The sequence below is a fragment of the Pseudomonas fluorescens genome (assembly GCF_001307155.1).
Classification (GTDB): Bacteria; Pseudomonadota; Gammaproteobacteria; order Pseudomonadales; family Pseudomonadaceae; genus Aquipseudomonas; species Aquipseudomonas helvetica.
In genome coordinates this window covers 3,222,501-3,453,186 of sequence record NZ_CP012830.1, presented here as the reverse complement: position 1 = coordinate 3,453,186, position 230,686 = coordinate 3,222,501, and the positions used below count along the sequence as shown (strand labels likewise).

Sequence of the window (230,686 nt, the reverse complement as noted above, 5' to 3'; positions counted from 1 at the left end):
GAGCGCGTGCTGACCAACCTGTTCGACAACGCCTTGCGCCACACACCCGATGGTGGGGAAATCGACATCAGCCTTGCCCCGCAAGGCAAGTTCGTCGAGATCACCGTCAGCGACAGCGGCCCGGGCATCGCCACAGAACTGCGCGAGGGCTTGTTCCTGCGGCCCTTCAACATTGGTGGCGCACGCCGCGACGGTGGTTTGGGATTACGCATCGTGCACCGGATTCTGCAGCTGCATGGCCGCGAGATTCACTTGCTCGATATACCGGGCCAGGGCGCGACCTTCCGTTTTTCGCTGCCGGTGGATGAGGAAACGGCGAGCGCGTTGGCGGTTCGTTCGATGAATCTGAATTCGCCCCAGCGATAATCCGCTAATCTCCCTGACATTGACTCAAGCAAGGACGCTGACCATGTTTTACCAGACCACCCCGCCTCAACCCCGCGCAGTTATCCGCTGATGCTCGATATCCTGCAAGGTACGCCGCTGTGGGTCTACGGGGTTTTCCTGTTGATCTGTTATTACGGGCTCAGGGCCAGGACGGCCAGCCGGGAAAGCAAACTTTCCCTGCTCATTACACCGGGCATCCTGACGCTCTGGTCATTCTTTTCACTGAACTACCACGAACAACCCGAGTTGGCGCTGGGCAGCTGGCTCGCCGGTATCGCGCTGGGCAGTCTGGCGGCGATTGTGTTGTTCTCGCGCCGTGGGCTGACGCTGGACAGCGACGGCAAAGACCTGATCGTTCCCGGCACCTGGAAAATTCTCTACATCTCTCTGCTGTTCTTTGCGGTGAAGTACTTCATCGGCTATCAATCCGCCGTTCACCCGGAGCGCTCGGCCAGTATGCAGATGCTGGCACTCACCGGCATCGCCTCGGGGTTTACGCTCGGGCTCTTTTGCGGTCGGGCAATCACGCTGTACCGCGAGTTGATGGCGCTGCGGACACTCAAAAGCGCTCCCGCTGGTTAAAAAACAGCCCACGCGTTACGCCAAGGCCATGGTTGAAGTGCTGGTCGCTGAAATGAACTGAATACCCAATGCCCGCCGGACTGCCGTTAGCCCCGCCGTCGAATCGAACGCGGGGCTTTTTTTGCGCAACGATTGGCCGCTGTTGCGGTCACATCGGTCGCCGCGCTGCCCTGATCGTCCGTTGGTCCGTGACAACATCGCGGCGGTCCAATAGATTAGGCAACCCGAAAACGCCGATGCTGTTCTCGTCTTAAATTCTGTTTAAAGAAGTAGTGAAATTTCAATGCCAGATTCCAATACCGCTGAATCCGTAATCACCTTGTCGTCCAAAGCGGAATACGAAAACTCCATCAATCTTTCACAACACGTGCCGCAGGCCAAAACCATCAGCGAGATGGTCCTGGACGCCTTCCACACCTCGAAAGAAAGCGACCAGATTCGCGAGCTTCGCGCGGCCATCCGCCAGGCTCACGACCGCTTCGACGACGACAAAGCCTATGAACTGATGGGCGAACTCAAACAACTCAAGGACGCCGAGGCCGCCGATATCGCAGCCCTGGAAGACCTGAGCAGCAAGTTCCCGATCAGCCGGATTCTGTCGAGCTTCAAGGATGACCCAGACTTTCAGGAGCTGGTCTACGGCCTGGCGCTGAAAGTGCTGAACCAGACCCATCAGGCCATCAGCAACCCAAGCGCCGGCAAGAGCAAAGCAGCCCGCGCCAAGAAAGAAATCGAAGTGTTCAGCATCAGCAAGGACGGTGTCAGCGTCAGCCTGCCGCTGCGCAATCCGCGCTCCAAACCGTACGTCGACCGTGAAGCCTTCGAATTCCTCGGTTTCACCTTTGTGGGTGAAGGCGACGAGGCAGAGCTTGCCAGCGAGACCTTCATCGACAATGCCGGTACCGAACAACCGGCCACCCGCAAAGCCATCGTCACCGCCCTGCAACAGCAGACGGCGTTCGACGGCTACAGCATCGCGGCACAGTAACCATCCGCGATTCCTGCACAACGGCTCGTAGCAGCTGTCGAGCCTGCGAGGCTGCGTTAGAGGCGGACCGCGATCGGGCGCAGTCCTCGCAAATCCTGGATACGCGGTTCGCCTGAAAGAACGCATTGCCTGATTTTACGACCGCTTTGCGGCCGGACGCAGCCTCGCAGGCTCGACAGCTGCTACGGCAGTAACGGGAGCTATTACCAGCAATTAGGCCACTCGCTCCGCCTGACAAATCCTGAATCCGGTCTACATTAAAAAGCCACTACCCAAAGCGCAGGGATTCGCTTATCCTTTTGGCTGTATATAAATACAGTAGTCGCAAAAGACAACTATCGTGAAGGCATGTGAGGTGGTGAATGGCCGTCGAAGTGGTATACCGCAGCAGCCGAGATCTGGAGCGCTTGTTCATGGATAAAGCCGAAGCTGACCGTCATGACAAAATGCTCGAACTGGCCGAATTGCTGGCTGAAGTGTTGCAAAAAGCGGTTCCGTCGCTAACCGAGCAACAGGTGGAAGAAGCCGGGATCTACATGGCGAAAAATCGCGATGTGTTCGCCAAGGCGTTCAAGAGCCAGCCGGACGCCCTGTCCGAATTGCTCAACGTGCCGGTTGCAGCCGCGGCACCTGCAGAGCCAACGGAACCAGCCGAGCCAGCGGAGCCTGCCAAACCCGCGAAACCGGCTAAGCCCGCGAAGTAAGCAACGCCCGAATTGAATAGGCCCTGAGTCACTGACTCAGGGCCTTTTTCATGCCTGCGTATCAACTGTCCGGTTGTTCCAGTGCCTCGACCAACACCTTGAAGAACCGCGCTGCTTCTCCCCCCGTCACCACCCGGTGATCGAAGGTCAGCGACAGCGGCAATATCGGGTGCACCACAACCTTGCCCGCCATCGCCACCGGCTCGTCGCGAATGGCTCCGGCGGCAAGAATTGCTACTTGCGGCGGTACGACTACCGGGTTGGCATAGCGCCCGAACATGGTGCCGAAGTTCGACAAGGTCAGGGTCGCGCCCATCATTTCCTTGGCCGGGATCGAACGCGCCTGCACGTCGGCGCGCAAGCGGGTGATGCCTTCTTTCAAATCATCTGACGAGCGATTACCCACATCGCGCAACACCGGCACGAACAAACCGTCAGGGGTGTCGACGGCAATGCCCAGATTCAGGGCGTCGTGGTGCTTGATCGACAAGGACTTGCCATCAAAGCCACTGTTGAGCATCGGCTCCACGGCACAGGCAGCCGCCATGGCCTTGGCCAAACGGATCAACGGATCGCGGGCACGGCCCCAGCGATGCAGGTCGGCATCGGCGTAGATGGTCACCGGAACCACCTCCGCGTGGGACCTGGTCATGTTTTGCGCCATGCTGCGGCGCACCCCGCGCAGCTTCTCCCCGCCAAATTTGTCGCGCTCGGTTTGCGAGGCACTTTCCACATCGCTGCGGGTGATCAGCCCATCGGGGCCGGACCCGCTCAGCCCAGTCAACTCGACGCCCAGTTGTCGGGCCAGTTGCCGCACCGCCGGGGTTGCGCGAGGACTCATGTGTTCACGGGTCGAGGGCGCGGCGCCAACGAAAAACTGATCGTCCTGATGGCTGCCGCCACCTTCAAGCCGGCCCACCACCGTGCCGGCATCCGCCTCGCCTTCATACCCCAGCAAGGGCTCGCCGACGTGCAGGATGTCACCTTCACCGCCGAAGGTTTTCGCCACCACACCGTCGTAAGGTGCGGGAATATCCACCAGGGCCTTGGCAGTTTCCACCGAAACCAACAGTTGATCGGCCTTCACCGTATCGCCGACCTTGACGTGCCATTCGACGATTTCCGCTTCTTGCAGCCCTTCGCCCAAGTCAGGCAATTTGAAATATTTCATTGCAGCCTCCCGGGCCTCAGGCGCCTCTTTAGAAGTGGTGCAGCACGCTGTCGCAGGCGTGAAGGATGTCTTCGACGTTGGGCATGTACAGCAACTCTTGCCGATACAGTGGTGGCGGAATGTCCGGTGCGGTGACCCGCAGGATCGGCGCCTGCAAATCCAGCAACGCACGTTCATAGAGGCTGGCGGCGATTTCCGCGCCGACGCCACAGGTTCGTGGCGCTTCATGGACGATCACGCAACGGCCGGTCTTGCGCACCGACGCCTCCAGCGTGTCGAGGTCCAGCGGCTTGATGCTCGCGACATCGATCACCTCGGCCGAAATCCCTTGTTCCGCCAGCGCATCGGCCGCCTGCAGGGTTTCCATGACGCTGGCGCCCCAGCTGATCAGGGTGATATCGCTGCCTTCACGCAAGGTGAAGCAGGTATCGAGCGGCAGGCGTTTGCCATCGTCGATCAACGGTTGCGGGTTCATTCGGTAGAGCCGCGTCGGTTCGAGAAAGATCACCGGGTCCGGGTCATCGATGGCCGCCAGCAGCAGCCCATAAGCCCGCGCCGGTGACGAAGGAATCACCACGCGTAACCCTGGGATATGCGCAAACAGCGCCTCGGTGCTTTCACTGTGATGTTCCGGCGCACGAATGCCCGCGCCCATCGGTGTGCGCAGCACCATCGGGCAAGTGATCCGCCCGCGCGTGCGATTGCGCATGCGGCTGGCGTGCGACACCAGATGCTCCATGGCCGCGTAGATGAAGCCCATGAACTGGATTTCCAGCACCGGTTTCAAACCTTGGGCAGCCATGCCGATCACCAGCCCGCCGAGCATGGTTTCGGCCAGCGGCGTATCGATCACCCGCTTGAAGCCAAAGCTGTCGCGCAACCCTAGTGTGGCGCGAAACACACCGCCGTTCACGCCGACGTCCTCACCGAGCACGATCACGTTTTCGTCCTCGCGCATGGCCCGATGCAACGCCAGGTTGATCGCCTCCAGCAGCGTGACTTTACCGTTACTCATGAGCGGCCCCTCCTGCTCGGCGCGCCGCGCGTTCGAGCAACCACTCGCGCTGCTCGGCCAAAGCCGCCGGCCACTGGGCATAAACGTGATCGATCACCGATTCAGCTGACTGTTGGCCAGCCGCATCGAAGTTATCCACAGCGCCCTGCACCAGCGCCTGACATTCGGCAATCAGCGCCTGTTCACGCCCTTCGTCCCACACGCCCTGCCCGGCCAGATAACGTTGCAAGCGTTTTACCGGTTCTTCAAGCCAGGCCTGTTTGACCTCTTCGGCCGGGCGATAACGCGTCGCATCGTCTGCGGTGGTGTGATCGCCGAGGCGGTAACTCACGCACTCCAGCAACACCGGGCCTTTACCGTGACGCGCACGTTCGAGGGCGATTTGCACCCGGTCGTAGACCGCGAGTATGTCGTTGCCATCGACTTGCTCGCCGTGGAAACCGGCGCCGATCGCCTTCTGCGCCAGGGTCGGCGCTGCGCATTGAATCCGCCGAGGCACCGAGATCGCCCACTGGTTGTTGTTGATCACGAACACCACCGGCAACTGCCAGGCCCCCGCGACGTTCAAGGCCTCAAGAAAGTCGCCCTTGCTGGTGGCGCCATCGCCGCAGGTGGTCACGGCTACCCGGTGCTCGCCACGAATCTTGAATGCACTGGCGACTCCGCACGCGTGCAGCGCCTGGGTGGCGATCGGCACGCAGATCGGGAAGTCCTCGACCGCCGCGGGCTCGGCAAAGTCGCTGCCGCGCTCATCGCCGCCCCAGTACAGCAAAATCTCTTCCATGCGCACTCCACGCATCAATTGCACGCCAGTGTCGCGGTAATACGGGATCAGCACGTCCTCGGGATGCATCAGGCTGCCGACGGCCACGCCGATCGCTTCCTGGCCGAGGGTCGGCGCGTATGTGCCGATGCGCCCGGTGCGTTGCAGGGCGACAGCTTTTTGATCGAAGAGACGGGTCAGGACCATTTGCCGGTAGAGGCGGGTCAGCAGATTGAAGTCGTCGGCCCAGGCGGGAAGTTCGCTCAATGCCTGGCCGTCGGGGGATAAATAACGGGTATAGGGAAGGTCGACCTTGTTACGAGGCATGAAACGGCTCCTTGCACGCCGGGTCAGCGTGCCATTGTCGGGCCTGATGCTTGTGGCGCCAGGCTCAGGGAGCAAGTCGACCGGGTAAGGCCCTCACTCCGTCATCGGTACAGCACTTTCTCTGCCAGCTCATCCGCCACCCGGGCCGGCGAGCGTTTTTCAGCCTGGGCATGGGCGAAGACTTCAGTCAGCCGCGAGCTGATTTTCGAGAGGTGCGCGGTGATGTTCGACAACGCCTCGCCACGGTGTTTGAGCGATACATAAATCAACCCGCCGGAATTGATCACGTAGTCCGGCGCATACAGAATGCCGCGGTTTTCCAACTGGTCGGCCACCAGCAGGTTGGTCAGCTGATTGTTGGCCGAACCGGCCACTGCGGCGCAGCGCAATTGCGCAACGCTGTGGCTGTTGAGCACGCCGCCCAGCCCACAAGGCGCGAGAATGTCGCACGGGGTGCTGAGCAGCGATTCGTTGGCAATCGGACGGGCGCCCAACTGCTCGATGGCCAGTTGTACCTTGCCGGCGTCGATGTCGCTGACCAGCAATTCAGCCCCGGCGGCATGCAGTTGCTCGGCGAGGGCAAAACCGACATTGCCCAACCCCTGGACCGCCACCCGCAGGCCTTCGAGGTTGTCACTGCCCAAGCGGGCCATGGCCGTGGCGCGAATACCGGCGAACACCCCCATGGCGGCATGCGGCGCCGGATCGCCGGCGGCGGTGGTGCTGGTGACATGCTGGGTTGTCTGGGCAATGCAATCCATGTCGGCGACCGAAGTACCGCTGTCGATGGCCGTGATGTAGCGACCGTCGAGCTGTTCGACAACGCGGCCGAAGGCCTCGAACAAGGCTGCGCGGCTTTCGACATGGGGCGGACGAACGATCACCGCCACCCCGCCACCCTGCGCCAGCCCGGCCAGCGCGGCCTTGTAACTCATGCCTTGCGCCAGGCGCGCAGCATCCACCACGGCGCTTTCATCGTCGGGATAGGCAAGGTAACGGCAGCCACCAAGGGCGGGACCCAAACGGCTGCAATGAATGGCGATCACCGCCTTCAACCCGGTCACCGGGTCAACGCTCAGGTGCAGCGATTCAAGGCGAGTGCTTTGCATGAGAGCGAACATCGTAGGGCTCCCGAATCACTTCTTGTAGTCGCCAGTATAGGCCTGCGGCTGAAAATTGCTGAAGCGCACCGGAATAAGCAGAAGCGGTTTTACAGCCTTTAAGACATAACCTGCAACGGCATGTGTAGAGCACTGGACGAATGCCTGAGACGGGGCTAAAACGAGGCATCCGCCGGAGATTTTGATGAACCCGCGCCACGCTTTTTTCGCTTGTCTGCAACGCTCGCCACCGGCGCTCTTCGAAGCGGCGCTGTGGATCGCTGCCGAACACGATCCACAGGTGAAGCCCGAGGTACTGCTGGAGCAATTCAAGGACCTGCAACAACGGGTCAGTGCCGGTTTACCCATGTTGCCGGTCAGCGAATTGGCCCAACCGTTGTTGCGGCGACTCAATGACATGGGTTATCGACAGGACGAGTCCATCCCACTGCGCCCGCAGGCGGCGCTGCTCAACAAGGTGCTGGAACGCCGGCGCGGACAACCGCTGGCCCTCGGTTTGATCGCGCTGGAGTTGGCCCGGCGGCTGGAGATCCCAATGGTCGGGGTGAATTTTCCCGGGCATTTTCTGTTGCGGGTGCCGGGTGCCGATCATTTGCTCGACCCGTGTGGCGGTCGGCGCTTGTACCCCAACGACTGCCGCGAGTTGCTGCAGCGCCAGTACGGTCCGAACATGCAGCTCAACGCCGAGCATCTGCTTACCAGCGAACCGGTCCAGATGCTCCAGCGACTGTCGCGCAATTTGCGCCAGTTGCATTTAACCAACGACGACAACATCGACGCGCTGATCGATGCCGAGCGGGTGCTGGAACTCGGCAACGCTTGCGTCAGCGACTACCTGGCCCGCGCCAGCCTCTATCAACGGCTGGAATGTCCCAACGCCGAGCGTTTCGACCTGGAGCATGCCTTGCTGCTCACCGACGACCCGATCCAGCGCATCCGCCTGACCGAACGATTGGGGCATTTGCCACCTAACGCCATCGTGCATTAACCCTTTAACCACTGCATTCCTGTGGCGAGGGAGCTTGCTCCCGCTGGGCTGCGCAGCAGCCCAAAAACCGGCGAATGAGATCCTTCAGAAACAGTGTTACTGCCTGTTTTTGGAGCGCTTCGCACTCCAGCGGGAGCAAGCTCCCTCGCCACAAGAACAATCAGTGTCCACTCAGCTATGGGGTATCGGGCTGATTCGCCGGGTGGGCCTTGATGAAGGCCGGATGCTGCACTGCCAGCGCCGCGACCCGGCGAATCCGTGGATACGCCTCAAGGGAAATGTTGAACCGCTCGGCCGCGTACAGCTGCGGGATCAGGTAGACATCCGCCAGCCCCGGCGCGTTGCCGAAACAGTACCCCTCGTCGCCAATCAAGTGCTCGACCGCCGCCAGCCCCTGAGTAATCCAGTGGCCGATCCAGTGCACCACCTGCGGCTCATCATGACCGAGTTGGCGCAGTTGATTGAGCACGCTGACGTTGTGCAGCGGATGAATGTCGCAACCGATCAACGCCGCCACCCCACGCTCATGCGCGCGCCTGGCCAGGTCTTTGGACAGCAGCGGCACCTGTGGATAACGCTCCTCCAGGTACTCGATGATCGCCGGGGACTGGATCAGCAACTCGCCTTCATCGGTACGCAAGGCTGGCACCCGGCCTTGCGGGTTGATATGCAAATACGCCGGTTGCTGGTGTTCGCCACCTTGCGGCGCGATCAGGTTGATCGGCAGCGCCTGGTACTCCAGCCCTTTGAGTGCCAGGGCAATGCGCACCCGAAAGGACGACGTCGAACGGTAGTAGGTAAAGAGTTCCATGGCCTGAACCTCTTAACGTGCCGGCAGGATTTTGCCGCGGCATTCACCGAAACCAATGGAGGCGAAACCGTCACGGCTGCAGCGTGCGCGCAGGATGATTTCGTCGCCGTCTTCAAGGAACTTGCGCACCTCGCCCGAAGCCAGCTCGATCGGCTTTTTACCGCCTTCGGTGATTTCCAGCAGGCTGCCGAACTGACCGTTTTCCGGCCCCGACAAGGTGCCCGAACCGAACAGGTCACCGGCCTGCAACTGGCACCCGTTGACGCTGTGGTGCGCAACCATTTGCGCCACGGTCCAGTACATGTATTGAGTGTTGCTCAGCGTCAGGCGATGGGCTGGCAGGTTTTGTTCGCGCATGGCTTCGGTGAGCAGCAGCACTTCCAGTTCGATATCGAAGGCACCCGCGGCCTGATCGCGTTTGTCGAACAGGTACGGCAGCGGTTGCGGATCGCCCTCGGGACGCGCCGGTTGGGCACGGCGGAACGGCTCCAATGCTTCAGCGGTGACGACCCATGGCGAGATGCTGGTAATGAAGCTTTTCGACAGGAACGGCCCCAGTGGCTGGTATTCCCAGGCCTGGATGTCGCGCGCCGACCAGTCATTCAGCAGGCAAAAACCGGCGATGTGCTCGGCGGCGTCGCCGATGGCAATCGAGTCGCCCATTTCATTGCCTTGACCGATCCAGATGCCGAGTTCCAGTTCATAGTCCAGCCGCGCGCACGGGCCAAACGTTGGCTCGGTCTGACCGGCGGGCAGGGTCTGGCCTTTCGGACGACGCACGTCGGTGCCGGACGGGCGAATGGTCGATGCACGGCCGTGGTAGCCGATCGGCACGTACTTATAGTTCGGCAGCAGCGGGTTGTCCGGGCGGAACAGTTTGCCGACGTTTTGCGCGTGCTCGATGCCAACGTAGAAGTCGGTGTAGTCATTGATCTTGGCTGGCAGGTGCATCTGGCAATCGGCGGCCAATGGCAACAGTTTTGCGCCTTGGGCTTCGATCTTGCCGCGCAGGGTGCTGCCTTCGGTGAACAGCTCCAGCAGACGCTCACGCAGGGCCACGCGGGCGCCACGCCCGAGGTCGAAAAACGCGTTCAGCTGACCGCCACGGGTGGCTTCGACGGCTGCACGCGCAGCACCGTCGAACAGACCTGCTTCGAGCGCCGCTTCCAAGTCGAAAATATGCTCGCCAATCGCCACACCGCTGCGCGGCGCCGAACCCTTGGTGCTGAACACGCCCAGCGGCAGGTTCTGCAGCGGGAAGTCAGTGTGACCGTTGGCGGAGGCAACCCAGCTACGAGTGGGGGTGGTCTGAGTCATGGGTTATCTCCGGTTTGGATTGAATGTGACGGGCAGCGAGGCCCAGCATGCATCGTAGTTGTTTTGCAGTTGCGGGCAATCGAGGGCAAAGCGGCTTGGGCGCAACACCTGGCTGGTCTCGAACATGAAGGCCATGGTGTTGTCGATTTTGCTCGGCGCCAGTTCGGCATTGATCGCCTTGGTGCAGGTTTCACCGTCCGGACCGTGAGCGCTCATGCAGCTGTGCAACGACGCGCCACCCGGCAGGAAACCTTCGGCCTTGGCGTCGTAGGTGCCCTGGATCAGGCCCATGAATTCGTTCATCAGGTTGCGGTGGAACCACGGTGGACGGAAGGTGTTTTCGGCCACCATCCAGCGCGGCGGGAAGATCACGAAATCGAGGTTGGCCAGACCGTGGACGCTGGTCGGCGACGTCAGCACGGTGAAGATCGACGGGTCCGGATGATCGAAGCTAACCGTGCCAATAGTGTTGAAGCGGCGCAGGTCATATTTGTACGGCACATTATTACCGTGCCAGGCGACCACGTTCAGCGGCGAATGGTCGAGCTCGCAGCCCCACAACTCACCGAGGAATTTCTGTACCAGGGTGGTCGGTTGCTTGAGGTCTTCGTAGTGCGCGACCGGAGTCAGGAAGTCCCGTGGATTGGCCAGACCGTTACTGCCAATCGGCCCGAGGTCCGGCAGGCGCAGCGGCGCGCCGTGGTTCTCGGCCAGGTAGCCACGGGCTTGCGGGTCGAGCAATTCGATGCGGAACTTCAAACCGCGCGGCAGCACGGCAATTTCCAGCGGTTCCAGTTCCAGCACCCCGAGTTCGGTGGCGATGCGCAACCGCCCCTGCTCCGGCACCAGCAACCACTCGCCATCGGCGTTGAAGAACACCCGCTCCATCGAGCGATTGGCGCGGTAGTGATAAATACTGATCCCGGCCGGTTTCTCCGAACCCGAGTTGGCCGCCATGCGCACCAGACCGTCGATGAAATCGGTCGGTTCGCCAGGGATCTCCAACGGGTTCCAGCGCAAGCGGTTGGGCGTCACGTCGCCCAGCGGTCCGCCAGCCAATTGCCGCTCCAGCTTAACGAACGCCGGGTGATTGGCCGACGGCTGAATACGGTACATCCAGGTGCGTCGCGCTTCACTGCGCGCCATGGTGAACGCAGTACCGGAGAACAGTTCGGTGTAGAGACCGTACGGGGCTTTTTGCGGGGAGTTCTGGCCGACGGGCAGTGCGCCGGGCAACGCTTCGCTGCTGAATTCGTTGCCGAAACCTGACTGGTAAACCAGCGCTGGCGCCGTTGAATCAAGGTTCATGGAGCCTCCTGAACAGGGAGTAGGCCGTGGCCTGTGGCTCCCTTTCAGAAGTCTCGGCACGCCCAGGTTATTTTTATCGTAATTCGATTACGCATAACGTAATTTGATTGGTATTGACCGTCAAGCTATAAAGACGCCCATTCGTCCCGGGATCACACCGCCTCCATGGAAAAGCCGCGTAGCAGCACCGCCGACAGCGGTAAACAAAAAGTCCGCTCGGCCGAGGTCGGCACCGACATCCTCAAGGCCTTGGCCGAGTTGTCGCCATCGACATCGTTGTCGCGCTTGGCCGAACACGTGCAGATGCCAGCGAGCAAGGTTCACCGCTATTTACAGGCGTTGATCGCCAGCGGCTTTGCCGAGCAAAACGCCGCCACCAATCATTACGGTCTCGGCCGCGAAGCCTTGCGCGTCGGCCTGGCCGCTTTAAACAGTATGGACGTGCTGAAAGTCGCCGCCCTGCCACTCGCCGAGTTACGCGACGACCTGAACGAAACCTGCTTCCTCGCGGTATGGGGCAACCAGGGCGCAACCGTGGTGCATATCGAACCGGCGGTGCGTGCAGTGACGGTGGTGACGCAACTGGGTTCGGTCTTGCCGCTGCTCAGCTCATCCACCGGCCTGGTGTTCAGCGCTTTTTTGCCGAACCGCGAAACCGTTGAGTTACGCGAACTGGAAGTGCAGGCAACGGCGGCCCATCCGCTGGCCGATGACCAGGTCTACGCGACCTTGTGTGAACAGATCCGCGAACGCGGCCTGCATCATGTGCATGGTTTGCTGATGCCGGGAGTCGATGCGCTCTCGGCTCCAGTGTTCAATGCCGTCGGCCAGGTGGCGGCAGTGCTGACCATCGTCGGCCCGACGTCGTTGTTCCACGCCGACGAAAACGGCCCGGCGGCGCAGCGATTGCTGGCGGCGACCCGGGCCGTGAGTTGGCGGATGGGCTACGAGCCCAGCATCGCCGGTTAAATTGTTCGGCGCTGAACGCCTGTGTTTACTCCAGTAGCGTCTGCTCGCTGGAATCAGGCTCTTCGAGCGCCTCCTTCATCAATTCGGTCATCACCGCCAGATCCACGGTTTTTCCACTGCACGCAGAGACAACGCTCAAACAGGTATTTGCATCGCCCAAGCGCTTGGCAATCGCCTTCTGCACCTGCGAGAAACCCAACTTGCCGATACGCATCGTGGCCAGTTCCAGCATGCAATCGAGGTAGCTTGCGAATACCCCCGAATGATCTCCTTCGTGATAAGCCTTTGCCCCCTCGAACACCCCTTTTGCCATCACGACCGCGCTTAACCCAAGACCGATCGGTGGGAAGATACAGCCTATGACGGTGACTGCCGCTACCGCAGCGTCGTAGCTCAGTTTGGCAACAATCTCGATGAGACTCGTGGTTTGTGCATCGACACCGTCAATGATCTGCTTGATCATCTCGCTGTAACAATGCGAAAAGTCGAATACCCGGCTATGAACGTGCAGTGCCGGCGGCTCGTCGTCGGTACTACGTTGCGTCATCTCTTCGATGTATGCGCTGATCACTCGCTGGTCGGTGTATTTGACTCGCTTGCAGTAATAACTGCCTAACCCCCCCACTTTCACCGACCTGGCGAACTCGGCCCGTGGTCGAAACCATCGGCCGTCAGGTGCATTCGGGGTATACAACAGATCCGTGGCCACGCCATCGTTCATCAAGCGGAAAACATAAACGCCCTGGACCCTGCGGTTTTGCAGATAAAACTGGTACACACCGTTGCGTTGGGGAGATTCAGGCTCATCATTTTCTATTGGATCGGTGGACTCCGGTACTCGTAACCGATCAATAGCCTGTTCGATACGTTCATAGTGTTCCCGCGAAAGCACACCGCTGAACAGTTCCGCCAATGCGGCGCGCTGCATCTCATGCAGTTGCGTGTTTACATACACGTCGCGTTTCAGCGCGTAACGCGGGGCATTGGGGTCCAGGTAGTCGCTGGACAGCATGTCGATATATTTTTCGCCAGGACGCAACGTCTTCGACCAGCCCACCATGTATTTCATCAGCACGTCGGCCATCAAGGTGTCGGAGATGGGGGGATGGCCGGCCAACAAACGCAGTTTCGGGTAGATTCCCGGGTTATGTATCGGCCCGCTATCTTCCGTGATGTGTTGTTCCTTGATGATGAGCTGAGACAAGGTCATTTCTTGCGACTCGTCCAGTACCACCTTTATCAGATCGGGGTTCACGACGACTGTTTCACCGTGTTCCTCCAGAACATCTTCAACCCTTTGTTTGATGAGGTTGTACGCAAACTTCTCGTAACTGATCAGCGCCGCCTCATGGCTGGCCAGCCGGGTCAACGCTTTAAGCTCGGTATTCAAACGAGCGAAATACCGTCGATGGTAAGAGGACGCCGAACGATAACCAGCGGGAATGACCGCCTCCACTTCGCCCCGCAGCCAACCGACATTGAGCAGAACAGCCTGGCGTAATGCCCCTGCACCGAACTGCGGCCATGGGGTACGCTTGATGCCGCGCCATTGACTCGGCAACTCCAGCACAAATCTCATGTAAGCATCGGTGCGCTCTCGCTCAGCGGCGTGAGACTGCCGACTCAGGTAACTGCGCCCTGCCGGCTGATTCGTCCAATCGGCCATATGGAAGTTCAGTTGTTTGATGCTCACAAACTCGAACCAGACCCTGCCCCCGGGGGCTTCCGGCGCATAGAGCACGCAAGGACCGTCCTCACCTTCCGGTCCACAATAAACAATCATCCCTTGGAAGGCGTGTTTCCAGGTGTCAAACGAAAGACTCCCCATGGAATAGTTTCTGACGTTCTGGCTGGCCAGTTCGACGATCTTGAGGCTGTCGTCACTGAGATGCCCTTGCAACTTCGCGCTGAACGAACTCAGGTCCGTGCGACTGTCCAGCACGGCTTGCAGGGCTTGCAGCACCGCTTCGCTGGTGTATTTTTCTTCAAATTTCTCGGCATACAGCGAGCGCATGCTGTTCTCATCGCCCAGCACCTCCCTCAGTACTTGCTCGGTAAAGTCTGGCGGTAACGTCTCACCTTCAAGGGTGATCTCCAATGGAACAGAGGACGGATCATACAAACCGTTGAGCATGAACTCGGGAAGTGTCAGGCGATTGCGTTGAACAACCTTTTGCTGCCCCACATAAAACGTATGAGAAGCGTTGACAAGAATGTGCTCCGGGTCGACAAGTTCACCGGTTTCAATTCTGACAATCTCTTGGGCATAGAAATGTGCGAACGCCTTGAGAGATACGGTTTCTTTCAGCCACTCATCAAGCGCTTGCTCTTTTGCTGCCAGGGACTGTTCCGTATCGACATAATATTGGCGATCTTCTTCACTGGCACGCTGCAACCAATCCGGTATCAGGAGAGGTTGTTCGGCCATTGTTCGTTTCGACGGACGTAACAGCTCTTTCGAAGAGTCGCCCCCCGCCACGGCCGTTAAAATATTAACATTCATGCACACTTCCTTTTGGCATCCAATAACACTACCAAATACAAAATTATTATTAGCAACAGCCCATAAAATTCTTTAACACCCCGCACACTGATCGCGCGGGGCATTCTACCGACTTATCCCATTTATCGGTCACCGCACAGGCTTATAAGGCACTGCTTATTGCGCTCGGTAATACTCGACGATACCGCGGCCAAACAAATTCAGCTTTTCAATATTGAAGATGTTGTTATCCACGCGATAAAGCGGATCAAACGTCCACTGCCGGGTAAATACACCCGCATACTCGTCGCCGAACGCAGGAAACTCGTCATCCTGGACCTTCTCCATGATCGCCCAGCTCAGGGTTTGCGAGTAATCGACTACCGGCTGCCCAAGATCATTGACCACTGTCGAGGTCAGGTAAGTCTCATCGGCTTTGATACCATACTTCAACTGTTTAAAATCCTTATCCAGCATCGCACTGATTTCTTTCAACAAATCCATATTCGACATCTCTTAAATCCTTTTAATAAATAAGTGATCGCCCTGCACAGCAGATAAACTCAGATGAACCGGGCCGACGAACACCTTATAAAGATTCCAGCCATCAAAGTACACCCCGAAACATGTATGCATTCGTAAACAACCACAACAAGATCATGTTCCACCCACACTTAAAATACTGAACCCCTGCACTGTTTCCCTGGCCACCGCTGGAGTTCCTCGCCCCACGCCCAACGTTCCATTGATCCGTCGTGCCAGGGCATTTACCGTATGTAACGATATAAACAAGAGGTCGGCTATTCGTTAGTTCGCGTTACCTTGAGCGACTAACTTGAGCACTTCTATTTCACGTTAACTCAACGGTTTTTGTACAAAAGGCGCCACCTGACGTGCATCGGCCCATGGCAGCGACTGTTGCCGATGCTGTAACAGTCATTGTCTCGAATCGCTATTTTTCCTTTGGGGATAAGGACTTATCCTTGCCTGGCTTTCAGGGCAATGGGGCCGAAAGCACGAAGTACCGAGGTGTGATTTTCCCGCCTCATCAGCAACAGAATCCAGGTGATTTGAATCCGTTTCAGCTCATCGACCCGTGTTCACTGACGTTGATTTGTAGCTCCTTGATCCAACGTCTTACCTTGGCCGCTGCGTTTGCAGCGGCCTTTTTTATGGGCGAAATAAAGAACCCCGTGAGCACGGGGTTCGATGGGGGAAGTGCTCGGAGGCGAAGCTGATTGAGCGCACGCTGGCAATAGTCTTCGGAGTTACAACGGATACTTCTGCAGATTCGCCATCATTTCCTTCAGCGCCTCAATGTTGTCCTTCGGATGCGCCGCACCTTCAAAGTCGCAAATCTGCTCCCAGTGAGCAGCAACATCTTCCGGCGAGAAGCCCTCACGCGGATCGAAACCGGCGCCGAGGCTGCGCTCCCAGCGTACTTTGCCCATCCAGCCACCGCCGACTTCGAACAGGCCGGAGGTTTCCTGGCAGTTCTCACTGGCCAGGTACACCACCAGCGGGCTGACCAATTCCGGTTTCAGCTGTTCGAAGACTTGTGGCGGAATCAAGCCTTCGGTCATGCGCGTGCCACCGGTCGGGGCGATGGCGTTGACCAGAATATTGTTCTTGCGGCCTTCGAGGGCCAGGGTGCGGGTCAGGCCATAAAGACCGAGTTTGGCCATGCCGTAGTTGGACTGGCCGAAGTTGCCGTAGATGCCGGAGGTCGAGGCAGTGAAGATCACTCGACCGTAGTTTTGCTCACGCATGTGTGGCCACGCGGCACGGGTGACTTTATAAGCACCTTCGACATGCACGCGGTAAACCAGGTCCCAATCGCCGTCTTCCATTTTGTGGAAGGTCTTGTCGCGCAATATCCCGGCGTTGTTGACCACCACGTCGATGCGACCAAAGGTATCGAGGGCGTGCTGCACGAGTTTGTCGCCGTCGGTCACCGAATCGTGGTTGGCCACGGCGCTGCCGCCGGCCTCGCGAATCTCTGCTACCACGCGGTCGGCTGCCGAGGCATTGGCGCCTTCGCCTTGAGCCGAACCACCAAGATCATTGACCAGTACCTTGGCGCCCTGCTTGGCGAACAACAATGCATGAGCCCGTCCAAGACCGCCGCCTGCACCGGTGACGATCACCACTTTATCTTCAAAGCGCACAGACTCTTTCATTACCAAACTCCAGCAGGCCAGGGACAGTGAGCCCGAGTGTCAGGCACGGCGCGGGCAGTCACAATCAACAGGGCTGAGGCTGAATGGTGTGCAATAAGGCGGGGGGATGATGAGCGCGAATGCGCTTGCACGGACCGTGCTGGAGCAGCCGGGCAGCACTACGTTGACCAGCGAGACAGCAATTCGCTGAATAGGGGGTAGTCCTTAGGGCTTCTAGCCTGTTCGCGTGTAGGATATGTGCCATTTTGCCAAGGATGCTCACAATGTTTGACTCGTGCAAGGAAGCCTGGCGCCGGATATCCGGGGTCTTTCTCACCGTGGTGAGCGTTCTTTCCAAAGTCGTTGGCTGGTTGCTGAAAAGCCTCTTCGGCCAGTGGCAGCCGCCCTTCTGGCTGAGGGCTATCGGCGCTGGCTTGACGACGCTGGGGCACAAGGCCCGAGCTTATCCGCGCCAGACCACTGGCGGCGTGTTGGGCTTGCTGCTGGTAGTGGCGGCTGCTTTTTACGGCTGGCACTGGTATTCAAACCTGCCAAAACCGCACACCGTGGCCTATTCGGTGCACAAGCCGAACCTGACGGATTACACCCAGCAGCCCCCCATCGTCGATACCTTGAAAATCCGCTTCGCCGAATCGGTGGCGCCGTTGCAGGACATTGGCAAGCCCGTCACTCGGGGCATTAGCCTCAAGCCCGCCGTCCAAGGTACCTGGAGCTGGGCCGATGATCGCAGCCTGTTGTTCGTGCCGGACCAGGACTGGCCGATTGACGCCCATTACAGTCTCGAACTTTCAAAGAGCAACCTGCTGGCTGACGGTGTGCTACTGGCCGAATACAACAGCCAGATAACCACCCCGCCATTCCGCGGCCAACTGACCCAAAACGAGCTGTACCAGGACCCGGTCAATCCGACACTGAAACAGCAGGTGGCGACCTTCCGCTTCTCCCACCCGGTGGACGAAGAAAGCCTGCGCAAGCGAGTGTCCATTACCCTTGGCAAAGGCTTGGCCTACCGCGATGCCCAGGCGCCTAACCTGCCGGAAATCAGCTTCGACGAACGCAGGCTCAACGCCTACATCCGTTCCGCCGCCCTGGCCACGCCGCTGGAAAACGCTTCGGTCACGATCAAACTCGACGAAGGCATCAAGGCTCGAAATGGCGGCAACACCAGCCCTGCGCCGTTGAGCGCCGATGTGACGGTGCCCGGGCGTTATCGCCTGACCTTCAGCAGCGCCGACATCCAGTTTGTCGACAACGAACGCGGCGAGCCGGAACCTGTGCTGATGTTCAGCAGCTCCAACGCTGTGGCCGATGAGACCATCGCCGGTAAGGTCCAGGCCTGGCTGCTGCCGGAAAAAGCCGAGAATGACCATCGCCCCTGGTCCACCAGCGAAATCGACGAAAAACTGTTGGCCCGCAGCATCCCGGTCAAGTTGACCCACGTACCGAGCATCGAGCCGCTGAACACTCAGCACGCCTTCAAGTTCAAGGCCCCGGCGGGCCGCATGCTGTATGCACGGGTTCCGGCCAATCTGGAAGCCATCGGCGGTTACCTGGCAAAAAATCCTGTGGCGTCGCTGGTGAGTATGCCGGCCTATCCGCGTACCTTGCAGTTCCTCTCCAACGGTGCATTGCTGAGCCTCAACGGCGAAAAACGCCTGGGTTTCATGGCTCGTGGCGTGCCCGGCGCCCATGTGGAAATCGCCCGTTTACTGCCCAACCAATTGCAGCACCTGGTGGATCAAAGCAGCGGCAGCTTCGCCCGGCCAAACTTCGGCAACGACTATTTCGACCGGATGGTAGAGCGCATGTCCCTGGACATTCCGCTTTCGGCCGCCGATCCGTCGAAAACCCTCTATGACAACGTAGATCTCAGCCGTTACCTCACCGCCAACGGTGGCCGTCGAGGGATTTTCGTCCTCAAGCTGAGCCCCCAGGACGATCCGGCCGAGCACACCTTCGACGGTTATTCGCGCAACACCACCAGTGACCTGCGCTTTATCGTGGTCACAGACCTGGGGATCATCGCCAAACGCTCCAGCGACGGCAGCCACGATGTGTACGTGCAATCCATCGGCAACGGTTCACCCGTGGCCGACGCTCAGGTCGATATCATCGGCCGCAATGGCTTGCCAGTGAGCAGCGGTAAAACCGACACCGAAGGCCACGCCCACTTTGCCAAACTCGACGAGTTGCGCCGCGAAAAAACGCCACTGATGTACGTGGTAACCCGTGGTAACGACCAGTCCTTCCTGCCAATTGCCCGACAGTCCCAGCAATTGGACCTGTCGCGTTTCGACGTCGGCGGTCTGAAAGAAGACGGCGCCATCGACCGCTTGAGCGCTTACCTGTTTACCGACCGCGGCCTCTATCGCCCCGACGAGACCGCGCATCTGGGCATGATCGTGCGTAGCGGCAATTGGAAAGGTGTGCTGCAAGGCCTGCCACTGGAGTTGCAAATCACCGACCCCCGGGGCCTCGAAGTGATACGCCAGCCGCTGAAGCTGTCGGCCTCGGGTTTTGAAAGCTTCGATTTCGCCAGCAGTGAAGTAGCGCCGGCCGGGGATTACACCGCGACCCTGCAACTGATTGGCGAACAACAGACCCGCACCGATTTGGGCAGCGTCAGCTTCAAGGTTCGCGACTTCGAGCCGGACCGCATGAAAGTCAGTCTGAGCCTGCACGATACGCCGGTACAAGGCTGGATACCGCCGGAGCAAGTGGTGGCCAAGGTCACTGCGCTGCACCTGTTCGGCGCTCCGGCGTCGGGTCGGCGGGTGACCGCAAAAATGTCCCTGAGCCCGACGCTGGCCGCCTTCGATCGCTTCCCGGATTACCGCTTCCGTCTCAGAGACTCCCTGGAAGAAGCCAACTCCGAGGACCTGGCAGAGACCGAGGCCGACGACAACGGCCAGGCCGTCCTTGACCTCAACTTGCAACGTTTTGCCAACAGCACCTATCGCCTGCAAGTCATGACTCAGGTCTACGAGGCCGAAGGCGGTCGCAACGTCGCCGCCCAGAGTGCTTTGCTGGTGTCTTCGGCGCCGTACCTGGTAGGTGTGAAGAGCCAGGATTCCTTGGGCTACGTGGCCAAGGATGCGTCGCGCCAGGTGCAATGGCTGGCCGTCGCGCCGGATCTCACGCCGGTAGCGGTCGAGGGCCTGAGCACCGAGCTGGTGGAACACCGCTACGTTTCGGTGCTGATCAAGCAATCCAACGGCACCTACAAATACGAGTCGCGGATCAAGCACATCAACCAGTCAGCCACGCCCCTGCCCTTGGGTAAGGACGGCGCGAAACAGACGCTGAACACCGCCACACCAGGCGACTACACCCTGCAACTCAAGGACGCCAACGGCAACCTGCTCAACGCCATCGACTACAGCGTCGCCGGGCGTGGCAACACTTCCCGCTCCCTGGAGCGCAACGCCGAGCTGCAACTGCGCCTGGACAAACGCAGCTATGCCACCGGCGACGAGATCGCCATCAGCATCCGCGCGCCTTACACCGGCGCCGGGCTGATCACCATCGAGCGCGATAAGGTCTACACCCAGCAGTGGTTCAAGGCCGATAGCACCAACAGCGTGCAGCACATCCGTGTGCCAGCCGGGCTGGAGGGCAATGCTTACATCAACGTGCAATTCGTGCGGGACATCGGTTCTTCCGAGGTCTATATGAGTCCATTGTCCTACGGCGTGGTGCCGTTCAGCATCAACCTCGATGCGCGGCGCATGGCGCTGAAGGTCGAAGGCCCGACGAAGACCGAGCCGGGGCAGGTGCTAGACATCAAGGTCAATGCCGACCGCCCTTCCCGCGCCGTGGTCTACGCAGTGGACGAAGGCATTCTGCAAGTAGCGCGTTATCAGACGCCGGACCCGCTGGGCTTCTTTTTTCAGAAACGGGCGCTGGAGGTCGGTACCAGCCAGATTCTTGACCTGATCCTGCCGGAATTCAGCCGCCTGCTCAGTGGCGCTGCACCCGGTGGCGATACGGAAAACGCCTTGGCCTCGCACCTCAACCCGTTCAAACGCAAACACCAGCCGCCCGTGGCATGGTGGTCAGGGCTGATCGACTTGCCGGCCGGGGATACCGTGCTGCATTACCAGATCCCGGACAGCTTCAACGGCAAGTTGCACCTGTTTGCGGTGGCGGTGGATACCGACAGCGTCGGTGTCAGCGAAGCCAGCACCGATGTGCGCGGGCCACTGGTGATCACGCCGAACGTGCCGGCCTTCGTTGCACCTGGGGATGTGTTCAGTGTCAGTGCCGGGGTCTTCAGCAATCTGGAAACGCCCACCCGTGTGAAATTTGAGCTGCAAACCAGCGCAGGCCTGAAAGTCGAAGGCGACCCGAACAGCACCCTGGACCTGCAACCGCGCAAGGAAGGCATAGCCGAATTCCGGATCAAGGTCCTGGAAAACCTCGGCTCGGCGGATTTGCGCTTTGTCGCGGTGCTGCCGGACGGCAAGCGTATCCAGGTGGCCGAAACCACCTCGATCCGGCCCTTGAGTGAACACCGGGTCGCCCTCAGCCTCGGCCGTTTCGACAGCACCAGCAAAGAGTTGAAACCCACGCGCGAACTGTTCCCCCAACTGCGCAATGTGCAACTGGGGGTGGCCGCCTCGCCTCTGGTCTGGGCTAATGGCCTCAAGCACTATCTTGATGACTACGGTTACGCCTGTACCGAGCAATTGGTGTCCAAGGCCATGCCGACGTTGATCTGGGGCGGCACCGCACCAGAAGCGGAACAGGCCTTTACCGGTGCGGTGCGCATGCTTCGACAGCGGCAGAATCAAGCCGGTGGTTTCGGCCTGTGGGCCGCCAATCCTGACGTCGCGCCTTATGCCAGCCTGTATGCCACTGACTTCCTGATCGAAGCCAAGGAGCGCGGTCTGCCGGTGCCGGAAGATGTGCTGGTGCGCGCCAACGCTTACCTCACCGACCTGGCCAACGGTCCCAGCGAAGGCCTGTCGGAATTGCGCAACCGTGCCTACGCCAGCTACCTGCTGAGCCGTCAGGGGATTCTGGTCAGTGGTGCCTTGAGCGATATCCGCGAGCGCTACGAGAGCTACTTCCGCGACAGCTGGAAGAATGACCTGGGCGCCGCCTACCTCGCCGCCAGTTACAAGTTACTGAAGCAGGATCGTCAGGCTGATGCACTGGTGCGCAAAATCCCGTGGCGTTCCATCAGCGATGCCTGGGACAGCGACGGTCTGTATTACGACCCACTGGTCCACGACGCCGAGCACCTGCATTTGCTCAGCCGCCACTTCCCCGAGTTGCTGGGCGACGTGCCGGTGAACCTGCTGGACAAGCTTGGCAAGCGCCTCAATGAGCAGCGTTACAACTCGCTGTCGGCCGCACTGTTGTTGCGCGCCCTGGACAACTACGGCCAACGGGCGCAAAGCAACATGACCCTCAAAGCCACGGCCTGGCTGGGAGACAAGCAGCAACAACTGTTACAGATGGCCGGTCAACCGCCTCGTGCGGCAGTCCCGCCAGGCACGCAAAAACTGCTGATGGAAAAAACTGACGGTCCTGCTGCGTTCTACATGCTCAGCGAGGCCGGTTTTGATCGGAGTGCGACCCTCCATTCCATCAGTAATGGCCTGGAAATCATCCACGAATACCTCGACCTGAACGGCAAGCCCGTCAGCCAGGTGAGCGTCGGTGATGAGTTCCTGGTGCGCCTGCGACTGCGGGCCACGGATCGGGATCAGGTGCAGCAAGTGGCGGTGGTCGATTTGTTGCCGGGCGGCGTCGAGCCGGTGTATCGCCTGCCGCCAGAGCCGCAGGCCGCCAGTGAAGGTGAAGGCGAAGGCGAAGGCGAAGAATCGCAATACGCCGAAAACAGCGAAGAGGCCAACGCCTGGCAAGCGCCTATTGGTGAGAGCGAGTTGAGCAATTGGCAACCGGATTACATTGATGTGCGCGATGACCGGGTGGTGTTTTATGGCACGGCGCTACGGGACGTCGGCACCTTCGTCTACCGCGTACGGGCCACCAACGCCGGGACCTTCAACACGCCACCGGCCTATGCCGAAGGCCTGTACCAAACCACCTTGCAAGGCCGTGGCAAGGTCGGCCAGCTTGAAATCGTCAAGCCTTGAAACATCCGGGACGGCGCTTGAAACCCCTGCTGGCAGTTGGGCTGGCAGTGGACGTGCTGGTGGGGCTGCGACTGTGGCCCCATCAGCCACTGGAGCAAACCACCTCATCCTCGCGACTGGTGCTGGCCGACGACGGTTCGCTGCTGCGCATGACCCTGGCCGCCGACGGCCAGTATCGGCTGTGGCTGCCCCTGGAGCGCATCTCGCCATCACTGGTCGAGGCGTTGCTGCTCAAGGAAGACCGCAACTTCTATTGGCACCCGGGAATCAACCCGCCAGCATTGCTGCGGGCGGCCACGGCCACTTACAGCGGGGGCCAGCGCCAGGGCGGCTCGACCTTAAGCATGCAACTGGCGCGACGGCTGTGGGACCTCAATACCCGGCAGGTCCCCGGCAAACTGCAACAAATGGCCCTGGCGCTTTGGCTGGAGCTGCGTTACAGCAAACACGACATCCTTGAGGCCTATCTCAACCTGTCGCCCATGGGCGGCAATATCGAAGGTGCCGAAGCGGCAAGCCGGATTTACTTCGGTAAAGCGGCAGCGCAGTTGTCGTTATCCGAAGCCCTCGCGCTGGCGGTGATTCCCCAGCAGCCAGGACGGCGCGCCAGCTTCGGGCCGTCGCTGCAAAACGCTCGCCTGCGGCTGATGGCGGACTGGCGCGAGACCTATCCCGAAGATCCGCGTAACAGCAGTTTGCTGGAGCTGCCACTGGAAGCGCGCACTCGTCAGCAGATTCCTTTCCTGGCGCCTCATTTGAGCGAACAGCTGCTGACGTCCCAGACCGGTAATGAGCTCAACAGTACTCTCAACCTGCCCTTGCAACGGCTGCTGGAACGTTTGATTGGCGGCTTTATCGCCGAACGCCGCAGCACCGGTATCGAGAACGCCACGGCAATCCTGGTGGACAGCCGCGACCAGAGCGTCAAGGCGCTGGTAGGCTCGGCGGATTACTTATCCACGGCCATTCACGGGCAGGTCAACGGCGTACTGGCACGGCGCTCACCCGGTTCCACCCTCAAGCCGTTTCTCTATGGGCTGGCGCTGGATCAGGGGTTGATCCACCCCATGAGCATTCTCAAGGACATGCCCAGTAACTTCGGCTACTTCCAGCCAGAAAATTTCGATGGCAGTTTTGTCGGCCCACTGACAGCCCGGGACGCGTTGATTCGCAGCCGCAATATTCCGGCGGTGTGGCTGGCCAGCAAGGTCAAATCCCCTTCGTTGTACGGCTTTTTGCAAAGGGCCGGGATCAAGGGATTGCGGGGCGAGAGCCATTACGGTCTGGCCCTGGCCCTGGGCGGTGGCGAGATGACCCCCGAAGAATTGGCGCGGCTGTACCTGATGTTGGCCGGCGACGGGCATTTGCGGTCGTTGCGCTACCTCGTCGAGCAGCCTCAGACCAGCGGTGCCGCGCTGCTGACGCCGCAAGCCGCGTTCATGGTGCGCGATATGCTCAGGCACAACCCGCGCCCGGATGGCTTGCCGGCCAACAGCTCTAGTCGGCACTGGCGCACGGCCTGGAAAACCGGCACTTCCTGGGGCTTTCACGATGCCTGGAGCGCCGGAATCGTCGGCCCGTACGTGTTAATCGTATGGGTCGGCAATTTCGACGGCAGGCCCAACCCGGCGTTCATTGGCGCAAAGACGGCAGCGCCACTGTTCTTTCGCATCGCCGACGCCCTACCTCTGGCATTGCCCACGGTCGCCGACAAAGTCGACAAACCACCTGCAGGACTGACGCGGATCGACGTCTGCGCCGCCTCCGGCGAGCTGCCCAACCGCTGGTGCCCCTCGACCCGCAAGACCTGGTATATCCCCGGGGTCTCACCCATTCGTGTGTCCAACCTGCATCGCCCGGTGCTACTCGACACCCGTACCGGCAAGGCTGCCTGCCCGCCGTTCGATCCGCAGTACACCCGCGAAGAGGTATTCGAATTCTGGCCCAGCGATGTACAACGACTGTTCCGCGCCGCCGGCCTGCCACGGCGCATGCCGCCTGACGTGCTCAAGAGCTGCCAGCCCAATCGCCACGGCGATCAGAGCGAAGCCCCGCAAATCCGCTCGCCGCTGACTCAGGTCACCTATCAGCTGCGCCTGTCCCACCCCCAGGAAAGCATTCCCCTGAACGCCAACGCCGCGAGTGATGCCTTGACCCTGTATTGGTTCGCCGACCAGACCCTGATCGGTCAGGGCCCACCCCAAGCCACACTGAACTGGCGGCCAGGCAAGTCGGGCGAGTATCACTTGCGAGTCAGTGATGATCAGGGCCGCAGCGTGAGCCGAGGATTACGGGTAGAGTTTTTGCCTTAGCCGAGTAAGGAGCGACCCCGGGGTCGCATGACCACGCATTAGCCATGACTTGATGCAGGGCGCAGTTGAAACCAAAACGGGCCTGCATCTGCAGGCCCGTTTTCAGTGGGGTGGTAAGGGTGTTTCAGGCATCAGCTATTGAAAGCGGCCTGTTCGTTCTCGAGAAATTCTTCTTCCAGCAGCGCGTCGGCATGGGCACCCGAGTTGATCGGCGTGACGGTGGCGCGTTTACCGCGCAATTTGCCGAACAGGTGTTCCAGCGCATGTTCAAGCTTGGTGGCCGCCCCTTCGATGGCCAGTTCCAGTGTGTCGGCTTTATGAGTAACGGAAACCGGTTGATGGCCTTTTGGCCGCGCTTCAAGTTGGCAGCGCATGTCGTGTGGACCGGGTTTATCGCCGTTCTCGTCCCGCAGGTGGACTTCGACCCGTGTCAGGTCTTCTTCGTATCGTTCGAGCGTGCTCTCAATGGTAGTACGTACCCACTCCTCCAGTCGGATGCTGCTTTGAATATGGTTATCGCTATTGACTTGGATTTGCATAGTTCATCCCTTATTTCAGCTAGCTCGCGAGAGATCCGGTGCGGTGTTTGAAATCTGGTTGACCGTGACCTCTTGGTTACAGAGTTGGGCAGACGGAGAAACAATTCAACCCCTAAAAAAAGATAAATATTCATACGCAAAAAAAGCCGGACAACGGGCAAAAGCGCTGTTACTGTCGGGAGTCGACTCGACCTGCAACGCGGCAACAAATCCTCACAATTGCCCCTCGCCCAAGGGGTGCAACCCGCGAAAAATCTCCGCTTCCTCCACCAGCCAGTCATGCACCGCGCGCACGCCCGGATGGCTCAGCGCCCCCGGTGAATACAGCAACACATAGCGTTTGTAGTTGGGCACCGCGACGCCGAACGGCACGATCAGCGTGCCCCGCTCCAGCTCATCGTTGAGCAAGGTCCGGCGGGCGATGGCCACGCCCATCCCGGCAATCGCCGCCTCGATGGTCAAGTGGTTGCGGTTGAAGGTATGCCCGCGCCGTACGTCGGCACCGTCGAAGCCGATAGCGTTCAGGTAAAACTCCCACTCCGCGTATTCATAACTGCCGCGCCAGGCGGTGATGTCGTGCAACAACGGAAAATGCACCAGATCCGCCGGCCCGTGCAGCGGCGGTCGACCGCGCAGCAGGCTCGGCGCGCAGACCGGGAAAATCTGCTCGTCGAGCAAGGCTGTGGATAACAATCCCGGGTAACTGCCATCGTTCAAATCGATGGCCAGGTCGAAGTCACCTTCGTGCAGCGCCACGCTGCTGTCCTCGGCCACCAAGCGCAACTGGATATCCGGAAACCGCTGCTGCAAACGCGGCAGGCGCGGCGTCAGCCATTTACCGAGAAACGAAGGAATCGAACGCAAACGCAGGATGCCGCTGATCATTCCTGCATCCAGCCGGCGTAGTTCCGCGTCGATGCTGCCGTAGGCTTCGTTAACTGTGATCGCCAGACGCTGGCCTTCGGCACTCAATTCGACACCCCGGGCGCGGCGGTGGAACAGGCGAAACCCCAGGCGCTCTTCCAACTGGCGGATCTGCTGGCTGACGGCGCCGGGGGTGATGTGCAGTTCTTCGGCGCAGCGGGTGAACGACAAGTGGCGTGCCGCACAGGAAAACACATGCAGCCAGACGTAGGTCTGGGCATGAAATTGACGACTCATCGTTTAGTCCTACTAAAGCCTGTCTTAGGAAGTTTCGTTGGTCAGCGCTGACCGAGGTAGGCAGTATCGCCTACATTGCGCTTGTCCTACAAAAAATGGCGGCGATTCCTACTCCATTGCTTGTAAGGCTTTAGCATGGCTATCAGTGTTTTCGATCTCTTCAAAGTCGGTATCGGTCCGTCCAGTTCCCACACCGTCGGCCCGATGCGCGCCGCCGCGACCTTCGCCCAGGCGCTGTTTGACCAGGGTTTGCTGGAGCAAACCCGACGGGTGGAAGTCCGTCTCTACGGCTCGCTGTCCGCCACCGGTGTCGGCCACGCCACCGATCGCGCCTGCGTCATGGGGCTGATGGGCGAATGGCCCGACAGCATCGACCCGAGCTGCATCGGTCCGCGTATCCAGCAGTTGCGTGAAAGCGGCGAACTGCTGCTGGCCGGTCGCCGGAGCATTGCCTTCGATTGGCAACGCGACTTGCTGCTGCTCGACGAAAGCTTGCCCTACCACCCCAACGCCATGTCGCTGACAGCCTTCGGTGAAAGCGGCCAACTGTGGGAACAAACCTACTACTCGGTCGGCGGCGGTTTCATCGTTGAAGCAGCCGAAGCCGAGTCGGGCGTGCCGGCCTCCAGCGACGTGGTGTTGCCGTACGAGTTTTCCAGCGCCGTGGAATTACTGTCGCTGTGCAACCAGCACGGCTTGCGGGTTTCCGAGCTGATGATGGCCAACGAACGGGCCTGGCGCAGCGATGCGGAAATTCGCAGCGGCCTGCTGCACATCTGGTCGGTGATGCGTGAATGCGTCGAGCAAGGCCTGCGCCACGAAGGCATCCTGCCGGGCGGTCTGGATGTGCCGCGCCGCGCTGCGAAATTGCACCGCAGTCTGTTGGAAATCGGCAAACCGAACGTCATCAGTTCGACCCTCTCGGCGATGGAATGGGTGAACCTGTTCGCCCTCGCCGTGAACGAAGAAAACGCCGCCGGCGGCCGCATGGTCACCGCACCGACCAACGGCGCGGCGGGGATCATCCCGGCGGTCCTGCATTACTACATGAAGTTCAACCCCGACGCCTCGGACGACGATGTCGTGGCGTTTTTCCTCGCCGCCGCGTCGGTGGGCATCCTCTGCAAAAAGAACGCCTCGATCTCCGGTGCCGAAGTCGGCTGCCAGGGTGAAGTCGGTTCCGCCTGTGCCATGGCCGCGGCTGGCCTCGCCGACGTACTCGGCGCGACACCCGAGCAACTGGAAAACGCCGCCGAAATCGGCCTGGAACACAACCTCGGCCTGACCTGCGACCCGGTCGGCGGGCTAGTTCAGGTGCCGTGCATCGAGCGCAACGCAATTGCCGCGGTGAAGGCAATCAACGCCACCCAAATGGCCCTGCGCGGCGACGGCAAACACTTTATTTCCCTGGACCGGGTGATCCGCACCATGCGCGATACCGGCGCCGATATGCATGACAAATACAAAGAAACTTCACGGGGCGGCCTGGCTGTGAGCTGGGTGGAGTGCTGACGAGCATTCCCTGACCGCCTGCATTACGTGAGCCCGAGCAAGAATAATAACGAGGCGATACTGATGACCGATGTACGTACACCTGCTGCCGATAATCCTGCTGTAGAACTGCCCCGTAGTACCGCAACAACCAGCAAAGGCTGGAGCAAACACGACACCACCTGGATGCTCGGACTTTACGGCACGGCGATTGGTGCAGGCACGCTGTTCCTGCCGATCAACGCCGGTGTCGGCGGTTTCTGGCCGTTGCTGGTGCTGGCGCTGCTGGCCTTCCCGATGACCTTCTTCGCCCACCGCGGCCTGACCCGCTTCGTGCTGTCCGGGCGCTCCGGGGACATCACCGAAGTAGTGGAAGAGCACTTCGGCATCGGTGCCGGCAAGCTGATCACCCTGCTGTATTTCTTTGCGATCTTCCCGATCCTGCTGGTGTACAGCGTGGCGCTGACCAACACCCTCAGCAGCTTCATGGAGCATCAATTACACATCGCACCGCCACCGCGCTCGGTGCTGTCGCTGGCGCTGATTCTGGGGCTGATGGCGATCGTCCGTTGCGGTCAGGGCGTGATCGTCAAATGCATGAGCGTGCTGGTTTACCCGTTTGTCGCCGCGTTGCTGTTGCTCGGTGTGAGCCTGATCCCGAACTGGAACGGCGCGTTCTTCGCCTCGGCCAGTGAAGGCATGCCGTTGCCGCTGTTCTTCAAAACCCTGTGGCTGGCGATTCCGGTGATGGTGTTCTCGTTCAACCATTCGCCGATCATCTCCGCCTTCGCCGTCGATCAGAAACAGCGTTACGGCACCCAGGCCGAGCCGAAAAGCAGCGGCATCCTCGCCGTCGCCCACAGCATGATGGTGCTGACCGTGATGTTCTTCTGCTTCAGCTGCGTGCTGGCCCTGTCGCCAGCCGACCTGGCAGCCGCAAAGGCGCAGAACATCTCGATCCTGTCGTACCTGGCCAACCACTTCCAGACCCCGGTCATCGCCTACGCCGCGCCGTTGATCGCGCTGGTGGCAATCACCAAATCCTTCCTCGGCCACTACATCGGTGCCAGCGAAGGCTTCCAGGGCCTGATCGTGAAAAGCCTGCGCGGCCGTGGCCGGGTGATGCCAACCAGCTGGCTGAACCGCGTGACCGCGCTGTTCATGATCCTCAGCTGCTGGGCGGTGGCAACCTTCAACCCGAGCATCCTGGGCATGATCGAAACCCTCGGTGGGCCGGTGATCGCCTGCCTGCTATTCCTGATGCCGATGTACGCGATCCGCCGCGTGCCGTCGCTGCGCCAGTATTCGGGGCAAGCCTCGAACGTGTTTGTGGTGCTGATCGGCCTGATCGCACTGTCAGCGATCATCTACTCCGTCATGCCCTGAAACGGACCATGAATGAAAAAGGCGAGCCATTGGGCTCGCCTTTTTATTGCCGGTTTATTGACCCGGAGCAGGACCGGCATGGCCCTTGCTTCGTCAGAATGGAGGCACACGGATGTTGTTGAAACCTCGGCGAACGGCCTGCCGGTGGTCTGGAAAAGCGAACCAATCCTGATCCCGTCCGGTCAATGACTGCACGATCCCATCAAGCGGTGACGCATTATGGATAACCCTTTCCAACTGATCACCGACGCTTTTGCGCCGGATTATCAGGTCAACCTGAGCATTCAGGGACTCGACGGCAGCATCATGCTGACCCTCTCCAAAACCGGCCGAATCGTCGCCAAGCGGATGATCAGCGCCGCACAACGCAATGACCCGCAACGCCTGAAACGGCTGGTGCAAAGCATTCAGTTCGGCATCGCCATCGAACAGGGCCACAGCGCCGTGGCGATCCTTGAAGCGATGACCAACGGCGACAACTTCAAATTACCGCCGCCCTCACCCAAGACTCCAGCCCCTCGGCCGGCAAGGTTTTAAAGCTCGCCCTTCTCGACTTCCGGATGCTCACCGGAGCCCGCCCCGGTCTTGCGCTGCGGGTGTGCGATCTTCACCGACGGAAATTGCGACGAGGCATAGCGCACCACCAGAATCGAAAACGCCAGCAGCAGAATGCCGCCGCACAGGTAGATGATCCCGATGTCCGGCGGGTTGTGGTGCGACACGTTGGAGATCAGCAGGCGCGTCAACGCGGTGATCGCCACGTAGATCAGAAAGCGCACCGGCATGTGGTTGGTCTTGAAGTAAATCCCGACCATCGCGCCCAACTCGAGGTAGATGAACAGCAGCAGGATGTCATCGATCTTGATGTCACCCTCCTTGATCATCAACAAAAACTCCGCCACCGCCGCCCAGGCAGTGACTGCACCGATGGCGAACAGCGCCAGGTAATGGAACGTCTCAACGAACAGGTTACCCAGCGATCCGGCCAACTCATGGACGCTCTGGCGAAGCTTTTCAGCCCAATTGATATTCACGGTTGTTCTTCCTTAGGTCGGTTCGACCGATGATGCCGGTTTGACGTGACGGTAGTTCTGCATGCAGAAAAAAGGCCAGCGGCATGGAGTGAGATGGTAGCGGGATGATATGAGGCACGTTGGGGTGCTTTCGGTAAATGTAGGACCGTTCTGAATTTGGTTTTTGGGCATCGGATGGATTTCTGGGGGCGCGCCAGCAGGAGCTTGCCCTGCGGCGATTAGCGGCCTCACAGGCGACAAAAAACCATACAGAGCCAGCACATCGCTACGATTGTGCCCGCCAATCTCTGCACGCTAACGTCAAACCGTCGCTGCCCATTCAGCGACCGGGCCTGAGAACCTGGGTAAGATACTGGCGCACCAACGTCCCACCTCACAATTACTGGCGTTTATGCCCGTAATCTGTGCAATGGCGGCTGTGCGCGGGAGACCTTCGGGTCTGCCGGGTTCCCGTATCCCCGGTTTCTCAGCCTGCGCATAGCTGCCACCCATTCGCCTGAGAACGAACGTGGTAGCTCCAACTTTGACACGGGAGTTTTGCAATGACTAACCTCAAAGACCTGACAACCGCTGGCCTCACACCCTTCTCCATCCATTCCGACCACCCCCTCTTCCGCGTCAACAGCGGCGTCTCGATCCACGAAGCCTTGTCCCACGTGTCCGACTTGCTCCACCTCTCCAAACTGCTGGCCGAAGACGCGGCGATGGAACGCGGCAAGGACCGCTATGCCTGGGCGTCGCATTATTTGCAGGAGATGAGTAAGGCGGTGATCGATGACGTGGTGAAGGTGCTGGGTGCGCCGGGTAATAACCGCGATTGAATGGAAAAAGCCCCAGGCTTCTCTATGAAGGCGGGGCTTTTCAGGCGTTCGACTATTTGCTCAAACGGCGCCTAACCGCTCAACCATGTCGGGGAATTTCTCCACCAGCCTGATCAACAAGGCGGCCTGAGCATTGGGCTTCGACGTTTTCTTTCGCCCCCAGCTCGGGAGCCGGTTTGTCCTGCACGGAATGACTGCGCAGTGCGATCTCACCTTCGCGCTGAGCCACCATCTCGCCAACGCCTCGCATTAACTCTACGAACAGGTCGCGCTTTTTCATGAAGCTACCTCGTGCTTTCAACTCTGCTTCAATGGCTTTTTTGAGCGCATTAACTTGGTCGGCGACCATCGCAAAACTATAGACATGTTGCTTATAGCTCGGCAATTGGTGGCCAGGTCGCCAAGATCAAAAGATCGCAGCCTTCGGCAGCTCCGAATATCACTCACCCACAATGAAGTGACGCGCCCCAACCACTCAGGCCGGCTGTCAGGCCGCCGTGCTTTGCTGTTGATCTTGATCCACCCGCCCCTATCGGGAGGCCGAGCGCAGGTGTTCAGCAGGGGGTGGGTGCACAGCGCCGTACGGCGCAGCCGGACACATCGAGAGGAGGTCGTCGCGCAGCAGACCGTAGGCGATGCCCCCTGATGGACACCGGAGTGAGGGGACGCCGAGCCTAGGCGAGGTGCCGTACGCTTGGGGCGAAGACCTTTGCTTCCTTTGGGGCGTTTGCCAAAGGGAGTCGCCGTCAGGGCGAAACCCTAAGTGGCCGTTACCGCAGGAATGGATATGTACACCTGCGGGAGATTGGTCGGCTGTAAGGCCGCCATCGCGAGCAGGTAAATCCGGGGGCAAGAAAAAGCCCCGCGCTTCTCTCGAAGGCGGGGCTCTTTGTACAACCGCAAAACCTTAAGGCGCGTAAGTCAGCAACAACTCAGTCGGCACCTTGAAGTCCAGCGACATCATCACGCTCAACGCCGTGATGGTGAAAATCGAAAACACAAACAGCTTACGTGCCCAAACCGTGTCATCCACCGCCTTGTAGCCCGTCCAGGCCATGTACAACCAGTACATGCCCATGGCCGCCGCAACCGCAAGATAACTCATGCCAGCGTAACCACTGAACGTCAGCATCAAGGTCGCCACCAGGAACGCCAGGATGTACAGCAGGATGTGCTTCTTCGCCACCTGAATCCCACGCTTCACCGGCAACACCGGAATCGATGCCGCCAGGTAATCATTGAAGCGAAAGATCGCGATCGCATAGGAATGCGGCATCTGCCACAAGCTGAACATCACCAGCAGCGTCAGCGCCGCCATGTCGAAGTTATTGCTGACCGCGACATAGCCGATCACCGGCGGCATCGCCCCCGACAGACTGCCCACCAGCGTGCCGTGAACCGACTTGCGCTTGAGGTACAGGCTGTAGAAGCCGACATAGATGACAAAACCGATCACCGCGAACAACGCCGCCAGCGGGTTGGCCACGCGATACAGCAAGGCCACGCCGGCGACACCCAGGACGGTCGCGTAAACCAGTGCCAGTTTCAGGGAGATCAGGCCCTGCACCAGCACACGGTTCTTGGTGCGTTCCATCTTCAGGTCGATGTCACGGTCGATGCAGTTGTTGAACACGCAACCCGACGCGACCACCAGGGACGTGCCGATCATCGCAGCCAGGAAAATGGCCAGATCGACATGCCCTTTCGAGGCCAGGAAAAACCCGCCTGCCACAGAAAGCACGTTACCGAAAATGATCCCCGGTTTGGTGATTTGGATAAAGTGCTTTAAGGACATCCGGACTTTCCTCAGTGCGCCATCATGACGGAATGGATGCTGTACATGATCCACAGCGACAGACCGACCAACAGGACGATAACCAGCGCCGCGAAAACAAACGCAATCACGTTGTTACGCTGGGCGGCGGAGCGGTCCAGGTGGAGGAAGTAGACCAGGTGCACCAGCACCTGGATCACTGCGAAGGCCAGTACGATCGCCAGGGTCATGGCTTTCGGCAGGGATGGGTACATCACCAGGCCGAAAGGAATGATGGTCAGGATCACCGACAGGATGAAGCCGATAGCGTAGGACTTGACGCTGCCGTGGCTGTCGTCGTGACTATCGTGTGAGTGAGCTGCGTTAGCCATTTACAGAGTCCCCATCAGGTAAACAACGGTGAATACGCAGATCCACACTACGTCCAGGAAGTGCCAGAACAGGCTCAGGCAGCTCAGACGGGTCTTGTTGGTCGCCGTCAGGCCATTTTTCTGGACCTGATACATCATGATCGCCATCCAGATCAGACCGCTGGTCACGTGCAGACCGTGGGTGCCGACCAGGGTGAAGAACCCGGACAGGAAGCCGCTACGGTTCGGACCGAAGCCTTCGGAGATCAGCGTATGGAACTCGTTGATCTCCATGCCGATGAAGCCCAGGCCGAACAGGAAGGTGATGGCCAACCAGCCCAGCACCTGAGTCTTCTTGCCTTTGAACAACGCCAGCATGGCGAAGCCGTAGGTGATCGAGCTGAGCAACAGGCAGGCGGTTTCGCCCAGCACGTAAGGCAGTTCGAAGATGTCGTGGCCCGACGGGCCACCGGCTACGTTGTTTACCAGTACCGCGTACACCGCGAAGATCGACGCAAACAGAATGCAGTCGGTCATCAGGTAGAGCCAGAAACCGAATACGGTCATCTCGCCCGAGTCGTGGTGATGGTCATCGTGCCCATGGTCATGACCATGGGCGTGTCCAACATTGGTCACTAAGTTCGACATGGTTTAAGCCTGTTCCAACGAGGTTTCAACACGGGTGGCGGTGGCCGGAATCGCTTTGGCCGCAACCAGACGCTTGTGCTGCTCGGCTTCAATGCGCTCGATCACATCGACCGGCACCATGTAGCCTTGATCATCACGGGCAGCGTGGATCACGAAATAGATCACGGTGCCAGCCAGGCCGAAGATAGCCATCCACCAGATGTGCCAGATCATCGCGAAACCGAACACGGTCAACAGAGCACCCATGACCAGGCCGGTCGCGGTGTTGTTTGGCATGTGGATCGGCTCGTACTTGGCCGGAGCCTGGTACGCAGTACCGTTTTCCTTGGCTTCGGTGAACGGGTCGATACCGTCGGCTTTCGGCAGTACAGCGAAGTTGTAGAACGGTGGTGGCGACGAGGTCGACCATTCCAGCGTGTGGGCATTCCACGGGTCGCCGGCTTCGCACATGTTCTGTGGCAGCTTGCGATCACGGATACTCACGTACAACTGGATCAACTGGCAGGCAATACCGAAAGCGATCAGTACCGCACCGACCATTGCAACGTGCAGGTATGGCGTCCACTCAGGGTTGGTGGTGCTGTTCAGACGACGGGTCATGCCCATGAAGCCCAGTACATAGAGCGGCATGAACGCGACGAAGAAGCCCGAGATCCAGAACCAGAACGCTGCCTTGCCCCAACCTTCGTGCAGCTTGAAGCCGAACGCTTTAGGGAAGTAGAAACCGAAGCCGGCGATGTAGCCAAACACGGCGCCGCCGATGATCACGTTATGGAAGTGCGCGATCACGAACAGGCTGTTGTGCAGTACGAAGTCAGCACCCGGGATGGCCAGCAGTACGCCGGTCATGCCGCCGATGGCGAAGGTCACCATGAAGCCCAGGGTCCACAGAACCTGGCTGGTGAAACGCAGACGGCCCTGGTAAATGGTGAACAGCCAGTTGAACAGCTTCACCCCGGTCGGGATCGAAATCAGCATCGTCGCCAGACCGAAGAAGGCGTTGACGTTGGCACCCGAACCCATGGTGAAGAAGTGGTGCAGCCAAACCATGAAGCCCAGGATCGAGATCGCGCCGCTGGCGTAGATCATCGAGTGGTGGCCGAACAGTTTCTTGCCGGAGAAGGTCGAGATGACTTCGGAGAAGATCCCGAACGCCGGCAGAATCAGGATGTAAACCTCGGGGTGACCCCAGGCCCAGAACAGGTTGACGTACATCATTGGATTGCCACCAAGTTCATTGGTGAAAATGTGGAAATCCATGTAACGGTCAAGCGTCAGCAGTGCCAGGGTAGCGGTCAGGATCGGGAAGGAAGCGACGATCAGTACGTTGGCCCAGGTGCAGGTCCAGGTGAAGATCGGCATGTCCATCATTTTCATGCCCGGGGTACGCATTTTCAGCACGGTGGCCAGGAAATTGACCCCCGTCAATGTCGTACCCAGTCCGGACAGTTGTAATGCCCAGATGTAGTAGTCCACACCCACGCCCGGGCTGTAGCCCAGTTCCGACAGCGGTGGATACGCAACCCAACCGGTACGGGCGAATTCGCCGACACCCAGGGACACGTTCACCAGTACCACGCCGGAAACCAGCAGCCAGAAGCTCAGGGAGTTCAGGAACGGGTAGGCAACGTCACGCGCGCCGATCTGCAGCGGCACTGCAAGGTTCATCAGGCCGGTGAAGAATGGCATCGCCATGAAGATGATCATGATCACACCGTGAGCGGTGAAGATCTGGTCGTAGTGTTCAGGTGGCAGGTAGCCAGGCGAACCCTCAGTGGCCAGGGCCAGCTGGGAGCGCATCATCACGGCGTCGGCAAAACCACGCAGCAGCATGATCATGGCAACGATGATGTACATCACGCCGATTTTCTTGTGGTCGACCGACGTCAGCCACTCGGTCCACAAATAGGTCCACTTCTTGAAGTAGGTGATTGCAGCAAATACCGCCAGACCACCGAGCGCGATCATGGCGATGGTCACCATCACGATCGGCTCGTGGAACGGGATCGCTTCCCAACTTAATTTACCAAACATCGTTTACTCCTCTGCCCCGGCAGCTGAATGCGAACTCATGTCCATCCCTTCCATACCGGCGCCGGCCACTTCGTGTTCTTTCTTCTCGTGGTGCATCGGCTTGCCCGGTTTCATGCCTTCATACTTGTCGATGATGGTCTGGAACAGGTTCGGCGCGTACGAGGAGTAGAGTTCAACCGGGTTGTTCTGGCTTGGTTTGGAAAGGGCTTCGTATTCAGCTTTTTCAAGCTGTTTAGGTGCTTTCTTGACATCACTGACCCAGGCATCGAAATCTGCCTGAGAGGTGGCGATTGCTTTGAATTTCATGCCAGTGAAGCCAGCACCGCTGTAGTTGGCGGAGATACCGTCAAACTCGGCATTCTGATTGGCGATCAGGTGCAACTTGGTTTCCATGCCCGCCATTGCGTAGATCTGACCGCCCAGGCCCGGAATGAAGAACGAGTTCATCACGGTGTCGGAGGTGATCTTGAAGTTAACTGGCGTGTTGGCCGGGAACACCATCTTGTTGACGGTGGCGATGCCTTGTTCCGGGTAGATGAACAGCCACTTCCAGTCCATCGCGACCACTTGAATGGTGATCGGCTTGACGTCGGATTCCAGCGGACGGTAAGGGTCCAGGGCGTGGGTCGACTTGTAGGTGACGTAACCCAGGGCAATGATGATCAGCACCGGAACAGCCCACACTGCGATTTCAATCTTGGTGGAGTGCGACCATTTCGGGGTGTAGACGGCGTCCTTGTTGGAAGCGCGGTATTTCCAGGCGAACAGGAAGGTCATGACGATGACCGGAACCACGACCAACAGCATCAGCAGCGTTGCGGTGATGATCAGGTTGCGCTCGTCCAGGCCGACCTGGCCCTTGGGATCGAGCAGGGTCATGTTGCAGCCTCCCAGCAACAGCGTGCCGAGCAGCGGCAATAAGCCTAGTAGTCTGGGGTACCTGTTTTTACTCATCTCACGACCTCTAAAGCAGCTTGCGCAATGCAGTTGGGTTTTGATCGCCAACACTTCACCCTGCCAAGGGTTGGCATTTTTCTTGGATTGAATAAGGGCTTGCCCGTCGCGCGCTAAACGCTGGTCGACACATCCTGGGCTAGCGGTGAGTTCTTATTCGAATTCGTGGTCAAAGGCCTTGTTACAGACCAATTCCATTTGGTGCGGATAGTTGGAAGGCGCCGACACCTGGCGTCGAATGAAGCCCGTTACAGCCCCACGACCACCCCTTGTGCCAAGGAGAGTGCCGCCCCGGAATTTCAGTGCGGGCGATTGTAGATATGTAACGTTGTATAAACCATGTCTCAACTCGAAATAATTTTTATCGGATACCGCAACAATCATTAACGAAATCTGCAAAGATTATCCACGATATCGAGACAGATTCTCAATAACAACCCCAAAAAAACCAGCGCTACTGTCCGCAGTTCAGACAGCTTCAGCCCCTCTCGAAGCATCGCTGACCTCGCGCAAGCCCCCTTGTCACAAGGCCTTTAGCCATTCGTCCGAGCCTGTTAAAACTGCCTGCTGCACCGCATTTTCCGGCTTCCGGAGAGGCCCGCCAGCAAGATAAATTCCCTGTCAGTTTCAGCGACGACAATCGTCTTTGAAATGAGTTGCGACACCTTTGCTGTGACAACATGTCGCACACGTGTCGCACCCTTCTTTGCCGCGCGTCACGATCCTTTGACAGACCCGCTGAAACGCAAAGCGCCCCGGCCTCTTTTCGAGGTCCGGGGCGCTTTATTCAAGGCCTGTGGCTGCGGCGAGAAGCCTCAGTTCAGGTGTTTGCGGTTACGCGAAATGAGCAGTGGCACCAGCACCACGGTCAACACGAAGGCCACCAGTGCCCACTGTGCCAGCGACAGGCCGAGGATCGGCGGGTACGGTGTTTCGCAGAAGCCGTCGACCTGGAAGCCCAGCGGGAAGATCTTCGCCAGCGGCAAGCCGTCGACAATCGGTTGCAGCACATCGATGCCGCAACTGACCGCCGGGTAAAACTGCGTATAGACGTGATGCCCGGCCGCTGCAACGCCCGCGAGGGCGAAGATCACCACCAGCCCTTCAAACACGGTGATGCTGCGACGGGTGCGCATGGCGGCACCGATAAAGGCACTGATCGCGATCAGCAACAGCGCATAGCGTTGCAGGATGCACAGCGGGCATGGCGCCTCGCCCAGCACCACTTGCATGTACAGCGCGCCGCCGATCAGCGCCAGGCAGATGATGCCCAGCAAGACCAGGAAGCGCCGCTCACGGCCCATCCGCATCATTTCCTCGTTCATTCCCGTTTCCTTTGCCAAAAGTGCTGGTTGTATTCAACAGACCCACCGGCCGCAGTGGATCTTATACGTATCAATTGATCGCAAGTTTACACGCTAGCCATCGGGGTGGATTAACAGGAGGGAATTAACGGCAGGCTTATTAACAGCGGATTAAACAGATGGATCGGTGGCGAAACTGATAACGCCATCGCGGGCAAACCTTGCTCCTACAGGATTGTGAGTACCTGTAGGAGCAGGGGGGGCGCCTAGCTCTTGCCCGCGATGAAGGCGACCCGGTCTGACTGAGTCGCCACCCTACGCTTACTCCAGCGCAGCAGCCGGGCCGAAGAACTCGTAGCGGCTCTGCTTCTCTGGAACACCCAAGGCCTTGAGGTGGCGCTTGATCGCGGCCATGAAGCCTTTCGGGCCGAGGAAGTAAGCGTCCAGGTCGCGCTCTTGCGGCAACCAGTCGGCCAACAGCTCCTGACTCAACAGCCCGACCTTATCCGCCGCAGGGCTGACGCCGTCATCTTCGGCGTAGCAGTAGAAGCGCTTGAGTTGCGGGTGACGCTCGGCCAGGCCGTCGATCCAGTCGCGGAAGGCATGCACGCCACCGTTACGCGCACAGTGGATAAAGTGCACCGGACGCTCGGTGGCCAGCGCCGCTTCCAGCATCGGCAGGGTTGGCGTGATGCCGACGCCGCCGCTGATCAGCACCAGCGGCTTGTCGCTGGCGGTCAGGGTGAACTCACCTGCTGGCGGAAACAGCAGGATGCTCGCGCCCACATGAAGCTGGTCGTGCAGGTAATTCGAGGCACGACCGCCCTCTTCGCGCTTGACGCTGATCCGGTACTGACCGTCGTCGCCCAGGGACGACAGCGAGTAGTTGCGACGAATTTCTTCGCCATCGAGGATCAGTTTCATGCCGATGTACTGACCCGGTTCTGCCGCGAGGATCGGCCCCTTGTCCGCTGGTTCAAAGTAGAACGAGGTGATTTCCGCGCTCTCTTCCACGCGCTTGGCCAGTTTGAATTCCCGCGCCCCACGCCAGCCGCCGACCGCTGCGGCCTTCTGGTCGTAGATCGCGGTTTCGGCGCCGATCAGGATATCGGCCAATTGGTTGTAGGCGGCGCCCCAGGCGCTCATCACTTCGGGCGTGGCGATCTCGTCACCGAGCACTTCGGAAATCGCCCGCAGCAGGCAGGCGCCGACAATCGGGTAATGCTCCGGCAGGATTTGCAGGGCAACGTGCTTGTTGATGATCTTCGCCACCAGATCGCCCAACTGATCGAGCTGATCGATGTGCCGCGCATACATCAGCACCCCGCGAGCCAAAGCCCGTGGCTGGTCGCCGCTGGCCTGGTGCGCCTGATTGAACAGCGGACGAACCTCTGGGTACTCGGAGAGCATCATGCGGTAGAAGTGCGTGATCAGGGCTTCGCCGCCGCTTTCCAGCAACGGTACGGTGGATTTGACGATGGCACGGTCTTGAGCGCTAAGCATTAAGGGGGTACTCCTGAACGACTGGGTTTATAGTTTTCTACCCATGACGTTTCAGTTTCCGTGCCAACAATTAAAACCATATAAATCAATAAGTTAATAAACATGTAGTCATAACGACACAAGCGGATTTATAGTCACCTCGACTACATGGAGTCAATATGACTGCAAAACCCTTGCTCACCGCGTTGCTGCCACTGGTCTCCGACCTTTCCCGCGAATTGCCCGAAGGCGAGCGCTACCGGCGCCTGCTCGAAGCCATGCGCGCCCTGCTCCCCTGCGATGCCGCCGCCTTGCTGCGGCTCGACGGTGAATGGCTGGTACCGTTGGCAGTGGATGGCCTGAGCACCGACACCCTCGGCCGGCGCTTCAAGGTCAGCGAACACCCGCGCTTTGAAGCGTTGCTCAGCCGCTCGGAGCCGACGCGTTTCCCCAGCGACAGCACCTTGCCCGACCCTTATGACGGATTGGTCGACGGCCACGGCGATCACCTGGAAGTCCACGACTGCATGGGCTGCCCGCTGTTTATCGATGAGCGTCCGTGGGGTTTGCTGACCCTCGATGCGCTGGACCCGGAGCGCTTCGAGCCGATCGAACTGGACGCCTTGCAAGCCTTTGCCAGCCTCGCCGCCGCCACGGTCAACGCCGCCGAACGCATCGAACGGCTGGCCAATCGCGCAGAAGATGAACACCAGCGCGCCGAGGTCTATCGCCAGGCCAGCGGTCAGCAGAGTCGCGAAATGATCGGCCAGAGCAAAGCGCACAAGCGCTTGGTGGAAGAAATCAACCTGGTCGGCGGTAGCGACCTGACGGTGCTGATCACCGGAGAAACCGGGGTCGGTAAAGAGTTGGTGGCCCAGGCGATCCACGCCGCTTCACCGCGTGCCGACAAACCGATCATCAGCCTCAACTGCGCCGCGCTGCCCGACACGCTGGTAGAAAGCGAGTTGTTCGGCCATGTGCGTGGCGCCTTCACCGGGGCGCTGAACGACCGGCGTGGCAAATTCGAACTGGCCAATGGCGGCACGCTGTTTCTCGATGAAGTGGGCGAGTTGTCGCTGGCGGTGCAGGCCAAATTGCTCCGTGTGCTGCAAAGCGGTCAGTTACAGCGCTTGGGTTCGGACAAGGAGCATCAGGTCGACGTACGCCTGATCGCCGCGACCAACCGTGACCTCGCCTTCGAGGTGCGCAGTGGCCGCTACCGCGCCGACTTCTACCATCGCCTCAGCGTCTACCCGTTGCTGGTGCCGGCGCTGCGTGATCGCGGTCGGGATGTGTTGTTGCTTAGCGGTTACTTTCTTGAACAGAACCGCTCGCGGATGGGCCTCAACAGCCTGCGCCTGAGCAGCGACGCCCAAGCGGCATTGCTGGCCTACAGTTGGCCGGGCAACGTCCGCGAACTGGAGCACTTGATTGGTCGCAGTGCCTTGAAAGCGCTGGGCAACTCGCGGGAACGGCCGAAGATTCTCAGCTTGAGCGCGGCGGATCTGGACTTGCCCCACACGCCCCTTGAAACGCCTTCTGCGCCAGCCAGCATTGAACCGGCGCCCACCGTTGAAGTGTTCGGCGACCTGCGCCAGGCCACCGAGAACTATCAACGCCAGTTGATCACCGCTTGTCTTGAGCGCCATCAAAACAACTGGGCCAGCGCCGCCCGTGAGCTAGGCTTGGACCGGGCGAACCTTGGGCGGATGGCCAAGCGTTTGGGCATGAAGTAGTAACCAATGTGGCGAGGGAGCTTGCTCCCGCTGGAGTGCGAAGCGCTCCCAAATCAGTCACCACATTGCAACAGACAGTACACAGGTACCGATTTGGCGACTGCTGCGCCCGAGCGCGGACCGGCCGGCGGGAGCAAGCTCCCTCGCCACAGGGTTTGCCGTTTGGCATTAAAGCCCGCCCCGCTTACGTCGATAACCCGATATCAATAGTTGCTGGCGGTCCTACAATCGCCCATCACCTTTTCCACAGAAGGTTTTTATGTCCTCCAACAAAGCCCGCGCAGATTCACTTTCGCTTCTGCTCTTTACCTTGCGCAGTGGCAAGCTGATGGCGATCAACCTGCTGAAAGTCAGTGAAATCATCCCCTGCCCGCCGCTGACCAGGCTGCCGGAGTCGCACCCGCACGTTAAAGGCATCGCCACCCTGCGCGGAACCTCGCTGTCGGTCATCGACCTGAGCCGGGCGATCGGTGAGCGGCCGCTGGAAGACCCGGACGGTGGCTGCCTGATCGTTACCGACGTCAGCCGTTCCAAACAGGGCCTGCACGTTCAGGCGGTGAGCAAGATCGTCCATTGCCTGACCACCGACATCCGCCCGCCACCCTACGGCTCCGGCGGCGTGCGCGCGTACATCACCGGCGTGACCTCGGTCGACGGCACGCTGGTGCAGGTGCTCGACATCGAGAAAGTCATCCACGGCATCGCCCCGGCACAGATCGAAACAGCCCCGACCGAGCTGAGCATGGAAGACGCCGAAGTACTGGGCAACGCACGCATTCTGGTGGTCGATGACAGCCAGGTGGCGCTGCAACAATCGGTACACACCCTGCGCAACCTCGGCCTGCAATGCCACACCGCACGCAGCGCCAGAGAAGCCATCGACTGCCTGCTGGACCTGCAAGGCACTGCACAGCAGATCAACCTGATTGTCTCGGACATCGAAATGTCCGAGATGGACGGTTACGCCCTCACCCGGACCCTGCGTGAAACCCCGGACTTTTCCCACCTCTATATCCTGCTGCACACCTCGCTGGACAGTGCGATGAACAGCGAAAAAGCCCGTCTGGCCGGGGCAAATGCGGTGCTGACCAAGTTCTCCTCGCCAGAGCTGACCAAATGCCTGATCACCGCCGCAAAAGCTGTCGCGCAGCAAGAACAAGGTCATTGAGCCTTGGCTGAAGAGTATTGCCTGCTGCTTCGGCGCGACCTCGCTGGAGTGTTGCCCGCCATTGCCTGGCCTCCAGGCATTGTGCTGAACCAATACCGCCCCGAGCTGGCCGAAGCGGTTCATCAACTGATGGAGCAGGGTTATCAGCACGGCGGCGGTCGAGTACCGGCGCTGGAGGTGTGGCGCGAGCGCTTTGAAAGCGATGCGGAATATGACCCGGCGCTGTGTTTCATCGCCTCGGACCCTCAAGGCGTTGTCGGCGTGGCCCAGTGCTGGACCAGCGCCTACATCAAGAACCTGGTGGTGCATCCACGGGCTCAGGGCCAAGGCTTGGGACGAGCGTTGTTGTTGCATGCCTTCAGTGTGTTTCAACAGCGTCGCGAAGGGTTTGTTGACCTCAAGGTACTGGAAGATAACCAGCGCGCTCGGCGACTGTATGAAAGCGCCGGGATGCGCGTGGTGCGCCGGGAGCTGGTTCCAGACTGATACCGCTATCGCGAAGCTCCCCGCACAACCCTCCTCAATCCTTCAGGCATACTCAATCCTTGGCCAAAATTCACCCAAGGATGCCCGAACCATGAAAGCCTCAAGTCTGATATTCATCAGCCTGACCGCAATCACCAGCCAAGCCTTCGCTTCTAGCCCAGATGCATGGGCCGCCCATGACAAAGCCGTTCTCGCCAGTTGCACCAAAGCCAGCCAATTGAGTCACGCCAAACCCGTTGGCAATGCTGCGCAGTTCGATGATCGCGTCGGCTATACCGCACTGTTGCTGCAAGGCCAGTACCCGCAAAAACATATGAAAGGCCAACAAGGCACTGAACTGTGCCTCTACAACAAAAAGAGTAAAACCGCGTATATCACCGAATGGGATTCTGTACGTCCATGACTGGCGCACAACTTGCTTTGGCAGCATCCCGCGCGGTGGTTTTCCGCCATCGCTGACGCCTCTGGAATGTGACCGGTCGCCTAATGAATACGACGTTTTCCTGCGTAGGTTGCGGCAAGTGCTGCAACGACCACCATGTGCCCCTGACCCTCGCCGAGGCCCGGATGTGGACGGCTGACGGCGGGGCTGTGATCGTGCTGGTGGAAGGCTTTCTTGGCAATGGCCTGGGCCTTCCGGCCTTGCAACGCGAGCACGCCGAACGCCGTTCCGTGGTGGTGCCCAGCGGTGCGACCCAGGCCCACGTAGCGATTACCTTCGCTGCATACAACGCCGGTCGCTGCCGGAATCTTGACGAAGACAACCTCTGCCGCATCTACGAGCACCGGCCGCTGGTGTGCCGCATCTACCCGATGGAAATCAATCCGCACATCCCGCTGACACCAACCGCCAAGGACTGCCCGCCCGAATCGTGGGAGCAAGGTCCTGCGTTAATTGTCGGCGGTCAGTTGGTTGATCAGGCATTGGCCGACCTGATCCAGCGCTCGCGTCAGGCAGACCGCGACGATGTCCAGGCCAAGGAAGCGATTTGCGAACTTCTGGGGATTCGCACCACGGCGCTCAAGGGTGACGGGTTTACCGCCTACCTGCCGGACATGACGGCGTTTGCCTCGGCAATTGATCAGGTTCAGGCTGCGCCGTTGCCGGGTTCGGCCGGTGAATGGCTGTTCCATGTATCGGGCAACGACATTGCTGAACAAGTGCAGGCCGCTGGCGCGAACGTGGTCACGGCAGAACCGCTGAACTATGCGTTTATCTCGTTGCGCGCGGCCTGAGATTTATAACTCAGAGGGACAACTCAGCGCTTGCCCATCGAGCGACGGGTGCCAGGAGGCGCTGCGCCCGGGACCTTGGTGTGGCCATTCTTGGCGCCGTTCTTGTACCACGGCTGACTGGCGTTTTTGGCGGAGGCCAACTCGCCCGGTTTGAACGGAAACTTGAAGGCCGGAATCACCGCTTTGGTTTCGCTGTCGGCGCTGGAGTCGACGCTGTCTGGCAGGTCAGCCTGTTCGTCAGCAGCAGGCGCTTGTATCGGGGAAGTCATGAATGCTCCGGGTGTTACAGTGAGTCGGGCCCGATGGGTGGGCCGCGAAAGGCCGGCAGTATACCTGCGCGCCCGTGATCTTTAACCTCCCGACGCATGAATGGTCACCTTTGCTGACAGCCCTGTCAGTTAGCCGTCACCCTGCTGACCGCAACGAAGGACTATAACTAGGCCATTATTTCCCGTCTTTTTGCCCCGGCGTTCGATGCTCATGCCCATTCCAGGAAAAAAACTGCTGATCGCCGCGTTACTGGTGACGGTCACTGCCGTGGCCATTGGCGTTGCGCTCAAACCGGCAACGAGCAAACTCGCGGCCCCCACCGCGATTCCGGTGCGGGTGGTCAGCGTCGTCGAACGCGACGTGCCGCGCTATGTCAGCGCGATTGGCTCGGTGCTGTCGTTGCACAGCGTGGTTATTCGTCCGCAGATCGATGGCATCCTCACCCGACTACTGGTCAAGGAAGGTCAGTTGGTGAAGGCCGGTGACCTGCTGGCAACTATCGACGATCGCTCGATCCGCGCCAGCCTCGATCAGGCCCGTGCGCAATTGGGCGAAAACCAGGCGCAGTTGCAGGTCGCCGAGGTCAACCTCAAACGCTACAAATTGCTGAGTGTCGATGACGGGGTTTCCAAGCAGACTTACGACCAGCAACAAGCCCTGGTCAATCAGTTGAAAGCCACGGCGCAAGGCAATCAGGCGGCCATCGATGCGGCGCAGGTACAACTCTCCTACACACAGATTCGCTCGCCGGTGACGGGCCGCGTCGGTATTCGCACCGTGGATGAAGGCAACTTCCTGCGCATGAGCGATACCCAGGGATTGTTCTCGGTCACCCAGATCGACCCGATTGCCGTCGAGTTCTCCCTGCCACAGCAAATGCTGCCGACGCTGCAACGGTTGATCAGCGCAACCCCGCCGGCTGACGTGAATGCCTACCTCGGCGCCGACACCAATGGCCAGACCGGCGACTTGCTCGGCGAAGGCCATCTGACGCTCATCGACAACCAGATCAATACCAACACCGGGACCATTCGCGCCAAGGCCGAATTCAGCAACGCCGGGCAAAAACTCTGGCCCGGGCAACTGGTGACCGTGAAGATCCAGACCGCCGTCGACCAGCATGTGCTGGTGGTGCCGCCGTCGGTGGTCCAGCGCGGGCTGGATCAGCATTTCGTTTACCGGGTCAACGGCGACAAGGTCGAATCGGTTCCGGTGCAAATGGTCTATCAGGACAGCGGGCTGAACATCATCACAGGGGTAAAGGCCGGTGATGTGCTGGTCAGCGATGGTCAGTCGCGGCTCAAGCCAGGGGCCAGCGTGCAGATTCTCGGCGAGCCGCCAGCGCTCACGCAAAGCACTGCGGCGGAGCAACAGCCATGAAAGTCCATGGCGGTATTTCGGCCTGGTGCATCGACCATCCGGTCGCCACGGCACTGCTGACCTTCGCCCTGGTGCTGCTGGGCTTGATCGCCTTCCCGCGCCTGCCCGTCGCCCCTTTGCCGGAAGCCGAGTTCCCGACCATTCAGGTCGCCGCGCAGTTGCCCGGCGCCAGCCCCGACACCATGGCTTCGTCGGTGGCGACGCCGTTGGAGGTGCAATTCAGCGCCATCCCCGGCATGACCCAAATGACCTCCAGCAGCGCCTTGGGTTCGACCAACCTGACCCTGCAATTCACCCTCAACAAAAGCATCGACACCGCCGCGCAGGAAGTTCAGGCCGCGATCAACACCGCCGCCGGCAAGCTGCCCAAGGACATGCCGACGCTGCCGACCTGGCGCAAGGTCAACCCGTCCGACAGCCCGGTGCTGATCCTCAGCGTCAGCTCGACGCAAATGCCCGGCACCGAACTCAGCGACTACGCCGAAACCCTGCTGGCGCGGCAATTGAGCCAGATCGACGGCGTCGGCCAGATCTACATCACCGGCCAGCAACGCCCGGCGATCCGGGTCCAGGCCTCGGCCGACAAACTCGCCGCCATCGGCCTGACCCTGGCCGATGTGCGCCTGGCGATTCAGAAAACCAGCCTCAACCTGGCCAAGGGCGCGCTGTACGGTGAGTCGAGCATTTCCACGCTATCGACCAACGATCAACTGTTCCATCCCGACGAATACGGTCAGCTCATCGTCTCCTACAAGAACGGTGCACCGGTCCAGCTCCGGGACATCGCCACCGTGGTCAGTGGCTCGGAAGACGCCTATGTCCAGGCCTGGTCTGGCGATCGGCCGGGGGTCAACCTGGTGATCCTGCGGCAACCGGGTGCGAACATCGTCGACACCGTGGACCGGATTCAAGCCGCGTTGCCGGGCCTGCAAGCGATGCTTCCGGCGTCGATTCAGGTCAACGTGCTGATCGACCGGACCCAGACTATCCGCGCTTCACTGCACGAAGTGGAAGTCACCCTGCTGATCGCGGTCCTGCTGGTGGTCGCGGTGATGGCGCTGTTCCTGCGCCAGTGGTCGGCGACGCTGATCGTTTCCAGCGTACTCGGGGTCTCGCTGATCGCCAGTATCGCGCTGATGTACATCATGGGCTTCAGCCTGAACAACCTGACGCTGGTGGCGATCGTCATTTCCGTAGGGTTTGTGGTCGACGATGCGATTGTGGTGGTGGAGAACATCCACCGCCACCTGGAGGCCGGCGACGGTATGCGTGAGGCGGCGATCAAGGGCGCTGGCGAGATCGGCTTTACCGTGGTCTCGATCAGTTTCTCGCTGGTGGCGGCGTTTATTCCGCTGCTGTTCATGGGCGGCGTGGTCGGCCGGTTGTTCAAGGAGTTCGCCTTGACCGCCACCTCGACCATCATGATTTCGGTGGTGGTGTCGTTGACCCTGGCACCGACCATGGCCGCCCTGTTCATGCGCGCGCCGGTACACGATGCCCATGCCAAACCCGGTTTTGGGGAGCGCCTGCTGGCGCTGTATGAACGCGCACTGCGCCGCGCCCTGGCGCATCAGAAACTGATGCTGGGGATCTTCAGCCTGACGCTGTGCATGGCGGTTGCCGGCTACGTGTTTATCCCCAAAGGTTTCTTCCCGATACAGGACACCGGTTTTATCCTTGGCACTACCGAAGCCGCCGCCGACGTGTCGTTTCCGGAGATGGTGAAAAAGCACCAGGCCCTGGCCGACATCGTCGCCGCCGACCCGGCAGTGCAGACCTTTTCGCATTCGGTGGGTGTTTCCGGCAGCAACCAGACCATCGCCAACGGGCGCTTCTGGATCTCCTTGAAAAAACGCGGCGATCGCGATGTGTCCGCCAGCGCCTTCATCGACCGGATTCGTCCGCAACTGCTGAAGGTCCCGGGCATTGTGCTGTACCTGCGCGCCGGGCAAGACATCAACCTCAGCTCCGGCCCCAGCCGCGCCCAGTATCAATACGTGCTCAAGAGCAACGACGGTCCGACACTGAACCTCTGGACCCAACGCCTGACCGAAAAACTGCGCAGCATCCCGGCGTTCCGCGACATTTCCAACGACCTGCAACTGGGCGGCAGCATCACCCACATCCACATCGACCGTGCCGCTGCAGCGCGTTTCGGGCTGACCGCCAGCGATGTCGACGAGGCGCTTTATGACGCCTTCGGCCAACGGCAGGTCAACGAGTTCCAGACCGAAATAAACCAGTACAACGTTATCCTCGAACTCGACACCCGCCAGCGCGGCAAGGCCGAAAGCCTCGCCTATTTCTACCTGCGTTCGCCGCTGAGTGGCGAGATGGTGCCGTTGTCGGCGCTGGCCCGTTTCGATGCGCCAACCATCGGCCCGTTGTCCATCGCCCACGACGGCATGTTCCCGGCCGCCAACCTGTCGTTCAACCTGGCGCCCGGCGTGGCCTTGGGTGATGCGGTGATTTTGCTCAATCAGGCGAAGAACGACATCGGCATGCCGGCCTCGGTCAACGGCAATTTCCAGGGCGCGGCCCAGGCGTTCCAGAGTTCACTGGCCAGCCAGCCGTGGCTGATTCTGGCGGCGCTGGTGGCGGTATACATCATTCTTGGCGTGCTCTATGAAAGTTTCGTGCACCCGCTGACGATCATCTCGACCTTGCCTTCCGCTGGCCTCGGCGCCTTGATACTGCTCTGGATCCTCGGCCAGGACTTCTCGATCATGGCGTTGATCGGCCTGGTGCTGCTGATCGGTATCGTCAAGAAGAACGGCATCCTGATGATCGACTTCGCCCTCGACGCCCAGCGCAATCGCGGGCTGTCCCCGCAAGAGGCGATTTTCGAGGCATGCCTTACGCGGTTCCGGCCGATCATGATGACCACCCTCGCCGCCCTGCTCGGCGCGCTGCCGCTGATGCTCGGCTACGGCACCGGCGCCGAACTGCGCCAACCGCTGGGGATCGCGGTGGTCGGCGGTTTGCTGGTCAGCCAGGCGCTGACGCTGTTTACCACGCCAGTCATATACTTATGGCTTGAGCGGGTGTTCCATCGCTCCACACCAGCGCCTGCGCTGGCGACCACACACTGAGGCGGGTCATGCGCGTTCTGATTATCGAAGACGAAGAGAAAACCGCGGATTATCTGTACCGCGGCCTGACCGAACAGGGTTACACCGTGGACCGCGCGCCGGACGGCGTCGAAGGTTTGCACCTGGCGCTCGAAAACGATTACGCGGTGATCATCCTCGACGTGATGCTGCCGGGTCTCGACGGCTACGGCGTGCTGCGCGCCCTGCGTGCCCGCAAACAGACCCCGGTGATCATGCTGACCGCCCGTGAGCGTGTCGAAGACCGGATCAAAGGCCTGCGCGACGGTGCCGACGATTACCTGGGCAAACCTTTCTCGTTCCTCGAACTGGTCGCCCGCCTGCAAGCCTTGACCCGCCGCAGCGGTGGCCATGAACCGGTGCAAGTGACCATCGCCGACCTGTGGGTCGACTTGATCAGCCGCAAGGCCACCCGTGCCGGTACGCGGCTGGACCTGACCGCCAAGGAGTTCTCGCTGCTCAGCGTGCTGGCCCGGCGTCAGGGTGAAATTCTCTCGAAAACCGCGATTGCCGAGATGGTCTGGGACATCAATTTCGACAGCGACGCCAACGTCGTCGAAGTTGCGATCAAGCGTCTGCGGGCGAAGATCGACGGGCCGTTCGAAGAGAAACTGCTGCACACCATTCGCGGCATGGGCTATGTGCTGGAGAGCCGCAGTGCTTAGGGTAGATCATCACTCATTTCCTATGCCGCGTTGTCGCCTGAAAGCGGGCCAGGCAAGGCGCAGTCCGCCGGTAAGGGTCGTTTCCTTGCCAAGGGCTGCAACGCAGCCTGGCCCGCTTTCAGGCACAACCCGAAGGGCCGGATCTGTTGTTGCGCAGGGCTGCGTTACTCGGAGCTTATTTGGAACGACCAAACCTCGCTCCTCGCGCCTTGCCCTGCGCAACAACAGACTCCGGCGCGGCATAGGAAATGAGTGATGATCTACCCTCGAAACAGTATCGCGTTGCGCCTGAGCGGCATGTTCACACTGGTGGCGGCGCTGGTGTTTCTGTTGATCGGCTGGGCGCTGTATCAACAGGTTGAAAAGGGTCTGGCGCTGTTGCCGGCAGCCGAACTGGATGCGCGTTACAGCGTACTCGAATCCACGGTCGGGCGCTTTGGTACGCCAGAGCACTGGGTGAAGATCAACAACAAACTCAACCTGCTGAGTGAAGAGGACAAGCGCATCAGCTTCTGGATCATCAGCGGCGATGCCAACTACGAGTACGGCAACATCACCCCGCAGATCCGTGCCTTGGCGCAAGGGCCAACCGGCAAGCGCGACGTACAACTGCCGGGTCAGCCCTATCCGATGAAAGTGCTGGTCAGTCAGTTTCCGGCCAAGGACCAGCGTCCACCGTTGCGCTTCATGATCGGCATCGACACGCAAACCTTCTATGAGACCCAGCATCACTTGCTGATCGCCTTGATCAGCCTGGCGATCATCGGCGTACTGCTGGCCTCGGCGCTGGGTTACTGGGTGGCGCGAATCGGCCTCAAACCGTTGATCAAGTTGTCGCAGGAAGCGCAACGACTGGCACCGCCGTTGCTGTCCTCACGACTGCAACTGTCGCCACTGCCGCCAGAACTCAATCAGTTCGTCAGCTCGTTCAACTCGACGCTGGAGCGGGTCGAGCAAGCCTACACGCGACTTGAATCGTTCAACGCCGATGTCGCCCACGAACTGCGCTCGCCGCTGACCAACCTGATCGGTCAGACCCAGGTTGCCCTGACCCGTGGGCGCTCGGCGGAACACTACTTCGAAGTGCTGCAATCGAACCTCGAAGAACTCGAACGGCTGCGCTCGATCATCAACGACATGCTGTTTTTGGCCAGCGCCGACCAAGGCAGCAAGGCCACCAAACTGACCACCACCTCGCTCGCGGACGAAGTCGCCACCACTCTGGACTACCTGGATTTCATCCTCGAAGATGCGCAGGTCAAGGTTCAGGTCAGCGGTGATGCCCAAGTGCAGATCGAAATCGCCCACCTGCGCCGGGCATTGATCAATCTGCTGAACAACGCCGTGCAGCACACGGCTCCCGGCCAGGTCATTCGGGTGCGGATCGATGTTCAGGAGCATCAGGTCAGTATCGGCGTCACCAACCCCGGTGAGCCCATCGCCAGTGAACATCTGTCGCGCTTGTTCGAGCGCTTCTACCGGGTCGACGCCTCGCGCAGCAACAGCGGCGCCAATCATGGACTGGGGCTGGCCATCGTCAAGGCGATCGCGCTGATGCATGGCGGCAATGTGTTTGTGCACAGCGATAACGGCGTGAATACCTTCGGGATCTATTTGCCGATTTGATTCCTGTGGCGAGCGAGCTTGCTCGCGCTGGGCTGCGAAGCGGCCCCAAGACAATCAACCGTGTTTAATCAGATATACCACCTGCCCCGAATTACGACTGCTACGCAGCCGAGCGCGAGCAAGCTCGCTCGCCACAGGTCGGTGCGACTGTTGCTCTTGATGCAACAGTCCTTTATGCAATCCGCTCTTTTTCCCACCCCCCAAGACCTTTACCTTGGCCACACCAAACAGCACTTGCCAAGCAAGAAGGTTTTCAAGATGTCCAACAGTATGGGTATTGCCAGCGCTTTCGTTTTGTCGTCCTTGTTGTTGTCTCCCTTTGCCATGGCTGAAGAATCGCCGGCATTTGTCGCGCATAATGCTGCGCGTGCCGCAGCCTTCGACAAGGCCCAGGCTGAACTGACCGCAAAAGCACAGAAGTCTGAGAAAACCCGGCAAACATCGGCCAGCCAGGCTCAACCACAGGTTGAAAAAGACAGCTGATCGGCAACACCACTCAGTTTCCCTCGACACTTCTCAGGGCTCTTTCCCTTGAGAAGTTGTCTTCAAGCCGCTGCTATCAGCGGCTTTTTTTCGTTGTGTATTTGTCAGGCATTCCTTCGTTATTACCCAATAAGAAACACCCGGATTATTAACTATAACAACGCTTGTTATTGACCCAAGGAGCTGTATCCCGCGTGAGCATTACCCTCAAACTCAGTCCGCTATTCATTGCAATGGCCGCAACGATGGCCGCAAACGTCCAGGCCGCCGACGACTCCAGCCGCGAAGGTTTCGTTGAAGGTGCAAGCCTTAAACTCAATGCCCGCAACTACTACCTGAACCGCAACCGTCAGCAGCAGACTAACGACAACATCGAATGGGGCCAGGGTTTCCTCGGTATCTTCGAATCGGGCTACACCCAGGGCCCGGTCGGTTTTGGCGTGGATGCCAACGCCATGCTCGGGCTCAAACTCGACGGTGGCGGCGGCACCGGTGGCTCGAGCATCCTGCCGATCGGCGATGACAACAGCAAAGCGCCGGGCTCGTTTTCAAGCGCTGGCGGTGCCCTGAAAATGCGCGCCCTCGACACCGAGCTGAAAGCCGGCGACCTGTTCCTCAACAACCCGGTAATCGCCGGTGGCATGAGCCGCATGCTGCCGCAGACCTTTCGCGGTGTCAGCCTGACCAACCACAGCTTCGACGGCTGGCTGATCGAGGGCGGCCAGGCGAGCTTCACCAAGCCTTACAACCAGAGCGGGCACCAGCGCATCGGGACGTCCTACGGCAAACTGGCAGACGGCGACAAAAGCCAGCACCTGAACTGGGCCGGCGTAGCCTGGAGCGGCCTGCCGGGCCTGACCAGCAGCCTCTATGCGTCCGAGCTCAAGGACATCTGGAACCAGTACTACTACGACCTGGACTACACCTACGCGGTCAATGAGCTGATCAGCCTCAACCCGGGCCTGCACTACTATCACACCCAGGACACTGGCGACGCACTGCTCGGAAAAATCGACAACAACACCTACAGCCTGCACTTTACCGTGGGCGTCGGTAGCCACAGCGTCACCGCCGCTTACCAGCGCGTGAACGGCAACACGCCGTTCGATTACATCGCTCAGGGCGACAGCATCTTCCTCGACAACTCACAGCAGTATTCGGACTTCAACGGCCCGAACGAGCGTTCGTGGAAGCTCAAGTATGCCTATGACTTCGCCGGTGTCGGCGTGCCGGGCCTGACCTCCGCCGTGTCGTATTCGCGTGGCACGCTGGACCTGACCAAGGTTGACCCGAACAGTCTCGGTTATGCCAGCTTCTATAACGAAGCGGGTAAAAATGCCAAACACTGGGAGCGTGATGTCGATCTCAAGTACGTGGTCCAGGGCGGTACGGCCAAGGATCTGGCGGTGCGTCTGCAATGGGCCACCAATCGCGGCGGCAACGGCTACGGCGCGCTGGATACCGACACCGATGAATACCGGGTGATCGTCGACTACCCACTGAACGTTTTCTGAGAAAAATTCACAAAAAGGCCAGCACCGGTGCTGGCCTTTTTTGTATCCGGGATCTATACATGCACTGAGATAAACGAACTGATATCTGCAATGCCGCCCGGTTTGTCCGGGAACTACGCTGATGATGTCCCTGTGCAGAAATCAGAACCATGAGTGCAAACCGCACATACCACGCCATAACAGGCTCTGCCCGCCGACCGGAATTGCTGCTGGTTCTCGGCAGCTCGCTGACCGTCGTCGCGATCATCGCCATCGTCACCTTCCTGCTGATCCGCGAACACGCCAATGCCATGCAGGCGGCCACGCGGGGTGCGACCAACATCGTGCAACTGATCGACGCCGATGTGCTGCGCAACGTCGAGCTCTATGACCTGTCACTGCAAGGATTGATCGCTGCCGCCCAACGTGACGACCTGCAGAAGGTTTCGGCGCAGATCCGCCACCTGGTGCTGTTCGACCGCGCAAGTACCGCACGCTACAAGGGCGATGTGCTGCTACTCGACCAGCAGGGCAAGGTAATCGCCAACTCGTCGTCGATTCAGCCAAAATCGGGCAATTTTGCTGACCGTGACTACTTCCAGGCCCACGTCAGCAACAGCGACAGCGGGATGTTTATCAGTCGCCCGTTCAAACCCCGTTGCGACTGCCCCGAGAACGATCAGTGGCGCATCAGCTTCAGCCGGCGCATCTCTTCGCCCACCGGGGAGTTTCTTGGCGTTGCCGTCGCGTCCATGCAACTGGCGTACTTTGACGAGCTGTTCAGCAGCCTGGACATCGGCTCCAACAGTACCCTCAACGTGCTCGACAAGGACGGCATATTGCTGGCGCAAAAGCCCATGCTGACCGATGCCAGCATTGGCAAGAGTTTCGGCAATCGTCCCAACGTCATACGCATCATGCGTGAAGGCAGTGGCAGCTTCAGCAGCCTGTCGAGCATGGACCACCAGGAACGCCTGTACACCTTCTCGCGCGTCGGCAACCTGCCGTTGACGGTCAGCGTCGCGCTCTCCATGGACGAAATCTTCGCCAGCTGGAGACGCACCGCGTACGTGATCAGCGGCGCAACCGGTGTGTTGTGTATCGGCTTGATGTGGCTGACCTTGCTGCTATGCCGCGAATTACGCCTGCGCCATCACGCCGAGCAGGAACTGGCGCAACAGGCCGCCATCGATGCCCTCACCGGCGTGGCTAACCGGCGCACCCTCGACCAGGCCCTGAACCATGAATGGTCCCGCGCCCAGCGCTCGGGCAAACCGTTGTCGGTGCTGATGATCGACGCCGATCACTTCAAGTCGTTCAACGACCGCCACGGCCATCAGAGCGGCGACGATGCCTTGCGCGTGCTCGCCAGGGTCATCAGCGAAAACATCCGTCGCCCCTCTGATCTCGCCGCGCGCTATGGCGGTGAGGAGTTTGCCGTGGTGCTGGCCGAGACTGACAGCAGCGGTGCACTGCGAATTGCCGAAAATATCCGCGCTGCAGTCGAGCAACTGCCACCGTTCGAAGGCGACGAGTCCCCCATCACCGTCAGCATCGGCCTCTGTACCTCTACAGGACAACCGGGCGAGAGCCTGGAAAACCTGATGTATGCGGCCGACAAGGCGCTGTATCAGGCCAAGCACCGAGGGCGTAACCGGGTGGTCAGCGCGCAGGAATAGACGGTGCATCTGATGCCGCCATCGCCGGCAAGCCGTGTTCCTACAGGTCATGCGCGAGCCATCAATCTTCGTAATACCCGCGAACCGTAGGAGCATGGCTTGCCAGCGATGGCGCCAGTGAGATCGCCATCGCCGGCAAGCCGTGCTCCTACAGGTCATGCGCGAGCCATCAATCTTCGTAATACCCGCGAACCGTAGGAGCATGGCTTGCCAGCGATGGCGCCAGTGAGATCGCCATCGCCGGCAAGCCGTGCTCCTACAAGGCATAAAAAAAGGCCACCCGAAGGCAGCCTTTAAAAACTAGAGAGGTTTTTGCTTACACGGCCGCAACGGGACGCATGTAAGAGATCGGTGCAGTGCTGGCGTCTTCAAACGTCACGACTTCCCAAGCATCTTTCTGCTCAATCAATTTGCGCAGAAGCTGGTTGTTCAATGCGTGGCCCGACTTGAAGCCTTTGAACTCACCAATCAGGCTATTGCCCAGCAGGTAGAGGTCACCAATTGCATCGAGGATCTTGTGCTTCACGAATTCGTCCTCGTAGCGAAGGCCGTCTTCGTTCAGTACACCATCCGCGTCGACCACGATGGCGTTTTCAACGCTACCGCCGAGTGCGAGGTTGTGCTTGCGCAGGTACTCGATATCACTCATGAAACCAAAGGTCCGGGCGCGGCTGACTTCTTTTACGAACGAAGTGCTGGAAAAATCCACGCTGGCACTTTGAGTGCGGTCACGAAACACCGGGTGATCGAAATCGATCTCGAAGCTCACTTTGAAGCCTTCGAAAGGGACGAAAGTGGCGCGCTTGTCGCCATCTTCCACTGTCACTTCACGCAGGATCCGGATGAACTTCTTGGCTGCGTCCTGTTCTTCCAGGCCAGCCGATTGAATCAGGAATACGAAGGGTCCAGCGCTACCATCCATGATCGGGACTTCGGACGCGGAGAGCTCGACGTAGGCGTTATCGATGCCCAGGCCAGCCATGGCCGAGAGCAAATGCTCCACCGTGTCCACTTTGACGTCACCGTTGACCAGTGTCGTCGACATAGTGGTTTCACCAACGTTTTCCGCGCGAGCAGGAATCTGCACCACAGGGTCCAGGTCGGCACGACAAAACACGATGCCGGTGTCTACAGGTGCTGGCTTGAGGGTCAGGTATACCTTCTCCCCGGAGTGCAGGCCTACACCTGTGGCACGGATAATATTTTTCAGGGTGCGTTGTTTAATCATGGCTTGGGCCGCTTCAGCGCAAATTGCGAACTGGTATCAACAAAGGCTGGCGATAATAGCAGACCAGACCTTTGCTGAACACCAATCACCTTCATAGCCCTGATACATTCCATCAATCGGCCTGACGACGCAGGAATGCCGGGATGTCCAGGTAGTCCAGATCGTCTTGCGGATTCATCTTCGCGGCAGTCGCAGCACCGGCTTGAGCCTGGTTGCGCATGACGGTCGGACGGTCCAGGTCACGGTAGTTTACCGCTGGCTGTTCCTGGCGTGCAGGGGATTGTTGTTGTGGCTGCGAAGCCATGGAGGTGTGAACGGTGTTGTCGATGACCTTGACAGGCTTCTCGATTTTCGCGCCCAGACCGGTGGCAACCACGGTAACGTGCAGCTCGTCGCGCATGTCCGGATCGATAACGGTACCGACCTTGACCATGGCGTGTTCGGAAGCGAAGGCTTCGATGATGCTACCCACGTCGGAGTACTCACCCAGAGACAGGTCAGGACCGGCGGTGATATTCACCAGGATACCGCGTGCACCTTGCAGGTTCACATCTTCGAGCAGCGGGTTACGGATAGCCGCTTCGGTCGCTTCACGCGCACGGTTAGGACCGCTAGCGCAGCCAGTGCCCATCATCGCCATGCCCATTTCGCTCATCACGGTACGGACGTCGGCGAAGTCGACGTTGATCATGCCCGGACGCTTGATGATGTCGGAGATACCGCGAACGGCACCGGCCAGTACATCGTCGGCCTTGGCGAAAGCCGACAAGAGGCTTGCGTCTTTACCGAGGATGGTCAGCAGCTTCTCGTTGGGAATGGTGATCAGCGAGTCGACGCTTTCAGACAGCAGGCGGATGCCTTCGTCTGCGATCTGCATGCGCTTGCGACCTTCGAACGGGAACGGACGAGTCACTACCGCAACGGTGAGGATCCCCATTTCCTTGGCCACTTCGGCAATGATCGGCGCAGCACCGGTACCGGTACCGCCGCCCATGCCGGTGGTGATGAACACCATGTTTGTGCCTTGCAGCACTTCGGCGATGCGCTCGCGGTCTTCCAGAGCGGCCTGACGACCGACCTCAGGGTTCGCGCCAGCACCCAGACCTTTGGTCACGCCGGTGCCCAATTGCAGGATGGTCCGCGCGCCGATGCTTTTCAGCGCTTGGGCATCAGTGTTGGCGCAGATGAACTCAACGCCTTCAATGTTGCTCTTGACCATGTGATTCACAGCGTTGCCGCCGCCACCGCCAACACCGATAACTTTAATAACCGGGCTTGCGGGGATGTTGTCTACGAGTTCGAACATTTTCCCTCTCCTTACATTCTCTAGTTTTTTTCGCCTACTGCGCCTACTGCGTACAACGGTGCTGCGGTGTCACGGTGTTGCGGTAAATCTTCAGAAATTGCCCTGGACCCAGCTTTTGATGCGATCGATCAACGGGCTCTTGGCCTCGTCGTTGTTGTAGCTATCGCGACTGCTGCTGATCCCCGAGAAGGAAATGCCATCGGACTGCTTTTGCAGGCCATACATCAGCAAACCAACGCCGGTGGAATAAATCGGGTTGCGCACTACGTCGTCCAGGCCTCTGACGCCATGCGGTACGCCCAGGCGTACCGGCATGTGGAAAATCTCTTCGGCCAGCTCGACCGCGCCTTCCATCTTCGAAGTACCGCCGGTCAGCACGATGCCGGCCGGGATCAGGTCTTCGTAGCCGCTACGACGCAGCTCGGCCTGGATCAGCGTGAACAGCTCGTCGTAACGCGGCTCAACCACTTCGGCCAGGGCCTGACGGGACAGCTCGCGCGGCGGACGATCACCGACGCTTGGGACCTTGATGGTTTCACCGGCGCCGGCCAGTTTGGCCAGGGCGCAGGCGTAGCGGATCTTGATTTCCTCGGCGTACTGGGTCGGTGTGCGCAGCGCCATGGCGATGTCGTTGGTCACCTGATCACCGGCAATCGGGATCACCGCGGTGTGACGAATCGCGCCTTCGGTGAAGATCGCGATATCGGTGGTACCGCCACCGATGTCCACCAGGCACACGCCCAGCTCTTTCTCGTCATCGGTCAGTACCGAGTACGCCGACGCCAGTTGTTCGAGAATGATGTCGTCGATTTCCAGGCCGCAACGACGCACGCATTTTTCAATGTTCTGTGCAGCGTTCACCGCGCAGGTGACCACGTGGACCTTGGCTTCCAGACGTACGCCGGACATGCCCAAAGGCTCGCGCACGCCTTCCTGGTTATCGATCACGTAATCCTGCGGCAGCGTGTGCAGTACGCGCTGATCCGCCGGAATCGCCACGGCCTGGGCCGCATCGAGCACGCGCTCAAGGTCGGCCGAGCTGACTTCGCGATCACGAATCGCCACGATGCCGTGGGAGTTCAGGCTGCGAATGTGATTGCCCGCCACACCGACGAACGCCGAGTGAATCCGGCAGCCAGCCATCAGTTGCGCTTCTTCGATCGCACGCTGAATGGACTGCACGGTGGATTCGATATTCACCACCACGCCCTTCTTCAGGCCGCGGGAGGGGTGAGTACCGATCCCGACGATTTCCAGTTGGCCATCGGCCGCGACCTCGCCTACCAGCGCCACCACCTTGGAGGTGCCGATATCCAGACCGACGATCATTTTGCCGCTTTGCACGTTTGCCATGGTCCTGCCTCTTCTCAATTCTTCGCGACAGCGCGTTGGGCCGTCGTGGGCGCTACAGGTTCCCGCCAGCCAACGGCCAGGCCGTTGGCATAACGCAGGTCGATGCGCGCAATGTTCGTAATCTGTTCTTTAAGCGTCTTGTCGTAGATGGCAATGAAGCGGCGCATCTTTTCCACCAGGTGATCGCGTCCCAGCAACAGCTCGATCCCAGGGCCCGCGCTACCCGCGCCAGTGGTCAGAAACCAGCTGCCGCGTTCACGCAATTCCAGCCGGGCAATCGAGAAGCCCAATGGCCGTAACATCTGGCTCAACACCTGATACTGCTGCATCACTTGCTGCTGGGCCCGTTGTGGGCCGAACAGCTGTGGCAAATGTTCGTAGTTGGCCAATTCACGCGGCGTAAACGCCTGCCCCTGGTTGTTCAGCAACGCTTCGTCACCCCAACGGGCCACGGGCAGTTGCTCCTCCAGGCGAATCACCACCTGGTCAGGCCAGACGCGACGCACTTCGGCGTGGGCAATCCATGGCATCTGTTCCAGCTCGGTACGCATGCTCGCCAGGTCAATGGTGAAGAAGCTCGCCGCCACGTACGGGGCGATCCGCTGCTGCACTGCTTGCTGGCTGATGTAACTCAAATCGCCCTGCACGTTGATCTTGGTGATCGGCCGATCGGCGTACGGCAGCAAGCGCTGTGCACCTTCGTAAGTACCGAACCCCAACGCGACCAACAGCACGGGCCAGAACAAGGCTTTGAGAAAACCAAAATTGGCTTTCGGCAGGCGCACCGACATCGGCTCTTTGGCCACCATTCGGCTGGCACCCCGCGGCACCGGCTTGCGGCCGGGTGCGGATGGCTGATGACGTAGCTGGGCGCCTTGCATGGTCTTAACCTCGCGGCTCTACGTGACTGCCAACACTGGCCGCCAGGATCGCCAGCACCAACTGCTGGAAATCCAGACCGGCGGCGCGTGCGGCCATCGGGACCAGACTGTGGTCGGTCATGCCCGGTGCGGTATTGACTTCCAGGAACCAGAACTGCCCATCGGCGTCCTGCATCACGTCAGCCCTTCCCCAACCGGCGATACCCAGCGCCTCACAGGCTTTTGCCGTGAGGTCCATGAGTTCTTGTTCTTTAGCGCTATCGAGGCCACACGGGATCCGGTACTGGGTATCGGAAGCCAGATACTTGGCGTCGTAGTCGTAGAAAGTGTGAGGCGTGCCCAGAGCGATCGGTGGCAACACCTGATCACGCAGGGTCGCAATGGTGAACTCCGGACCTTGAATCCATTGCTCGACCAACACTTGCGAATCGTAGGTACTGGCCGCTTTCCAGGCTTCGATCAATTCTGCTGCCGAAGTCACTTTGGCCATACCGATACTTGAACCTTCATGCGCCGGTTTGACGATCAAAGGGAAGCCCAGTTCCGTCGCCGCCAAAATACAGTCGGCTTCGCTGGTCAGTACCGCGTGACGTGGCGTCGGAATGCCGAGGCTGTGCCAGACCTGTTTGGTCCGCAGCTTGTCCATGGCCAGTGCCGAAGCAAGGATGCCGCTGCCGGTGTACGGAATCCCTGCGCATTCGAGCAAACCCTGCATGCTGCCGTCTTCACCGCCACGACCGTGGAGAATGATGAAGGCGCGGTCGATTTTTTCGTTCAGCAGGCGTTGCAGGAAATCGTCGCCGACGTCGATGCCGAACGCATCCACGCCAGCGGACTGCAGCGCTTCAAGCACCGCGTTACCGGATTTCAGCGAAACCTCACGCTCGGCGCTTTTGCCACCGAACAGCACGGCCACGCGGCCGAAGTCTTTCGGAGCGATTGTCGAGAACAGGTTGGCGTAGGCTGCAGTCATTTCAACTTTCCTTCGTTAGGAGCGACAACCGCACCCGCGAACAACGGACTATTCAACAGTTTCGGTGCAAGACCACCGATATCACCGGCGCCCTGGCACAACAGGATGTCGCCGGCACGCAGCAGCGGCTTGACCACAGGCGCGAGGTCGACACCGCGCTCGATGTAGATCGGGTCGAGCTGACCGCGCTGGCGGATGCTGTTGCACAGTTTGCGGCTGTCAGCCCCCGGAATCGGCTCTTCGCCGGCCGGGTAGACTTCCATCAGCAGCAGCACGTTGGCGTCGGCCAGTACATTGACGAAATCGTCGTACAGGTCGCGGGTGCGGCTGTAGCGGTGCGGCTGGTAAACCATCACCAGGCGGCGCTCTGGCCAGCCACCGCGCACGGCTTTGATAACCGCTGCGACTTCGGTCGGGTGGTGACCATAGTCGTCCACCAGCATCACGTTGCCGCCTTCGACTGGCAGTTCGCCGTAGACCTGGAAGCGTCGGCCAACACCCTGGAAGCCCGACAGCCCCTGAACGATGGCTTCATCGCTGACGCCCTCGTCGGTCGCAATGCAGATGGTCGCCAGCGAGTTCAGTACGTTGTGATTGCCCGGCATGTTCACCGAGACATCCAATGGTTCGCGATCAGGGCGCAGCACGGTGAAGAAGGTCTGCATGCCTTGCTGGCGAACATTGATCGCGCGTACGTCGGCATCTTCGCTGAAGCCGTAGGTCATGGTCGGACGTTTGACCAGCGGCAGGATTTCACGCACCACCGGGTCGTCCAGGCACATCACCGCCAAACCGTAGAACGGCAGGTTGTGGAGGAATTCGACGAAGGTTTTCTTCAGTTTGTTGAAGTCACCGTCGTAGGTCGCCATGTGGTCGGCGTCGATGTTGGTGACCACGGCCACCAGCGGCTGCAGGTGCAGGAAACTGGCGTCGCTTTCGTCGGCTTCGGCGATCAGGTAACGGCTGGTGCCCAGTTGGGCATTGGTGCCTGCTGCATTCAGGCGGCCACCGATCACGAAGGTCGGGTCCAGGCCACCGGCGGCGAACACCGAAGCGATCAGGCTGGTGGTGGTGGTTTTGCCGTGAGTACCGGCGACGGCGATGCCGTGGCGGTAGCGCATCAGCTCGGCGAGCATTTCTGCACGCGGCACCACGGGGATACGACGTTCAAGGGCCGTCGCGACTTCCGGGTTGGAAGGGTTCACGGCACTCGACACCACCAGTACATCGGCGGTCGCGGCATTTTCGGCGCGGTGGCCGATGAAAATCTGGGCGCCGAACGATTCGAGACGCTCGGTCACCGGCGACGCCTTCAGGTCGGAACCGGACACTTGATAGCCCAGATTCAGCAACACTTCGGCAATGCCGCACATGCCCACACCACCGATTCCGACGAAGTGGATGCGACGGATGCGGCGCATTTCCGGTTGCGGCATGGCTTTCTGATTTTCAACCATGAACCACCTCCAGGCAGATATCGACCACGTTGCGGGTTGCATCAGGTTTGGCCAGGCGACGAGCGGCGCCAGCCATGTCGTTGAGTCGTTGCGGTTGCATCAAGACCTCTGTCAGGCGTGCAGCGAGATCCGCTGCGCCAGTCGTTCTTTGCGGCATCAGGAAGGCAGCGCCTTCACGAGCCAAATATTCGGCATTGCGGGTCTGGTGATCGTCGATCGCGTGGGGCAAAGGCACCAGCATCGAGGGCAGACCGGCAGCAGCCAACTCACTGACAGTCAGCGCGCCAGCGCGACAGACCACCAGGTCGGCCCAGCCATAGGCTTGGGCCATGTCTTTGATGAAAGGCTGCACTTGAGCCTCGACACCGGCCGTGCGATAGCGCTCGGCAGTCACTTCATCGTGGTTTTTACCGGCCTGATGAAACACTTCCGGACGCAGTTCAACAGGCACCTGCGACAGGGCTTCAGGCAGCAATTTGTTCAACGGTTCTGCCCCAAGGCTTCCGCCCAGGATCAGCAAACGCGCTTTGCGTCCGGCCAGGGCTGGACGCGCTGTATCGAGGAACAACTCGGTGCGCACCGGGTTACCGGTAGTGCGCCGACTGCCACTGGCAGCAAAGGTGTCCGGGAAAGCTTCGCAGACTCGCGCGGCCAACGGCACCAGCAACCGATTGGCGGTACCGGCGACGGCGTTCTGTTCATGAACGATCACGGGCACGCCAGCCAGTTTGGCGGCTACGCCACCAGGACCGGTGACATATCCGCCAAAGCCCAGGACGCAGACCGGCTTCAGCTGGCGAATGACGGCACGGGCCTGCCAGATCGCCTTGAGCAATACAAAAGGTGCCTTGAGCAGCGACAGCTTGCTCTTGCCACGCAGGCCGCTGACGTTGATCAGGTGCAACGGCAGGCCGGCATTCGGGACCAGTTCGTTTTCGATTCCGCGAGGCGTCCCGAGCCAGTGCACGGTATAGCCGCGCGCCTGAAATTCGCGAGCGCAGGCCAGCGCCGGGAACACGTGGCCACCGGTGCCGCCCGCCATGATCAGCACGTTAGCGCCCATGGGTCGGCTCCTCGGCGAAGTCACTCTCGCTGAATTCCATCTCTTCGCTGCCCAAGTGGGTTCGACTCTCCCATTCGATGCGCAACAACAAGCCAAGACAGGCGCAGCAGATCACCAACGAACTGCCGCCGTAACTGAGGAACGGCAAGGTCAGGCCCTTGGTCGGCAGCAGGCCGACGTTCACCCCGATGTTGATCAGGAACTGACCAATCCACAGGAACGACAAGCCGTAGGCGACATAGGCGGCAAAGAATTGCTTGGCCTTTTCTGCCCACAACCCGATGTACATGCCGCGTATGCACACAAAGACGAACAGCGCGACGGTGGCCAGGGAGCCGACCACGCCCAGTTCTTCGGCCAGAACCGAGAACACGAAGTCGGTGTGCGCTTCCGGCAGGTAGAACTGTTTCTGCACGCTGTTGCCCAGGCCAACGCCCAGCCACTCACCGCGACCGAAGGCGATCAGTGCCTGGGTCAACTGGTAGCCGGAACCGAACTGGTCGGCCCAAGGATCGGTGAAGGTGGTCAGACGCGCCATTCGATAAGGCTGCATCTTGATCAGCAGCACCACCGCCACCACCGCCAGTATCACCATCAAGGTGAAGCGGAACAGCCCGACGCCGCCCAAAAACAGCATCGCCGCCGCGGCCCCCATCATCACGACGGTGGCACCGAAGTCGGGCTCCATCAGCAGCAGGCCGGCCATTGGCAGCAGCACGATGAACGGCTTGAAGAAGCCCATCCAGCTTTCGCGCACTTCTTTCTGCCGACGCACCAGATAACCAGCGAGGTAGATCACCACAAAGACCTTGGCAATCTCGGAAGGCTGGACGTTGAAGAAACTGAAACCGATCCAGCGCATCGAACCGTTCACCTCACGGCCGATCCCCGGGACGATCACCATCACCAGCAAACCGAATGCACCGATCAGCATCAGCCAGCCCAGGCGTTGCCAGGTAGCGATCGGAATCATCATGGTGACGATGCAGGCACCGAAGCCGAGCACGATGTAGACAAGGTGGCGAATCATGTAATACAGGGCGCTGCCCGACTGTACCGCCGCCACTTCGGTCGAGGCAGAGGCGATCATGACCAGCCCCAGGCCGATCAACGCCAGGCAACCGGCGAGCATCGGGAAGTCGAGGTCAATACCGCGCCCGGTGATGATCGGCGACGGGTACGGCTTGATGATATTTCTCAAGCTCATGCCAAGTCCTCCACGGCCCGGGCGAACAGGTGCCCACGCTCTTCGTAGTTCTTGAACATGTCGAAACTGGCGCACGCCGGCGACAGCAGCACCGCATCGCCTGGCTGGGCGATGGCGCGGCATTGCTCGACCGCTTCGATCAGCGAGTTGACGCGAATCAGTGGCACGGCATCGCCGATGGCCTGGCCAATCAGCTCGGCATCACGCCCCATCAACACCACGGCGCGGCAGTTGGCCGCGACCGGATCACGCAGGTCCTTGAACTCGGCACCTTTGCCGTCGCCACCGGCGATCAGCACCAGCTTGCCCTGGATGTCTGCGCCCAGGCCTTCGATAGCGGCCAAGGCAGCGCCAACGTTGGTGGCTTTGGAATCGTTGTAGTAGCTCACGCCATTCAGGTCGCGGACCCACTGGCAGCGATGCTCAAGCCCGGCGAAAGTCCGCAGGCTCGAGAGCATGGCATCGAACGGCAGGCCCACGGCGTGCCCCAGGGCCAAGGCCGCGAGGGCGTTGGACTGGTTATGCGCACCACGAATTTTCAACTCGCGTACCGGCATCAGGTTCTGGAATTCAAAAGCCAGATACTTCTCGCCATTTTCCTCGCGCAGACCAAAGGCCTTGAAATCCGGCTTGTTCAGCCCGAAGGTCCAGCACGGCAGGCCCTCGCCCATCAACGGACGGCTCAGCGCATCCTGACGATTGACCACCACTTGCTTCGCGCCACGGAAGATCCGGTGCTTGGCCAGGTGATAGGCCGGCAGGCCGCTGTAACGGTCCATATGGTCTTCGCTGATGTTCAGCACGGTAGCCACTTCGGCGCCCAGCTGATCGGTGGTCTCCAGCTGGAAGCTCGAGAGTTCCATCACGTACAGCTCGACGTCGTCGCTCAGCAGATCGAGTGCCGGGGTACCGAGGTTACCGCCCACCGCCACGCGCTTGCCGGCTGCTGCCGCCATTTCGCCGACCAGCGTGGTCACGGTACTTTTTGCGTTGGAGCCGGTAATGGCAACAATCGGCGCCTTCGCGTTACGTGCAAACAATTCGATATCACCCGACAGCTTCACGCCACGGGCCGCCGCCGCTTGCAGGGCCGGAGTCGCCAAGGCCAGGCCCGGGCTCACGTAGAGCTCGTCGGCACGGCAGAGGAATTCGACATCCAGCTCGCCACAACGCACTTCCACCTGCGGGTAGTCACGACGCAGCGTGGCCAGCTCCGGTGGATTTTCCCGCGTATCGGCGACAGCGAACGACACGCCCCGGTTCGCCAGGAAGCGAACCAGGGACATGCCGCTCTTGCCGAGGCCGACAACGATGCGGAAGTGGTCAGAAGCGATCAGAGACACTTGTTCTACCTCAGCTTCAGGGTGGCAAGGCCGACCAGTACGAGAATCACGGTGATGATCCAGAAACGGACGATCACGCGTGGCTCGGGCCAGCCCTTGAGTTCAAAGTGGTGGTGAATCGGTGCCATGCGGAACACGCGGCGACCGGTCAGCTTGAAAGAGGCAACCTGAATGACCACCGACAGGGTTTCCATCACGAACACGCCGCCCATGATGAACAGGACGATTTCCTGGCGGACAATCACTGCGATGGTGCCCAACGCTGCGCCCAGCGCCAGTGCGCCGACGTCGCCCATGAAGACTTGAGCCGGGTAGGTGTTGAACCAGAGGAAACCCAGGCCGGCGCCGATCAGCGCTCCGCAGAACACGATCAGCTCACCTGCGCCCGGTACATAAGGGATCAGCAGGTATTCGGCGAATTTCACGTTACCCGACAGGTAGCAGAAGATCCCCAGCGCGCCGCCGACCATCACGGTTGGCATGATCGCCAGGCCATCGAGGCCGTCAGTCAGGTTGACCGCGTTGCTGGAGCCAACGATCACGAAGTAGGTCAGGACCACGAAGCCAATGCCGAGCGCGATGCTGGCGTCTTTGAACATCGGCACGATCAAGGTCGTTTCAACCGCGCTGGGTGCAGTCATATAAAGGAAGATCGCCGCGCCCAGGCCGAACACCGACTGCCAGAAGTATTTCCAGCGGCTCGGCAAGCCACGAGAGTTCTTCTCGATGACTTTGCGGTAATCGTCGACCCAGCCCACGGCACCAAACAGCAGCGTGACCAGCAACACGACCCACACATAGCGGTTGTGCAGGTCGGCCCAAAGCAAGGTGCTGACGCCGATGGCGGTCAGAATCAGTGCGCCGCCCATGGTCGGAGTGCCCGACTTGGACAAGTGCGATTGCGGGCCGTCATTACGGACAGACTGGCCGATCTGGCGGTTCTGCAACGTGCGGATCATCCATGGACCCAGGCACAGCGACAACGACAACGCGGTCAGCACACCGAGAATCCCGCGCAGGGTCAGGTACTGAAAGACCGCGAAGCCTTTGTAGAACTGTTGCAGATACTCCGCTAACAACAGCAGCATTAATGGTTCTCCCCGCTCGAACCGCACAAAGCCGCAACGACGTTTTCCATCGCAGCGCTTCGCGAGCCCTTGATCAAAATAGTGGTGTTTGTATCGTGTTCGGCGCCCAGCGCCGCGATCAGATCAGCCTGATTGGCAAAGTGGCGAGCCTGTTCACCGAAGGCTGCGACAGCATGCGCCATCATCGGGCCAACGGCATAAAGCGCGGAAACCTTGCCGCTGGCGTACGCGCCAACGTCACGGTGCCCCTGCTCTGCCCACTCGCCCAACTCGCCAATATCTCCGAGCACCAGAATGGTGCGGCCGGAAAAGCCGGCGAGTATATCAACGGCGGCGCACATTGAGGTGGGGTTCGCGTTGTAAGAGTCATCAATTACGCGCATGCCATTGGTCGCCAGTTGCGCCACGGCACGGCCCTTGACCGGTTGCACCGCATTCAACCCCGTGGCGATACCGAACAGCGACACACCCAGAGCATGCGCGGCAGCCGCGGCGGCCAAGGCATTGGCAACGTTGTGGGTGCCAAGCAGGTTCAGTTGAACCTGTTCGACGCCTTGCGGACTGTGCAGCGTGAAGGACGGGCAACCGCGGACGTCTCGAGCCAGATCAGTGGCATGGAAATCGGCACGGCTGTCGTTCAGGGCAAAGCTCAGCACCTGACGACCCGCGGCACGCTTCTTCCAGATATCAAACGCCTTGTCGTCGAGGTTCAGAACGGCGACGCCATTGGCATCCAGCCCTTCGAGAATCTCGCCCTTGGCTTCAACGATTTTTTCCGGGCCGCCGAATTCGCCGACGTGGGCGGTCCCGGCGTTGTTGATCACGGCTACATGCGGCTTGGTCATGCCGACGGTGTAGGCAATCTCGCCGATCCGCGAAGCACCCAGTTCGATAACGGCTGCGGTGTGTTCCGCAGTCAGTTCGAGCAAGGTCAGCGGAACGCCGAGGTCATTGTTCAGGTTGCCACGGGTCGCCAGTACCGGACCGCGCGTGCGCAGGATGCTCGCGAGCATTTCCTTGACCGTGGTTTTGCCGCTGGAGCCGGTAATCGCCGCGACCGGGTTCGAATACGCCGCACGGTTCAGCGCGCCGAGTTCGCCAAGGGCCTGACGAGTATCCGTGACCAGTAGCTGAGGCAACGTGGAGTTCGTCACTTCACGCTCGACCAGGGCCGCGACCGCGCCTTTGGCAGCCACGTCATTCAGGTAGTCATGACCGTCGAAACGCGGCCCGGCCAGGGCGACAAACAACTGGCCCGGCTTGATCGCCCGGCTGTCGATGCTGACGCCATCGAAGCTGCTGTCGGCAGTCAGCAGGCGGCCGGCCAATGGGCCAGCCACTTCGCTCAATTTCAAGGCTTTAAGCATGGGCCACCTCCCACGCGGTCAAGGCACGGTCGGCCTCCACCAGATCGGAGAAGTCATGGCGCACGCCGTTGATTTCCTGGTAGTCCTCATGACCTTTACCGGCCAGCACAATCACGTCATCGGCGCTGGCGCTGGCGATCAACTGGGCAATCGCCTGGCCACGACCGGCGACGAATCGAACGTTATCCACCGCCGTGAAACCGGCGCGGATGTCGTCGAAAATCTGTGCAGGGTCTTCGCTGCGCGGGTTGTCATCGGTGACCAGCACGCCGTCAGCCAGACGCTCGACCACTTCGGCCATCAGCGGACGCTTGCCGCGGTCGCGGTCACCGCCGCAACCGAACAGGCAGAGCAATTTGCCCTTGGCGTGTGGACGCAGGGCCATCAGGACTTTTTCCAGCGCATCCGGGGTATGGGCGTAGTCGACCACCACCAGCGGCTGAGTACCGCCGCCCAGACGCTGCATGCGACCGGCCGGACCTTCGAGTTGTGGCAGTACGTGGAGGATTTCATCCAGCGCGTAATCCAGACCGAGCAAGGCACCGACAGCGGCCAGTACGTTGCTCAGGTTGAAACGGCCGAGCAAGGCACTGCGTAAATGGTGTTCGCCCTGCGGCGTTACCAGTGTGGCGCGCACGCCTTCATCGTCGAACTGCGCTTCACGGCAATAGAGGTAGGCGCTGGCGTCTTCGAGACTGTAAGTGATCAGTCGCGACTCACCCTTTTCAGCCGCGAGTTGCCGACCGAACGCGTCGTCCAGGTTGATCACCCGGCACTTCAGATCGTTCCAGGCAAACAGCTTGGCCTTGGCCTCGCCATAGGCTTGCATGGTCCCGTGATAATCCAGGTGATCGCGCGACAGGTTGGTCATCACCGCCACATCGAACGCCAATGCCGTCACCCGCCCTTGATCCAGGCCGTGGGAGGACACTTCCATGGCCACGGCTTTGGCGCCGGCCTTTTTCAGGTCGGCCAGGGTTGCCTGTACTGCAATCGGGTTCGGCGTGGTGTGCAGGCCGCTTTCCAGTGCGCCGTAGAAACCGGTGCCCAGAGTGCCAACAATGCCGCAGTGCTGCCCCAACAGGTCCAGCGCTTGCGCGACCAGTTGGGTCACGCTGGTCTTGCCGTTGGTGCCGGTCACGCCAACCAGGTTCAGGTTACGGCTCGGGTCGCCATAAAAACGCCCGGCAATATCCGACAATTGCGCGGCCAGGCCCTTGACCGGAATCAGCGGCACATCGGTAATCGGCAGAACAGTCGCACCTTCGACTTCGTAGGCGACTGCGGCGGCACCACGTTGCAAAGCATCGGCAATGTGCGCACGACCGTCGAATTTAGCGCCTGGGACGGCCAGGAACAGGTCGCCCGCTCGGACATTACGGCTGTCCAGGGTTAGTTCGCGAATCAATAGATCACGGTCAGCGTGGGCGAAAATCTTGTTCAGGCTAAGCGACATCAGCCACGCCCTCCATTGGCTTTAACAGGGGTAACCGGGGCCGCGTTGGCTTGCTGGGTGGGCGGCAGGTTGTCCGGCGTGATATTCATCAGACGCAGGGTCCCGGACATCACTTTGCTGAACACCGGCGCCGAAACCAGACCACCGAAGTAACCGGCCTTGCTCGGTTCATCGATGACCACGACGATCGCGTAGCGCGGGTCGCTCATGGGACCAAAACCTGCGAACAGCGAGCGGTAGGAGTTCTCGGCGTAGCCTTTGGTGCCCACCGATGTCTTACGTGCAGTACCGGACTTGCCAGCGACGTGATAGGCCGGCACTTGCGCACGGAATACCCCGCGCGGCGCCTCGATCACCTGCTGCAACATGCCCTGCATGGTTTTCGCCACGGCTTCTGGAATCACTTGGGTGGTTTGCGCGGCCTTGTCGGTCTTGATCAGGGTCAGCGGTGCGATACGGCCGTTGTTGGCCAGCGCCGAGAAGGCGTGGACCAGCTGAATGGCGGTCACCGAAATGCCGTAGCCGTACGACAGCGTGGCCGTCTCGGCCTTGCGCCATTCGCGGTAGTTCGGCAGGTTGCCGACGCGCTCGCCCGGGAAACCCAGGCCGGTGTCCTGGCCGAGGCCGACTTTCTGCGCAAGACGGAAAATCGTTTCGCCGCCGATATCGAAGGCGACCTTACTCATGCCGACGTTACTGGAGTTGATCAGAATGCCGGTCAGGTCGAGCACCGGGCCTTCGGTCTTGGATACGTCCTTGATGGTGTATTTACCAATCTGCAAGCTGCCCGGGTATACCTCGACGGTGTCGCTCGGTTTCCAGCGCCCGGATTCGATCGCGGCGCTCATGGAGATCGCTTTCATGGTCGAACCCGGTTCGAACACGTCGATCATCGCGCGGTTACGCATCATCGCCGGTTGCAGGTTGCGACGGTTGTTCGGGTTGTAGGTCGGCTGGTTGACCATGGCAAGAATCTCGCCGGTCTTGACGTCCATGATCACCAGGCTGCCAGCCTTGGCGCCGTTCTCGATGATCGCGTTGCGCAGCTCGCGGTTCGCCAGGTATTGCAGACGCAGGTCAATCGACAACGCCAAGGGCTTGCCGGCCTTGGCGTTTTTGGTCACTTGAACGTCTTTGATCAGTCTGCCGCGCCGGTCCTTGATGACCTGACGCTTGCCAGCGACACCAGCCAGCCATTCGTCGTACGCCAACTCCACGCCTTCACGCCCGTGGTCATCGATGTCGGTAAAGCCGACCATGTGCGCAGTGACTTCGCCGGCCGGGTAGAAACGCCGGAACTCTTCGATGCCGTAAACGCCCGGCACTTTCAGATCGAGCGCGACCTGGCCCTGCTCGGGGGTCAGCCCGCGCACCAGATAGATGAATTCTTTATTCGCCTGGGCTTCAAGTCGCTCGGCCAGGACTTTAGGGTCTTGGCCCAGCACCATCGCCAGTGCCGGCCACTTTTCCTTGGCCAGCTGCATTTCCTTGGGGTTGGCCCACAGGGTGGTGACCGGGGTGCTCACGGCCAACGGCTCGCCGTTACGGTCGGTGATCAAACCACGGTGAGCCGGGATCGGGATGTGTCGAACACTGCGCGCATCGCCCTGACCAATCAGGAAGTCACGGTCGATCACCTGCAGGTCGACAATGCGCCACGCGATGGCAACCACCATGACACCCAGCAAGCCAAGCACCACGCGAAACCGCCACGGAAAGAGTGCCCCTTCGAGTTTCATCATGGCGCCACCATCCGTACTTCAGCGGCGCCGGGAATGCGCATCTTCAGTTGTTCAGTGGCCAATACTTCGATACGGCTGTGAGCGGTCCAGGTGCTCTGTTCAAGAATCAACCGGCCCCACTCTGCCTGCGCCTTGTCGCGCACACTCAACTCGTTGTACAGCGAGTTCAGCAGTTGACGGTTCCAGTGAGCGCTATAGGAAACTCCGATCGCGGAGACCAATACGGCAATAAATAGCAGCAGCATGAAAAAGCTTCCGCCTGGAAGTGGCTTGGCGAAGAGCTTGCTCACCGAAGTTTCTCCGCGACACGCATGACGGCGCTACGGGAACGAGGGTTGGCTTTGAGTTCGGCTTCGCCAGCGAACTGCGGTTTGCCATGAATCTTGATTTTCGGCACAAAGGCTTCGAAACGTACCGGCAGGTTGCGCGGCAGGTTGTCGGTTTCGCCCTTGACCAGTTTGCGCATGAACTGTTTGACGATGCGGTCTTCCAGCGAGTGGAAGCTGATCACCACCAGGCGACCACCGACTTCGAGAGCTTCAAGCGCGGCTTCGAGGCCGGTCTCAAGATCGCCCAACTCGTTGTTGACGTGAATTCGCAGGCCCTGGAACGCGCGGGTAGCCGGGTTCTTGCCCTTCTCCCAGGCAGGGTTGGCGACTTTCAGGACTTCAGCCAGATCGCCAGTGCGCTCGAAGGGCTTGATATCGCGGCGCTCGGCCACGGCACGGGCCATACGACCGGAGAATCGCTCTTCGCCGTATTCCTTGAACACACGGGCAATTTCTTCGACGGGTGCGGTGTTGACGAACTCTGCCGCACTGATCCCGCGAGACGGGTCCATGCGCATGTCCAGCGGGCCGTCATTGAGGAAGCTGAAGCCACGTTCCGGGTCGTCGAGCTGTGGCGAAGACACGCCCAGGTCGAGCAGAACGCCGCTGACCTTGCCGGCCAGACCGCGTTCGGCAACTTCCGAACCGAGCTCGGCAAAGCTGCGCTGCACAACGACAAAGCGGCCGTCTTCGGCCGCTAGCGTTTGCCCGGTGGCAATCGCCTGAGGATCTTTGTCGAACCCCAGCAACCTACCATCGGGTCCAAGCTGGCTGAGAATCAGGCGGCTATGCCCGCCGCGCCCGAACGTGCCATCCAGATAGCAGCCATCAGGGCGTACGGCGAGAGCCTCAACGGCTTCGTCAAGCAGTACGGTGATGTGGTTAAAGCCGCTATCAATAGTCACAGGATCAAATCACGCAGTTCATCAGGCATAGCGCCCGGTTGTTGAATAGCAGCCAGGTCAGCAGCAGAAACCGCATCCCAGGCATCCTCGTCCCACAATTGGAACTTGTTCAGTTGACCTACCAGCATCGCGCGCTTATCCAATTTGGCGTATTCGCGCAGACGCGGTGGAACCAGAAAACGACCACTGCCATCGAGCTCGAGGTCGACGGCATTACCAATCAGCAAACGTTGCAAACGACGGTTCTCTTCGCGAAGCGAAGGCAGTGCGCGCAGTTTGGTTTCAATCAGCTCCCACTCATCGAGCGGGTAAACACATAAACAAGGGTCAACGGCATCAATTGTGACAATTAACTGCCCGGAACTTCGCGAAACGAGCTCGTCACGATACCGGCTCGGCATGGCGAGACGGCCTTTTGCATCGAGACTGATAGCGTTAGCTCCGCGAAACACGTCAGCGTTTCTCCAAATTTTAGCGTTTTACGCTTAAAAAACCCACTTCATGCCACTTTCCGCCACTTGCGCACACTATAGGAATGCGCCCACCACACCGTCAAGGCACGGATTGAAGGAAAACCCTTACAGATCGGAGATTTAGCGCTGTAAAAGAAGGGGTTACGAGTATTTGGCGGATGATTTTGCTCAATAACTTGAAGCAGCACTGAAGGCTACGTTCAGAAGTTAAAGTGATTTGTTAAGAGTAAGATTTTTTCGGTATTACAAAAGCGCTTCTGCTATTGATTCAAGCAGGGAGGGTAATCGCCACTACATCAATGCCTCTGCTTGGGGCTCAGCAGATGGCCAACCAGTATTACCACGTCCTTCCGCCAAAGATTCAAGCCGAAGGAACAAAAAGGTGGAGAGTCGATCTATAAGCCGGGTTCTGTCTTGAACAGTCATTCGTCTACGATGGCCATCACTGGACATCTTTAGCAACCTACCCGGTCCCAGCGCGGGCCACGCCTTGGGACCCTATTTGGTCTTGCTCCAAGTGGGGTTTACCTAGCCACGAACTGTTGCCAGTCGTGCGGTGCGCTCTTACCGCACCTTTTCACCCTTACCGGCACCGAAGTGCTTAGGCGGTTATTTTCTGTGGCACTTTCCGTAGGCTCACGCCTCCCAGGCATTACCTGGCACTTCGCCCTATGGAGCCCGGACTTTCCTCCCCCCCCTAATTTTCATAGAGGGCAGCGACTGTCCAATCGACTCTCCGCCGCAAAGGTTAACGGCAGAGAGCCCGAAGAACAAGCGATAAAAGCCTTTTGCCGCTCTACAACCCGCGTTTTTACTCGCCTTTCTGTTTATCCAGGGCCACCTGGTAGAGAACGTTCTTGCGCTCACCGGTAATTTGCGCCGCCAACGCCGCAGCACGCTTGAGCGGCATTTCCTCGAGCAGCAGATTGAGAATACGCATCGCCTCGCTACTCACCGCCTCCTCACTCTCAGGCGCCGACCAACCGGACACCAACACCACACACTCGCCGCGCTGCTGATTGCTATCGTTCTCGACAAATGCACGCAACTCGGCCAACGGCAGCCCCTTGAGGGTTTCGAAGGTTTTGGTCAGCTCGCGAGCGAGCAGCGCCGGACGCTCAGGACCAAATACCAGCTCCATGTCCTGCAAGCATTCGAGAATCCGGTGTGGCGCTTCGTAAAAGATCAGCGTACGCGGCTCTTCCTTTATGGACTCCAGGCGCGCACGTCGCCCCACCGCCTTGGCCGGCAAAAAGCCTTCGAAGATGAACCGGTCGGATGGCAACCCCGCCGCAGACAACGCCGCAATCAGCGCGCAGGCACCAGGAACCGGCACTACATTGATACCTGCAGCCCGCGCCTGACGCACCAGGTGATAACCCGGATCAGAGATCAGCGGCGTTCCCGCATCGGAGATCAGCGCGACATTGTCACCAGCCAGCAAACGCGTGATGAAGCGACTGCCTTCATCGCGCTCATTGTGCTCATGACACGCCGCCAGCGGCGTGGCGATCCCGAAATGTTGCAGCAACCGCAAGGAGTGACGAGTGTCTTCAGCCGCGATCAACGCCACGTCACGCAAGATTTTCAGCGCCCGCGCACTGATGTCATCCAGGTTGCCGATGGGCGTCGCCACCACATAAAGCGAGCCAGCAACGGAATTCAAAGCACCTGGAGCAGTCAAAGCGCACACCTCATGATCGGTAAAACCGGCATTGTAGCGCGTAGAAGTGCCTTGAATACGCGCAGCGATCATCTTGCTCCACGCCCTTTTGTTGATCGCCGTAACATTTACACGACCTAAATTGAAGGTTTCACGCCAGTAACATCGCGCCCCGGCCAGCGCTTGGGTACAATTCCACGCTAATTTGATCGAGTATCAGGAACATTACATGATCGCTTGCCTGCGGCTGTTCTCTGCCCTCTGCCTCGCTGCTCTGTTGGCGGCTTGCGCCAGCTCGCCCTCCTCCAGCCTTGGCGAACTTCCACGGACTGCGGATGCCAGTATCGAGCAATTGCTCGAACAGGCCGCCACCAGCAAAACGCCGGAGAAGGCCGCCTTGTTGCGCCTGAGCGCGGCAGACCTGGCCTACCGCCAGGGTAATGCCGGCCAGTCGGCACAAATCCTTCAACAGGTCCCAATGGACCAGTTGAAACCCGGCCAACAGGTATACGCCAGCACCCTGGCCGCCGAACTGGCGATGACTCGCAACCAGCCCAAGGCAGCACTGACCGCCTTGAGCCATCCGAGCCAGCAACACCTGAGCGAGATGCCGGTCGAGCAGCAAGTACGCACTGGCACCGTCCATGCGCGCGCCCTTGAAGCCGACGGTCAGACCCTGGCCGCCGCCCGCGAACGCATCTTTATCGCCCCACTGCTCAAGGATGACGCGGCCAGCAAAAACCACGAGGCCATCTGGGCACTCATTGCGTCCTTGCCGGCCGATCAACTGCAACCCATCACCACCGACGACCTCGGCGGCTGGATGAGCCTGGCCGTGGCGGTGAAAAACGCCGCTACGCTGGAACAGCAGCAGGCCGCCATCGACAACTGGCGCGCCCAGCACCCCAAACACCCCGCTGCACTTGTGCTGCCACTGCCTTTGACCAAACTCAAGGAACTGGCCAGCCAACCGATCAGCAAGATCGGCCTGCTGCTGCCGCAAGACGGTCCGCTGGCATCGGTCGCCAAGGCACTGCGCGAAGGTTTCATGGCGGCTCACTACCAGGCTCAACAAGCCGGGCAGAAGCCGCCTGCCATCGAGTTCTATGACAGCTCGCACCTGACCTCGCTGGACGACTTCTATCGCAAGGCACAAGCCGACGGCGTGCAACTGGTCATCGGCCCGCTGGAAAAACCGCTAGTCAAACAACTCAGCGCTCGCCCGCAACTGCCGATCACCACGCTGGCGCTGAACTACAGCGAAGGCGAGCAAGGACCAGCCCAACTGTTCCAGTTCGGCCTGGCTGCCGAAGACGAAGCCCGCGAAGTTTCCCGCCGGGCACGCGCCGATGGCCTGCACCGCGCCGCCGCACTGGTGCCGAAAGGCGAATGGGGCGATCGCGTGCTCAAAGCCTTCCGCCAGGACTGGGAAGCCAACGGCGGTACCGTCGTGGGCATTGAACGCGTTGATCAGCCGGTAGCCCTGGCTCAGCAAATCGCCGACCTGTTCCAGCTGCGTCAGAGCGAAGGTCGCGCCAAGAGTCTGCAAAGCACCGTAGGCTCGCAGGTCGCTGCACAGCCTTCGCGCCGCCAGGACATCGAGTTCATTTTCCTCGCCTCGACACCGCAGCAAGCCCAGCAGATCAAGCCAACGCTGAACTTCCAATACGCAGGTGACGTACCGGTTTACGCCACGTCCCACGTATTCAGCGCCAGCGGCGACCAGAACCAGTACAACGACATGAACGGCGTTCGCTTCTGCGAAACCCCATGGCTGCTGGACGCCAACGACCCGCTGCGCAGACAAGTGACCGCTCAATGGCCGCAAGCTGCGGGCAGCCTGGGCCGCCTTTACGCAATGGGCGTCGACGCCTATCGCCTGGCGCCGCGCCTGGGCCAACTCAAGACACTGCCAGACAGCACCATCGAAGGTCAGTCGGGCACCCTGAGCATGACCTCGTCGCAACGCGTTCAGCGTCAACTGCCATGGGCACAGTTCATCAATGGCCAGGTTCAACGCCTGCCTGATACGCCGCGCTGATGCCCGACAGGTCACGCCAACAAAGCGGTCGAGATGCCGAAAGCCAGGCGCTCAAGCATCTCCAGCAACAAGGTCTGCGCCTCCTGGCGCAGAACTGGTTGTGTAAACGCGGCGAGCTTGATCTGGTCATGCTTGACGGCGATACAGTAGTATTCGTCGAAGTCCGCTACAGACAAAACACCCAATGGGGTGGCGCGCTCGGCAGCATCGATGCGCGCAAGCGTCAGAAATTGATACTCGCCGCGCAGTATTTTCTGCAGCGCGAGTCGCGCTGGGCCAACTCCCCCTGCCGTTTCGACGTGGTTGCCATAGACGGCAGCGCGGCTCATTTGAACTGGCTAAGGAACGCCTTTGACAGCTGACTGCTCAAAGGCAAGGCCGATCTTCACTCAACACTTTTGCTCTTTGCTTTGCGGGCTGCACATTGCTGTGCCACCAAGCCGCGCTACTTAAGGTCACACAGATGGACATGCAATCGCGAATTCGCCAGCTTTTTCAGGCCAGTATCGATACCAAGCAACAGGCGATGGACGTACTTGCACCGCACATCGAGCAAGCCAGCCAGGTGATGGTCAACGCCCTGCTCAACGAAGGTAAAATGCTCTCGTGCGGCAACGGCGGTTCAGCCGGTGACGCACAACACTTCTCCTCCGAGCTACTCAACCGCTTCGAGCGCGAACGCCCGAGCTTGCCGGCGATTGCACTGACGACCGACAGTTCGACGATCACCTCGATCGCCAACGACTACAGTTACAACGAAATCTTCTCCAAACAGATCCGCGCGCTCGGCCAACCCGGCGACGTGCTGCTGGCGATTTCCACCAGTGGCAACTCGGCAAACATTATTCAAGCGATCCAGGCCGCACATGATCGCGAAATGATTGTCGTAGCATTGACCGGACGCGATGGCGGCGGCATGGCATCGCTGTTATTGCCCGAAGACGTTGAAATACGCGTCCCGGCCAATGTCACTGCACGTATTCAGGAAGTCCACCTGCTGGCGATCCACTGTCTTTGCGACTTGATCGACAGCCAATTGTTCGGGAGTGAAGAATGACCCTTAATCGCCTTGGCCTTCTGGCCTTGACTCTAAGCCTGGGCATCAGCGGCTGCACCTCGGTACTCACCGCGACCCGCGACGCCCCCATTGAAGACGATCGCGGCACTCGCACCTTCGGCAGCAAGATCGACGACTCCCTGATCGAAACCAAGGTCGGCGTGAACGTGGCCAAGGCCAGCCCGGACCTGGATAAAGGCTCGCGCATCATCGTCACCAGCTTCAACGGTGTGGTGCTGCTCGCCGGACAAACGCCACGCCCCGACCTCAAGGAACTGGCCGGACAAGCCGCTGCTGCAGTTCAGCGGGTAAAGACCGTGCACAACGAACTGCAGGTGATGCAACCTTCGTCGATACTGGCCCGCAATAACGATGCCTGGCTGACCACCAAGATCAAAACCCAGATGCTCGCCGACGCCAGCATCCCGGGCTCGCGCATCAAGGTTGTGACCGAGAACGGTATCGTCTACTTGCTGGGGCTGTTGACCAAACAGGAAGCCGAACAGGCCACCAACCTGGTGCAGGGCGTTTCTGGCGTACAGAAGATTGTGAAGCTGTTCGAGTACATCGACTGATACCTGCCGCGCCCCCTGCCGGAGCACGGCTTGCCGGCGATGGCGTCCTTGAGGCCGCCATCGCGAGCAAGCTTTGCTCCTACAGACCTACAGAAGAGCAGGCACAAAAAAGGCGACCGTTGCAGGTCGCCTTTTTTATTACTTCACTACCTTCAGGCTTGGCCTGCCGCTTGGACGCGGTGGCTCGCTGTCGGGTGGTGGAAGATCATCATCCGGCTCGATCTCTTCCTCGTCTTCCATAGGCGATTCCAGATCGAACACCATGCCCTGACCGTTCTCCCGGGCGTAAATGCCGAGGATCGCAGCGATAGGCACGTACAGCGTATGCGGCACGCCACCGAAGCGCCCTTCAAAGCTGACCGCATCATTATCCATGTGCAGATGGCGCACCGCCGCAGGCGATACGTTCAGGACAATTTGTCCGTCGCTGGCAAAGCCTTGCGGCACCTGCACCGACGGATACTCGGAATTGACCAGCAGGTGCGGGGTGCAATCGTTGTCCACAATCCACTCATAGAGCGCGCGGACCAAATAAGGTCGACTGGAGTTCATAGCGGCTCCTTAAGCCTCAGCGCATATCGCGTTCGACACCAGACAGACTCGCCTGGAAAGCCTCACGCGCAAACTGGCGCTCCATGTAATCAAGCAGCGGCTTGGCAGGCCGCGGCAGTTCAATACCCAGAATCGGTAAGCGCCAGAGTATTGGCAGTAGGCAACAATCCACCAGACTTTGTTCCTCACTCAAGAAAAACGGCTTGTCGGCGAACAGCGGCGAAACGCCAGTCAGGCTCTCACGCAATTCCTTGCGAGCCTGCACACGTGCCGGCTCCTTGGTCCGCGAATCCAGAATCAGATCCACCAGAACACACCAGTCACGTTGAATACGGTGAATCAGCAGACGACTGTTGGCACGCGCCACCGGATAAACCGGCAGCAGAGGTGGATGCGGGTAACGCTCATCCAGATATTCCATCACCACGGTCGACTCCCACAACGCCAGGTCACGATCGACCAGGGTGGGCAAGCTGCCGTAAGGGTTCACTTCGATCAGCTTTGGCGGCTGACGGCCCGCCTCCACACTGATGATCTCGGCGCTGACACCCTTCTCTGCCAGTACGATACGCACTCGGTGGGAATAGTGGTCGGCGGGGTCGGAGTAACAGGCCAACCGATTGGTCACGCCCATGGCGGTCCTCCTCGCTTGTAGAAATTATCGGGAGCGGAAAAACGCGCGCGCCCAAAGGGCGCCTCCCGTAACGTCTGGATGACCAGACTCGTTACACCTTCAGAGACGCCCTTGGGCGCGCGCGATTAACAGCAATTACTTAAAGCTTTATCAATGCACGTCTTTCCAGTATTCACGCTTGAGCAGGTAAGCGAATACGAAGAAGAACGCCAGGTACAGCAACACATAGGTACCGATGCGCTGATGCTGCAGCTTCACCGGGTTGGCCGAATAGGCCAGGAAGGTCACCAGATTCTTGACCTTCTCGTCGAACTGCTGCTCGTTCAGAGCACCGGTTTTTGGCACGATGGTCAGCTGATCGCACGCTTCATGAGTCAGCGGCGTGCCGGTCAGAGGATCATACTGCTTCTTGCCGCCTTCGACGATTTGAACTTGTTTGCAGCCTACCACCTGACGACCCTGCAGGCCGACCAAAACGTTAGGCATACCGACGTTCGGGAACACCTTGTTGTTCACACCCCAAGGACGAGTCGGGTCTTCATAGAACGACCGCAGGTAGCCGTAGAGCCAGTCAGTACCACGAACGCGAGCCACCAGCGTCAGGTCGGGCGGCGCAGCGCCGAACCAGGACTTGGCGTCTGCCGGCTGCATGCCGATGCTCATGTGGTCACCGATCTTGGCGCCCGTGAACACCAGGTTCTTCAGCATCAGATCGTGAGGAATCCCCAGATCGTCGGCAACGCGCTCATAGCGCTGGAACTTGGCACTGTGGCAACCCATGCAGTAGTTGGCGAACGTACGCGCGCCATCTTGCATTGCCGCTTTATCGGAGACGTCGATATCGACTTTTTCGAGCTCTGGACCGCCGTGCTCGGCCGCGAAGGACAAGACAGGCAACGCAGCAAGAATCAGTACAGCAAATAGCTTTTTCATCAGCCAGTCACCCTTTCCGGAACCGGTTTGGTCTTCTCGAGCCTGGTGTAGAACGGCATCAGAATGAAGTAGGCGAAGTACAGGAAGGTACAGACCTGCGACAGCAACGTACGTTCCGGGGTAGGCGCCATGACGCCCAGCCAGCCAAGAATCACGAAGGAGATGCAGAACACCCAGAGCCAGATCCTGCTCAGCCAGCCCTTGTAGCGCATGGACTTGACCGGGCTACGGTCGAGCCAGGGCAGGACGAACAGCAAGGCAATCGAAGCACCCATGGCCACAACGCCCAGGAGCTTGTCCGGAACCGCACGCAGAATCGCGTAGAACGGGGTGAAGTACCAGACCGGGGCAATGTGTTCCGGAGTCTTGAAGGCGTTCGCCACTTCGAAGTTCGGCTTCTCGAGGAAGTAACCGCCCATTTCCGGGAAGAAGAACACGATCGCGCAGAAGATGAACAGGAACACCACCACGCCGACGATATCTTTCACGGTGTAGTACGGGTGGAAGGCAATGCCGTCCAGCGGTACGCCGTTTTCGTCCTTGTGTTTCTTGATGTCCACGCCGTCCGGGTTGTTCGAGCCGACTTCGTGCAGCGCCAGAACGTGCAGCACCACCAGACCGAGAATCACGATCGGCAAGGCCACGACGTGCAGGGCGAAGAAGCGGTTCAGGGTGATGCCCGAAATCAGGTAGTCACCACGGATCCACTGGGTCAGGTCGTTACCGATGACCGGGATCGCACCGAACAGCGAGATGATCACCTGGGCGCCCCAGTAGGACATCTGGCCCCACGGCAGCAGGTAGCCCATGAAGGCTTCAGCCATCAGCGCCAGGTAGATCAGCATGCCGAAGACCCACACCAGCTCACGCGGCTTCTGGTACGAACCGTAGAGCAGGCCACGGAACATATGCAGGTAAACCACGATGAAGAACGCCGAAGCGCCGGTGGAGTGCAGCAGACGCAGGATCGAGCCGTACTCGACGTCGCGCATGATGTATTCGACGGAGGCGAATGCCTCTTCCGCCGACGGGGTGTAGCTCATGGTCAGCCAGACACCGGTTACGATCTGATTAACCAGAACCAACAGCGCCAGGGAGCCAAAGAAATAGAAGAAGTTGAAGTTCTTCGGGGCGTAGTACTTGCTGAGATGGTCTTCCCACATTTTAGTGGCAGGAAAGCGCGCATCAACCCAATCCATGAACTTGCTCATCACGCTTTCTCCGTATCGACGCCGATGACAATGATGTCGTTCGACTCATAGGAATGCGGGGGAACTGGCAGATTCAAAGGCGCGGGTTGCGACTTGAAGACGCGGCCAGCCAGATCGTAGTGGGAACCGTGGCAAGGGCAGAAATAACCACCTACCCATTTCGGGCCGAGATCGGCAGGCGCTACTTCTGGGCGGAAGGTCGGAGAGCAACCCAAGTGCGTGCAAATACCGATCAGCAGCAGAACTTCCGGCTTGATCGAGCGCGTCTTGGGGTCCACGTAAGTTGGCTGTACCGAATTCTTGGAGTCTGGATCAGAGAGGTCACCCTCGATCTTTGCAAGATTCCCCAAAATCTCCTGCGTACGGCGGACGATGAATACCGGCTGACCGCGCCATTCAGCAATCATCTGCTGACCTGGTTCGATTTTGCTGACATTCACTTTCACCGGTGCACCTGCGGCTTTCGCCTTGGCACTGGGAAACCATGACCCCACGAACGGGACCGCAGCCCCCACCGCTCCTGCAGCACCCACCACGGATGTGGCTGCTACCAAGAAGCGACGCCGGCCTGCATTCACGCCGTCATTGCTCATTCAGTCCTCTCCCATCAGCTTTGTGGCCTGTTAAATCAGGCATCTACTAAGTAAAAATCTGAACTTATAAAAATTTTGCAGAATGGTAATGAAAAGCCCCAGTTCTGACAAGGTAATTACCATCCAGGGTCAGCGCCAAGCCTTGTAGTATAGGGGCTCTACGGATGTGGCAAGTTGTCACATCATAAATCTTTAAGCAAAAAAAAACGCCCAGCTCCGCGAGGAGACTGGGCGCTTTGAACGCGAAAGCGAATTAACGCTTCGAGTACTGCGGACGCTTACGCGCTTTACGCAGACCAACTTTCTTACGTTCAACTTCACGTGCGTCACGAGTAACGAAGCCAGCTTTGCGCAGAGCACCGCGCAGAGTTTCGTCGTACTGCATCAGAGCGCGAGTGATACCGTGGCGGATTGCGCCAGCTTGACCACTTACACCACCACCGATCACGGTGACGTAGATGTCGAACTTCTCGACAGTCTCAGTCAATTCCAGCGGCTGACGAACTACCATGCGGGCAGTTTCGCGACCGAAGAAATTATCCAGGGAGCGGTTGTTGATGGAGATGTTACCAGTGCCCGGACGCAGGAAAACGCGTGCGGTTGCGGTCTTGCGACGGCCAGTGCCGTAATTTTGAGTCGCCGACATAATGAACTATTCCGTTAAAACTTCAGTTCTTGGGGCTGCTGAGCAGTATGAGGGTGAGCAGCGCCCGCATAGACTTTCAGCTTACGATACATGTCGCGACCCAGCGGGTTCTTAGGCAGCATGCCTTTGACCGCGGTCTCGATCACGCGCTCAGGGGCTTTAGCGATCAGCTTTTCGAAGTTGATCGACTTGATGCCGCCCGGGAAACCGGAGTGGGAGTAGTAGATTTTGTCGGTGGTTTTAGCACCGGTCACACGAATCTGCTCGGCATTGATAACGACGATGTAGTCGCCGGTGTCAACGTGAGGAGTGTACTCAGGCTTGTGCTTGCCACGCAGACGGCTCGCGATCTCGGTGGCCAGACGACCCAGGGTCTGACCAGCAGCGTCGACGACAAACCAGTCGCGCTTTACTGTTTCCGGTTTAGCAGTAAAAGTTTTCATTCTTTATAGCCTCAGGGGCCGCCCTGTAAATTTAGACGGCGGATCTTACTGAATAGTGCGTACTTTGACAAGTCAAAGGCAGCCGGGTACAGACGCTATCGGGGGCTCGGGTCGGCGCGTCCGTTCAACGGCAAGATTCTTCGGCAGGCGGCGCATCACTTCCACTGCAGAAAGAGGTGCGCAATTATGCAGATTGCGAAAAAAAATTCAACCTGCTTTTATGATTGTTTTCCGCCAAGGACTACCCGATGGACTATCGACAGCTGGGCCGTACCGATCTGAACGTGAGTGCAATCTGCCTCGGGACCATGACCTGGGGCGAGCAAAACAGCGAGGCAGAGGCTTTCGCACAGATTGAACGAGCCAAGAGCGCCGGAATCAATTTCATCGACACCGCCGAGATGTACCCGGTGCCGCCCAAAGCCGAAACCTACGCCACCACCGAACGCTACATCGGCAATTACTTCAAGAGTCGTGGCGATCGCGCCGACTGGATTCTGGCGAGCAAGATCGCCGGCCCCGGCAACACCATCGACTACATTCGCGGCGGCCACCTCAAACACAACCGCGAACACATCGTCCAGGCCCTGGACGCCAGCCTCAAGCGCTTGCAGACCGACTATATCGACCTCTACCAACTGCACTGGCCGGAGCGCAGCACCAATTTCTTCGGTCAGCTGGGCTACACGCACAAGAGCGAAGTCAACCTGACCCCGCTGGAAGACACCCTCGAAGCACTCGACGAACAGGTCAAGGCCGGCAAGATCCGCCACATTGGCCTGTCCAACGAAACGCCGTGGGGCACCATGAAGTTCCTCGCGCTGGCCGAAGCCCGCGGCTGGTCGCGTGCGGTGTCGATCCAGAACCCTTACAACCTGCTCAACCGCAGCTTTGAAATCGGCCTGTCGGAAATCGCCATCCGCGAACAATGCGGGCTGCTCGCCTATTCGCCGCTGGCGTTTGGTTTTCTGTCCGGCAAGTACGAAGGCGGGGCGCGTCCGGCAAAAGCTCGCCTGAGCCTTTACAGCCGCTTCAGCCGCTACTTCAACCCGCAGTCGGAAGTCGCGTGCAGCCGTTACGTGGAACTGGCCCGTGAACACGGCCTGGACCCGGCACAAATGGCCCTGGCGTTCGTGACCCGGCAATCGTTCGTCACCAGCAACATCATTGGCGCGACCACGCTGGAACAACTGGACAGCAACATTGCCAGTTTCGACCTGAAACTATCGGATGAAGTGCTGGCGGGGATCGAGGCGATTCACAAGGATCACCCGAACCCGGCACCGTAACCTGCACTGATCGTTCCCACGCTCCGCGCCCGCTTCTGAATGTGACGCAGAGCGTCACGGGATGCATTCCCACGCAGAGCGTGGGAACGATCACGCGGCATTACAGCGACCGCGCGATGATCTCCTTCATGATTTCATTGGTCCCGGCATAAATCCGCTGCACCCGCGCATCTGCCCAGGCCCGGGCGATCGGGTATTCCCACATGAAACCGTAACCGCCATGCAGTTGCACGCACTCGTCGAGCACCTTGCATTGCAGGTCGGTGCCCCAGTATTTGGCCATCGCCGCCGTCGGCACATCGAGCTTGCCTTGCAAGTGCAGCTCCAGACAGCGGTCGACGAAGACCCGGCCAATCTGAATCTCCGTGGCCATCTCTGCCAGTTTGAAACGGGTGTTCTGAAAGTCCGCAATCGCCTTGCCGAACGCCTTGCGCTCGCGGGTGTAATCGAGGGTCCACTGCAACGCCGCCTCGGCTGAGGCCAAACCGCCGATGGCGACCGTCAGACGTTCCTGCGGCAATTCCTGCATCAGATAGGCGAACCCCATCCCGGCCTGCCCCAAGAGGTTTTCCTTGGGCACACGGACGTCCTGGAAAAACAGCTCCGAGGTGTCCTGCGCCTTCATCCCGACCTTCTCCAGGCGCTTGCCCTTTTCGAAGCCCGGGGTGTTCGCCTCCACCAGAAACAGACTGGTGCCCTTGGCCCCGGCCTTGGGATCAGTCTTGGCCACGACAATCACCAGGTCCGCGAGAAAGCCGTTGGTGATGAAGGTTTTCGATCCGTTGATCACGTACTCGTCGCCGTCCAGCAGCGCTGTGGTTTTCACCCCTTGCAGGTCGGATCCGGCGCCCGGCTCGGTCATGGCAATCGCAGTAACCATTTCACCCGAAACCAGTTTCGGCAGGTATTTGTGCTTCAGCACTTCACTGCCGTAATGCAGGATGTACGGCGCCACGATGTCCGAATGCAGAGAGAAACCGATACCGGTCAAACCCAGTCGACCAACCTCCTCAATCACCACGGTGCTGTAGAGGAAGTCCGCATCGAACCCGCCGTACGCTTCCGGCAAGTGGGAGCAGAGCATCCCCGCCTCCCCCGCCTTGTTCCACAGTTTGCGATCGATATGACCCTGTTTTTCCCACTGCGCATGAAACGGCACGGCCTCTTTTTCGAGGAAGGTTCGTACGCTGTCGCGAAACAGCTCGTGCTCGGAACTGAACAAGGTTCTGGGGATCATCGGGGCACCTGTGGTTATTGTGGGTCGCTATTGAATCCCTGAGCCTAAGCCTCCAGTTGATAACAGGACACTGGACACATCAGACAAAAAATAAGACGATCCAGCCGCTTGGTGACCACTTTCCCCTATAAGAATAAATTGAATATGTCTATCCAACTCTCCACGCCCCTGCGGCGCGTCAGCATCCTGGCAATCGATCGGGTTTTTGCTTCTACCCTCATGCAAGCCAAGGATTTCTTCCATCTGGCCAGCCTGCGTTACGGCAAACAACTGGGCCACGGCCTGACCCCGGCGTTCGAAACCCGCCTGGTCAGCCCCGACGGCAAACCGGTCAACAGCTTCAGCGATGTGATCATGCCGGTGGATGGCGGCCTGGAAAACGCCGACATCATCATCCTCCCGGCGTTCTGGGACGATTTCGATACGCTCTGCAAGCGTTATCCACAGGTGCTGCCGTGGCTGCGCGAGCAACACGCACGCGGCGCGGTGCTCTGCGGTGAAGCCACCGGGGTGTTCTGGCTCGCCGAGGCGGGCTTGCTCGATGGCAAGGAAGCGACCACTTACTGGCGTTTCTTCAACGCCTTCGAAGAGCGCTTCCCCAACGTTCAGCTCAATCAGGACAAGCACCTGACCGACGCCGACAACCTGTACTGCGCCGGCGGCACCACCTCGGCCTGCGACCTCTACATTTATTTGATCGAGCGCTTCTGCGGGGCCAACGTGGCCCAGGCCGTGGCCCGCGACATTCTGTATGAAGTGCAGCGCAGTTATTCGCCAGGGCGCATCGGCTTCGGCGGACAGAAGCTGCACCAGGATGTGATCATCCTGCAGATCCAGCACTGGCTCGAAGAGCATTTTGCCGACAAGTTTCGCTTCGAAGACGTCGCCCGCGAACATGGCATGAGCATCCGCAACTTCATGCGGCGCTTCCAGACCGCCACTGGCGACAAGCCGCTGCACTACCTGCAACGGTTGCGCATCGAAACCGCCAAGGGCTTGCTGTCCGCCAGCCGTAAAAGCATCAAGACCATCAGCTATGAAGTCGGCTACGACGACGCGAGCTTCTTCGCCCGGCTGTTCCGCCAGCACACCGAGTTGTCGCCGAACCAGTATCGGCAGCAGTTTCAGCAAGCGGCGTAATCACACAGCCGATCGTCCCACGCTCTGCGTGGGACGATCGTGCGCAAGGCGAACCCGACTTTTCAATACCGCCCGAACTGCTGCCGGTACTCCAGCGGAGTCAACGCTGTCAGTTCCTTGAACATGCGCCGCAGGTTGGAGTCGCTGCTGAAACCCAATTCAGCACTGATCGTGTTGACCGCTGCGGACGTGAGGATCAGGCGCTCGCTGACCTGATTCAGCTTGATGCAACGAGCATAGGTCGCAACGGCGACACCGGTTTCGCTGCTCACCTTACGCGACAAGGTGCGTTCGGACATGCCGAGTTGCCCCGCCAACCGCTGCACGGTTATCTGTTCGGCCGGCAACTGCTCAACCAGTGCATGCAACTGGCGTAACAGCTTGCTCGACTGCTCAATCAAACTCATGGCCGCAAAGGCGCTATGCGCCTGGGCCGGGCGCGCAAGCACCATCAGCTTGGTGAGATCGCGAAACACTTCCGCGCTGACATACCGCTCGATCAAGGCCTGAGCGATGGGCAAGTAACCGTTCACACCCGACGCGGTAGCCGTCCGTTCGTTAATGATGCTGTGACGTTCGCTTTGCCACTTCACGGCTTTATGCCGCTGCACCATAACGTCTGCCAGCCACCACGTCACCGTTGCTGGCTGACCGTCCAGCCTCCCGCTTGCAGCCAACAAACAGACACCCGTGCAATAACTCCACAACTGCTGTTTCTTCGAGCGTGCCGACAAAGCCGAGACCAAAGAGGCATTGGCGGCCAACGTATCACCAACCTGCTGTGCCGACTCGGCCCAAAAACCGGGGATCAATAGCGCGTCAATGTCAGCCTCCGCCAACGCGCTGCCCACCTGTAATGACAAGCCTTGAGCGCATTCAACCGTACCGGCCTGCATTGCAACGAAGCGTGTTTCAAAGAACACCCGCGAAGCACGACGATTGGCGGCGTGCAGCAAATCGGCAAATGCCAACAAGCCCGCTGGCATGCAACGAGGGAAAAGCAGCAAGCCGATTCGAAGAGGTGGCGTCATGGCTGAAATCGAATCAATTATGTCCGGGCCTGCCATTCTGTGGTGCAACGCGACTGGACACAATGGCGCTTCTTCCCAGAGGAATCGCCATGAAGATTCATCAGCTACGCAACGCGACAATTATTGTCGAGCTCGGCCCTCATCGCATCTTGGTCGACCCGATGCTGGCGCGAAAACACGCACTTCCGCCCTTGCGCATTTTCAGCGCACGAGACCGCAACCCACTGGTCGAGCTACCCGACTCGGCCATGGCCGCACTGGAGTCCGTCACTCATTGCCTGATCACCCATTGCCAGAAAGGACACTTCGACCATCTGGATCGCGCCGCGAAAAAGTGGCTGCGCGAGACTCGAACTCCGGTCATCTGCACACCGCACGACGCCGCCCATCTGGCCGAGCATGAGTTGAATGTGCAGCCCTTACCGGCCGATCACGAGCAACCGAGCGCGTTCCTCGGCGGCCAGATCCGCACGATTCGCTGCACCCATGGGCGGGGACTGGTAGGCAAGATGATGGAGCATGGCGTGGGCTATTTGATTGAAATGCCTGGCGAGCCCAGCCTCTACCTGACGGGCGATACGCTGCTCACGCCTGCCGTTCAGGCATTCGTTGCACGGCATCGGCCAGACGTTTCGGTGGTACCGGCAGGCGGTGCGCGATTCGATTTGGGTGGGGACATCATCATGGGGATTGATGAGGTGCTGGCATTCACTCGGCAGTCTTCAGGCACAGTGGTCGCCAATCACCTTGAAGCGCTCAGCCACTGCCCGGTGACACGCCAGTCGTTGGCCAATGCCGCCCGACAGGCCGGCATCGAGTCGCGCCTGCTGATCCCGAACGACGGGGACCTGCTGGAATTCCCGGCCCCGGCGGTGCAATGAAGGCGCGGTTGACCCAAGGAAAGGGTCAACCATGCCTTATGTGGACCGTTACGGCTTGTGCGCCCGCGCCAGGAACTCGTGGGACTGCATTTCCAACAGACGGCTGAGGAGCGGCGCCTGCTTCAGAAGCTTTATGTAACTAACAATTCAAACTCGACATTGCGATCTAAACGCAACACCTCGCTTCGCGAGCCTTTATCCTACGAGTAAATCGGAAACCAGAGTGATGGATAACTCAGATTTACACTTGTTAGCCGACTGTTCAAGACTTCAACATACATCCCTGCAAACAAAATATGCACACATCAGGGAAGATCAACAATGACCATCGGCTCTAGTTACAACTACCCCTCACATATTGCTAAAGATATTACTCGAACAAAGCGCTCATCGAACAACAAGTGGAGCGCTCGCTTTCCGAACCCGCCAGACTTATGTTTTGACTATCGAGCATTGGTAGAACAAAAAAACGGCATCGCAAACGCGCCCAACCCACATCATAAAATATGCATCATTGGTGCAGGTGTGACTGGGCTCACTGCCGCCAGGGAGCTTTATCGTTGCGGCTTTACCAATATAACGCTTATAGAACAATCCAAACGCATAGGCGGCAGACACCTTACAATCCCCGGAAGCCGAAACTCCGTAAAAAGTCATACTCCCTTTGAAATGGGGGCGATGCGCATGCCTTTCTTCAACACAGCAGACGAACCGCCTAAAGAAGGTAAGTCTCTGATGGCTTACTACGCCAAGGAGTTTGACTTGGCTATTTCAGACTTCCCAAATCCCGGAAGCCAGTGGGTAACGTCGACTGGCATCTATCTTCGAGAAGGAAGCATGGGAGGCAGCGCTACTCCACAGATGTTGATATGGACAAATGAAGACGGCATGACACCACCTCCTGGCGAGGAGCTTCAACGGGTTTACGCCAAGTGGAAAGCATTTGCTGACCGCATGACCCGCCACGTAGCAGAGGTTTATGCCAGCCAACGGTGGGAAGCCATGTGGGCTGGTATCGTCAAGAAATACGAGGGCATTTCTTTTCGTGACCTGGTCAGCATGCCAATAGTAGACGCTTGGCATGAAAGCTCGCCAGGAGACTTCGGCGGGATGGGAATGTCCCCGGACGAGTCCGCCATTTTCTATTCGATAGGCATCGGTGACGGTAGCTGGGGCGCCTTCTACGATGTCTGCTCGCTTTATCCCCTGCGTACGGCAATTTTTGGATTCAGCAGCCAACTGCAACTGATTCATGGCCGAGTGGACGCGACCGGTGAACCGATAGCCTCACCACACCTGCACAGCGAAGCCGTTTTTGACTCCAAGGGGCTGGTTTTCGACAGACCTCGCTATATCGGGCTCGCCTCTTTGGATGAATGCCTGTTATTCATGAAAACAGACGAAACCGGAAAATCCTTCTACGAACACTGCCTTGAGCGCAGTAATGGTTTCCTCACGGACTCGTCCGTCACAAAACTGAAAAAACTGGACAATCAAAAAATACGCGTCTACTACAACTGGAAATCGAGCCACCCCGGGCAAACTCAGGAATTATTCGACGACTTTGATTCAATCATCATGACCCTTCCCTCATGGCTGATCGAAACTCGAATCAAGCTCGAGGACTTCAATCAAGAAATGCTTCCATTCGAAACGATCAATGCCTATAAAACCGCTCACTGGGAAACCAGTTGCAAAGTCTATGCACCATTAAAAAAATCATTCTTATCAAAAAACACCAAAATCCCACAAGCCATAGTCACAGACAGTTTCATTCACGACATTTATACCTATCGCTATAACGACAACTATAATTATGACTGCATCCTTCTGAGTTACACATGGGAGGATGACGCAACCAAACTCGCGTCCTTCACTGACAAAGAGCTGGTTACGAAATGCGCAAAAGAGCTTGATCGAATCCTTATGAACTCCGCCAATATCCAGGAAAAAATTTCTCCCTATATTGGCATTGATCAAGCAGTCGTCCAACGCTGGATGACCGATAAAAATGCTTTGGGGTGTGCAAAGTTGTACAGGCCCGGAACCTACTACGACGCAGTGGGCTTGATGAAGTACAACAGAGATTTTTCACATATTTCTGGCCTCTATTTTTCTGGCGAGTCTTTTTCAGTCGATGCCGGCTGGACAGAGCCTTGCTTTCGAGGTGCCGTCGATGCAGTCATTCATATCTGCAATAAAACCGAAGCTACATTCAATGGCGGATTTACCATGAGTGACTATCCAGAATACAAACTCAGGACCTGACCTAGACTTTCCCCGCTAAAGAGTCGATGCACGCTGTGTATTGGCTCAACCTTGTTCACCTTGGGAAAAGGACTACACGCTTAACGGAAGCCGCTGACTTTCGCTCACTCACCGGTTCAACTCTTATAAACGCACAACTACACAGGTTGAAAAACAATAATAAGAGGTCAGCGTAAATGAGTGAATCAACGAGTCCTGTTCGTGTCGCAGTCGTGCAATTCGACCCACAAGTCGGCATAGAGAATCGTGAAGGAAATTTGCATCACAGCCTGGAACTGGCGCTACAAGCGGTCAATGGAGGGGCAAATCTCATCGTTATGCCCGAGCTTACAAATACCGGCTATTTCTTCAGCAATCGGCAGGATGCTTTCGACCATTCCGAGGCGGTTCCCGGCGGACCGAGTACGCAGAGCTGGGTAGATTTCGCCTGCAAACACAAGGTTTACCTCGTGGCCGGCCTGACCGAACGCGACGGCATGCGGCTCTTCAACACCGGCATTCTGGTCGGACCTGACGGTTTTATCGGGAAATATCGGAAAGCCCATTTGTGGAACCTGGAAAAACTCTGGTTCACTCCAGGTGACCTGGGCTTCCCGGTTTTTGATACACCAATAGGCCGTATCGGATTGTTGATCTGCTGGGATATCTGGTTCCCGGAAGTGCCGCGCATCCTGAGTCAGCAAGGCGCGGACATCATTTGCAGTTTGAACAACTGGGTCTGGACGCCTCCGCCGCTGTTCGATGACGCCGGCAAATGCATGGCTTCGTATCTGACGATGACGGCAGCTCACGTCAACAACGTGTTTATTGCCGCCGCCAGCCGGATCGGCGAAGAACGAGGCGCCCGATACCTGGGCTGCTCACTGATTGCCGGCACCAATGGCTGGCCGATTGGCGCAGTAGCTTCAGCGGACAAGCAGGAAATCCTGTTTGCCGACATCGACCTGACCAGCTCCCGTAGCGCACCCATCTGGAACAACTTGAACGATCTGCATCGCGATCGTCGAGCCGATCTCTACGATCAAATGCTTGGTTACACCCAACACCCTTGTCTCCCGCGCTGATAAGGGGGTCATCACTCATGGACACCACAACCGAAAAACATCGGTTAAATCGGCTTGTCGGCAGATCGCCGTTTGATACTGCGATCATCCTCCTCATGATCGGCACGACACTGCTGATTTTCTGGCTTTCACTCACCAACCGCTCTTCCTGGTCAGCCCATTGGCCAGACTACAGTCACATGGTGACGAGCCTCCCCGAGCCGAGTGCCTGGTTGCGCTGGGTACTGGGAGACATCAGCGAGGTTGCATTCTACAAACACGAGTTCGCCTCTATTGGACTCTTGGCGGGAGCCTATCTGGCTTACTGGGCCAATCGAACGGGGAAATCCTGGCAAGGCTTTGCAATCTCCTATGGCAGCGGGCTATGGCCGTGGCTGATCACCAGTTCGCTGCTTGGACTGCTGTTGAGTAACCTGCTGTGGGGCTGGACGGTCACGGCTACCCATTGGCAACCGACGTTCGCAGCCTTTGTTTCACTGCCAGCGGCGATGGTGCTGATGTTTGGCGGTGGCTGGAAAGTGACGATCAACGGAGCCATCATGGGTGCCATTCTTGTCACCCCGATGTGTTTACTAATCGTTAACTACGTCTGCAATCCACTGGGCCTGCCAGCCGTGATCGGCAATGTCACAGGCATGGCCGCCGCCAGCGTCTTTGCCTTTCTACTCTGTCGTTACGTGCCGAGCCTGGTGAAGTCCGAGCAATCCGTCCCATCTGAGGAGTCATCCGATTCTGCGGCCACACCTGCCCGATCAAAGACGCCCGACTACGGAATCTTCTGGAGCCTGCGCCGGGTGTTGGCAGACTTTTCGGAAGCGCCCTTCTTTGGCAATGAACTGGCCAGCCTCGGGCTGTTACTGGGTGCATTGCTGGCTTACACCTTGAACCCCATGGATCCGGTATACGGCTCCGGTTTGCTGCCACAACTGATCGGAGCACAGGCTTTGACGTCAGCTTTAGGCGTGGTGATCTGGCGTCGACAATGGATCTTGCGCGGCTGGTATCCCACCTACATTCCGCTGGTGTCCGTAGTGCCGGCGGCGGTTCTGACCTATGGCGGCAGTTGGCAGGTAATAGGATCAAGTGCGCTGCTAGGGGCACTCATCGCGCCACCTTTGGCGTGTGTGATTGCCAAGAGGTTACCGGCTGATATGCACCCCTACATAGGGAATGTCCTGTCCATGGCCATCAGCACCTTGCTGATCGTTCCGCTAATCGGGTTCCTCATAACCCAATAAATTTCATGCCGCACTTCTCCCATTCAGCTGTACCGAAGTCCTGTCGCTCAAGACCGGGTACAGCCACCTTTTTAATCACACCCAATCGAACGAGGTATGACATGAACCTCCCCAAACTGGCTATTGCGGCGCTCGGCGGTACCGTGAGCATGCAAGCCAGGCATGCTGGTGAAGGTGTTATCCCGACCGTCAACGGTGAAACCCTGCTGGCCTCAGTACCGGAACTGAAGGAACTGGCCCGGGTGACCGTTGAAACACTCGGCCTATTCCCAAGTGCCTCACTGGATTTCGAGCTCTTGCTGAGCGTCCTTTCCTGGGCGAGATACCAGATTGAGCAAGGCGCTATTGGCGTTGTCATCACTCAGGGCACGGACACCCTCGAAGAAACCGCAACATTTTTCGACTACTTATGGGACCACGACGAACCACTGGTTCTGACCGGCGCCATGCGTTCGGCAGCCCAGGCAGGGGCCGATGGTCCGGCGAATCTGCTGGATGCTTGCCGAGTCGCACGGGCTGAAAACAGCCGTCAGCGAGGCGTTCTAGTGGTAATGAACGGCCAGGTTCACCAAGCGAGCGTCGTCCGCAAAACCGATTCATTGGCGTTGCAGGCGTTTTCCTCCCCTGTCACGGGTCCCGCAGGGATGCTCCTGGAGGGAACCGTCCGCTATCTACGCCAGCCGTCCCGCCGGAAGCCTTTACCCTTGCCACAACAGACAACACAGACGATTGCCATGCTGGAAGCATCTCTGTCTGCCGACACCTTGATGTTGGAAAACATCCTTGAACTGGGTTACGACGGGCTGGTGATTGCCGGTTTCGGCGCAGGACACGTCTCAGAGCGCTGGGCTGACGCCGTCGAAGCAATCGCAAAAGAAATCCCGGTCATCATTGCGACCCGGACCGGATCAGGCCCCACCGCTCAATCCTCCTACGGCTTCATCGGCAGCGAGATGGATCTGATCCGTAGAGGCGCAGCGATGGCTGGATTTCTTTGTCCGCGCAAAGCCAGAATCCTGCTTTGGCTGCTCGTTGGCTGCCAGCGACTAGATGAGCTGACCCGCTATCTCAACGACGACATCCGGTTTCAAAACTGACGCATAAAAAAGGGCCTGCAATGCAGGCCCTTTTTTATTTTCGAAACGTCCTACGGCTTGTGCGCCCGCGCCAGGAACTCGTGGGACTGCATTTCCAGCAGACGGCTGAGGGTGCGCTGGAACTCGAAGTTCAGGCGACCGCCGGTGTAGAGGTCTTTGAGCTCGACTTCAGCAGATATGATCAGCTTGACGTTACGGTCGTAGAATTCGTCGACCATGTTGATAAAACGTCGGGCGATGTCGTCGGTGGTGACGCTCATCTGCTCTACGCCGCTGAGCAACACGGCGTGGAAGATCTTGCCGAGTTCGATGTAGTCGTTCTGGCTACGCGGGCCGTCGCACAGTTCGCGGAAGTCGAACCAGGCCACGTCGTCGCACGTACGCACGGCACGGATCTCACGGTTCTCGATGATCAGCACATCGTTCTCGATGGCCTGAGTGCATTCCGGCGTGAGTGCGCGGAAACTTTTGCGCAGGCTCTCATGGGACGCTTCGTCGAGCGGGGAGTGAAACAGCTCGGCTTGCTCAAGGTGACGCAGACGGTAGTCGACGCCGCTATCGACGTTGACGATGTCGGTGTTCTGCTTGATCAGCGCGATGGCTGGCAGGAAGCGCGCACGTTGCAGACCGTCCTTGTACAGACCGTCCGGTACGATGTTCGAGGTCGCGACCAGGGTCACGCCGTTCTTGAACAGCTCTTCCATCAAAGTGCCGAGGATCATCGCGTCGGTGATGTCGGACACGAAGAACTCATCGAAACAGATCACCCGCGCTTCGTCGGAGAAACGCTTGGCGATGATGGTCAGCGGGTTTTTCTCGCCGCCGAGAGTCTTCATCTCTTCATGCACGCGCTTCATGAAGCGGTGGAAGTGAGTGCGGACCTTTTCCTTGAACGGCAGCGCTTCAAAGAAGGTGTCGACCAGGTAAGTCTTGCCGCGACCTACGCCGCCCCAGAAGTACAGGCCCTTGACCGGCGCCTGGTCTTTCTTGCCAAACAGTTTGCCGAGCAGGCCGGGTTTGTTCTGCGAGGCCGCGACCAGATCGTCGTACAGGCGCTGCAAATGACGCACGGCAGTTTCCTGGGCGGCGTCATGGAAGAATTCCGGGCGTTTCAGATCAGCTTGATATCGTTCTAGGGGCGTCATAATTCGTTAGCAAGGCAACAAAAACGGGCCGACACTGTAGCGACGACCCTTGAGAATGGCAATCAGCCCTTGGTCGGGCCGAGCCGTTGATTATTCCTGAACAGGCGTCAGCGCAACCCGCAAGGCGTCGATAGCGACATCCCGCGCAGTGCTGTCAGCAAACGCCGGGCTGTCGGCGACGCACTCGCCTTCGAGCCAGACGCTGAAGCTCAGGTCTTCACTGCGAACGTCCAGCGCCTGGCCGGATTGCAGTTGCTTGGTCACCTGGCCTGCGGTTTTGCCGTCAGCGAAGTTGCGCGACAACAGCAGTTGCTCGCCATCGGCCGCCAGCAGGCGGAAGCGGAAGCTGCCGTCGTCTTCACGGAAGCTGACGAAACGTGCGGCTTTCGCGGCTTTCTTCTTGGTGGTGGCCGCTACTTGCGTCTGCTTGACGAAAGAACGCAGGCCGACCGCTTCACGCAGCTCGTTGAGGAACGGCGTGGCCACGGCGCGAGCCTTGGCGGCACCGTGCTGCAGAATGTCTTCGAGGTCTGCCGGGCGATCGATCAGTTGGTAGTAACGCTCGCGGGACTCGCCCAGCTCGTTGTCGAGCAATTGGAACAGACGATTCTTTGCCTCGCCCCAACCCAGGCCCTGCAACAGTTCGCTGCGGAACTCGTCGGCCTGCGCCGGAGTGGCGAAAGCCTGGAACAGCGTGAACAGGTGCGAGTTGTCCGGATCCTTGGCTTCGCCCGGCGCACGGGAGTCGGTGACGATCCGCGAAATCGCGTCCTTCATCTCTTTGGCGCTGGAGAACAACGGAATGGTGTTGTCGTAGCTTTTCGACATCTTCCGGCCATCGAGGCCCGGCAGCGTGGCGACGCTTTCTTCAATCAGCGCCTCCGGCATGGTGAAGAATTCCTTGCCCTGGCCAAACAGGTGGTTGAAGCGCTGGCCGATGTCGCGGGCCATTTCCACGTGCTGGATCTGATCGCGACCGACCGGAACCTTGTGCGCGTTGAACATCAGAATGTCCGCCGCCATCAGCACCGGGTAGCTGTACAAGCCCATGGTGATGCCGGCATCCGGGTCTTCACCGGCTTCGACGTTCTTGTCCACCGAGGCCTTGTAGGCGTGCGCACGGTTGAGCAGGCCCTTGGCGGCGACGCAGGTCAGCAGCCAGGTCAGCTCCGGGATTTCCGGGATGTCGGACTGGCGATAAAACGTTACCCGATCCACATCCAGGCCACCGGCCAGCCAGGTCGCGGCGATTTCCAGACGCGAGCGCTGGATGCGCAGCGGGTCATCGCACTTGATCAGGGCGTGGTAGTCCGCCAGGAAGTAGAACGAATCGGCATTGCTGTCGCGGCTGGCGAGGATCGCCGGACGGATCGCGCCGGCGTAATTGCCCAGGTGCGGGGTGCCGGTGGTGGTGATGCCGGTGAGGATACGCGTACGAGTAGTCATGGGTAATCGCTTATCAGACTGCAATCAATTCGAAAGGCGCGGCAGGATCAGATCCTTGAGATCGGTCAGCTTGCCGTGAAAAAAGTGTCCGCATTCTGCCACTTTCAGCAGCTCATGGGGGCGATCGAGGGCGTCAGACCAATCGTAAACCAGTTGCGGATCGATGACTTCGTCGGATTCTGGCTGGATCAGCGTCAGTTCGCCGTGCTGCGGCAGCTGATCCTGATCGCCCAGACGCATCACCGCCGGCGCGACCATGAACACGTGCTTGAGCTGCTCGCCCTTGGCTTCCAGGCGTCCGCCGAGGCTCGCCGCAACGAAACCACCGAACGAGAAACCGAACAGGGTCATCGGCAAACCAGGGTGTTTGGCGCGAAACCATTCGGCCACGGCTTGAGCGTCATCGACTTCGCCGGTGCCCATGTCATGCGTGCCGGCGCTCGCACCGACGCCACGGTAATTAAATCTTAATGTGATCAAACCGGCGTCGCGGGCAGTGCGCTGCAAGGTCGAAACGACTTTATTGAGCATGGTGCCGCCCTGCACCGGATTGGGGTGACAGATCAGCGCCAGGCCACGTGGCTCGGGGGAGTCCAGGTACAAGGCTTCCAGTTGGCCCACCGGGCCATCAATCAATACAGGGGTTTCACGCATAAGCAAGGAAGGAACTCCGTGACCTCTCGAAGGGTCGACTCGTCTAGCTAAAAGTCTGTGCCTGGCATGATTGCGATCTCGTCGCGGTATACAGCGCAGGTCCGAGCCGTTAACGTAAAGCAAAGCCGTTTATAGAGGAAGGACTCGTGGAACACTCGCTCTTAGTTTGGTTGTTGCCGACTCTTGCCCTGGTTGCCGGTGTCGCCATTGGTTTCCTGATCGCCCGCCTTCTGCCGAATGCCGCGCCTAGCAGCACGCAACGTCAGCTGGATGACATTCAGGAACGTTTTGACAACTATCAGAATGAAGTGGTCACCCACTTCAACAGCACCGCAACGCTGGTCAAGAAGCTCACTCAGAGCTATCAGGAAGTGCAAGACCACCTCGCCGAGGGTGCCAACCGCCTGGCCCTGGACGAACAGACTCGCCAACGCCTGCTGGCCGCCCTGCACTCCGAGGCCGCCGTGCAAGCGCCACGGGAACGCCTGACGCCGCCACGCAATCAGGAGCCGCCACGCGATTACGCGCCGAAAATGCCGAACTCCCCTGGCATGCTCGACGAGCATTACGGCTTGAAGAAATAACCCGGTTTCACGCGACATAAAAAAAGCCCTCGGACAGGTGATGTCCGAGGGCTTTTTTGTTGCTGTGTTTCCCGGTAATCCGTGAAGAACCAAAAAAAAGCCCACCCGATCTGCTGAGAATCGGGCGGGCTTTTTACACCTGGGGTTCAGTCAGGTTTTTTGTTACTGGTACTGCTGACCTTGCTGCTGGGCAGGTTGGCCATACTGCTGACCCGGAATCGCCTTGAGGTTAACCTCTACACGACGGTTCTGCGCCCGACCATTGACATCGCCATTGCTGGCAATCGGGTTATCCGGACCGGCACCACGTGCCGACAGGTTGGCACCGCTGACACCTTGCGACGTCAGGTAAGTTGCCACGCTTTGAGCACGACGCTGGGACAGGTCCATGTTGTGCTGGCGGCTGCCGGTGCTGTCAGTGTAGCCGACGATTTCAATCTGGTTCTGATTGAACTCTTTAAGCGAACCGGCCAGGTTGTTCAGCGGCTGGTAGAAGCTTGGAGCGATGTTTGCCGAGTCGGTACCGAACGTAATGTTGCCCGGCATGATCAGCTTGATCTGATCGCCCTGACGCTGCACTTCAACCCCGGTGTTGGCCATGCTGGCGCGCAGTTTCTTTTCCTGCTGGTCAGCGTAGTAACCGTAACCGGCGGCGGAAGCACCGACAACAGCGGCGCCAATCAGCGCGCCCTTGCCACGGTTGTTGTGGTCGATGGCTGCACCGGCCAAAGCACCGGCCAGCGCACCCAGGCCGCCGTACTTGGCGGTTTTGCTCATGCCCGTGGAGCCGCTGTCGGCCTGCCCCTGATTGTCATACGGGTTCTGGTTGGCACAGCCAGCCAGCATGGCCACGGCAGTAGCGACAATAATCAAACGACTCGAGGTGAACATGGAGAGCTCCTACTTTTACATTCTGTGGTGCAACGGACGTTGGCAATAGACCCCTGCGGGCGTTGGAACACGACCTAAGGCAAAAATTCCATCAGGCCATTACGCAGCCCGGAAAATCAGGCCCGCACAAAAGGATTTTCACGCATTTCATCGCCCAGACGAGTATCGGGACCGTGTCCGGTGATGACTGTCGCCTCTTCATCAAGGGTGTACAAACGCTGCTTGATCGAACGCACGATGGTCGCCTGATCACCGCCCCACAAGTCCGTACGCCCTACCCCGCGACGAAACAGCGTGTCGCCGGCAATCAGCAGCTTAGCCTCAGAAAACCAAAAGCTCATGGAACCCGGTGTATGACCCGGCGTGTGCAATGCCACGCCACAACCGCAGGCAAGCTCTTCATCATCGGCCAACCAACGATCCGGCGATGGCACCGGCGTGTATGGCACCCTGAACATCTGGCACTGCATCTCCAGATTGTCCCAAAGGAACTGATCCTCTTTATGCAGGTGCAACGTCGCGCCGGTTTTCTCTTTCAACTGGCCCGACGCAAGGAAGTGATCCAGGTGCGCGTGTGTATGAATGATGCTCACCACCTTCAACCCCAACGCCTCGAGCCGCGCCAGAATCAACTCATGATTGCCACCCGGATCGACAACGATGGCCTTCTTGGTGATCGGATCACCGATGATCGTGCAGTTGCACTGCAACGGCCCAACGGGAAAGGTCTCGCGAATCAGAGCGGGTTTGGCAGCGTCCATGGGCGTTCCTGAAAAAGTTAATGGCACATTTTTGGTACCGTGCGAAAAGCGATGGCGAGGTTTAGAAAGAAAGGCCCCCACCAATGGCACGCCCAAATCAGACGTAAAGGTTGACCCCAACAGACACACACATTCAATACCCAGCTCGAAGCAAAACCCCGGGCGACCATGATAGAGCGGGAAATGGATGCCGGCGCGTTCGTCAGCCGCAGCGAAGCTGAAGCGACCCTGCTTGTGCATAGACTTCCTCTATCAGTCTGCGCGCAATCCCCTTAAGGTCTGAGTTTCAAGAGGGGAGGTAGCTCGAACGCTTGCCGAGCACTCCGAGTCAAGCAGCATTAATGTCAGCGTTTCACTCCAAAGCAGTGCGAGAGTTCAGGAAAGCAGCCATTGCGGACATCCGATGCGTACTGCCCCACTGCATCGCGGATAACAGCATGGGCATCGACATAACGTTTAGCGAAACGCGGTACGAACTCACCACCAAGACCCAGGATATCTTCGATCACCAGCACCTGGCCATCGCACGCGGGCGAGGCCCCGATTCCGATCGTCGGCACGCGCAGTACCTCGGTCAACTCTCGGGCCAGCGGCTCTGCTACCCCCTCCAGCACGATGCAAAAGGCCCCTGCTGATTCCATCGCCATGGCTGCCTCACAGATAGAGTCTGCCGATTGCTCATCCATACCTTGGGCTTTGAACCCACCCATGGTGTTGACGAACTGGGGCATCAACCCGATATGCGCCATCACTGGAATGCCCCGCTCCACCAGAAACTGCACGGTGGGCGCCATGGCCGCATTACCTTCCACTTTTACCGCTGCGACATTCGCTTCCTTCATCAACCGCGCTGCACTGCGGAAAGCCTGAGCCGGCGACTCCTGATAGGAGGCGAACGGCAGATCAGCCACCACACACGCGCGACGTGTAGCACGCACTACCGCGCGACTGTGTTGGATCGTCTGATCCAAAGTGAAATCCAGTGTGTTGGGCTGCCCGTAGGCAACCATCGCGGTCGAATCCCCCATCAGGATAACGTCGACAAATTCGTCAACGATTTCAGCGAGCGATCGATTGTGCGCGGTCAACGACACGATCTTGCGGTTGCCCTTGCAAGCCCTGATGTCGGGTACGGTTAGACGGCGGGTTTCACTGATTGCGGTACTCATGAAGTTAGCTCCTCGCGAAAATAGCGTTGAAGGAAGGACCTCTTAAATCGACGCGGACGCCAATTCGGCTCTGGGCGATACGCCCGTCATCTGGTCGAAGAATTCGACTATCAGATCAAGTGTGTGGGCGGTCTGATCAAGATGCGGCGAGTGTCCGCAATCGATCAGGCAATGCTGGGTGACCACTGCGGGTATCTTGCGTTGAATCGCGCTCAGCTGCGCCAGCGTTCCGTACTCGTCCCGATCTCCCTGCAACAACAAGACAGGGCAACGGATATCGGCCAGGCACTGCTCAATATTCCAGTCAAGAAAATGATCGGACCTCCAGACACTGCTCCACCCCTCGAAGACTGCTTTGGGATCGGGATGAAACAGAGCGAGTTGTCGTTCCAGGTTCCCGGCCAGGAACGAATTTCGCGCGGCGTCGATGCCGCTCAAGGTGATGGATTCGACGAAAACATGTGGAGCAAACAGCACCAGCCCCGCAACAGGGAATTTGCTCGCATGGAGCAGCGCGATAGACGCGCCATCGCTATGCCCCACCAGCACTGGATTGCGAAGCTGCAGTTTTTCCAGCAGTTCAGGCAATACCTGCTGCGCCTCCACGTGCATATAGTCAGAACGACGTGGCAAATCCGCTCGAGACGAGTGACCGTAACCATAGCGGCTATAAGTGAGCACTCGGCGTCCGGTCATTGCTGCCAGTCGATAAGGGAAACGTCGCCACATCGCAATGCAACCGAGTCCCTCATGCAGCAGTACAAGCGGAGGAAGATCTGACTCACCGTCGATCAGCAAATAATCAATTTCTCCGCCATTCAGCGAGATCGTCGCCATCATTCACCCCCTACTGCGATAGGCAAACCGGGTGCCGGGCCAAGCCCCAAAACCGCACGGCTGCTGAAAATCACCAATATCGTCACCAGTGCGCCGAACAGGCCAATGGTTGAAGACATATCCCATACGGACAAAAGCAAACCCACCCCGACCACGGGCACAATCAACCCCAAATAGGCCGCGACGAAAAAGCCTGAACTGACCTCCGCAATACGATCGGCAGGAGACAACATCGTCACCAGTCCCAGACCTGCGCGCAGCACCATGCCCGCCCCCATCCCTCCCAAGACCGCTCCCCCCAGGAACAAGGACAAGGATGCAAAATGAAAGGCCAGCCAGACACAGGCCAAAGCCAAGGGCAGCAGCCAGACACCAACGGGAACGACTCGACGGGGCGACAATCGCAACACCAGCAACTGGCCGATTGCAGCACTGCAGAAAGTCAAAAAGACAATGCCTCCGCTCAACAGAAGGCCACTGTGATGCAATCCAATTGCGAGGAAACGACCAGCCAGTGCGGCGAACAAGCCAAGAAAGCTAAAGCCGCACAACACCGACATTGCCACGGCCATAAAGGCTTGCCGCATCTCACTCGGTATCCTCAATCGCTGCAATCGCAACGGTGGGCGAGTACCTCCGTAGATCACTGTTTCGGGTAGCCATGGCAACAGCAAACCCGGCAACAGCATGAACAGCAGCGCGATATAACTGGCATGGAGCGGCTGCGCGGCACTCTCTGCCACCCAGCCAGACAGTAACGCCCCAAGCCCCAGACCGCTCATGTTGCTCAAGCTGGAGATCAGTGCCGCGAGTGACCGATTACTCAGCAACTCGCTCAGATAGGCAGTCGTGGCCCCCACCATCAACCCTACTGCCATCCCGGACAATATTCGCCCGACGAACAAACCGGCTAACGTGGGCCAGAGCAAAAAACTCAACAGACTGGCAAATGTCAGCCCGAGCCCGAGCCCCAGCACTGCGCGTCTGCCCAACAAATCAGACAATCGACCAAACACCATCAGTTTGAACAGGATGGCGAGTGCGTAGGACGCGAATACCAACGTCACCACAAATGGAGACAAGCCTAATTGCGTGGCATAGAGCGGATACAACGGTGTCGGCAAGGTCCCCACCATCATCACCACCAACAACAGATAAGTGCTGAGCCAGGCGGCGCGTCTGAATTGGGTTGGAACTCGCATGAGTCACTACCAGTTAATCTGTCGTGCATCGAACAGATTAACCCCCAGTTGGGCCTTGCCTAAGTACTCCAGACAGTCCATTGGCTTGGCCGGCATAACACTGCAAAAGAACGATTCGCGCAGGAATCGTTCCAGCGGTCGGCTACGATTCAATGTGCTCGCACCACAAATCTTGACCGCCGCCATTGCCATCTTCGGCGCAAGCTCACCGATGAAGTACTTGGCAGCATGCACAGCGGCATTCGCCTCTATCGTTCCGCGCCGTTGCACGATGAGTGTGCCGGCCTCATTCAGCAACGCTCGACCCGCTTGCAACTCAGCCGATAGCCGGCCTACTTCCTGATGGATCGCGCTGGATTCGAGTTGGGAAGGCGTGGAGCGCACGGCCTCGGTGATGTGTTGCAGCAACGCGGTAGCAATCCCAAGATAAACACCGGTATAACCGGAAATCATCCAATGAGGCTCACGTACCAGCTTGAACAAAGACATCCCTTCGACTGCCAGAAACAAACGCTGGCGGGTCAAAAGTACATTTTCAAAAGTCATGCTGGCGGTCTGGGTACCATTCATGGCAAACCCGTCCCAAACTTGGCCGTAACGCACACCTTCGTCATTGCGACCGACCACGAAGTGGCTGATTTCGCTGTCGCTGTCGTTACCCTCAGGTTTTGCCGTTACTACGATATAGTCTGCAGCGCCTGCCAACGACACGAAAGACTTGTTGCCATTGAGCAGGAAGCCGCCTTCATGCGGGCGGTAATGTGTCTGGATACCTCGCAACCGCGCACCACTACCCAGCTCTGACGTCGCAGATGCAAACATCTTGTTGTGCGATATCACCTCATCAAATACCCAGGAGCGAAAGGCATCCGCAGCCGCTGACAGCGATTTCCCCGCCGACTCACATAACGAGCCAAGCGCCACATTGTGCATATTGAATCCCAGCGCAGTTGCCGCGTCATACTGGGCAAGTCGCGCCAGAACCTGGCTATATTCCAGATAATTCAGACCCGCCCCCCCAGCCTCGCGAGGGATCAGCAAGCCCAACAGACCAGACTCCTTGATCAGTTGATAGCTCTCGCTACTATCCGATTGTTGGTTATCTACCAACGGAGCCAAGTCGACCAGCCGTGTACCGATGCGATCCACCAACGTGAGAATTTCATCGATTTGATGTGGCAAAGCCATATGCGTTGACCTTATGTATATGATTCAAAAACTCTAGCGAGCGCTCAGTTCTCGACTGGCAAACCAGCCTGGCGCGCCACGCTGATACGTAGCAGATCGTTCGCCCCCGCATAGGTCATTGACGCCAATGGGCTGATGAGATCGATCGCCCGACCGGAATCGGCGATGTAAGAACGCACACCACCTAACTGGGCTGCCAACTGCGACAGCCGCGTAAAGTCTTCAGAAACCGAAATCTTTACCATCGCGGCCTCACCGCTCAATTGACGAATCGTCACCCCGGCATCGATGCGCCGCGCAATGCCGTAGAGCAGTTTTCGCGAACGGTAAAGGTACATGCTCATGTCGGCCACATGCCCCGCCACCAGGTGACTGGAGCTCATGGATCTACCGAAGTGAATTCGCTCCCGGCTCCACTCAACCGTCTGATCCAGCATCCTGTGCATGGGGCCTAGTGCATACCCCATCAGCAGCGCTCGTTCCCAGGTCGTGGTCGCGGTCATTACAGAGAAACCCGCCCCCTCGCCTCCCAACAGGCTGTGCTCTTCCAACCGCACACCGTCAAAGGTCAACACCCCCATCGGTACGCCGGGCAACGCGGTCTTGTCCAGCGGCTCACTGCGCACTACGCCCGCATCCGACAGGTCAACCAGTGCGACTGATAAATCGAATGGTGATCGGCCCTTGCCGGTACGAACGAACACCAAAGCGTGATCGGCTACCGGGGCGGCGGTAATGAAGCGCTTCTCGCCCGTCAACCGATAACTACCGTCCGCCTGACGTTCAGCCACGGTTTCCATCGACTTCGGATCACTACCGCCCTGCACTTCAGTCAGCGCGTGACACAACAGCGTCTCTCCGGTTTCCAGGCCTGCCAGTTGTTTGCGCTGTTCGGCATTCAGCCAGGGCTGCATAGGCAATTGCATACCGAACAACTGTGAAGCCAGCGCATAGCAAAGGGCAGGACTCAGACCGCTCATGCCCAATCCTTCCACCATCGCGAGCTTGTTTGTCACGGTGCTATTGGAGGTGCGCAGCAGCCCTGTCGCCGCTGCCAGCAACCATTGCTCGCGGAACGTTTTGCCTTCCAGCTCAGGCAACAAAGCCTGCCCCTGGATGCAACTCTCCTGCATCGCTTGTTCAACTAACTTGTCTTCGTCTGCGAACAGCATCACTCGCCCTCTCTGTTATCGGCACAGACTCAAGCGAGCTCGACCAGGCTGGCCTCAATGACGGCCCATAGTGCGGCCGGCGTGCGAAATGAAGCCGCGACAACTTTGTTTTCGGGGAACGCTATTTCGAACTTTTTCTCAACGTCGGCGACAATGGATATGATCGTGAGAGAGTCCAGCCAGCCTTCCTCCAATAGCGCCGTATCCGGTACCACATTAAGGTCTGCACCTTGATATTGAGTCAGCAGATTCGAATGAATCAGCGCGCACAGCGTTTCAATGTTCTTCATGACTTATCTCTTCCATGTTTAAACTCAACAGGCTCAAAGCATGTCGATCTATTTTGCCGTTGGCAGTCGTTGGCAGCTTTCGCGCCATACGAACTCCATCCGGTTGCATCCTCTTCGGTAATGTTCCGCTCAAGCCGCGAACAATCTCATCCCGCCCTGTACTTGCACTCACCACGTGTACCCAGATCTCACAGTCAGGCGCTGTGCCATGGCGAGCTACAACGGCGGCAGTTTCAACACCTGGCAAGGCCAATACCGCACTTTCTATGTCCAGAAGATCAATGCGGTGGCCGCGACGCTTCACCTGATGGTCTCGTCGACCTTGCAGATGAAAGCGACCATCCGCCGCCTGATACCCGATATCCCCCGTGCCATAGGCCAACCTTTCCACTCCATCGCGGAAGTACACTGCACGGCGGGCATCGCGACAGATGCCATCAACCAGATAACCAGCGAATACCGTCGGCCCTGCAACGAAAATCTCACCCTCCGACGCTGCGCGACCGTCGTCACCGATGATGTCGACTTCCACTCCATCAATCGCCCAACCGATCGACGGCAAAACCGTCTCGATACTCGCCAGGCTCACCTGTTCTGCGGTGCACACATTGGTTTCCGTAGGCCCATACAGGTTGTAGAACGGCAAGTCGGGGAATGCAGTCAGATAGCGCTTAAGCAGTTGTGGCGGGAACGGTTCACCCGCGTACAACGCGGCGCGTAGTGCAGACGGCCTCGCTTGCTCAATCCCGCCCTGCTGTAGCAGCATCTGGTACAAGGTGGGTACTGCGTAGAACACTGAGATACACTGCTCACCCAGCCAGCGCGTCACATCGCGAGGAAAAGTCTTGAGATAGTCTGGCAACAGGCAAAGACAGGCGCCGGCCAGTGCGGTCGAGAACAGATCGAAGGTCGTCAGATCGAAGGTGAGTGCCGCTTGTGATCCAACACGGTCTTCACAGTCCAGAGCAATTGCGCGTGCCGCCCAGGCAGCAAAATGCAGGACGTTGGCATGCGATAGGCATACACCCTTGGGCACGCCGGTACTGCCTGATGTAAACAAAACATAGCCACCCTCGCACCCGGCATGTCGACGTGGTTGTCCTCGCAAGGGGAACAGCCATAGATCGCCCACTGCGCGAGCGTCGCCAGACTGACCATGAATGGAAACCACCCTGGAGGCTGCTGCCTGGCTTGCAGGGGTAGCCAATAAAAAATCCAGGTCGGCGTTGGCCAACATCCGTGCACCCCGTTCCGCGGGGTCCTTGACATCCATCGGAGCGACTAATGCCCCCAGCCTTAATGCGGCATAAATAGCCACAACAGCGGCTGCGCTCTTCGCAATATAGATGCCTACTCGATCACCGGCCTGCACGCCTTCCGCACGCATCAACTCGCATAACTTATTAACCGTTTCGTTCAGTTGTTGATAGCTGAATGACGCATCTTCCGCTTGTAGCGCGGGCCTCTGTGGATAGCGCTGTGCAGATTCAACCAGCGTCTGATCAAGCCGAATACAATCACTGAACAAGGTTGGCCTCTACTACTGATTTGATGTTCCCCGTCTTGGCATCCGGACGTTTTTGGCGGGGCGATAGTAGAAGCATTTCTCCAACCGGAGTGAGTGAACAATTTTTATAAACTCTATGCGGAAATGGAATACAAGATGGACCTGAAGAACTTGCGCTATTTCGTGGAAGTGACTGAGCATGGAAGCTTCTCGAGGGCATCCCACACTATTCACGTCACCCAATCGGCACTTAGCAAAGCCGTTCAATTACTCGAAGAAGAACTGGGTACGACGCTATTGGTTCGCAGCCGTCCAGGCGTGCCGTCACGCTTGACCCCGTCGGGTGAAGTGGTATTCCGCCATGCCAAAGGATTACTGAACCGCAGCAAGCAAATGCTGACCGACGTAAACCTGCTCAATAGCCTCGTCACCGGCGTCCTTCGGCTGGGGTTACCCCCTTTAGGCAGTACCGATCATATAGCGGTCGTGTTGACCGAGTTTCGGCGACGCTTTCCCCAAGTGGAACTCCAATTGTGTGAACAAGGAGGCCAAGCCCTGGAAGAGGCCGTTCGCAAGGGCGAGATAGAGCTGGCTATCAGTCTGCGACCAGAGGGCGACGACCTGGCTTGGCTGCCGATTTGTGAGGAGCCACTCGTTGTCGTCCTGCCGCCTCGCCACCCACTCGCCAGCCGCCATCGACTGACTCTGCCAGATTTGGCGCATCACCCATGGGTACAGCTGCAGGGCGCCTCTATCCTCAATCACCGTATCAAGCTCTGTTGCCCTGCTCTGGACGTCAGTCGCCTACAGGCAGCCAAGAGCGACAACCTGGCTTTTTGCCTGTCATTAGTGGCCGCGAATGCAGGCCTGATGGTATTGCCCAGGCTATTGGCTCAACACCATATCCCGCCAGGTGTGGAAATCGTCCCGCTCGAATGCGCCGAACTGCAGTGGCAACTCGTCGTAATCTGGCGCAAAAACGCACAGCTGTCGGTAGCGGCACAGCAATGGCTTGAACTGTTGGCAACCGACGCTGGCCAATAACCTGGCAAATCCTCGACGTCGCTCCCGGCGCCAAAAAACAAAGGTCTGAACAGAAATGCCCCACCGCTTTTGCTGAACAGGTGTTGGCCGATGCACGGCGGGGTGTATATAGTCGCCCCCATTGCAACCCGCCGGCCCATTCCAAGGAAGAGAATGATGAGTGACCTGCACACCCTTACGGCCGCCGAACTGCTGGCCCGATTCGCCAGCCGGCAACTCACTCCCATCGACTATTACGACCAGCTCCTGACCCACATCGACCGCTGGGAGCCGCAGATCAATGCGCTCTACGCCTTCGACCCGCAACAAGTGCGTCAGCAGGCCCAAGCCTCCACCGAACGCTGGAACAAAGGCCAACCCAACGGCGCCCTCGACGGTGTGCCGGTGACCCTCAAGGAACTGATCGCCACCGAGGGCCAGCCCATCCCGCTGGGTAGCGCCGCCACCCGCCTGACGCCTGCGCTGAAGGATGCACCGCCCGCCGCGCGCTTGCGTGAAGCCGGGGCAATCATCCTGGCCAAGACCACCGTTCCGGATTTCGGCATGCTCTCTTCGGGCCTTTCCAGCTTCCACGGCATCACCCGCAACCCCTGGAACACAGCCAACAACCCGGGTGGATCGAGTGCCGGGGCCGCCGCTGCTGCAGCTGCCGGTTACGGGCCTCTGCACGTCGGCACTGACATCGGCGGATCGGTGCGACTGCCCGCGGCTTGGTGCGGGCTGGTCGGCTTCAAGCCGACACTGGGGCGCATCCCCATCGACCCGTATTACACCGGCCGCACGGCCGGCCCGATGACCCGCACGGTCGATGATTGCGTGTTGTTGATGCAACACCTGGCCCGCCCCGATTCGCGCGACGCTACCAGCCTGCCACCGCTCACCACGCCATGGAGCAATCAGCCGCTGTCGGTAAAGGGCCTGCGTGTCGGCCTGATGCTCGAACCCGGTGCCGGCCTCGCACCTGAAGCTTTCGTCTGTAACGCCGTGGAGCAAGCAGCGCGGCTGTTCGAAGCCCACGGTGCCAAGGTCACAGTGATTGCACCGATCATGGACCGCGCCCAGCTCGACGGCCTCGACCAGTTCTGGCGCGCTCGCCAATGGGCTGAGCTGTCGGCCTTGAGCAGCGAGCAATTCGACAGAGTCTTGCCGTATATCCGCGACTGGGCCGCCCCAGGCGCCGATATCACCGGCGTGGAAGCCGTACGGGGCTTCAACCAGACCTTCGAAATGCGCCGCCGCGCCGCGCAGTTGTTCGACACATTCGACCTGGTGCTCTCTCCCACCAACCAGATCAACGCCTTTGCGGCCGACTGGCCGTCACCGAGCAATGACCCGCAGCAACCGTTCGAACACATCGTGTTCACTGTGCCCTGGAACATGGGTGAACAACCGGCGCTGTCGATCAATTGCGGTTTCGCCGCCGACGGTATGCCCATCGGGCTGCAGATGATCGCCCCGCGCTTTGCCGATCAATGGCTGCTGCAAATCGCCAAAACCTACGAAAACTGGCGTGGCGCAATCCACTGCTGGCCGAGTCCTGCCTGACTTCGGCCCCTCAAGAACGCCCCTCCCACCTTGTTGCTCCGGGCTTTCCCGGCCGGAGCGCTATCGACCTGAAAGGCAACGGAATGCCCGTACAACCATTGACCCGCCCCGATCCTGCACGCGATACACCCACGCCGGGCGCCGGCAAAAAAAGCATCTTCGCTGTCGTCCTGGGTAACGCCGTGGAGTTTTTCGACTTTGGTGTATACGCAACTTTTGCGGTGATGATCGGGCACACGTTTTTCCCGTCCGACAGTGCCTTCGTCAGTCTGATGCTATCGGTCATCGCGTTCGGCACCGGCTTTATCGTCCGGCCCCTGGGTGCGGTGCTGATCGGCGCCTACGCCGACCGTGTCGGGCGCAAACCGGCGATGCTTTTGACCCTGGTGATGATGGCGGTGGGCACCGGCAGCATCGCGATATTGCCCGGCTACGAGACCATCGGCATCGCCGCGCCGATCCTGCTGGTGGTCACCCGCATGATCCAGGGCCTGGCCTGGGGCGGTGAAGCCGGCCCCGCCACTACCTACATCCTTGAAGCGGCACCCCCCCACAAACGCGGCACCTACGCCTGCTGGCAAGTGGTTGCCCAAGGCGTCGCCGCGATGGTAGCCGGGCTGGTGGGGTTCACCCTGACAAAAGTCCTGTCCCCGGAAGACCTCAATAGTTGGGGCTGGCGTGTACCGTTCGTGTTCGGTCTGCTGGTGTTGCCGATCGGTATCTACATCCGTCGCAATCTTGCTGAAACCTTCCACGGCCACACCGAACAAACCCGCACCGGCGATCTGGTACGGGAAATAGTCGGCAAACACCGGCGCGCTCTGGTGTTGGGGCTGCTGATTCTTTCCGGCAGCACCATCACCCAGTATTTCCTGAACTACATGACCACCTTCGCCCTCACCGAATTGAAGCTGCCCACCAGCATTGCCATGCTCTCGACCCTGGTGGCCGGCGCCGCCATGGCTGTGTGCGCAGTGGCCGGTGGCATGCTCTGCGACCGCTTTGGGCGTCGGGTGATCCTGATGACGCCCCGAGTGGTGTTGCTGTTGATCCTGTTCCCGGCCCTGCAACTGATGACCGAGCACCCCAGTTCGGCGACCTTCCTGCTGACCCTGGCGGTACTCTCGGGCCTGCATGGCATGAGCGGCGCAGCGTTGATCGTCCTGCTGGTGGAGAGCTTCCCGAAATCGGTGCGCGCCACCGGTTTCTCCATCGTCTACGCCTTCGGTGTCGCAGCGTTTGGCGGTACGGCGCAGATCATCATTACCTGGCTGATCGGCACCACCGGTGACCCGATGTCGCCAGTCTGGTACCTGCTGATCGCTAACCTTGTGTGCCTGACCGCCGCCTGGTTCGCCAAGGAAACGCGTCCGTTGCTGCCCGAACGCCCCGCCCGCGAAACCCGGCTTGCAGAAGCCCAGGTCCACTGATAAATGCGCCCCGGGGCCTTCCCGGGACGGTTGCCTTACATCTGATTTGTATGGGATTTACCATGTATCCACGTCTTTTGCTGGCCGTCACTTTGGCATCCGGCACCCAGGCTTTCGCTCAGCCATTCCCCCAAGAGCAGGCCCAGGTTAACGCGCCAGGCTTTCTGGAAGGCAGTACCCTGGACCTGAACTTGCGTCACTACTATTCCAACCAGCACACCAAACGCACCACTCACCTGAGCATCAAGAAACCCGACGGCATCGAGCCCACCCGTATTCGCGAAACCTGGGTGCAGGCGAGCATGCTCAAGTACAGCTCCGGCTATACCCAGGGCCTGATCGGCGTCGGCATGGATGCAGGGATCTTCAGTGCCGTAAACCTGGAGCGCGGCCACGGAAAGGTGGCCAACGGCGGCGACCGGGTGCTGGTGGACGGCGACGGCGATGCGATTCCCACATGGAGTCGCCTAGGTATAGGTGATGTGCGTGTTCGCCTGTCCAACACCGAGCTCAAGGCCGGCCGGCTAATGACCGACAATCCGATCCTGCGCTACAAGGACAACCGCGCCCTGCCCTCCAGCTTCCAGGGCGTGGGCCTGCTCAGCAACGAACTCGACTGGCTGTCGATACAGGGCGGCAGCTTCGAACGGGCGATTCCGCGCACCGGCACCGGCGCCGAAAAGCTGACCACCACCTTCGGCAACCGCGCCTACAGTGGCGCGCGCATCAGCTACCTGGGGGCCACGGTCAAACCGGGTTATGGACTGGAAGCCAGCGTCTACGCCTCGCGTTTCGAAGACATGTGGGACCAGACCTACGTCGGCGTTACACACCGCATGGGCGACCAGGATAATCTGGCCCTCAAGACTGCCTTCAACTACTACCACACCAGTGATTCAGGCAAGAAGAACCTCGGCTACATCGACAACAACGCCGCCAGCCTGGCCTTCACCACCACTCACCAGGCCCATAGCCTGACGCTTGCCTGGCAGCAAATATTCGGCAACGAGTACTTTGACTATGTGTGGGAATCCACTGGCAACTACATGGCCAACTCGTTATACGCGGACTACAACGGCCCCAACGAAAAGTCCTGGCAACTGCGCTACGACCTGGACTTCACGACCTACGGAGTCCCTGGTCTCACCGCCAGCCTGTGGCACGCCAAAGGCTGGGACATCGACGGTACCCACTACGACGGCGACCGCTACGGCCGCAATACCGGCTACAACGTACGCGGCCTGGACGACGCCAAACACAGCGAAAACGGTTTGATGCTGGGCTATATCATCCAGTCCGGAAAACTCAAAAACTCGGTGCTGCGCACCATCGTCTACAACCACCTCGCCAGCGGCGGGCAGATTGACGGCAGTTACGACGAGTTCCGCATCGTCGCCAACGTGCCGATCAACCTGTTCTGAGGCTCAGTTCAGCGAACACCATGCTGCATCGCTCCCGCCATTGTTTCCTGACACTTGAGCACCCGTTTGCGTTCGACCTGACCTGTCATTTTCATTCGTTCTGACCACCGACTCCGTCGGATTTGACCAGCACGCTTTGTAACCATGATCGGCAGAAAACAGCCACTAGTGGACATTCCTCCATGAACCACAAAGCTGCCGTTTATAAATTTGGAGTTTTGATACGACTGAGAAAATTCATAACCCTCCTCATTCCTTGGTTATGCGACTTCTGTTCTCCATAATCACTCACTGGCCATATTTAGAGCGCTCGTTATGCCAGCTTCCTCTGATCAAAAATCCGCTGTCGTTTTATGCCCAGCGTCAAATAGTGACTTGGAGGATCTGGTAGCCATTCGGATTGAGGCTATGCGCGAAAGCCTTGAGCGGCTCGGGCGATTTGATCCTAATCGTGCGCGTGAACGATTTCTTAGTGGGTTCGACGTTAACAGCACACGCCGCATAGTGGTATCAGGTGATCTGGTCGGTTTTGTCGTCATAAAAAACCATCTGAGCGAGCTTCTACTTGACCACTTGTATGTCATACCTCGTGTTCAAGGATTAGGGATAGGTTCTGAAGTTCTCACTCGGATTTTCAGAGAGGCTGATGAAATCGGGCGTCCTATTAAGGTTGGCGCACTCAAGGAAAGCGCTTCAAATCGTTTCTACACTCGACATGGCTTCGTATTTGTCGAGAGCGGCGAGTTTGATAATTACTATGTCCGCGCCAACAGTAATGCCGTTAGCCCGTAATACGCAAAAAATAGGGGACAGGGGACAGATTTATTTTTTTGGCCAAAGGTTAGCCCAATGCCCCCCCACCAATGGCAAATAAATCCGTCCCCTTTTTCCAGTCCCCTTTTTCCATATTTCTCAGCTGCGCGGGCGCATCCCTTGAAACAACGTGTCTGCGACAAGCTGATTGGCTTATGCAACCCGGGGGGGCATGCATTTTTTCGCGGGGGGCAGGTAACTGCCATTCCTGCCGCGAGCGAATGGGCGTCGGATACGTATAATTTTTGTTTACAGATTTGCAAGAAAAAATTACTAATTAATACAGTTCCTATTCCACCAAATCTTGATACTGCGCAGGCTTAAAGCCCTGGCAGATTATCCAAAAGGGCAATGTCATTTTGGTAAGAAAGGAGTCGTGTACATGCTTATCCCCCGTACCCTTATTCGCATCAGTTTGTCCACCGTATTGCTTGGACTGATAGGTTGCGCACCTACATCTACTGTGGGTCCCATCGCCAACACCGTACGCATAACTCATAACGAGCCTGGCTCCGAATGCCAGTTCCTGGGAGACGTTACAGGTAGTCAGGGCGACTTTCTGCTGGGCAGTATTACTGGGAACGCCAACCTGGAGACCGGAGCCCGTAATGACCTGAAAAACAAAGCAGCAGCAATGGGGGGCAATCGGGTTTATCTGCTAACTCAACGAGCGGGCCAAACCGGTTCGGACAACCGATTGGAGCAAACCAACGTCACCCTTTCAGGAAATGTTTATCGCTGTCCTTAACGGTGAACCTGATCGGTTGAAACCTGAGCTTTAAAGGACTTGGAATAGCTGCGACGCTCTTGTCGTATGGGTGTCCGCTTAAGAATGGCTAAAAATGGTGCGCACAATTTGAGTGCACACTGTAGTGGTCTAATGAAAACGGACACCCATTTAGGTGAGAATGCTCACCAGATCGAGGTGTCAGATGACCAAACAACGCCGTTCCTTTTCTGCTGAATTCAAACGCGAGGCTGCCGACCTCGTGCTCAAGCAAAACTACAGCTATATCGAAGCCAGCCGCTCACTTGGCATCGGCGAGTCGGCACTACGCCGCTGGGTCGACCAGGTTCAGCAGGAGCGCCAAGGCGTTACCCCGCAGAGTAAAGCGCTGACACCGGAACAGCAGAAAATCCAGGAACTGGAAGCCCGGATCGCCCGCCTTGAGTGGGATAAATCGATATTAAAAAAGGCTACCGCGCTCTTGATGTCGGAGATCACGAGCGTACGCGCTGATCAATCAGCTAAGCGTCCATGAGCCTGTTGATTGGCTGTGCAAAGTGTTTGAAATCAACCGGTAAAGTTACTACACCCATCGCCTCAAGCGCCAAACGCCTGATGTCGAACGGCTTCTGTTGCGCAGCCGGGTGAGCGAGTTGTTTTCACAAAGTCGTAGTGCTGCCGGCAGCCGTAGCCTTCTCTCGTTGATGCGTGACGATGGTGAGCAAATCGGTCGGTTCAAAGTGCGCAGCTTGATGCGTGAGCCCGACCTCGTCAGCAAATAGCCAGGTTCTCATGCCTATAAACGAGCGACGGTTGAACGGTTGGATATCCCGAACATCTTGAATCGAGAGTTCGATGTCCCTGCAGCGGCATGCCCGTGGCGATGTGATCGTTGTGCGTTACGCGGACGACAGTGTGGTGGGTTTATCGAGTTGCTGCCCCATACGTGGTCGCCCATTTAGTCACGCAAGGTGTGAGGGCGGACGATACGTTTTTTCGAAACGGTTTTACCAGATAACGTCAGTTTGCAGCCCGGAACATAGCAATAGGTGATCTGAGGACACTTACACTGGAAGTGACGACACCGATGCCTGACAGCAAAGGCATCGGTCTTTCTTGCCTGCTCTGGCAGTCCGTCGGGGTCAACTCATCTCTGGAACGAGGTGACTCATGAGCGTCAGGTTTTCAATAGCGTACATATACTCAGAGAATCTCGGATCTCCATCATTGAACGCCTTTGCCACTTTTTGTGCGTTCTCAAGACTGTCCCACATTGCTAAGTCCGCGAAGATTCGGTCGTCGCTCATCGGGCAGTAGGCGCGGTACTCGATCAAACCAGGAAAGGTCTTTAACGTTTCACGAAGCCCTGCGCGGAGCCAATTCGCCTCGAGATTACCGGCCATGGTGCCCACAACATCTCCCTACATCAAAAATCCAGTTGCAACGTCTCCTTCCCCTCCAACCCCAACAAAAACTGCTTCACCCCCAACCCACCCGCAAACCCGGTCAAACTCCCCGAAGCCCCAATCACCCGATGGCACGGCGCAACAATCGAAATCGGATTTTTCCCATTCGCCGCCCCCACCGCCCGAACCGCTTTCGGGTTACCAATCTGCCGAGCAATCTGGCTATAACTGCGCGTCTCCCCAAACGGTATCGTCAGCAACGCCTGCCAAACCTTCTGCTGAAAATCGGTGCCAGCAAAATCAAGCTCCAGCTCAAAGCAATCCCGCTCACTCGCAAAGTACTGATTGAGCTGGTGCTCAGCTTCCAGCAACACCGGGCTGTGGATATCTTCGTGCAACGGGCCAAGGCGAACGCGGTCGGGTTTGTCGTTCTCCCAGAGGATCGCGCAGAGCTTGCTGCCTTTGGCGACCAGGGTGAGGGTGCCGACGGGGGATTTCATCAGTTTGAATACGTACGACATGGTTGACTCCTTGATCCGACAGTAGCTTCAGACGTCGCTGGACGCTGAAGGCGATCGTTCATCTGTGTCAGAGGACGTATTCAGAGTAATTGTGGGTTCAAACGCAAGAACTACGTTTCTTGCGATTGAATTTCGCGGGCTGATGCCACCGGCATTTGGCGCTATTGATCTTCAGCGTCCTCAGTCTCTTCAACAAAGTAGCAATCACGGCGTTTGCCGTTGGGGTCGATGATGAAGACGCCCTGCCCTCTGCCGCACTCAAACGAGTGGGGGGTTGAATAGGCTCTTCTCTTATCGATCCAGGCATTCAGTTGGGAGATGTAGATGGCCATACCAATAGCGATGCTCAGCACCAGCAGCAAGCACAAAACAAACTGTGCGGTGTAGTGGTCGCTTTCCTTTTCCGAGCCTGCGGGTTGCATGTCGAGGTCCTGTTGTTGAAACACGCCGCCACAATAGGGACCAGCGGGTTAACGTCAGGTGAACATTGTCGCGAAGAATCGCAACTCCGCTATCCTCTGCCCCACCAGTAAAAAACCGTGGGTCTGTGCGTGCATATTCATCTGTTGTTGGTCGAAGACAACATCGACCTGGCGAACACTGTCATCGAATACCTGGAAATCACCGGGATCGTCTGCGACCACGCCAGTGATGGGCAAATGGGTTTGAACCTGGCACTTGCTCAGCACTATGACGTGATCTTGCTGGACATCATGCTGCCGCGCCTGGACGGTCAGCAGCTGTGTAAAAAGCTGCGCGAGCACGGTAATCAGACGCCGATCCTGATGCTCACCTCGCTGGATGCCTTGGCCGACAAACTCGCCAGTTTCTCGGTCGGGGCCGACGACTATCTGGTCAAGCCGTTCGAACTGCCGGAACTGGTTGCGCGGATCCGCGCCCTGAGCCTGCGCCGCAGTGGCCAGGCCAGCCGGCTGCAAGTTGCAGACCTGATCATGGACCTTTCAACGCGCAAGGTCAGTCGCAACGGGCAGGAACTGCACCTGTCACCGACCGGCTGGACGTTGCTCGAATGCCTGATGCGCGCCAGCCCCGTGCCGGTCAACCGCGAACGCCTGGAAGCAGCGATCTGGGGCGACGAACTGCCGGACAGCAACACGCTCAAGGTGCACATGCACCGTCTGCGCAAGGCGGTCGACAAAGACTTCGATGTGGCGTTGATCCAGACGTTGCCCGGTATCGGCGTTCAGTTGGGGGCGACATGCGCAAAGGCCTGAGCCTGAAGTGGGTGATCAGTGGCAGTCTGCTGTTGATTATTGCCGTGGTGCTGATCATCTATAATCAGCTGCTGCCGGTGTACACCATGCGCGGGTTCCTGTTTACCGCCAGCGCGATGATGGAAGAGGAAGCGCAATACTTCGCCCGGCATTACCAGCAGGACCCGACGACCCCGCCACCCGATAACTACTTCGTCAAGAGTGCTATCGGCAAGGAGGCCTTGCCGAAGAACATCCGCGACCTGCTCGACACCACGCCGACATTGGTCTTCGGCGCCGTGCAGTTCTTCAGTGACATGGAATCCGACGACGAGGATGACGGTACGGCCATCCTGATCCACCCGTTGTACGACGGTAAAACGCTGTATATGTACGGCACCGACCACGACCATGAAGCAGGTGGCGTGGTTGAGACGCCGTTGTCCGATGCCTACCTGGAACACGAGTTGGCGATGATCAGCATGATCGGTCTGGCAGTGTTTATTCCCGCGCTGATCATCATCGCCCTGCTGGTGTGGTGGGTGGTCCGGCCACTCGGCCGGCTGACGCAGTGGTCGACCCGCCTGGAATGCGTCGGCGCGGCGCCGAATGGCCGGCCGCATTTCATCTTTCGCGAGTTCAATGTGCTGGCCGATTCGCTGGCCCACAGTGTGCAACAGGTTAAAGCCGCGAGCCTGCGTGAAGAGCGTCTGCTGCGCTACACCAGCCATGAACTGCGTACACCGCTGGCGGTGCTCAAGGCCAATGTCGAATTGCTCGCCGTGCAGTCCGGCGGCGAACTGCCCCCGCCCTTGCAGCGGATCGAGCGCTCGGTGCTGAACATGCAGCGGATTGCCGAGACGTTGTTGTGGATGAGCCGCGAGAGCCCGGAAGCGCTTCGCGAAGAACCGCTCGACATGCGCCAGTTGCTCAATGAACTGATCAAGGAACATCGCTACCTGATCGGCAAACGCGATATCGAATTGATCCTGCGCATCAGCGACGAGCCTTGCCGTCTGCCCCTGACCGCGTGCCGCATCGTGGTGGGTAACTTCCTGCGCAACGCCTTGCAATATGCCGACAATGGCAGCGTCGAAATCACCTTCGAACAGCTGCAACTGCGCATCGTCAACCGGATACGCGACACCCCGCTGCATCAGGAATCTACCGATTTCGGTTACGGCCTCGGGCTCGAACTGATGCACCAGCTCTGCGCAAAACTGGGCTGGCACATCGAGGTCGCGCCCGAAAAGAACCGCTTCACAGTTACCCTGAACTTCTCAGTTCAGGCACCGGAGCCGCTCCCGGAGACAACGGACGCCTGAGTCCTTGTCAACACGCCTCCTCCAACTCGTCATGCAGCAAGCCAAAGATTTCGCGCTTCATCTCGATGAGCTTGATGGCGGAATGCGTGGCGATTTGTGGCGAGGGAGCTTGCTCCCGCTGGGGCGCAGAGCGCCCCCCAAAACGTGTTGCCAGGCAAACCCCGTCAGCAGGTTTTGCGCCTGCTTCGCAGGCGAGCGGGAGCAAGCTCCCTCGCCACGGGTTTTGTGTCTGACGCGACACTGCGATTAATGCGCCTCCTCCAACTCGTCATGCAGCAAGCCGAAGATCTCGCGCTTCATCTCGATGAGCTTGATGGCGGAATGCGTGGCGATTTGTGGCGAGGGAGCTTGCTCCCGCTGGGGCGCAGAGCGCCCCCCAAACGTGTTGCCAGGCAAACCCCGTCAGCAGGTTTTGCGCCTGCTTCACAGGCGAGCGGGAGCAAGCTCCCTCGCCACGGGTTTTGTGTCTGATGCAGCACTGCGATTAATGCGCCTCCTCCAACTCGTCATGCAGCAAGCCGAAGATCTCTCGCTTCATCTCGATGAACGAGCGCTCCATGACCATGTCCAGCGTGCGTGGACGCTCGATCGGCACGTCGAGAATCTGTTTGATCCGCCCAGGTCTCGCGCCCATCACATAGACCCGGTCGCCGAGCAGAATCGCTTCGTCGATGTCGTGGGTGACGAACAGCACGGTCTTCTTGCTGTTGCCCCAGACCCGTAGCAGCAGTTGCTGCATTTGCAGACGGGTCTGGCTGTCGAGAGCGCCGAAGGGTTCGTCCATCAGCAGGATTTGCGGGTCGTTGGCCAAAGCCCGGGCGATGGCCACACGCTGCATCATGCCGCCGGAGAGTTGCTTGGCGTAGTTGTCGGCGAAGCCGGTGAGGCCGACTTCGTTGACGTAGTAGTCGACAATTTCCTTGCGCTGGGCCGCCGGCATGCCGCGACGCTTGAGGCCAAACTCGACGTTTTGCCGCACGGTCAGCCAGGGGAACAGCGTGTAGCTCTGGAAGACCATGCCGCGATCCGCGCCGGGGCCTTCGACGTGCTGGCCACCGACGTAGATCTCGCCTTCGGTGGGTTCGGCCAGGCCTGCCGTCAGGTACAGCAGGCTGGATTTGCCGCAGCCCGAGGGCCCGACCAGCACCGCGAACTGCTGGTCCGGCACTTCGAACGAAACCTTTTCCAGCGCCGTAAACATCCCGCCGTCAGGCTTCTGGTAGCGCAAGCTGACCTTGTCCACTTGCAGCCGTGGCGCGGCGTGCACCAGCGCTGCAGTGGGTGTGGTGAAACGATGATTGGCGGCGGTTACTGAGCCCATGCGGCGATCCTCAGTCGAAGAAAACGGAACAGTTGATCGGTGATCAGGCCCAACAGGCCGATGATCGCGATCGCCAGAAAGATCACATCCACCTGAAAGCCGCGCATGGCTTTGAGGCTCAGGTAGCCGAGACCACTGGAAGCGGCCACCAGTTCGGCGACCACCAGGTACGTCCAGGCCCAGCCCATGGTGACGCGCAAGGTGTCGAGCACACCCGGCAACGAGGCCGGAGCGATCACATGCAGCACCGCATCGCGGCGATTGGAACCGAGGGTGTACGAGGCGTTGATCAGGTCCTTGGAGATGCCTTTGGAGACATCGGCGATCATCACCAGTTGCTGGAAGAACACGCCGAAAATGATCACCGAGACCCGCTGCTCCAGACCGATACCGATCCACAGGATGAACAGCGGCACAAACGAGGTCACCGGCAGGTAGCGGATGAAGTTGACCATCGGTTCGAGGAACGCCTGGACGATGCGGAAACTGCCCATCAGCAACCCCAACGGCACCGCCACCAGCGACGAGACGATGAAGCCGACCATCACCACTTCCAGGCTTGCCCAAACGTGGACCCCAAGTGTGCCGTCGCGCGCCAGGCGCACGGCGGCATCGAGTACCGCGCCGGGTGTCGGCAGGAACATGCCCGGCACCACGCCGCCGTACGACAACCCGGCCCAGAGGCCGACCAGCAGCACCCAGGCCAGGCCGCTGGCGCTCCAGATCACCTTGACCGGCAAGCCGGTCTTGGGCGTGATGCAGCGGCTCAACCATGAATTTCGCTTGAACATGGCCACCTCCTACAGCGGGCTGACGAAGCGGTTGTCGACCAGTTCGTCGTGGCTGACGTTGTAGGGTTTGCCTTGCAGTTCGCTGGCGGTTTCGTTGGCGATTTTGATCAGCGCTGCGCTGTCACCCGGTTTGCCCGGCGAGCCAAGGAGTTTTTCGCTCATGGCCTGATCGTAGAAGCGCACACCTTTGGCGGCTGCGGCCAGTTCCTTCGGATCGGCGAGGTAACCGCCGACGCCTTTGGCCATGATTGCGTAAGCCTCGTCCGGATGCTCTTGGGTGTACTTCACCGCTTTGTACAAACCGGCGACCAGGGCTTTGACGTCTTCCGGTTGTTTCTCGATGACGTTGCAGTTGAGCGCGACCACGTCGACGATCACACCGGGGGTGGTGCTGCTGTCGATCAGCACTTTGCCTTGCTTCTTGTCACGGACCATCGACAGGTGGGGTTCCCAGGTCACGGCGGCCGGTACGCGACCGGCGATGAACGCGGTGGCGGCATCGTCGGCAGTCATGTTCTGCACGGTGATGTCGCTCATTTTCATGCCGTTCTTTTTCAGCAGGTACGAGAGCCAGAACTGCGAGGTCGAGCCCTCGTTCACCGCCACGGCTTTGCCTTTGAGCTCTTGCAGGCTCATGACGTCCTTGCCCACCAACACACCGTCGCCACCATGGCTGTCATCCAGAGCCACAACCGCTTTGAAGCAGAACTGCGGGCGATATTTGAGCACTTCATCGATGGTCGAGGCCGAACCGGACAACTGGCCCGAGGCTTGGGCGGCCATGTACATCGAGGCTTCTTCTACCACCGGCAGTTCGACGCTCAGGCCGTTCTCCTTGAAGTAGCCCAGGTCCTGGGCGAGGTAGAGGGTGCCGTAACCGACCCACGTGGTGTGGCCGATGGACAGGGTGCCGGCCTGGGCGCTGGTGGCGACCCCGGCAGCGATGGCGGTGATCGCGAGTGGTTGAGCGAAACGGGTTAGCAAGGACTTGATCATGGAGCACTCCCACAGCTGTTGATTTAGTTTTGTCCTGGGCAGTACGGCCAGCGGCCTTGGAACAGGTGCTACCTGCGGTCTCTGAATGGACCTTGAGGTGGTCAGCGTTCGGCTGACTGGCGAGGTTGATGTTGGCCCAAGGAAGACCATAGGAAAACGAGGAAATATGTCGCCGCGAATGAAGAAAAACCTCGGTAGCGCGCACTGCAAATGGGCGCCATGGGCGGAGGTGCCCGGGGTGGGTGCAAGAGGTGAGAAGTGTACTGAACGGGCAATAGCTATCGCGGGCAAGCCTTGCTCCTACAGGTTGTGTGTCGAACCACGCAAGTGTGATCGACTACAAATCCGTAGGAGCAAGGCTTGCCCGCGATAAGGTCCGCAGGACCTTCCAGCAATCTCAGAGCTGGCCGTATTCCTGTGCCGTACGATCCACCGCGCGCAAGGTTTTGCCGACCAGTTCATCCACTTCTTCACGCGTGGCAATCAGCGCCGGAGCCATGATCATCCGGCCCAGAGTCGAGCGAATGATCACTCCTTCTTCGAAGCCAATCGTACGGCAGCGCCAGGCGATGTCGTTCTCGTTGGCGAAGCGTTTGCGGCTGGTTTTGTCCTCGGCCAATTGCAAAGCCGCGACCATGCCCACGCCCTGGATATCACCGACCAACGGGTGATTGCCGAACACTTCGCGCAAACATTTCTGCAGGTACGGGCCGATGTCGTCCTTGACCCGCGTGACCACGCCTTCATCGCGCAAGGCCTTGAGGTTGGCGATGGCCACCGCCGCCGCGACCGGGTGCCCGGAATAGGTCAGGCCGTGGGCGAATACCCCGCCCTGCTCCACCAACACCTGGGCCATTTTTTTCGACAGAACCAGCCCGCCCATGGGGATATAACCCGAGGTCAGGCCCTTGGCGATGGACAAGGTGTCGGGCTCGAAACCGAAGTGCTCGTGGGCGAACCATTCACCGGTGCGCCCGAAGCCGCCGATCACTTCATCGGCGCACAGCAGCACGTCGTATTTGCGGCAGATCCGCTGAATTTCCGGCCAGTAACTCTCTGGCGGAAAGATCATCCCGCCAGCGCCCTGGAACGGCTCGGCGATGAACCCGGCGACCTTGTCGGCGCCCAGTTCAAGAATCTTCTCTTCGAGTTGCTGCGCCGCCCGCAGACCAAATTCGGCGGGCGTGAGGTTGCCTTCGTGGGCGAAAAAATACGGTTCGTCGATGTGCGCGATGTCCGGAATCATCCCGCCCATTTCGTGCATGAACTTCATCCCGCCCAGCGCCGTGGCGGCCAGGGTCGAGCCGTGATAACCGTTCCAGCGGCCGATCATGACTTTCTTCTCAGGCTTGCCGAGGATCGTCCAGTAGCGCCGTACCGTGCGGATCAACACCTCGTTGGCCTCGGAACCGGAGTTGGTGTAGATCGCATGGCTGTAGTGCCCCGGCAGCAGGCTGAACAGCAGTTCGGAGAGCTCAATCACCTGCGGGTGGGTGGTGTGGAAAAACATGTTGTAGTACGGCAACTGCTCCAGTTGCCGGCTCGCTGCGGCGGCCAGATCCTTGCGCCCGTAACCGAGGTTGGTGCACCACAGCCCGGACATGCCATCCAGATAACGCCGACCGTCGTTGTCCCACAGGTGCAGGCGGTCGCCACGGACCATCACCCGTGGCCCTTCGTCGTTGAGGGCTTTCTGATCGACGAACGCGTGGATGTGATGCGCAGCATCGGCGGCCTGATAGTCGCGGGTTTCACGTGGGGTGGTCATCGCCAGTTCTCCGTTTTTATTGTCAGCGCAGTTGAAACCAGGTGGTCTTCAACTGGGTGTATTTATCGAATGAGTGCAGCGACAGGTCACGGCCAAAACCGGACTGCTTGCCGCCGCCAAAAGGCACCGTTACATCAAGCGCATCGACACTGTTGACCGACACCGTCCCGGCGCGCAATTGCCGCGCCACGCGGTGGGCGCGGTTGAGGTCGTCGGTCCACAACGATGCGGCTAAACCATAGACGCTGTCGTTGGCCAGTTGCAGTGCGCTGGCTTCGTCATCGAACGCCGTGACTGCCAACACCGGGCCGAACACTTCATCGCGAAACAGCGGCATGTCCGCCGTCACGCCGGTAAAAATCGTCGGCTGAATGAAGTTGTCCGAGCCGTTGATAATCGACTGCTGGCCACCGCACACACGCTTCGCACCCTGGCGTTCAGCCTGCTGGATGAACTTCATGATTCGCGCCGTTTGCCGGCTGTCGACAATCGCCCCGGCAGTGCTCGACGAGTCCAGCGGATCACCCGGCTGCCAGCGTTCGACCTGGACCATGAGGCGCTCGACAAACTCGTCATGGATCGAGCGTTCCACCAGCAGCCGCGAGTTGGCCGAGCAGACTTCGCCCTGATTGAAGAAGATCCCGAACGCAGCTTTCTGCGCCGCCAGATCGAGGTCCTGACAGTCGGCGAACACCAGATTGGCGCTCTTGCCGCCGCACTCCAGCCATACCTGTTTGAGGTTCGACTGCGCCGAGTACTGCATGAAATATTTGCCGACTTCGGTGGATCCGGTAAACACCAGGCAATCGATGTCCAGGTGCAAGCCCAAGGCCTTGCCGGCCTGTTCGCCGAGGCCCGGCAGCACGTTCAGCACGCCTGGCGGCACACCCGCTTCCAGCGCCAGCTCGCCCAGACGCAAGGCGGAGAACGGCGATTGCTCGGCCGGTTTGAGGATCACCGAATTGCCGGCGGCCAGCGCCGGCGCAAGTTTCCACGCGGCCATGTCCAGCGGAAAATTCCACGGCACCACGGCGGCCACCACGCCAAGGGCTTCGCGGGTGATGGTCGCCAGCACGTTCTGCGCACTCGGGGCGATCTGGTCGTAGAGTTTGTCGAGGCTTTCGGCGTACCAGCGAAACACCCCGGCGGCGCCCGGCACATCGATGGTGTAGGCGTCCATCACCGGTTTGCCCATGTTCAGCGAATCGAGCAGCGCCAGTTCTTCGCGGTTGGCCATGATCAGCTCGGCCAACCGTAGCAACACCTGTTTACGCTCGCCGGGCGAACGCGCCGACCAGACGCCCGACTCAAACGCCTGTCGTGCGCTAATAACCGCCGCATCGACGTCTGCATTACCGCACGCCGCCACCTCGGCCAGCACTGCGCCGGTGGCCGGGTTGATCGCGGCGAAGGTTTGCCCGGACTGTGCCGGCCGTTGTTTGCCCTCAATCAACGCCTGCGTAGGAAACTGCAGCGCGGCGGCCTGGCCTTGCCAATATTCAAGCTCGAACACGTTCGGATGCTCCTTGGACTTTTTAGTGTGCGATCGATGGTGGCTCAGGCGGCGGCAGGGGAAAAATAGTAAATATGTGGTCGCAGGCCATGAAAAAACTGGGCAGCCAAGCTCCCCGCGTGCGCGCCATGTGGTTATTGTTCAAGCACAACAAAACCGTCGCCCCAGTGGATAAGGGCGGTGCGCAAATTGCTTGGGTTCAACGGTCGAGACTGGCGTCGAATCCATCCACCCCGAGGTTTGCTGTGGCTGCTTACAATCTGCGTCAATTGAAGTACTTCATTACCACCGTCGAATGCGGCAGCGTCGCCGAGGCGTCGCGTAAGCTGTACATCGCCCAGCCGTCGATTTCCACGGCGATCAAGGGTCTGGAAAACAGCTTTGGCGTGCAGTTGCTGATTCGTCACCACGCCCAGGGCGTTTCCCTGACACCCAGTGGCGCACGCTTCTACCGCAAGGCTCAGGAGCTGCTGCGCATGGCCAAGGAGTTCGAACAGAACGCCCTGGCCGACAACGACGTGGTGTCCGGGCAGATCGATATCGGCTGCTTCGAAACCGTCGCGCCGTTGTACCTGCCGCAATTGATTGCCGGGTTCTCGGCGCTGTATCCGGGAGTGGAAATCCGCATTCGCGACGGCGAGCAGCAAGAGCTGGTCCAGAACCTGACCTCGGGTGCGTTCGATCTGGCGATCCTCTACGAGCACGACCTGGACGCCACCATCGAAACCGAACCGCTGATGCCGGCGCAACGGCCTTACGCGCTGCTGCCGGCCGATCATCGGTTTGCCCAGCAAGCACAAGTGTCCCTGCGTGACCTGTGCCTGGAACCAATGATTCTGCTCGACGTGCAGCCAAGCCGAACCTACTTCGTCAGTTTGTTTGAAGAACTCGGGCTGACGCCCAGAATTGCTTTCAGCTCGCCGTCGATCGAGATGGTGCGCGGGATGGTTGGCCAGGGTTTCGGCTTTTCAATTCTGGTCACCCGGCCGCATTCGGAATGCACCTACGACGGGCAGAAAGTGGTGTGCGTCGACATTGTCGAAGACGTCACCGGTTCGGGGTTGGTGGCGGCCTGGCTCAAACGCGGGCAACTGACCAAACCGGCGCAGTTGTTTGCCGATTATTGTCGCGAGCAGCTGACCGCCAAGGCCCGCCCCTGATCGCTGGACGTTACGCCAACAAGCCCAGCTCCTTGGCCCGAGCCACGGCCTGGGTACGGCGTTCGACACCGAGTTTGCCGTTGATGTGGCTGGCGTGGGTTTTGACGGTGTGCAGCGAGATGAACAGCTGATCGCTGATTTCCTGGTTCGAGCAGCCTTGGGCGATCAATTGCAGGACTGCCTGTTCGCGGGCGCTGAGTGCTTCACTGGGGTGCTGCAACTCAACCGTCTCGCGGGCAGTGGCTTGGGGTAAGCGCTCGATCAGGCTCTCACGCAGTGCACCGGTCGGACACTGTGCCAGTTGCTCACGCAGCCAGTCCGGGTGATCGCGCAATAACTCACCAAAAGGTTGCAGGACACCACCGGCCGCCGCCTCGAAGGCCAGCCCCAACGCCTGACGCGCTTCAGGTTCACGGCCATTGTTCAGCAACAGCGCGACCTTCTGATTCAACGCCATCACGCTGAGCATCTGCCTTCCGGTCTTCTGCCCATGTTCCAGCAATGCGTTCAAACGCCCTTCCGCCAGCATCGGCTGCCCTTGGATGGACTCCAGCAGCGCCTGTTGCAGTTCGATGTGCAGCGGCATTTGTGGATGAAACTCCGGCGGTGCCGCAGCGTGCTCGCCGTTGTAGGTTTGACCCAATCGCGCCAACCAGGCTTCGGCCAGATCGGTGCGGCCCTGAGCCAGCCACAGCTCGCATTTCACCAGCGTGATCATCGCCAGGTAGTAAATCGGCGGCACGTCCCAGATGTGCATCAGCCGTTCAGCCTCGGCCAGTTCGGCAAACGCCCGGGCGAACTCGCCATTGCAGCCTTCCAGCTTGGCGATCACGCAATGACCGATCAGCACGCTGATATCGCGACAGGCCCGAGCTTCGTTCAGCCCTGTCCGCAAACGCGCCAGCCCGGCTTCGGGCTGCAGGCGCAGGGTCAGCAGAAAACCTTCGTACAAGGTCAGGCGTGCGCGAATCGCATACAGCCGCTGCGGCGATAAACCCTGCAAACGTTGCTGGCCCTGATGCACTTCATCCAGCGAACGGAGAATTTCCCCGCGCGCTTGCAGCACCCGTGCGCGGTCGTAATGGGCCAGCGCTTCGAACAGCGGATTGCCGACCCGTTGCGCCAGCTCCAGCGACTCGCGGTTCAAGCCCCGGGCGCGCCACAGGTCCGCGTCGGCGATCGCCAGGTTGGACAAGGTCGACAGGCACATCAAGCGCTGCCCGTAACGTTTGTGCGGCAGGCTCTCCAGCGCTTCGGTGCAATACAGCAGCGTCAGTTCACGCTGGCCGCGGCCACGCGCGATGATCCCGCTGAGCGCGAGCCACTGCGCCAGCATGGATTTCTGCGCGGTGGCCGACGGTGCCGGCAGGAAGCGACTCAAGTGGCTGGCCAATTCTTCAGCCGCATCGAGCTGGCAGGCCAGCCCCAGCGCCCAGCTGTACAGCACGATCAGTCGCGGGGTGCTGATCAGCAGGCTGTCGGGCAAGTCCATTTTCCAGCGCAGCAGCATGCCGACGTTCTGTTCGGCCAGCAGCTGTTCTTCGGAAAGGTTCTGCACCAGGTTCGCCGCTACATCCAGGTGCCCGGCGCGCAATGCCTGCTCCACCGCTTCATCGAGCAGACCCTGGGCGTTGAACCAGCGGCAGGCGCGCAAGTGCAGGCTGGCGGTGGGCACCATCGCATTGGCGGTCGGCCGACTGCGCAACAGGTCGGAAAACAGATGGTGATAACGGTACCAATGGCCGTGTTCGTCGAGCGGCACCAGGAACACTTGATGGGACAGCAGAAAGCGCAGGATCTCAGCGCTGTCATGGGCTTCGCGCACGGCGTCGCAGAGCTCGCTGCAGAAGCGCTCTTGCGGTGCGGTGTCGTATAGAAACGACTGCACTTCGGCGGGCAGGCAGTCGATGACTTCTTCAAGCAGGTAGTCGCGTATCAAGCCTTCGCCACCGTGCAGCGGCTGCGGCAACGCGCCGCCATTGCGCGCTTCAGAGGCAGCCAGCAACCAGAAACGCAGCCCTGCGACCCAGCCTTCGCTGCGCTGGATCAGATTCTCCAGCGCCTCGCCGCGCAATGAGCTGCTGTGTCGATCCAGCAGGGTCAGGGATTCGTCGTGGGTCAGGCGCAGGTCCTGTTCGCTCAGCTCAAGCAATTGCCGCGACAGGCGCAAACGCGCCAGGTGCCAGTCGGGACGCTGGCGACTGGTCACCAGCACCAGCAGGCCATCGGGTAAGTGATTGAGGAAAAATTGCAGGCAGCGATCGAGCACCGGGCCCTGGGCCAGATGGTAGTCATCCAGAACCAGCAGCAGCGGCGCGCTCGGTGACAGGTGAATGGCCAGTTCATCGAGCAGCCCGTCCAGCCATTCTTCGAAGGCGAACGGTTGATGGCGTTGACGCATTTTCAGCAGGCCAAGGGCCTGGCTGCCCAGCTGTGGAAAATAGTTTTGCAGGCCTTCAAGCAGCCGTTCGAGGAAGCGCCCGGGATCATTGTCGCGCGGGCTCAACCCCAGCCAGAGACTTTGCCAATGCGCCGGCAGGCTCTGACAGAACTCCACCGCCAATGAGCTTTTACCGAACCCCGCCGGCGCGCTGACCAGCAGCAGTCGCCCTTGCAACCCGGCACTCAGCCGCTCGCACAGACGAGGCCGCAGCACATAGCTGTCGGGCAAGGGGGGCCGGTAAAAACGCCCTTCCAGCACAGGCATTGCCGCGCCGGATGGCCTTTGGATTCGGAACAGGTCAGTCATAGCCAACTCTTGTTTAAGTGCTGTTGTCGGCATTGCAGATGTCCGCAGACTAGCGGTAAACCGGAGCGGATTGAAGGTTCCTGCTACAAATGGCTACAAAAAGACTACGAACAAAAGTTACCGGGCTGGTTATGCAGCGATCTTTTTTCGAGACAAAAAAACGCCCCGAACCAGTCGGGGCGTTTTTCGAGGATGCGGCCTCTGTGTTACGACACGTTAGCGAACACCGTCCTGAGCCAGTGCAGCCGGGGTGAAATCACTGGTGCTCGCGGTAAAACCGAAGTCATACGCACGTTTCTCTTCGTTCTTCATGCCCAGCGCCAGATAGCGCCCGGACTGCAGGTCGTAGAGGGTTTCCAGGGCATACCACGGCACTTGCTGGTCGTAGTAGTTCTCGGCATGCGCCTCAGCCACACGCCAGAGTTGACCACGACCGTCGTAGTGATCGATGACCGCGGCTTGCCAGGTGTCTTCGTCGATGTAGAAGTCACGCTTGGCATAAATGTGGCGCTGACCTTCCTTCAGGGTCGCAACCACATGCCAGACGCGACGCAGTTCGTAACGCGCCAGGTCCTGGTTGATATGACCGGCCTTGATGATTTCGTCGTACTTGAGCGCCGGCGAGTCTAGCTTGTAGCTGTCGGAGGCGATGTACATCTCTTTCTTGCCTTCGAGCTTCCAGTCGTAACGATCCGGGGCACCGTTGTACATGTCCAGGTTATCGGAAGTACGCAGGCCATCGGCAGCCGTACCCGGCCCGTCATAAGACACTTGCGGGGCACGCCGCACACGACGCTGACCGGCGTTGTAGACCCACGCCGAACGCGGCTCCTTCACCTGGTCGAGGGTTTCGTGAACCAGCAGCACGCCACCGGCCAGACGCGCCGGTGCAGTCACTTTCTGCTTGAAGTAGAACAGGATGTTGCCCGGGTTTTTCGGGTCGTAATCCTTCATCTTGTCGCGGAACACGAACTGGTCCTGGAAGTACACCAAGCTGTAGGAGCCGTTCGGTTGCGGCGTGGCCTGGGTCACCAGACGGGTCACGCTGCCACCGCGATAGCGGGTGATGTGGTTCCAGATGACTTCGACGCCGCTTTTCGGAATAGGGAACGGCACGGCAGTTTCGAAGTTTTCCAGACCGTTGCCGCCGGACACCAGGTTGGTGTTGGTGGCGTTCTTCTTGATGGCGACGAACACCTGATCCGGCACGGTCGCGCCACGATGCGACGGGTAAACCGGCATTTTGAAGGTGTCCGGGTAACGCTTGAACATTGCGTATTGGCCCGGCGCCAGTTTGTCTTTGTACTTGTCGACGTTTTGCGCGGTGATGGTGAACAGCGGTTGCTCACTGGCGTACGGGTTGGACAGGAAGCCTTTGCTGTCGACGCTGCCGGCGTTTTTCTCCATGGGTTTCCAGGCCGGGATCGAGCCATCGGCATTGCCTGCCATTTCCGCGCCCATCGGCGTCAGGCTCTTGCCCAACTTGTCCGCTTCAGCGGCCGGAACTGCTGCCATGACCGCGGTTGCCAACAGCGAAAGCCCGAGGACACCCGCTTGCAACAGACTTTTGGTTACTTTCATATTCTTGTTCGTCCTGAAGATGCAGTGCTTAGAAGTTCACGCCGACGCTGAGCGCAACGAAGTCGCGATCATCCACGGTGCTGTACTTGCCGCCAAAGAAGTTGGTGTAGGCGAGGCTCGCGGTGTAGGTGTTCTGGTACTCGGCATCGAGACCCAGGCTGACCGCTTTGCGACCTTCCTCGAAGTTGCCGCCAGGGCCTGGCGAGTAACCGCTGACGTCATGCGACCAGGCGACGTTGGGCTTGAGGTTCACACCGGCGAAGACGTCCGGGTATTCCCAGATGGCGCGGGCGCGGTACCCCCAGGAGTTGGCGGTGGTGAAACCGTCGTTGTTGCAGTTGGAGCTACGGTTGTTGGTCGCAGCACCTGGCCCGGCACCGTTGATGGTGGAGGTGTTAAGAATCTGCGAGCAGGTGTCCAGACCGCCCGTGGCGGGCAGTTCGCCTGGGCCGAAGACCGGATCGCGGCCATAACGGACATCGGACGTGCTTTCGAGGCCACCGACGTGAGTCAGTCCGACTTCACCCACCACAGTCAGACGCTGGGCGCCCATGACCTGATCGAAGAAGTGCGTGAAAGTGGTCTGGATCTGGGTGATTTCCTTGCGGCGATAGCCGTGCAGGTCTTCCCCTGGAACACCCTGGAGCAACGAAGCGTTGGTCAGCGCGCCACCCAGCGGACGAACACCGGCGAAGAGGATATCGGTGGAGTTCAACTGCACCGGCGCATTCGGCCGGTAGCTGATCTCACCGCTCCACGCCGTACCGGTAGGCAGGGTGGTGGAGAAGCTCAGGCCATAGAGGCGGATGTCTTCCGGGTACTCGACGAAGTACTGCGAATTACCCGCGACCAGCAGCGGCCCGAGGGCCTGGAACGGACCGGGCAATGCCTTGACGCCGTTGTAGACCGACTGCGGAGCACCAGTGGCACTGAAGATCGGCGCACGGCTGTGGTAGTTCATGAAGTAGGCACCGAACTCGGTGTCCAGCGGATCGAACATGTACTTGAACGCCGCACCCCACTGGCCGCTGTTGCTCGCCTCGCGGTCTTGCCCGCGACGCACCAGCACGCCCTCTTCGTTGACGTTGACACCGTTCGCGGCCAATGGCCCCAAGGCGACGGCGGGGATGGTCGAACGCTTGTTCAGGACGCGCAGGTTGTCGGTGCAACCGTTGGCAATGATGTCTGGCTGCGAGAAGAAGGTACCGCAGTTGTCGACAACGGTCTGGTCCCAGCCGATCTGGTAGAACGCTTGAGCCGACAGATTCTCGGTCAGGCTTTGCGAGATGTAGAACATGTTGACCGGGATCAGGCCTTCCTTGATCTCGGCACCGGGACGACGGAATGCAGACACGTCGATCGGGTTGATCGAGTTGATGCCGCCGCCAATGAAGGTACTTTCACCCCAGTTGACCACCTGCTTGCCCAAGCGCACGGAACCCGGCTCATCGGCAATGGAGTAGTTGTGGTAGACGAAGGCGTCGAGGATTTCCCCACCCGACGACTTGGCGCCTTCCTTGCGTCCCTCATTACTGACGTTCTTGAATTCCAGGTCCTGGTTTTGCAGCGCGAAGTCGTACCAGTATTTACCGCGCACGAAGACGCCGGTATCGCCGTATTTCAATTCAAGGTCATGGATGCCCTTGAAGATTTTCGAAAAGGCTTGCCCGCTCTTGAAGTTCAAGTGCCCGTCATCGGAGGTCTGGGACAGGCCCTTGCCACCGTTGTTGACACCGATCAGGTTCTTGTTCGGTTGTTGGGTAGACACGCTCATGCCCAGGGAGAGGGACGAGTCGAACTGACCTTCGATTTCACCGACGTTGAAACTGACGCCGAATGCGGGTCCGGCGAGCGTAGAGGCGAGACTGACTGCCAGAGGCAGTTTCGCCCGGCGCCAGAACTGGTTTATTGATGTCATCGACGCTACTCCATGTGCTTTATTGTTATGGCATTGAGCACTTCTAAAAACGCTCTGAATAACGGGGAGCCCATGTCGTCCCGAAGTCATCCAAAGTTGCATCGCCCCGTTTTGTGCGTTTGCCCCGTTCTTAAAAATCCTTGAGCGGACTATAGCCAGCAGGTAGTACTGCTTGATCCCTCTAAAGTGTGATTTGCAGCCCCACCACTCTGGAACAGTCCTGTTGCCAATCCGACAGATGTCGGCCTGGCAAGGATGGCTGAAAATTCTGAATAAACAAGCCAAGCGCTTGCTTGGTGGGCTTGCAGGGCCCTTTCGGGCCCGGCAAAGGACGCTTACAGCGTCGAAAGGAAGGTGCTGTTGCTGGCCTGCCATTGTGCGATGTCGACGCGGATACGCTTCTTGTCGAGCTTGCCGACACTGGTCTTGGGAATTTCAGTAACAAGGGCGATCTGGCTCGGGATGGCCCACTTGCTCAGGTGCCCCAGTTCGACGAAAGGCTTGAGGTGTTCCTTGAGTTCCCTGGCGCCTATTGCATGGCCTTCACGGAGCACCAGCAAGGCAAACGGGCGCTCGCCCCATTGCGGGTCAGGGATACCGACCACTGCTACTTCCCGTACCCCCGGATGGCGGCTGATCAGGTCTTCGAGGTCGAGGGAGGAAATCCACTCGCCACCGGTCTTGATCACATCCTTGATCCGGTCACGGATGTCGATCACCCCCATGCTGTCCAGGGTCGCCACGTCGCCCGTGTGCAGCCAGCCCCCGGCCCAGAGCTCTTTGCCCTTCTCGGGTTCGTTGAAATAACCTTCGGTGAGCCACGGCGCACGCAGCACCAGTTCGCCCTGGGACTCGCCGTCGGCCGGCAGGAAGTTGCCATCAGCGTCGATGATCGCCGCTTCCACCAAGGGACCCGGCACGCCAGCCTTGATGCGATACGTGGTGCGTTCGTCTTCGGTGCCGGCCATCAGCTCATCGTTAAGGTGAGCGCAGGACACCAGCGGACCGGTTTCCGACATGCCATAGGCGGCGGTCAACTGAATGCCCTTGGCCTTGGCCGCTTCGTACAGCGCGCGGTTCAGGGCGCTGCCGCCGATGACGATTTTCCAGCCGCCGAAATCCGTGCCTTGCGCGGACTTGGCGTTGAGGACCATTTGCAGGATGGTCGGCACGCAATGGGAGAAGCTGACCTTTTCCTTGCGCCACAACTCCACCAGGTATTCCGGGTCGTAGCGGCCGGGGTAAACCTGCTTGAGCCCCAGCATGGTCGCCACGTACGGCAAGCCCCAGGCATGCACGTGGAACATCGGGGTGATCGGCATGTACACGTCGTTGGTGCCCAGCAGGCGCACGCTGTCGATGCTGCCCATGATCGTCGACACGCCCATGGTGTGCAGCACCAGTTGCCGATGGGTGAAATACACGCCCTTGGGATTGCCGGTGGTGCCGGTGGTGTAGAAGGTGGTCGCCACCGAATTTTCATCGAAATCTTCGAAGGTGTACTGGGTGCTCGCGGCAGCCAGCAGTTGCTCGTACTCGCCGACCAGGTTGGGCAAGTCGGCGGTTTTTTCCGGCAGATCGGTGAGCAGCAGGGTTTTCTCGACCGTGGTCAGGTGCCCGGCAAGCGCCTGGTACAGCCCGACGAACTCACTGTTGACCAGCACGAAGCGGTCCTCGGCGTGGTTCATGGTGTAGAGAATCTGTTCGGGCGACAGGCGCACGTTGATGGTGTGGATCACCGCACCGATCATCGGGATGGCAAACATGCATTCGAGGTAGCGATGGCTGTCCCAGTCCATCACGGCCACGGTATCCCCGGCCTTGACCCCGGCCGCCGTGAGCACGTTGGCCAGCCGCGCGACACGCTCGATGAGGGTCGGGTAGCTGTAGCGCAACTGGTCGCGGTAGACAATCTCGCGGGTTTTCTCGTAACGGCTGCCGGACATCAGCAGCCGCTTGATCAACAGCGGGTATTGATAAGCGCCTTCGGCTGGCGGAATAACGCGCGTCTCCAACATAAGCATCCCTTTATCTGACTACACGGTCGTGACTGAAAAGATAAGCACTTTAGTCAGCCGGAGCGCCAGCTAAATCAGCCAAAGGGATGATTTGCAGAGCCGTACAAATGCTAGCTTTGCGCCAGCATTTGTTTCCGAGAGTGGATCAATGCATCTCGGTCAGGGCCAGCTTCACGCCGATGGCGATCAGCACCACGCCCATCGTGCGGTCGAACCAGTGGCCCATGCGGGCAAAACCGGCCCGTACGCGCTGTTGGCTGAACAGCATTGCCACCAGGCAGAACCAGATCGCGGTGGCTGCCGCCAGGTAAACGCCGTAACCGGCCTGAATCGCCAGCGGTGTGTGCGGGTTGATCACCACGGTGAACAGCGACAGGAAAAACAGCGTGGCTTTGGGGTTCAGGCCGTTGGTCACGAAACCTGAGGTAAATGCGCCGCGTGCGGTGCGCTCGCCGGCTTCCTTGTGCAGGTTTTCAGTGGCAGGTTTCGCCGGCTGCGCGCGCAGCGCCTTGAAGCCGATGTACAGCAGGTAGGCGGCCGCCAGCCATTTCAGCGCGTTGAACAGCATGATCGACTGCGAGACGATCAGGCCGATACCGAGCAGCGAGTAGCCCACGTGCAGGAAAATCGCCGAGCCGACACCCAGCGCCGTCCAGGTCCCGGCGCGACGACCGTGGGTCACGGCCTCACGCACCACCACGGCAAAGTCCGGACCAGGGCTTGCCACGGCAAGCAGGTGAATCAGGGCGACGGTCAAAAACTCTGTCCAGTACATGGGGGGCTCCTTTAGGCCAGGCCGATCAATCGAAGATTTCTTGGTCAAACATCATACCGGTGGCGAGGGAGCTTGCTCCCGCTGGGTTGCGAAGCAGCCCTGAACCCTGCAACCGCGTTTCGTCAGGTGTACCGCGTTGGCGGCTTTGCGACTGCTGCGCACTCGAGCGGGAGCAAGCTCCCTCGCCACAGTTTTGGTGTCTGTTTTAGCTCAGGGCATAACAACTTGTTTCATCTGGTAGGCTCGGCAGAGTACGCCTTCAGACTCCTGCGCAAAAGGTACAGTTAATGACGAACAATCGCCGCGCCGTATTCCTCGACCACAGTTCACTGGACCTCGGTGACCTCGACCTCAGTGGGTTGCAGCAGTGCTTCGATGACTTGCAGCTGCGCTCACTGACCACGCCCGACAACATCGTCGAACGGCTGCAAGGCGCCAGCGTGGCAATCAGCAATAAAGTCCCGCTGAACGCCGAAACCCTCAAGGCCTGCCCCGAACTGCAGCTGATCCTGATCGCCGCCACCGGCACCAACAATGTCGACCTGGCCGCCGCCCGCGCCCAAGGGATTACCGTGAGCAACTGCCAGGGTTATGGCACGCCGTCGGTGGCGCAGCACACGATCATGTTGCTGCTGAACCTTGCCACCCGCCTGAGCGATTACCAGAAAGCCGTCGCTGAAGGTCGCTGGCAGCAGGCCAAACAGTTCTGCCTGCTGGATTTCCCGATCGTCGAACTCGAAGGCAAAACCCTCGGCCTGCTCGGCCATGGTGAATTGGGTGGCGCCGTCGCGCGGCTGGCCGAAGCCTTTGGCATGCGCGTGTTGCTCGGCCAATTGCCTGGGCGGCCGGCCCGCGCCGACCGCTTGCCGCTGGATGAGCTGCTGCCGCAAATCGACGCGCTGACCCTGCACTGCCCGCTCAACGAACATACCCGTAACTTCATTGGTGCCCGCGAACTGGCGCTGCTCAAACCCGGCGCCTTTGTGGTCAATACCGCACGCGGTGGACTGATCGACGAACAAGCCTTGGCCGATGCGTTGCGCAACGGGCATCTGGGCGGCGCGGCGACCGACGTCCTGAGTGTCGAGCCACCCACCGCCGGCAATCCGCTGTTGGCCGCCGACATCCCGCGCTTGATCGTCACCCCGCACAACGCCTGGGGCAGCCGCGAGGCGCGGCAGCGGATCGTCGGTCAACTGACCGAAAACGCCCAAGGCTTCTTCAGCGGTACAGCGCGGCGGGTCGTCAGTTGATAAACTGCCGCACTTTTTTTCAAGGAGCAGAGTATGGATCCGCGCAGTGAAGTACTGCTTCGTCAGGCTGAGTTGTTTCAAGGCGAGTTGCTGCTGGCCGGTTTGCCCGCCGATGACTTGCTGGGCAAATTGCCCAACGCTCACGGCTGGTGCTGGCACGCAGGTGATCAAGCGGCGCTGGACGCACGCTTTGCCGAGCGCAGCCACTTTGGCGTGAATGCTCCGAGCCGCGAATTTGAAACGGCGGTGGTGTTCCTGCCCAAATCCAAGGACCTGACCGATTACATCCTCAATGCCCTCGCCTCGCGCCTGGCCGGTCGCGAGCTGTACCTGGTGGGTGAAAAACGCAGCGGCATCGAAGGCGCGGCCAAACAGCTGAGCCCCTTCGGCAAACCGCGCAAGCTCGACAGCGCCCGCCACTGCCAGCTCTGGCAGGTCACCGTGGCCAATGCGCCCGAGGCCAAATCGCTGGAAAGCCTGGCGCAGGAATACGAACTGCCGCTGGCTGAAGGCCCACTGAAAGTGATCAGCCTGCCGGGCGTGTTCAGTCACGGTCGACTGGATCGCGGCAGCGCGCTGCTGCTCGAACATCTGGACAAACTGCCAAGCGGTCACTTGCTGGATTTCGGTTGCGGTGCTGGCGTGTTGGGCGCGGCGGTGAAACGGCGTTATCCACACAACACCGTCACCCTGCTCGACGTTGATGCGTTCGCCGCTGCCAGCAGTCGCCTGACATTGGCGGCCAACGGCCTGGAGGCCGAGGTGCTGACCGGCGATGGCATCGACGCTGCACCGATGGGTTTGAGCGCAATCCTGAGCAATCCGCCGTTTCATGTCGGGGTTCACACCGATTATCACGCCACGGAGAATCTGCTGCGAAAAGCAGCCAAACACCTGAAAAACGGTGGCGAACTGCGCCTGGTAGCCAACAGCTTCCTGAAGTATCAGCCGCTGATCGAGGAGCATCTCGGTGTGTGTGCGATCAAGGCCGAAGGGCAAGGTTTCCGGATCTATCGGGCCAAGCGCGGCTAGAAATTAGCGCTTGCCGAATGGCTTTTGCCTAGGCAGAATCCGCTCCGTCCTAGGGGAGTAGTCTCCCACGAGCGCCATGCTCGTCCGGCATACGTCAACATACTTGGTCCTCAGACCATGGCGTATGCGACCCAAGCGTCCACTCAGATGGATCGCAGGGTTTGACAAGACCTATGACACGAACACCTTACCCGGGGCGGGAAGGCTGTACGTGTCATAGCCGTGTCGACCCGCCCCTTAGGAAAACCCTGATGCTGGATTCTCTTCTCGTTCCCACCGCCGTCGTTGCCTTGGCTGAAATCGGCGACAAGACGCAACTGCTCGCGCTCATTCTCGCCGCACGCTTTCGCAAACCCTGGCCGATCATCGCCGGTATCGTCGCTGCAACCCTGGCCAACCACGCGGCGGCGGGTGCTGTCGGTGCCTGGTTCGGGAGTTTCTTCTCGGATGCGACGCTGCACTGGATCCTTGCCGCAAGCTTTACCGCGACCGCGCTGTGGACCCTGGTGCCGGACAAGATGGATGAGGACGAAGCCAGCACTGCGCGCAAATTCGGGCCGTTCCTGACCACGCTGATTGCGTTCTTCCTCGCCGAGATCGGTGACAAGACCCAGATCGCCACCGTGATGCTCGCCGCTCAGTACCCTGAGTTGTGGCTGGTGGTCATTGGCACTACGCTCGGCATGCTGATTGCCAACGTGCCGGTGGTGCTGGCGGGTAATTTTGCCGCAGACAAACTGCCCCTGACCCTGATCCGCCGCCTGGCAGCATCGGCGTTCTTCATCCTGGCCATCGTCGCGGTGTACAAGGCGATGCAAAGCAGCGGGTGGGTGTAACACTTTCGACTGACATGTCACTGCCTGGTAGATAACTGTGGCGAGGGGGCTTGCCCCCGTTGGGGTGCGAAGCAGCCCTCACCCCTGCAACCGAGATCCGCCAGATACACCGCACTCGCTGGCTTTGCGACTGCTGCGCACTGGAGCGCCAGCCCGGTCGAACGGGGGCAAGCCCCCTCGCCACAAGAGCTGCACGACTTCAGCTCTTGTGGCTCACTTCAGGATTCAGGATTTTTTGGCCTTCAGGTAAAGCGGCATGACTTTCGGAATCGCTGCCTGGAGCGACGCAACCCGGCTGCTGGACGCCGGGTGAGTGCTCATGAATTCTGGCGGCGAACCTTCGGAAGCCTTGCTCATCTTGTCCCACAGGGTGATCGCCGCGTTCGGGTTGTAGCCGGCGCGGGCGGCCAGTTCCAGGCCGATCAGGTCAGCTTCGTTTTCATTGGCGCGGCTGTTGGGCAAGGTCATGCCGTAGTTGGCCACGGTGTCGGCCAGGGCCAGCGTGTCCTGCCCCAACCCGAGCAAGGCACCAGCTCCCTGCTTGGCCATTTCGATGCCATAGGCCTTGGACATCGCTTCACGACCATGCTCACGCAAGGCGTGGGCGATTTCATGGCCCATGACTGCGGCGATTTCATCGTCAGTGAGTTTCAGGCTGTCGATCAACCCGGTATAGAAAATGATCTTGCCGCCAGGACCGCAGTTGGCGTTGAGCTCGTCACTCTTGATCAGATTGACTTCCCACGTCCACTGCGCCGAATCAGGACGGAAGACCGGTGCCTGCGCGATCAGCCGATTGGCAATCGCCTGGACCCGCTTGGCCTCGCTGCTGTTCTTGTCCAGCACACCCTTGTTGCTCGCCTCACCCACAGTCTTTTGGTAGGACTGGGCATACATCTGGTTGACCTCATCGGTCGACAGCATGCTGAACATGTACTGCTTGCGCTCCACGCCCACCGCGCCGCCGTTGGTGGTGTTGACCGACTGGCAACCACTGAGCAGCAGACTTGCACCCAGTGCACACAAAACCAATGCCTTACTCATGAACAGCCTCCCTGGAAATATGGCGCGTATCCTAGGCGGTGCTTTGTATCAGCGCTAGATACAACAGACATGTAGCACGTCATTTACCGATACATTCCCCCTCACTGTCGCAATAAATTCATAAAACACTGTCCCCGAGAACACACGGGCCTGACACCTGTCTCTATGCGACCCGCACAGATCAAAAACAGTCATCGGCAAAAAAACCGCTCATGGACCGCCTCACGTGCGCCGATACAACCCGGCAGACGTCATATTGCGTGCGGAGTCTTTATGAAATTCAAGTCGATCCAGTTTTCTGTCGCCGCGCTTGCCGGCGCCATTGTGCTCAGCGTGGTGGCTGCGCTGGTGCTGTATGCACTGTTTTCCGGCGCGCGAACCCAGGAGATGGTCCAGCAGCGGACCCAGGCGCAATTCGAGCAAGTCATCGAGCAACGCCTGCGTGGGCTGGCGCAAACCCAGGTCAGCCAGATCCAGCGCGAACTCGAAGCGCCCCTGCTGATCGCCGGCGGTCTGGTTCGGGTCAACGCCTTGATCGGCTCCCAGGATGCCGATGGCAAACCGGCGCTGACCCTCAGCCGCGAACAGTTGATCAGCCTGATCAAGGAAAACGTCGCGAAAAATCCGAAGATTCTCGGCACGTACATCGGCTGGGAGCCGAACGCACTGGATCACAATGACGCGGCCTACATCGGCAGTAAAACCGTCGGCATCGACGCCACCACCGGGCGCTTCCTGCCGTGGTGGTTCCGCAACGACAATGGCACGCTGGGCGTCGACAAGCTGGCGGATGTCAACGACCGTACCGTGTTGTCCACGGGTGTGCGCTCCAGTGAGTACTACCTGTGCTCCCAGGAAAGCAAAAAATCCTGTGTGATCGACCCGGCGCCTTACAAGGTCGGCGACAAAATCGTCATGCTCGCCTCCTTTATTGAACCGATCATGCTCAACGGCACCTTCCAGGGCATCGTCGGCGCTGACTTGTCGGTGAACTTCATTCAGGAAATGCTCCTGGCCGCGAACCAGAAGCTTTATAACGGTGCCGGCGAAATGGCCCTGATTGGCGGCAACCAGCGTCTGGTCGCCTACACCAAGGACCCGAGCAAGTTCGGCGAAAAGGTCAGCGACATCCTCGACGCCACTCAGGTTGCCAACCTCGGCAAGCTCAATCGCGGCGAAGTGACCTATAACGTCGACAAGGCCAATGGCAGGATCGAGCTGTACCTGCCATTCGGTATTGGTCAGACCGATGCACGCTGGACCCTGCTGCTGCAATTACCGTTGAACGCGGTCATGGCCGACCTGCAACAACTGCAAGGCGACCTGAACACCCAACGCAAGGCCGACACCTTTGGCATGGCCATGGTCGGTCTGGTGATTGCCGGCCTGGGCTTGCTGGTGATCTGGCTGGTGGGCCACGGTATCGCCCGACCGCTGAAGCAGATGGTCGCGATGCTCGATGACATCGCCCAGGGCGAAGGTGACCTGACGCGCCGCCTGAGCAGCGACCGCGCCGACGAACTCGGCTCGATCGCCAAGGGCTTCAATACCTTCCTCGCCAAGTTGCAGGCGATGATCACCCAAGTGGTGACCTCGGTGCAGAGCGTCAGCGATTCGTCCGAACACACCGCCGACATCGCCATTCGCACCAACCTCGGCGTGCACAAGCAAATGGCCGAAATCGATCAGGTGGCCACCGCAGTGCAGGAAATGACCGCCACCGCCCAGGACGTGGCGCGCAATGCGACCCAGGCTGCCCAAGCCGCCAGCCACGCGGATCAGGCCGCCGCCCAAGGCATGCAGATCGTGCGCGACACCTCGACCTCGATTGGCGTGCTCGCGGTGGAAATCGGTAAAGCGGTCGGCGTGGTGCAAACCCTGGCCAAGGACAGCGAGAACATCAACGCGATCCTGATCGCCATTCGCGGGATTGCCGAACAGACTAACTTGTTGGCGTTGAACGCGGCCATCGAAGCCGCCCGCGCCGGTGAGCAAGGCCGGGGTTTTGCGGTGGTGGCCGATGAAGTGCGCAACCTGGCGCAGAAAACCCAGCAGGCAACTGAAGAAATCCAGTCGATGATTCAGCAGTTGCAGCAAGGCACGCGCGACGTGGTGCGGGTGATGGAAGACAGCCAGAACAAGACCGACGAAAGCGTGCAGCACGCGGCCAAGGCAGCGCAGGCGCTGGAGACCATCACTCAGGCGGTGTCGGTAATCAACGACATGAACACCCAGATCGCCAGCGCCGCCGAAGAGCAAAGCGCGGTTGCCGATGACATCAACCGCAACGTGATCAATATCGGTCAGGTGGCCAACGAAGTCGCGGGCGGCGCGGATGAATCGAGCGCGGCCAGCGCCGACCTGACCAAACTGGCCGAGCAGCAGCGGCGGTTGATCAATCAGTTCAAGGTCTAGAAATCGCCGGAAGGTCCTGCGGACCTTATCGCGGGCAAGCCTTGCTCCTACAGAGGTGATCGGACCGCATAAAATGGCATGCCGCAGCACCGTAGGAGCAAGGCTTGCTCGCGATGGCGTCAGCACAGGCGCCACCCATCAGCCCGGCGTCAGGCATTCCGGCGCATTGAGTTTCGGATCATTCACCAGGTTCGCCAGCACCCGTTCGCGCAAGGCGGCAGGTTCGCTGGCAAGCAGCGCCTGCAAGGTGTGCAACGGGGTTTCGGGGTTGAGCCAGGCCTCTTGACCAGCGGCATCGAGAATCAACGGACGACGCTGATTCGAGGCGGCCTGAGTCACCACCGCCGTGCTCAGCCACACCTGTTCCTGCACCGGATACGCTTCCCAGATCGCCGCAAAAAACAGCGCCGAACCTTCGCCTGGCGTCAGCCAGTACGGGCGTTTACGGGTAGTGCCACGCCATTCATAGAAGCCGTTGGCCGGCAGCAGGCAGCGGCGCTGACGGAAAGCTTCGCGAAACATCGGTTGCTCGGCGACGGTCTCTGCCCGCGCATGGGCCGGGGTCTTCGACAGATCGGTCAGCCACGGCGGCGTCAGCCCCCAACGCGCGCGGGCCAGCGTGCGCTGCCCCGCCTCGGCGCGCAGGATCAGCACCGAATCATTGGGCGAAATATTCCACTGCGCCTGCTGATCGGCCGGGAAGCCGGGCAAGGCCGCGAACGCGGGGTTCCAACGAAACAGGGCAAAACGTCCACACATGGGGCAACACGACTCTGAACAAAAACGGACGTCAGCCTAACAGACCAGGACGTCGGGAAAGCTATCCGGTTCGTCGCCGGGCATCGGCAGCGCGGCATTGTACGCAGCGATCAACTCGCGTGCGTATTGCGCCTGATCGTTATCCACCGCCAGTCCAAGCAGCCCGAACACCGGCAACTCGCCCGCACCGCCCAGCAGATCACGCCCCACCAGATGCGCCTCGACCCCTTCGCTGGCCAGCATTCCTTGCAGCAACTCGCCTTCCATCAGGTTTTCCGGTTCGTAGATGCGCTGCATAGAAGCCACCCTTCACTCGTTTTCGCTGTGAACCTCGAGCATCCATTCATGACCATCGGTCTGCAGAGTAAATGTGATAGGTCGACAACACACGGGGCAATCCTCGATATACGTCTGATCCCCTCCCGACAAATCCAGAACCGCCTCTGACTCTTCACCACAATAAGGACATTCGTAGCGCTCGGTTTCCAGCATCGCGGTCTCCCAAGTGACTTGTGCGTATAATCGCCGGTCTATTTGCAGGGCCATTTTTGTTTGAGCGTATTTTTCAGACTGTACACCTGCCGTAATCGATCCAATCCATTACTTACCCTAGCCGTTTCTAACAAGAGAGCATGATGGGCGAATTCGATGCCATCCGACCTTACGACGACAGCGAAGTCCCAGCGGTGCTGGCACGGTTGCTGGGCGACAAGGCGTTTCTAGATATCCTCACCCACTTCCGCTTCCCGCGTTTTGCCGGTGCTTTTGGCTGGATGCTCAAACCACTTATAGCTTATCGGCTGCGCCGTGAGTTTGCCGGCGTCCGTTCGGTTGCAACCTTGCAGGACAAGGTCGAGTTTTATGTCGACCACACCATCGAGCGGGCCACCGACGGCGTGACCTATACCGGCGTCGAGCAATTCAAGTCCGGCCGCGCCTATCTGTTCCTGGCCAACCACCGTGACATCGTGATGGACCCGGCCTTCGTCAACTACGCGATCTACCACGCCGGCCTGCCGACGCCGCGCATCGCGATTGGCGACAACCTGCTGCAAAAGCCCTTCGTCAGCGATCTGATGCGCCTGAACAAGAGCTTTATCGTGCACCGCTCCATCAGCGGTCGGCGCGAGAAGATGGCGGCGTATCAGTTGCTCTCGGCCTATATCAATCACTCGATCCTCAACGACTGCCAGTCGATCTGGATCGCCCAGGCCGAAGGCCGCGCCAAGGACGGTGACGACCGTACCGAGTCGGCGATCCTCAAGATGTTCCACATGAGCCGCAAGGACGAGCCGTTTGGCGAGGTCATCCAGTCGCTGAACCTGACGCCGGTGTCGATCAGCTACGAGTACGACCCGTGCGATCAGGCCAAGGCCCGCGAGCTGTATATCCGCGCCACCACCGGTAGCTACACCAAGGTGCCCGGCGAGGACGATGCAAGCATCGCCAAAGGCATCACCGGCTACAAAGGCCGGGTCCACGTGAACTTCGCGGCACCGATCAGCGAGCTGTTCGAAGACACCAAGCAACTGGCAATCGAGATGGACCGGCAGATCCTCGGCGGTTACCGGTTGTTCCCGGTGCACTACCTGGCATACGCCCAATGGAGCAACGCCGACCCGCAACTGCAGGTGCCGAGCGCAGCCACACTGTTCCCGGCCGAGGAACTGGCCAAGGCCCAGCAAGAATGGCAAAGCCGCCTCGATGCCTGCCCCGAGGAACATCGGCCGTTCCTGGTGCTGCAATACGCAACACCGGTGCGCAATCAGTACCGGGTCAAAGCGGGTTTGCCGCTGTAAGGTTTCGGCTGAATACAAAAACGGCGCCTCGAGGCGCCGTTTTCATGTGCGATGCGAATCTCAAAAATGCCGGCTGATCCACGACAGCAGTAGCGCCAAGGCCAGGCAGGCAAAGCCGAAACGGTAGCAAAACCGGTTCAGGCGCAGTGTCGCGCTTTCCGGAAACAGCAGCGGTTCATCGATCGCCCGTACCGCGCTTTGTGCCTCCAGGTTCTTCAGCGCCAGCCGCTCGCGGCGACGGGTCACGTGCAACAGCCAGGCACCGGGCAAGGCGATCAACAACGCAAAAAGATTCATCAGGCTCCCGGGATGAGCGCTGACAGCAGACCAGCTCATATGCAGCGACATCATGCCCCTCACGTAAAAAACAGCACTTGTGGCCTGAAAACAGCGGCAAGTGGCCAGACGCTTTTTACGCCCCGCACTTTGCACTCCAGTGACCGGTAATTTACTGATTAATGCGCACTGTCACCTGAACGTCACCTTAACAAGCCAGTCTGTCGCCCCTCGAAACCGACACGGAGCCTGTCATGCTGCACGCAGAAATCCAGGATCGCCTCTACCTCATCACCCAAAGCGACGAACAACAAAACCTCGTCGGCAGCCTCGCCTTCAACGTCCAGGACCGCCACTGGCTCGTCTACTGCGCCCTGGGCGGCCACCCACACGCCGACCTGCCGGAAACCGACCTGTTGACCGGCGTGAGCATGCTGGATTTCTATGTAGAAGCGGCCTAGAAGCCGCGCCCCTCCCCCACCACTCAGGCCGGCCGGCAGGCCGCCGTGCTTTGCTGTTGATCTTGATCCACCCGCCCCTATCGGAAGGCCGAGCGCAGGTGTTCATCAGGGGGTGGGCGCGCAGCGCCGTACGGCGCAGCCGGACACATCGAGAGGAGGTCGTCGCGAAGCAGACCGTAGGCGATGCCCCCTGATGGACACCGTAGCGAGGGAACGCCGAGCCTAAGCGAGGTGCCGTACGCTTGGGGCGAAGACCTTTGCTTCCTTTGGGGCGTCTGCCAAAGGGAGTCGCTGTAAGAGCGAAACCGTAAGTGGCCGTTACCGCAGGAATGGATATGTACACCTGCAAGAGATTGGTCGGCTGTCAGGCCGCCATCGCGGGCAAGCCCGGCTCCCACAATGGATTGGTGTACACCTGCTTAGAGATAGGCCGGCTGTCAGGCCGCCATCGCGGGCAAGCCCGGCTCCTACAGAAAGCCTCCCCCCAAAAAACCGGCAGGCACAAAAAACCCCGGAGCCATCACTGACACCGGGGTTTTGAGGATAACCAGCCGTTATTGGGCGAGCATCTGACCCACCGTCGGATCCTTGAACAACCGGGTCAACGCATCGCTCAACACATCACTCACCAGCTTGGTGTTGGTTTCCTGATTCGGCGCCATACCAAAACGCTGATTCAGCGACGCCGCATAACGGCCACTGTAACGATGGTTGGCATTCTGCACATCAGAGCGGAAAGCCGCGCCAATAGTCGCCTCAGTCACATACATGCCTTCTTTGGGCGACTGATACGTCAGTTCTGCCAGCGTCACCGTCAACTGCGGCACGTTGTAAGCATTAGGCGTTGGCGTGAAACCCAGCAAACGCACAGCCGCTTCGGCCTGGGCCTGCAGCTTCGGCAGGATTTGCGCACCTTGCACCGTGATTGCGCTGGTTTCAGGGTACAGGCCACCACGAGTGCCCAAGGTTGGCGACGGACGGCCATCAACCACCCTCACCACCACCGGCTGACCATGTCCGACCGGCGCCAACTGAGTCGTCAGTTTCGGCTCCGGGGCTAGTTGTTGCGGGCTGTTGGCGCAGCCAACCAGGGTCAAGCTGGTCACAGTGATCAAACCGAACAACAGGCGTTGCAACATGCGCTACTCTCCAGATACAAATACAGACAGACCCGCAGTATAGCGGGGGGCAGCACCTTCGAACCAGCAACCCTGAACACTTGCTGAAGAGATACGCAATGTCACGTGTATCGGGTGCTCCGTAACGCCAGTGTCATGCCACACTGCTAACTTCAAGGCCGTCTCACCTCGAGGGCATTGCCATGCAATTTCTTTGGTTGCTGTTTGCTTCACGCCGCAAATATCGCTACTTCGCCCAGCTCGACAGCAATCAATGCTGCCTGGCGTTCAAGCACTGTCGCGTGCCGCCAGAGGGCGATGGTTGGGTGGAAATCGAAGAGATTCGTCTCAACTGGCTGCACCAGCCGCTGCCGGCCAGCGCCCGTCTGAGCCCGCGCAATGCTCATGCACGGTTGCATGCCGTTTAGCCCACCTGACCGAACGGCTAATAAAAGTCATTAAACACGACCATTTCCCTGCGTTTCTTCGCTACAATCTCCCCCCGATTATAAGGACGTCTCCTGATCGGGCCTCGCAGCATCGTCAATGCGCTTGTATTGACAACCCCCGCACCGCCCACAGAGAGCCGCCCACACAGATCGAGTGAAGCTGGCGAGCTTGCTGTTTATCCTGCAAACCACCACTTTTCGCGAATCTGCCAGAGCTGTCGTTACGCTCGGTCACTGAGCTGTTTGCCCGTTTTGCCTGCCCTGTATCCCATGGCGGCAATCCATGCGGACACGGTGCCAGGCTGGGACAGCCCTTTTTTGAGGTTCACGTCTTCAAAAGAGCGTGAAAAAAACGGGTTTTCACAACTTCACAAGAGTGTGGCGAGCAAATGAATAGTTTTGCGTCTGAATATGCACCATTAGCGTCTACAACAGCCCAACGACACAGGACCGAGTACTCCTCAAGAACTGGAGCCTGAAGCCTGTCCACTACGGATTTGGTTGCACAAACGGACGTATCGACCATAAGTCGAATTGCCTCCCGCGCGCTGAAGTGAGTTCATAGGAACCCTGAGCCCGGTAGGTAGCGTCTGTCGAAGTTGCAAAAAATTGCGAAGATTCGGACATGGCGATCCTGGCCATGGGTGACCCGGGGCTCTACAGAGCATGCCCCGTCACGCCTGGCAGCTATGCCGACAATTTGGTGCTGCAGATTTTGGAGACGCGTTAAATGGCGCATAACGAAGCAGTCGACGTAGTACTGGTTGGGGCCGGCATCATGAGTGCCACCCTTGCTGTATTGCTCAAAGAGCTCGACCCCGCGATCAAGCTGGAAGTCGTCGAGCTGATGGATTCCGGTGCCGCGGAGAGTTCCAACCCGTGGAACAACGCCGGTACCGGTCACGCCGGGCTATGTGAGCTGAACTACACGCCACAGGCCGCTGACGGCAGCGTCGACATCAAGAAAGCCGTGCACATCAACACCCAGTTCGAGGTGTCGAAGCAGTTCTGGTCCTACCTGACCCGAAAAGGCACCTTCGGCTCGTCGAAATCCTTCATCAGCCCGGTCCCGCACCTGAGCTTCGTGCAAGGTGACGCAGGCGTTTCATTCCTCAAGGAACGTTTCAAGGTGCTGAGCAAGCACCACGCCTTCTCCGAGATGGAGTACACCGAAGACAAGGCAAAAATGGCCGAATGGATGCCATTGATGATGCCTGGTCGTCCGGCCGACGAAGTCATCGCCGCAACCCGCGTGATCAACGGCACCGACGTCAACTTCGGCGCCCTGACCAATCAACTGCTCAAGCACCTGACCAGCGCACCCGATGCCCAGGTCAAGTACTGCAAGCGCGTGACCGGTCTCAAGCGCAACGGCAACGGCTGGACCGTCAGCATCAAGGACGTCAACAGCGGCAACAGCCGCGAAGTCGACGCCAAGTTCGTCTTCCTCGGTGCTGGCGGCGCGGCCTTGCCGTTGTTGCAGGCTTCAGGTATCGAAGAAAGCAAAGGTTTCGGCGGTTTCCCGATCAGCGGCCAATGGCTGCGTTGCGACAACCCGGAAGTGGTCAAGCACCACCAGGCCAAGGTCTACAGCCAGGCAGCAGTGGGTTCGCCACCGATGTCGGTGCCGCACCTGGACACCCGTGTCGTCGATGGCCAGAAGTCCCTGCTGTTCGGACCTTACGCCGGCTTCACCACCAAGTTCCTCAAGCACGGTTCGTTCATGGACCTGCCGATGTCAGTTCGCCTCGGCAACATCGGCCCGATGCTGGCCGTGGCGAAAAACAACATGGACCTGACCAAGTACCTGGTCAGCGAAGTGATGCAGTCGATGGAACAACGCCTGGAATCGCTGCGCCGCTTCTACCCTCAGGCCAAAGCCGAAGACTGGCGTCTGGAAGTCGCTGGCCAACGCGTGCAGATCATCAAGAAAGACCCGAAAAAAGGCGGCATCCTGCAGTTCGGTACCGAACTGGTTGCGGCCAAGGACGGATCGCTTGCCGCGCTGCTCGGTGCCTCGCCTGGCGCCTCGGTCACCGTGTCGATCATGCTTGAGCTGATCGAAAAATGCTTCCCGAACAAAGCCAAGGGTGAGTGGGCAGCCAAGCTGGCCGAAATCTTCCCGGCCCGGGAAAAAGTCCTGGAAACCGATGCTGCGCTGTATCGCAAGATCAATGCGCAGAACAACATCGCGCTGGAACTGGTTGAAGAAAGCAGCGAGACCCCAAGCTTCGCTTGAGGCCCCCGCATAAAAAAACGCCCCGTTCTCGTTGAGAGCGGGGCGTTTTTTTATGGCTTTTGAAAGATCTTAGCCGCGAGCTTTCTGGATCAACTCGATGTAGTCGGCGGCATTACGCTGATCCTGGATCAGGGCAACGAAGTCCTTGCCGTGCTCGTCCTTGCCGTCCAGGTCATAACCGGCCTCGACGAAGAACGCCAGGAAACGCTCGAAATCGTCGATACGCAGGCCACGGTAGGCCTTGATCAGTTTGTGCAGGGACGGTGATGTCGCGTCGACCGGTTCAAAATCGAGGAACAATTTGATCTGCGCATCGCCGATCTCGTCACCAATCACCTGTTTCTTATCTTTACGCATTGCCGACTCCAGCTCGCAGACATCTCACGGGGCGGGCAGTTTACCCCCGCCCCGCCCCAAGCCTCAACGACCAGCACTCAATGCGTGCGCCCGGACAATGCGCCTGGCGGAAAAGCGCTTGGTGCGCTGACGCGCTCGTATACAATATTCGCCATCACGCCTGCCGGGATTCATTCACGTGCCTCTACCCAGCTTCAATGCCCCCAATCTGGGGATTGTGCCTTCAGCGTCGGAAGTCATCGTCAAGCATCTGCGCGAGGCCATCATCGGCGGTCACTTTGCCGAAGACGAACCAATCCGTCAGGACGATATCGCCCGCTTGTTCAACGTCAGCAAGATCCCCGTGCGCGAGGCGCTCAAACGCCTTGAGGCGGAAGGCCTGGTGCAGTTTCAACGCAACAAGGGCGCGGTGGTGACGAAGATTTCCGAGCCCGAGCTGGCGCAGATCTTTGAAGTCCGGGTGCTGCTGGAGGTCCAGGCGATTCGCCTGGCCGTGCCGAACATGACCGAAGCCACGTTCGCCCGCGCCGAAAGCATCTGTGCCGAGTTCCTCGACGAAAACAACATCGGGCGCTGGGCCGAGTTGAACTGGGCGCTGCACGCCTGCCTCTACGAGCCGGCGCAGCGGCCGTTCCTGCTCAACCTGATTCGCTCGATTCACGACAAGGTCGAACGCTACCTGCGCATGCAGATGAGTTTTTCCGAAGGCAAGGACCGTGCGGACCACGAGCACCGCGAGATTATCGCCGCGTGCCGGGCCGGTGATGCCGACAAAGCCGCCGAACTGATCGAGCAACACATCATTGGCGTGTGCCGCACGCTCTATGAACACCTGCCCAATGCCCCCGCGCGGATCTGATCGGGTGTGCCGATTTCGTCATCGGTAACGGTTAAAACCCTCAAGCCATCCCGCGCCTCAAACGCCAGTCTTGTACAGACATTTCCTGTGCAAGGTGGCGCCCTTCATGAAACGTATCCACGTCCTCGATTCTCACACTGGCGGTGAACCGACACGCCTGGTGATCGCCGGTTTCCCGGAACTGGGCAGCGGCTCCATGGCCGAACGCAAGCGCCGCCTCGCCGAAGAGCACGACCACTGGCGCACCGCCACGGTACTTGAACCGCGCGGCAGCGATGTGCTGGTTGGCGCCCTGCTCTGCGAGCCGCAAGATCCCGAAGCCTGTGCCGGGGTGATTTTCTTCAATAACAGCGGTTACCTCGGCATGTGCGGTCACGGCACGATTGGCCTGGTGGCCTCGCTGGCGTATCTCGAACGCATCGAGCCCGGCGTGCACCGGATCGAAACCCCGGTCGGCACGGTCGAGGCGACCTTGCATGAGGATCGCTCGGTCAGCGTGCGCAACGTCCCGGCCTATCGCTATCGCAAGGCCGTGCCGCTGACACTGCCGGGTTACGGCACCGCCAGCGGCGACATCGCCTGGGGCGGCAACTGGTTTTTCCTGATCGCCGACCACGGCCAACGCATCGCCAGCGACAACCTCGAAGCCCTGACCGCCTACACTTGGGCAGTCCGCGAAGCGCTGGAGAACCAGGGCATTCGCGGCGAGGACGGCGGCGAAATCGATCACATCGAGCTGTTTGCCGACGACCCGGTGGCCGACAGCCGCAACTTTGTCCTCTGCCCTGGCAAAGCCTACGACCGCTCGCCGTGCGGCACCGGCACCAGCGCCAAGCTGGCGTGCCTGGCAGCCGACGGCAAATTGCAGCCCGGTGAAGTCTGGCGCCAGGCCAGTGTGATCGGCAGCCAGTTCGAAGCCAGCTACGAGCGGCTCGACGAACAGCGCATCATTCCGACGATTCGCGGTCGCGCCCACATGAGTGGCGAGAGCCACTTGTTGCTGGAGGAAGACGACCCGTTCGTGTGGGGCATCGGTTCATGAATGCCGACGTCATTGTCATCGGCGCCGGTATTGTTGGCAGTGCCTGTGCCTTTGAGCTGGCGCAACGCGGGCTCGACGTGCTGGTGCTCGACAGCCAGCGCGGCGGCGCCACGGCAGTCGGCATGGGTCACCTGGTGGCGATGGATGACAACCCGGCCGAACTGGCGCTGAGCCAATACTCCATTGAACTCTGGCGGCAATGGAAGCCACGTCTGGACCCCGATTGCGCCTACCGCAATTGCGGCACGCTGTGGCTGGCCGCCAATGACGAGGAAATGGCCGGCGCCGAGCACAAACGCCAGACGCTCAAGGCCCGCGGCATCGCCTGCGAAATGCTCGACCCGCGTGCACTCTACGAAGCCGAGCCAATGCTCCGTCCCGGCCTGAGTGGCGCGTTGAAGGTCAGCGGTGACGGCATTCTCTATGCGCCAAACGCCGCGCACTGGCTGCTCAAGCAAAGCGCTGGGCGGATCACTCGGCGCACGGTCGAGGTCACGCAGGTCGACGGCAATCAGTTGCGCTTGAGCAGCGGCGAGCGGCTGCGTGCCGAAGCGGTGGTGCTGGCCAACGGCATTCACGCCACCGAGCTGTGCCCCGACCTGCCGATTCGCCCGAAGAAAGGCCATCTGCTGATCACCGACCGTTACCCCGGCAAGATCCATCACCAACTGGTCGAACTGGGCTATGTCACCAGTGCTCACGCCAGCGAAGGCACCTCGGTGGCCTTCAATGCCCAGCCACGTCCGACCGGGCAACTCTTTCTCGGCTCATCGCGTCAGTTCGACACCACCGACTTGAGCGTCGAACCGGCCGTGTTGGCGCGCATGCTGCGGCGGGCGATCGACTATTTGCCGGAACTGGCCAGGATGAACGCTATCCGCAGTTGGACCGGCCTGCGCGCGGCCACGCCCGATGGCTTGCCGCTGCTCGGCGAACACCCACAGCAAGCAGGTTTGTGGCTGGCGGCCGGGCATGAAGGATTGGGCGTGACCACCGCCCCCGGCAGCGCACAGCTGTTGGCCGCGCAGCTGTGTAATTCCACCCCGGCCATCGACCCGACGCCTTACCTGCCGGGGCGTTTCCTGTCCACTGCACAAGGGTTACGCGCATGATTGAAGTGAGTCTCGACGGCCGCAGCGTAACGGTCGATGCCGGCACGACGGTTGCGGCGCTGCTCTATCTGGCAGGCGACGGCTGCAGTCGAACCTCGGTCAGCGGTCAGCGCCGGGCACCTTTTTGCGGGATGGGGGTTTGCCAGGAGTGCCGGGTGAACATCGACGGTCAGCGCCGCCTCGCCTGCCAGACCACCTGCCGCACAGGCATGCGCGTGGAGACCCGGCCATGAACGTCGAGCTGCTGATTATCGGCGCAGGACCGGCAGGCATGGCGGCCGCGTTGGCCGCCGCACCGAGCGGCGCACGCATCGCCATCATCGATGACAACCCGGCGCCCGGCGGGCAAATTTGGCGTGATGGGGTTAACGCACACTTGCCGGCCAGTGCCCAGGCTCATCGCCAGAAACTCGCAGCGGCGAGTAACGTGCAGGTGTTCAATTCGACACGCGTGGTCGCCTTGGCCGGCCCGAAAAAACTGTTGCTGGAAGACCCCGAGCACGGCTGGATCATTGAGTACGAACAACTGATTCTGTGCACCGGCGCCCGTGAACTGTTGCTGCCGTTTCCTGGCTGGACCTTGCCCGGTGTCACCGGCGCGGGCGGGCTGCAAGCGCTGATCAAGGGCGGCATGCCGGTGGCTGGCGAACGGCTGGTGATTGCCGGCAGTGGTCCGTTGCTGCTGGCCAGCGCCGCTACCGCGAAAAAGGCTGGCGCTCAGGTTTTGCAGATTGCCGAACAAGCGCCACTGAGTGCGGTCGCCAGGTTCGCCTTGCAACTGCGCAAATGGCCGGCCAAAGGCCTGCAAGCGGTTCAACTGTTTGATCGTCACTACCGCTGCGACAGTCATGTCCTCGAAGCCTATGGCGACAGTCACCTGCAAGGCGTTCGCCTGAACCGTCAGGGGCGGATCGTCGACATCCCCTGTGAGCGACTGGCCTGCGGCTTCGGCCTGATCCCCAATACCCAATTGGCCCAAGCGCTGGGCTGCGAATTAAAGGACGACGCAATTGCCGTCGACACCAGCCAGCTCAGTAGCCTGAACGGGCACTATGCCGCGGGCGAATGCACAGGTTTCGGAGGCAGTGAACTGGCGCTGGTCGAAGGTGCCATCGCTGGGCTGATGGCCGTTGGCGAAGTGCAGCAGGCCCGCGCACTCTGGCCGCAACGGCAACACTGGCAAGCGTTCGCCGATCAGTTACGGCGCAGCTTTGCCCTGCGCGATGAACTCAAACAACTGGCCAGACCCGATACGCTGATCTGCCGTTGTGAAGACGTGGCGCTGTCGGCGCTCAAGACTTGCACCGGCTGGAACCAGGCTAAACTGCACACCCGTTGCGGCATGGGCGCCTGCCAGGGGCGAGTCTGTGGCGCGGCGACCCGTTACCTGTTCGACTGGCCACAACCGGCGCCACGCCCGCCGTTTTCCCCAACGCGCATCGATACGCTGTTGCAGCTTGCCGAGCTTCCCAATGGCGCGTCCGTCACCGTAGAGTAAGGCCCTCATCCCTGCGGGCCGCCACCAGATGACGTTCCCCCTGACATTGCCCTGCCCCCGCGACCTGCCCGAGCTATTGGGCAGTTTGCAACTGATTACTCCGCTGCTCGATGCCATGCCCGGCGTGGTGTTCTTCATCAAGGACACCGCCGCCCGCTACGTGCTGATCAATCAGACCCTGGCCCAGCGCTGCGGCGCCAAAGAGCCCAACGCGCTTCTCGGCAAGACAGCTGAGCAGGTGTTTCCCTCGCACTTCGGCCCGCATTACACCGAGCAGGACCGGCGAGTACTGAGTGACGGCAGCCCGTTGAGCGATCAGCTGGAGTTGCACCTTTATCCCGGACGCGAACCTGGCTGGTGCCTGACCCACAAACTGGCACTGCGCGATACACAGGGCCGCATTATCGGCATGGCGGGGATTTCCTACGATCTGCTCGCCCCCCAGTCCAGTCATCCGGCTTACGAAAAACTCGCGGCGGTCGACGGGCATATCCGCGAGCACTACGCACAACACATTGCGCTCGGTGAGCTCACAGCCCTCAGCGGGTTTTCCGTGGCGCAACTGGAGCGCCTGTGCAAACGGATCTTCCAACTGACACCCCGGCAGATGATTCACAAGGCACGCTTGGGTGCAGCCACGCAACTGCTGTCGGGCGAACTGCCGATCACCGAGATCGCCCTGCGCTGCGGCTACACCGACCACAGCGCCTTCAGCCGCCAGTTCAAGGCGCTCACCGGCGTGTCCCCTTCGCAGTACCGCGACAACCATCGCTGACTGTTACCCGTTACTGCGCACCCCGCCAAACCCTGCTCCCTTTTGTGACACGACACCCGTCGTCGAGGCGTCCGTCTTTGCCGCGTATGTCCCTGGCCGGAATCTGCGTCGCTGGCGGCTGGCGTCTGTTTCGGGCCTTGCAGGCCGTCGAAGGTTTAACCCGATGTGGCTCGCGGTTTTTTGGCACATCCAGTGCATATCAAATATCGTATACGAAATTCTAAATACACATTTGATAAGAACTGCCCAACGCTCGACACCATCCGACAACGAGGCCCCTTATGAAAAATCCTGCACCCGCCGTCTTCATTACCGCCCTGCTGAGCAGCGCGTTCATCGCCCAGGCCCAGGCCGACAAACTCGACGACATCATCGAGTCCGGCAGCTTGCGTTGTGCGGTCACCCTGGACTTCCCGCCGATGGGTTTTCGCGATGAGAAGAATATCCCGGCCGGCTTCGATGTCGACTACTGCAACGACCTGGCAAAAACCCTCGGGGTCAAAGCCGAGATTGTCGAGACCCCGTTCCCTGACCGAATCCCGGCACTGGTTTCCGGCCGCGCCGACGTGATCGTCGCCTCCACCTCCGACACCCTGGAGCGGGCCAAGACCGTGGGCATGACCATTCCCTACTTCGCCTTCCAGATGGTGGTGCTGACCCGCAGCGACGCCGGGATCAAATCCTACGATGACCTCAAGGGCCACTCGGTGGGCGGCCCGGCCGGCACGTTTGAAGCCATCGCACTGGAAAACGACGTGAAAAAATGGGCCAACGCCAAGGGCGCTTTCCATGCCTACCAGTCGCTGGCCGACGCGGTGCTTGCGCTGAGCCAGGGGCAGATCGACGCGACGACCGTGACCTCGACGGTCGCCTCGTCGCTGATCAAGTCCGGCAAGTACAAAAACCTCAGCGTCGCCGGCACCGCTCCGTATGACATCGACTACGTGTCGCTGGGCGCCAAGCGCAATGAGTTCGGCCTGATCAACTACCTGAACCTGTTCGTCAATCACCAGGTGCGCTCCGGGCGGTATCAGGAGTTGTTCGCGCAATGGGTCGGCGGCACCGCGCCACAGCTGACGGCCAGCGGCGTGTATCGCTAAGGACTGCATAGCCGAGGGGATGGGCTGGCCCTGAATGTCAGTCAAGTGCAGAACCTGTGGCGAGGGAGCTTGCTCCCGCTGGGGCGCGGAGCGGCCCTGAAAATGGGACTGCTACGCAGTCCAGCGGGAGCAAGCTCCCTCGCCACAGGTTCTGCGTTTAGCTGATAGATATTCAGGATAAACCCGGCCCCCAAACCAGTTGAAAACCAAGGAACTCCTTTGATGTTCGACTACACCTTCCATTGGCGCGCCGCCTTCCAGGCGTTGCCGGAAATGCTCGACGGCGCGCGGATCACTCTGGAAATCGCGGTGCTGTCGATGTTGGCCGGCACGCTGATCGCCATGTTCCTGGCCCTCGGCCAACTGTCCGATAAGCGCCTGTTGCGGGCGATGGCCGCCAGTTGGGTGTCGATTGCACGTAACACGCCAGCCCTGTTTCAGGTGTACATCCTGTACTTCGGCCTCGGCGCCTTTGGCATTCACATGGGCTCATGGCTGGCATTGCTGATCGGCATCACCTTCAACAACGCCGGCTACCTGGCGGAGACCTTTCGCGGCGGCCTCAACGCCGTGCCGGAAACCCAACTGCGCGCAGCCCGCTCACTGGGCATGAGCGCACCGAAGGCTTATCGGCTGGTGGTCCTGCCGCAATTGCTGCGCGTGGTGTTTTACCCGCTGACCAATCAAATGGTCTGGGCCTTGCTGATGACGTCACTGGGCGTGGTGGTCGGCCTGACCAGCGACCTGACCGGCGTGACCCAGGCGCTGAACGTGAAGACCTTTCGCACCTTCGAGTTCTTCGCCATCGCCGCCGTCCTCTACTTCGTCCTGGCCAAGCTGGTGGTGTTGATCGCCCGCCTGCTGGCCTGGCGTTTGTTTCGGTACTAGGAGGTCTGCATGTACACCTCAAGTTTTACCTCGGGCGACTTCCTCTACCTGCTGCAAGGCGCCGGCACCACGCTGTTGCTGACGTTCTGGGCAATGTTGATCGGCACGTTGCTGGGTGTCGCCTGTGGCCTGGTTCGGGCCTTGCTGCCGCGTGTGAGTCTGCCGCTGGCCTGGGTGCTGGACGTGTTTCGCAGCGTGCCGTTGCTGATCCAGTTTGTGCTGCTCAACTCGTTCAAGTCGATCGTCGGCCTGAACTGGAGCGCGTTCACCGTGGCCTGCGTGATCCTCGGCGCCTACTCCACCGCCTACTGCGCAGAAATCGTTCGCGGCGGCGTGCTCTCGGTGCCGTTGAGCACACGGCGAGCTGCCCGTTCGCTGGGCCTCAGTCACCGCCAGGACTTGCTGCACATTGTCCTGCCGATGGCCACGCGGGTGGCGTTTCCGGGCTGGATCAACCTGACACTGGCGGTCATGAAAGACACCTCGCTGGTGCTCTGGATCGGCATCGTCGAATTGCTGCGCGCTTCGCAAACCATCGTCACCCGGCTCCAGGAACCGTTGTTCGTACTGGCCCTGGCCGGCCTTATCTACTACGTCATGAGCCTGGTGATCGCTCGTCTGGGTGCGCGGCTCGAACAGAGGTGGCAGGAAAATGATTGAGATCGAGAACGTTCGTAAATCCTTCGGCAACCTGGAAGTCGTCAAGGGTGTCGACCTGACCGTGAACAAAGGCGAAGTGCTGTCGATCATCGGTGGCTCGGGCTCGGGAAAATCGACCTTGCTGATGTGCATCAACGGCCTGGAAGCCATTCAGGGTGGGCAGATCCGTGTCGACGGCACATCGGTGCATGCCAGCGGCACTGACCTGAACAAGTTGCGGCAGAAAATCGGCATCGTCTTCCAGCAATGGAACGCCTTCCCGCACCTCACGGTGATGGAAAACGTGATGCTCGCCCCGCGCAAGGTGCTCGGCAAAAGCCGTCAGGAGGCTGAAGAAATCGCCGTGCGGCAACTGACCCACGTGGGCCTCGGCGACAAGCTCAAGGTGTTTCCGAGCAAGCTCTCCGGCGGTCAGCAACAGCGCATGGCGATTGCCCGGGCGCTGGCCATGTCGCCGGACTACATGCTATTCGACGAGGCCACTTCGGCCCTCGACCCGCAACTGGTCGGTGAAGTGCTGGACACCATGCGCCTGCTCGCCGAGGAAGGCATGACCATGGTCCTGGTGACCCACGAAATCCGTTTCGCCCGGGATGTGTCGGACCGGGTGGCGTTCTTTCGCGACGGCAAGATCCACGAAATCGGTTCACCGGACCAGGTGATCGGTCAACCGCAACGCGCGGAAACCGCCGACTTCCTGAAGTCGGTGTTGTAACCCACAGTCAGGCCTCAGGAGACAGTCATGCGTTCGAGCAAGATCATTCATGTGGTGAGTTGCCACGCCGAAGGTGAAGTCGGCGACGTTATCGTCGGCGGTGTCGCGCCACCACCCGGCGCGACCCTATGGGAGCAGTCGCGCTGGATTGCCGAGGACCAGACCCTGCGCAACTTCGTGCTGAACGAGCCGCGCGGCGGAGTCTTTCGCCACGTCAATCTGTTGGTGCCGGCCAAAGACCCGCGAGCCGACATGGCGTGGATCATCATGGAACCGGCTGATACGCCGCCGATGTCCGGTTCCAACTCGCTGTGCGTGGCGACGGTGCTGCTCGACAGCGGCATTTTGCCGATGACCGAACCGCTGACCCGGCTGGTGCTCGAAGCCCCTGGCGGCTTGATCGAAGTGACTGCCCAGTGTCGCAACGGCAAGGCCGAGCGGGTCGAGGTGCGTAACGTAGTGTCGTTTGCCGACAAGCTCGATGCCTGGATCGAAGTCGAAGGCCTCGGTTCGCTGCAGGTCGATACTGCCTATGGCGGCGACAGTTTTGTGATCGTCGATGCCCAGCGCCTGGGCTTCTCACTGACCGCCGATGAAGCGGCGGACCTGGTCGCCAGCGGCCTGAAGATCACTCAAGCGGCCAATGAACAATTGGGTTTCGTGCACCCGCTGAACCCGGACTGGGAGCATATTTCGTTCTGTCAGATCGCCGCACCGCTCGACCGCACCAACGGTGTGGCCAGTGCCGCCAATGCGGTAGTGATCCGCCCCGGCAAGATCGATCGCTCGCCCTGCGGCACTGGCTGTTCGGCACGCATGGCGGTGCTGCACGCCAAAGGCCAACTGGCAGTGGGTGAAGTGTTCATCGGGCGCTCGATCATCGGTTCCGAGTTTCGTTGCCGGATCGACAGCACCAGCGAAATCGCCGGCCGTCCGGCCATTATCCCCTGCCTGTCCGGGCGCGCCTGGATCACCGGCACCCACCAGCATCTGCTCGACCCAAGCGATCCTTGGCCGGGCGGTTATCGACTGTCCGACACCTGGCCCGTCGAACTGGCTATTTAAAGCAACGTACCTGGCAAAACCCTTTGAACCCCATGGCACTTTCAGTGCTCAATTTAAACGTATACGAAATACTAAATAGTCATCATCGGAGGCAACATGAGCAAGCACGTTAACTGGAGCGGCGTTTTCCCTGCGGTCACTACCCAGTTCAACCCGGACTTTTCCATCGACTATGAAGGCACGCACAAGGTCATCAGCGGGCTGGTGCGTGACGGCGTGTCGGGGCTGGTGATCTGCGGCACCGTCGGCGAGAACACCTCGCTGAGCACAGAAGAAAAAATCAGCCTGGTGGAAGTCGCCAAGGACGCCGCCGCAGGTCGGGTGCCGGTGATCTCCGGTGTTGCCGAATTCACCAGCGCCAACGCCAGCAAGGTCGCCAAGGAAATCCAGCGCGTGGGCGCCGACGGCATCATGTTGATGCCGGCGTTGGTCTACTCCTCGAAACCCTTCGAGACCGCCGCGCATTTTCGCAGTGTTGCCGCCAGCATCGACCTGCCGGTGATGGTCTACAACAACCCGCCGATCTACAGAAACGATGTCACCCCGGACATCCTGATCTCCCTGGCCGACTGCGACAACGTCGTCTGCTTCAAGGATTCCTCGGGCGATACCCGGCGCTTCATCGATGTGCGCAATGAAGTCGGCGACCGCTTTGTGCTGTTCGCCGGGCTCGATGACGTGGTGCTCGAAAGCATCGCCGTCGGTGCGGTGGGCTGGGTTTCCGGGATGTCCAATGCCTTCCCGAAAGAAGGCGAGACGCTGTTCCGGCTGGCCCGCGATGGCCGCTTCAAAGAGGCCATGCCGATCTACGAATGGTTCATGCCACTGCTGCACCTCGATGCACGCCCGGACCTGGTGCAATGCATCAAGCTCTGTGAGGAACTGATGGGCCGCGGCACGGCGCTGACCCGTCCACCTCGCCTGGGTCTGCTTGACCACGAGCGCAGCGAGGTCGAGGCGCTGGTCAAGGCCGCGCTCGCCAACCGCCCGAGCTTGCCGGACGTCGGTCTGTAACCGCCCCTCCCCACTGCCGCGCTCGGCATCGAGCGCGGCCATGCCGAGCATTTTCTATGTCAGCCATTATCGGCCACAACTTTATCGGCTTCGGCCGCAGCGCCGCAGGTGATCATGTTCTGCACAGCGTCGACGCCCACAGCGGTGAACCGCTGCCCTATGACTTCAGCCAGGCCAGCGCAGAGGAAATCGACAACGCCGCCCACTTCGCCGCCACGGCCTACCCGATTTATCGCAACCTGCCGGCCACGGTGCGCGCCGGTTTTCTCGAAACCATCGCCGAAGAAATTGACGCCCTGGGCGATGACTTCATCGCCATCGTCTGTCGCGAGACGGCCCTGCCCGCTGCGCGGATTCAGGGCGAACGGGCGCGAACCAGCGGCCAGTTGCGGCTGTTCGCCCGGGTGCTGCGTCAAGGCGACTTCCTCGGTGCGCGTATCGACCGCGCCCTGCCTGAGCGCCAACCTTTTCCACGACCTGATGTGCGCCAGTGGCGCATCGGCCTGGGCCCGGTGGCAGTGTTCGGCGCGAGCAACTTTCCACTGGCGTTTTCCACCGCCGGTGGCGATACCGCCGCCGCCCTGGCCGCGGGTTGCCCTGTGGTGTTCAAGGCCCACAGCGGGCATATGGCAACCGCCGAGCTGGTGGCGGCAGCGATCATTCGCGCGGCACAGCGCAGTGGCATGCCTGAAGGCGTGTTCAACATGATTTATGGCGCGGGCGTCGGTGAGGCACTGGTCAAACACCCGGCGATCCAGGCGGTGGGGTTCACCGGCTCGCTCAAAGGTGGCCGGGCCCTGTGCGACATGGCCGCTGCAAGGCCGCAACCGATACCGGTGTTCGCCGAAATGTCGAGCATCAACCCGGTACTGCTGCTACCCGCCGCCCTCGCGGCCCGCAGCGCAAGCATCGCCAGCGAATTGAGTGCTTCGATCGTGCTGGGGGGCGGCCAGTTCTGTACCAATCCGGGGTTGATCATCGGCCTGCGCTCGGCGGCGTTCAGCGCCTTCATTGAACAACTCACCGCACAGATCAACGAAAAACCGCCACAAACCCTGCTCAACAGCGGTACCCGGCGTAGCTATGAAAGCGGCGTGCAACGCTTGCTGGAGCATCCACGGGTGACGCGTTTGAGCGGCAACCTTGTGCCAGGCAATCAGGTGCAGCCGCAGTTGTTCAAGGCTGACGTCAGCCTGTTGCTTGAAGGGGATGAAGTACTGCAAGAAGAAGTGTTCGGCCCGGCCAGCATCGTGCTGGAGGTGGCCGACGAGCGAGAACTCAGGTTGGCGCTGTGTGCCTTGCACGGGCAATTGACCGCTACGCTGATCGCCGAACCGCAAGACCTTGTGCTGTGCGCGCAGCTGATACCGATCCTCGAACAGAAAGCCGGGCGCCTGCTGCTCAACGGCTATCCGACCGGTGTCGAAGTGTGCGATGCAATGGTCCACGGCGGACCGTATCCCGCGACGTCGGATGCTCGCGGTACCTCGGTCGGCAGCCTGGCAATCGAGCGGTTCCTGCGACCGGTGTGCTATCAGAACTGTCCGGACAGGTTACTGCCGGACGCCCTGAAGAACGCCAATCCACTGGGGATTTTGCGGCTGGTCGATGGGGTAAATACCCGCGAGGGGTGGGGTGACGAATAGACCTGATCTGCCTCGATACCAGTCGCTCACAAGGCCTCTGAAGTGGACACAAATCCTGTGGCGAGGGAGCTTGCTCCCGCCGGCCGGTCCGCGCTCGGGCGAAGCAGTCGTAAAACCGGCTGATACGTTCTACCTGATAAAACGCAGTCGCCTATTTTGGGACCGCTTCGCGATCCAGCGGGAGCAAGCTCCCTCGCCACAGGTCGGCGCTTTTCGTCAGTCGAACTGCGCGCGCATCCAGGCGAGATAGTCGGCTACGCCAGGCTCGCCTTCGCGGGGAGCCCAATGCGCGTGTTCACCCTCGCCCACCGGACGATAAGGACCGGCCTTGCATTCGAACATCACGCTGTCTGCTTCGAGTACGACCAGACCGTGGTAAACACCGGCCGGCAGGTCGATCCCCAGTGTATCGCCGCCGCACTCCAGGATTCGCTTGGCAATCACCTGGCCCGCGTCGTCGAAAACCAGCACACCCAGACGGCCCTTGAGGACCAACAGGGTTTCAGCCTTGTCATCGCTCAAATGCCGATGTGGCGGAACGTACGTCGATGGCTGCAAGCCCACCGCCATACGGTGGCACGGCTCCTCCATCTGGTGGAAGTTGTGATGCTCCCGGCCACGAGGATTAGCCGCAGCTTTCTCGGCCAGCTCGGTAAACAGTGCTTGATCGAGAAAGCTCGGCGCGGCCATGACTTACATTCCTTTGACGGCGTAGATCCCGGCGGCGTTGCGCCAGTAGCCTTTGTAGTCCATGCCGTAACCGAAGATGTAGCGGTCGATGCACGGCAGGCCGACGAAATCGGCTTTCAGGTCCGGGCGGGCCTTGCGGTCGTGGTCTTTATCGATCAGTACGGCGGTGTGCACGGCGCGGGCGCCAGCATGTTTGCAGAAGTCGATGATCGCGCCCAGGGTGTGACCTTCGTCGAGGATGTCGTCGATGATCAGCACGTCACGGTCGATGAACGAGACTTCTGGCTTGGCCTTCCAGAACAGGTCGCCACCGCTGGTTTCGTTGCGATAGCGGGTAGCGTGCAGATAGGACGCTTCCAGCGGGAAATTCAGATGGGTCAGCAGTTTGCCGGAGAAAATCAGGCCGCCGTTCATCACGCAGAAGACCACCGGGTTGCTATCAGCCAGCTGATCGTTGATTTGCGCACCCACGCGGGCGATGGCCGCCTCGACTTCAGCTTCGGTGTACAGGCAGTCAGCCTCTCGCATGATTTGACGGATATGCTCGAGATCAGCGGACATGGTGCTCTCCAAGGGGGTGGCGGATTCGGAAAAGCGAGCAAAGGTACGCATCCAGCCGGGTCAGATCAAGCGTTTCTGGACTAACGTACTGTATGTCTATAGGACAACACCCTCGGATAGATTAATCTAGGCCGGTTTTTTTGCCCGCCGCCGGAGCCTTTCCCCATGCCCATCCGTGAGATCCGCCATCCGCTGATCCGACACAAACTTGGCCTTATGCGCCGCGCCGACATTAGCACGAAGAATTTCCGCGAGCTCGCTCAGGAAGTCGGTGCCCTGCTGACCTACGAGGCGACCAAAGACCTGCCCCTTGAAACCTACGATATCGAAGGCTGGTGCGGCACCGTTTCGGTCGAGAAGATCGCCGGCAAGAAAATTACCGTGGTGCCGATCCTGCGCGCCGGCATCGGCATGCTTGAAGGCGTGCTCAGCCTGATCCCGGGCGCCAAAGTCAGCGCCGTGGGCGTGGCCCGCAATGAGGAAACCCTCGAAGCGCACACCTATCTGGAAAAACTGGTTCCGGAAATCGACGAACGCCTGGCAATGATCATCGACCCGATGCTCGCCACCGGAGGTTCGATGGTCGCCACCATCGACCTGCTGAAAAAGGCCGGTTGCAAGGACATCCGCGCAATGGTCCTGGTGGCCGCTCCTGAAGGCATCGCCGCGGTAGAGAAGGCTCACCCGGACGTGACCATCTACACCGCGTCCATTGATCAAAAACTGAACGAACACGGCTACATCATCCCGGGTCTGGGCGATGCCGGCGACAAGATCTTCGGCACCAAGCAGAAGGACGCGTGAGCATGCGGGATGAGTTCAACGACCCGCTCTGGCGCACGGTGCTGTCTGGTGCGCAGATGCTGTTCGTGGCGTTTGGCGCGTTGGTGTTGATGCCGCTGATTACCGGCCTCGACCCGAATGTCGCGCTGTTCACGGCGGGCCTCGGGACTCTGCTGTTCCAGGTGGTCACCGGGCGGCAAGTGCCGGTGTTCCTGGCGTCGAGCTTTGCCTTCATCACCCCGATCATTCTCGCCAAGGGCCAGTTCGGCCTCGCGGCGACCATGGGCGGGGTGATGGCGGCCGGTTTCGTTTATACCTTTCTCGGCGTGGCCGTGAAGATCAAGGGCACCGGTTTCATCGACCGTTTGTTGCCACCAGTGGTGATTGGCCCGGTGATCATCTCGATCGGCCTGGCGATGGCGCCGATTGCCGCGAACATGGCGATGGGCAAGGCCGGTGATGGTTCCGAGCTGATTCATTACCAGACCGCCATGATGATCTCCATGCCAGCGCTGCTGACGACCCTGATCGTAGCGGTGTTCGGCAAAGGCATCTTCCGCCTGGTGCCGATCATCTCCGGCGTACTGGTCGGGTTTGCCATGGCGTTCTTCTTCGGTGTCGTCGACACCGCGAAGATCGCTGCCGCGCCGTGGTTTGCGTTGCCGCACTTCACCGCTCCGGAATTCAACTGGCAGGCGATTCTGTTCATCGTCCCGGTGGCGCTGGCCCCGGCCATCGAGCATATCGGCGGCGTGATTGCAGTCGGCAGCGTGACCGGACGTGATTACCTGAAGAAGCCCGGCCTGCACCGCACGCTGTTTGGCGATGGCATCGCAACCACTGCCGCCGGCCTGCTCGGCGGCCCACCTAACACCACGTACGCTGAAGTGACGGGCGCGGTGATGCTGACCAAGAACTACAACCCGAAAATCATGACCTGGGCAGCGATCTTTGCCATCAGCCTGGCGTTTATCGGCAAGTTCGGTGCGCTGCTGCAAAGCATCCCGGTGCCGGTGATGGGCGGGATTCTTTGCCTGTTGTTCGGGTCGATTGCTGCGGTGGGCATGAACACCATGATCCGCCACAAGATCGATTTGGCTGAAGCGCGCAACCTGGTGATTGTCTCGGTCACGCTGGTGTTCGGGATTGGCGGCATGCTGGTCGGCACCGGTACCGGCGCGCAGGACTTCGGCCTCAAGGGCATCGCGCTGTGCGCTGTCGTGGCGATCGCGCTGAACCTGATTCTGCCGGGCAATGACAGCTGGAAGCACAAGAAGGCGGATGAGCCGTTGCTTTAACGGCTTATACAGCCCCCTGTGGCGAGGGAGCTTGCTCCCGTTCGGCTGCGAAGCAGTCGTAATCCGGTTGTCGCGGTCCGTCAGATGTAGCGCGGTATCGGTTTCAGGAGCGCTTCGCGCTCCAACGGGAGCAAGCTCCCTCGCCACATTACCGCTCGCCTACAACGCCAGCGGCGCTCTTTCACACAAGATGTTCAACGCCTGCGCCCACTGCGGGTCATCGTTGAGACACGGCACCAGCACCAACTCCTCGCCGCCCGCCTCGCGGAACTGCTCGAGCCCACGGTCACCGATCTCTTCCAGGGTTTCGATGCAGTCGGCCACAAACGCCGGGCACATCACCAGAATCTTCTTCACACCTTGCTTGGCCAACGCGTCAAGACGCGCTTCGGTGTAGGGTTCGATCCATTTGGCGCGACCCAGCCGTGACTGGAACGACACCGACCATTTGCCGTCCGGCAAGCCCAAGCGCTCGGCAAATGCTGCCGCGGTACGCAGGCACTGACCGCGATAACAGGTTGCAACCACTTCCGGCGGCGCGCCGGCACAGCAATCACCGTCGCCCTCAAAGCTATGGCCCGGGTTGAGCTTCTTCAGGTGCCGCTCCGGCAAACCATGGAAGCTCAGCAGCAGATGATCGTAATCCTGCTCCAGGTACGGCCTGGCACTGGCCACCAGCGCATCGAGGTATTCCGGCTGATCGTAGAACGGCTGGAGAATCGAGAACTGCACATTCAGTTTCTTCTCGCGCACCACCCGCTTGGCCTCTTCAATCACCGTGGTCACGGTGCTGTCGGCGAACTGTGGATAAAGCGGTGCGAGGGTGACTTTTTTGATCCCTTGAGCAGCCATGCGGGTCAACACCGACTCAATCGACGGCTCGCCGTAACGCATGGCCAACTCGACCGGCCCTTGGGTCCACTGCGCGGTCATCGCTTGCTGCAAACGGCGACTGAGCACCACCAGCGGCGAACCTTCGTCCCACCAGATCGAGGCATAGGCGTGAGCCGATTGCTCAGGACGCTTGATCAGAATCAGCGAGACAAGCAAACGTCGCACCGGCCATGGCAGGTCAATGACATAAGGGTCCATCAGAAATTGATTGAGGTAGCTGCGCACGTCCGCCACCTGTGTGGAAGCGGGCGAACCCAAGTTGACCAGGAGCAACGCGTGATCGGTCATGCAACGTCCTATTTCAAAGGCGGCTGGACACGTCGTCCAGGGCCGCACGCAAATCAGTGAAGCGGAATGTGAAACCCGCCGCCAGCAGGCGCGCCGGCGTCGCCCGCTGACCACCCAGCAGCAACAGTGACAACTCGCCAAGACCGACCTTCAGCACAAATGACGGCATCGGCATGAACGCCGGCCGGTGCAAAACGCTGGCGAGGGTCTTGGCGAACTCGCGATTGCGCACCGGTTTTGGCGCGCACGCATTATAAGGACCGCTGGCGTCTTTCTGATGCAAAAGAAAATCAATCAGGGCGATTTGATCGTCGATGTGAATCCACGGCATCCACTGCCGACCATTACCGATCGGCCCGCCCAGCCCCAATTTGAACGGCAATAACAGCCGCGACAAAAAGCCGCCCTCCGCCGACAGCACCAACCCGGTACGCACCAGCACTACCCGAATCCCCAGCGTCTCGGCGCGCTGTGCGGTCTCCTCCCAGGCAATGCACAACTGGCTGGCGAAGTCTTCGCTGACCGGCGGCGATTTCTCGGTCAGCTCACGCTCACCGCCATCGCCGTACCAGCCGACTGCGGAGCCCGAAATCAACAACTGCGGTTTCTGCTCGAGGCTTTCAAGCCAGGCCAACAGGGTTTCGGTAAGCCTGATTCGACTGTTCCAGAGCAGCGCCTTGCGTCGATGAGTCCACAAGCGATCAGCAATCGGTGCACCCGCGAGATTGATCACCGCATCCACCGGACGTTGGCCAATGTCTTCCAGACGCCTGACGCCACGTACCTGCGTGCCGCACAATTTCGCGACTTGTTCGGGCCTGCGACTCCACACCGTCAGGCTATGGCCCTGGCTCAACCAGTGTCGGCAGAGTTGACGTCCTATCAAACCAGTACCGCCGGTCAGCAATATGTGCATGACATCTTCCTCGCGTGGCGTTTTACCCTGATCACTAGTCTATTTTTATAAGCAGGGATGTTTCGGATCTGGCAGGTTCTGTGTTTAACAATAGGCCAACCTGCCAGAACGAGAACGCTGAAAGTTATACCAGAAAACAATGTTGTATAGGTTTAACCTGCAGCGTAGCCTGTACAGAAAGGTAAACGAGGCCTCTATGACTGTACCCATCGCAATCATCGGCACCGGCATCGCCGGACTCTCGGCAGCCCAAGCCTTGCAAGAGGCCGGGTACGTCGTTCAATTGTTCGATAAAAGCCGTGGCAGCGGCGGTCGCATGTCGAGCAAACGCAGCGACGCCGGCGCACTGGACATGGGCGCACAATATTTCACCGCCCGTGATCGCCGCTTTGTCATTGAAGTCCAGCGCTGGCAAGCCAATGGCTGGGTCGCCGAATGGACGCCGCAGCTCTACCACTATCAGGGTGGCCAGCTCAGCCCATCACCGGATGAACAGACCCGCTGGGTCGGCACCCCACGCATGAGCGCCATCACCCGCGCGCTGATCGGCGATACGGAAGCGCATTTCGCTTGCCGGATTACCGAGGTCTATCGTGGCGAAGAACATTGGCATTTGCAGGATGCCGAAGGCTTCACCCACGGTCCCTTCAGCCATGTCGTCATCGCTACGCCTGCGCCGCAAGCCACTGCCCTGCTGGCCTCCGCGCCGAAACTCGCCGGGGTCGCCGCCGGGGTAAAAATGGACCCGACCTGGGCCATTGCACTGGCCTTCGACACGCCGCTGGATACGCCGATGGAAGGCTGCTTTGTACAGGACAGCCCACTCGACTGGCTGGCGCGTAACCGTAGCAAACCGGGGCGCGACACCACCCTCGACACCTGGGTATTGCACGCCAACAGCAACTGGAGCCGACAACATATCGACCTGTCTAAAGAGGCAGTGATCGAGCAACTGCACGGCGCCTTCGCCGAGTTGCTGCACGATTCCATGCCTGCGCCGGTCTTCAGCCTTGCCCATCGCTGGCTCTACGCCCGTCCGTCCAGCAGCCATGAATGGGGCGTATTGGCCGATGCCGACCTGGGCTTGTACGTGTGTGGCGACTGGTGCCTGTCAGGGCGGGTCGAAGGCGCCTGGATGAGCGGCCAGGAAGCAGCTCGCCGCCTGCACGCACACCTGCAGTGAAACGCGTCAACCTGCACAGACATTGCACGATGAATCCCACAGGAAGAGGGAGCCGGTAAAACTTGTACAAACAATTTGACTTGTACACCCTTGGATCTATGATCAAACCGTGTTGTACAGCGCGAACAGCCTGTACAGGTATAGATCCGAGGTGCCTCCATGCCCAGCGACTCAGCAAGCAAACCGAAAATCGCTGTCAGTGCCTGCCTGATGGGCGCCGAGGTGCGTTACAACGGCGGGCATAAAGCCTCTCCGCTGTGCAGTCGAACCCTCACGGATTATTTCGAGTTCATTGCAGTGTGCCCGGAGGTCGCCATCGGCCTGGGGGTTCCCCGCGAACCGATTCGACTGGTCGGCAATCCGCAGCAACCTCGCGCCGTCGGTACGGTTCACCACGAACTGGATGTCACTCAGGCACTGACGAACTACGGCCAGCAAATGGCCGGCGCGCTGGGCGATATTTGCGGCTATATCTTCATGCAAAAATCACCGTCCTGTGGCCTGGAGCGAGTCAAGGTTTACCACGCCAACGGCAGCCCGCACGACGGCGGTGCACGCGGCATCTACGCTCAAGCGTTTTGTGCCCGACACCCGGACCTGCCGGTGGAAGAAGACGGTCGACTGAACGATCCCGTACTACGCGAGAATTTCCTGACCCGGGTATTTGCCTACTCAGCCTGGCAGGAGCTCCTGCAAAACGGCTTGAGTCGCAATGGCCTGACCGACTTTCACGCACGCTACAAATACCTGTTGATGGCCCATAACCCACTGCAATACCAAGCCTTGGGCAAGCTCCTGGGTGATATGGGCCAGACCGATCCCGATGAACTCGGCCCGCGCTATTTCAGCGAGCTGATGGCGGCACTGAAACAATGTGCCACCCGCGGCACCCACACCAATGTGCTGCAACACCTCAGCGGCTATCTCAAACAGGTCATCAGCGCCGAAGACAAACAGGAAGTGCAGCATGTGATCGGTCAGTACCGCCACGGCATCGTGCCCTTGGTGGTACCGCTGACATTGCTCAAGCATCACTTGCGCCATCATCCCGATCCGTACGTTATGCAGCAGGCGTACCTGCAACCGCACCCGGAAAATCTCAGCTTGCGAAATGCGATTTAAATGAAAACCGAACCTGACATTCATCCCCATGACGACAGCCCAGCCACCGGCGATCAACAGCCCCCGGAGAACGATTGGCTGCCGATTCGCGAAGTTGCACGAATCACCGGCGTCAACGCCGTTACCCTGCGTGCCTGGGAACGTCGCTATGGCCTGATCGTGCCGCTGCGTACGTCCAAGGGACACCGACTGTTCTCGGTCGAACATGTGCAGCGGATCCATGACATTCTCACCTGGCTCAATCGCGGCGTGGCCGTCAGCCAGATCAAACAGCTGCTGGATACGCCAGCAGCATTGCGTGAACCGGTCACAAATGACTGGCACGTCCTGCGCCTCAAGCTGATGCAGGCGATCGGACAACTCGCTGAGCGCCAGCTCGATGAGACGCTCAATCAGGCCATGTCGTTGTATCCACCGCGCACCTTGTGCGAGCAACTGCTGATGCCGCTGCTGGCCGAACTCGAGCAGCGCTGGCAAGGTCAGTTTGGCGCGCAGATGGAGCGGGCGTTCTTTTATTCCTGGTTGCGCAGCAAGTTCGGTGCGAGGGTCTACCACAACAACCGTCAGTTGCGCGGCGCGCCGTTGCTGCTGATCAATCACTCCGACTTACCCCTGGAGCCGCATCTGTGGCTCATCGCCTGGCTGATCAGCAGCGCCGATTGCCCCGTGGAAGTGTTCGACTGGCCGTTGCCAGCCGGCGAATTGGCACTGGCGGTCGAGCATCTGCAAGCGCGTGGCGTGCTGCTGTATTCCAGTAAAACAATCGATCTCAAACACTTATTGAAACTTCTGACCAATGTCGACGGCCCAAAACTCATGGCCGGCCCTGCGGTGTGCATCCACCACGCCGAGTTGTCCGCCAAAACCTCTGAAATAGCCGATTTATTTCTGGCCGAAGATCCGTTGTCGGCCCATCAGGCACTGGTTCAGCGTGGGCTCATTTAAATGCTTGTAGGCAAAACTTCCCTGCAATTGATCTGGCTGCGCAGCGACTTGCGTCTGCATGACAACACTGCCCTCTCGGCCGCCGCAGCTCGTGGTCCATGCGTGGCGGTGTATTTGTTGAGCCCGCAGCAATGGCATGCCCACGATGATGCACCGTGCAAAGTGGATTTCTGGCTGCGTAACCTGCTCGAGTTGAGCCACGCCCTCGGCGAGCTGAACATTCCCTTGCTGATCCGTACTGCCGCACGCTGGGATGATGCGCCGCAGGTGCTTGGCCAGTTATGCACAGAGCTGAACGTCGAGGCGGTTCACGTCAACGAGGAATACGGCGTGAATGAAAGTCGCCGTGATGCAGCCGTCAGCAAGACTCTCGACGCTGCGGGCATTGGCTTTTACAGCTACCTCGATCAATTGCTGCTCAAGCCCGGCAGCGTGCTGACCAAAACCGGTACGTACTTCCAGGTCTTCAGCCAATTCCGCAAAGCTTGCTACACCCGCCTGCAGGTTGCATTACCGCGCCTGATTGCCGCCCCCGGGGTTCAGATGCCAACGGCCATCAACCGTGACCCGATTCCATTGCAGGTCGAGGGCTTCGACACACCAAGCGAACATCTGCGCGTGCTCTGGCCCGCCGGTGAAGGTGAAGCTCATCGGCGTCTGGAGCACTTCGCCCAAGGGCAGATTGATGACTACAAGGAGCAACGCGACTTCCCGGCAAAACCCGGTACCAGCCAGTTGTCCGCGTACCTCGCAGCCGGGGTGATTTCGCCACGCCAGTGCCTGCACGCCGCCGTGCAAAGCAATCAAGGCGAGTTCGAAAGCGGCAGCGTTGGCGTCATCACCTGGATCAACGAACTGCTCTGGCGCGAGTTTTACAAACACATTCTGGTGGGCTATCCACGGGTCTCCCGGCACCGCGCCTTTCGCCCGGAAACCGAAGCCCTTGCCTGGCGCGACGCTCCGGATGAGCTGGCGGCCTGGAAAGAGGCGCGCACCGGGCTGCCGATCATCGATGCTGCCATGCGCCAACTGCTGGAAACCGGCTGGATGCACAACCGTCTGCGGATGCTGGTGGCGATGTTCCTGACAAAAAACCTGCTGATCGACTGGCGCGAAGGTGAGCGTTTTTTCATGCGCCATTTGATTGATGGCGATCTGGCCGCGAACAACGGCGGCTGGCAGTGGAGCGCTTCCACCGGCACCGATTCGGCGCCCTGGTTCCGGATTTTCAACCCGCTGAGCCAGTCGGAAAAATTCGACGCTGAAGGTCTGTTCATCAAGCACTGGCTGCCGGAACTGGCGGGGCTGAACAACAAATCGATCCACAACCCGGCGGCCATGGGCGGACTGTTTGGCGTGGCCGACTATCCACTGCCAATCGTCAATCTGGGCCAGTCACGCGAGCGCGCACTGGCGGCATTCAAACATTTGCCTTCGCGTCTGGATCTCGGAGCGAGACATGACTGAAAAGGAGAGTGGATTGAGTCATACAACGCCACGACGGTATTGGCTGACGGGAGCCGGCAACGGCATTGGTGCTGCACTGGCCGAGGAACTGTTGAAGTCCGGCATGCACCTGGCGGTCAGTGCTCGCACGATTGCACCATTGAAAGTCCTGGCCCAGCGCTATCCGGGGCAAGTGCTGGTGGTGGCGGGCAATCTGACCAGCAGTCAGACCGTGCGCGAGATTGGCGAACGGATCCAACAGGAGTGGGGCTCGCTGGACACCGTGATTATCAATGCCGGCACCTGTGAATATGTTGACACCCAGCAGTTCGACACCTCGATCATCGAACATGTGGTGCGCACCAACCTGCTCGCCAGCAGCTATTGCATCGACGCCGCCCTGCCGCTGCTGCGCGCTGGTATCGCCCCCCATCTGGTGGGTATCGCCAGCTCAGTGACTGATCTGGCCCTGCCTCGGACCGAAGCCTATGGCGCCTCGAAAGCCGGGCTGCGGTATCTGTTTGAGTCACTGCGCATCGACCCCGCCTCGGAAGGTGTTGAAATCACCCTGGTTAGCCCCGGTTCCGTCGCCCCCCTGCTGAGCGGGAACAACGACTATCCGATGCCACAAATCTGGTCGGCCGACAACGCCGCACGCCACGTCGTCGAAACCCTCAAGCAGCGCCCGCAGGAAATCCCCCTCCTGGCCCTGTCGATGGTTGCACTCTGGCCTTTGTCGAAAATGTCCAACCGCGCAAAATTAGTGATCGGCAAACGCATGGTCAGACGCGCGCCGCCAAGCATCGATACGCCGCAAACGAATCATGACCAATGCCTGTCGACAACCCCATCCGGTTGAGCGTCCGTCAGGCCTTTCACACAGCTACGGCGCGCTGCCTTACACTGCGCACCTATGAACACGATCCCCATCAAGACCATCGCCGAACCAGCGGTCACCTGCTCGACCTGCGCAGCCTGCTGTTGCCAGCTCGAAGTCATGCTGATCACCGACACTGGCGTGCCCGAACGTTTTATCGACACCGACGATTGGGGCGGGGAAGTCATGCTGCGCCTGGATGACGGCTGGTGCGCCGCGCTGGATCGCGACAGCATGATGTGCACCATTTACGAAAAGCGCCCGCTGATCTGCCGGGAGTTCGAGATGGGCGCACCGGAGTGCATCGACGAGCGCCAGGGGATTGCGACGGTGTATCGCTGATCCTGATTTGCACAGCCCCCTCACCACAATTACCCACCATGCGTCGGCACATTACAGCGGCATCGTGTAATGCAACGCGTAGCTTTCTATACCGTCATTGGTGACGTTGATATGGGCGTTGGAGTAATGCGTCGCGCGAATCCCGATTTCATGCCCGCCAGCAAACCGCAGGCCGAACCCCAATCGATCCTCAAATTGAAAAGCCTCGCCCAACCGGCGATCGTCCACTTCGTCGTGAGCGAATACCGCAACGCCGATGCCGGCCTCCAGATAAGGTTTGACGGTTTGCCCGGAAAACTCATAAACGAACACCGGAGAGAATGACAGGCTGTGATTGCTTACAGTCTTGTCGCCATTCCAATAGGTGTACGCACCGCTCCAGTAGCCCGTCACGCGCCCGACATCAGTCTGCCACCAGCTTTTATCCCAATCCCATTGCAGGCCCAGGCGATAAGTCTGGGTCGAACCGCTGGTCTGGCCAACCGCAAACTCGACGCCAGCGGCTTGTGCGGTAAAACTGTGCCCCAAAAACACGACCGCGATCGCGGCTAAACAGAACAGTCGTTTCATGAGAAACATCCTTTTCCGAACGATTATGTTTGTTTTTTGGGGCTCTACAGACGTGCTATGAAGATCCACGCCTCAATAGAAATGCATCCAATTGAAGCGCTCCCCAAAACGACTTTCTACAGACTGAAGCTTTGCACAACCCCGGCGTTATGCCAGAGCAGCGGCAGGATATTTCTCAAGTGCTCGGGGCTGGCACTGGTCCAGAACTGCGCGTCGCGAGGTGGCCCTACTGCGAGCAACTCACGCTCGGCCAGCAGGCGCTGGGTTTGCCGGGCAACCGCCGCGCCAGTATCGATCAGGCTGATGTCGGCGGGGAGCATTTGCTTGAGCAATGGCTTGAGGAAAGGATAGTGCGTGCAACCAAGAATAATCGTGTCACACCCGGCTGCCAGCAGAGGTTCGAGATAACCGGCCAGTAACTGGCACAGCTCCTGGCTGTGCAGGTCACCGGCTTCGATCAGTTCCACCAACCCTGGGCACGGCTGAGTGATGACCCGTACATCGGTGGCAAAACGGTCGAGCAAGGCCGCGAACTTGGCGCTCTGCAACGTCCCGGTAGTGGCGAGCACACCGACCACGCCACTGCGAGTGGCCGCGGCGGCTGGCTTGACCGCAGGCTCCATGCCGATGATGGGCCAGTCCGGGTAGTCACGACGCAAATCCGCGACACCGGCCACGGTTGCCGTGTTGCAGGCCACAACCAAGGCCTTGGCACCTTGCCGGACAAAAAACTCCGCGACTACGCTGCAACGCTGGCGAATGAACTCGGGAGATTTCTCGCCATAGGGAATGTTCCCGCAATCGCCGACATACAACAGCGATTCATTGGGCAACAATTGCTGGATCTCGGCCAGCACCGACAACCCGCCGACCCCGGAATCGAACACGCCGATGGGCGCTTCACGCATGCCTGCCCCCGCAAACACTGCAGCCTGGATCACGCTTGACCCGCAACTCGCGGAACCGCGCCCCCAAGGCATCGATTAATAATAACCGTCCCACCAACGGCTCACCGAACCCGACCAACAGTTTCAGCGCCTCAAGCGCTTGCAGGCTGCCCACCAACCCCACCAACGGACCGAGCACGCCGGCCTCGCTGCAGGTCAGTTCGGCTTCGCTGCCGTGCCCGTACAAGCAGTGGTAACACGGGCTTTCCGCGCGACGTGGGTCGAACACCGACAACTGCCCTTCCAGGCGAATCGCCGCACCGCTGACCAAGGGTTTTCGCGCCACTACACACGCCGCGTTCACCGCTTCGCGGGTGGAAAAATTGTCGGAGCAATCGAGCACCACATCGACCGCCGACACCGCAGCGGCCAACGAGTCTTCGTCCAGCGCGGTGCGATGAGCGATCAGTTGAATCTCGGGGTTTATCGCTGTCAGACGCCGGATAGCCGAGTCGACCTTGCTCAGCCCGACGCTGTCGGTATCGTGAATGATCTGCCGTTGCAGGTTGGTCAGGTCGACCGTATCGAAGTCCGCCAGATGCAACTCACCGACGCCGGCAGCCGCCAGGTACAGCGCGACCGGCGCACCAAGCCCGCCGAGGCCGACGATCAAGACGCGGCTTTGCTTGAGTCGCAATTGGCCGTCGATGTCGACGTGTTGCAACAGAATCTGCCGGCTATACCGCAACAGCTCCTGATCATTCAGCACGGTAGACGCCCCAGACTGATACGTTCATGGTCACCGAGGTCCTTGCGGCTGTGGACCTCTTCAAAACCTTGGGTCAGCAGCAAATCGCGCACGGCATCGGCCTGATCATAACCGTGCTCGAGCATCAACCAGCCGCCCGCTTCCAGGTGGCCAGGCGCCTGGGCGATGATCAAACGCAAGTCATCGAGCCCGTCGGTGCCGGCCACCAACGCGCTGACCGGCTCGAAACGCACGTCACCGACCACCAGGTGCGGGTCGGCGCAGGCGATATAAGGCGGGTTGCTGATAATCAGCGTGTAGCGATGATCTTTCAGCGCACTGAACCAGTGACTGCTGAGCACCGTGACGTTGTTCAAGTGCAGACGCTGGCGATTGCGCTCGGCCAGGGCCACGGCCTCGAGGATCCGGTCCACTGCAGTGACTTGCCAGGCTGGACGCTCGCTGGCCAACGCCAGGGCAATCGCGCCGCTGCCGGTGCCCAGATCGAGAACCTTGGCCGGTGTCGCGGGCAACAGTTCCAGGGCAGTTTCAACCAGCAACTCGGTGTCCGGACGCGGGATCAGCGTATGCGGCGCCACTTCCAGGTCCAGCTTCCAGAAACCCTGCTGGCCGAGAATATAGGCCACCGGCTCGCCGGCGCGGCGACGTTGCAGGTACTCGGCAAAGATCAGCGCGGCTTCGCTGGGAACGATGCGCTCCGGCCAGGTGTGCAGAAAGCTGCGGGACTTGCCCAGGGCCGCGGCCAGCAGCAATTCAGCATCCAGGCGCGCGGTAGGCGAGTCAGGCAGGTCGGCTGCACGTAACAAACTGGCAATGATGGTCATTTATTCACCTATCGCTGCCAGTTGATCTGCCTGGAATTCGGCCAATAACGGCTCGATCACGGCATCGACGCCACCCGCGAGGATTTCGTCGAGGGAATACAGCGTCAGGTTGACCCGATGGTCGGTGACCCGCCCCTGGGCGAAATTGTAGGTACGGATTCGCTCGGAGCGGTCGCCCGAGCCCACCAGCAATTTGCGCTCGCTGGCGATGGCATTCGCCGCGGCGCTGGTTTGCTGGTCATTCAATTTAGCCGAGAGCCAGGACATCGCCCGCGCCCGGTTCTTGTGCTGGGACCGTTCTTCCTGGCACTCGACCACGATGCCCGACGGCAAGTGGGTAATCCGGATCGCTGAGTCGGTCTTGTTCACGTGCTGACCGCCTGCGCCGGAGGAGCGATAGGTATCGACGCGCAAATCTGCCGGGTTGATCTCGATCGCTTCCTGTTCGTCCGGCTCAGGCAATACCGCCACGGTACACGCCGAGGTGTGGATACGGCCCTGGGATTCGGTGGCCGGAACCCGTTGCACGCGGTGCGCGCCGGATTCGAACTTCAGCTTGCCGTAGACATTGTCGCCTTCGACCCGCGCGATAACTTCCTTAAAGCCGCCGTGTTCGCCGATGTTCTCCGACAGAATCTCGACCCGCCAGCCACGCCGTTCGGCGTAACGCGAATACATGCGGAACAGATCGCCGGAGAAGATCGCTGCTTCGTCGCCGCCAGTACCGGCACGAATTTCCAGGAACACGTTGCGCCCGTCGTTCGGGTCCTTGGGCAGCAGCATGCGTTGCAGGCTGGCTTCAAGTTCGATCAGCTGCTCTTTGGCTTCGCGAACTTCTTCGACGGCCATTTCGCGCATGTCCGGATCGCTGTCCTTGAGCAGCGCCTGGGCACCTTCGAGATCGCCCTGAACCTTGAGCAGCTGTTTATAGGTGGCGACAATCGGCTCAACTTCCGCGTATTCCTTGGAATAGGTGCGGAATTTGTTCTGATCGGAAATGACTTCGCCATCGCCAAGCAAGGCGGTCAGTTCCTCGAAACGGTCCTGGAGGATGTCCAGCTTATTGAGCAGTGACGCTTTCATTGCGGTTTTTTATCCGAAGAGCTATCCGAGTTGCCCTCACCGAGGGCAAAGAGTTCCTGAGCCATGGCCAGCGCATCGAGGCGGCCTTCGGCGGTAAGCTTTTTCAACTGCACGCTGGGGGCATGCAACAGTTTGTTGGTCAGGCCACGAGCCAGTTGCACCAGCACGTCTTCAGCGCTGCTGCCGTTGGCAAGCAGACGCTGGGCCTTTTGCAATTCTTCATCACGCAGGCGTTCGCTCTGTTGACGATAGGCCTTGAGCACATCCACCGCTGCCAGTTCACGCAGACGAACCATGAAGTCATCGGCGCCGATGGAAACCATCTCTTCCGCCGCCTGGGCAGCACCCTGACGGCTCTTGAGGTTTTCGGCGACCACTTCGTGGAGATCGTCGACGCTATAGAGGTAAACGTCGTCCAACTCGCCGACTTCCGGTTCGATATCCCGTGGTACAGCGATATCAACCATGAAGATCGGTTTATGTTTGCGCAGTTTCAAGGCACTTTCTACCGCGCCTTTGCCAAGAATCGGCAACTGGCTGGCGGTCGAGCTGATGACGATATCACTGCGCACCAGTTCTGCCGGGATGTCCGAGAGTAGCACCGCGTGGGCGCCAAACTGCTCAGCCAGGATGCTGGCGCGCTCCAGGGTCCGGTTGGCGACCACAATCCGCTTCACGCCCAACTCATGCAAATGGCGGGCGACCAGGGTAATGGTCTCGCCAGCGCCGATCAGCAACGCCTGGCTGCGCTGCAAATCGCTGAAAATCTGTTTCGCCAGGCTGACCGCGGCAAACGCCACGGACACCGGGTTTTCACCGATGGCGGTGTCGGTACGCACCTGTTTCGCCGCATTGAATGTGGCCTGGAACAAACGCCCAAGCAGCGGACCAATGGTGCCGGCCTCGCGGGCCACGGCATAGGCCGATTTCATCTGGCCGAGAATCTGTGGCTCGCCCAACACCAGCGAGTCGAGCCCGGAAGCGACACGCATCATGTGACGAACTGCCGCATCATCTTCGTGCACATAAGCGCTGGCACGCAGCTCTTCGAGGCTCAAATGGTGATAATCGGCCAACCAGCGCAACACGGTATCGGCAGAAAGCTGATCCTGTTCTATATAGAGTTCACTGCGATTGCAGGTGGAGAGGATCGCAGCTTCGCGGCTGTCGGTGAGTCGGCAGAGCTGCTGCAAGGCCTCAACCAGCTGTTCCGGGGTAAAAGCCACGCGCTCGCGGACGTCTACGGAAGCAGTCTTGTGGTTAATACCGAGTGCAAGGAAGGCCATTCAAGATCGCTGATGATGTCGAGAAGCCGACAATTGTCCTACTTCGCCTGACTCAGAACAACCATTGCCGACTATTGTCCTGATACCTTGCCTCTATATAGGGGCTCGAGCACCTGAACAGGGATTGAGTTCAACGGCAAATTGACAGGCCGGTTATGTTTGGTCGAAGGCTTGTGTCATGATGATCCGACCGCAGGTTAGTCGTCCTCTTCCCCTATGAATAGATCTTCCGCGTTGCTCCTCGCTTTTGTCTTCCTCAGCGGCTGCCAGGCCTTGGCACCCGTTTCGCCGAGCGGTACGCCGCCGGTCGAAGGCAGCACGAAGGCCCCTGAAAAGCCCAAGGTTTACAGCTCGTTCAGCGAAGACACGATCTTCAGCCTGCTGAGCGCGGAACTGGCTGGCCAGCGCAATCGTTTCGACATTGCCCTGGACAACTACGTGACCCAGGCCGTCAACACCCAGGACCCGGGCATCTCCGAGCGAGCCTTTCGCATCGCCGAATACCTTGGCGCCGATCAGGCAGCGCTTGATAGCTCGCTGATCTGGGCGAAAAACGCGCCGAACGACCTCGAAGCACAGCGCGCCGCCGCCGTGCAGCTGGCCCGCGCCGGGCGTTATGACGACTCAATGGCCTATATGGAGAAGGTTCTGCTGGGCAAGGGCGATACTCACTTCGACTTCCTCGCCCTGTCTGCAGCCGATACCGATCAGGACACCCGCAACGGCCTGATGAAGAGTTTTGACCGTTTGCTGCTGCGCCACCCGAAGAACAGCCAACTGATTTTCGGCAAGGCCCTGTTGCTGCAACAGGACGGTGACACCAAGGGTGCACTGGCGCTGCTTGAGAAAAATCCTCCGCAAGACGGTGAAATCGCCCCGATTCTGTTGCGCGCGCGCCTGCTGCAAAGCCTTAACCGTGGCAAAGAAGCGCTGCCGCTGCTGGAAAAAAGCATCCGCAAATACCCGGACGACAAACGCTTGCGCCTGACGTATGCCCGCATGCTGGTCGAACAGGACCGTATGGATGACGCCAAAGAGCAGTTCTCAAGCCTGGTCCAGCAGTATCCGGAAGACGACGAGTTGCGCTATTCCCTGGCACTGGTTTGCCTGGAAGCCAAGGCCTGGAAGGAGGCCAAGGGTTATCTGGAAGACCTGATCGCCCGGGAAAGCCATGTCGACTCGGCCCACCTGAACCTGGGTCGCATCGCCGAAGAACGCAACGACCCGCAAGGCGCCCTGATCGAGTACGCACTGGTCGGCCCGGGCAACGACTATTTGCCGGCGCAACTGCGTCAGTCCGACATCCTGATGAACAACGGACGCACCGCCGAAGCCCAAAGCCGTTTGGCCAGGGCGCGCGACGAACAACCGGATTACGCGATCCAGCTGTATCTGATCGAAGCCGAAACCCTGTCTGCCAACAAGCAGGATGATCGCGCCTGGGCCGTTCTCGATAAAGGCTTGAAGCAGTATCCGGACGATCTGAACCTGCTCTATACCCGAGCCATGCTCGCGGAAAAACGCAATGACCTGGCGCAGATGGAAAAAGACCTTCGACTGATCATCAAGCGTGATCCGGATAACGCCATGGCGCTGAATGCCCTCGGTTACACCCTGTCCGACCGCACCACGCGTTATGACGAAGCCAAGACCTTGATCGAGCACGCGCACCAACTGAACCCGGAAGACCCGGCCGTTCTCGACAGCCTCGGCTGGGTGAATTACCGCCTGGGCAACCTCGATGTAGCCGAACGCTACTTGCGCCAGGCCCTGGAGCGTTTCCCCGATCAAGAAGTCGCGGCGCACCTGGGTGAAGTCCTGTGGGCCAACGGCAAGCAACGCGAAGCCAAACAAATCTGGGGCAAATTCCTCAAGGAACAACCCGACAGCCCAACCCTGCGCAGCACCATCAAGCGCCTGACCGGTTCCGAGACTCTTTAAAATCATGTTTTTGCGCCACATCATCGTTTTCAGCTTCATCGCCCTGCTCGCCGGTTGCGCGGGCTTTGGCGCCCGTGAATCCGTCGAGGGCCACGGCAACCCCGCGCAATGGCGCGAGCACAAACAGCAACTGACCAGCCTCGATGGCTGGCAAATCAACGGCAAGGTCGGTATCCGGGCCCCGAAAGACTCGGGCAGCGGCACCGTGTTCTGGCTGCAACGACAGGACTACTACGATATTCGTCTGTCCGGCCCGTTGGGTCGCGGTGCTGCCCGCCTGACCGGTCGTCCTGGCCAGGTGTCGCTGGAAGTGGCCAACCAGGGTCGCTTTGAGGCGCCAACGCCTGAAGCCCTGCTTGAAGAACAGCTGGGCTGGAAACTGCCGGTTTCGCATTTGGTCTGGTGGGTTCGTGGATTGCCCGCCCCTGACAGCAAAAGCCGCCTGAACCTGGATGCCGACAGTCGCCTGGCCACGCTTGAGCAGGATGGCTGGCAAGTCGAGTACCTCAGCTACATCCAGCAAAACGGTTATTGGCTGCCCGAGCGGATCAAACTGCACGGCACCGACCTTGATGTCACGCTGGTGATCAAGGACTGGCAACCTCGCAAATTGGGGCAATGACATGCCTGCCACTCGCCTGACCCTGCCCTCGCCGGCAAAACTGAATTTGATGCTGCATATCCTGGGCCGCCGTGAAGACGGCTACCACGAGTTGCAGACGCTGTTTCAATTTCTCGATTACGGCGACGAAATCACCTTCGCCGTACGCGATGACGGTGTCATTCGCCTGCACACCGAGTTCGAAGGCGTCCCTCACGACAGCAACCTGATCGTCAAAGCCGCCAAAAAACTTCAGGAACAATCCGCTTGTTCACTGGGCATTGATATCTGGATCGAAAAAATCCTGCCCATGGGCGGCGGAATCGGTGGCGGCAGTTCGAATGCGGCCACCACACTGCTGGGCCTCAATCATCTCTGGCAACTGGGCTGGGACGAGGATCAACTCGCCACGCTGGGCCTGACGCTCGGCGCAGACGTCCCGGTTTTCGTCCGTGGGCACGCGGCTTTTGCTGAAGGCGTGGGAGAAAAGCTCACCCCTGTAGACCCGGAAGAACCGTGGTATCTCGTGCTGGTGCCGCAAGTATCTGTAAGTACAGCAGAAATTTTTTCAGATCCGCTGTTGACACGTAACTCTTCTCCCATTAAAGTGCGCCCCGTTCCCAAGGGAAACAGTCGAAATGACTGCTTACCGGTGGTAACAAGGCGTTATCCAGAGGTACGTAACGCTTTGAATTTGTTAGGTAAATTTACCGAAGCAAAACTCACCGGAACTGGAAGTTGTGTGTTTGGGGGCTTCCCAAGCAAAGCTGAAGCTGATAAAGTCTCGGCCCTTCTTACAGAGACCCTTACAGGGTTTGTAGCAAAAGGAAGCAACGTTTCGATGTTGCATCGCAAGCTGCAAGGTCTGCTCTAAAAGAACCGGGTACTGGGTACTCGTTGCAACAGATACAGGGGCGTCGCCAAGCGGTAAGGCAGCAGGTTTTGATCCTGCCATGCGTTGGTTCGAATCCAGCCGCCCCTGCCATTTTCCTATACTCATCCAGGTTACCCTCAGCCTTCAGGTACTGCGCGTGTCCAAGATGATGGTCTTTACGGGGAACGCTAACCCCGATCTGGCTCGGCGTGTCGTACGTCAGCTGCATATCCCTCTCGGTGACATTTCTGTCGGTAAGTTCTCCGACGGCGAAATCACTGCCGAGATCAATGAAAACGTCCGCGGTAAAGACGTCTTCATTATTCAGCCGACTTGCGCTCCGACCAACGATAACCTGATGGAACTCGTCGTGATGGCTGATGCCTTCCGTCGTTCCTCAGCCACTCGAATCACTGCGGTGATCCCCTACTTTGGTTATGCCCGTCAGGATCGCCGTCCGCGTTCCGCACGTGTGGCTATCAGCGCGAAAGTCGTCGCTGACATGCTTACCGTAGTCGGCATCGATCGTGTTCTCACGGTTGATTTGCATGCTGACCAGATCCAGGGCTTCTTCGATATTCCGGTAGATAACATCTACGGCTCCCCGGTACTGGTGGATGACATCGAAGATCAACGCTTCGAAAACCTGATGATCGTGTCCCCGGACATTGGCGGTGTCGTGCGTGCACGTGCTGTTGCCAAATCCCTGGGCGTGGATCTCGGGATCATCGACAAGCGCCGTGAGAAAGCCAATCACTCTGAAGTGATGCATATCATCGGTGATGTCGAAGGGCGTACCTGTATCCTGGTTGATGACATGGTCGATACCGCCGGCACCTTGTGCCACGCGGCTAAAGCCTTGAAAGAGCATGGCGCTGCCAAAGTCTTTGCCTACTGCACACACCCTGTGCTGTCGGGTCGGGCCATCGAAAACATTGAAAATTCCGTGCTGGACGAGCTGGTGGTGACTAACACCATCCCGCTGTCCGCTGCAGCACAAGCCTGTGCACGTATCCGCCAACTGGATATCGCACCGGTAGTTGCCGAAGCAGTTCGCCGCATCAGCAACGAAGAATCGATCAGCGCGATGTTCCGCTAAGGGCCCTGCCCTTCGGATACATCTCGATGACGAAAAGCGCCCCGCCCCGGCATAACCTGTCGGGGCGGGGCTTTTTTGCCCATATCGCCTTTAGCGCTGGTCGCAAACGCTGGGGCGAATGTGGTTATTTTGGAGATACAACATGAACGATTTTACTCTGAATGCTGAAGTGCGTTCCGACCTGGGGAAAGGTGCGAGCCGCCGCCTGCGTCGTCTCGCAAGCCTGGTTCCAGCTGTAGTTTACGGTGGCGAAAAAGCCCCTGAATCCATCAGCATGCTGGCCAAAGAAGTTGCCAAACTGCTCGAAAACGAAGCGGCTTACAGCCACATCATCGAGCTGAATGTTGGCGGCACCAAGCAAAACGTAATCATCAAGGCTCTGCAGCGTCACCCGGCCAAAGGCCACGTGATGCACGCTGACTTCGTACGCGTTGTTGCTGGTCAGAAACTGTCCGCTCACGTTCCTGTGCACTTCGTCAACGAAGCTGCTGCAGTGAAAAAAGGCGGCGAAATTTCGCACGTTGTTGCTGAAGTTGAAGTTTCCTGCCTGCCAAAAGACCTGCCTGAATTCATCGAAGTCGACCTGGCTAACGCCGAAATCGGTTCGATCATTCACCTGTCCGACCTCAAGGCCCCTAAAGGCGTTGAATTTGTTGCTCTGGCTCACGGTAACGACCTGGCTGTTGCCAACGTTCACGCTCCACGTGTTGCTCCAGAAGCTGCAGAAGGCGCTGCAGAGTAATTCACTCTGTACGCTGGAGTGACCCAGTAACATCGCGGACTGGAACGTAGCGAGAAAGCGGGCGGGAACGCGAAGTTTACATAATGGTAAATGAGCATTTTTCGTCCACTTTCGCCGCACACCCCCATTGCAGCGATGTTATCCACCACTCCAAAGAAGGGCCCCTGATGTGACTGCCATAAAACTGATCGTTGGCCTGGGAAATCCAGGCGCCGAATACGAACAGACCCGGCATAACGCAGGGGCCTTTTTTGTTGAGCGCATCGCGCAAGCACAAGGCGTCAACCTTGTGGCCGATCGCAAATATTTCGGCCTGACCGGGCGCTTCTCGTATCAGGGTCAGGATGTTCGTCTGTTGATTCCCACCACCTACATGAACCGTAGCGGACAGGCCGTGGCGGCTCTTGCCGGTTTTTTCCGGATCAAACCGGAAGAAATACTGGTGGCGCATGACGAACTCGACTTGCCACCCGGCGTTGCCAAGCTCAAGCAGGGCGGCGGGCATGGCGGTCACAACGGGTTGCGCGACATCATCGCGCAACTGGGCAATCAAAATACCTTTTACCGCTTGCGGCTCGGCATTGGCCACCCAGGCGTTGCCAGTATGGTTTCAAACTTTGTCCTGGGTCGTGCGCCACGCGCCGAACAGGAAAAACTCGATGCCAGCATCGACTTTGCCCTCGGCGTGCTGCCGGATATCCTCGCCGGAGAATGGAACCGCGCGATGAAAAACCTGCACAGCCAGAAGGCCTGACTCTAACTCCTAGGGGAAACACCATGGGATTCAATTGCGGCATCGTCGGCCTGCCTAACGTCGGCAAGTCCACCCTGTTCAACGCCCTGACCAAATCCGGTATCGCGGCCGAGAACTTCCCCTTCTGCACCATCGAACCGAATACCGGTATCGTGCCGATGCCGGACAAGCGTCTGGAGGCCCTGTCGGCCATCGTCAATCCAAAGCGCATCCTGCCGACCACCATGGAATTCGTCGACATCGCCGGCCTGGTTGCCGGCGCCTCGAAAGGTGAAGGTCTGGGCAACAAGTTTCTGGCCAACATCCGCGAAACCGATGCCATCGCTCACGTGGTCCGCTGCTTCGAAGACGAGAACGTGATTCACGTTTCCAACAGCGTCGACCCGAAACGCGACATCGAGATCATCGACCTCGAACTGATCTTCGCCGACCTCGACAGCTGCGAGAAGCAACTGCAGAAAGTCACCCGCAACGCCAAGGGCGGTGACAAGGACGCAGTGGTTCAGAAAGGCCTGCTGGAGCAGTTGATCGCTCACTTCACCATCGGTAAGCCTGCGCGCAGCCTGATGAAGAACATGAACGCCGATGAGAAAGCGGTGATCCGTGGCTTCCACCTGCTGACCACCAAACCGGTCATGTACATCGCCAACGTTGCCGAAGACGGCTTCGAAAACAACCCGCTACTCGACGTGGTCAAGGCCATCGCCGAAGAAGAAGGCGCAATGGTTGTGCCGGTCTGCAACAAGATCGAAGCGGAAATCGCCGAACTTGAAGACGGCGAAGAAAAAGACATGTTCCTCGAAGCCCTGGGTCTCGAAGAACCTGGCCTGAACCGCGTAATCCGCGCTGGCTACGAAATGCTGCACCTGCAGACCTATTTCACCGCCGGCGTTGAAGAAGTCCGCGCCTGGACCGTCCGCGTCGGTGCCACCGCACCACAAGCCGCTGGCGTGATCCACACCGACTTCGAGAAAGGCTTCATTCGTGCCGAAGTCATCGCCTACAACGACTTCATCCAGTACAAAGGCGAAGCCGGTGCCAAAGAAGCCGGTAAATGGCGTCTGGAAGGCAAGGATTACATCGTCAAAGACGGCGATGTGATGCACTTCCGCTTCAACGTCTAGCGCTGTTGGAATCGAAAAAGCCGCGTTGATTCGCGGCTTTTTTGTGGGCGTTATATCGACCTGCTATGCGCGACTAGAACAGATAGCCCATGTAGATCGCGGCGGCTCCACCGGCCTGCACACCAGCGTTCATGCCGGCCATGACCACCGCCCCCTTGGCCGACTGCAGCAACTGCCGGTTGACCGTGGAGGAGGCAATGAGCGAGGTCGCCGGGTTGGAGCTCAGAACCGCCGCCAACGCCAGCAGCTTGGGATCAAGCCCGAACAACAGGGCCGTGGCCGAACCACCGACCACCAGCCCCGCCCCCACTTCGGTATACAGGCAAGGCCCGGTGATGTCGTCACTGGTCAGGTCACGACTGACCAGGGCGTCGCTGACAAACACCTTGCCAGTGCTGGGAAAAGCCTCCGCCGCACCGGCTGCCCCTACGCTCTTACCCTTGAGCTGGATATTGATCTTGCCGAAACGCGGCAGGCGCGCGCCAAATCCGACCCCCAACCCGACGCCGCCGTAGCGGTAGCTGACGTTCTCGCCCTGGGGCGAACGCAGGATGATCGAACCACCACTGCCCGCCACCAGGGCTACGGTCAGACCGCCACCGCTGGCGGTCTGATACTGCCAGCGACTCTCATTGAGCGGGATCGGGATGTTGTAGCTCATCGTTCAAAGTCCTTTATGTGAATGAACTGCGCCGCGACCGCACTGGCGGATGCCCATTAACAGGCCGGCAAGGGTGAACAGCAGACCAATACAGCCCAGTACCCCGGGAGTGGCCCACAGTGCGGCAGGGGTATCGACCACGGCGCTACTGGTCGGCTGCTCGGGCAGGTAATACACCCGCACCGGCTGATCCTGCTGATAGCCAAAAATAAAGCCGCCCTGGGGGTAGGAAATCTTTTCACCACTGCTGGTGGTGAAGGCGATCTCGGGATGCGAACCACCGGCATTCAAGTGGCTGACGATGCCATCGGCGGTCTGTGCGTGGGCGAGGAATTCGCGTCGTTCAAGCGTGAGATTGACGGCAATGCCCAACAAGCCGATACCAATCAGGGCAAAGAGCAGCCCCTGAAGCATCTTCCCGAGGCGTGACGGGGTGAGGTTAGCCATGGCTTGTCTCGGTATTCGTCCATGAAAGAAGGCAGTCAGGATAACAAGAAACCACCGGGAAGTGCTTTGTATGACGCAGCAGATAATGCCTGTTCGAGCATTGCGACGTCCTGACCGAAGCAAGGAAAGTATCGACACTCTCGGCCAACCAGGAGCAGACCGAAAGCTGGATCAATGCCGGCCATCCTTTTTAGGGTCGAGCTTGCGAGCAAGTGGGATCGGCCAGTTGCTTGGCGGGACCACTTTCGGCTGTGGATTCAACCGGTCGCGATGGTTCTGAATCAGGTTCGCAAGTCACCCGCCCTGATGAATTCGATGAACGCTTTCAAGGCTGGTGGCACATGGTGCCGACTGGAGTAATAAAGAAAGAATCGGCTTGGCGGTGCTTTCCATTCCTGGAGTATTTCTCTGAGATGCCCGTTCCGGATATCGTCGCGCGCCAGTTCCTCGTAGACATAGGCAATACCAGCGCCATCTTTCGCCGCTTGGATCATCAGCGCATCGTCTTCCAGAATGAGCGGGCCTGTGATGGACAACCGTATCGGTTGACCGTCTGCTTGATATTCCCAGGCGTAAAGTTTGCCACTGGGAAAACGTCTGGCAATGCACGCATGGTCGAGCAAGTCGCGGGGTGCGTGTGCGATCCCCTTCGCGGCCAGATAGGCATCCGCAGCAACGGTCACGAACGATTGAGGTGCGCCGACAGGGACTGCGATCATGTCGCCGGCCAGGCTTTCACCAAAGCGGACTCCAGCGTCAAAGCCGTCGTTCACGATATCGGTCAATCCATCATCGGTGATCAGGTCCAACTGAATGCGTGGATACCTGGCTACGAAGGGCGCGAGCACTTGCGCAAACACAATGCGAGCCGCCGGACGCGCCACGTTGAGTCGAAGTTTGCCAGTGGGCACTTCCTGCATCGAGGTCAATTGCGCCAACGTATCGGCAACCTGCTGCAGGGTCGGGAGCAGCGTCGCCAATAGCTGCTGTCCGGCTTCGGTCGGGGTTACGCTACGAGTGGTTCGGTTGAGCAGTCGGACGCCCAGGCGCGCCTCCAACGCACGCATCGCGTGACTCAACGCGGAAGCCGAAACGCCACGCTCGTCGGCGGCCTTGCGAAAGCTGCGATGGCGAGCAACGGCGGCAAAGGTATCGAGTTCAGATAGATCGGGGGGCTGACTCATGAAAATCGTTCAGTAGTTCAAATGCGATTACTTATCTTATCGTCGTGAGATCTCTCTCGGATACTTCTCACATCATTTGTGCAGAGGTCGCTATGCAACGGAATCGTCTTGGTTCATCGGATTTTCTTATTTCGCCTATTGGCCTGGGGACATGGGCAATCGCCGGCACCGGTTGGGAGTACAGTTGGGGAGCGCAGGATGACAAGGACAGCCTGAGCGCACTTGAGTATGCCGTCGAACGCGGCGTGAACTGGATTGATACCGCTGCAGTTTATGGCTTGGGCCATGCGGAGCAATTAGTGGGGCAATTGCTGCGTCGGGTGCCGGCCTCGCGGCGCCCTTTGGTGTTCACCAAAGGCAGCTTGGTCTGGGACCCGGTCACGAAGACGATTTCGCACTCACTGGCCCCCCAATCCTTGCTCGCCGAGATCGACGCAAGCTTGCGCCGGCTTCAAGTCGAGACTATCGATCTTTATCAGATCCACTGGCCTGCTTTTCCTGCCGACGCAAGCAGTGAAGGTATTGAAATGGCGCTTTCGGCTTTGGCTACCGCGCGCGATCAAGGAAAAATTCGCGCTATCGGTGTATCGAATTTCAATGTCGCTCAACTCAAGCGGGCACAGGCGGTGACAGAGATCGTTTCGCTCCAGCCGCCGTACTCCGCCTTGATGCGAGACATCGAGAAGGACGTCCTGCCATTCTGTGAGCGGGCCGGGATGGGTGTCCTTGCCTATTCCACGCTTCAATCGGGGCTACTTTCCGGCAGCATGACACGCGAACGCATCTTGCAACTGCCCGAAGACGATTGGCGTAAGGCCCGAAGTGCTGATTTCCAGGAGCCCCGTTTGAGTGCGAACCTGGCATTGGTTGATGTTATGGCACGCATCGGAGAAAGGCACGGGGTGAGCGCTGCTGCGGTTGCCATCGCCTGGGTACTTCGCAAACCTGTAGTCACGGGCGCTATTGTCGGTGCCCGCCGTCCCTCACAAGTAGACGGGCTGATTGCAGCCTCGGATTTGCGCCTTGACACGGCGGAAATCGACGAAATTCGGCCGTTTCTGCCGTCGGGCATGGGAACAAATGTCCCTGGCGCCGCCTGACAGCATGCTGAACTATTACGGAGTCCCGTTTCTTCCATGCAGGAGGTAGCCAGGTCGACGACTCAACCGTTCGTAATAGGCACTTACAGCAGGAAAGTCTGGATGATCGAGCGGTGTTTCAAACCACCGGTTAACCGACAGGCCTATCGGTATGTCTGCGAGAGAAAACCCGTCTTCACTGACGTAGGCTCCTGTTGATTCGAGTTGTCGATTCAGGATCTCCATGTGCCTTGACCACAGGCTGCAAGCGGCTGCCAAGGCTCTGCTGTCCTGATGGTCAGGCGAATGCCTGACCAACGACATGAAGGCATACGTCCACGATTTGTTGAGGTCCGACGCTTGCCAGTCTATCCATTGGTCCACCCGCGCTCTTGCTCTCGGTTGGACCGGGTAAAAATGACCTCCGTTATAGCGAGACGCCAAATACCGAATGATCGAGTTTGACTCCCAGAGCACGAAGTCGTCGTCCAGGATCACCGGCACCGTTGCGTTGGGGTTCAGCGAAATGAATTTGGGCGAGCGCGTCGACTTGAAGCCAGACCCCCAATCCTCTCGCTCAAAGGGGATTTCGATCTCGGCGCATGCCCAAAGTACCTTTCGTACATTGATCGACGATGCCTTACCCAATATGCGCAACATTTCATGTCCTTATCGTTCAGGGTGGTTGGTCAGGGGCTTTCGATAACCCACTCGGATCTTTTTCTAGTGCGCCCGGCGCGATGCACAGGGGCCGCTCTCAAATCCGGGTGATGCAGGTTTACCGCGCCGCGCCAACCGCAAACAGACCGGTTCAGCGCCGCCCTTCTACGGCCAGCCCGCGCGGACCGTCTCCATCAGCCAGCGTTGCACGATCTGCCACACGGGCCTGCTGGCGAGAAATGTCGCGATGGGGCCAGCCATGACGGCAATCAGCGCGTTGACGCTCACGCTAATGACGATCTGCGTAAAACCGAGCACGATGGATTGCGCCAGCATGCTGCCGTGGTCGGCGTGTTGGACTTGACCGCTTGCCAGGCAAGGTAGAGCAGATAGCGCGCGCAGCCGAGTCGCAGCGCGTCATACGCATAGGGAACCGCCAGACCAAGACTGCGATAGTAGGGTGGTCAAAGGGGGGAACGTTAGATACAGATTGACTGACAAAACGTCATACAGCGGTCGCAGCACCGGGTATCCGCTCCCTGGGAATACGTTTGACTTCAACGTGAGCAATGGCTTGCCCCAATAGCGCATCCAAACACTCTGACGCGGTCAGCCGCGTGCATTATGGATGAGGGCTTTCGGTCAGGAGCCGCCTGTTGTGACAGGCCGGAATCGACCGATTCTGTTGAAAAAGTCGGCCACGGTTTGCGCATCAAAAAGTGCGCATCCGGGATTGAAATCTTTACTTTTGGCAGAGGCTTCCGGACTCGGATTTTACGTAGCAGCGTGCAAAAAAGGCGTTTTCACCAGTCAATGATCGGGCAGTTTGGGCAGATCGACTTTTTCAACAGAATCGGCGTTCTTGTTTCTGTGTTTCCCGGGATTCCGTGAAGAACCAAAATTTAGTCGGCGCCTACAACCACGCCCAACAACACTCTGTCGCGGCAACTGGGGGCTTGGGCCTTGTCGCGCTACAGTTCTGCCGCGAAGGTCTTGGCTTTCTTCGGCGTGACACCGTACCGTTGCTTGTAGACCTTGATGAAGTGGGAGGTATTTTCATATCCCACCTCCGCAGCCGCGTCGGTGACGGAATAATTTTTAGCCGTCAACAGCTGATGCGCGATGTCGACTTTTTTTTCGATGATCCAGCGGTTCGGGGTGGTGTTGTAGCTGCGCCTGAAGTCGCGGATAAAGGTCGACACGCTGCGTCCCGTCAGCAGGGCATAGTCTTCAATCTTCAGCTTGTGCGAATAGTACTGCTCCATGAAGTCGGTGATGAGGCGGCGTTTGCGGCTGCCGCCGCAGGACAGCTCGCGCAGGAAACGGAAGGACTTGTCCTGGATGGCGATCAGGTGCAGTAGTTCGAGCAGTTTCAATTCCAGCAGCGCGTCGGAGCCCTCCGCGCCCTTGTAGACATAATTCAGCGAATCGATATAACGCTGAATCTGTTCATTGGCGTGCAGGGTATAAGTGCCGTGCACGTTTTTCTGCAGGCCGTCCGTGTGCGAATTGCCTGTGCCGACCGCGCGCGACAGGTATTTGGCGATCAGCTTGTCGTCGAAAAACAGCAGCACCGCCTCGAAGATATCGCTGCCAGTGACGTAGTCCGATACCGTGTAAACGCCTTTGGAGAGGAAAATCAAATGATTCTCGTCAACGACATTGGCCATGGCGTCATAGTCGCGAATAATCTGCTTGCCCTGCTTGATGTAGACGATCAACGGCGTGGCGATATAGATCGCCTTGTTTTCCAGGTTCGTTTCAAGCGTTTTATGGAGGATGGACGAGCTACCGTCAGCGAGGATAGGCTTTACATTGCGCATCGAATAAAGCGCCGCCGGTACTACTTCGAGTGTCATTGCTATGGCTTCTCAACAAATTGTTACGGCATCAAACTTCGCTGAAGTAGCCGCTGACCGGCGCACTGCTCAGATGCTCGACGATGACGCTCCACTGACCGCTCGAGATCATCAGGTCGACGTGGGTGCCGTGCATTTCACGCGAATCCCAGGCTTCCACCAGCGTGAACGCGAGTGGATCTTCCAGGTGGTTGAGGATCTTGACCGTTTGGCAACCGTCCACCTTCGGCAGATTGATCTTCACGTCGTTCATGATGTCCTTGAACGATTGCAGTTTTTCTTCTTTTACATTAAAGCTGATGACGAGATTGACGGACATATTACTTCTCCAGTTGGATTTGACTACAAAAAACATCATCGATTGCAGGAACCATAGATTGACGAGGTGACCAAACAAAATGCGCAGAATACGAAAAGAATGTTCAGGCTTTCATTTGCTGTTCCGTTCCCGGATCTAACATGGCCAGGCCGACCAGCGAAACCACTAAGTTCTTGATCCATTGTTTGACCTGGACTGCCTCAATAAAATCTTTTCCTTTCACATGATGCTCAGCGCTAGCCCAAAACCCTCTTTCGTTAGAGACCATTATGTAAATTCCTTTTTGGTGTAGATTCGATATGGCGCAAAGAATTCGCTATGGAAGCAACGACTATATATATAGTTAAAAAATGAAAATGATTAAAAATGATTAAAAATGCACGATTCCAGTCACTTTTGCGTTTTTCTTGCGCGACAGCCGATGGCATGCGCCGCCTGCGGGAACGGAGAGTCAGGCGTGGTCCAAAAACGGCCTATCTTGGGTAACTCGGGCGAGCGGAATACTTCCACCGAAGCAATGGAATTTTAATGATTTGGGAGTCGGGGTGTTGGCGCCGACGCCAGAATGCCCCTTGGTGCCGGAATCCGTTGACCTTGGGAAGGTCTGAAGTAGTCAGCGATTTTTAATGCCCTCCTTGGTTGAGGTCCAGGTAGCTTTAGATTCGAGCCAAAGATCGAGATCATGCTCAAACCAGCCCACTACCCCACCGCTTAATTGCACCGAAGCAGGGAAGGAAGGGGCGTTACGCTCAAGACGCCAGAGCGTTGAAGGGTTGATGCCTCCCAGCTTTTTGCAAACGGCTTTCCGCGGATGATCTGCATAACTACCTCTCCGCTTATCGGTGTGCATGCAGTGTCAGCAGTGTGTATTCTCAGTTCACGAATTCTCACTTTTTTATTTTCAGCACGAGAAAATCCGTGATTCACTCTCTGGATGACTTATCTACAGGAAGCGGGACAAACCGCGCATCAACACCTGGAAATAGAGTAGCCAACATTAAAGTGTATACGGGGGTGACTATATTTCTGCTTCCAGCGCAAACATCCCTTCAGTCACGGCCCCAGCCGCCTCGAATTCCGGTTTAACGTCTAACAGCGACCGTGGTTTTACACGGATCTCGATAGACTCAAAATCCCCGTCATCACTCGATGATACGGGGATTTTGCTTTTTGGGATCGCCCCCTCAACATGGCAGACTGTTGAAACAACACGCCTCAGGCACACCACGCCAGGTTGGCAGCGTTGTCATGAGGTGGGCACACAGGGATGACAGTAAGTGAGCATGGATACAAACAAGGGCACTTCCTTCGCCTATCAGGCGGTGTACCGCTATCTTGTCGAGATGATCGAGATCGCCCATTCGGAACCTGAGCAGAAATTGCCATCCTTGCGGCAACTGGCCCAGCGCCTGAACGTGTCGGTGTCGACGACCAAGTATGCCTATTCGCTTCTCGAGGACGAGGGGCGGATCTATGCCAAACCCAAGTTCGGTTATTTCACCAAGGCGATGCCGGCACCATTATTGAGTGAAAACTCGCCCAACTTGCTCGACAAGGTGTTCTCCAACGCACGCCAGCCGGGGATACTGGCCCTTAGCAGCGACGCGCCAGCGATGCTGTTGTCGCTGGAAAACCCGCTGCGGATGATGGAGCGCGAACTGGCCCGGCAGTACCCACGCTCCCATGCGCCGCTCTATCAGCCGTTCGGCGAGCCCGAGTTGCGCGGCGCTCTGGCCGATCGCTACACCAGTTCCACTCACCGCTACTGGCAGGCCGAGCATGTGTATATCGGCTCGGATCTGCGCAGTGTGCTGGAGTTGTCCCTCAGTGCGCTGAATCTGGGTGGCACTGTGGCGCTGGTGGAATCACCTTGCTCATGGGCAATCCTGCGCCAGTTACAGGCGGCGAAGATCCGCGTGATCGAAGTACCCCTCGGCGAGGATGGACGTTTCAACCTGCCCGCGCTCAGTGAGCTGCTCAGGCGTGAGCCCGTCCGGCTGGCGGTGCTGTCTTCGACCGTGAACATTCCCCAAGGCAAGCTGATGCCAGCGCAGGATAAACAGCAGATCTGTCGCTGGCTGGCGGAGCGGGATGTCTGGCTGTTCGAAAACGACAGCTACGGTGAGTTCTGCTTTTCCCCCAACCACGCCCGCTATCGCGATTTTGCCGATCCGGAAAAACTGCTGGTGTTCTCGACCTTCGACAAGATCATCGGCTCGGAAGCGCCCTACGGTTATGTCCTGTGTCGTCGGCACGGGCCGCAGTTGCATCGGCTATTCCTGGAACGGGCATTTCGCCTGTCGCCGATCCGTCAGAAAGCGATCGCCAAACTCTTCAGTTCCAGGCGCATCGATCAGCATCTGATAGTGCTGCGAGCCATGTTGCTGGACCGTATGAAACGCATGAAGGCCCTGCTGGAGGAACACGCCGATGGCCAGTTGCGGGTGGTCGCCCCCCAAGGCGGCGCGACCTTCTGGCTCGAGGCCAGACACTCAGCGGACATGCGGCGGGTGTTCGAGCGCTTGCTGGCCCAGCGCATCGTCATCGCCCCAGGGGAAATCTTCAGCCAACAGGGGTTCTGGCGGCATCACTTGCGCCTGAGCTACACCCTCGACTGGAGCAAGGACATTCCCCAGGCCCTGAAGAAACTGGCCCAGGCTATCGGCGAAGAGCACTAGCCATACCTAGAGCCCATAGCAATGCCGCGCTTCAGGGAAGCGGCCATGACGCACCTCTTCGGCAAAACGCTCGCAAGCGTCGCGAATCACCGCGCCGACATCGGCGTACTGTTTGACGAAGCGCGGCACTTGCTCACCGCCCAAGCCCAGCACGTCTTCAGTCACCAGCACCTGGCCGTCGCAAGCCGGTGAAGCTCCGATGCCGATGGTGGGCATTTTCGAATCCAGGGTGATCTGCCGAGCCACACCTTCGGCTACACCTTCGAGCAGCAGGCTGAAAGCTCCGGCTTCGAGGTTGGCCCGGGCATCCTCGGCAATCACCGCAGCGGTTTCGGCGGACAGACCCTGAGCCTTGAAACCACCCATGACATTGACGAACTGCGGCATCAGCCCGACGTGAGCCATGACCGGAATACCACGTGCCACCAGGAATTCGACGGTACCCGACAGGGCCTTGTTGGCTTCCAGCTTGACAGCATCGCAACCGGTGCGCGCCAGGACCTGGGCACAATTGCGAAAGGCCTGTTCGTTGGATTCCTGATAGCTGCCGAAAGGCATGTCGGCGATGACACAGGACAGACGTGTACTGTCAACCACGGCCCGGGTGTGGCCGATGATTTCTTCAAGCTGCATGCTCAGTGTCGAGGCCCGGCCATAGCCGACCATTGCAGTGGAGTCACCGACCAGAATGAAATCGACGATAGGGTCGATCAGCTTGGCAATAGAACTGGAATACGCCGTCAGGGATACGATTTTCTGTTGGCCCTTCATCGCGACCAGTTGTGGAACCGTCAATCGTTTAGTACGGGTATGGATGCTCACAAGTGTCTTCCTGTGGTGATTGAACCCCCCGCGGGATGGGCGTAGGAGGTGCCCGATTATTGGTTAAATGCAAGGAAACTCAATGTACAGATTTGCGCTAAAAAGCAACCCAGGTGCATTGCCTGATTGCCCCTCCTGGCAACTAGATGGACATTGCCGGCTATAGACCTGGTCGCATTTTTCAAATGGCACGACCTATTTAAGGGACTGGGTTCGGATGTTGTTTCAGTCGCGAGTTTTCATGAATACCTGTTTAGAGCCCCTTGATAACGCCCCCTATTTATCCACGATCCCGTCGCTTTTCCCGGTGACGTGGCGAATCTGAACGCAAAAAAAAGCGCCGACGGGATCGTCAGCGCCTTGGCCTCATGAGGGTTCTGCTCAGGCTTTTCGGGTCCTTGGCAAAAAGATCGCCAGCACCCCGAACAGCGGCAAGAACGAACACAGCCTGTACACGTATTCAATGCTGTGAATGTCCGCCAGATGCCCCAGCAGCGCCGCACCAATCCCGCCGAAACCGAACATCAGGCCGAAGAACACCCCGGCGATCATGCCGACATTACCCGGCACCAGTTCTTGCGCGTAGACCACGATGGCCGAGAATGCCGAGGCCAGGATGAAGCCAATCACTACGCTCAAGATGCTGGTCCAGAACAGGTCGACGTGAGGCAGGATCAAGGTGAATGGTGCAACACCGAGAATCGAAAACCAGATCACCGCCTTACGGCCGACTTTGTCGCCAATCGGCCCACCAAAGAAGGTCCCCGCCGCGACCGCTCCGAGAAACAGAAACAGGTGCAACTGCGAACTGGCCACCGACAGGTCGAACTTCTCGATCAGGTAGAACGTGAAATAACTGGTGAAGCTGGCCATGTAGAAATACTTGGAAAACACCAACAGCCCCAACACCACCAACGCGCTCACGACCCTGCCCTTCGACAGCCCGTGAGTCGCCGCCTGACCTTGCTTGAGCTTGAACAGGCTCAAGTGATTGGCGTACCAGCGGCTGATGCCATAGAGCACCACCAACGCAAACACGGCGAACAATCCGAACCAGGCGACATTGCCCTGACCGAACGGAATGATGATCGCCGCCGCCAGCAACGGCCCAAATGCGGAGCCGGCGTTGCCACCGACCTGGAAGGTCGATTGCGCCAACCCGAAACGCCCACCCGAGGCCAACCGCGCCACGCGAGAAGCTTCCGGGTGAAAGGTCGAGGAGCCGATTCCGATCAACCCCGCTGCCAACAGAATCAACGGAAAACTGCCGACCTGGGACATCATCAAAATGCCGACCAGGGTGCAGATCGCTCCTGCCGGCAGCAGATACGGCTTGGGATGGCGATCGGTGTAGTAACCGACCCATGGCTGCAACAGCGATGCCGTGAGCTGAAAGGTCAGGGTAATCAGGCCAACCTGGGTGAAGGTCAGCCCGTAATTGGCCTTGAGCATCGGGTAGATCGACGGCAGCACCGACTGAATCAGGTCGTTGATCAAATGTGCCAGCGCCACCGCGCCGATGATTCGCATGACCAACGGGCTGCTTTGCGAAGTCGCGAGTGCCGGCGATGCGACAGTTTGAGCGTTACTGGTAGCCATGAGAGTTTCCATACAGCGTAAAGGAGAGCACTTGCAGGTGCGACAATGTGCCATCTTTCGGTGCAGCAACGCCATCCCCTTAGCCTGCTAACGATCTCTGGATTGTCGGCCGTCAGATGCTAGCGCAGTGCCATGGTCTGAATCTTGCCTTGCTTATCCGCTTCAACGCGGCCCCTTACAAAGGGGATCGAGAATGGGAAGTTTCACCACAGCGCTGGTCCCACATGACCCGCCGAGGTGAACTTTCGAGGCCTTTTATGAGGGCACAGGGTGCGGCCATAACGCCGCGACCGCACGCCATTGGTGCGTGGTGCCCAGAGGAGTAGTCGGGCATGCAGGCTTTTCTGGCACCGGGGATTGGACTGCTTGGGCGTTTCGGTTTCGCCCGCAAGTTTCAGTTGTTGTTTCTGCTGTTTATCCTGCCGCTGGCGGGCAGCCTGTGGATGATTGGCCAGGATTACCGCGACAAGCTCAGCCTGATCGCCGGCGAGCGTGCCGGTGTGCGCCAGCTGATCGCCCTCGACGCGTTGGACAACCTGCTCGCCGCCCAACGCGACCGCGCCGCACGCTGGCGCGCCACCGAAACCAATCGCCAGCCAACACCGGCCACTGTCGCCGCGATGGCCGCGTTCGATGCCGTACAGCCTGCTCTGAATCAAGCCGTGAACGATCTTGGCCATGCGCTGACAACCGAAGGGGCCGAGGCCGACACCCTCAGTCGCTATCAAACCCTGCAAACCGCGCTCAATGGTCTGGACTCGAAAAGCCTGAGCAGCGTCGGTTGGTGGCCGGATGGCTATGAACGTTTCACTGCGGCCCTCAGCGCATTGCAAGCACTGCGCGAACAGATCGCCATGGATAACCGCCTGACCCTGGCTCCCTGGCTGGAAACCTACCTGCTGACGCAGATCTCGACCCAGCACGCGCCAGACCTGATCGAACGGGTCGGTCGCCTTGCCAGCATCGGCCAGGCATCGGTGGTGTCCGGACAATTCTCATTGCAAAGCCGCCTGCAACTGCGCGATCTGCGCGGCCGCATTGGCGACGCTCGCGAGCAACTGATCAAGACTGGCAGCTTGCTCGAAGCACGACTACCCAGTGCATTGCAAGCCTGGGCCGGGCAATACCACGACAGCCTCAAGCATCTGGACACCGGACTGAAAGGCCTGGATGACGGCATGTTCGGCGCCAGCATCACGCTCAAACCAGAAGACTTCGAACGCAACCTCGACGCCCTCCTCTCTGACCTCGCCTCGCTGCGCCAGCAAACGCTGGTGTCACTGGATCAGCGTCTGGACTACTACCACGGCTCGGCCATTCGCCAGTTCATCCTGGTGGCGAGCGTCCTCGGTTGCCTGCTGCTGGCCGCGCTGTATTTGTTCATCTGCCTGCAAGCTTCGATCCGCCGTAGCGCCAGCGGCATTACGCTGCTCGCCGAAGCCCTGCGTGATGGCAACCTGAGCCTGCAAGTGCCGGTGCACGGTCGCGATGAGCTGGCAGCGATCAGCACCGCGCTCAACGTTGCGGTGGTGCAACTGCGCACCAGCCTGCTGGGGGTCGATCACGAAACCCTGCAATTGGGCAACGCGGTGCGAGCCCTCAATACTCACGCCAGCGAGGCACTGGGCGAAGTCGAAGCCCAACAGTTGCAGATCAGCCAGATCGCTGCTGCGGCCACGCAACTGGCCGCCACTTCGCAAGGGGTCGCCCAGAGTTGCGAACACGCCTCAGGCAGCGCTCAGCAGACCCAGCGCATTGCCGCCGAGAGCAGCCGTGACAGCCAACGCACCACAGCGAGCATTCAGCAGCTCAATCAACGCCTGAACGATACTGCCGCCGCCCTTGGCCGGGTCAGCGAACAAGGGCAGCAGATTCAACTGGTGGTGGACACCATTCGCGGTGTGGCCGAGCAGACCAACCTGCTGGCGCTCAATGCCGCCATCGAAGCCGCCCGCGCAGGCGAACAAGGCCGGGGCTTTGCGGTGGTCGCCGATGAAGTGCGCAGTCTGTCGCAGCGCACTCAATCCTCCACCGCACAGATCGCCGGCACCGTCGACAGCCTGCGCAGCACTGTCAACGAAGCCGTGACCCTGATGGAAGCCGCCTGCGGCCAGGCCCAAACCGACGCACAAGCGGTTACCGGTCTTGGCGAACGGCTGGGGGAAATCGCCAGCGCGGTGCAAAGCGTCACCGATACCCTGGCGCAGATCGCGACGGCGGTAGAAGAGCAAGCCAGCACGGCCGATGAGGTCAGTGGCAACATCCAGCAAGTCGATCAGGCCGCCGTGCGCCTGCTTGAAGGCGCACGAGCGGTGAACCTCGCGGCGGACACCTTGAGTTCAGGCAGCAAGGCATTAAGCGAGAATACCGGGCGGTTTCAGCTGGGTTAAAGCTGAAAACTCATCCGTTTTTATGGGGCGGGTTGATAAGCGGTTGAAAGCGTAGAGAAATATTTTAGATTTACGCTTGACACTTCATCGTTACGAGCCAATAATGCGCGCCACTTGGCTACATAGCTCAGTTGGTTAGAGCATAGCATTCATAATGCTGGGGTCCGGGGTTCAAGTCCCTGTGTAGCCACCAAGTACTAAAAACGGCTTACCGAAAGGTAGGCCGTTTTTTTATGCCTGAAGAAAAGTACCCGGCCCACCGACGGCTCACATCGCTCTGTGAGCCGCAGGATTCATCAAGCGCCGAAGCGCTCGACTATAGCGTGGGCAATGCCGACAACGCCTTTTCCCATATCTGCCGGGTGCGAACCCAGACCATTTCCTGCCAGTCACTGTCAGCGGGATAGAACTGCTCAACAAGTTTCAGCTTGATCGCCCGCCCCACTGCATCACCCGGATTGCCGTGCAGGTGCAACCAGTGATCGTCACGCAGATGAGCATGCACCGCCTCTCCCGGGTAGGTGCCGCACTCGATGACAAACGGCATCAGGCGCACCTGCGGCAGCGCATCAAGTAGCGCCTGCGAGGTGTAGCCAGTGGCCGATGCGGCAATCCCGGTTTCGCTGTGGGTCTGCGCACCGGTTTGAATGGTGTAGAGCCACGGACCGTAAATGGCCTGCGCCTGCTCCAGTGCCGAATAAGCCGCTTGCGTAACGGTCAGCAGCATCGGATGGCCGTACTCTCCCGCACCGGAGTGCAGGTCGAAACACATGGCGACCTCGGCCTGGGAGAGATGCGCCGCAATGATCTGATGCAAGGTCCGGTTCGACCAGCTCGGCGCCAGCCCACCGTAAAACAGACCGTCGGGATGACTGTGCTGGCCGCCCTCGACAATCGACATCACTGTCGGCCAGCCATGCTCGCTTAACTGCGTGGCAAGCAAGGCATCGGCGCGTTCACGCTCCGGGCCGTGTAACTGGTTGAAGGCATAAATCGGGTGAAGCGCTGCGTAGGCCTGATTGTCGGGCAACGGCCGATCAAAGTTCAGGTGATTGCGGTTCAGATCGATGTTGTCTTCGTTGACGCGACGCAGCCACGCCGTGCCCCAGGGATTGATCAAGTGGATCATCACCACTGCGACATCGGCGGGTAGTGGGCGTTTGCCGAACTCGTTCAGCCAATTGATCTGGCACTCAGAACCGTAGAAGCCCTCAACCCCGTGGGTGCCGCTCAGCATCACCAGCAAACGCTTTGCACCGGGGTCGCCGAGCACCGCCACGTCAGTGCTCAACGACTCGCCAAACGGCCCTTTGAGTGGATGCGGGTATTCGGTCAACCGGGCTCCGGCTGCGGTCGCTGCCGCCAGGAATTGTTCGCGCTGCGAACGGTAACTTGGCTGCGTTGGGAACTCGGTCTGCATGTCGGCCTCTTGTTGTTATTGATGTGTTTTTAGCGAAGATCTAGCGCCTCCGACCCTACAGAAAAACCCAGCATCGAAGAAGAGAAAAGCTGCCCATCCGTCGACCAATACGCACAAGACCAGCGTTGCAGCTGGCTCAAGGCGCAGATACAGTCCATTGATCCTTTATCCAACGGACGGAGTGCCCCACGTGTTCCCAACCTTCCATTTGAGTCGCTACCGCCTGACTGCCCTGTCGCTGCTAGCCGCCGCGCTGACCCTCGCTGCCTGCAGCGCCCCGCCCGCTTCGTCGGCCATCAGCGCCTTGCCCGTGGCCCCGGAAATCGCCTCGGGGTTTCGCACCGACCTGCACACCCAATACGCTGCCAAACACATGGCCGCAGCGGCCAACCCACTGGCAGCCGCAGCGGGACGAGAGATGTTGCGTCAGGGCGGTTCGGCAATCGACGCGGCCATCGCCATGCAAGCGGTGCTGACACTGGTTGAGCCGCAATCCTCGGGGATCGGTGGCGGCGCGTTGATCGTGCTCTGGGATGGCAAGGCCGTGCGCACCTACGACGGCCGCGAAACCGCACCCGCTGGCGCGACTGAAAAGCTCTTCCTGCAAGCCGACGGTAAACCCATGCCCTTCCCCGATGCGCAGATTGGTGGTCGTTCGGTCGGAACACCAGGGGTGTTGCGTGCATTGGAGCTGGCCCATCAAAAGCACGGTCGTTTGCCATGGGCGAAGCTGTTCGAGCCGGCCATTGCCCTGGCGGAAAAGGGCTTTGCGATCTCGCCGCGCCTGCATACGATGATCGCTTCCGATCCGTTCCTGCCGCGCTCCCCTGACATGGCTGCGTACTTCCTGAATGCCGATGGCAGCCCGAAAGCCGTTGGTACGTTGCTGAAAAACCCGGCACTGGCCAAGGTCCTCAAACGTGTTGCCACAGAAGGCCCGAGCGCGTTGTATGAAGGTCCAATTGCTCAGGAGATCGTCGCCAAGGTTCAAGGCAATGCCAACCCCGGCAGCCTGTCGTTGAACGACCTCAACGGCTACAGCGCCAAAGAGCGTGCCCCGCTGTGCACCGACTACAAGCGCTGGCAAGTGTGCGGCATGCCGCCGCCATCATCGGGCGGGATCGCCGTGGCGCAGATCCTCGGCACCTTGCAGGCACTCGAAAGCAACGACAGTCGCTTCACTCTGGCGCGACTGAAACCACTCAAGACCGATAAACCGGCGGGGCTCGAACCCGCGCCTGAAGCCGTGCACCTGATCGCCGAAGCCGAGCGTCTGGCGTACGCCGACCGCGCGCAGTACGTCGCCGACTCGGACTTCGTGCCGGTCCCGGTCGCCGGTCTGGTCTCCCCTGCCTACCTGACCAACCGTGCAAACTTGATCAGCGAACGCAGCATGGGCAGCGCCAAACCCGGCACGCCACCGGGCATCCAGGTGGCCTACGCCCCAGACCGCTCACCACTGCGAATCTCTACCTCGCAAGTGGTGGCCGTCGACGATCAGGGCGGTGCCGTGTCGATGACCACCACCGTTGAAGCCGCCTTCGGCTCGCACCTGATGGTGCAGGGTTTCATGCTCAATAATCAGATGACCGACTTCTCGTTCATCCCCGAAGAAAACGGCCAACCCGTGGCCAACCGTGTCGAGCCCGGCAAGCGCCCGCGCTCATCCATGGCGCCGACGCTGATCTTTGATCGTCAAAGCGGTGAGCTGGTCGCGACACTCGGTTCGCCCGGCGGCTCGCAAATCATCGAGTACGTTGCCAAGTCGGTGGTCGGCCTGCTCGACTGGAACCTCGACCCGCAAGCCGCCATCAGCCTGCCCAACTTCGGCAGCCGCAATGGCTCGACCGAACTGGAGCAAGGCCAGTTCAGCCCGGCGCTGATTCAGGCCCTCAAGGACAAAGGGCATACGGTCAATCAAATCGACATGACCAGCGGCACCCAGGCCATCGTTCGCGTACGCGACGCTCAGGGCAAAGCGGCCTGGGCCGGTGGCGCCGATCCACGGCGTGAAGGTGAAGCGCTGGGGGACTGATCGACTCTGGAAATGACCAAGGGCTTACCGCGAGGCAAGCCCTTTTTTATTGTCTGGCGCCAGCACACTGGATCGGTCGATCCCGCCAATCGCCCCATACCTTGTCCAGCCCCTCGGCATGGGACACACCTGGCAAGACCACCACTTCCAGGCAGTCAGCCTGCCCTAGCGCCCGACGATAACTGTCGACCAGGGCCGGCGGTACGATGGAGTCGTCAGCGCCGACCAGGTGCCGTTGCCGAACATGAGCCAGGCGCGCTCGGTTATCCAAGGGTTCCAGCGAGCCGGTGAGCGGACTGAGGTTCAATCGCTCGGCCCACAACCTGGGGCTGAGATTACCGGCCAGGGTTTGCACCTGGGCAATATCGTCGCGGCGAGCCGCTAGCAACAAAGCCAACGCGGCACCGCCGGAATAACCGATCAGCTCAAAGTCCTGGTTGCCGTAGCGACTTTTGATCTGGTTCAACGCCTGATCGAGACTGTCCAGCACCTCGGGAGAAAAGCGCCGCGCGGTCCACAGTGCCGGCACACACCCTGGCGTACTGACGAACTGACAAGGACGCGCGAGGTAAAGACTCGGGGTCGGATCACTGAACGCCATCCCGGCAATCAACAACTGCTGTGGACTGGGGTCGAGGCTCGGCTGGGAAGCCGTCGCCCAGGCGTGGCCGTCACCTTCCAGGTAAAGACGGATCCGACGGCTATCGGGACGTTTCAACGGAGTACTCAGCATCAGCGGAAAAGCTTGAGTAACGATTATTTCCACATGCTGAGCATGCTCTGACGCCAGCGCTTCCAGAGACTGTCTGGGCGACTGGCAACCACTCAGCAAAGCGCCGAGCAACAACGCAATCTTCAAGACACCTGGTTTGCGCTTCATCTGCTCCCTCCGACACGTTCGACCAGGACAGACACCCACGCCTGCTGCCACCCAGCGCGCGATTGTAGTCGTAAATGACGGTCAATTCGTGCCGTTACCCGATAGCGGAGTGCAGGTATGTGAACGGCCACATCCAGCAATGATATTTGCGCCTGACCTATCCAAGGGCTTGAACAGCGGTCGCTATGCTTGAGTACCGGGGCATTGAGTGACATGGACAGCAAACTCGATCCGCCGTACATCGCTATTCACCTACAGCAACTTGCAGCAGTCCCAGCATGGGACTAGGATCGTGCCATGAGAATTATCGCTATCAGTCACATGAAAGGATTCTGGGAGAAATACCCTGACTCAGAGCAGTCATTCCTGGCCTGGATTGACGAAACAAAGGACGCTAACTGGGCAAGCCCTGCAGATATCAAGGCCAATTTTGGCAGCGCCAGTATCCTCAAGAGCCGCAGGGTGGTGTTTAACATCAAGGGTAACGCCTATCGGCTTGTCGTCGCCGTGGCCTATCGCTTCGGGGCCGTATACATAAAGTTTGTCGGCACTCACCAGCAATACGACGCTATCGATGCCGATACCGTTGAAATGGAGTAACCCATGAACATTCGTCCGATTCATACCGAACAGGACTACCGTGCAGCCCTCAAGGAAGTATCTGCACTATTCGACAACGAACCAGAACCGGGCACGTCTGAAGGTGACTACTTCGACATCATGATTACCCTCATTCAGGCCTACGAAGCGAAGCAGTTCCCGGTTGACCTTCCCAACCCGATAGATGCGATCAAATTTCGCATGGAACAATCGGGCTTATCTGCTGCTGACCTGGCCCCAGCCATTGGCCGGACAAACAGAGTGTATGAAGTACTCAACGGCAAACGGGCGTTGACACTGCCCATGATCTGGAAACTCCATGAGCTGTTCGGGATTCCGGCAGAGAGCCTGATCAAGCCCGCCAGAGATATTTAAGCATTGCGCGTTTCGTTCGAAAAAAGCGAAACACGCAAGCTTGAGCTTTCCTCCAGGCGCCACTGATATCAAGCCGGCACACCCAGAATGATGTGCGAGGCCTTGATCACCGCCGTGGCGCTAACATTCAAGCAGCGCCTGGCCTGCAGACTCACGCACTCACATACACCCATGCCTCGATCCCGGACGCCAGCACTACGCTGACCCGCTTGTAATCCGAGACTTCATAGCTGTCAGCAGCCGCCAGCTCCGCTGGCGTGATCCGGAACACCATACCGGGGATCGGCGCACTGTCAGCACTGCCGGGACGCAGGATAGGATGGTGAGTCTTGCCACTGGTCGCCAACACTTCGGGGTCGGTAATTTCGACCCAGGACTGCTCGTAACCGAGCATCTGATCCGCGCTGCCGGACAGTTCGCGACCGAAGTTGGCGAGTTGCACGGCTTTGTCCTGCAGGGTTCCGTAGGAAAACAGGTAGACCTGCGCATTGCTTGAATCGGTCATCAGCGAACCTCGTCTCTAAAAGTAGCGTTTCGGATGTCTTGCTCGTTTACCGGGCGAAAACCGACAGCCATTCTGGGGACGCCTTATCCCCGTAACACTTCAACGATTCGCCACCAGATGGGCGCCGAACAGCACGTAACAACTGCCGGCAAAGCGCTCCAGCCATTGCCGTGAACGACCATAAGCGCCCGCTACCCGGTGGCTGGCAAACAGCAGCGCTACGGCGCAATACCAGCTGAAGGACAGCGTAGCCATAGTGATCACCGCCAGTGTCAGCAACATCGGCGGTGGCGAAGCCGGCATTGAAGTGGCGAAGATGGTGGCGACGAACAGCGCTGATTTCGGGTTGGTCATGTTGCCCAGAAATCCCTGACGATAGGCCGAAAACAGCGCGCGGTATGGCTCGCTCGACCCCGCACTTGCACCGAGGCTCAGTGCCGGTTTGCGCTTGAACTGCTTCAACCCCAGATAGATCAGGTAGCAACCACCGGCGATCTTGAATGCCAGATACAGCGTCGGTGCGGCGGTAAACAGCGACTTTATTCCCAGGCCGCCGGCCAGCCCCCACAGCACAGTGCCTGTCGCGACACCCAACGCAGCCACCACTCCGTGGCGCCGCGAGCAACTGGCGGCCAGTTGCGCGGTGGTAAAAAAGTTTGGCCCCGGAGTAACCACCGCGACGGTCCACAGCAACGCCAGCGATAACAAGGGGGCAGCATAGGTCAGGTGTTGGAGTTCCACCTGTGAATCACCTCTATGTGAGCGGTGGAAAAACCGCAGAACAACGCCCACGGCGTTTTACTCGACCTTAGGCACAGCAATCAACCGTTATCCGGCTGACAGCCAACCCGCAGCTGAGCTACCGTGTTCGTCACCGAACACCCGGACACGAAGACTCCCCATGGGCAAGCAGAAAATCCTCACCGACTGGTTCCAGCGCGCCCCCGATTCGGGCGGGCTGGAGCGTATCGAGGCGTTTTTTTCGGGCCATGGTTACGACCTTCATCGTCACGACACCTATGCCATAGGCCGCACGCTGTCGGGGGTGCAAAGCTTTCAGTACCGTGGCGGCTGGCGACATAGCTTGCCGGGCGGGACCATGGTGTTGCATCCCGACGAAGTCCACGATGGCGAGGCCGGTACCGAGGATGGCTTCAAATACCGGATGCTTTACGTCGAGCCGGCACTGATCCAGCAGATGCTCGGCGGCCAGCCTTTGCCCTTTATCAAGACCGGTATTTCCACTGATCCACGCTTGTTCGCGGCGACCGAGGTCCTGTTGCAGAGTATCGATCGCCCCCTCGATCCGTTGGAGCAGCAAGATGCGCTGTTTGATCTGGCGCAGGCCATGAGCGCGGTATCGGGGGTGCCCACCCATCGTCAGAGCTTCGATTACCTCGCGGCAGAACGCGCTCGCGAGTTCATGCACAGCGCCCTCGACCAAACGCTGACCCTGGATCAACTGGCCGAACACAGCGGGCGTGATCGCTGGAGTCTGTCGCGGGACTTTCGCCTGCTGTTCGGCACCAGCCCCTATCGTTACCTGACCATGCGCCGCCTGGATCTGCTGCGCTCATTGCTGATGCAGGGTGAGTCGCTAACCAACGCCGCGCTGATCGCAGGCTTCAGCGATCAAAGCCACATGACCCGGCAGTTTGGCAAAACTTACGGCCTGTCACCCGCCCGCTGGATGAAAATGCACCGCCGCTGAGCCGCGCACAATCGTGCAAGAAGTGCACTGCTGCGCAGGCTACCGTGGGCTCACAATCACCAACGGGAGCCACGTCATGCAGCCATATCAAAGCCTGAATTTTGCCAACAAACTTGCGCAGATCAACGAGCACTGGTCGCCGCGGGTCATCGCCGAAATGAACGACTACCAGTTCAAGGTGGTGAAACTGCTGGGAGATTTCATCTGGCACGATCATCAGGACACTGACGAAACGTTTATCGTCCTCGAAGGCCAACTGCGCATCGATTTTCGCGATGGTCAGGTGCTGGTGTCCCAAGGCGAAATGTACGTGGTGCCCAAGGGCGTCGAGCACAAGCCGTTTGCCGAACAAGAGGTCAAACTGCTGCTGATCGAACCCAAGGGTGTGCTCAATACCGGGAGCGAAGGTGGCGAGCGTACGGCGCTGAATGATCTTTGGATCTGACGAGGCTCACTCGAGCCGCGCTTAAGTCGACAGCTGATTGGCGAACTGCCCGACCGCGTTGACCACCTTTTGCGCGCCATCCTGGATCTCGACGATCACCGTGCCCGCCTCGGCGGCCAGCGCCAAACCTTGTTCGGCCTGGAGCTTGCCATCTGTCATCAACACCACGGCATCGCGCGCCATGTCCTGGTTCTGACGCACTACACCAACAATTTCGTCGGTGGCTTTGCTGGTGCGCGAAGCCAATTGCCGGACCTCGTCCGCCACCACTGCAAAACCTCGGCCCTGCTCACCGGCACGGGCCGCTTCGATGGCGGCGTTGAGCGCCAGCAGGTTGGTCTGTTCGGCAATGCCGCTGATGGTTTTGACGATGGTGCCGATCACCAGCGACTGTTCGTTCAGCGCCTCGATGCCTTCACCAGCCTGCTGCATGTGCTTGGCCAGCTCACGCATCACGTCCACCGCCTGAGTCACCACGGCGGTACCGCGTTGTGCACAGTTGTCGGTCTGCAACGAGGTGCTGTAAGCGATGTTCGCCGCTTCGGCAACCGCTTGTTCCTGATTGACCTGATCAGTGATCACGGTGGCGAACTTGACCACTTTGTAGAGCTTTTCATTCGCGTCGTGCACCGGGTTGTAGGACGCTTCGAGCCAGACCACTCGACCATGGCTGTCGACGCGTTTGAAGCGGTCGGCCACGAACTCGCCAGCGTTCAAGCGTCGCCAGAAGTCCTGATACGCGGAGCTGTTGTACTCCTCGGGCTCACAGAACATGCGGTGATGTTTGCCTTTGATCTGCGCCAGGCTATAACCCATACCGTTCAAGAACCGCTCATTGGCCGTCAGCACATTACCGTTGAGGTCGAACTCGATGACGGCTGTCGAACGAACCAGCGCCCCGATCAGGTTCTCGTGTTCACGTGACGCCTCGATGGTTCGGGTCAGGTCACTGGAGTAAATCGAAAAGTGTCTTATCCGGCCATCCGAGCTACGAATCGGCTGGGCAATAGAGCGCAACCACGCTTCCTCGCCATTGCCTCTGAGCAAGCGCACAGCGCCCGCGAAGTGCTCACCACGGGTCAGGGCATTCTTGAAGCGCAGGTGAAATTCATCGGTCTTGACGTGGGCCGGAACGATCTCTTCGATGTGCCGACCAATCAGGTCATTGCCCTTGTAGAGCATTTCCTGGGCGAAATTCTGGTTAATCGATTGCACCCGTCCATCAGGGTCCAGGGTGAGCACAAGCATCTCGCTTTCCAGGCTTTCCTTCACTTGTTGAAGGCTGGAGAGTTCCTCGCGAAGAGCCGACAGCTCCTGCTTCAAGCGTTTATTGAACATTGCGATGCACCGATGGGCAGGGTTGAGAGCGTCCTTCAGACTTACCATCGGCCTTACCCGGCTTTTCTGAAGAGCTTTGCCGGGTTGTCCTACAAAAATAGTTGGCAGCTGGCCACTATGCGCCCGTAATGCCTCAAAAACGGCGTTTTGAAGGGCGATTCAACACGCTATAGTCTGCGCTGCACCACCGCCACCTACAGGAGAATCGACGCATGGATCAGTCACGCAAAGCACTATTCGATGGCATCGCCCAACAGCTGGGGCACCGCTTCGACGGTGAAATGCGCATTGGCGGCAACTACGTGCCTGCGGTGCAAAACGGTGATGAGGTGTACGTCAGCGGGCAGATTCCACGCATTGAAAATACGGTGATGGTGGTGGGCCGGATCGGTGCCGAAGTGTCGTTGGATCAAGGCCGGTATGCCGCGCAGATCTGCACGATGCGCGCATTGGCGATCCTCATGCAGTTACTCGGCGACCTCGAACGTATCAAGAAGATCTTGCGCATTAACGTCTACGTGCAAAGCGCCGCCGACTTCACGCAACAAAGTGAAGTCGCCGACGGTGCGTCGGAGGTGCTTTACCGGATTTTTGCCGAAGCCGGTGTTCACACACGGACCTCGGTAGGCGTGTACCAGTTGCCGAAAAACGCCTCGGTCGAAGTCGACATGATCGTCGCGCTTGAGCCTGAACCAGCACCGTTTGAGGAAGATGAACCCTACGATTGAAGTGCCTCAGGGACTGCAGGCCACGCCAGCCGCATGATCGACCCGCGGCAGGCGCGAACCGAAGTAGAGCGCAGCGCCAATCCCGACCGCCCCCATCACCGCGCAGAACATCACACAGATCCATGGGCTCCACGGCATCAGGCCAATCAGCAGCAACGGCGTGATACTGGCCCAAATGGCGTAGGCAATGTTGTAGGTAAAGGAAATACCCGAGACACGAATCCGCGCCGGGAACAGGTTGACCATCACCGACGGCACCGCACCGACCACCCCGCAGCCCAGACCGGCAATGGCATAGGCCAGGCCAATCCAGTGTGCTCCGCCAATCAGGCTGGCGTAGAGCACGCCAATCCCCAACGGTAGCAGCAGGCTATAGAGCATCACTGTGCGCCAGGCACCGATACGGTCGACGATCAACCCGGCGATCACGCAGCCGACGTTCAGAAACACGATGCCCAGACTGCTCAGGGCGAAAGTATGACTGGCGGTCATGCCAAAGGTTTTCTGCATCATGGTCGGGGTGATAACGACGAAGGTCACCACCGCCGAGGTCAGCACGCAGGTGAGGATCACCGCCGGCAGCATTGCCAACCGATGCTCACGCAACACTGTGCGCAGCGGCAGCTCGACATGCCGTTCGCGACTCGCCTGCATGGCCATGAACACCGGGGTTTCATTCAGCCAACGACGCAACCAGACCCCAATCACCCCGAACACGCCACCTAACAGAAACGGGTAACGCCAGGCGTAATCGAGGATCTCCGTCGGGGTGTAGACCCGCGCCAGCAAGGTCGCCGTCAATGCACCGATCAAGTAACCAAAGGTCAGCCCGGCCTGCAGGAAGCCCAAGGCATAACCCCGGTGCGCGGCCGGTGCGTGCTCGGCCACGAACACCCAGGCGCTTGGCACTTCACCGCCCACCGCCGCGCCTTGTAGCACTCGCAGGAGCAACAACAGCAACGGTGCGAAATAACCGATCTGGGCGTAGGTCGGCATGATCCCGATCAGCAGGCACGGCAGCGCCATCATCAGGATGCTCAGACTGAAGACCTTCTTGCGCCCCAGCCGATCTGCGAAGTGCGCCATCAGAATCCCGCCCAGCGGCCGCGCCAGGTAACCGGTGACAAAAATCCCGAAACTTTGCAGCAAACGCAGCCACTCGGGCATTTCCGGAGGAAAGAACAGTTGGCTGAGGGTCAGGGCGAAAAATACGAAGATGATGAAGTCGTAGATTTCCAGCGCCCCGCCGAGCGCCGCCAGGCCCAGGATCTTGTAGTCAGACCGGGAGAACGGTGCCGGTCGTGCATCAAGGATGGCAGTCATAAAAAATGCTCTGAAATGGGCAAAAAACACACGGCGCCCATGGTCTACGCAAAAACGCGTTCGAACAACCCGTTAGACCATAGTCCCAAGTGTGCAAAACAGCACCGCAAAAACATCTTGATTGATTTACTGTTTATGTCTGAGCGCAAGGGCCTGCGCGGCCCGGCTCGCACCACAATAAACATAAAAATAGAGGTACTCCCGTGGCCGCCGCAATCGAAGATAGCCGCTCCGCCCGCTTTGCCCTGCACTGCTCGAACTTTGCCGAACGCTGGTTTCCCGACTCCTGGGTGTTTGCCGCGCTCGCGGTCATTATCGTTGCCGTGGCCACCATGATCATGGGCGCCAAGCCCACCGATGCCGCGATGGCCTTCGGTGACGGCTTCTGGAGCCTGATCCCGTTCACCATGCAAATGGCCTTCGTGGTGATCGGCGGCTATGTGGTCGCCAGCTCGCCACCGGCGGTAAAACTGATCGACCGCCTGGCGCGCATCCCGAAAAACGGTCGCTCGGCCGTGGCCTGGGTCGCCCTGATTTCCATGGTCGCGTCATTGCTCAACTGGGGACTGTCGCTGGTGTTTGGCGGTTTGCTGGTGCGTGCACTGGCGCGCCGTACCGATCTGCGTATGGATTACCGTGCCGCCGGTGCCGCCGCTTACCTGGGGCTCGGCGCAGTCTGGGCGCTGGGGCTGTCTTCGTCGGCAGCGCAGTTGCAGGCCAACCCGGCCAGTTTGCCGCCGTCGATCCTGTCGATCACCGGGATGATTCCATTCACCCAAACGATTTTCCTCTGGCAGTCCGGTGTGCTCTTGCTGGCGCTGATCGTGGTCTCGCTGATCATCGCCTATGCCACCGCCCCCGGCCCGAACTCCGCCCGTGACGCCAAGGCCTGCGGCATCGACCCGAGCTTCAGCCTACCGGCACCACAGCCACGCACTCGCCCTGGTGAATGGCTGGAGTACAGTCCGATATTGACCATTTTGCTGGTACTGCTGGCGGCCGGATGGTTGTTTCACGAGTTTTCGACCAAACCTGCGATCAGCGCGATCTCGGGCCTGAACACCTACAACTTCCTGTTCCTGATGCTTGGCGCCCTGCTGCACTGGCGCCCGCGCAGCTTCCTGGATGCGGTGGCCCGTGCGGTGCCGACCACCACGGGTGTGATGATCCAGTTCCCGCTGTACGGTTCCATCGCCGCGCTGATGACCGTGGTCAAAGGCACCGACGGCCAGACCCTGGCGCACCATATCTCGACCTTCTTCGTCAGCATTGCTTCCCACGACACCTATGCCCTGCTGATGGGCGTGTACTCGGCGATCCTCGGTTTCTTCATTCCGTCCGGCGGCGGTAAATGGATTATCGAAGCGCCGTACGTGATGCAAGTCGCCAACGACCTCAAATACCACCTGGGCTGGGCCGTACAGATCTACAACGCCGCCGAAGCCCTGCCCAACCTGATCAACCCGTTTTACATGCTGCCGCTGCTCGGCGTGCTCGGTTTGAAAGCGCGGGACCTGATCGGGTTTTCGTTCGTGCAACTGCTGGTGCACACGCCGCTGGTGCTGTTTCTGTTGTGGGCGCTGGGGACGACGCTTGCGTATGTGGCGCCGGTATTGCCTTAGTAAAAGGGGGTCTGAAACCCTCTTGTCACCTCGCCGTCATATCTCGCTGCTAGCGTCCAGCCGAAATATACGGCAACACTTTTCCGCAAAACAGGATTCAGGATGAACGACGACAAAACCGGCAACGATGCACCTCCTCCAGCAGACGACAGCCCCACCGACACCAGCCGTCGGCGCTTTCTGGGGGGCGTTGCAGTCCTCGGCGTCGGCGCAACGCTGAGTGCGTGCGGCAACACTGGCGACACGCCGGGTAAGCCGGAAGAGCGGCCACTGTCGCCTGCCGAGCTGGACAAGGCGTTGCACGACCAGGTGAAAAACGTGGTGGTGATCTTCGCCGAGAACCGCAGTTTCAATAACCTGTTCAGCGACTTCCCTGGCCTTGAAAAACCGTTGTCAGCGCTCAAGCCTGAGGATTATCAACAGCGCGACCGGGATGGCAGTCTGCTGGAAACCTTGCCGCCGGCCTGGGGTGGCGTGTTGCAGATCGGCCCGCAAACCCTTGATGGTGTGACGTATTCGAACGAAACCCAATTCCAGGAACACTTGCCCAATGCCCCCTACGCCCTCAAGGGCCCGAATGGCGAAGACTTGCCGTTTGGCCTGGTGACGCGGGATCTGTGGCATGTGTTCTATCAGAACCAGATGCAGATCAACGGCGGCAAGAACGACCGTTTTGTCGCCTGGGCCGACTCGGGCGGCTTGACCATGGGACATTACGCCCAAAGCCGTTATTCCCTGCGTCTATGGGATGTGGCTCGGGAGTTTGTGCTGTGCGACAACTTCTTCCAGGGTGCTTTCGGTGGCTCGTTTCTCAACCATCAGTACCTGATCAGTGCCGCCGTGCCGTTTTACCCGGATGCCGTCAACTCGGTGGCCAAGGCGCAAATCGCTTCACTGCAAAGCGATGACCCGCTCGACACGCGCCTCAAGCCACTGGAGAAATCCCCGGCCAGCGCCATGAACGGTCCACCGCAGTTCGGCCCCAGCGCCCTGACCCCGGATGGTTATGCGGTCAACACCATGGCCCCGCCTTATTGGCCGACCTGGATCCGCGATCCGGAACGCCCGGAATACGCCAAAGCCGATCTACCCAGTGTGCTGGTGCCGCAAACCCACGAACACATCGGCGACAAGCTGTCGAAGAAGAACATCGACTGGGCCTGGTACGCCGGCGCCTGGCAGGCGACGCTGGACCAGTTCAAGGACTCGGGGGGCATTCCGAAGATCCCCAACTTCCAGTATCACCATCAGCCGTTCAACTACTTCAAGCAGTTGGGTCCGGAGAACCCGGCAGAACGCAGTAAACACCTGCGCGATGGCGGTCTGGGTGACGAGTCGAGCACCAACCGTTTTTTTGCCGATGCCGAAGCCGGGAAGTTGCCGGCGGTGAGTTTCTACAAACCCCAGGGCAACCTGAACATGCACGCCGGTTATGCAGACGTGGCGTCCGGCGACCGGCATATCGTCCGTGCCCTGAAGGTGCTGCGCGAAAGCCCGCAGTGGAAAAACATGGTGGTCGTAGTCACGGTCGACGAAAACGGCGGCTGGTGGGACCACGTCGCGCCACCGCAAGGTGATCGCTGGGGCCCAGGCACGCGGGTGCCAGCGCTGGTGGTGTCGCCATTCGCCCGTAAAGGTACGGTGGATCACACGGTGTACGACACCGCGTCGATCCTGCGGTTAATCACCCGGGTGTTCCAGCTTGAGACGCTCGACGGGATCAAGCAGCGCGATACCGCAATGATTGCCCGAGGCCAGAAGCCGATGGGCGATTTGAGCAATGCGTTGCATTTTCCCGGCTGATTGATTTTCAGTCTTGCGATCTTTTCGCGTGGGTACTAGACCTATCAACGCAAGTGGTTTCAGTATGTAACCGCCCTCGCTTCCGGGGACCCACGCTGAAAAGGATCTGAGCATGTTCAAACTCGCAGGATTGAGCCTCACCCTCGCCGCCCTTACCTTGGGCGCTACCGCCCACGCCGATACCGACCTGAAACTGGGCAGTACCGAACGGGTAACGCAGCTGTTCGCCTACCCCAACAACTGCAACGTGATTTGCTATCGCGACTGGACGCTGGAGCAAACGGTCGAACACTACCTGACCCAAAGCGTTCAGCGAGATGGCTACGCCACGGCAAAGGTCCAGGTAAAAACCGATAACAATCAACTCTACGCAAACATCAGCGGCGTGCCAAAGGACTACGCGAAACCGTTGACTGCATTGCTCGATGCCGGTGATCTGGCCCACGCCGGCGCCAACAAACTGAACGCCGACGGCAAGTGGGCATACAACTGGTACCTGTTCCTGCCCTTGGGCATGGCGCTGGAAAACCGCAAAAGCGTCGAGCTGCTGCATTTCCCACCGGACTATTCGCTGACCCAGGCCCAGGACTACCTGGAATCGAAGACCACCGACCGCTGGGCCACGCTACTGACTGCCAACGGTATCGCCGCCAGACAAACACCGGCCTACCAGACCATCATCGACATCGCGCCGATTGCCGCCCCTTCCACCGCTGGCAAGGACCTTGAAGGCGTCTACGGCTACTTCAAGGACTACCAGACCACTCTGGTCAAGCAATTCAGCCAGACCAGCAGCGGCGTGACCTTGCCGATGGTCGCGTTTGGTGCACCGGTGCGCAACTGGGTCAAGGAGCAGTATGGGCAGACCGTGGCCGTGTTGGGTCTGGCACAAATCATCCCGACCCCGGGCGTGAAGGTGCCGGTGCTGGGTTCTAACCACCCAAGTTACATTTGGTATGCGGCCGACCCGGCGAATTATGACGACGATCAGGCCAAGGCCGATGCCGTGGGTTTGAAGGTGATGGGGCAAGACTTGAGTGCGGCTTGCTGGCAAGCGGGTATGGGCAGCAAACCCGGCAGTGACCCGAGTGCACAACTCAACACCTGCACGCAAACCTGGCAAGTGGCCCAGAAAGAGAAAACCTGCGAGCTGTTCTACACCTCGATCCGCAATCTGACGCCCGAGCAAGCCGCAACCAAGTGTTCGGCCCCGGACATCAAACCCCAACTGGACCAGTTGAAGGTACCTGCACCCGCACTGGCTACATCGCACCTGTAATCCTGCGGACACGCTTGCTGCGTAAGTATTCGCTGACGCAGCAGGCAGCCTCTATCGCCTGTCAGATCTGACAGTAGACCCTCTGTTTCATTTGCGAGACTCTTTAGGCGTACCCATGTGCTGCAGGGCTGGCAGGATCGCCAGCTTCCTGTGGTCGCAGCGCCCAATGAACAAGGATCGTTATGAAGCCTCAGGCCAGGGATAAGGCAGCTACGCTGTCAAGCAGTTGCATTTACCCGAACAAAGAACTCAGTGCCCGCCAGGGCTACCCCTCCAGAGCTCACTTCACAGTTATCCAGACTGACGATGGGCGCGGCGCGGCAATCACGGCACAGCGCGATTACCTGCGCATCAGTCGTATCTGTCGGGTATCGGGACTGCTGATGCATATCCGCCGTTTGCATACCCTGCAACTGGCGCCGGGTATCCACGTCTACGACCCGTTTTTTTCCGGACTACTGCTGCACTCCTGCGACCCTAACGTCTTTCTCGACATGAGCGAACTGTGTTTATGGGCTCTGAAGGACATCGCACCTGGCACAGTGCTGTGCATGGACTACGCCAGCACTGAAGAGAAGCTGACACGTCAGTTTGCCTGTCAGTGCGGCTCGCCCGATTGCCGTGGCTGGATCACCGGCTACGATGATCCGCCAAACGCCGAAGGCCAGAAGTTCTTGCAACACTGGCATCGACATAGCCCCTGATAAACGGAGGCTCAGCGCCGTTTACAAGGCACCGACCGGACGCAAACGGTATTGCGGCGGCAGTTGCTCGAAACCGCTGATGGTCGCGTTCAGGCTCTTCCAGCGACCGTCCTTGATCCCGTAGATGCAACCATGGACCGACAGGCTCTGCCCACGGTGCCAGGCATTTTGCACAATACTGGTATGACCGACATTGGCCACTTGCTGGATCACGTTGAGTTCGCAGAGACGGTCGACCCGCTCTTCTTCAGTCGGCAATTGGCCAAGCTCTTCGCGGTGTTCGTAATAAAGATCGCGAATCGAGCGCAGCCAGCCGTCGATCAGGCCCAACTGGCGGTCCTGCATCGAGGCGCGCACGCCGCCGCAACCGTAATGGCCGGTGACCAGGATGTGTTTGACCTTCAGCACATCCACCGCGTACTGAATCACTGACAGGCAGTTAAGGTCGGTGTGCAGCACCACGTTGGCAACGTTACGGTGTACGAACAAGTCACCAGGCAACATGCCGACGATTTCGTTGGCCGGTACGCGCGCGTCGGAGCAACCGATCCACAGGTATTCCGGCGTCTGTTGGCGGGCCAGCTTGGCGAAGAAGTCAGGATCTTCCTGCTTGATCGCATCGGCCCAACGCGCGTTGTTATCAATCAGATCTTGTAATTCGTTCATGCTCTGAAGCCTCAAGAATGATGCACTGCTTTGACAGACAACCGCCCGTCGGGGTCACGCGGATGTTGCAGTAGCCGAACAGAAATGCCTTGGAATCTTTAAGGGTAACGCCTGTCCACCCTATAAGGCCCCACATTATGAGGAATTTCCATGACTGATTCACGACGTCCTTACGGCGCGGTCCAACCCGAGCCTATCGACGACAACGAAGACCGCATGGGTTCGATGCGCGAGCTGGATTTCGATGAAGAAGAACCCGGCGAGACTATCGGTGGCCTGACCCGCGAGCACGAGCGTGAGCAACAAATGCCCAGCGAACGCGTACGTGAAAAAGGCACGGGCGGGACCGCGGCTGACGACGAACCCATTGACGACGACATGAGCCCGGAAAACCTGATTCGCGAAGATGGCGCCCGTGACGCTCATGAGGCCGGAGAAGACTTCAGCGCCGATTGGGACTTGAGCATTGTCGATGAGGACGAAATCGGCGGCGGCAACGGGCTGGATGAGGCGGAACTGGCAGAGCGCGATCCGGTTGATGGCAATCGGTAATCCTGTGGCGAGGGAGCTTGCTCCCGTTGGGTCGAGAATCGGCCCTGAAATCAGCAACCGCGATTTATCAGAAAGAGCGCGTTAGCCGATTTTAAGACTGCTTAGCCCGAGTGCGGACCGGCCGGCGGGAGCAAGCTCCCTCGCCACATTGGATGTGCGTCAGTCGACCAACGTGCAGGCCATCACCACCGCATCTTCACGCCCACCGACCGCCGGGTAGTAATCACGACGGCGACCGACTTCATTGAAACCATAACGCTCATACAGACGGAATGCCGCCTGATTGCTGTCGCGCACTTCCAGGAAACATTCCCGGGCTTTGGCTTCATACGCACGGGACATCAAGTGCTCAAGCAGCCTCAAACCCAGCCCGCGCCCCTGATTTTCCGGTTTGACCGTGATGTTCAGCAGATGCGCCTCATCGAGGATGATCTGCACCACACCGTGGCCAACCTGTTGCTGACCTTCGAACATCAGCCAGATCTGGTATTTGCCCAGACCATCAAGAAAAATCCCACGGGTCCAGGGATGGCTGAACGCCGCGTATTCAATTTTCAGTACAGCGTCCAAATCCGCTTCAGTCATCGGGCGGAACGATACAGCGTCACTCATTCGATTCTTTCCAACGCGCCATCAGCCGACGCATGGCTTGCCAGGCATCAGCCTTACGCTGTGGCTCTTCCATTAATAATTCCAGGCCGGGCAGCGCCCAGACCGACCCCAGGCCTTCAACCTGAAGTTCGCGGTTGTAGGCTTCAGTATTTGCCTCACCGGCAAAACGCACCGCCGGCAGGCCGATCAACCACAGGCACACACAAGGCGCGTCTTCCAGGCGAGCCGAAAGGAACCCTTGAACGAAATCGCGGGCAGCTTCCGGGCCCTGATCCATCGTTCCGCGTACCAGCAGCGGCCAGCGGACCGGTTCGCCGACAATTTGCGGGCTGTCCGGCAGACCGGCGGCGCGCAGCATGTCCTTGAGCAGCAAGTAGGCTGGATCGCGAGTCTGGAACGCACCGCCTGTGGGTAACTCCACCAGCAGCAGGCAACGGCCGGCCCGCAACAATTGCAGGGCAAAACGCGGCGGCGGCACTTGCGGCGCCTTGGCCACGACCGGTGCGTCTTCGGCGTCCTCGACCGGCTTGCTCGCTGGGCGCGCAACAGAAGGCGTCGGGCGCGGCACTTCGACCTTGACCCGTTCGGCCGGCTTGGCCACAGGCTCTACGGCCGCTTTCGCGACCTGCGTCGGCGCAATCGGCGTCTCGACCAACGGCTCCGGCGCTTCCAGCAGCTCGGGCCGCGACGGTGCGGCAAAGGGCAATTCGGTGCGCGGCAGCCAGTTGACCACCTGCATGGCGGTCAAATAGGCGCGGCGACGGGACTCGATAAGCAAAGGTCGGCCACTTGTGGATAACGGATAGTGCAGGGATTCTACCGCCCTTCGCTCAAGATCGCCCGCAGTTGATCGATAGAAAAGCGGCTGTCCGTCCCGTCGATGCCTCGAGAGTGATTCCCATCGCACGTGATGCAGTACAATCGCTGCTTTTAATCGCCAACCAGCCGGCCATTCCAATGATCGAACCCAAGCGCGTCTTGCGCGCCCTCGCCGAACACTGGGCACTTCTGGAGCCTTTGTGCGAGCACTTCGACCAAGGCACCCTGAGCCTCAACGAACTGCGCTCACAGCTGGCCGCCCAGCAACTGGACAGCACGCCACAGGACATCACCAGCCTGCTGGACGTGTGGATCCGCCTCGACATTCTGGTTCCGGTGGCCAAAAGCCCGAACCGTTTTGAGCTCAACGCGCAGATTCACGACTTCCTCGCCTACCTGCGCCGTGAGCACCGTCTGGGCCTGTGCCTGGAAATCGAAGCCTACCTGCGCCATCTGGAGCGGCTGGCCGGTTACATTCAGGACGCTTTCGACATCCGCGACGGCAATGATCTGGCACGCCAGCTGCGTTTGCTCGACATGCGCGTGCGCGATGTCCTGAAAAAACTCGCCAACGACGAACAAGCCCTGGTGGCCGTTGCCGAGCGGGCCAAGACCAGCGACCGGCAGATTCCGCTGCGTCAGCGTTATGCCGAAGTGCTGGCGACGTGGGACGAATACGTCGAGCCGATGATTCAGTTGGTCAACGCCGACGGCGCCTTCGAGCAAGGCGTGCGCAAGGTTGAAAACGTGCTGCTGCGCATGCTCAGCGAACAACAGCGCCTCGGCCATCTGGTCGACGACGACATGTTGCTGCGCACCCACGCGCGCATCCTCGAAATGCAGACCAGCGCCCAACTGACCTTGCGTCATGCTCGCGAGCTGTTGCTGCCGCTGCGTGAAGAGGCCCGTCGGCACAACGCCGTAACCCGTGGCGCGGCGCTGGCACTGTCGATGATCCGCCGCAAGGGCATCGACGCAGTGCCGCAAGCGGCGATGCCGATGTTCACCCGCCCGCAAAGTACCTTCCTCGGCAGCGCCAGTCAGGTCGAAGCCTACGTTTATGCACTGGCGCGTTTCGAGCCAAAACCGGCACGTTTCCCCAAGGCCCACAAAACCCAAAAAGGCGAAGCCCCGCGGGCACCGCGCACCGTTCGGGAAATGCTCGAACGCTGCGAAGACGCGCTGCCGATGCCGGATTTGATGACCTGGCTGCTGGAACAGGAACCGGACGGCGCGACCGACGAGTTGCTGTACTGGTTCTCCCGTCTATCACGGGAAAAACGCTTCAAGCGCGAGCGCCTGGAACGCCGCGATTACCACACTCACGAGCACCAGGTCAGCCTGCGCTCCTTCGCCCTGCTCTCGGCCCGCGATGACGCGCCCGAGAATTCTGCGAGCACATCTAATGCATCTTGATCTATCCGAACTGTCTCAGCTGGCGCCGATCTTTCGCGAGCTGTTCAAGGGCTACCACGTCAGCCGTCGCGATCCTGAACTCTACGCGCAGCTGTCGAACTTTCAGGACCAGTACCGCACGCTGTTCAAGGCCCTGGGGTTTGAACTGGTCTGCGACACCCGTGGTTTCTACTACTTTGTGCCGGACCTCGCCGCTGCAGCGGTGAACAAGACCGCCCAGCGCTTGGCACTGTTCACCTTCATCCTCGTCGAGCATCTGGCTGACCAGGGCCGCGATCCGATTGCCGTCCTCGATGGCGGCAGCCTCGGTCGCGATGAACTGCCGTCGTTGCTGGAAAAATACCGCGACCTGTTCATTCAGGCCGAAGTGCAGACCGTCGAAGAACTCGAAGAAAAGATCATGCGCCGCATGACCCAGCTCGGGTTCGCCAGCGAAGAGAACGGCATCTACCGTTTCCTGCCGCCGATGCACCGTTTCCTCGACGTTTGCCTGTCGGTCCAGCAAGACCGCGACCTGGCCGCCAGCTTGCACAGCGTGCTGCCATTGCCGGTGCCAGTGCTGATCGATGACGACAGCGACGAAAAACTGCTGAAAACCGATGATCCGCTGGATCTCAGAGAATTTGAGGTAGAGAGCGCCGAAGACAGCGAAGAAGACGCGCTCGCGCGTGCCATTGCCGAAGAACAGGAGCTCGACGCATGAGCAAGGAACGCTACGGCATCCGCCGCTTTGCCCTTTTGAACACCGCCGGTTACAGCCTCGGCTTGTTCCCGCTGGAAGAGCCGCTGTCGGTCTACGGCGCGAACAACCTCGGTAAATCCGCCTCGATCAACGCCTTGCAGTTCCCGATCCTGGCGCGCATGTCGGACATGAGCTTCGGCAAGTACAGCCTGGAACAATCGCGGCGTTTCTATTTCGCCACCGACACCAGTTACATCCTGGTCGAAGTCGCCCTGCCCCACGGTCCCCACGTGATTGGCGTGGTCGGACGTGGCCCGGGCGGTGGGTTCGGTCACCAGTTTTTCGCCTACGCGGGCAAACTGGACCTGGCCCATTACCAGAAAAACGATACCTGCCTGCGCCAGAAAGAGCTGTTCACCAACCTTGAGCGCGAAGGCCTGAAAGCCTACGAACTCAAGCCGGATGAATTGCGCCGCTTGCTGGTCGGTGGCCACACCTCGGTCCCGTTGGACCTGACGCTGATCCCGCTGCGCTCCACCAGCGAGCAGAGCCTGAAAACTTTCCGCGCACTGTTCATCAACCTGCTGCACATGCGCGAAATCACTGCGGCCAAGCTCAAGCAACTGTTCCTCGATGCCTTTGAACACAGCCTGCGTTCCGGCAGTGTCGATTACATTGCCGCCTGCGAAGAAGCCTTCCGCGACGTGCGCCGCATGGAGCAGGATTACAACTCGCTGGTCACCGCCGGCCCGTTGGTCGAAGCGCTTGCTGCCGGCGTGACCCAGCGCAACATCCTGCGCGGCAAGTTGCACCGCATCTCGCCGTTGCTCGACTCGTTGCTCGGCACCTGGTCGGACTACGCCAGCGCACGCAAGGAAGAGCTGACGATTCAGGCCGAACACTACCGCAACGAACAGGACGCGCTGCAAAACGATCAGCGCGGCGGTACTCAGGAACTGATGCGCCTGGAGCGCGAAATCACTGGCATCCAGCGCTGGCTGGGCGAGTTGTCGGTGCTCAAGCATCGCTTCGCCCTGGTCGATGACGTCAAGGTGCTTGAACAGCAACTGCTCGCCGCCAAGGACGCACACGATGAATTGGCCGGTGCGCTGGCACAGTCCCGTCAATTCAGTGCCGAAGACCTCGAAGAGCGTCTGCGGGATCTGGAAAAACGCCTGAAGTCGGTCAAGCAGCAACTCGATCACGCCGACAACAATAGCTACGCCCGCTTGCGCGAAGAGTTCTCGCAACAGGACGTCGAACGCCTGATGCGTCTGTTCAACAGTGCGCTGTTCAGCTTGCCCTTGGGCGAACATGGCATTGCCCTGAACGAAGACGGCCAGTGGGTCAAATCCATGGAGCTGATCCTTGATGGCTTCAAGGGCGAGCGCTTCGAAGTGCCGGGCCTGTCCATCGACCTGTCGCACATCGAGCCGCCGGCCCTGCAAGCCCTGGCCGACCGTGCCGCGCTGCGTGATCAGAAAGACCGCCTGGACAAAGAACTCAAGCAACTGAAAACCCAAGCGGCCGTCGTGGCGGACCGCGCGGCCAGCAAGACCCAGACCGAAGCGCTGTACCAACAAGTGCTGGATGCGCAAAAAGCCCTGGAAGACTTCCGCCGCTCGCAAACCCTGAGCGCCGAGGAAGGCGACAAGCTGGAGCAACTGGCTCAAATGGAAGCTGCGCAGGACGAGTTGAAGCGTTCCAGCGATGCCTTCACCGAACGCGTCCAGCAACTGTCGGCCAAGCTGCAACTGGTCGGCCGGCAGATCGGCGACATGGAAGCCAAGCAACGCACTCTCGACGACGCCCTGCGCCGCCGTCAGCTGTTGCCGGCAGACTTGCCGTTCGGTACGCCGTTCATGGACCCGATCGACGATTCCATGGACAACCTGCTGCCGCTGCTCAATGACTATCAGGACAGCTGGCAAGGCCTGCTGCGTGTCGACGGGCAGATTGAAGCGCTTTACGCGCAGGTTCGCCTCAAGGGCGTGGCCAAGTTCGACAGCGAAGACGATGTCGAGCGTCGCCTGCAATTGCTGATCAACGCTTACGCGCACCGCACCGACGAAGCCCTGACCCTCGGCAAGGCGCGTCGTGCAGCGGTAACCGACATCGCCCGGACCCTGCGCAACATTCGCAGCGACTACGACAGCCTTGAACACCAACTGGCGCTGTTCAACCGCGAGATCAACAAACGTCAGGTCTCCAACCTGCAAAGCTTCCGCATCGTGCTGGCGCCGAACAAGGAAGCCCTCAAGCACATCGACCAGATCATCCACAGCGCAGGTCAGTATGAGGAAGGCGAAACCCTGTCGGTGTTCGACCTGAGTCAAAGCGCCGATCAGGACAACAAGAACGAAGAAGCCAAGGAATACCTGGCACGGTTGGTGGCTGCGAACCACAACCAGTTGGGCCTGAAGGACCTGTTCGAACTGGCATTCGAAATCACCAAGGTCAACGGCCAGCCGGTGATTCACACCGACATCGATGGCGCGGCGTCCAACGGCACCACCATGACCATCAAGGCGCTGACCAACATGTACTTGTTGCTGCACTTGATGGATCGCGACCAGGCCGGGCGTGTACGTTTGCCGTACTACCTCGACGAGGCCGCGGACATCGACGAGAAAAACCAGGCCGCCTTGCTGGAAACCAGCTTGCAGCTGGGCTTCGTACCGATCCTCGCCAGTGTGAAGCCGCAGGTCTGCGCCAGTGTTGCCATCGACCTGGAAGGTGGCAGCGGGCCGCAGGGTATCTACATCGACGAGGCAGACTGGAAGTACATTCGCCGGCATGACGAGGTGAAGGCGACGGTCAACGTTGAGTCGACTGAACCGGAACTGGACGAGGTCTGATCCTTTTACCGGCGTCGTAACGAAAAAGGCCGCGATCCAATGGATCGCGGCCTTTTTTATGGTTGCCGTTGCGAGTTATTTACCGAGGGAAATCTTCGGCGCCCAGCTCAGCCATTCATCTTCGAACTTGTCGAAAAGCGGAAAGGTCTGCTCGGGCCGTGCCGGACTGCCCATGCGATCTCCTTCCGGAGTAGCGAACGCAATGCCGCCCTGGATCAGCGTCTCCAGCGACTCGGTCCGCACCGTTGCGCCTTTGAACAGCCCGAAGTCCAGGCCAAAGCCGCTGGTGTTCCAGAAACGTGTTCCGCTGCGTACCAACGGCGCGTACTTCGGCTCGATCAGGATGTGGACCAACACGCGATCCGCCGTTTGACCCAGTTCATAGCCGGTGACTTTGCCGACGGTGATTTCACGATAAGTCACCGGCACGCCGGTTTTCAGCGAACCACGGCGAGCGGCGCTCAACACCAGACTCAGACCGGCCTCTTCCTTGACAGACTCTGGAGGATTGGCCAGTGCCACGAAATTTTTCTGTGGACCAAGGTTTTTCGCGGCGGGCTGAACCTCGATGTATTGCCCGGAGACCAGGGTTTCCAGGTTGGACGTTTTGATCAGGCCCAATTCCGGCTTGACCACCCAGAACTGGCTGCCGACTCGAGCAATGCGCTCCGGCACTTCGGTGATCCGTGCGGTAAGCAGCACCGACTGCAGATCATCACTGAGGTCGACGCTTTCTACCTTACCGACATCCAGACCTTTGAAGCGAATCGGCGTGCCGGTACGCAAACCGTCGGCACGATCGACTTTGATCGTGACTACAGCGCCTTTCTGGCTCGCCTCGTCACGGTTGGCGAACAAACGGAAACGCGGAATCCGCTTCTGCAACGGCGCCGTAGCTTTCGGTGTTTCGAACGCAATACCGCCGGCCATCAGGCTTTGCAGAGATTCACTTTTGACCTGAATCCCGCCGGTGAGGCCACCGGTCAGGGTAATTCCGCTGGCGTTCCAGAATCGCGTCGAGGCGTTGACCAGTCCTTCGTACTCCTTCTCGATGTGTACACCGATGACCAACTGCTTTTTGGTACGAGAGAACTGATAGCTCTGCACCGACCCGACCTTGACCTGCTTGTAGAGAATCGGGCTGCCGACTTCCAGCGAACCGAGATTTTCGGTGAACAGCACCAGGTGCAGACCTGGAGACCGCAGATCCAGCGGCGGCGGCTTCGGCCGGGCTTCGAATTCACGTTGCGGCGCGCCGCCCTTGTCGCCTGGGCGCACGGCAATGTAGTTACCTTTGACCAACGCCTCCAACCCGGTGATCCCGGCCAGCGAGATTGAAGGTTTGACCACCCAGAACTGAGTCCCGGTCACCAGGTAATCCTCGGCCAGTGGATCAAGGGTCAGCTCGGCCGTGGCACTGGACAAGTCCGGGTCGATCTTGAGCGCTTTCAGGTTACCGACCTGGATACCTTTGTACATCACGGGTGTGCGGCCGGCCTGCAGGCCTTCGAAGTCGCTGAGTTTCACTTTGACACGAATACCGGCCTGAGCGGCGTCGAAGTCTTCATAGAGACGAAACGGCAAGCTTGGATCGGTGGGCGGGCTGTCTTTGCGGTTGTCCGGCGTGGCGAAGGCGATACCGCCCGCAACGATACTGGCCAGCGACTCGCTGCGCACTTTCACCCCTGACAGGTTGGCGTCAATGCTGATCCCGCTGGCATTCCAGAAGCGCGTATGTTTGCGCACCAGGTTGGCGTAGGTGGGCTCGATAAAGACTTTGATCTCGACGGTGCTCTGGTCTTCGGACAGCAGGTAGCTTTTCACCTGGCCAACCTGGATCTGCTTATAGAACACCGGACTGCCACGGTTCAGGGAACCCAGACGATCAGCCTTGATGGTCAAGTGCAAGCCTGGCTTGGAGTCAGACAGCGGTGGCTCTTTGGTCAAGGCGGTGAACTTGCGGCTTGGCTCACCCTCACCCGGGCTGATCGCCACGTAGTTACCTGAAACCAACGTTTCCAGGCCAGTAATCCCGGCCAGGGTGACGCTCGGCTTAACCAGCCAGAAGCGCGTGCTGGTCTTCAGGTACTGTTCGACGTCCTTGTTCATTTCGATGGTAGCGATAACCCCGCGGGTTTTTCCCTCGTCATCCAGCGCCAGGCTTTTTACCTTGCCGACCGGCATGCCTTTGTAGACAACTTCGGTCTTGTTGACCTGAATGCCTTCGCCACTTTCGAAGCGAACCTGAACCTCGATGCCGGTCTCATTGTAGGCACGCCAGCCCAGCCATCCGCCAATCATCAAGGCGATCAGGGGCAGAACCCAAATGGCCGACCAGTTCGAGGCCGGTCGAGTTTTAGCTTTAGGCAAATCAGTCATGGTCGTCGTCCGACTCCGTGTTATCCCAAATCAGTCGGGGATCGAAAGTTACTGCAGCAAGCATTGTTAAAATCACCACACTGGCGAAGGCCACCGCACCGAGATTCGCCTCGATACTGGCAAGTCGACCAAAGTTCACCACCGCCACCAGAATGGCGATCACGAAAATATCCAGCATTGACCATCGACCAATGAACTCGATAAACCGATACATCACGATACGTTGCCGTGCGGATAAAGGCTGACGCCGCTGTACAGAAAACAACAGCAATGCGATGCCCACCAATTTGAAGGTCGGTACCAGAATACTGGCGACAAACACCACAGCAGCAATCGGAAACATTCCGTGCTGAACCAGGGTGATCACGCCGGACATGATGGTATCGCCTTCACCCTGTCCTAATGTACTGACGGTCATGATCGGCAACACATTAGCGGGTATATAGAGAATCGCCGCGGTAATCAGCAACGCCCAGGTGCGCATCAAACTATTGGGGCGACGCGCATGGACCAGTGCTCCACAGCGAGTACATGTCTGCTCGTCGGTGTCCGGTTCCTGCTTGTTAAGCTCATGGCATTCGATACAAATCAGAATGCCTGCATCAATTGCCCGCATGAGCATCCTCTCCTGACAACGCTTGCCAGATCTGATGAGGCGACATCACTACCTCAAGTAATACCTGTACCAATAGCAAACTGATAAAGCACGCCAGACCCACGCCAACCGTTATCGACGCAAGGTCTGCCAGTTTGACGATGGCCACCAGCACGCCCATCAAATAGACCTCGAGCATTCCCCAGTCGCGTAGATGGTGATAGATGCGATAGAGCAGCAAGCCGTAGCTGCGCCCTATATCAAAACGAACGCTCAGCAGTACCAACAACTGACAGAGCAACTTGAGCAACGGGATTCCCATGCTGCACAGAAACACCACTACCGCTACGCCTTGCATCCCGGTATCGAATAGGCCAACGACGCCACTCCAGACAGTGTCGTGCGACGACTGCCCGAGTAGATGGAGTTGCATGATGGGTAAAAAATTCGCCGGAACATACAACAGCAGCGCGGCGATCACTAAGGCGAGGCTACGTTCCACGACATTGTGCCGGTGGGCATAGAGCTCATAACCACAGCGTGGACATAGGGCTTTCTCGCCATGAGCGAGTTGCGGCTTGCGCATCAGTAAATCGCACTCATGACACGCCACCAAGTCGTCCAGCGGTAAATCTGACAGCCCTGGGGCGTCAACCGAATCTGGCATAAAGGGCTCGGGCTCTGAAAATGACCGGCCTATTCTAGTGTTCTGGCCGAGAAATAACTGTGCAAATTTGTCTGGATTCCGGAATCAACTTTCTCGCAGGCAAAACAAAACCCCAACTGCTTTCGCAATTGGGGTTTCGGAATTTAATCTTGACGATGACCTACTCTCACATGGGGAAACCCCACACTACCATCGGCGATGCATCGTTTCACTGCTGAGTTCGGGATGGGATCAGGTGGTTCCAATGCTCTATGGTCGTCAAGAAATTCGGGTACTGAGTCGTGACCTGTTGGTCTCGCTTCAGCAAATTGGGTATGTGATAGATCTCGGTGTTTGTGAGCAGCTCGAACTTTCGGTTCGTTTCGTCTTCACACACCGCAATCTGGCCTCTTTCGAGTTCGCAAATTGCTTGGGTGTTATATGGTCAAGCCTCACGGGCAATTAGTATTGGTTAGCTCAACGCCTCACAGCGCTTACACACCCAACCTATCAACGTCGTAGTCTTCGACGGCCCTTCAGGGGACTCAAGGTCCCAGTGAGATCTCATCTTGAGGCTAGTTTCCCGCTTAGATGCTTTCAGCGGTTATCTATTCCGAACATAGCTACCCGGCAATGCCACTGGCGTGACAACCGGAACACCAGAGGTTCGTCCACTCCGGTCCTCTCGTACTAGGAGCAGCCCCTCTCAAATCTCAAACGTCCACGGCAGATAGGGACCGAACTGTCTCACGACGTTCTAAACCCAGCTCGCGTACCACTTTAAATGGCGAACAGCCATACCCTTGGGACCGGCTTCAGCCCCAGGATGTGATGAGCCGACATCGAGGTGCCAAACACCGCCGTCGATATGAACTCTTGGGCGGTATCAGCCTGTTATCCCCGGAGTACCTTTTATCCGTTGAGCGATGGCCCTTCCATACAGAACCACCGGATCACTAAGACCTACTTTCGTACCTGCTCGACGTGTCTGTCTCGCAGTCAAGCGCGCTTTTGCCTTTATACTCTACGACCGATTTCCGACCGGTCTGAGCGCACCTTCGTACTCCTCCGTTACTCTTTAGGAGGAGACCGCCCCAGTCAAACTACCCACCATACACTGTCCTCGATCCGGATAACGGACCTGAGTTAGAACCTCAAAGTTGCCAGGGTGGTATTTCAAGGTTGGCTCCACGCGAACTGGCGTCCACGCTTCAAAGCCTCCCACCTATCCTACACAAGCAAATTCAAAGTCCAGTGCAAAGCTATAGTAAAGGTTCACGGGGTCTTTCCGTCTAGCCGCGGATACACTGCATCTTCACAGCGATTTCAATTTCACTGAGTCTCGGGTGGAGACAGCGCCGCCATCGTTACGCCATTCGTGCAGGTCGGAACTTACCCGACAAGGAATTTCGCTACCTTAGGACCGTTATAGTTACGGCCGCCGTTTACCGGGGCTTCGATCAAGAGCTTCGCGTTAGCTAACCCCATCAATTAACCTTCCGGCACCGGGCAGGCGTCACACCCTATACGTCCACTTTCGTGTTTGCAGAGTGCTGTGTTTTTAATAAACAGTCGCAGCGGCCTGGTATCTTCGACCGGCATGGGCTTACGGAGCAAGTCCTTCACCCTCACCGGCGCACCTTCTCCCGAAGTTACGGTGCCATTTTGCCTAGTTCCTTCACCCGAGTTCTCTCAAGCGCCTTGGTATTCTCTACCCAACCACCTGTGTCGGTTTGGGGTACGGTTCCTGGTTACCTGAAGCTTAGAAGCTTTTCTTGGAAGCATGGCATCAACCACTTCGTGTTCTAAAAGAACACTCGTCATCAGCTCTCGGCCTTAGAATCCCGGATTTACCTAAGATTCCAGCCTACCACCTTAAACTTGGACAACCAACGCCAAGCTGGCCTAGCCTTCTCCGTCCCTCCATCGCAATAACCAGAAGTACAGGAATATTAACCTGTTTTCCATCGACTACGCTTTTCAGCCTCGCCTTAGGGACCGACTAACCCTGCGTCGATTAACGTTGCGCAGGAAACCTTGGTCTTTCGGCGTGGGTGTTTTTCACACCCATTGTCGTTACTCATGTCAGCATTCGCACTTCTGATACCTCCAGCAAGCTTCTCAACTCACCTTCACAGGCTTACAGAACGCTCCTCTACCGCATCACCTAAGTGATACCCGTAGCTTCGGTGTATG

General features: G+C 59.2%; 207 protein-coding genes, 2 tRNA genes, 2 rRNA genes, 1 other RNA gene, 7 pseudogenes and 1 riboswitch (2 of these 220 only partly in view). Of the genes and pseudogenes, 102 read left to right on the top strand and 117 right to left on the bottom strand.

The features are described 5' to 3' along the window. The 4 genes and pseudogenes from AO353_RS15605 to AO353_RS15590 all read left to right on the top strand — a co-directional run. Nucleotides 1-366: the 3' end of a sensor histidine kinase gene (locus AO353_RS15605; RefSeq protein ID WP_054595761.1), read on the top strand. Its footprint begins 1,161 nt before the window's first position; only the last 366 of its 1,527 coding nucleotides appear in the window; its start codon lies off the left edge, out of view; its stop codon occupies nt 364-366. Nucleotides 367-456: 90 nt separating this feature from the next. Further along, nucleotides 457-969: a hypothetical protein gene (locus AO353_RS15600; protein WP_054595760.1), complete on the top strand. Its 513-nt coding sequence runs from the start codon at nt 457-459 to the stop codon at nt 967-969. A gap of 283 nt (nt 970-1,252) precedes the next feature. After that, nucleotides 1,253-1,957, top strand: coding sequence for a hypothetical protein (locus AO353_RS15595; protein WP_054595759.1), 705 nt, complete (start codon nt 1,253-1,255; stop codon nt 1,955-1,957). Between the two features lie 362 nt (nt 1,958-2,319). Continuing rightward, nucleotides 2,320-2,559: pseudogene (locus AO353_RS15590) on the top strand (YebG family protein); the annotation flags it as partial. A gap of 163 nt (nt 2,560-2,722) precedes the next feature. Here AO353_RS15590 and AO353_RS15585 read toward each other — a convergent pair. The 4 genes from AO353_RS15585 to AO353_RS15570 form a co-directional block, all read right to left on the bottom strand. Next, nucleotides 2,723-3,832: a dihydrolipoamide acetyltransferase family protein gene (locus AO353_RS15585; protein ID WP_054595758.1), complete on the bottom strand. Its 1,110-nt coding sequence runs from the start codon at nt 3,830-3,832 to the stop codon at nt 2,723-2,725. A gap of 28 nt (nt 3,833-3,860) precedes the next feature. Continuing rightward, nucleotides 3,861-4,847, bottom strand: a complete 987-nt coding sequence (locus AO353_RS15580; protein ID WP_054595757.1) for an alpha-ketoacid dehydrogenase subunit beta — start codon at nt 4,845-4,847, stop codon at nt 3,861-3,863. After that, nucleotides 4,840-5,937 (bottom strand): pyruvate dehydrogenase (acetyl-transferring) E1 component subunit alpha, encoded by a 1,098-nt coding sequence (gene pdhA / locus AO353_RS15575; protein ID WP_054595756.1) that lies wholly within the window; start codon nt 5,935-5,937, stop codon nt 4,840-4,842. The genes AO353_RS15580 and pdhA overlap by 8 nt, the downstream gene beginning before the upstream one ends. Nucleotides 5,938-6,038: 101 nt before the next feature. Continuing rightward, complete coding sequence (locus AO353_RS15570; RefSeq protein WP_054595755.1) at nt 6,039-7,058, bottom strand: Leu/Phe/Val dehydrogenase; 1,020 nt, start codon at nt 7,056-7,058, stop codon at nt 6,039-6,041. 184 nt (nt 7,059-7,242) lie between these two features. Between AO353_RS15570 and AO353_RS15565 the strand changes: the two genes are divergently transcribed. Beyond that, the gene (locus AO353_RS15565) at nt 7,243-8,046 is read left to right on the top strand and encodes a SirB1 family protein (protein ID WP_054595754.1); all 804 of its coding nucleotides are present in this window, start codon (nt 7,243-7,245) and stop codon (nt 8,044-8,046) included. A gap of 175 nt (nt 8,047-8,221) precedes the next feature. Here the strand turns inward: AO353_RS15565 and maiA are convergent, their stop codons facing one another. Genes maiA through hmgA form a run of 3 tightly spaced genes read right to left on the bottom strand, consistent with a single transcriptional unit; the run spans nt 8,222 to nt 11,482 of the window. After that, entirely contained in the window at nt 8,222-8,857 is a 636-nt protein-coding gene (gene maiA / locus AO353_RS15560; protein WP_054595753.1) for a maleylacetoacetate isomerase, read from the bottom strand. A 12-nt stretch (nt 8,858-8,869) separates the two neighbouring features. Then, nucleotides 8,870-10,174, bottom strand: coding sequence for a fumarylacetoacetase (gene fahA / locus AO353_RS15555; RefSeq protein WP_054595752.1), 1,305 nt, complete (start codon nt 10,172-10,174; stop codon nt 8,870-8,872). A 3-nt stretch (nt 10,175-10,177) separates the two neighbouring features. After that, the gene (gene hmgA, locus AO353_RS15550; protein WP_054595751.1) at nt 10,178-11,482 is read right to left on the bottom strand and encodes a homogentisate 1,2-dioxygenase; all 1,305 of its coding nucleotides are present in this window, start codon (nt 11,480-11,482) and stop codon (nt 10,178-10,180) included. A 165-nt stretch (nt 11,483-11,647) separates the two neighbouring features. Between hmgA and AO353_RS15545 the strand changes: the two genes are divergently transcribed. Beyond that, entirely contained in the window at nt 11,648-12,451 is an 804-nt protein-coding gene (locus AO353_RS15545; protein ID WP_054595750.1) for an IclR family transcriptional regulator, read from the top strand. A 25-nt stretch (nt 12,452-12,476) separates the two neighbouring features. Here the strand turns inward: AO353_RS15545 and AO353_RS15540 are convergent, their stop codons facing one another. From AO353_RS15540 to AO353_RS15525, 3 genes are all read right to left on the bottom strand, one after another. Further along, the gene (locus tag AO353_RS15540) at nt 12,477-14,954 is read right to left on the bottom strand and encodes a dermonecrotic toxin domain-containing protein (protein WP_054595749.1); all 2,478 of its coding nucleotides are present in this window, start codon (nt 14,952-14,954) and stop codon (nt 12,477-12,479) included. Between the two features lie 156 nt (nt 14,955-15,110). Further along, nucleotides 15,111-15,446: a hypothetical protein gene (locus AO353_RS15535; protein ID WP_054595748.1), complete on the bottom strand. Its 336-nt coding sequence runs from the start codon at nt 15,444-15,446 to the stop codon at nt 15,111-15,113. A gap of 755 nt (nt 15,447-16,201) precedes the next feature. Beyond that, nucleotides 16,202-17,113, bottom strand: a complete 912-nt coding sequence (locus tag AO353_RS15525) for an SDR family oxidoreductase (protein ID WP_054595746.1) — start codon at nt 17,111-17,113, stop codon at nt 16,202-16,204. 263 nt (nt 17,114-17,376) lie between these two features. On the opposite strand from AO353_RS15525, the gene AO353_RS15520 reads away from it, so the two are divergent. Together AO353_RS15520 and pbpC are read left to right on the top strand one after the other, a co-directional pair. Further along, nucleotides 17,377-23,220, top strand: a complete 5,844-nt coding sequence (locus AO353_RS15520) for an alpha-2-macroglobulin family protein (RefSeq protein WP_054595745.1) — start codon at nt 17,377-17,379, stop codon at nt 23,218-23,220. A 59-nt stretch (nt 23,221-23,279) separates the two neighbouring features. Then, the gene (gene pbpC / locus AO353_RS15515) at nt 23,280-25,532 is read left to right on the top strand and encodes a penicillin-binding protein 1C (protein ID WP_371917624.1); all 2,253 of its coding nucleotides are present in this window, start codon (nt 23,280-23,282) and stop codon (nt 25,530-25,532) included. Between the two features lie 131 nt (nt 25,533-25,663). On the opposite strand, the gene AO353_RS15510 is transcribed toward pbpC, so the two are convergent. Both AO353_RS15510 and AO353_RS15505 read right to left on the bottom strand, forming a co-directional pair. Further along, on the bottom strand, nt 25,664-26,071 hold the full coding sequence (locus tag AO353_RS15510) for an HPF/RaiA family ribosome-associated protein (protein ID WP_054595743.1): 408 nt from the start codon (nt 26,069-26,071) through the stop codon (nt 25,664-25,666). 213 nt (nt 26,072-26,284) lie between these two features. After that, entirely contained in the window at nt 26,285-27,232 is a 948-nt protein-coding gene (locus AO353_RS15505; protein ID WP_019693524.1) for a LysR substrate-binding domain-containing protein, read from the bottom strand. Between the two features lie 135 nt (nt 27,233-27,367). On the opposite strand from AO353_RS15505, the gene AO353_RS15500 reads away from it, so the two are divergent. From AO353_RS15500 to AO353_RS15490, 3 genes are all read left to right on the top strand, one after another. Further along, on the top strand, nt 27,368-28,744 hold the full coding sequence (locus tag AO353_RS15500; RefSeq protein WP_054595742.1) for an L-serine ammonia-lyase: 1,377 nt from the start codon (nt 27,368-27,370) through the stop codon (nt 28,742-28,744). A gap of 63 nt (nt 28,745-28,807) precedes the next feature. Next, entirely contained in the window at nt 28,808-30,109 is a 1,302-nt protein-coding gene (locus AO353_RS15495) for a serine/threonine transporter (protein WP_054595741.1), read from the top strand. 219 nt (nt 30,110-30,328) lie between these two features. After that, the gene (locus AO353_RS15490) at nt 30,329-30,646 is read left to right on the top strand and encodes a DUF3509 domain-containing protein (protein ID WP_054595740.1); all 318 of its coding nucleotides are present in this window, start codon (nt 30,329-30,331) and stop codon (nt 30,644-30,646) included. Here AO353_RS15490 and AO353_RS15485 read toward each other — a convergent pair. Further along, the gene (locus AO353_RS15485) at nt 30,643-31,143 is read right to left on the bottom strand and encodes a phosphate-starvation-inducible protein PsiE (RefSeq protein ID WP_054595739.1); all 501 of its coding nucleotides are present in this window, start codon (nt 31,141-31,143) and stop codon (nt 30,643-30,645) included. The genes AO353_RS15490 and AO353_RS15485 overlap by 4 nt on opposite strands. Before the next feature lie 542 nt (nt 31,144-31,685). On the opposite strand from AO353_RS15485, the gene AO353_RS15480 reads away from it, so the two are divergent. Then, nucleotides 31,686-31,964, top strand: a complete 279-nt coding sequence (locus AO353_RS15480) for a DUF3077 domain-containing protein (RefSeq protein ID WP_054595738.1) — start codon at nt 31,686-31,688, stop codon at nt 31,962-31,964. A gap of 60 nt (nt 31,965-32,024) precedes the next feature. Here the strand turns inward: AO353_RS15480 and AO353_RS15475 are convergent. The 8 genes and pseudogenes from AO353_RS15475 to hmpA form a co-directional block, all read right to left on the bottom strand. Further along, a pseudogene (locus AO353_RS15475) lies at nt 32,025-32,244 on the bottom strand (transcriptional regulator). A gap of 627 nt (nt 32,245-32,871) precedes the next feature. Further along, on the bottom strand, nt 32,872-33,759 hold the full coding sequence (gene cyoE, locus AO353_RS15470) for a heme o synthase (RefSeq protein ID WP_054595737.1): 888 nt from the start codon (nt 33,757-33,759) through the stop codon (nt 32,872-32,874). An 11-nt stretch (nt 33,760-33,770) separates the two neighbouring features. Then, on the bottom strand, nt 33,771-34,109 hold the full coding sequence (gene cyoD / locus AO353_RS15465) for a cytochrome o ubiquinol oxidase subunit IV (RefSeq protein ID WP_054595736.1): 339 nt from the start codon (nt 34,107-34,109) through the stop codon (nt 33,771-33,773). Beyond that, nucleotides 34,110-34,736, bottom strand: a complete 627-nt coding sequence (locus tag AO353_RS15460) for a cytochrome o ubiquinol oxidase subunit III (RefSeq protein WP_054595735.1) — start codon at nt 34,734-34,736, stop codon at nt 34,110-34,112. A gap of 3 nt (nt 34,737-34,739) precedes the next feature. Next, entirely contained in the window at nt 34,740-36,770 is a 2,031-nt protein-coding gene (gene cyoB, locus AO353_RS15455) for a cytochrome o ubiquinol oxidase subunit I (protein WP_054595734.1), read from the bottom strand. A 3-nt stretch (nt 36,771-36,773) separates the two neighbouring features. Next, nucleotides 36,774-37,724 (bottom strand): ubiquinol oxidase subunit II, encoded by a 951-nt coding sequence (gene cyoA, locus AO353_RS15450; protein ID WP_054595733.1) that lies wholly within the window; start codon nt 37,722-37,724, stop codon nt 36,774-36,776. Between the two features lie 815 nt (nt 37,725-38,539). Next, nucleotides 38,540-39,049 (bottom strand): disulfide bond formation protein B, encoded by a 510-nt coding sequence (locus AO353_RS15445; protein WP_054595732.1) that lies wholly within the window; start codon nt 39,047-39,049, stop codon nt 38,540-38,542. Nucleotides 39,050-39,349: 300 nt separating this feature from the next. Then, a complete protein-coding gene (hmpA, locus tag AO353_RS15440) occupies nt 39,350-40,531 on the bottom strand; it encodes an NO-inducible flavohemoprotein (protein ID WP_054595731.1) in 1,182 nt (393 codons plus the stop codon). A gap of 158 nt (nt 40,532-40,689) precedes the next feature. On the opposite strand from hmpA, the gene norR reads away from it, so the two are divergent. The 5 genes from norR (at nt 40,690) to AO353_RS15415 (ending at nt 45,136) form a co-directional block, all read left to right on the top strand. Continuing rightward, the gene (norR, locus tag AO353_RS15435; protein WP_054595730.1) at nt 40,690-42,246 is read left to right on the top strand and encodes a nitric oxide reductase transcriptional regulator NorR; all 1,557 of its coding nucleotides are present in this window, start codon (nt 40,690-40,692) and stop codon (nt 42,244-42,246) included. Between the two features lie 259 nt (nt 42,247-42,505). Beyond that, on the top strand, nt 42,506-43,414 hold the full coding sequence (locus AO353_RS15430; RefSeq protein WP_054595729.1) for a chemotaxis protein CheV: 909 nt from the start codon (nt 42,506-42,508) through the stop codon (nt 43,412-43,414). Nucleotides 43,415-43,417: 3 nt separating this feature from the next. Further along, the gene (locus AO353_RS15425; RefSeq protein WP_054595728.1) at nt 43,418-43,900 is read left to right on the top strand and encodes a GNAT family N-acetyltransferase; all 483 of its coding nucleotides are present in this window, start codon (nt 43,418-43,420) and stop codon (nt 43,898-43,900) included. A gap of 91 nt (nt 43,901-43,991) precedes the next feature. Continuing rightward, nucleotides 43,992-44,303, top strand: a complete 312-nt coding sequence (locus tag AO353_RS15420; RefSeq protein WP_054595727.1) for a hypothetical protein — start codon at nt 43,992-43,994, stop codon at nt 44,301-44,303. Nucleotides 44,304-44,386: 83 nt separating this feature from the next. Next, the gene (locus AO353_RS15415; protein ID WP_054595726.1) at nt 44,387-45,136 is read left to right on the top strand and encodes a YkgJ family cysteine cluster protein; all 750 of its coding nucleotides are present in this window, start codon (nt 44,387-44,389) and stop codon (nt 45,134-45,136) included. Nucleotides 45,137-45,159: 23 nt separating this feature from the next. Here AO353_RS15415 and AO353_RS15410 read toward each other — a convergent pair whose 3' ends face one another. Further along, a complete protein-coding gene (locus AO353_RS15410) occupies nt 45,160-45,405 on the bottom strand; it encodes a hypothetical protein (protein ID WP_054595725.1) in 246 nt (81 codons plus the stop codon). Between the two features lie 211 nt (nt 45,406-45,616). On the opposite strand from AO353_RS15410, the gene AO353_RS15405 reads away from it, so the two are divergent. From AO353_RS15405 to AO353_RS15375, 7 genes are all read left to right on the top strand, one after another. Continuing rightward, nucleotides 45,617-46,786: an efflux RND transporter periplasmic adaptor subunit gene (locus AO353_RS15405; protein ID WP_054598246.1), complete on the top strand. Its 1,170-nt coding sequence runs from the start codon at nt 45,617-45,619 to the stop codon at nt 46,784-46,786. After that, on the top strand, nt 46,783-49,878 hold the full coding sequence (locus AO353_RS15400; RefSeq protein WP_054595724.1) for a multidrug efflux RND transporter permease subunit: 3,096 nt from the start codon (nt 46,783-46,785) through the stop codon (nt 49,876-49,878). Before AO353_RS15405 ends, AO353_RS15400 begins: the two co-directional genes overlap by 4 nt. Nucleotides 49,879-49,886: 8 nt before the next feature. Further along, complete coding sequence (locus AO353_RS15395; RefSeq protein ID WP_054595723.1) at nt 49,887-50,561, top strand: heavy metal response regulator transcription factor; 675 nt, start codon at nt 49,887-49,889, stop codon at nt 50,559-50,561. Nucleotides 50,562-50,816: 255 nt separating this feature from the next. Further along, nucleotides 50,817-52,187 carry a heavy metal sensor histidine kinase gene (locus tag AO353_RS15390; protein ID WP_054595722.1) on the top strand — a complete coding sequence of 457 codons (1,371 nt, stop codon included), beginning with the start codon at nt 50,817-50,819 and terminating at the stop codon, nt 52,185-52,187. A 258-nt stretch (nt 52,188-52,445) separates the two neighbouring features. Continuing rightward, the gene (locus AO353_RS15385) at nt 52,446-52,670 is read left to right on the top strand and encodes a hypothetical protein (protein ID WP_054598245.1); all 225 of its coding nucleotides are present in this window, start codon (nt 52,446-52,448) and stop codon (nt 52,668-52,670) included. A 233-nt stretch (nt 52,671-52,903) separates the two neighbouring features. Next, complete coding sequence (locus AO353_RS15380) at nt 52,904-54,184, top strand: OprD family porin (protein WP_054598244.1); 1,281 nt, start codon at nt 52,904-52,906, stop codon at nt 54,182-54,184. A 149-nt stretch (nt 54,185-54,333) separates the two neighbouring features. After that, entirely contained in the window at nt 54,334-55,842 is a 1,509-nt protein-coding gene (locus tag AO353_RS15375) for a sensor domain-containing diguanylate cyclase (protein WP_054595721.1), read from the top strand. A gap of 316 nt (nt 55,843-56,158) precedes the next feature. Here the strand turns inward: AO353_RS15375 and lpxC are convergent, their stop codons facing one another. From lpxC to rsmI, 18 genes are all read right to left on the bottom strand, one after another. Continuing rightward, nucleotides 56,159-57,070, bottom strand: a complete 912-nt coding sequence (gene lpxC, locus AO353_RS15370; RefSeq protein WP_054595720.1) for a UDP-3-O-acyl-N-acetylglucosamine deacetylase — start codon at nt 57,068-57,070, stop codon at nt 56,159-56,161. 112 nt (nt 57,071-57,182) lie between these two features. Beyond that, nucleotides 57,183-58,376 (bottom strand): cell division protein FtsZ, encoded by a 1,194-nt coding sequence (ftsZ, locus tag AO353_RS15365; protein ID WP_054595719.1) that lies wholly within the window; start codon nt 58,374-58,376, stop codon nt 57,183-57,185. A gap of 90 nt (nt 58,377-58,466) precedes the next feature. Next, the gene (gene ftsA / locus AO353_RS15360; RefSeq protein ID WP_019693553.1) at nt 58,467-59,729 is read right to left on the bottom strand and encodes a cell division protein FtsA; all 1,263 of its coding nucleotides are present in this window, start codon (nt 59,727-59,729) and stop codon (nt 58,467-58,469) included. A 14-nt stretch (nt 59,730-59,743) separates the two neighbouring features. After that, nucleotides 59,744-60,610: a cell division protein FtsQ/DivIB gene (locus AO353_RS15355; protein WP_054595718.1), complete on the bottom strand. Its 867-nt coding sequence runs from the start codon at nt 60,608-60,610 to the stop codon at nt 59,744-59,746. A 4-nt stretch (nt 60,611-60,614) separates the two neighbouring features. Continuing rightward, nucleotides 60,615-61,583 carry a D-alanine--D-alanine ligase gene (locus AO353_RS15350; RefSeq protein ID WP_054595717.1) on the bottom strand — a complete coding sequence of 323 codons (969 nt, stop codon included), beginning with the start codon at nt 61,581-61,583 and terminating at the stop codon, nt 60,615-60,617. Next, nucleotides 61,580-63,040 (bottom strand): UDP-N-acetylmuramate--L-alanine ligase, encoded by a 1,461-nt coding sequence (gene murC, locus AO353_RS15345; RefSeq protein WP_054595716.1) that lies wholly within the window; start codon nt 63,038-63,040, stop codon nt 61,580-61,582. The genes AO353_RS15350 and murC overlap by 4 nt, the downstream gene beginning before the upstream one ends. Beyond that, nucleotides 63,033-64,103 (bottom strand): undecaprenyldiphospho-muramoylpentapeptide beta-N-acetylglucosaminyltransferase, encoded by a 1,071-nt coding sequence (murG, locus tag AO353_RS15340; protein WP_054595715.1) that lies wholly within the window; start codon nt 64,101-64,103, stop codon nt 63,033-63,035. The genes murC and murG overlap by 8 nt, the downstream gene beginning before the upstream one ends. Further along, complete coding sequence (ftsW, locus tag AO353_RS15335) at nt 64,093-65,310, bottom strand: putative lipid II flippase FtsW (RefSeq protein WP_054595714.1); 1,218 nt, start codon at nt 65,308-65,310, stop codon at nt 64,093-64,095. Before ftsW ends, murG begins: the two co-directional genes overlap by 11 nt. After that, nucleotides 65,307-66,653: a UDP-N-acetylmuramoyl-L-alanine--D-glutamate ligase gene (gene murD / locus AO353_RS15330; RefSeq protein ID WP_054595713.1), complete on the bottom strand. Its 1,347-nt coding sequence runs from the start codon at nt 66,651-66,653 to the stop codon at nt 65,307-65,309. The genes ftsW and murD overlap by 4 nt, the downstream gene beginning before the upstream one ends. 5 nt (nt 66,654-66,658) lie before the next feature. Then, nucleotides 66,659-67,741: a phospho-N-acetylmuramoyl-pentapeptide-transferase gene (mraY, locus tag AO353_RS15325; RefSeq protein WP_054595712.1), complete on the bottom strand. Its 1,083-nt coding sequence runs from the start codon at nt 67,739-67,741 to the stop codon at nt 66,659-66,661. After that, nucleotides 67,741-69,108: a UDP-N-acetylmuramoyl-tripeptide--D-alanyl-D-alanine ligase gene (locus AO353_RS15320; protein ID WP_054595711.1), complete on the bottom strand. Its 1,368-nt coding sequence runs from the start codon at nt 69,106-69,108 to the stop codon at nt 67,741-67,743. Before AO353_RS15320 ends, mraY begins: the two co-directional genes overlap by 1 nt. Continuing rightward, nucleotides 69,101-70,564, bottom strand: coding sequence for a UDP-N-acetylmuramoyl-L-alanyl-D-glutamate--2,6-diaminopimelate ligase (locus tag AO353_RS15315; protein WP_054595710.1), 1,464 nt, complete (start codon nt 70,562-70,564; stop codon nt 69,101-69,103). Before AO353_RS15315 ends, AO353_RS15320 begins: the two co-directional genes overlap by 8 nt. Next, nucleotides 70,564-72,303, bottom strand: coding sequence for a peptidoglycan D,D-transpeptidase FtsI family protein (locus AO353_RS15310; protein WP_173859986.1), 1,740 nt, complete (start codon nt 72,301-72,303; stop codon nt 70,564-70,566). Before AO353_RS15310 ends, AO353_RS15315 begins: the two co-directional genes overlap by 1 nt. Then, complete coding sequence (gene ftsL / locus AO353_RS15305) at nt 72,303-72,596, bottom strand: cell division protein FtsL (protein WP_054595708.1); 294 nt, start codon at nt 72,594-72,596, stop codon at nt 72,303-72,305. Before ftsL ends, AO353_RS15310 begins: the two co-directional genes overlap by 1 nt. Next, nucleotides 72,593-73,540: a 16S rRNA (cytosine(1402)-N(4))-methyltransferase RsmH gene (rsmH, locus tag AO353_RS15300; protein WP_019693565.1), complete on the bottom strand. Its 948-nt coding sequence runs from the start codon at nt 73,538-73,540 to the stop codon at nt 72,593-72,595. Before rsmH ends, ftsL begins: the two co-directional genes overlap by 4 nt. After that, nucleotides 73,537-73,992, bottom strand: a complete 456-nt coding sequence (gene mraZ, locus AO353_RS15295) for a division/cell wall cluster transcriptional repressor MraZ (RefSeq protein WP_019693566.1) — start codon at nt 73,990-73,992, stop codon at nt 73,537-73,539. The genes rsmH and mraZ overlap by 4 nt, the downstream gene beginning before the upstream one ends. A gap of 403 nt (nt 73,993-74,395) precedes the next feature. Next, nucleotides 74,396-74,749: RNase P RNA component class A (rnpB, locus tag AO353_RS29420), an RNA gene on the bottom strand. Between the two features lie 75 nt (nt 74,750-74,824). Then, the gene (rsmI, locus tag AO353_RS15290) at nt 74,825-75,697 is read right to left on the bottom strand and encodes a 16S rRNA (cytidine(1402)-2'-O)-methyltransferase (RefSeq protein WP_054598243.1); all 873 of its coding nucleotides are present in this window, start codon (nt 75,695-75,697) and stop codon (nt 74,825-74,827) included. A gap of 208 nt (nt 75,698-75,905) precedes the next feature. Here rsmI and AO353_RS15285 point away from each other — a divergent pair, with 208 nt between their 5' ends. From AO353_RS15285 to AO353_RS15270, 4 genes are all read left to right on the top strand, one after another. After that, nucleotides 75,906-77,717 (top strand): penicillin-binding protein activator, encoded by a 1,812-nt coding sequence (locus AO353_RS15285; protein WP_054595707.1) that lies wholly within the window; start codon nt 75,906-75,908, stop codon nt 77,715-77,717. Further along, complete coding sequence (locus tag AO353_RS29795; protein ID WP_019693569.1) at nt 77,717-78,079, top strand: YraN family protein; 363 nt, start codon at nt 77,717-77,719, stop codon at nt 78,077-78,079. The genes AO353_RS15285 and AO353_RS29795 overlap by 1 nt, the downstream gene beginning before the upstream one ends. A 101-nt stretch (nt 78,080-78,180) precedes the next feature. Next, nucleotides 78,181-78,774, top strand: coding sequence for a phosphoheptose isomerase (locus AO353_RS15275; protein ID WP_007904374.1), 594 nt, complete (start codon nt 78,181-78,183; stop codon nt 78,772-78,774). Next, nucleotides 78,771-79,349, top strand: a complete 579-nt coding sequence (locus tag AO353_RS15270) for a BON domain-containing protein (RefSeq protein WP_054595705.1) — start codon at nt 78,771-78,773, stop codon at nt 79,347-79,349. The genes AO353_RS15275 and AO353_RS15270 overlap by 4 nt, the downstream gene beginning before the upstream one ends. 138 nt (nt 79,350-79,487) lie before the next feature. Here AO353_RS15270 and AO353_RS15265 read toward each other — a convergent pair whose 3' ends face one another. The 7 genes from AO353_RS15265 to rplM all read right to left on the bottom strand — a co-directional run bounded on the left by AO353_RS15265 (nt 79,488) and on the right by rplM (nt 84,361). Next, nucleotides 79,488-79,901, bottom strand: a complete 414-nt coding sequence (locus tag AO353_RS15265) for a ClpXP protease specificity-enhancing factor (protein ID WP_054595704.1) — start codon at nt 79,899-79,901, stop codon at nt 79,488-79,490. A gap of 16 nt (nt 79,902-79,917) precedes the next feature. Then, nucleotides 79,918-80,535 carry a glutathione S-transferase N-terminal domain-containing protein gene (locus AO353_RS15260; RefSeq protein WP_019693572.1) on the bottom strand — a complete coding sequence of 206 codons (618 nt, stop codon included), beginning with the start codon at nt 80,533-80,535 and terminating at the stop codon, nt 79,918-79,920. Between the two features lie 150 nt (nt 80,536-80,685). Next, on the bottom strand, nt 80,686-81,468 hold the full coding sequence (locus AO353_RS15255; RefSeq protein ID WP_054595703.1) for a cytochrome c1: 783 nt from the start codon (nt 81,466-81,468) through the stop codon (nt 80,686-80,688). Beyond that, on the bottom strand, nt 81,468-82,679 hold the full coding sequence (locus tag AO353_RS15250) for a cytochrome b (protein ID WP_054595702.1): 1,212 nt from the start codon (nt 82,677-82,679) through the stop codon (nt 81,468-81,470). Before AO353_RS15250 ends, AO353_RS15255 begins: the two co-directional genes overlap by 1 nt. Further along, complete coding sequence (gene petA / locus AO353_RS15245) at nt 82,679-83,272, bottom strand: ubiquinol-cytochrome c reductase iron-sulfur subunit (RefSeq protein ID WP_019693575.1); 594 nt, start codon at nt 83,270-83,272, stop codon at nt 82,679-82,681. The genes AO353_RS15250 and petA overlap by 1 nt, the downstream gene beginning before the upstream one ends. Before the next feature lie 253 nt (nt 83,273-83,525). Further along, nucleotides 83,526-83,918, bottom strand: coding sequence for a 30S ribosomal protein S9 (gene rpsI / locus AO353_RS15240; protein ID WP_002555064.1), 393 nt, complete (start codon nt 83,916-83,918; stop codon nt 83,526-83,528). 14 nt (nt 83,919-83,932) lie between these two features. Then, nucleotides 83,933-84,361 carry a 50S ribosomal protein L13 gene (gene rplM / locus AO353_RS15235; RefSeq protein WP_019693576.1) on the bottom strand — a complete coding sequence of 143 codons (429 nt, stop codon included), beginning with the start codon at nt 84,359-84,361 and terminating at the stop codon, nt 83,933-83,935. Nucleotides 84,362-84,609: 248 nt separating this feature from the next. Between rplM and AO353_RS15230 the strand changes: the two genes are divergently transcribed. After that, on the top strand, nt 84,610-85,650 hold the full coding sequence (locus AO353_RS15230) for an NADP(H)-dependent aldo-keto reductase (RefSeq protein WP_054595701.1): 1,041 nt from the start codon (nt 84,610-84,612) through the stop codon (nt 85,648-85,650). Nucleotides 85,651-85,750: 100 nt separating this feature from the next. Here AO353_RS15230 and AO353_RS15225 read toward each other — a convergent pair whose 3' ends face one another. After that, on the bottom strand, nt 85,751-86,887 hold the full coding sequence (locus AO353_RS15225) for an acyl-CoA dehydrogenase family protein (RefSeq protein WP_054595700.1): 1,137 nt from the start codon (nt 86,885-86,887) through the stop codon (nt 85,751-85,753). 243 nt (nt 86,888-87,130) lie between these two features. On the opposite strand from AO353_RS15225, the gene AO353_RS15220 reads away from it, so the two are divergent. Further along, a complete protein-coding gene (locus AO353_RS15220) occupies nt 87,131-88,027 on the top strand; it encodes a GlxA family transcriptional regulator (RefSeq protein ID WP_173859988.1) in 897 nt (298 codons plus the stop codon). 62 nt (nt 88,028-88,089) lie between these two features. Here the strand turns inward: AO353_RS15220 and AO353_RS15215 are convergent, their stop codons facing one another. Further along, nucleotides 88,090-89,058: a GlxA family transcriptional regulator gene (locus tag AO353_RS15215; RefSeq protein WP_054595698.1), complete on the bottom strand. Its 969-nt coding sequence runs from the start codon at nt 89,056-89,058 to the stop codon at nt 88,090-88,092. Between the two features lie 89 nt (nt 89,059-89,147). On the opposite strand from AO353_RS15215, the gene AO353_RS15210 reads away from it, so the two are divergent. The 5 genes from AO353_RS15210 (at nt 89,148) to AO353_RS15190 (ending at nt 95,606) form a co-directional block, all read left to right on the top strand. Further along, complete coding sequence (locus AO353_RS15210) at nt 89,148-89,939, top strand: MBL fold metallo-hydrolase (protein WP_054595697.1); 792 nt, start codon at nt 89,148-89,150, stop codon at nt 89,937-89,939. A gap of 321 nt (nt 89,940-90,260) precedes the next feature. Then, entirely contained in the window at nt 90,261-92,207 is a 1,947-nt protein-coding gene (locus AO353_RS15205) for a flavin monoamine oxidase family protein (protein ID WP_054595696.1), read from the top strand. Between the two features lie 176 nt (nt 92,208-92,383). Beyond that, nucleotides 92,384-93,271, top strand: coding sequence for a nitrilase family protein (locus AO353_RS15200; RefSeq protein ID WP_054595695.1), 888 nt, complete (start codon nt 92,384-92,386; stop codon nt 93,269-93,271). A 17-nt stretch (nt 93,272-93,288) separates the two neighbouring features. Then, nucleotides 93,289-94,509, top strand: coding sequence for a hypothetical protein (locus AO353_RS15195; protein WP_054595694.1), 1,221 nt, complete (start codon nt 93,289-93,291; stop codon nt 94,507-94,509). Nucleotides 94,510-94,610: 101 nt separating this feature from the next. Continuing rightward, nucleotides 94,611-95,606, top strand: coding sequence for an asparaginase (locus tag AO353_RS15190; RefSeq protein WP_054595693.1), 996 nt, complete (start codon nt 94,611-94,613; stop codon nt 95,604-95,606). Between the two features lie 50 nt (nt 95,607-95,656). On the opposite strand, the gene zapE is transcribed toward AO353_RS15190, so the two are convergent. The 3 genes from zapE to AO353_RS15175 all read right to left on the bottom strand — a co-directional run bounded on the left by zapE (nt 95,657) and on the right by AO353_RS15175 (nt 98,851). Next, the gene (zapE, locus tag AO353_RS15185; protein WP_054595692.1) at nt 95,657-96,751 is read right to left on the bottom strand and encodes a cell division protein ZapE; all 1,095 of its coding nucleotides are present in this window, start codon (nt 96,749-96,751) and stop codon (nt 95,657-95,659) included. Nucleotides 96,752-96,841: 90 nt separating this feature from the next. Further along, entirely contained in the window at nt 96,842-98,197 is a 1,356-nt protein-coding gene (locus tag AO353_RS15180) for a tryptophan--tRNA ligase (protein WP_054595691.1), read from the bottom strand. A gap of 24 nt (nt 98,198-98,221) precedes the next feature. Next, on the bottom strand, nt 98,222-98,851 hold the full coding sequence (locus AO353_RS15175; protein ID WP_054595690.1) for an alpha/beta hydrolase: 630 nt from the start codon (nt 98,849-98,851) through the stop codon (nt 98,222-98,224). A gap of 146 nt (nt 98,852-98,997) precedes the next feature. On the opposite strand from AO353_RS15175, the gene AO353_RS15170 reads away from it, so the two are divergent. Continuing rightward, nucleotides 98,998-99,435: a YhcB family protein gene (locus AO353_RS15170; protein WP_054595689.1), complete on the top strand. Its 438-nt coding sequence runs from the start codon at nt 98,998-99,000 to the stop codon at nt 99,433-99,435. A 162-nt stretch (nt 99,436-99,597) separates the two neighbouring features. On the opposite strand, the gene AO353_RS15165 is transcribed toward AO353_RS15170, so the two are convergent. The 9 genes from AO353_RS15165 to AO353_RS15125 form a co-directional block, all read right to left on the bottom strand. Continuing rightward, on the bottom strand, nt 99,598-100,326 hold the full coding sequence (locus AO353_RS15165) for an OmpA family protein (RefSeq protein ID WP_054595688.1): 729 nt from the start codon (nt 100,324-100,326) through the stop codon (nt 99,598-99,600). Nucleotides 100,327-100,442: 116 nt separating this feature from the next. After that, complete coding sequence (locus AO353_RS15160) at nt 100,443-101,087, bottom strand: MBL fold metallo-hydrolase (protein ID WP_054595687.1); 645 nt, start codon at nt 101,085-101,087, stop codon at nt 100,443-100,445. A gap of 344 nt (nt 101,088-101,431) precedes the next feature. Then, a complete protein-coding gene (gene panB / locus AO353_RS15155) occupies nt 101,432-102,256 on the bottom strand; it encodes a 3-methyl-2-oxobutanoate hydroxymethyltransferase (protein ID WP_054595686.1) in 825 nt (274 codons plus the stop codon). Nucleotides 102,257-102,298: 42 nt separating this feature from the next. Further along, nucleotides 102,299-103,096 (bottom strand): alpha/beta fold hydrolase, encoded by a 798-nt coding sequence (locus AO353_RS15150; protein WP_102667285.1) that lies wholly within the window; start codon nt 103,094-103,096, stop codon nt 102,299-102,301. Further along, nucleotides 103,093-104,295: an MFS transporter gene (locus AO353_RS15145; RefSeq protein WP_054595685.1), complete on the bottom strand. Its 1,203-nt coding sequence runs from the start codon at nt 104,293-104,295 to the stop codon at nt 103,093-103,095. The genes AO353_RS15150 and AO353_RS15145 overlap by 4 nt, the downstream gene beginning before the upstream one ends. Nucleotides 104,296-104,301: 6 nt before the next feature. Beyond that, nucleotides 104,302-105,483, bottom strand: a complete 1,182-nt coding sequence (locus AO353_RS15140) for an acyl-CoA dehydrogenase family protein (RefSeq protein ID WP_081013737.1) — start codon at nt 105,481-105,483, stop codon at nt 104,302-104,304. A 44-nt stretch (nt 105,484-105,527) separates the two neighbouring features. After that, nucleotides 105,528-106,655: an acyl-CoA dehydrogenase family protein gene (locus AO353_RS15135; protein ID WP_054595684.1), complete on the bottom strand. Its 1,128-nt coding sequence runs from the start codon at nt 106,653-106,655 to the stop codon at nt 105,528-105,530. A 29-nt stretch (nt 106,656-106,684) separates the two neighbouring features. Beyond that, complete coding sequence (locus AO353_RS15130; RefSeq protein ID WP_054595683.1) at nt 106,685-106,945, bottom strand: acyl carrier protein; 261 nt, start codon at nt 106,943-106,945, stop codon at nt 106,685-106,687. After that, nucleotides 106,932-108,473, bottom strand: a complete 1,542-nt coding sequence (locus tag AO353_RS15125) for an AMP-binding protein (protein ID WP_054595682.1) — start codon at nt 108,471-108,473, stop codon at nt 106,932-106,934. Before AO353_RS15125 ends, AO353_RS15130 begins: the two co-directional genes overlap by 14 nt. Before the next feature lie 93 nt (nt 108,474-108,566). On the opposite strand from AO353_RS15125, the gene AO353_RS15120 reads away from it, so the two are divergent. The 7 genes and pseudogenes from AO353_RS15120 to AO353_RS30690 all read left to right on the top strand — a co-directional run. Next, nucleotides 108,567-109,496 carry a LysR family transcriptional regulator gene (locus AO353_RS15120; protein WP_146016070.1) on the top strand — a complete coding sequence of 310 codons (930 nt, stop codon included), beginning with the start codon at nt 108,567-108,569 and terminating at the stop codon, nt 109,494-109,496. 156 nt (nt 109,497-109,652) lie between these two features. Then, nucleotides 109,653-111,041 (top strand): amidase, encoded by a 1,389-nt coding sequence (locus tag AO353_RS15115; RefSeq protein WP_054595680.1) that lies wholly within the window; start codon nt 109,653-109,655, stop codon nt 111,039-111,041. Nucleotides 111,042-111,124: 83 nt separating this feature from the next. Further along, complete coding sequence (locus tag AO353_RS15110; RefSeq protein WP_054595679.1) at nt 111,125-112,471, top strand: citrate-proton symporter; 1,347 nt, start codon at nt 111,125-111,127, stop codon at nt 112,469-112,471. A gap of 62 nt (nt 112,472-112,533) precedes the next feature. Continuing rightward, nucleotides 112,534-113,892, top strand: coding sequence for an OprD family outer membrane porin (locus AO353_RS15105; RefSeq protein ID WP_054595678.1), 1,359 nt, complete (start codon nt 112,534-112,536; stop codon nt 113,890-113,892). 315 nt (nt 113,893-114,207) lie between these two features. Further along, on the top strand, nt 114,208-114,684 hold the full coding sequence (locus AO353_RS15100) for a GNAT family N-acetyltransferase (protein WP_054595677.1): 477 nt from the start codon (nt 114,208-114,210) through the stop codon (nt 114,682-114,684). Between the two features lie 403 nt (nt 114,685-115,087). Further along, nucleotides 115,088-115,453, top strand: a complete 366-nt coding sequence (locus tag AO353_RS15095; RefSeq protein WP_081013735.1) for a DUF4156 domain-containing protein — start codon at nt 115,088-115,090, stop codon at nt 115,451-115,453. A 184-nt stretch (nt 115,454-115,637) separates the two neighbouring features. Continuing rightward, nucleotides 115,638-116,313, top strand: a pseudogene (locus AO353_RS30690) (transposase); the annotation flags it as partial. Nucleotides 116,314-116,574: 261 nt separating this feature from the next. On the opposite strand, the gene AO353_RS15080 reads toward AO353_RS30690, so the two are convergent. The 3 genes from AO353_RS15080 to AO353_RS15070 form a co-directional block, all read right to left on the bottom strand. Next, complete coding sequence (locus AO353_RS15080; protein WP_173860031.1) at nt 116,575-116,844, bottom strand: hypothetical protein; 270 nt, start codon at nt 116,842-116,844, stop codon at nt 116,575-116,577. A gap of 14 nt (nt 116,845-116,858) precedes the next feature. Next, entirely contained in the window at nt 116,859-117,359 is a 501-nt protein-coding gene (locus AO353_RS15075; RefSeq protein ID WP_054595676.1) for a methylated-DNA--[protein]-cysteine S-methyltransferase, read from the bottom strand. Nucleotides 117,360-117,520: 161 nt separating this feature from the next. After that, nucleotides 117,521-117,781 (bottom strand): hypothetical protein, encoded by a 261-nt coding sequence (locus AO353_RS15070; protein ID WP_054595675.1) that lies wholly within the window; start codon nt 117,779-117,781, stop codon nt 117,521-117,523. Nucleotides 117,782-117,910: 129 nt separating this feature from the next. Between AO353_RS15070 and AO353_RS15065 the strand changes: the two genes are divergently transcribed. Both AO353_RS15065 and AO353_RS15060 read left to right on the top strand, forming a co-directional pair. Next, entirely contained in the window at nt 117,911-118,594 is a 684-nt protein-coding gene (locus tag AO353_RS15065; protein ID WP_054598238.1) for a response regulator transcription factor, read from the top strand. Next, nucleotides 118,579-119,898, top strand: a complete 1,320-nt coding sequence (locus tag AO353_RS15060; protein WP_054595674.1) for a sensor histidine kinase — start codon at nt 118,579-118,581, stop codon at nt 119,896-119,898. Before AO353_RS15065 ends, AO353_RS15060 begins: the two co-directional genes overlap by 16 nt. Nucleotides 119,899-120,382: 484 nt before the next feature. Here AO353_RS15060 and AO353_RS15055 read toward each other — a convergent pair whose 3' ends face one another. The 5 genes from AO353_RS15055 to AO353_RS15035 form a co-directional block, all read right to left on the bottom strand. Beyond that, nucleotides 120,383-121,219, bottom strand: coding sequence for an ABC transporter ATP-binding protein (locus tag AO353_RS15055; protein WP_054595673.1), 837 nt, complete (start codon nt 121,217-121,219; stop codon nt 120,383-120,385). Next, nucleotides 121,207-122,010 carry an ABC transporter permease gene (locus AO353_RS15050; RefSeq protein WP_054595672.1) on the bottom strand — a complete coding sequence of 268 codons (804 nt, stop codon included), beginning with the start codon at nt 122,008-122,010 and terminating at the stop codon, nt 121,207-121,209. Before AO353_RS15050 ends, AO353_RS15055 begins: the two co-directional genes overlap by 13 nt. A gap of 9 nt (nt 122,011-122,019) precedes the next feature. Further along, nucleotides 122,020-123,006, bottom strand: a complete 987-nt coding sequence (locus AO353_RS15045) for an ABC transporter substrate-binding protein (protein WP_054595671.1) — start codon at nt 123,004-123,006, stop codon at nt 122,020-122,022. Nucleotides 123,007-123,403: 397 nt separating this feature from the next. Continuing rightward, nucleotides 123,404-124,774 (bottom strand): aspartate aminotransferase family protein, encoded by a 1,371-nt coding sequence (locus tag AO353_RS15040; protein ID WP_054595670.1) that lies wholly within the window; start codon nt 124,772-124,774, stop codon nt 123,404-123,406. Nucleotides 124,775-124,796: 22 nt separating this feature from the next. Next, nucleotides 124,797-126,287 carry an aldehyde dehydrogenase gene (locus AO353_RS15035; protein WP_054595669.1) on the bottom strand — a complete coding sequence of 497 codons (1,491 nt, stop codon included), beginning with the start codon at nt 126,285-126,287 and terminating at the stop codon, nt 124,797-124,799. 245 nt (nt 126,288-126,532) lie between these two features. On the opposite strand from AO353_RS15035, the gene AO353_RS15030 reads away from it, so the two are divergent. Further along, a complete protein-coding gene (locus AO353_RS15030) occupies nt 126,533-127,447 on the top strand; it encodes a LysR family transcriptional regulator (protein WP_054598237.1) in 915 nt (304 codons plus the stop codon). 10 nt (nt 127,448-127,457) lie between these two features. On the opposite strand, the gene AO353_RS15025 is transcribed toward AO353_RS15030, so the two are convergent. The 5 genes from AO353_RS15025 to AO353_RS15005 form a co-directional block, all read right to left on the bottom strand. After that, the gene (locus tag AO353_RS15025) at nt 127,458-130,196 is read right to left on the bottom strand and encodes a LuxR C-terminal-related transcriptional regulator (RefSeq protein ID WP_054595668.1); all 2,739 of its coding nucleotides are present in this window, start codon (nt 130,194-130,196) and stop codon (nt 127,458-127,460) included. A 216-nt stretch (nt 130,197-130,412) separates the two neighbouring features. Continuing rightward, nucleotides 130,413-131,777, bottom strand: a complete 1,365-nt coding sequence (locus AO353_RS15020; protein WP_054595667.1) for a DUF1329 domain-containing protein — start codon at nt 131,775-131,777, stop codon at nt 130,413-130,415. Nucleotides 131,778-131,805: 28 nt separating this feature from the next. Further along, nucleotides 131,806-133,695, bottom strand: coding sequence for a DUF1302 domain-containing protein (locus tag AO353_RS15015; protein WP_054595666.1), 1,890 nt, complete (start codon nt 133,693-133,695; stop codon nt 131,806-131,808). A gap of 335 nt (nt 133,696-134,030) precedes the next feature. Continuing rightward, the gene (locus tag AO353_RS15010) at nt 134,031-135,713 is read right to left on the bottom strand and encodes a fatty acid--CoA ligase (protein WP_054595665.1); all 1,683 of its coding nucleotides are present in this window, start codon (nt 135,711-135,713) and stop codon (nt 134,031-134,033) included. Between the two features lie 145 nt (nt 135,714-135,858). Then, nucleotides 135,859-136,488 (bottom strand): LysE family translocator, encoded by a 630-nt coding sequence (locus tag AO353_RS15005; RefSeq protein WP_054595664.1) that lies wholly within the window; start codon nt 136,486-136,488, stop codon nt 135,859-135,861. Between the two features lie 287 nt (nt 136,489-136,775). Between AO353_RS15005 and AO353_RS15000 the strand changes: the two genes are divergently transcribed. The 3 genes from AO353_RS15000 (at nt 136,776) to AO353_RS14990 (ending at nt 139,609) form a co-directional block, all read left to right on the top strand. After that, on the top strand, nt 136,776-137,741 hold the full coding sequence (locus AO353_RS15000; RefSeq protein ID WP_054595663.1) for a 2-hydroxyacid dehydrogenase: 966 nt from the start codon (nt 136,776-136,778) through the stop codon (nt 137,739-137,741). A 33-nt stretch (nt 137,742-137,774) separates the two neighbouring features. Next, nucleotides 137,775-138,773: a class I SAM-dependent methyltransferase gene (locus AO353_RS14995; RefSeq protein ID WP_054595662.1), complete on the top strand. Its 999-nt coding sequence runs from the start codon at nt 137,775-137,777 to the stop codon at nt 138,771-138,773. Nucleotides 138,774-138,813: 40 nt separating this feature from the next. After that, nucleotides 138,814-138,935: riboswitch (yybP-ykoY riboswitch) on the top strand. An 89-nt stretch (nt 138,936-139,024) separates the two neighbouring features. Next, on the top strand, nt 139,025-139,609 hold the full coding sequence (locus AO353_RS14990; protein ID WP_054595661.1) for a TMEM165/GDT1 family protein: 585 nt from the start codon (nt 139,025-139,027) through the stop codon (nt 139,607-139,609). Between the two features lie 225 nt (nt 139,610-139,834). Here the strand turns inward: AO353_RS14990 and AO353_RS14985 are convergent, their stop codons facing one another. After that, complete coding sequence (locus AO353_RS14985) at nt 139,835-140,653, bottom strand: M48 family metallopeptidase (protein WP_054595660.1); 819 nt, start codon at nt 140,651-140,653, stop codon at nt 139,835-139,837. Between the two features lie 165 nt (nt 140,654-140,818). On the opposite strand from AO353_RS14985, the pseudogene AO353_RS32170 reads away from it, so the two are divergent. Both AO353_RS32170 and AO353_RS32165 read left to right on the top strand, forming a co-directional pair. Then, nucleotides 140,819-142,213 (top strand): annotated as a pseudogene (locus AO353_RS32170) (HAMP domain-containing protein); the annotation flags it as partial. A gap of 12 nt (nt 142,214-142,225) precedes the next feature. Further along, nucleotides 142,226-143,068, top strand: coding sequence for a methyl-accepting chemotaxis protein (locus AO353_RS32165; RefSeq protein WP_371918223.1), 843 nt, complete (start codon nt 142,226-142,228; stop codon nt 143,066-143,068). 138 nt (nt 143,069-143,206) lie between these two features. On the opposite strand, the gene AO353_RS14975 is transcribed toward AO353_RS32165, so the two are convergent. Genes AO353_RS14975 through AO353_RS29780 form a run of 3 tightly spaced genes read right to left on the bottom strand, consistent with a single transcriptional unit; the run spans nt 143,207 to nt 144,319 of the window. Beyond that, nucleotides 143,207-143,827: an SOS response-associated peptidase gene (locus AO353_RS14975; protein ID WP_054595658.1), complete on the bottom strand. Its 621-nt coding sequence runs from the start codon at nt 143,825-143,827 to the stop codon at nt 143,207-143,209. A gap of 36 nt (nt 143,828-143,863) precedes the next feature. After that, complete coding sequence (locus AO353_RS14970; RefSeq protein ID WP_054595657.1) at nt 143,864-144,124, bottom strand: putative signal transducing protein; 261 nt, start codon at nt 144,122-144,124, stop codon at nt 143,864-143,866. Nucleotides 144,125-144,136: 12 nt separating this feature from the next. Beyond that, a complete protein-coding gene (locus AO353_RS29780; protein ID WP_081013733.1) occupies nt 144,137-144,319 on the bottom strand; it encodes a CPXCG motif-containing cysteine-rich protein in 183 nt (60 codons plus the stop codon). A gap of 140 nt (nt 144,320-144,459) precedes the next feature. On the opposite strand from AO353_RS29780, the gene AO353_RS14965 reads away from it, so the two are divergent. Next, nucleotides 144,460-145,626: a 1-acyl-sn-glycerol-3-phosphate acyltransferase gene (locus AO353_RS14965; protein ID WP_054595656.1), complete on the top strand. Its 1,167-nt coding sequence runs from the start codon at nt 144,460-144,462 to the stop codon at nt 145,624-145,626. Between the two features lie 60 nt (nt 145,627-145,686). Here AO353_RS14965 and AO353_RS14960 read toward each other — a convergent pair whose 3' ends face one another. Then, a complete protein-coding gene (locus tag AO353_RS14960; RefSeq protein ID WP_173859996.1) occupies nt 145,687-145,974 on the bottom strand; it encodes a hypothetical protein in 288 nt (95 codons plus the stop codon). A 182-nt stretch (nt 145,975-146,156) separates the two neighbouring features. Here AO353_RS14960 and AO353_RS14955 point away from each other — a divergent pair, with 182 nt between their 5' ends. Beyond that, the gene (locus tag AO353_RS14955; protein ID WP_054595654.1) at nt 146,157-146,363 is read left to right on the top strand and encodes a hypothetical protein; all 207 of its coding nucleotides are present in this window, start codon (nt 146,157-146,159) and stop codon (nt 146,361-146,363) included. Between the two features lie 554 nt (nt 146,364-146,917). On the opposite strand, the gene AO353_RS14950 is transcribed toward AO353_RS14955, so the two are convergent. Then, entirely contained in the window at nt 146,918-147,502 is a 585-nt protein-coding gene (locus tag AO353_RS14950; RefSeq protein WP_054595653.1) for a YajG family lipoprotein, read from the bottom strand. A gap of 182 nt (nt 147,503-147,684) precedes the next feature. Between AO353_RS14950 and AO353_RS14945 the strand changes: the two genes are divergently transcribed. Both AO353_RS14945 and mqo read left to right on the top strand, forming a co-directional pair. Continuing rightward, on the top strand, nt 147,685-147,909 hold the full coding sequence (locus AO353_RS14945) for a hypothetical protein (protein ID WP_054595652.1): 225 nt from the start codon (nt 147,685-147,687) through the stop codon (nt 147,907-147,909). A gap of 751 nt (nt 147,910-148,660) precedes the next feature. Further along, complete coding sequence (gene mqo, locus AO353_RS14940) at nt 148,661-150,169, top strand: malate dehydrogenase (quinone) (protein ID WP_054595651.1); 1,509 nt, start codon at nt 148,661-148,663, stop codon at nt 150,167-150,169. Between the two features lie 69 nt (nt 150,170-150,238). On the opposite strand, the gene AO353_RS14935 is transcribed toward mqo, so the two are convergent. Further along, nucleotides 150,239-150,526: a PA4642 family protein gene (locus AO353_RS14935; protein WP_054595650.1), complete on the bottom strand. Its 288-nt coding sequence runs from the start codon at nt 150,524-150,526 to the stop codon at nt 150,239-150,241. Between the two features lie 178 nt (nt 150,527-150,704). On the opposite strand from AO353_RS14935, the gene AO353_RS14930 reads away from it, so the two are divergent. The 13 genes from AO353_RS14930 (at nt 150,705) to AO353_RS14870 (ending at nt 162,900) form a co-directional block, all read left to right on the top strand. Then, complete coding sequence (locus tag AO353_RS14930) at nt 150,705-151,385, top strand: GntR family transcriptional regulator (protein ID WP_054595649.1); 681 nt, start codon at nt 150,705-150,707, stop codon at nt 151,383-151,385. 106 nt (nt 151,386-151,491) lie between these two features. Continuing rightward, nucleotides 151,492-152,427 carry a 4-hydroxyproline epimerase gene (locus tag AO353_RS14925; RefSeq protein WP_054595648.1) on the top strand — a complete coding sequence of 312 codons (936 nt, stop codon included), beginning with the start codon at nt 151,492-151,494 and terminating at the stop codon, nt 152,425-152,427. Continuing rightward, nucleotides 152,424-153,539: an NAD(P)/FAD-dependent oxidoreductase gene (locus AO353_RS14920; protein WP_054595647.1), complete on the top strand. Its 1,116-nt coding sequence runs from the start codon at nt 152,424-152,426 to the stop codon at nt 153,537-153,539. The genes AO353_RS14925 and AO353_RS14920 overlap by 4 nt, the downstream gene beginning before the upstream one ends. Beyond that, on the top strand, nt 153,536-153,772 hold the full coding sequence (locus AO353_RS14915) for a (2Fe-2S)-binding protein (RefSeq protein ID WP_054595646.1): 237 nt from the start codon (nt 153,536-153,538) through the stop codon (nt 153,770-153,772). The genes AO353_RS14920 and AO353_RS14915 overlap by 4 nt, the downstream gene beginning before the upstream one ends. After that, nucleotides 153,769-155,037: an NAD(P)/FAD-dependent oxidoreductase gene (locus tag AO353_RS14910; protein WP_054595645.1), complete on the top strand. Its 1,269-nt coding sequence runs from the start codon at nt 153,769-153,771 to the stop codon at nt 155,035-155,037. The genes AO353_RS14915 and AO353_RS14910 overlap by 4 nt, the downstream gene beginning before the upstream one ends. 28 nt (nt 155,038-155,065) lie before the next feature. Next, entirely contained in the window at nt 155,066-155,812 is a 747-nt protein-coding gene (locus tag AO353_RS14905) for an AraC family transcriptional regulator (protein ID WP_054595644.1), read from the top strand. Between the two features lie 281 nt (nt 155,813-156,093). Then, nucleotides 156,094-156,912 (top strand): transporter substrate-binding domain-containing protein, encoded by an 819-nt coding sequence (locus tag AO353_RS14900; protein WP_054595643.1) that lies wholly within the window; start codon nt 156,094-156,096, stop codon nt 156,910-156,912. A 222-nt stretch (nt 156,913-157,134) separates the two neighbouring features. Continuing rightward, a complete protein-coding gene (locus AO353_RS14895) occupies nt 157,135-157,800 on the top strand; it encodes an amino acid ABC transporter permease (protein WP_054595642.1) in 666 nt (221 codons plus the stop codon). Between the two features lie 9 nt (nt 157,801-157,809). Next, nucleotides 157,810-158,460 carry an amino acid ABC transporter permease gene (locus tag AO353_RS14890; RefSeq protein WP_054595641.1) on the top strand — a complete coding sequence of 217 codons (651 nt, stop codon included), beginning with the start codon at nt 157,810-157,812 and terminating at the stop codon, nt 158,458-158,460. Continuing rightward, a complete protein-coding gene (locus tag AO353_RS14885) occupies nt 158,453-159,175 on the top strand; it encodes an amino acid ABC transporter ATP-binding protein (RefSeq protein WP_054595640.1) in 723 nt (240 codons plus the stop codon). The genes AO353_RS14890 and AO353_RS14885 overlap by 8 nt, the downstream gene beginning before the upstream one ends. Nucleotides 159,176-159,202: 27 nt before the next feature. After that, nucleotides 159,203-160,240: a trans-3-hydroxy-L-proline dehydratase gene (locus AO353_RS14880; RefSeq protein WP_054595639.1), complete on the top strand. Its 1,038-nt coding sequence runs from the start codon at nt 159,203-159,205 to the stop codon at nt 160,238-160,240. A gap of 96 nt (nt 160,241-160,336) precedes the next feature. Then, on the top strand, nt 160,337-161,254 hold the full coding sequence (locus AO353_RS14875) for a dihydrodipicolinate synthase family protein (RefSeq protein WP_054595638.1): 918 nt from the start codon (nt 160,337-160,339) through the stop codon (nt 161,252-161,254). Nucleotides 161,255-161,310: 56 nt separating this feature from the next. Further along, nucleotides 161,311-162,900, top strand: coding sequence for an aldehyde dehydrogenase (NADP(+)) (locus AO353_RS14870; RefSeq protein ID WP_054595637.1), 1,590 nt, complete (start codon nt 161,311-161,313; stop codon nt 162,898-162,900). A gap of 216 nt (nt 162,901-163,116) precedes the next feature. Here the strand turns inward: AO353_RS14870 and AO353_RS14865 are convergent, their stop codons facing one another. Beyond that, nucleotides 163,117-163,590, bottom strand: a complete 474-nt coding sequence (locus tag AO353_RS14865; RefSeq protein ID WP_054595636.1) for a WbuC family cupin fold metalloprotein — start codon at nt 163,588-163,590, stop codon at nt 163,117-163,119. A 3-nt stretch (nt 163,591-163,593) separates the two neighbouring features. Then, nucleotides 163,594-164,151: a hypoxanthine-guanine phosphoribosyltransferase gene (locus AO353_RS14860; RefSeq protein ID WP_054595635.1), complete on the bottom strand. Its 558-nt coding sequence runs from the start codon at nt 164,149-164,151 to the stop codon at nt 163,594-163,596. Between the two features lie 165 nt (nt 164,152-164,316). On the opposite strand from AO353_RS14860, the gene upp reads away from it, so the two are divergent. Continuing rightward, a complete protein-coding gene (upp, locus tag AO353_RS14855) occupies nt 164,317-164,955 on the top strand; it encodes a uracil phosphoribosyltransferase (protein ID WP_019693615.1) in 639 nt (212 codons plus the stop codon). Between the two features lie 2 nt (nt 164,956-164,957). Continuing rightward, a complete protein-coding gene (locus AO353_RS14850; RefSeq protein WP_054595634.1) occupies nt 164,958-166,232 on the top strand; it encodes a uracil-xanthine permease family protein in 1,275 nt (424 codons plus the stop codon). Between the two features lie 159 nt (nt 166,233-166,391). Here the strand turns inward: AO353_RS14850 and hemH are convergent, their stop codons facing one another. Both hemH and AO353_RS14840 read right to left on the bottom strand, forming a co-directional pair. After that, nucleotides 166,392-167,414: a ferrochelatase gene (gene hemH / locus AO353_RS14845; protein WP_054595633.1), complete on the bottom strand. Its 1,023-nt coding sequence runs from the start codon at nt 167,412-167,414 to the stop codon at nt 166,392-166,394. A 13-nt stretch (nt 167,415-167,427) separates the two neighbouring features. Beyond that, nucleotides 167,428-168,330, bottom strand: coding sequence for a TIGR01777 family oxidoreductase (locus AO353_RS14840; RefSeq protein WP_054595632.1), 903 nt, complete (start codon nt 168,328-168,330; stop codon nt 167,428-167,430). 196 nt (nt 168,331-168,526) lie between these two features. Between AO353_RS14840 and AO353_RS14835 the strand changes: the two genes are divergently transcribed. From AO353_RS14835 to AO353_RS14810, 6 genes are all read left to right on the top strand, one after another. Beyond that, nucleotides 168,527-169,513, top strand: a complete 987-nt coding sequence (locus AO353_RS14835; RefSeq protein WP_054595631.1) for an NAD(P)/FAD-dependent oxidoreductase — start codon at nt 168,527-168,529, stop codon at nt 169,511-169,513. 159 nt (nt 169,514-169,672) lie between these two features. Further along, nucleotides 169,673-170,635, top strand: coding sequence for a YbgA family protein (locus AO353_RS14830; RefSeq protein WP_054595630.1), 963 nt, complete (start codon nt 169,673-169,675; stop codon nt 170,633-170,635). Further along, entirely contained in the window at nt 170,636-171,580 is a 945-nt protein-coding gene (locus AO353_RS14825) for a MerR family transcriptional regulator (protein WP_054595629.1), read from the top strand. Between the two features lie 21 nt (nt 171,581-171,601). Next, nucleotides 171,602-173,047 carry a deoxyribodipyrimidine photo-lyase gene (gene phrB / locus AO353_RS14820; protein ID WP_102667282.1) on the top strand — a complete coding sequence of 482 codons (1,446 nt, stop codon included), beginning with the start codon at nt 171,602-171,604 and terminating at the stop codon, nt 173,045-173,047. 13 nt (nt 173,048-173,060) lie between these two features. Beyond that, complete coding sequence (locus AO353_RS14815; RefSeq protein ID WP_054598236.1) at nt 173,061-173,885, top strand: SDR family NAD(P)-dependent oxidoreductase; 825 nt, start codon at nt 173,061-173,063, stop codon at nt 173,883-173,885. A 54-nt stretch (nt 173,886-173,939) separates the two neighbouring features. Next, nucleotides 173,940-174,245 carry a YkgJ family cysteine cluster protein gene (locus AO353_RS14810; protein ID WP_054595627.1) on the top strand — a complete coding sequence of 102 codons (306 nt, stop codon included), beginning with the start codon at nt 173,940-173,942 and terminating at the stop codon, nt 174,243-174,245. A 51-nt stretch (nt 174,246-174,296) separates the two neighbouring features. On the opposite strand, the gene AO353_RS14805 is transcribed toward AO353_RS14810, so the two are convergent. The 6 genes from AO353_RS14805 to hemA form a co-directional block, all read right to left on the bottom strand. Beyond that, entirely contained in the window at nt 174,297-174,815 is a 519-nt protein-coding gene (locus AO353_RS14805; protein WP_054595626.1) for an acyloxyacyl hydrolase, read from the bottom strand. A gap of 116 nt (nt 174,816-174,931) precedes the next feature. Further along, nucleotides 174,932-175,723 carry a glutamate racemase gene (gene murI, locus AO353_RS14800; protein ID WP_054595625.1) on the bottom strand — a complete coding sequence of 264 codons (792 nt, stop codon included), beginning with the start codon at nt 175,721-175,723 and terminating at the stop codon, nt 174,932-174,934. Continuing rightward, nucleotides 175,716-176,471 carry a molybdopterin-synthase adenylyltransferase MoeB gene (locus AO353_RS14795; RefSeq protein WP_054595624.1) on the bottom strand — a complete coding sequence of 252 codons (756 nt, stop codon included), beginning with the start codon at nt 176,469-176,471 and terminating at the stop codon, nt 175,716-175,718. Before AO353_RS14795 ends, murI begins: the two co-directional genes overlap by 8 nt. Then, the gene (gene prmC / locus AO353_RS14790) at nt 176,465-177,295 is read right to left on the bottom strand and encodes a peptide chain release factor N(5)-glutamine methyltransferase (protein ID WP_054595623.1); all 831 of its coding nucleotides are present in this window, start codon (nt 177,293-177,295) and stop codon (nt 176,465-176,467) included. The genes AO353_RS14795 and prmC overlap by 7 nt, the downstream gene beginning before the upstream one ends. Then, nucleotides 177,296-178,378, bottom strand: a complete 1,083-nt coding sequence (gene prfA, locus AO353_RS14785; protein WP_054595622.1) for a peptide chain release factor 1 — start codon at nt 178,376-178,378, stop codon at nt 177,296-177,298. It abuts the gene before it with no gap. Then, nucleotides 178,375-179,664, bottom strand: a complete 1,290-nt coding sequence (gene hemA / locus AO353_RS14780) for a glutamyl-tRNA reductase (RefSeq protein WP_054595621.1) — start codon at nt 179,662-179,664, stop codon at nt 178,375-178,377. The genes prfA and hemA overlap by 4 nt, the downstream gene beginning before the upstream one ends. Nucleotides 179,665-179,880: 216 nt before the next feature. Here hemA and AO353_RS14775 point away from each other — a divergent pair, with 216 nt between their 5' ends. From AO353_RS14775 to ychF, 8 genes are all read left to right on the top strand, one after another. Then, nucleotides 179,881-181,605, top strand: a complete 1,725-nt coding sequence (locus AO353_RS14775) for a tetratricopeptide repeat protein (protein ID WP_054595620.1) — start codon at nt 179,881-179,883, stop codon at nt 181,603-181,605. Between the two features lie 4 nt (nt 181,606-181,609). Further along, the gene (gene lolB / locus AO353_RS14770) at nt 181,610-182,227 is read left to right on the top strand and encodes a lipoprotein insertase outer membrane protein LolB (protein ID WP_054595619.1); all 618 of its coding nucleotides are present in this window, start codon (nt 181,610-181,612) and stop codon (nt 182,225-182,227) included. A gap of 1 nt (nt 182,228) precedes the next feature. Beyond that, nucleotides 182,229-183,080 (top strand): 4-(cytidine 5'-diphospho)-2-C-methyl-D-erythritol kinase, encoded by an 852-nt coding sequence (ispE, locus tag AO353_RS14765; protein WP_054595618.1) that lies wholly within the window; start codon nt 182,229-182,231, stop codon nt 183,078-183,080. Between the two features lie 36 nt (nt 183,081-183,116). Further along, a tRNA-Gln gene (locus tag AO353_RS14760) sits at nt 183,117-183,191 on the top strand. A gap of 46 nt (nt 183,192-183,237) precedes the next feature. Then, nucleotides 183,238-184,179, top strand: coding sequence for a ribose-phosphate pyrophosphokinase (locus AO353_RS14755; protein ID WP_003171603.1), 942 nt, complete (start codon nt 183,238-183,240; stop codon nt 184,177-184,179). A 142-nt stretch (nt 184,180-184,321) separates the two neighbouring features. Beyond that, nucleotides 184,322-184,921 (top strand): 50S ribosomal protein L25/general stress protein Ctc, encoded by a 600-nt coding sequence (locus AO353_RS14750; RefSeq protein ID WP_054595617.1) that lies wholly within the window; start codon nt 184,322-184,324, stop codon nt 184,919-184,921. Nucleotides 184,922-185,090: 169 nt separating this feature from the next. Further along, nucleotides 185,091-185,675: an aminoacyl-tRNA hydrolase gene (gene pth / locus AO353_RS14745; RefSeq protein WP_054595616.1), complete on the top strand. Its 585-nt coding sequence runs from the start codon at nt 185,091-185,093 to the stop codon at nt 185,673-185,675. Nucleotides 185,676-185,698: 23 nt separating this feature from the next. Beyond that, complete coding sequence (ychF, locus tag AO353_RS14740) at nt 185,699-186,799, top strand: redox-regulated ATPase YchF (protein WP_054595615.1); 1,101 nt, start codon at nt 185,699-185,701, stop codon at nt 186,797-186,799. Between the two features lie 73 nt (nt 186,800-186,872). Here the strand turns inward: ychF and AO353_RS14735 are convergent, their stop codons facing one another. The 3 genes from AO353_RS14735 to AO353_RS14725 form a co-directional block, all read right to left on the bottom strand. Beyond that, the gene (locus AO353_RS14735; protein ID WP_054595614.1) at nt 186,873-187,460 is read right to left on the bottom strand and encodes a hypothetical protein; all 588 of its coding nucleotides are present in this window, start codon (nt 187,458-187,460) and stop codon (nt 186,873-186,875) included. Between the two features lie 3 nt (nt 187,461-187,463). After that, nucleotides 187,464-187,907: a DUF3592 domain-containing protein gene (locus tag AO353_RS14730; protein WP_054595613.1), complete on the bottom strand. Its 444-nt coding sequence runs from the start codon at nt 187,905-187,907 to the stop codon at nt 187,464-187,466. Between the two features lie 281 nt (nt 187,908-188,188). Continuing rightward, a complete protein-coding gene (locus AO353_RS14725; RefSeq protein ID WP_054595612.1) occupies nt 188,189-189,091 on the bottom strand; it encodes a LysR family transcriptional regulator in 903 nt (300 codons plus the stop codon). A gap of 92 nt (nt 189,092-189,183) precedes the next feature. On the opposite strand from AO353_RS14725, the gene AO353_RS14720 reads away from it, so the two are divergent. Further along, nucleotides 189,184-190,191, top strand: a complete 1,008-nt coding sequence (locus tag AO353_RS14720; protein ID WP_054595611.1) for an aldo/keto reductase — start codon at nt 189,184-189,186, stop codon at nt 190,189-190,191. Nucleotides 190,192-190,206: 15 nt separating this feature from the next. Here AO353_RS14720 and AO353_RS14715 read toward each other — a convergent pair whose 3' ends face one another. The 6 genes and pseudogenes from AO353_RS14715 to AO353_RS29765 all read right to left on the bottom strand — a co-directional run bounded on the left by AO353_RS14715 (nt 190,207) and on the right by AO353_RS29765 (nt 193,858). Beyond that, nucleotides 190,207-190,830, bottom strand: a complete 624-nt coding sequence (locus AO353_RS14715) for a glutathione S-transferase family protein (protein WP_054595610.1) — start codon at nt 190,828-190,830, stop codon at nt 190,207-190,209. Between the two features lie 165 nt (nt 190,831-190,995). Further along, nucleotides 190,996-191,279 (bottom strand): annotated as a pseudogene (locus AO353_RS29775) (LysE family translocator); the annotation flags it as partial. 522 nt (nt 191,280-191,801) lie between these two features. Further along, a complete protein-coding gene (locus tag AO353_RS14710; RefSeq protein WP_054595609.1) occupies nt 191,802-192,689 on the bottom strand; it encodes a helix-turn-helix domain-containing protein in 888 nt (295 codons plus the stop codon). A gap of 31 nt (nt 192,690-192,720) precedes the next feature. After that, the gene (locus AO353_RS14705) at nt 192,721-193,008 is read right to left on the bottom strand and encodes a putative quinol monooxygenase (RefSeq protein ID WP_054595608.1); all 288 of its coding nucleotides are present in this window, start codon (nt 193,006-193,008) and stop codon (nt 192,721-192,723) included. Between the two features lie 103 nt (nt 193,009-193,111). Then, a complete protein-coding gene (locus AO353_RS31360; RefSeq protein ID WP_173859997.1) occupies nt 193,112-193,276 on the bottom strand; it encodes a hypothetical protein in 165 nt (54 codons plus the stop codon). 345 nt (nt 193,277-193,621) lie between these two features. Further along, nucleotides 193,622-193,858, bottom strand: coding sequence for a helix-turn-helix transcriptional regulator (locus AO353_RS29765; RefSeq protein ID WP_081013731.1), 237 nt, complete (start codon nt 193,856-193,858; stop codon nt 193,622-193,624). Between the two features lie 433 nt (nt 193,859-194,291). On the opposite strand from AO353_RS29765, the gene AO353_RS14700 reads away from it, so the two are divergent. Beyond that, the gene (locus AO353_RS14700) at nt 194,292-195,686 is read left to right on the top strand and encodes a PLP-dependent aminotransferase family protein (RefSeq protein WP_054595607.1); all 1,395 of its coding nucleotides are present in this window, start codon (nt 194,292-194,294) and stop codon (nt 195,684-195,686) included. Nucleotides 195,687-195,692: 6 nt separating this feature from the next. Here AO353_RS14700 and panB (AO353_RS14695) read toward each other — a convergent pair whose 3' ends face one another. Continuing rightward, nucleotides 195,693-196,508 carry a 3-methyl-2-oxobutanoate hydroxymethyltransferase gene (panB, locus tag AO353_RS14695; protein ID WP_054595606.1) on the bottom strand — a complete coding sequence of 272 codons (816 nt, stop codon included), beginning with the start codon at nt 196,506-196,508 and terminating at the stop codon, nt 195,693-195,695. Between the two features lie 381 nt (nt 196,509-196,889). Next, the gene (locus tag AO353_RS14690; RefSeq protein WP_054595605.1) at nt 196,890-198,107 is read right to left on the bottom strand and encodes an MFS transporter; all 1,218 of its coding nucleotides are present in this window, start codon (nt 198,105-198,107) and stop codon (nt 196,890-196,892) included. Between the two features lie 332 nt (nt 198,108-198,439). On the opposite strand from AO353_RS14690, the gene AO353_RS14685 reads away from it, so the two are divergent. Both AO353_RS14685 and AO353_RS14680 read left to right on the top strand, forming a co-directional pair. Next, nucleotides 198,440-200,497 carry a methyl-accepting chemotaxis protein gene (locus AO353_RS14685; RefSeq protein WP_054595604.1) on the top strand — a complete coding sequence of 686 codons (2,058 nt, stop codon included), beginning with the start codon at nt 198,440-198,442 and terminating at the stop codon, nt 200,495-200,497. A 116-nt stretch (nt 200,498-200,613) separates the two neighbouring features. Beyond that, nucleotides 200,614-200,690: transfer RNA gene (locus AO353_RS14680), tRNA-Met, on the top strand. Between the two features lie 123 nt (nt 200,691-200,813). Here AO353_RS14680 and AO353_RS14675 read toward each other — a convergent pair. Further along, a complete protein-coding gene (locus AO353_RS14675) occupies nt 200,814-201,917 on the bottom strand; it encodes a DUF2817 domain-containing protein (protein WP_054595603.1) in 1,104 nt (367 codons plus the stop codon). Nucleotides 201,918-202,107: 190 nt separating this feature from the next. Between AO353_RS14675 and ggt the strand changes: the two genes are divergently transcribed. Further along, nucleotides 202,108-203,952 carry a gamma-glutamyltransferase gene (gene ggt, locus AO353_RS14670; protein WP_054595602.1) on the top strand — a complete coding sequence of 615 codons (1,845 nt, stop codon included), beginning with the start codon at nt 202,108-202,110 and terminating at the stop codon, nt 203,950-203,952. Between the two features lie 46 nt (nt 203,953-203,998). On the opposite strand, the gene AO353_RS14665 is transcribed toward ggt, so the two are convergent. Then, nucleotides 203,999-204,832 (bottom strand): alpha/beta hydrolase, encoded by an 834-nt coding sequence (locus tag AO353_RS14665; protein ID WP_054595601.1) that lies wholly within the window; start codon nt 204,830-204,832, stop codon nt 203,999-204,001. A gap of 297 nt (nt 204,833-205,129) precedes the next feature. On the opposite strand from AO353_RS14665, the gene AO353_RS14660 reads away from it, so the two are divergent. After that, a complete protein-coding gene (locus tag AO353_RS14660; RefSeq protein WP_054595600.1) occupies nt 205,130-205,432 on the top strand; it encodes a type II toxin-antitoxin system HigB family toxin in 303 nt (100 codons plus the stop codon). Nucleotides 205,433-205,435: 3 nt separating this feature from the next. Next, a complete protein-coding gene (locus AO353_RS14655; RefSeq protein WP_054595599.1) occupies nt 205,436-205,807 on the top strand; it encodes a helix-turn-helix domain-containing protein in 372 nt (123 codons plus the stop codon). A gap of 151 nt (nt 205,808-205,958) precedes the next feature. Here the strand turns inward: AO353_RS14655 and AO353_RS14650 are convergent, their stop codons facing one another. Continuing rightward, a complete protein-coding gene (locus tag AO353_RS14650; RefSeq protein ID WP_054595598.1) occupies nt 205,959-206,312 on the bottom strand; it encodes a gamma-glutamylcyclotransferase family protein in 354 nt (117 codons plus the stop codon). Nucleotides 206,313-206,411: 99 nt separating this feature from the next. After that, nucleotides 206,412-207,053 carry a LysE family transporter gene (locus tag AO353_RS14645; protein ID WP_054595597.1) on the bottom strand — a complete coding sequence of 214 codons (642 nt, stop codon included), beginning with the start codon at nt 207,051-207,053 and terminating at the stop codon, nt 206,412-206,414. 160 nt (nt 207,054-207,213) lie between these two features. Here AO353_RS14645 and AO353_RS14640 point away from each other — a divergent pair, with 160 nt between their 5' ends. Further along, nucleotides 207,214-208,023, top strand: a complete 810-nt coding sequence (locus AO353_RS14640) for an AraC family transcriptional regulator (protein WP_054595596.1) — start codon at nt 207,214-207,216, stop codon at nt 208,021-208,023. Between the two features lie 76 nt (nt 208,024-208,099). Continuing rightward, on the top strand, nt 208,100-208,468 hold the full coding sequence (locus tag AO353_RS14635; protein ID WP_054595595.1) for a cupin domain-containing protein: 369 nt from the start codon (nt 208,100-208,102) through the stop codon (nt 208,466-208,468). Between the two features lie 21 nt (nt 208,469-208,489). Here AO353_RS14635 and AO353_RS32160 read toward each other — a convergent pair. Both AO353_RS32160 and AO353_RS32155 read right to left on the bottom strand, forming a co-directional pair. Further along, a pseudogene (locus AO353_RS32160) lies at nt 208,490-208,918 on the bottom strand (methyl-accepting chemotaxis protein); the annotation flags it as partial. Between the two features lie 111 nt (nt 208,919-209,029). After that, nucleotides 209,030-209,716 (bottom strand): annotated as a pseudogene (locus AO353_RS32155) (PAS domain-containing protein); the annotation flags it as partial. Nucleotides 209,717-210,018: 302 nt separating this feature from the next. Between AO353_RS32155 and AO353_RS14625 the strand changes: the two are divergent. After that, nucleotides 210,019-210,534 carry a RidA family protein gene (locus AO353_RS14625; protein WP_054595593.1) on the top strand — a complete coding sequence of 172 codons (516 nt, stop codon included), beginning with the start codon at nt 210,019-210,021 and terminating at the stop codon, nt 210,532-210,534. A gap of 6 nt (nt 210,535-210,540) precedes the next feature. Here the strand turns inward: AO353_RS14625 and AO353_RS14620 are convergent, their stop codons facing one another. Next, nucleotides 210,541-211,857 carry an MFS transporter gene (locus AO353_RS14620; RefSeq protein ID WP_054595592.1) on the bottom strand — a complete coding sequence of 439 codons (1,317 nt, stop codon included), beginning with the start codon at nt 211,855-211,857 and terminating at the stop codon, nt 210,541-210,543. A gap of 203 nt (nt 211,858-212,060) precedes the next feature. Between AO353_RS14620 and AO353_RS14615 the strand changes: the two genes are divergently transcribed. The 4 genes from AO353_RS14615 (at nt 212,061) to AO353_RS14600 (ending at nt 217,265) form a co-directional block, all read left to right on the top strand. After that, complete coding sequence (locus AO353_RS14615) at nt 212,061-213,479, top strand: short-chain fatty acid transporter (protein ID WP_054595591.1); 1,419 nt, start codon at nt 212,061-212,063, stop codon at nt 213,477-213,479. A gap of 102 nt (nt 213,480-213,581) precedes the next feature. Continuing rightward, on the top strand, nt 213,582-215,282 hold the full coding sequence (locus tag AO353_RS14610; protein WP_054595590.1) for an acid phosphatase: 1,701 nt from the start codon (nt 213,582-213,584) through the stop codon (nt 215,280-215,282). Nucleotides 215,283-215,394: 112 nt separating this feature from the next. Further along, complete coding sequence (locus AO353_RS14605) at nt 215,395-216,561, top strand: hypothetical protein (protein ID WP_054595589.1); 1,167 nt, start codon at nt 215,395-215,397, stop codon at nt 216,559-216,561. Between the two features lie 182 nt (nt 216,562-216,743). Then, nucleotides 216,744-217,265, top strand: coding sequence for an SET domain-containing protein (locus tag AO353_RS14600; RefSeq protein ID WP_054595588.1), 522 nt, complete (start codon nt 216,744-216,746; stop codon nt 217,263-217,265). A gap of 21 nt (nt 217,266-217,286) precedes the next feature. Here the strand turns inward: AO353_RS14600 and can are convergent, their stop codons facing one another. After that, entirely contained in the window at nt 217,287-217,931 is a 645-nt protein-coding gene (gene can / locus AO353_RS14595; RefSeq protein WP_054595587.1) for a carbonate dehydratase, read from the bottom strand. A gap of 150 nt (nt 217,932-218,081) precedes the next feature. Between can and AO353_RS14590 the strand changes: the two genes are divergently transcribed. Beyond that, complete coding sequence (locus tag AO353_RS14590) at nt 218,082-218,483, top strand: hypothetical protein (RefSeq protein WP_054595586.1); 402 nt, start codon at nt 218,082-218,084, stop codon at nt 218,481-218,483. A gap of 159 nt (nt 218,484-218,642) precedes the next feature. Here the strand turns inward: AO353_RS14590 and rimI are convergent, their stop codons facing one another. Beyond that, nucleotides 218,643-219,095 (bottom strand): ribosomal protein S18-alanine N-acetyltransferase, encoded by a 453-nt coding sequence (gene rimI, locus AO353_RS14585; RefSeq protein ID WP_054595585.1) that lies wholly within the window; start codon nt 219,093-219,095, stop codon nt 218,643-218,645. Further along, on the bottom strand, nt 219,088-219,834 hold the full coding sequence (locus tag AO353_RS14580) for an SPOR domain-containing protein (protein ID WP_054595584.1): 747 nt from the start codon (nt 219,832-219,834) through the stop codon (nt 219,088-219,090). The genes rimI and AO353_RS14580 overlap by 8 nt, the downstream gene beginning before the upstream one ends. Nucleotides 219,835-220,052: 218 nt before the next feature. Between AO353_RS14580 and mksB the strand changes: the two genes are divergently transcribed. From mksB to mksF, 3 genes are read left to right on the top strand one after another with little or no spacing between them, the layout of a single operon-like run. Then, on the top strand, nt 220,053-221,330 hold the full coding sequence (gene mksB / locus AO353_RS14575) for an Mks condensin complex protein MksB (protein ID WP_054598235.1): 1,278 nt from the start codon (nt 220,053-220,055) through the stop codon (nt 221,328-221,330). Then, a complete protein-coding gene (mksE, locus tag AO353_RS14570; protein WP_054595583.1) occupies nt 221,320-222,033 on the top strand; it encodes an Mks condensin complex protein MksE in 714 nt (237 codons plus the stop codon). Before mksB ends, mksE begins: the two co-directional genes overlap by 11 nt. Continuing rightward, complete coding sequence (mksF, locus tag AO353_RS14565) at nt 222,030-224,870, top strand: Mks condensin complex protein MksF (protein ID WP_054595582.1); 2,841 nt, start codon at nt 222,030-222,032, stop codon at nt 224,868-224,870. The genes mksE and mksF overlap by 4 nt, the downstream gene beginning before the upstream one ends. Before the next feature lie 75 nt (nt 224,871-224,945). On the opposite strand, the gene AO353_RS14560 is transcribed toward mksF, so the two are convergent. The 5 genes from AO353_RS14560 to AO353_RS14540 form a co-directional block, all read right to left on the bottom strand. After that, a complete protein-coding gene (locus AO353_RS14560; protein ID WP_054595581.1) occupies nt 224,946-227,249 on the bottom strand; it encodes a PqiB family protein in 2,304 nt (767 codons plus the stop codon). Further along, complete coding sequence (locus AO353_RS14555; RefSeq protein ID WP_019693707.1) at nt 227,242-227,865, bottom strand: paraquat-inducible protein A; 624 nt, start codon at nt 227,863-227,865, stop codon at nt 227,242-227,244. Before AO353_RS14555 ends, AO353_RS14560 begins: the two co-directional genes overlap by 8 nt. Further along, nucleotides 227,852-228,511: a paraquat-inducible protein A gene (locus tag AO353_RS14550; protein ID WP_054595580.1), complete on the bottom strand. Its 660-nt coding sequence runs from the start codon at nt 228,509-228,511 to the stop codon at nt 227,852-227,854. The genes AO353_RS14555 and AO353_RS14550 overlap by 14 nt, the downstream gene beginning before the upstream one ends. Before the next feature lie 147 nt (nt 228,512-228,658). Continuing rightward, nucleotides 228,659-228,774: ribosomal RNA gene (rrf, locus tag AO353_RS14545) — 5S ribosomal RNA — on the bottom strand. 157 nt (nt 228,775-228,931) lie between these two features. Continuing rightward, nucleotides 228,932-230,686: ribosomal RNA gene (locus AO353_RS14540) — 23S ribosomal RNA — on the bottom strand (it continues 1,136 nt past the right edge of the window).

Excerpts from the sequence above, each read along its gene's own strand:
- AO353_RS15600 (WP_054595760.1), top strand. The coding sequence starts at position 457 with ATGCTCGATATCCTGCAAGGTACGCCGCTGTGGGTCTACGGGGTTTTC.
- AO353_RS15595 (WP_054595759.1), top strand. The coding sequence starts at position 1,253 with ATGCCAGATTCCAATACCGCTGAATCCGTAATCACCTTGTCGTCCAAA.
- AO353_RS15585 (WP_054595758.1), bottom strand. The coding sequence starts at position 3,832 with ATGAAATATTTCAAATTGCCTGACTTGGGCGAAGGGCTGCAAGAAGCG.
- AO353_RS15580 (WP_054595757.1), bottom strand. The coding sequence starts at position 4,847 with ATGAGTAACGGTAAAGTCACGCTGCTGGAGGCGATCAACCTGGCGTTG.
- pdhA (WP_054595756.1), bottom strand. The coding sequence starts at position 5,937 with ATGCCTCGTAACAAGGTCGACCTTCCCTATACCCGTTATTTATCCCCC.
- AO353_RS15570 (WP_054595755.1), bottom strand. The coding sequence starts at position 7,058 with ATGTTCGCTCTCATGCAAAGCACTCGCCTTGAATCGCTGCACCTGAGC.
- AO353_RS15565 (WP_054595754.1), top strand. The coding sequence starts at position 7,243 with ATGAACCCGCGCCACGCTTTTTTCGCTTGTCTGCAACGCTCGCCACCG.
- maiA (WP_054595753.1), bottom strand. The coding sequence starts at position 8,857 with ATGGAACTCTTTACCTACTACCGTTCGACGTCGTCCTTTCGGGTGCGC.
- fahA (WP_054595752.1), bottom strand. The coding sequence starts at position 10,174 with ATGACTCAGACCACCCCCACTCGTAGCTGGGTTGCCTCCGCCAACGGT.
- hmgA (WP_054595751.1), bottom strand. The coding sequence starts at position 11,482 with ATGAACCTTGATTCAACGGCGCCAGCGCTGGTTTACCAGTCAGGTTTC.
- AO353_RS15545 (WP_054595750.1), top strand. The coding sequence starts at position 11,648 with ATGGAAAAGCCGCGTAGCAGCACCGCCGACAGCGGTAAACAAAAAGTC.
- AO353_RS15540 (WP_054595749.1), bottom strand. The coding sequence starts at position 14,954 with ATGAATGTTAATATTTTAACGGCCGTGGCGGGGGGCGACTCTTCGAAA.
- AO353_RS15535 (WP_054595748.1), bottom strand. The coding sequence starts at position 15,446 with ATGTCGAATATGGATTTGTTGAAAGAAATCAGTGCGATGCTGGATAAG.
- AO353_RS15525 (WP_054595746.1), bottom strand. The coding sequence starts at position 17,113 with ATGAAAGAGTCTGTGCGCTTTGAAGATAAAGTGGTGATCGTCACCGGT.
- AO353_RS15520 (WP_054595745.1), top strand. The coding sequence starts at position 17,377 with ATGTTTGACTCGTGCAAGGAAGCCTGGCGCCGGATATCCGGGGTCTTT.
- AO353_RS15510 (WP_054595743.1), bottom strand. The coding sequence starts at position 26,071 with ATGCAAATCCAAGTCAATAGCGATAACCATATTCAAAGCAGCATCCGA.
- AO353_RS15505 (WP_019693524.1), bottom strand. The coding sequence starts at position 27,232 with ATGAGTCGTCAATTTCATGCCCAGACCTACGTCTGGCTGCATGTGTTT.
- AO353_RS15500 (WP_054595742.1), top strand. The coding sequence starts at position 27,368 with ATGGCTATCAGTGTTTTCGATCTCTTCAAAGTCGGTATCGGTCCGTCC.
- AO353_RS15495 (WP_054595741.1), top strand. The coding sequence starts at position 28,808 with ATGACCGATGTACGTACACCTGCTGCCGATAATCCTGCTGTAGAACTG.
- AO353_RS15490 (WP_054595740.1), top strand. The coding sequence starts at position 30,329 with ATGGATAACCCTTTCCAACTGATCACCGACGCTTTTGCGCCGGATTAT.
- AO353_RS15480 (WP_054595738.1), top strand. The coding sequence starts at position 31,686 with ATGACTAACCTCAAAGACCTGACAACCGCTGGCCTCACACCCTTCTCC.
- cyoE (WP_054595737.1), bottom strand. The coding sequence starts at position 33,759 with ATGTCCTTAAAGCACTTTATCCAAATCACCAAACCGGGGATCATTTTC.
- cyoD (WP_054595736.1), bottom strand. The coding sequence starts at position 34,109 with ATGGCTAACGCAGCTCACTCACACGATAGTCACGACGACAGCCACGGC.
- AO353_RS15460 (WP_054595735.1), bottom strand. The coding sequence starts at position 34,736 with ATGTCGAACTTAGTGACCAATGTTGGACACGCCCATGGTCATGACCAT.
- cyoB (WP_054595734.1), bottom strand. The coding sequence starts at position 36,770 with ATGTTTGGTAAATTAAGTTGGGAAGCGATCCCGTTCCACGAGCCGATC.
- cyoA (WP_054595733.1), bottom strand. The coding sequence starts at position 37,724 with ATGAGTAAAAACAGGTACCCCAGACTACTAGGCTTATTGCCGCTGCTC.
- AO353_RS15445 (WP_054595732.1), bottom strand. The coding sequence starts at position 39,049 with ATGAACGAGGAAATGATGCGGATGGGCCGTGAGCGGCGCTTCCTGGTC.
- hmpA (WP_054595731.1), bottom strand. The coding sequence starts at position 40,531 with ATGCTTAGCGCTCAAGACCGTGCCATCGTCAAATCCACCGTACCGTTG.
- norR (WP_054595730.1), top strand. The coding sequence starts at position 40,690 with ATGACTGCAAAACCCTTGCTCACCGCGTTGCTGCCACTGGTCTCCGAC.
- AO353_RS15430 (WP_054595729.1), top strand. The coding sequence starts at position 42,506 with ATGTCCTCCAACAAAGCCCGCGCAGATTCACTTTCGCTTCTGCTCTTT.
- AO353_RS15420 (WP_054595727.1), top strand. The coding sequence starts at position 43,992 with ATGAAAGCCTCAAGTCTGATATTCATCAGCCTGACCGCAATCACCAGC.
- AO353_RS15415 (WP_054595726.1), top strand. The coding sequence starts at position 44,387 with ATGAATACGACGTTTTCCTGCGTAGGTTGCGGCAAGTGCTGCAACGAC.
- AO353_RS15410 (WP_054595725.1), bottom strand. The coding sequence starts at position 45,405 with ATGACTTCCCCGATACAAGCGCCTGCTGCTGACGAACAGGCTGACCTG.
- AO353_RS15405 (WP_054598246.1), top strand. The coding sequence starts at position 45,617 with ATGCCCATTCCAGGAAAAAAACTGCTGATCGCCGCGTTACTGGTGACG.
- AO353_RS15400 (WP_054595724.1), top strand. The coding sequence starts at position 46,783 with ATGAAAGTCCATGGCGGTATTTCGGCCTGGTGCATCGACCATCCGGTC.
- AO353_RS15395 (WP_054595723.1), top strand. The coding sequence starts at position 49,887 with ATGCGCGTTCTGATTATCGAAGACGAAGAGAAAACCGCGGATTATCTG.
- AO353_RS15390 (WP_054595722.1), top strand. The coding sequence starts at position 50,817 with ATGATCTACCCTCGAAACAGTATCGCGTTGCGCCTGAGCGGCATGTTC.
- AO353_RS15385 (WP_054598245.1), top strand. The coding sequence starts at position 52,446 with ATGTCCAACAGTATGGGTATTGCCAGCGCTTTCGTTTTGTCGTCCTTG.
- AO353_RS15380 (WP_054598244.1), top strand. The coding sequence starts at position 52,904 with ATGGCCGCAACGATGGCCGCAAACGTCCAGGCCGCCGACGACTCCAGC.
- AO353_RS15375 (WP_054595721.1), top strand. The coding sequence starts at position 54,334 with ATGAGTGCAAACCGCACATACCACGCCATAACAGGCTCTGCCCGCCGA.
- lpxC (WP_054595720.1), bottom strand. The coding sequence starts at position 57,070 with ATGATTAAACAACGCACCCTGAAAAATATTATCCGTGCCACAGGTGTA.
- ftsZ (WP_054595719.1), bottom strand. The coding sequence starts at position 58,376 with ATGTTCGAACTCGTAGACAACATCCCCGCAAGCCCGGTTATTAAAGTT.
- ftsA (WP_019693553.1), bottom strand. The coding sequence starts at position 59,729 with ATGGCAAACGTGCAAAGCGGCAAAATGATCGTCGGTCTGGATATCGGC.
- AO353_RS15355 (WP_054595718.1), bottom strand. The coding sequence starts at position 60,610 with ATGCAAGGCGCCCAGCTACGTCATCAGCCATCCGCACCCGGCCGCAAG.
- AO353_RS15350 (WP_054595717.1), bottom strand. The coding sequence starts at position 61,583 with ATGACTGCAGCCTACGCCAACCTGTTCTCGACAATCGCTCCGAAAGAC.
- murC (WP_054595716.1), bottom strand. The coding sequence starts at position 63,040 with ATGGTTGAAAATCAGAAAGCCATGCCGCAACCGGAAATGCGCCGCATC.
- murG (WP_054595715.1), bottom strand. The coding sequence starts at position 64,103 with ATGGGCGCTAACGTGCTGATCATGGCGGGCGGCACCGGTGGCCACGTG.
- ftsW (WP_054595714.1), bottom strand. The coding sequence starts at position 65,310 with ATGAGCTTGAGAAATATCATCAAGCCGTACCCGTCGCCGATCATCACC.
- mraY (WP_054595712.1), bottom strand. The coding sequence starts at position 67,741 with ATGCTGCTGTTGTTAGCGGAGTATCTGCAACAGTTCTACAAAGGCTTC.
- AO353_RS15320 (WP_054595711.1), bottom strand. The coding sequence starts at position 69,108 with ATGCTTAAAGCCTTGAAATTGAGCGAAGTGGCTGGCCCATTGGCCGGC.
- AO353_RS15315 (WP_054595710.1), bottom strand. The coding sequence starts at position 70,564 with ATGTCGCTTAGCCTGAACAAGATTTTCGCCCACGCTGACCGTGATCTA.
- AO353_RS15310 (WP_173859986.1), bottom strand. The coding sequence starts at position 72,303 with ATGAAACTCGAAGGGGCACTCTTTCCGTGGCGGTTTCGCGTGGTGCTT.
- AO353_RS15285 (WP_054595707.1), top strand. The coding sequence starts at position 75,906 with ATGATCGCTTGCCTGCGGCTGTTCTCTGCCCTCTGCCTCGCTGCTCTG.
- AO353_RS29795 (WP_019693569.1), top strand. The coding sequence starts at position 77,717 with ATGCCCGACAGGTCACGCCAACAAAGCGGTCGAGATGCCGAAAGCCAG.
- AO353_RS15275 (WP_007904374.1), top strand. The coding sequence starts at position 78,181 with ATGGACATGCAATCGCGAATTCGCCAGCTTTTTCAGGCCAGTATCGAT.
- AO353_RS15270 (WP_054595705.1), top strand. The coding sequence starts at position 78,771 with ATGACCCTTAATCGCCTTGGCCTTCTGGCCTTGACTCTAAGCCTGGGC.
- AO353_RS15265 (WP_054595704.1), bottom strand. The coding sequence starts at position 79,901 with ATGAACTCCAGTCGACCTTATTTGGTCCGCGCGCTCTATGAGTGGATT.
- AO353_RS15260 (WP_019693572.1), bottom strand. The coding sequence starts at position 80,535 with ATGGGCGTGACCAATCGGTTGGCCTGTTACTCCGACCCCGCCGACCAC.
- AO353_RS15255 (WP_054595703.1), bottom strand. The coding sequence starts at position 81,468 with ATGAAAAAGCTATTTGCTGTACTGATTCTTGCTGCGTTGCCTGTCTTG.
- AO353_RS15250 (WP_054595702.1), bottom strand. The coding sequence starts at position 82,679 with ATGAGCAAGTTCATGGATTGGGTTGATGCGCGCTTTCCTGCCACTAAA.
- petA (WP_019693575.1), bottom strand. The coding sequence starts at position 83,272 with ATGAGCAATGACGGCGTGAATGCAGGCCGGCGTCGCTTCTTGGTAGCA.
- rpsI (WP_002555064.1), bottom strand. The coding sequence starts at position 83,918 with ATGTCGGCGACTCAAAATTACGGCACTGGCCGTCGCAAGACCGCAACC.
- rplM (WP_019693576.1), bottom strand. The coding sequence starts at position 84,361 with ATGAAAACTTTTACTGCTAAACCGGAAACAGTAAAGCGCGACTGGTTT.
- AO353_RS15230 (WP_054595701.1), top strand. The coding sequence starts at position 84,610 with ATGGACTATCGACAGCTGGGCCGTACCGATCTGAACGTGAGTGCAATC.
- AO353_RS15225 (WP_054595700.1), bottom strand. The coding sequence starts at position 86,887 with ATGATCCCCAGAACCTTGTTCAGTTCCGAGCACGAGCTGTTTCGCGAC.
- AO353_RS15215 (WP_054595698.1), bottom strand. The coding sequence starts at position 89,058 with ATGACGCCACCTCTTCGAATCGGCTTGCTGCTTTTCCCTCGTTGCATG.
- AO353_RS15210 (WP_054595697.1), top strand. The coding sequence starts at position 89,148 with ATGAAGATTCATCAGCTACGCAACGCGACAATTATTGTCGAGCTCGGC.
- AO353_RS15205 (WP_054595696.1), top strand. The coding sequence starts at position 90,261 with ATGACCATCGGCTCTAGTTACAACTACCCCTCACATATTGCTAAAGAT.
- AO353_RS15200 (WP_054595695.1), top strand. The coding sequence starts at position 92,384 with ATGAGTGAATCAACGAGTCCTGTTCGTGTCGCAGTCGTGCAATTCGAC.
- AO353_RS15195 (WP_054595694.1), top strand. The coding sequence starts at position 93,289 with ATGGACACCACAACCGAAAAACATCGGTTAAATCGGCTTGTCGGCAGA.
- AO353_RS15190 (WP_054595693.1), top strand. The coding sequence starts at position 94,611 with ATGAACCTCCCCAAACTGGCTATTGCGGCGCTCGGCGGTACCGTGAGC.
- zapE (WP_054595692.1), bottom strand. The coding sequence starts at position 96,751 with ATGACGCCCCTAGAACGATATCAAGCTGATCTGAAACGCCCGGAATTC.
- AO353_RS15180 (WP_054595691.1), bottom strand. The coding sequence starts at position 98,197 with ATGACTACTCGTACGCGTATCCTCACCGGCATCACCACCACCGGCACC.
- AO353_RS15175 (WP_054595690.1), bottom strand. The coding sequence starts at position 98,851 with ATGCGTGAAACCCCTGTATTGATTGATGGCCCGGTGGGCCAACTGGAA.
- AO353_RS15165 (WP_054595688.1), bottom strand. The coding sequence starts at position 100,326 with ATGTTCACCTCGAGTCGTTTGATTATTGTCGCTACTGCCGTGGCCATG.
- AO353_RS15160 (WP_054595687.1), bottom strand. The coding sequence starts at position 101,087 with ATGGACGCTGCCAAACCCGCTCTGATTCGCGAGACCTTTCCCGTTGGG.
- panB (WP_054595686.1), bottom strand. The coding sequence starts at position 102,256 with ATGAGTACCGCAATCAGTGAAACCCGCCGTCTAACCGTACCCGACATC.
- AO353_RS15150 (WP_102667285.1), bottom strand. The coding sequence starts at position 103,096 with ATGATGGCGACGATCTCGCTGAATGGCGGAGAAATTGATTATTTGCTG.
- AO353_RS15145 (WP_054595685.1), bottom strand. The coding sequence starts at position 104,295 with ATGCGAGTTCCAACCCAATTCAGACGCGCCGCCTGGCTCAGCACTTAT.
- AO353_RS15140 (WP_081013737.1), bottom strand. The coding sequence starts at position 105,483 with ATGGCTTTGCCACATCAAATCGATGAAATTCTCACGTTGGTGGATCGC.
- AO353_RS15135 (WP_054595684.1), bottom strand. The coding sequence starts at position 106,655 with ATGCTGTTCGCAGACGAAGACAAGTTAGTTGAACAAGCGATGCAGGAG.
- AO353_RS15130 (WP_054595683.1), bottom strand. The coding sequence starts at position 106,945 with ATGAAGAACATTGAAACGCTGTGCGCGCTGATTCATTCGAATCTGCTG.
- AO353_RS15115 (WP_054595680.1), top strand. The coding sequence starts at position 109,653 with ATGAGTGACCTGCACACCCTTACGGCCGCCGAACTGCTGGCCCGATTC.
- AO353_RS15110 (WP_054595679.1), top strand. The coding sequence starts at position 111,125 with ATGCCCGTACAACCATTGACCCGCCCCGATCCTGCACGCGATACACCC.
- AO353_RS15105 (WP_054595678.1), top strand. The coding sequence starts at position 112,534 with ATGTATCCACGTCTTTTGCTGGCCGTCACTTTGGCATCCGGCACCCAG.
- AO353_RS15100 (WP_054595677.1), top strand. The coding sequence starts at position 114,208 with ATGCCAGCTTCCTCTGATCAAAAATCCGCTGTCGTTTTATGCCCAGCG.
- AO353_RS15095 (WP_081013735.1), top strand. The coding sequence starts at position 115,088 with ATGCTTATCCCCCGTACCCTTATTCGCATCAGTTTGTCCACCGTATTG.
- AO353_RS15075 (WP_054595676.1), bottom strand. The coding sequence starts at position 117,359 with ATGTCGTACGTATTCAAACTGATGAAATCCCCCGTCGGCACCCTCACC.
- AO353_RS15070 (WP_054595675.1), bottom strand. The coding sequence starts at position 117,781 with ATGCAACCCGCAGGCTCGGAAAAGGAAAGCGACCACTACACCGCACAG.
- AO353_RS15060 (WP_054595674.1), top strand. The coding sequence starts at position 118,579 with ATGCGCAAAGGCCTGAGCCTGAAGTGGGTGATCAGTGGCAGTCTGCTG.
- AO353_RS15055 (WP_054595673.1), bottom strand. The coding sequence starts at position 121,219 with ATGGGCTCAGTAACCGCCGCCAATCATCGTTTCACCACACCCACTGCA.
- AO353_RS15050 (WP_054595672.1), bottom strand. The coding sequence starts at position 122,010 with ATGTTCAAGCGAAATTCATGGTTGAGCCGCTGCATCACGCCCAAGACC.
- AO353_RS15045 (WP_054595671.1), bottom strand. The coding sequence starts at position 123,006 with ATGATCAAGTCCTTGCTAACCCGTTTCGCTCAACCACTCGCGATCACC.
- AO353_RS15040 (WP_054595670.1), bottom strand. The coding sequence starts at position 124,774 with ATGACCACCCCACGTGAAACCCGCGACTATCAGGCCGCCGATGCTGCG.
- AO353_RS15025 (WP_054595668.1), bottom strand. The coding sequence starts at position 130,196 with ATGACTGACCTGTTCCGAATCCAAAGGCCATCCGGCGCGGCAATGCCT.
- AO353_RS15020 (WP_054595667.1), bottom strand. The coding sequence starts at position 131,777 with ATGAAAGTAACCAAAAGTCTGTTGCAAGCGGGTGTCCTCGGGCTTTCG.
- AO353_RS15015 (WP_054595666.1), bottom strand. The coding sequence starts at position 133,695 with ATGACATCAATAAACCAGTTCTGGCGCCGGGCGAAACTGCCTCTGGCA.
- AO353_RS15010 (WP_054595665.1), bottom strand. The coding sequence starts at position 135,713 with ATGTTGGAGACGCGCGTTATTCCGCCAGCCGAAGGCGCTTATCAATAC.
- AO353_RS15005 (WP_054595664.1), bottom strand. The coding sequence starts at position 136,488 with ATGTACTGGACAGAGTTTTTGACCGTCGCCCTGATTCACCTGCTTGCC.
- AO353_RS15000 (WP_054595663.1), top strand. The coding sequence starts at position 136,776 with ATGACGAACAATCGCCGCGCCGTATTCCTCGACCACAGTTCACTGGAC.
- AO353_RS14995 (WP_054595662.1), top strand. The coding sequence starts at position 137,775 with ATGGATCCGCGCAGTGAAGTACTGCTTCGTCAGGCTGAGTTGTTTCAA.
- AO353_RS14990 (WP_054595661.1), top strand. The coding sequence starts at position 139,025 with ATGCTGGATTCTCTTCTCGTTCCCACCGCCGTCGTTGCCTTGGCTGAA.
- AO353_RS14985 (WP_054595660.1), bottom strand. The coding sequence starts at position 140,653 with ATGAGTAAGGCATTGGTTTTGTGTGCACTGGGTGCAAGTCTGCTGCTC.
- AO353_RS32165 (WP_371918223.1), top strand. The coding sequence starts at position 142,226 with ATGATCACCCAAGTGGTGACCTCGGTGCAGAGCGTCAGCGATTCGTCC.
- AO353_RS14975 (WP_054595658.1), bottom strand. The coding sequence starts at position 143,827 with ATGTGTGGACGTTTTGCCCTGTTTCGTTGGAACCCCGCGTTCGCGGCC.
- AO353_RS14970 (WP_054595657.1), bottom strand. The coding sequence starts at position 144,124 with ATGCAGCGCATCTACGAACCGGAAAACCTGATGGAAGGCGAGTTGCTG.
- AO353_RS29780 (WP_081013733.1), bottom strand. The coding sequence starts at position 144,319 with ATGCTGGAAACCGAGCGCTACGAATGTCCTTATTGTGGTGAAGAGTCA.
- AO353_RS14965 (WP_054595656.1), top strand. The coding sequence starts at position 144,460 with ATGATGGGCGAATTCGATGCCATCCGACCTTACGACGACAGCGAAGTC.
- AO353_RS14960 (WP_173859996.1), bottom strand. The coding sequence starts at position 145,974 with ATGTCGCTGCATATGAGCTGGTCTGCTGTCAGCGCTCATCCCGGGAGC.
- AO353_RS14955 (WP_054595654.1), top strand. The coding sequence starts at position 146,157 with ATGCTGCACGCAGAAATCCAGGATCGCCTCTACCTCATCACCCAAAGC.
- AO353_RS14950 (WP_054595653.1), bottom strand. The coding sequence starts at position 147,502 with ATGTTGCAACGCCTGTTGTTCGGTTTGATCACTGTGACCAGCTTGACC.
- AO353_RS14945 (WP_054595652.1), top strand. The coding sequence starts at position 147,685 with ATGCAATTTCTTTGGTTGCTGTTTGCTTCACGCCGCAAATATCGCTAC.
- mqo (WP_054595651.1), top strand. The coding sequence starts at position 148,661 with ATGGCGCATAACGAAGCAGTCGACGTAGTACTGGTTGGGGCCGGCATC.
- AO353_RS14935 (WP_054595650.1), bottom strand. The coding sequence starts at position 150,526 with ATGCGTAAAGATAAGAAACAGGTGATTGGTGACGAGATCGGCGATGCG.
- AO353_RS14925 (WP_054595648.1), top strand. The coding sequence starts at position 151,492 with ATGAAACGTATCCACGTCCTCGATTCTCACACTGGCGGTGAACCGACA.
- AO353_RS14920 (WP_054595647.1), top strand. The coding sequence starts at position 152,424 with ATGAATGCCGACGTCATTGTCATCGGCGCCGGTATTGTTGGCAGTGCC.
- AO353_RS14915 (WP_054595646.1), top strand. The coding sequence starts at position 153,536 with ATGATTGAAGTGAGTCTCGACGGCCGCAGCGTAACGGTCGATGCCGGC.
- AO353_RS14910 (WP_054595645.1), top strand. The coding sequence starts at position 153,769 with ATGAACGTCGAGCTGCTGATTATCGGCGCAGGACCGGCAGGCATGGCG.
- AO353_RS14905 (WP_054595644.1), top strand. The coding sequence starts at position 155,066 with ATGACGTTCCCCCTGACATTGCCCTGCCCCCGCGACCTGCCCGAGCTA.
- AO353_RS14900 (WP_054595643.1), top strand. The coding sequence starts at position 156,094 with ATGAAAAATCCTGCACCCGCCGTCTTCATTACCGCCCTGCTGAGCAGC.
- AO353_RS14895 (WP_054595642.1), top strand. The coding sequence starts at position 157,135 with ATGTTCGACTACACCTTCCATTGGCGCGCCGCCTTCCAGGCGTTGCCG.
- AO353_RS14890 (WP_054595641.1), top strand. The coding sequence starts at position 157,810 with ATGTACACCTCAAGTTTTACCTCGGGCGACTTCCTCTACCTGCTGCAA.
- AO353_RS14885 (WP_054595640.1), top strand. The coding sequence starts at position 158,453 with ATGATTGAGATCGAGAACGTTCGTAAATCCTTCGGCAACCTGGAAGTC.
- AO353_RS14880 (WP_054595639.1), top strand. The coding sequence starts at position 159,203 with ATGCGTTCGAGCAAGATCATTCATGTGGTGAGTTGCCACGCCGAAGGT.
- AO353_RS14875 (WP_054595638.1), top strand. The coding sequence starts at position 160,337 with ATGAGCAAGCACGTTAACTGGAGCGGCGTTTTCCCTGCGGTCACTACC.
- AO353_RS14870 (WP_054595637.1), top strand. The coding sequence starts at position 161,311 with ATGTCAGCCATTATCGGCCACAACTTTATCGGCTTCGGCCGCAGCGCC.
- AO353_RS14865 (WP_054595636.1), bottom strand. The coding sequence starts at position 163,590 with ATGGCCGCGCCGAGCTTTCTCGATCAAGCACTGTTTACCGAGCTGGCC.
- AO353_RS14860 (WP_054595635.1), bottom strand. The coding sequence starts at position 164,151 with ATGTCCGCTGATCTCGAGCATATCCGTCAAATCATGCGAGAGGCTGAC.
- upp (WP_019693615.1), top strand. The coding sequence starts at position 164,317 with ATGCCCATCCGTGAGATCCGCCATCCGCTGATCCGACACAAACTTGGC.
- AO353_RS14850 (WP_054595634.1), top strand. The coding sequence starts at position 164,958 with ATGCGGGATGAGTTCAACGACCCGCTCTGGCGCACGGTGCTGTCTGGT.
- hemH (WP_054595633.1), bottom strand. The coding sequence starts at position 167,414 with ATGACCGATCACGCGTTGCTCCTGGTCAACTTGGGTTCGCCCGCTTCC.
- AO353_RS14840 (WP_054595632.1), bottom strand. The coding sequence starts at position 168,330 with ATGCACATATTGCTGACCGGCGGTACTGGTTTGATAGGACGTCAACTC.
- AO353_RS14835 (WP_054595631.1), top strand. The coding sequence starts at position 168,527 with ATGACTGTACCCATCGCAATCATCGGCACCGGCATCGCCGGACTCTCG.
- AO353_RS14830 (WP_054595630.1), top strand. The coding sequence starts at position 169,673 with ATGCCCAGCGACTCAGCAAGCAAACCGAAAATCGCTGTCAGTGCCTGC.
- AO353_RS14825 (WP_054595629.1), top strand. The coding sequence starts at position 170,636 with ATGAAAACCGAACCTGACATTCATCCCCATGACGACAGCCCAGCCACC.
- AO353_RS14810 (WP_054595627.1), top strand. The coding sequence starts at position 173,940 with ATGAACACGATCCCCATCAAGACCATCGCCGAACCAGCGGTCACCTGC.
- AO353_RS14805 (WP_054595626.1), bottom strand. The coding sequence starts at position 174,815 with ATGAAACGACTGTTCTGTTTAGCCGCGATCGCGGTCGTGTTTTTGGGG.
- murI (WP_054595625.1), bottom strand. The coding sequence starts at position 175,723 with ATGCGTGAAGCGCCCATCGGCGTGTTCGATTCCGGGGTCGGCGGGTTG.
- prmC (WP_054595623.1), bottom strand. The coding sequence starts at position 177,295 with ATGACCATCATTGCCAGTTTGTTACGTGCAGCCGACCTGCCTGACTCG.
- prfA (WP_054595622.1), bottom strand. The coding sequence starts at position 178,378 with ATGAAAGCGTCACTGCTCAATAAGCTGGACATCCTCCAGGACCGTTTC.
- hemA (WP_054595621.1), bottom strand. The coding sequence starts at position 179,664 with ATGGCCTTCCTTGCACTCGGTATTAACCACAAGACTGCTTCCGTAGAC.
- AO353_RS14775 (WP_054595620.1), top strand. The coding sequence starts at position 179,881 with ATGAATAGATCTTCCGCGTTGCTCCTCGCTTTTGTCTTCCTCAGCGGC.
- lolB (WP_054595619.1), top strand. The coding sequence starts at position 181,610 with ATGTTTTTGCGCCACATCATCGTTTTCAGCTTCATCGCCCTGCTCGCC.
- ispE (WP_054595618.1), top strand. The coding sequence starts at position 182,229 with ATGCCTGCCACTCGCCTGACCCTGCCCTCGCCGGCAAAACTGAATTTG.
- AO353_RS14750 (WP_054595617.1), top strand. The coding sequence starts at position 184,322 with ATGAACGATTTTACTCTGAATGCTGAAGTGCGTTCCGACCTGGGGAAA.
- ychF (WP_054595615.1), top strand. The coding sequence starts at position 185,699 with ATGGGATTCAATTGCGGCATCGTCGGCCTGCCTAACGTCGGCAAGTCC.
- AO353_RS14735 (WP_054595614.1), bottom strand. The coding sequence starts at position 187,460 with ATGAGCTACAACATCCCGATCCCGCTCAATGAGAGTCGCTGGCAGTAT.
- AO353_RS14730 (WP_054595613.1), bottom strand. The coding sequence starts at position 187,907 with ATGGCTAACCTCACCCCGTCACGCCTCGGGAAGATGCTTCAGGGGCTG.
- AO353_RS14725 (WP_054595612.1), bottom strand. The coding sequence starts at position 189,091 with ATGAGTCAGCCCCCCGATCTATCTGAACTCGATACCTTTGCCGCCGTT.
- AO353_RS14720 (WP_054595611.1), top strand. The coding sequence starts at position 189,184 with ATGCAACGGAATCGTCTTGGTTCATCGGATTTTCTTATTTCGCCTATT.
- AO353_RS14715 (WP_054595610.1), bottom strand. The coding sequence starts at position 190,830 with ATGTTGCGCATATTGGGTAAGGCATCGTCGATCAATGTACGAAAGGTA.
- AO353_RS14710 (WP_054595609.1), bottom strand. The coding sequence starts at position 192,689 with ATGACACTCGAAGTAGTACCGGCGGCGCTTTATTCGATGCGCAATGTA.
- AO353_RS14705 (WP_054595608.1), bottom strand. The coding sequence starts at position 193,008 with ATGTCCGTCAATCTCGTCATCAGCTTTAATGTAAAAGAAGAAAAACTG.
- AO353_RS31360 (WP_173859997.1), bottom strand. The coding sequence starts at position 193,276 with ATGGTCTCTAACGAAAGAGGGTTTTGGGCTAGCGCTGAGCATCATGTG.
- AO353_RS29765 (WP_081013731.1), bottom strand. The coding sequence starts at position 193,858 with ATGCACACCGATAAGCGGAGAGGTAGTTATGCAGATCATCCGCGGAAA.
- AO353_RS14700 (WP_054595607.1), top strand. The coding sequence starts at position 194,292 with ATGGATACAAACAAGGGCACTTCCTTCGCCTATCAGGCGGTGTACCGC.
- AO353_RS14690 (WP_054595605.1), bottom strand. The coding sequence starts at position 198,107 with ATGGCTACCAGTAACGCTCAAACTGTCGCATCGCCGGCACTCGCGACT.
- AO353_RS14685 (WP_054595604.1), top strand. The coding sequence starts at position 198,440 with ATGCAGGCTTTTCTGGCACCGGGGATTGGACTGCTTGGGCGTTTCGGT.
- AO353_RS14675 (WP_054595603.1), bottom strand. The coding sequence starts at position 201,917 with ATGCAGACCGAGTTCCCAACGCAGCCAAGTTACCGTTCGCAGCGCGAA.
- AO353_RS14665 (WP_054595601.1), bottom strand. The coding sequence starts at position 204,832 with ATGAAGCGCAAACCAGGTGTCTTGAAGATTGCGTTGTTGCTCGGCGCT.
- AO353_RS14660 (WP_054595600.1), top strand. The coding sequence starts at position 205,130 with ATGAGAATTATCGCTATCAGTCACATGAAAGGATTCTGGGAGAAATAC.
- AO353_RS14655 (WP_054595599.1), top strand. The coding sequence starts at position 205,436 with ATGAACATTCGTCCGATTCATACCGAACAGGACTACCGTGCAGCCCTC.
- AO353_RS14650 (WP_054595598.1), bottom strand. The coding sequence starts at position 206,312 with ATGACCGATTCAAGCAATGCGCAGGTCTACCTGTTTTCCTACGGAACC.
- AO353_RS14640 (WP_054595596.1), top strand. The coding sequence starts at position 207,214 with ATGGGCAAGCAGAAAATCCTCACCGACTGGTTCCAGCGCGCCCCCGAT.
- AO353_RS14635 (WP_054595595.1), top strand. The coding sequence starts at position 208,100 with ATGCAGCCATATCAAAGCCTGAATTTTGCCAACAAACTTGCGCAGATC.
- AO353_RS14625 (WP_054595593.1), top strand. The coding sequence starts at position 210,019 with ATGGATCAGTCACGCAAAGCACTATTCGATGGCATCGCCCAACAGCTG.
- AO353_RS14620 (WP_054595592.1), bottom strand. The coding sequence starts at position 211,857 with ATGACTGCCATCCTTGATGCACGACCGGCACCGTTCTCCCGGTCTGAC.
- AO353_RS14610 (WP_054595590.1), top strand. The coding sequence starts at position 213,582 with ATGAACGACGACAAAACCGGCAACGATGCACCTCCTCCAGCAGACGAC.
- AO353_RS14605 (WP_054595589.1), top strand. The coding sequence starts at position 215,395 with ATGTTCAAACTCGCAGGATTGAGCCTCACCCTCGCCGCCCTTACCTTG.
- AO353_RS14600 (WP_054595588.1), top strand. The coding sequence starts at position 216,744 with ATGAAGCCTCAGGCCAGGGATAAGGCAGCTACGCTGTCAAGCAGTTGC.
- can (WP_054595587.1), bottom strand. The coding sequence starts at position 217,931 with ATGAACGAATTACAAGATCTGATTGATAACAACGCGCGTTGGGCCGAT.
- AO353_RS14590 (WP_054595586.1), top strand. The coding sequence starts at position 218,082 with ATGACTGATTCACGACGTCCTTACGGCGCGGTCCAACCCGAGCCTATC.
- rimI (WP_054595585.1), bottom strand. The coding sequence starts at position 219,095 with ATGAGTGACGCTGTATCGTTCCGCCCGATGACTGAAGCGGATTTGGAC.
- AO353_RS14580 (WP_054595584.1), bottom strand. The coding sequence starts at position 219,834 with ATGCAGGTGGTCAACTGGCTGCCGCGCACCGAATTGCCCTTTGCCGCA.
- mksB (WP_054598235.1), top strand. The coding sequence starts at position 220,053 with ATGATCGAACCCAAGCGCGTCTTGCGCGCCCTCGCCGAACACTGGGCA.
- mksE (WP_054595583.1), top strand. The coding sequence starts at position 221,320 with ATGCATCTTGATCTATCCGAACTGTCTCAGCTGGCGCCGATCTTTCGC.
- mksF (WP_054595582.1), top strand. The coding sequence starts at position 222,030 with ATGAGCAAGGAACGCTACGGCATCCGCCGCTTTGCCCTTTTGAACACC.
- AO353_RS14560 (WP_054595581.1), bottom strand. The coding sequence starts at position 227,249 with ATGACTGATTTGCCTAAAGCTAAAACTCGACCGGCCTCGAACTGGTCG.
- AO353_RS14555 (WP_019693707.1), bottom strand. The coding sequence starts at position 227,865 with ATGCGGGCAATTGATGCAGGCATTCTGATTTGTATCGAATGCCATGAG.
- AO353_RS14550 (WP_054595580.1), bottom strand. The coding sequence starts at position 228,511 with ATGCCAGATTCGGTTGACGCCCCAGGGCTGTCAGATTTACCGCTGGAC.